Annotated in this window: 194 protein-coding genes and 2 tRNA genes (2 of these 196 running past the window's edge); 108 read left to right on the forward strand and 88 right to left on the reverse strand. The window is 52.6% G+C overall.

The genetic code is table 11. The features are described from left to right. Nucleotides 1-759, reverse strand: partial view of a DNA polymerase IV gene (gene dinB, locus ACYVC2_RS04420; RefSeq protein ID WP_461101086.1) — the 5' portion only. The gene continues 324 nt to the left of window position 1, outside the view; only the first 759 of its 1,083 coding nucleotides appear in the window; the start codon lies at nucleotides 757-759; its stop codon lies beyond the left edge, outside the window. A gap of 433 nt (nucleotides 760-1,192) precedes the next feature. Between dinB and ACYVC2_RS04425 the strand changes: the two genes are divergently transcribed. Next, the gene (locus ACYVC2_RS04425) at nucleotides 1,193-3,682 is read left to right on the forward strand and encodes a glycoside hydrolase family 95 protein (protein ID WP_461101087.1); all 2,490 of its coding nucleotides are present in this window, start codon (nucleotides 1,193-1,195) and stop codon (nucleotides 3,680-3,682) included. A 70-nt stretch (nucleotides 3,683-3,752) separates the two neighbouring features. Here the strand turns inward: ACYVC2_RS04425 and ACYVC2_RS04430 are convergent, their stop codons facing one another. Then, entirely contained in the window at nucleotides 3,753-6,215 is a 2,463-nt protein-coding gene (locus ACYVC2_RS04430) for an ABC transporter permease (RefSeq protein ID WP_461101088.1), read from the reverse strand. Between the two features lie 34 nt (nucleotides 6,216-6,249). Beyond that, nucleotides 6,250-7,425 carry a hypothetical protein gene (locus tag ACYVC2_RS04435; protein WP_461101089.1) on the reverse strand — a complete coding sequence of 392 codons (1,176 nt, stop codon included), beginning with the start codon at nucleotides 7,423-7,425 and terminating at the stop codon, nucleotides 6,250-6,252. Nucleotides 7,426-7,642: 217 nt separating this feature from the next. Between ACYVC2_RS04435 and ACYVC2_RS04440 the strand changes: the two genes are divergently transcribed. The 3 genes from ACYVC2_RS04440 to ACYVC2_RS04450 all read left to right on the forward strand — a co-directional run bounded on the left by ACYVC2_RS04440 (nucleotide 7,643) and on the right by ACYVC2_RS04450 (nucleotide 10,891). Then, nucleotides 7,643-8,911, forward strand: coding sequence for a hypothetical protein (locus ACYVC2_RS04440; RefSeq protein ID WP_461101090.1), 1,269 nt, complete (start codon nucleotides 7,643-7,645; stop codon nucleotides 8,909-8,911). Between the two features lie 89 nt (nucleotides 8,912-9,000). After that, on the forward strand, nucleotides 9,001-9,387 hold the full coding sequence (locus tag ACYVC2_RS04445; RefSeq protein WP_461101091.1) for a hypothetical protein: 387 nt from the start codon (nucleotides 9,001-9,003) through the stop codon (nucleotides 9,385-9,387). 151 nt (nucleotides 9,388-9,538) lie between these two features. Next, on the forward strand, nucleotides 9,539-10,891 hold the full coding sequence (locus tag ACYVC2_RS04450; protein ID WP_461101092.1) for a DUF4932 domain-containing protein: 1,353 nt from the start codon (nucleotides 9,539-9,541) through the stop codon (nucleotides 10,889-10,891). A 199-nt stretch (nucleotides 10,892-11,090) separates the two neighbouring features. Here ACYVC2_RS04450 and ACYVC2_RS04455 read toward each other — a convergent pair whose 3' ends face one another. The 4 genes from ACYVC2_RS04455 to ACYVC2_RS04470 all read right to left on the reverse strand — a co-directional run bounded on the left by ACYVC2_RS04455 (nucleotide 11,091) and on the right by ACYVC2_RS04470 (nucleotide 15,994). Further along, nucleotides 11,091-11,291 carry a hypothetical protein gene (locus tag ACYVC2_RS04455; RefSeq protein WP_461101093.1) on the reverse strand — a complete coding sequence of 67 codons (201 nt, stop codon included), beginning with the start codon at nucleotides 11,289-11,291 and terminating at the stop codon, nucleotides 11,091-11,093. An 86-nt stretch (nucleotides 11,292-11,377) separates the two neighbouring features. Then, the gene (locus ACYVC2_RS04460) at nucleotides 11,378-12,760 is read right to left on the reverse strand and encodes a sensor histidine kinase (protein ID WP_461101094.1); all 1,383 of its coding nucleotides are present in this window, start codon (nucleotides 12,758-12,760) and stop codon (nucleotides 11,378-11,380) included. A gap of 83 nt (nucleotides 12,761-12,843) precedes the next feature. Further along, nucleotides 12,844-13,542 (reverse strand): response regulator transcription factor, encoded by a 699-nt coding sequence (locus tag ACYVC2_RS04465; protein ID WP_461101095.1) that lies wholly within the window; start codon nucleotides 13,540-13,542, stop codon nucleotides 12,844-12,846. 235 nt (nucleotides 13,543-13,777) lie between these two features. Beyond that, nucleotides 13,778-15,994: a bifunctional alpha,alpha-trehalose-phosphate synthase (UDP-forming)/trehalose-phosphatase gene (locus ACYVC2_RS04470; protein WP_461101096.1), complete on the reverse strand. Its 2,217-nt coding sequence runs from the start codon at nucleotides 15,992-15,994 to the stop codon at nucleotides 13,778-13,780. A gap of 264 nt (nucleotides 15,995-16,258) precedes the next feature. On the opposite strand from ACYVC2_RS04470, the gene ACYVC2_RS04475 reads away from it, so the two are divergent. The 5 genes from ACYVC2_RS04475 to ACYVC2_RS04495 all read left to right on the forward strand — a co-directional run bounded on the left by ACYVC2_RS04475 (nucleotide 16,259) and on the right by ACYVC2_RS04495 (nucleotide 21,977). Further along, complete coding sequence (locus ACYVC2_RS04475) at nucleotides 16,259-17,398, forward strand: plastocyanin/azurin family copper-binding protein (RefSeq protein ID WP_461101097.1); 1,140 nt, start codon at nucleotides 16,259-16,261, stop codon at nucleotides 17,396-17,398. Nucleotides 17,399-17,402: 4 nt separating this feature from the next. After that, the gene (locus tag ACYVC2_RS04480) at nucleotides 17,403-18,911 is read left to right on the forward strand and encodes a PQQ-dependent sugar dehydrogenase (protein WP_461101098.1); all 1,509 of its coding nucleotides are present in this window, start codon (nucleotides 17,403-17,405) and stop codon (nucleotides 18,909-18,911) included. A 39-nt stretch (nucleotides 18,912-18,950) separates the two neighbouring features. After that, complete coding sequence (locus ACYVC2_RS04485) at nucleotides 18,951-19,958, forward strand: Gfo/Idh/MocA family protein (RefSeq protein ID WP_461101099.1); 1,008 nt, start codon at nucleotides 18,951-18,953, stop codon at nucleotides 19,956-19,958. A 176-nt stretch (nucleotides 19,959-20,134) separates the two neighbouring features. Then, nucleotides 20,135-21,190, forward strand: a complete 1,056-nt coding sequence (locus ACYVC2_RS04490; RefSeq protein ID WP_461101337.1) for an LLM class flavin-dependent oxidoreductase — start codon at nucleotides 20,135-20,137, stop codon at nucleotides 21,188-21,190. 271 nt (nucleotides 21,191-21,461) lie between these two features. After that, on the forward strand, nucleotides 21,462-21,977 hold the full coding sequence (locus ACYVC2_RS04495) for a DUF2911 domain-containing protein (protein WP_461101100.1): 516 nt from the start codon (nucleotides 21,462-21,464) through the stop codon (nucleotides 21,975-21,977). 70 nt (nucleotides 21,978-22,047) lie between these two features. Here ACYVC2_RS04495 and ACYVC2_RS04500 read toward each other — a convergent pair whose 3' ends face one another. The 4 genes from ACYVC2_RS04500 to ACYVC2_RS04515 all read right to left on the reverse strand — a co-directional run bounded on the left by ACYVC2_RS04500 (nucleotide 22,048) and on the right by ACYVC2_RS04515 (nucleotide 28,184). Next, nucleotides 22,048-23,547 (reverse strand): SusD/RagB family nutrient-binding outer membrane lipoprotein, encoded by a 1,500-nt coding sequence (locus tag ACYVC2_RS04500; protein WP_461101101.1) that lies wholly within the window; start codon nucleotides 23,545-23,547, stop codon nucleotides 22,048-22,050. A 46-nt stretch (nucleotides 23,548-23,593) separates the two neighbouring features. Further along, nucleotides 23,594-26,860 carry a SusC/RagA family TonB-linked outer membrane protein gene (locus tag ACYVC2_RS04505; protein ID WP_461101102.1) on the reverse strand — a complete coding sequence of 1,089 codons (3,267 nt, stop codon included), beginning with the start codon at nucleotides 26,858-26,860 and terminating at the stop codon, nucleotides 23,594-23,596. Between the two features lie 221 nt (nucleotides 26,861-27,081). Next, entirely contained in the window at nucleotides 27,082-27,363 is a 282-nt protein-coding gene (locus tag ACYVC2_RS04510; protein ID WP_461101103.1) for a hypothetical protein, read from the reverse strand. 71 nt (nucleotides 27,364-27,434) lie between these two features. Beyond that, the gene (locus tag ACYVC2_RS04515; protein ID WP_461101104.1) at nucleotides 27,435-28,184 is read right to left on the reverse strand and encodes an SDR family oxidoreductase; all 750 of its coding nucleotides are present in this window, start codon (nucleotides 28,182-28,184) and stop codon (nucleotides 27,435-27,437) included. Between the two features lie 189 nt (nucleotides 28,185-28,373). Here ACYVC2_RS04515 and ACYVC2_RS04520 point away from each other — a divergent pair, with 189 nt between their 5' ends. From ACYVC2_RS04520 to ACYVC2_RS04600, 17 genes are all read left to right on the forward strand, one after another. Beyond that, nucleotides 28,374-29,279 carry a histone deacetylase family protein gene (locus tag ACYVC2_RS04520; protein ID WP_461101105.1) on the forward strand — a complete coding sequence of 302 codons (906 nt, stop codon included), beginning with the start codon at nucleotides 28,374-28,376 and terminating at the stop codon, nucleotides 29,277-29,279. A gap of 118 nt (nucleotides 29,280-29,397) precedes the next feature. Next, nucleotides 29,398-30,165 (forward strand): HpcH/HpaI aldolase family protein, encoded by a 768-nt coding sequence (locus tag ACYVC2_RS04525; protein WP_461101106.1) that lies wholly within the window; start codon nucleotides 29,398-29,400, stop codon nucleotides 30,163-30,165. 180 nt (nucleotides 30,166-30,345) lie between these two features. Then, nucleotides 30,346-30,663, forward strand: a complete 318-nt coding sequence (gene rplU, locus ACYVC2_RS04530; RefSeq protein WP_191039363.1) for a 50S ribosomal protein L21 — start codon at nucleotides 30,346-30,348, stop codon at nucleotides 30,661-30,663. A gap of 68 nt (nucleotides 30,664-30,731) precedes the next feature. After that, the gene (gene rpmA, locus ACYVC2_RS04535; RefSeq protein WP_461101107.1) at nucleotides 30,732-31,067 is read left to right on the forward strand and encodes a 50S ribosomal protein L27; all 336 of its coding nucleotides are present in this window, start codon (nucleotides 30,732-30,734) and stop codon (nucleotides 31,065-31,067) included. Nucleotides 31,068-31,270: 203 nt separating this feature from the next. Further along, nucleotides 31,271-31,873 carry a NifU family protein gene (locus ACYVC2_RS04540; RefSeq protein WP_461101108.1) on the forward strand — a complete coding sequence of 201 codons (603 nt, stop codon included), beginning with the start codon at nucleotides 31,271-31,273 and terminating at the stop codon, nucleotides 31,871-31,873. Nucleotides 31,874-32,036: 163 nt separating this feature from the next. Continuing rightward, nucleotides 32,037-33,461, forward strand: coding sequence for a DUF5723 family protein (locus ACYVC2_RS04545; protein WP_461101109.1), 1,425 nt, complete (start codon nucleotides 32,037-32,039; stop codon nucleotides 33,459-33,461). A gap of 147 nt (nucleotides 33,462-33,608) precedes the next feature. After that, nucleotides 33,609-35,717, forward strand: a complete 2,109-nt coding sequence (gene recG, locus ACYVC2_RS04550) for an ATP-dependent DNA helicase RecG (RefSeq protein ID WP_461101110.1) — start codon at nucleotides 33,609-33,611, stop codon at nucleotides 35,715-35,717. Between the two features lie 164 nt (nucleotides 35,718-35,881). After that, complete coding sequence (locus tag ACYVC2_RS04555; protein WP_461101111.1) at nucleotides 35,882-39,199, forward strand: SusC/RagA family TonB-linked outer membrane protein; 3,318 nt, start codon at nucleotides 35,882-35,884, stop codon at nucleotides 39,197-39,199. Nucleotides 39,200-39,217: 18 nt separating this feature from the next. Continuing rightward, nucleotides 39,218-41,071, forward strand: coding sequence for a RagB/SusD family nutrient uptake outer membrane protein (locus tag ACYVC2_RS04560; RefSeq protein ID WP_461101112.1), 1,854 nt, complete (start codon nucleotides 39,218-39,220; stop codon nucleotides 41,069-41,071). 179 nt (nucleotides 41,072-41,250) lie between these two features. After that, nucleotides 41,251-44,688, forward strand: a complete 3,438-nt coding sequence (locus tag ACYVC2_RS04565; protein WP_461101113.1) for a VCBS repeat-containing protein — start codon at nucleotides 41,251-41,253, stop codon at nucleotides 44,686-44,688. Nucleotides 44,689-44,753: 65 nt separating this feature from the next. Beyond that, on the forward strand, nucleotides 44,754-46,028 hold the full coding sequence (locus tag ACYVC2_RS04570) for an McrC family protein (protein WP_461101114.1): 1,275 nt from the start codon (nucleotides 44,754-44,756) through the stop codon (nucleotides 46,026-46,028). Between the two features lie 58 nt (nucleotides 46,029-46,086). Beyond that, entirely contained in the window at nucleotides 46,087-47,403 is a 1,317-nt protein-coding gene (locus tag ACYVC2_RS04575) for a gluconate:H+ symporter (RefSeq protein WP_461101115.1), read from the forward strand. A 72-nt stretch (nucleotides 47,404-47,475) separates the two neighbouring features. Continuing rightward, nucleotides 47,476-48,294, forward strand: a complete 819-nt coding sequence (locus tag ACYVC2_RS04580) for a helix-turn-helix domain-containing protein (RefSeq protein WP_461101116.1) — start codon at nucleotides 47,476-47,478, stop codon at nucleotides 48,292-48,294. Then, nucleotides 48,294-49,151 (forward strand): helix-turn-helix domain-containing protein, encoded by an 858-nt coding sequence (locus ACYVC2_RS04585; protein WP_461101117.1) that lies wholly within the window; start codon nucleotides 48,294-48,296, stop codon nucleotides 49,149-49,151. Before ACYVC2_RS04580 ends, ACYVC2_RS04585 begins: the two co-directional genes overlap by 1 nt. An 80-nt stretch (nucleotides 49,152-49,231) precedes the next feature. Then, entirely contained in the window at nucleotides 49,232-50,356 is a 1,125-nt protein-coding gene (locus ACYVC2_RS04590; RefSeq protein WP_461101118.1) for an FAD-dependent monooxygenase, read from the forward strand. A gap of 89 nt (nucleotides 50,357-50,445) precedes the next feature. Next, complete coding sequence (locus tag ACYVC2_RS04595) at nucleotides 50,446-51,606, forward strand: FAD-dependent oxidoreductase (protein ID WP_461101338.1); 1,161 nt, start codon at nucleotides 50,446-50,448, stop codon at nucleotides 51,604-51,606. A gap of 193 nt (nucleotides 51,607-51,799) precedes the next feature. After that, a complete protein-coding gene (locus ACYVC2_RS04600) occupies nucleotides 51,800-52,465 on the forward strand; it encodes an SGNH/GDSL hydrolase family protein (protein WP_461101119.1) in 666 nt (221 codons plus the stop codon). An 82-nt stretch (nucleotides 52,466-52,547) separates the two neighbouring features. Here the strand turns inward: ACYVC2_RS04600 and ACYVC2_RS04605 are convergent, their stop codons facing one another. The 5 genes from ACYVC2_RS04605 to ACYVC2_RS04625 form a co-directional block, all read right to left on the reverse strand. Then, nucleotides 52,548-52,946, reverse strand: a complete 399-nt coding sequence (locus ACYVC2_RS04605; protein ID WP_461101120.1) for a hypothetical protein — start codon at nucleotides 52,944-52,946, stop codon at nucleotides 52,548-52,550. A 40-nt stretch (nucleotides 52,947-52,986) separates the two neighbouring features. After that, nucleotides 52,987-53,907: an ROK family protein gene (locus tag ACYVC2_RS04610; protein WP_461101121.1), complete on the reverse strand. Its 921-nt coding sequence runs from the start codon at nucleotides 53,905-53,907 to the stop codon at nucleotides 52,987-52,989. A 27-nt stretch (nucleotides 53,908-53,934) separates the two neighbouring features. Next, the gene (gene kduI, locus ACYVC2_RS04615; RefSeq protein ID WP_461101122.1) at nucleotides 53,935-54,819 is read right to left on the reverse strand and encodes a 5-dehydro-4-deoxy-D-glucuronate isomerase; all 885 of its coding nucleotides are present in this window, start codon (nucleotides 54,817-54,819) and stop codon (nucleotides 53,935-53,937) included. A 503-nt stretch (nucleotides 54,820-55,322) separates the two neighbouring features. After that, nucleotides 55,323-58,655 (reverse strand): ABC transporter permease, encoded by a 3,333-nt coding sequence (locus tag ACYVC2_RS04620; RefSeq protein ID WP_461101123.1) that lies wholly within the window; start codon nucleotides 58,653-58,655, stop codon nucleotides 55,323-55,325. Between the two features lie 965 nt (nucleotides 58,656-59,620). Further along, nucleotides 59,621-60,484, reverse strand: coding sequence for an SDR family oxidoreductase (locus ACYVC2_RS04625; RefSeq protein WP_461101124.1), 864 nt, complete (start codon nucleotides 60,482-60,484; stop codon nucleotides 59,621-59,623). 100 nt (nucleotides 60,485-60,584) lie between these two features. Between ACYVC2_RS04625 and ACYVC2_RS04630 the strand changes: the two genes are divergently transcribed. The 3 genes from ACYVC2_RS04630 (at nucleotide 60,585) to ACYVC2_RS04640 (ending at nucleotide 63,008) form a co-directional block, all read left to right on the forward strand. Further along, entirely contained in the window at nucleotides 60,585-60,845 is a 261-nt protein-coding gene (locus tag ACYVC2_RS04630; protein WP_461101125.1) for a hypothetical protein, read from the forward strand. A 404-nt stretch (nucleotides 60,846-61,249) separates the two neighbouring features. After that, a complete protein-coding gene (locus ACYVC2_RS04635) occupies nucleotides 61,250-62,104 on the forward strand; it encodes an AraC family transcriptional regulator (protein WP_461101126.1) in 855 nt (284 codons plus the stop codon). 73 nt (nucleotides 62,105-62,177) lie between these two features. Further along, the gene (locus ACYVC2_RS04640; RefSeq protein WP_461101127.1) at nucleotides 62,178-63,008 is read left to right on the forward strand and encodes an NAD-dependent epimerase/dehydratase family protein; all 831 of its coding nucleotides are present in this window, start codon (nucleotides 62,178-62,180) and stop codon (nucleotides 63,006-63,008) included. A gap of 503 nt (nucleotides 63,009-63,511) precedes the next feature. Here ACYVC2_RS04640 and ACYVC2_RS04645 read toward each other — a convergent pair. From ACYVC2_RS04645 to ACYVC2_RS04655, 3 genes are all read right to left on the reverse strand, one after another. Continuing rightward, the gene (locus ACYVC2_RS04645; RefSeq protein WP_461101128.1) at nucleotides 63,512-64,339 is read right to left on the reverse strand and encodes a helix-turn-helix domain-containing protein; all 828 of its coding nucleotides are present in this window, start codon (nucleotides 64,337-64,339) and stop codon (nucleotides 63,512-63,514) included. 61 nt (nucleotides 64,340-64,400) lie between these two features. Further along, nucleotides 64,401-65,279, reverse strand: a complete 879-nt coding sequence (locus ACYVC2_RS04650; RefSeq protein ID WP_461101129.1) for an aldo/keto reductase — start codon at nucleotides 65,277-65,279, stop codon at nucleotides 64,401-64,403. A gap of 158 nt (nucleotides 65,280-65,437) precedes the next feature. Beyond that, the gene (locus ACYVC2_RS04655; protein WP_461101130.1) at nucleotides 65,438-66,076 is read right to left on the reverse strand and encodes a TetR/AcrR family transcriptional regulator; all 639 of its coding nucleotides are present in this window, start codon (nucleotides 66,074-66,076) and stop codon (nucleotides 65,438-65,440) included. A 55-nt stretch (nucleotides 66,077-66,131) separates the two neighbouring features. On the opposite strand from ACYVC2_RS04655, the gene ACYVC2_RS04660 reads away from it, so the two are divergent. The 4 genes from ACYVC2_RS04660 (at nucleotide 66,132) to ACYVC2_RS04675 (ending at nucleotide 69,139) form a co-directional block, all read left to right on the forward strand. Continuing rightward, nucleotides 66,132-66,683: a cupin domain-containing protein gene (locus ACYVC2_RS04660; protein WP_461101131.1), complete on the forward strand. Its 552-nt coding sequence runs from the start codon at nucleotides 66,132-66,134 to the stop codon at nucleotides 66,681-66,683. A gap of 374 nt (nucleotides 66,684-67,057) precedes the next feature. Continuing rightward, the gene (locus ACYVC2_RS04665; RefSeq protein WP_461101132.1) at nucleotides 67,058-67,633 is read left to right on the forward strand and encodes a Crp/Fnr family transcriptional regulator; all 576 of its coding nucleotides are present in this window, start codon (nucleotides 67,058-67,060) and stop codon (nucleotides 67,631-67,633) included. 95 nt (nucleotides 67,634-67,728) lie between these two features. Continuing rightward, complete coding sequence (locus tag ACYVC2_RS04670) at nucleotides 67,729-68,142, forward strand: DoxX family protein (RefSeq protein ID WP_461101133.1); 414 nt, start codon at nucleotides 67,729-67,731, stop codon at nucleotides 68,140-68,142. Nucleotides 68,143-68,161: 19 nt separating this feature from the next. Further along, nucleotides 68,162-69,139 carry a quinone oxidoreductase family protein gene (locus ACYVC2_RS04675; RefSeq protein WP_461101134.1) on the forward strand — a complete coding sequence of 326 codons (978 nt, stop codon included), beginning with the start codon at nucleotides 68,162-68,164 and terminating at the stop codon, nucleotides 69,137-69,139. Here ACYVC2_RS04675 and ACYVC2_RS04680 read toward each other — a convergent pair. The 5 genes from ACYVC2_RS04680 to ACYVC2_RS04700 form a co-directional block, all read right to left on the reverse strand. Continuing rightward, on the reverse strand, nucleotides 69,129-69,317 hold the full coding sequence (locus tag ACYVC2_RS04680) for a hypothetical protein (protein ID WP_461101135.1): 189 nt from the start codon (nucleotides 69,315-69,317) through the stop codon (nucleotides 69,129-69,131). The genes ACYVC2_RS04675 and ACYVC2_RS04680 overlap by 11 nt on opposite strands. A 1-nt stretch (nucleotide 69,318) precedes the next feature. Then, a complete protein-coding gene (locus ACYVC2_RS04685; RefSeq protein ID WP_461101136.1) occupies nucleotides 69,319-69,477 on the reverse strand; it encodes a permease prefix domain 2-containing transporter in 159 nt (52 codons plus the stop codon). Between the two features lie 13 nt (nucleotides 69,478-69,490). Further along, entirely contained in the window at nucleotides 69,491-69,829 is a 339-nt protein-coding gene (locus ACYVC2_RS04690) for a PadR family transcriptional regulator (RefSeq protein ID WP_461101137.1), read from the reverse strand. 351 nt (nucleotides 69,830-70,180) lie between these two features. Then, nucleotides 70,181-71,029, reverse strand: a complete 849-nt coding sequence (locus ACYVC2_RS04695; RefSeq protein ID WP_461101138.1) for an alpha/beta hydrolase — start codon at nucleotides 71,027-71,029, stop codon at nucleotides 70,181-70,183. A gap of 264 nt (nucleotides 71,030-71,293) precedes the next feature. After that, nucleotides 71,294-72,028 carry a hypothetical protein gene (locus ACYVC2_RS04700; RefSeq protein ID WP_461101139.1) on the reverse strand — a complete coding sequence of 245 codons (735 nt, stop codon included), beginning with the start codon at nucleotides 72,026-72,028 and terminating at the stop codon, nucleotides 71,294-71,296. A gap of 964 nt (nucleotides 72,029-72,992) precedes the next feature. Between ACYVC2_RS04700 and ACYVC2_RS04705 the strand changes: the two genes are divergently transcribed. The 7 genes from ACYVC2_RS04705 (at nucleotide 72,993) to ACYVC2_RS04735 (ending at nucleotide 79,429) form a co-directional block, all read left to right on the forward strand. Further along, nucleotides 72,993-73,286 carry a hypothetical protein gene (locus ACYVC2_RS04705; protein WP_461101140.1) on the forward strand — a complete coding sequence of 98 codons (294 nt, stop codon included), beginning with the start codon at nucleotides 72,993-72,995 and terminating at the stop codon, nucleotides 73,284-73,286. Nucleotides 73,287-73,318: 32 nt separating this feature from the next. Then, complete coding sequence (locus ACYVC2_RS04710; RefSeq protein ID WP_461101141.1) at nucleotides 73,319-74,053, forward strand: DUF2306 domain-containing protein; 735 nt, start codon at nucleotides 73,319-73,321, stop codon at nucleotides 74,051-74,053. A 29-nt stretch (nucleotides 74,054-74,082) separates the two neighbouring features. Further along, nucleotides 74,083-75,108 carry a sensor histidine kinase gene (locus tag ACYVC2_RS04715; protein WP_461101142.1) on the forward strand — a complete coding sequence of 342 codons (1,026 nt, stop codon included), beginning with the start codon at nucleotides 74,083-74,085 and terminating at the stop codon, nucleotides 75,106-75,108. After that, complete coding sequence (locus ACYVC2_RS04720; protein ID WP_461101143.1) at nucleotides 75,102-75,827, forward strand: LytR/AlgR family response regulator transcription factor; 726 nt, start codon at nucleotides 75,102-75,104, stop codon at nucleotides 75,825-75,827. The genes ACYVC2_RS04715 and ACYVC2_RS04720 overlap by 7 nt, the downstream gene beginning before the upstream one ends. A 93-nt stretch (nucleotides 75,828-75,920) precedes the next feature. Beyond that, nucleotides 75,921-76,496, forward strand: coding sequence for a Crp/Fnr family transcriptional regulator (locus tag ACYVC2_RS04725; protein ID WP_461101144.1), 576 nt, complete (start codon nucleotides 75,921-75,923; stop codon nucleotides 76,494-76,496). A 68-nt stretch (nucleotides 76,497-76,564) separates the two neighbouring features. After that, nucleotides 76,565-78,055 carry a serine hydrolase domain-containing protein gene (locus ACYVC2_RS04730; protein WP_461101145.1) on the forward strand — a complete coding sequence of 497 codons (1,491 nt, stop codon included), beginning with the start codon at nucleotides 76,565-76,567 and terminating at the stop codon, nucleotides 78,053-78,055. Nucleotides 78,056-78,724: 669 nt separating this feature from the next. After that, nucleotides 78,725-79,429: a hypothetical protein gene (locus ACYVC2_RS04735; protein WP_461101146.1), complete on the forward strand. Its 705-nt coding sequence runs from the start codon at nucleotides 78,725-78,727 to the stop codon at nucleotides 79,427-79,429. Between the two features lie 508 nt (nucleotides 79,430-79,937). Here the strand turns inward: ACYVC2_RS04735 and fucP are convergent. Then, the gene (fucP, locus tag ACYVC2_RS04740) at nucleotides 79,938-81,182 is read right to left on the reverse strand and encodes an L-fucose:H+ symporter permease (protein ID WP_461101339.1); all 1,245 of its coding nucleotides are present in this window, start codon (nucleotides 81,180-81,182) and stop codon (nucleotides 79,938-79,940) included. 263 nt (nucleotides 81,183-81,445) lie between these two features. Between fucP and ACYVC2_RS04745 the strand changes: the two genes are divergently transcribed. The 4 genes from ACYVC2_RS04745 (at nucleotide 81,446) to ACYVC2_RS04760 (ending at nucleotide 84,808) form a co-directional block, all read left to right on the forward strand. Beyond that, the gene (locus ACYVC2_RS04745) at nucleotides 81,446-82,489 is read left to right on the forward strand and encodes a sensor histidine kinase (protein ID WP_461101147.1); all 1,044 of its coding nucleotides are present in this window, start codon (nucleotides 81,446-81,448) and stop codon (nucleotides 82,487-82,489) included. Beyond that, nucleotides 82,480-83,262 (forward strand): LytR/AlgR family response regulator transcription factor, encoded by a 783-nt coding sequence (locus ACYVC2_RS04750; RefSeq protein WP_461101148.1) that lies wholly within the window; start codon nucleotides 82,480-82,482, stop codon nucleotides 83,260-83,262. The genes ACYVC2_RS04745 and ACYVC2_RS04750 overlap by 10 nt, the downstream gene beginning before the upstream one ends. Nucleotides 83,263-83,476: 214 nt before the next feature. After that, on the forward strand, nucleotides 83,477-84,400 hold the full coding sequence (locus ACYVC2_RS04755; RefSeq protein ID WP_461101149.1) for an extracellular catalytic domain type 1 short-chain-length polyhydroxyalkanoate depolymerase: 924 nt from the start codon (nucleotides 83,477-83,479) through the stop codon (nucleotides 84,398-84,400). 27 nt (nucleotides 84,401-84,427) lie between these two features. Then, nucleotides 84,428-84,808, forward strand: coding sequence for a hypothetical protein (locus ACYVC2_RS04760; RefSeq protein WP_461101150.1), 381 nt, complete (start codon nucleotides 84,428-84,430; stop codon nucleotides 84,806-84,808). Between the two features lie 249 nt (nucleotides 84,809-85,057). Here ACYVC2_RS04760 and ACYVC2_RS04765 read toward each other — a convergent pair whose 3' ends face one another. After that, nucleotides 85,058-86,584: an RtcB family protein gene (locus ACYVC2_RS04765; RefSeq protein ID WP_461101151.1), complete on the reverse strand. Its 1,527-nt coding sequence runs from the start codon at nucleotides 86,582-86,584 to the stop codon at nucleotides 85,058-85,060. A gap of 294 nt (nucleotides 86,585-86,878) precedes the next feature. Between ACYVC2_RS04765 and ACYVC2_RS04770 the strand changes: the two genes are divergently transcribed. Beyond that, nucleotides 86,879-87,277, forward strand: coding sequence for a VOC family protein (locus ACYVC2_RS04770; RefSeq protein WP_461101152.1), 399 nt, complete (start codon nucleotides 86,879-86,881; stop codon nucleotides 87,275-87,277). Between the two features lie 6 nt (nucleotides 87,278-87,283). Here the strand turns inward: ACYVC2_RS04770 and ACYVC2_RS04775 are convergent, their stop codons facing one another. Both ACYVC2_RS04775 and ACYVC2_RS04780 read right to left on the reverse strand, forming a co-directional pair. Further along, nucleotides 87,284-88,111, reverse strand: coding sequence for an alpha/beta hydrolase (locus ACYVC2_RS04775; RefSeq protein ID WP_461101153.1), 828 nt, complete (start codon nucleotides 88,109-88,111; stop codon nucleotides 87,284-87,286). Between the two features lie 99 nt (nucleotides 88,112-88,210). Next, nucleotides 88,211-90,538 carry a GDSL-type esterase/lipase family protein gene (locus ACYVC2_RS04780; RefSeq protein WP_461101154.1) on the reverse strand — a complete coding sequence of 776 codons (2,328 nt, stop codon included), beginning with the start codon at nucleotides 90,536-90,538 and terminating at the stop codon, nucleotides 88,211-88,213. A gap of 235 nt (nucleotides 90,539-90,773) precedes the next feature. On the opposite strand from ACYVC2_RS04780, the gene ACYVC2_RS04785 reads away from it, so the two are divergent. Further along, on the forward strand, nucleotides 90,774-91,367 hold the full coding sequence (locus ACYVC2_RS04785; protein ID WP_461101155.1) for a YbhB/YbcL family Raf kinase inhibitor-like protein: 594 nt from the start codon (nucleotides 90,774-90,776) through the stop codon (nucleotides 91,365-91,367). Nucleotides 91,368-91,567: 200 nt separating this feature from the next. On the opposite strand, the gene ACYVC2_RS04790 is transcribed toward ACYVC2_RS04785, so the two are convergent. Both ACYVC2_RS04790 and ACYVC2_RS04795 read right to left on the reverse strand, forming a co-directional pair. Further along, complete coding sequence (locus ACYVC2_RS04790; protein ID WP_461101156.1) at nucleotides 91,568-92,620, reverse strand: glycosyltransferase family 9 protein; 1,053 nt, start codon at nucleotides 92,618-92,620, stop codon at nucleotides 91,568-91,570. A gap of 42 nt (nucleotides 92,621-92,662) precedes the next feature. After that, complete coding sequence (locus ACYVC2_RS04795; RefSeq protein WP_461101157.1) at nucleotides 92,663-93,268, reverse strand: DUF4254 domain-containing protein; 606 nt, start codon at nucleotides 93,266-93,268, stop codon at nucleotides 92,663-92,665. A 129-nt stretch (nucleotides 93,269-93,397) separates the two neighbouring features. Between ACYVC2_RS04795 and ACYVC2_RS04800 the strand changes: the two genes are divergently transcribed. Beyond that, entirely contained in the window at nucleotides 93,398-94,651 is a 1,254-nt protein-coding gene (locus tag ACYVC2_RS04800; RefSeq protein ID WP_461101158.1) for a cation:proton antiporter, read from the forward strand. Between the two features lie 80 nt (nucleotides 94,652-94,731). On the opposite strand, the gene ACYVC2_RS04805 is transcribed toward ACYVC2_RS04800, so the two are convergent. Together ACYVC2_RS04805 and ACYVC2_RS04810 are read right to left on the reverse strand one after the other, a co-directional pair. After that, nucleotides 94,732-95,544, reverse strand: coding sequence for an alpha/beta hydrolase (locus ACYVC2_RS04805; protein WP_461101159.1), 813 nt, complete (start codon nucleotides 95,542-95,544; stop codon nucleotides 94,732-94,734). Next, complete coding sequence (locus ACYVC2_RS04810) at nucleotides 95,544-96,647, reverse strand: alcohol dehydrogenase catalytic domain-containing protein (RefSeq protein WP_461101340.1); 1,104 nt, start codon at nucleotides 96,645-96,647, stop codon at nucleotides 95,544-95,546. Before ACYVC2_RS04810 ends, ACYVC2_RS04805 begins: the two co-directional genes overlap by 1 nt. A 187-nt stretch (nucleotides 96,648-96,834) precedes the next feature. Between ACYVC2_RS04810 and ACYVC2_RS04815 the strand changes: the two genes are divergently transcribed. Next, nucleotides 96,835-98,808: a glycoside hydrolase family 127 protein gene (locus tag ACYVC2_RS04815; protein WP_461101160.1), complete on the forward strand. Its 1,974-nt coding sequence runs from the start codon at nucleotides 96,835-96,837 to the stop codon at nucleotides 98,806-98,808. A gap of 182 nt (nucleotides 98,809-98,990) precedes the next feature. On the opposite strand, the gene ACYVC2_RS04820 is transcribed toward ACYVC2_RS04815, so the two are convergent. The 6 genes from ACYVC2_RS04820 to ACYVC2_RS04845 all read right to left on the reverse strand — a co-directional run bounded on the left by ACYVC2_RS04820 (nucleotide 98,991) and on the right by ACYVC2_RS04845 (nucleotide 103,802). After that, the gene (locus tag ACYVC2_RS04820; RefSeq protein ID WP_461101161.1) at nucleotides 98,991-100,184 is read right to left on the reverse strand and encodes a molybdopterin molybdotransferase MoeA; all 1,194 of its coding nucleotides are present in this window, start codon (nucleotides 100,182-100,184) and stop codon (nucleotides 98,991-98,993) included. 71 nt (nucleotides 100,185-100,255) lie between these two features. Further along, nucleotides 100,256-100,948: a DUF1963 domain-containing protein gene (locus ACYVC2_RS04825; RefSeq protein ID WP_461101162.1), complete on the reverse strand. Its 693-nt coding sequence runs from the start codon at nucleotides 100,946-100,948 to the stop codon at nucleotides 100,256-100,258. A 15-nt stretch (nucleotides 100,949-100,963) separates the two neighbouring features. Next, nucleotides 100,964-102,016 (reverse strand): ankyrin repeat domain-containing protein, encoded by a 1,053-nt coding sequence (locus ACYVC2_RS04830; protein ID WP_461101163.1) that lies wholly within the window; start codon nucleotides 102,014-102,016, stop codon nucleotides 100,964-100,966. Between the two features lie 115 nt (nucleotides 102,017-102,131). Next, the gene (locus tag ACYVC2_RS04835; protein WP_461101164.1) at nucleotides 102,132-103,133 is read right to left on the reverse strand and encodes a helix-hairpin-helix domain-containing protein; all 1,002 of its coding nucleotides are present in this window, start codon (nucleotides 103,131-103,133) and stop codon (nucleotides 102,132-102,134) included. Between the two features lie 73 nt (nucleotides 103,134-103,206). Continuing rightward, nucleotides 103,207-103,572, reverse strand: a complete 366-nt coding sequence (locus ACYVC2_RS04840; RefSeq protein ID WP_461101165.1) for a DUF5615 family PIN-like protein — start codon at nucleotides 103,570-103,572, stop codon at nucleotides 103,207-103,209. After that, complete coding sequence (locus ACYVC2_RS04845; RefSeq protein WP_461101166.1) at nucleotides 103,569-103,802, reverse strand: DUF433 domain-containing protein; 234 nt, start codon at nucleotides 103,800-103,802, stop codon at nucleotides 103,569-103,571. Before ACYVC2_RS04845 ends, ACYVC2_RS04840 begins: the two co-directional genes overlap by 4 nt. 85 nt (nucleotides 103,803-103,887) lie before the next feature. Between ACYVC2_RS04845 and ACYVC2_RS04850 the strand changes: the two genes are divergently transcribed. Further along, nucleotides 103,888-105,381, forward strand: coding sequence for a glycine--tRNA ligase (locus ACYVC2_RS04850; RefSeq protein WP_461101167.1), 1,494 nt, complete (start codon nucleotides 103,888-103,890; stop codon nucleotides 105,379-105,381). A 133-nt stretch (nucleotides 105,382-105,514) separates the two neighbouring features. On the opposite strand, the gene ACYVC2_RS04855 is transcribed toward ACYVC2_RS04850, so the two are convergent. Both ACYVC2_RS04855 and ACYVC2_RS04860 read right to left on the reverse strand, forming a co-directional pair. Beyond that, nucleotides 105,515-106,147: a response regulator gene (locus ACYVC2_RS04855; RefSeq protein ID WP_461101168.1), complete on the reverse strand. Its 633-nt coding sequence runs from the start codon at nucleotides 106,145-106,147 to the stop codon at nucleotides 105,515-105,517. Beyond that, complete coding sequence (locus ACYVC2_RS04860; protein WP_461101169.1) at nucleotides 106,110-107,936, reverse strand: sensor histidine kinase; 1,827 nt, start codon at nucleotides 107,934-107,936, stop codon at nucleotides 106,110-106,112. Before ACYVC2_RS04860 ends, ACYVC2_RS04855 begins: the two co-directional genes overlap by 38 nt. A 285-nt stretch (nucleotides 107,937-108,221) precedes the next feature. On the opposite strand from ACYVC2_RS04860, the gene ACYVC2_RS04865 reads away from it, so the two are divergent. Further along, nucleotides 108,222-108,659 (forward strand): hypothetical protein, encoded by a 438-nt coding sequence (locus ACYVC2_RS04865; protein WP_461101170.1) that lies wholly within the window; start codon nucleotides 108,222-108,224, stop codon nucleotides 108,657-108,659. 88 nt (nucleotides 108,660-108,747) lie between these two features. Here the strand turns inward: ACYVC2_RS04865 and ACYVC2_RS04870 are convergent, their stop codons facing one another. From ACYVC2_RS04870 to ACYVC2_RS04925, 12 genes are all read right to left on the reverse strand, one after another. Then, the gene (locus ACYVC2_RS04870; protein WP_461101171.1) at nucleotides 108,748-110,013 is read right to left on the reverse strand and encodes a sulfate adenylyltransferase subunit 1; all 1,266 of its coding nucleotides are present in this window, start codon (nucleotides 110,011-110,013) and stop codon (nucleotides 108,748-108,750) included. 90 nt (nucleotides 110,014-110,103) lie between these two features. After that, nucleotides 110,104-111,012, reverse strand: coding sequence for a sulfate adenylyltransferase subunit CysD (cysD, locus tag ACYVC2_RS04875; RefSeq protein WP_461101172.1), 909 nt, complete (start codon nucleotides 111,010-111,012; stop codon nucleotides 110,104-110,106). 68 nt (nucleotides 111,013-111,080) lie between these two features. Then, nucleotides 111,081-111,815 carry a phosphoadenylyl-sulfate reductase gene (locus ACYVC2_RS04880; protein ID WP_461101173.1) on the reverse strand — a complete coding sequence of 245 codons (735 nt, stop codon included), beginning with the start codon at nucleotides 111,813-111,815 and terminating at the stop codon, nucleotides 111,081-111,083. Nucleotides 111,816-111,881: 66 nt separating this feature from the next. Next, nucleotides 111,882-112,988: a Gfo/Idh/MocA family protein gene (locus tag ACYVC2_RS04885; protein ID WP_461101174.1), complete on the reverse strand. Its 1,107-nt coding sequence runs from the start codon at nucleotides 112,986-112,988 to the stop codon at nucleotides 111,882-111,884. Nucleotides 112,989-112,995: 7 nt separating this feature from the next. Beyond that, complete coding sequence (locus ACYVC2_RS04890) at nucleotides 112,996-113,448, reverse strand: type II toxin-antitoxin system VapC family toxin (protein ID WP_461101175.1); 453 nt, start codon at nucleotides 113,446-113,448, stop codon at nucleotides 112,996-112,998. Continuing rightward, on the reverse strand, nucleotides 113,445-113,738 hold the full coding sequence (locus ACYVC2_RS04895; protein ID WP_461101176.1) for a hypothetical protein: 294 nt from the start codon (nucleotides 113,736-113,738) through the stop codon (nucleotides 113,445-113,447). The genes ACYVC2_RS04890 and ACYVC2_RS04895 overlap by 4 nt, the downstream gene beginning before the upstream one ends. Nucleotides 113,739-113,837: 99 nt before the next feature. Further along, the gene (locus ACYVC2_RS04900) at nucleotides 113,838-115,046 is read right to left on the reverse strand and encodes a trans-sulfuration enzyme family protein (RefSeq protein ID WP_461101177.1); all 1,209 of its coding nucleotides are present in this window, start codon (nucleotides 115,044-115,046) and stop codon (nucleotides 113,838-113,840) included. A gap of 82 nt (nucleotides 115,047-115,128) precedes the next feature. Continuing rightward, nucleotides 115,129-116,196 (reverse strand): sulfite exporter TauE/SafE family protein, encoded by a 1,068-nt coding sequence (locus ACYVC2_RS04905; protein WP_461101178.1) that lies wholly within the window; start codon nucleotides 116,194-116,196, stop codon nucleotides 115,129-115,131. Between the two features lie 221 nt (nucleotides 116,197-116,417). Further along, on the reverse strand, nucleotides 116,418-116,867 hold the full coding sequence (locus ACYVC2_RS04910) for a DoxX family protein (protein WP_461101179.1): 450 nt from the start codon (nucleotides 116,865-116,867) through the stop codon (nucleotides 116,418-116,420). A gap of 76 nt (nucleotides 116,868-116,943) precedes the next feature. Continuing rightward, nucleotides 116,944-117,516: a Crp/Fnr family transcriptional regulator gene (locus tag ACYVC2_RS04915; protein WP_461101180.1), complete on the reverse strand. Its 573-nt coding sequence runs from the start codon at nucleotides 117,514-117,516 to the stop codon at nucleotides 116,944-116,946. A gap of 87 nt (nucleotides 117,517-117,603) precedes the next feature. Beyond that, a complete protein-coding gene (locus tag ACYVC2_RS04920; RefSeq protein WP_461101181.1) occupies nucleotides 117,604-118,806 on the reverse strand; it encodes a S8 family peptidase in 1,203 nt (400 codons plus the stop codon). Nucleotides 118,807-118,938: 132 nt separating this feature from the next. Further along, entirely contained in the window at nucleotides 118,939-120,786 is a 1,848-nt protein-coding gene (locus ACYVC2_RS04925) for a hypothetical protein (protein WP_461101182.1), read from the reverse strand. A 189-nt stretch (nucleotides 120,787-120,975) separates the two neighbouring features. On the opposite strand from ACYVC2_RS04925, the gene leuS reads away from it, so the two are divergent. Beyond that, nucleotides 120,976-123,831 carry a leucine--tRNA ligase gene (leuS, locus tag ACYVC2_RS04930; protein WP_461101183.1) on the forward strand — a complete coding sequence of 952 codons (2,856 nt, stop codon included), beginning with the start codon at nucleotides 120,976-120,978 and terminating at the stop codon, nucleotides 123,829-123,831. Nucleotides 123,832-123,892: 61 nt separating this feature from the next. Here leuS and ACYVC2_RS04935 read toward each other — a convergent pair whose 3' ends face one another. Both ACYVC2_RS04935 and ACYVC2_RS04940 read right to left on the reverse strand, forming a co-directional pair. After that, on the reverse strand, nucleotides 123,893-124,447 hold the full coding sequence (locus tag ACYVC2_RS04935) for a Uma2 family endonuclease (protein ID WP_461101184.1): 555 nt from the start codon (nucleotides 124,445-124,447) through the stop codon (nucleotides 123,893-123,895). Between the two features lie 124 nt (nucleotides 124,448-124,571). Continuing rightward, a complete protein-coding gene (locus ACYVC2_RS04940) occupies nucleotides 124,572-125,588 on the reverse strand; it encodes an LLM class flavin-dependent oxidoreductase (RefSeq protein WP_461101185.1) in 1,017 nt (338 codons plus the stop codon). Nucleotides 125,589-125,751: 163 nt separating this feature from the next. Between ACYVC2_RS04940 and ACYVC2_RS04945 the strand changes: the two genes are divergently transcribed. The 4 genes from ACYVC2_RS04945 to ACYVC2_RS04960 all read left to right on the forward strand — a co-directional run bounded on the left by ACYVC2_RS04945 (nucleotide 125,752) and on the right by ACYVC2_RS04960 (nucleotide 129,629). Continuing rightward, nucleotides 125,752-126,630 carry a glycerophosphodiester phosphodiesterase family protein gene (locus ACYVC2_RS04945; protein WP_461101186.1) on the forward strand — a complete coding sequence of 293 codons (879 nt, stop codon included), beginning with the start codon at nucleotides 125,752-125,754 and terminating at the stop codon, nucleotides 126,628-126,630. A 69-nt stretch (nucleotides 126,631-126,699) separates the two neighbouring features. Next, nucleotides 126,700-128,037: an MFS transporter gene (locus ACYVC2_RS04950; RefSeq protein ID WP_461101187.1), complete on the forward strand. Its 1,338-nt coding sequence runs from the start codon at nucleotides 126,700-126,702 to the stop codon at nucleotides 128,035-128,037. Between the two features lie 11 nt (nucleotides 128,038-128,048). After that, nucleotides 128,049-129,074 (forward strand): zinc-dependent alcohol dehydrogenase, encoded by a 1,026-nt coding sequence (locus ACYVC2_RS04955; protein ID WP_461101188.1) that lies wholly within the window; start codon nucleotides 128,049-128,051, stop codon nucleotides 129,072-129,074. Between the two features lie 129 nt (nucleotides 129,075-129,203). After that, on the forward strand, nucleotides 129,204-129,629 hold the full coding sequence (locus tag ACYVC2_RS04960) for a ribosomal maturation YjgA family protein (RefSeq protein ID WP_461101189.1): 426 nt from the start codon (nucleotides 129,204-129,206) through the stop codon (nucleotides 129,627-129,629). A gap of 109 nt (nucleotides 129,630-129,738) precedes the next feature. Here ACYVC2_RS04960 and ACYVC2_RS04965 read toward each other — a convergent pair whose 3' ends face one another. The 4 genes from ACYVC2_RS04965 to ACYVC2_RS04980 form a co-directional block, all read right to left on the reverse strand. After that, nucleotides 129,739-130,599 carry an oxidoreductase gene (locus tag ACYVC2_RS04965; RefSeq protein WP_461101190.1) on the reverse strand — a complete coding sequence of 287 codons (861 nt, stop codon included), beginning with the start codon at nucleotides 130,597-130,599 and terminating at the stop codon, nucleotides 129,739-129,741. An 82-nt stretch (nucleotides 130,600-130,681) separates the two neighbouring features. After that, nucleotides 130,682-131,584, reverse strand: coding sequence for a helix-turn-helix domain-containing protein (locus tag ACYVC2_RS04970; protein WP_461101191.1), 903 nt, complete (start codon nucleotides 131,582-131,584; stop codon nucleotides 130,682-130,684). A 207-nt stretch (nucleotides 131,585-131,791) separates the two neighbouring features. Further along, entirely contained in the window at nucleotides 131,792-133,390 is a 1,599-nt protein-coding gene (locus tag ACYVC2_RS04975; RefSeq protein ID WP_461101192.1) for a GNAT family N-acetyltransferase, read from the reverse strand. A gap of 104 nt (nucleotides 133,391-133,494) precedes the next feature. Continuing rightward, nucleotides 133,495-134,505, reverse strand: coding sequence for a threonine aldolase family protein (locus ACYVC2_RS04980; RefSeq protein WP_461101193.1), 1,011 nt, complete (start codon nucleotides 134,503-134,505; stop codon nucleotides 133,495-133,497). A 412-nt stretch (nucleotides 134,506-134,917) separates the two neighbouring features. Here ACYVC2_RS04980 and ACYVC2_RS04985 point away from each other — a divergent pair, with 412 nt between their 5' ends. The 3 genes from ACYVC2_RS04985 to ACYVC2_RS04995 all read left to right on the forward strand — a co-directional run bounded on the left by ACYVC2_RS04985 (nucleotide 134,918) and on the right by ACYVC2_RS04995 (nucleotide 137,184). Then, on the forward strand, nucleotides 134,918-135,862 hold the full coding sequence (locus ACYVC2_RS04985) for an OmpA family protein (RefSeq protein WP_461101194.1): 945 nt from the start codon (nucleotides 134,918-134,920) through the stop codon (nucleotides 135,860-135,862). A gap of 26 nt (nucleotides 135,863-135,888) precedes the next feature. Continuing rightward, nucleotides 135,889-136,377: a hypothetical protein gene (locus ACYVC2_RS04990; protein WP_461101195.1), complete on the forward strand. Its 489-nt coding sequence runs from the start codon at nucleotides 135,889-135,891 to the stop codon at nucleotides 136,375-136,377. Between the two features lie 66 nt (nucleotides 136,378-136,443). Next, nucleotides 136,444-137,184 (forward strand): hypothetical protein, encoded by a 741-nt coding sequence (locus ACYVC2_RS04995; protein WP_461101196.1) that lies wholly within the window; start codon nucleotides 136,444-136,446, stop codon nucleotides 137,182-137,184. A 63-nt stretch (nucleotides 137,185-137,247) separates the two neighbouring features. Here the strand turns inward: ACYVC2_RS04995 and ACYVC2_RS05000 are convergent, their stop codons facing one another. The 6 genes from ACYVC2_RS05000 to ACYVC2_RS05025 all read right to left on the reverse strand — a co-directional run bounded on the left by ACYVC2_RS05000 (nucleotide 137,248) and on the right by ACYVC2_RS05025 (nucleotide 148,108). Then, nucleotides 137,248-137,967 carry an endonuclease III domain-containing protein gene (locus ACYVC2_RS05000; protein ID WP_461101197.1) on the reverse strand — a complete coding sequence of 240 codons (720 nt, stop codon included), beginning with the start codon at nucleotides 137,965-137,967 and terminating at the stop codon, nucleotides 137,248-137,250. Between the two features lie 127 nt (nucleotides 137,968-138,094). Then, on the reverse strand, nucleotides 138,095-139,498 hold the full coding sequence (locus ACYVC2_RS05005; RefSeq protein ID WP_461101198.1) for an FGGY-family carbohydrate kinase: 1,404 nt from the start codon (nucleotides 139,496-139,498) through the stop codon (nucleotides 138,095-138,097). A gap of 110 nt (nucleotides 139,499-139,608) precedes the next feature. Beyond that, entirely contained in the window at nucleotides 139,609-140,883 is a 1,275-nt protein-coding gene (locus ACYVC2_RS05010; protein WP_461101199.1) for a sugar isomerase, read from the reverse strand. Nucleotides 140,884-140,982: 99 nt separating this feature from the next. Continuing rightward, nucleotides 140,983-143,118, reverse strand: a complete 2,136-nt coding sequence (locus ACYVC2_RS05015; protein ID WP_461101200.1) for a bifunctional aldolase/short-chain dehydrogenase — start codon at nucleotides 143,116-143,118, stop codon at nucleotides 140,983-140,985. Nucleotides 143,119-143,478: 360 nt separating this feature from the next. Next, complete coding sequence (locus ACYVC2_RS05020; protein WP_461101201.1) at nucleotides 143,479-143,868, reverse strand: LytR/AlgR family response regulator transcription factor; 390 nt, start codon at nucleotides 143,866-143,868, stop codon at nucleotides 143,479-143,481. Between the two features lie 229 nt (nucleotides 143,869-144,097). Next, nucleotides 144,098-148,108 carry a hybrid sensor histidine kinase/response regulator transcription factor gene (locus ACYVC2_RS05025; protein ID WP_461101202.1) on the reverse strand — a complete coding sequence of 1,337 codons (4,011 nt, stop codon included), beginning with the start codon at nucleotides 148,106-148,108 and terminating at the stop codon, nucleotides 144,098-144,100. A 156-nt stretch (nucleotides 148,109-148,264) separates the two neighbouring features. Here ACYVC2_RS05025 and ACYVC2_RS05030 point away from each other — a divergent pair, with 156 nt between their 5' ends. The 5 genes from ACYVC2_RS05030 to ACYVC2_RS05050 all read left to right on the forward strand — a co-directional run bounded on the left by ACYVC2_RS05030 (nucleotide 148,265) and on the right by ACYVC2_RS05050 (nucleotide 153,210). Beyond that, nucleotides 148,265-148,720, forward strand: a complete 456-nt coding sequence (locus tag ACYVC2_RS05030) for an SRPBCC family protein (protein WP_461101203.1) — start codon at nucleotides 148,265-148,267, stop codon at nucleotides 148,718-148,720. A gap of 196 nt (nucleotides 148,721-148,916) precedes the next feature. Further along, nucleotides 148,917-150,161 (forward strand): dicarboxylate/amino acid:cation symporter, encoded by a 1,245-nt coding sequence (locus ACYVC2_RS05035; protein ID WP_461101204.1) that lies wholly within the window; start codon nucleotides 148,917-148,919, stop codon nucleotides 150,159-150,161. Nucleotides 150,162-150,262: 101 nt separating this feature from the next. Next, complete coding sequence (locus ACYVC2_RS05040) at nucleotides 150,263-150,682, forward strand: RDD family protein (protein WP_461101205.1); 420 nt, start codon at nucleotides 150,263-150,265, stop codon at nucleotides 150,680-150,682. A gap of 169 nt (nucleotides 150,683-150,851) precedes the next feature. Further along, nucleotides 150,852-151,766 carry an ABC transporter ATP-binding protein gene (locus tag ACYVC2_RS05045; RefSeq protein WP_461101206.1) on the forward strand — a complete coding sequence of 305 codons (915 nt, stop codon included), beginning with the start codon at nucleotides 150,852-150,854 and terminating at the stop codon, nucleotides 151,764-151,766. A 121-nt stretch (nucleotides 151,767-151,887) separates the two neighbouring features. After that, nucleotides 151,888-153,210: an ABC transporter permease gene (locus ACYVC2_RS05050; RefSeq protein ID WP_461101207.1), complete on the forward strand. Its 1,323-nt coding sequence runs from the start codon at nucleotides 151,888-151,890 to the stop codon at nucleotides 153,208-153,210. Nucleotides 153,211-153,239: 29 nt separating this feature from the next. Here ACYVC2_RS05050 and ACYVC2_RS05055 read toward each other — a convergent pair whose 3' ends face one another. After that, nucleotides 153,240-153,659, reverse strand: a complete 420-nt coding sequence (locus tag ACYVC2_RS05055) for a hypothetical protein (protein ID WP_461101208.1) — start codon at nucleotides 153,657-153,659, stop codon at nucleotides 153,240-153,242. A 12-nt stretch (nucleotides 153,660-153,671) separates the two neighbouring features. Beyond that, entirely contained in the window at nucleotides 153,672-156,605 is a 2,934-nt protein-coding gene (locus tag ACYVC2_RS05060) for a TolB family protein (RefSeq protein WP_461101209.1), read from the reverse strand. Between the two features lie 184 nt (nucleotides 156,606-156,789). Between ACYVC2_RS05060 and ACYVC2_RS05065 the strand changes: the two genes are divergently transcribed. Next, entirely contained in the window at nucleotides 156,790-157,197 is a 408-nt protein-coding gene (locus ACYVC2_RS05065) for a DUF4332 domain-containing protein (protein ID WP_461101210.1), read from the forward strand. Nucleotides 157,198-157,269: 72 nt separating this feature from the next. Here ACYVC2_RS05065 and ACYVC2_RS05070 read toward each other — a convergent pair whose 3' ends face one another. Further along, entirely contained in the window at nucleotides 157,270-158,712 is a 1,443-nt protein-coding gene (locus tag ACYVC2_RS05070) for an aldehyde dehydrogenase family protein (RefSeq protein ID WP_461101211.1), read from the reverse strand. A gap of 110 nt (nucleotides 158,713-158,822) precedes the next feature. On the opposite strand from ACYVC2_RS05070, the gene ACYVC2_RS05075 reads away from it, so the two are divergent. The 7 genes from ACYVC2_RS05075 (at nucleotide 158,823) to ACYVC2_RS05105 (ending at nucleotide 166,282) form a co-directional block, all read left to right on the forward strand. Continuing rightward, nucleotides 158,823-160,025 carry a helix-turn-helix domain-containing protein gene (locus ACYVC2_RS05075; protein ID WP_461101212.1) on the forward strand — a complete coding sequence of 401 codons (1,203 nt, stop codon included), beginning with the start codon at nucleotides 158,823-158,825 and terminating at the stop codon, nucleotides 160,023-160,025. 263 nt (nucleotides 160,026-160,288) lie between these two features. Continuing rightward, the gene (gene truA, locus ACYVC2_RS05080) at nucleotides 160,289-161,047 is read left to right on the forward strand and encodes a tRNA pseudouridine(38-40) synthase TruA (protein WP_461101213.1); all 759 of its coding nucleotides are present in this window, start codon (nucleotides 160,289-160,291) and stop codon (nucleotides 161,045-161,047) included. 97 nt (nucleotides 161,048-161,144) lie between these two features. After that, nucleotides 161,145-161,750, forward strand: coding sequence for a nucleotidyltransferase family protein (locus tag ACYVC2_RS05085; RefSeq protein ID WP_461101214.1), 606 nt, complete (start codon nucleotides 161,145-161,147; stop codon nucleotides 161,748-161,750). 101 nt (nucleotides 161,751-161,851) lie between these two features. Then, nucleotides 161,852-162,427 carry a DinB family protein gene (locus ACYVC2_RS05090; RefSeq protein ID WP_461101215.1) on the forward strand — a complete coding sequence of 192 codons (576 nt, stop codon included), beginning with the start codon at nucleotides 161,852-161,854 and terminating at the stop codon, nucleotides 162,425-162,427. A gap of 25 nt (nucleotides 162,428-162,452) precedes the next feature. Further along, nucleotides 162,453-163,025 carry a hypothetical protein gene (locus ACYVC2_RS05095; RefSeq protein ID WP_461101216.1) on the forward strand — a complete coding sequence of 191 codons (573 nt, stop codon included), beginning with the start codon at nucleotides 162,453-162,455 and terminating at the stop codon, nucleotides 163,023-163,025. Nucleotides 163,026-163,073: 48 nt separating this feature from the next. Next, nucleotides 163,074-165,476, forward strand: coding sequence for a glycoside hydrolase family 65 protein (locus ACYVC2_RS05100; RefSeq protein ID WP_461101217.1), 2,403 nt, complete (start codon nucleotides 163,074-163,076; stop codon nucleotides 165,474-165,476). A gap of 164 nt (nucleotides 165,477-165,640) precedes the next feature. Continuing rightward, a complete protein-coding gene (locus tag ACYVC2_RS05105) occupies nucleotides 165,641-166,282 on the forward strand; it encodes a class I SAM-dependent methyltransferase (RefSeq protein WP_461101218.1) in 642 nt (213 codons plus the stop codon). A gap of 26 nt (nucleotides 166,283-166,308) precedes the next feature. On the opposite strand, the gene ACYVC2_RS05110 is transcribed toward ACYVC2_RS05105, so the two are convergent. Beyond that, nucleotides 166,309-168,111 carry a thiamine pyrophosphate-dependent enzyme gene (locus ACYVC2_RS05110; RefSeq protein WP_461101219.1) on the reverse strand — a complete coding sequence of 601 codons (1,803 nt, stop codon included), beginning with the start codon at nucleotides 168,109-168,111 and terminating at the stop codon, nucleotides 166,309-166,311. A gap of 297 nt (nucleotides 168,112-168,408) precedes the next feature. Here ACYVC2_RS05110 and ACYVC2_RS05115 point away from each other — a divergent pair, with 297 nt between their 5' ends. After that, nucleotides 168,409-168,984 carry a DUF421 domain-containing protein gene (locus tag ACYVC2_RS05115; RefSeq protein ID WP_461101220.1) on the forward strand — a complete coding sequence of 192 codons (576 nt, stop codon included), beginning with the start codon at nucleotides 168,409-168,411 and terminating at the stop codon, nucleotides 168,982-168,984. 41 nt (nucleotides 168,985-169,025) lie between these two features. On the opposite strand, the gene ACYVC2_RS05120 is transcribed toward ACYVC2_RS05115, so the two are convergent. Both ACYVC2_RS05120 and ACYVC2_RS05125 read right to left on the reverse strand, forming a co-directional pair. Then, nucleotides 169,026-169,763 (reverse strand): hypothetical protein, encoded by a 738-nt coding sequence (locus tag ACYVC2_RS05120; RefSeq protein ID WP_461101221.1) that lies wholly within the window; start codon nucleotides 169,761-169,763, stop codon nucleotides 169,026-169,028. A 118-nt stretch (nucleotides 169,764-169,881) separates the two neighbouring features. Then, on the reverse strand, nucleotides 169,882-170,961 hold the full coding sequence (locus ACYVC2_RS05125; protein WP_461101341.1) for an AMP-binding protein: 1,080 nt from the start codon (nucleotides 170,959-170,961) through the stop codon (nucleotides 169,882-169,884). 210 nt (nucleotides 170,962-171,171) lie between these two features. Between ACYVC2_RS05125 and ACYVC2_RS05130 the strand changes: the two genes are divergently transcribed. Then, a complete protein-coding gene (locus ACYVC2_RS05130; RefSeq protein ID WP_461101222.1) occupies nucleotides 171,172-172,287 on the forward strand; it encodes a glycoside hydrolase family 88/105 protein in 1,116 nt (371 codons plus the stop codon). 77 nt (nucleotides 172,288-172,364) lie between these two features. Then, nucleotides 172,365-172,793, forward strand: coding sequence for a nuclear transport factor 2 family protein (locus ACYVC2_RS05135; protein WP_461101223.1), 429 nt, complete (start codon nucleotides 172,365-172,367; stop codon nucleotides 172,791-172,793). A 3-nt stretch (nucleotides 172,794-172,796) separates the two neighbouring features. Here ACYVC2_RS05135 and ACYVC2_RS05140 read toward each other — a convergent pair whose 3' ends face one another. Further along, nucleotides 172,797-173,243 (reverse strand): QcrA and Rieske domain-containing protein, encoded by a 447-nt coding sequence (locus ACYVC2_RS05140; RefSeq protein WP_461101224.1) that lies wholly within the window; start codon nucleotides 173,241-173,243, stop codon nucleotides 172,797-172,799. A 140-nt stretch (nucleotides 173,244-173,383) separates the two neighbouring features. On the opposite strand from ACYVC2_RS05140, the gene ACYVC2_RS05145 reads away from it, so the two are divergent. Together ACYVC2_RS05145 and menB are read left to right on the forward strand one after the other, a co-directional pair. Continuing rightward, nucleotides 173,384-173,854, forward strand: coding sequence for a DUF2452 domain-containing protein (locus ACYVC2_RS05145; protein ID WP_461101225.1), 471 nt, complete (start codon nucleotides 173,384-173,386; stop codon nucleotides 173,852-173,854). Nucleotides 173,855-173,956: 102 nt separating this feature from the next. Beyond that, on the forward strand, nucleotides 173,957-174,781 hold the full coding sequence (gene menB / locus ACYVC2_RS05150; RefSeq protein ID WP_461101226.1) for a 1,4-dihydroxy-2-naphthoyl-CoA synthase: 825 nt from the start codon (nucleotides 173,957-173,959) through the stop codon (nucleotides 174,779-174,781). Between the two features lie 334 nt (nucleotides 174,782-175,115). Here menB and ACYVC2_RS05155 read toward each other — a convergent pair whose 3' ends face one another. The 3 genes from ACYVC2_RS05155 to lepA all read right to left on the reverse strand — a co-directional run bounded on the left by ACYVC2_RS05155 (nucleotide 175,116) and on the right by lepA (nucleotide 178,806). Continuing rightward, entirely contained in the window at nucleotides 175,116-176,108 is a 993-nt protein-coding gene (locus ACYVC2_RS05155; protein ID WP_461101227.1) for an NADP-dependent oxidoreductase, read from the reverse strand. 50 nt (nucleotides 176,109-176,158) lie between these two features. Continuing rightward, nucleotides 176,159-176,605, reverse strand: coding sequence for a MarR family winged helix-turn-helix transcriptional regulator (locus tag ACYVC2_RS05160; RefSeq protein WP_461101228.1), 447 nt, complete (start codon nucleotides 176,603-176,605; stop codon nucleotides 176,159-176,161). A gap of 413 nt (nucleotides 176,606-177,018) precedes the next feature. Then, the gene (gene lepA / locus ACYVC2_RS05165) at nucleotides 177,019-178,806 is read right to left on the reverse strand and encodes a translation elongation factor 4 (protein WP_461101229.1); all 1,788 of its coding nucleotides are present in this window, start codon (nucleotides 178,804-178,806) and stop codon (nucleotides 177,019-177,021) included. Nucleotides 178,807-179,339: 533 nt separating this feature from the next. Here lepA and ACYVC2_RS05170 point away from each other — a divergent pair. The 4 genes from ACYVC2_RS05170 to ACYVC2_RS05185 all read left to right on the forward strand — a co-directional run bounded on the left by ACYVC2_RS05170 (nucleotide 179,340) and on the right by ACYVC2_RS05185 (nucleotide 182,715). Beyond that, entirely contained in the window at nucleotides 179,340-179,822 is a 483-nt protein-coding gene (locus tag ACYVC2_RS05170) for an Lrp/AsnC ligand binding domain-containing protein (protein ID WP_461101230.1), read from the forward strand. A gap of 272 nt (nucleotides 179,823-180,094) precedes the next feature. Then, nucleotides 180,095-180,634 carry an ATP-dependent protease subunit HslV gene (gene hslV / locus ACYVC2_RS05175; protein WP_461101231.1) on the forward strand — a complete coding sequence of 180 codons (540 nt, stop codon included), beginning with the start codon at nucleotides 180,095-180,097 and terminating at the stop codon, nucleotides 180,632-180,634. A 187-nt stretch (nucleotides 180,635-180,821) separates the two neighbouring features. Further along, a complete protein-coding gene (locus ACYVC2_RS05180; RefSeq protein ID WP_461101232.1) occupies nucleotides 180,822-182,300 on the forward strand; it encodes a sensor histidine kinase in 1,479 nt (492 codons plus the stop codon). Then, complete coding sequence (locus ACYVC2_RS05185) at nucleotides 182,254-182,715, forward strand: response regulator (RefSeq protein WP_461101233.1); 462 nt, start codon at nucleotides 182,254-182,256, stop codon at nucleotides 182,713-182,715. Before ACYVC2_RS05180 ends, ACYVC2_RS05185 begins: the two co-directional genes overlap by 47 nt. 67 nt (nucleotides 182,716-182,782) lie before the next feature. On the opposite strand, the gene dacB is transcribed toward ACYVC2_RS05185, so the two are convergent. Continuing rightward, complete coding sequence (gene dacB, locus ACYVC2_RS05190) at nucleotides 182,783-184,327, reverse strand: D-alanyl-D-alanine carboxypeptidase/D-alanyl-D-alanine endopeptidase (protein WP_461101234.1); 1,545 nt, start codon at nucleotides 184,325-184,327, stop codon at nucleotides 182,783-182,785. Between the two features lie 764 nt (nucleotides 184,328-185,091). Here dacB and ACYVC2_RS05195 point away from each other — a divergent pair. From ACYVC2_RS05195 to ACYVC2_RS05205, 3 genes are read left to right on the forward strand one after another with little or no spacing between them, the layout of a single operon-like run. Further along, nucleotides 185,092-186,261, forward strand: coding sequence for a glycosyltransferase family 2 protein (locus tag ACYVC2_RS05195; protein ID WP_461101235.1), 1,170 nt, complete (start codon nucleotides 185,092-185,094; stop codon nucleotides 186,259-186,261). A gap of 3 nt (nucleotides 186,262-186,264) precedes the next feature. Further along, nucleotides 186,265-186,915 (forward strand): glycosyltransferase family 2 protein, encoded by a 651-nt coding sequence (locus ACYVC2_RS05200; RefSeq protein WP_461101236.1) that lies wholly within the window; start codon nucleotides 186,265-186,267, stop codon nucleotides 186,913-186,915. Between the two features lie 48 nt (nucleotides 186,916-186,963). Next, nucleotides 186,964-188,193: a glycosyltransferase family 4 protein gene (locus ACYVC2_RS05205; RefSeq protein WP_461101237.1), complete on the forward strand. Its 1,230-nt coding sequence runs from the start codon at nucleotides 186,964-186,966 to the stop codon at nucleotides 188,191-188,193. 37 nt (nucleotides 188,194-188,230) lie between these two features. Here ACYVC2_RS05205 and ACYVC2_RS05210 read toward each other — a convergent pair whose 3' ends face one another. The 3 genes from ACYVC2_RS05210 to ACYVC2_RS05220 all read right to left on the reverse strand — a co-directional run bounded on the left by ACYVC2_RS05210 (nucleotide 188,231) and on the right by ACYVC2_RS05220 (nucleotide 192,020). Next, the gene (locus ACYVC2_RS05210) at nucleotides 188,231-190,069 is read right to left on the reverse strand and encodes an ABC transporter ATP-binding protein (RefSeq protein WP_461101238.1); all 1,839 of its coding nucleotides are present in this window, start codon (nucleotides 190,067-190,069) and stop codon (nucleotides 188,231-188,233) included. Between the two features lie 77 nt (nucleotides 190,070-190,146). Further along, on the reverse strand, nucleotides 190,147-191,169 hold the full coding sequence (locus ACYVC2_RS05215; RefSeq protein WP_461101239.1) for a glycosyltransferase family 4 protein: 1,023 nt from the start codon (nucleotides 191,167-191,169) through the stop codon (nucleotides 190,147-190,149). Nucleotides 191,170-191,699: 530 nt separating this feature from the next. After that, the gene (locus ACYVC2_RS05220) at nucleotides 191,700-192,020 is read right to left on the reverse strand and encodes a hypothetical protein (protein WP_461101240.1); all 321 of its coding nucleotides are present in this window, start codon (nucleotides 192,018-192,020) and stop codon (nucleotides 191,700-191,702) included. Nucleotides 192,021-192,599: 579 nt separating this feature from the next. Here ACYVC2_RS05220 and ACYVC2_RS05225 point away from each other — a divergent pair. Beyond that, on the forward strand, nucleotides 192,600-194,606 hold the full coding sequence (locus ACYVC2_RS05225; protein ID WP_461101241.1) for a hypothetical protein: 2,007 nt from the start codon (nucleotides 192,600-192,602) through the stop codon (nucleotides 194,604-194,606). Nucleotides 194,607-194,627: 21 nt separating this feature from the next. On the opposite strand, the gene ACYVC2_RS05230 is transcribed toward ACYVC2_RS05225, so the two are convergent. After that, nucleotides 194,628-194,780, reverse strand: a complete 153-nt coding sequence (locus ACYVC2_RS05230) for a hypothetical protein (RefSeq protein ID WP_461101242.1) — start codon at nucleotides 194,778-194,780, stop codon at nucleotides 194,628-194,630. Nucleotides 194,781-195,395: 615 nt separating this feature from the next. Between ACYVC2_RS05230 and ACYVC2_RS05235 the strand changes: the two genes are divergently transcribed. The 3 genes from ACYVC2_RS05235 to ACYVC2_RS05245 all read left to right on the forward strand — a co-directional run bounded on the left by ACYVC2_RS05235 (nucleotide 195,396) and on the right by ACYVC2_RS05245 (nucleotide 198,426). Next, complete coding sequence (locus ACYVC2_RS05235) at nucleotides 195,396-196,853, forward strand: hypothetical protein (protein WP_461101243.1); 1,458 nt, start codon at nucleotides 195,396-195,398, stop codon at nucleotides 196,851-196,853. A 468-nt stretch (nucleotides 196,854-197,321) separates the two neighbouring features. Then, the gene (locus ACYVC2_RS05240) at nucleotides 197,322-197,516 is read left to right on the forward strand and encodes a hypothetical protein (RefSeq protein WP_461101244.1); all 195 of its coding nucleotides are present in this window, start codon (nucleotides 197,322-197,324) and stop codon (nucleotides 197,514-197,516) included. Between the two features lie 52 nt (nucleotides 197,517-197,568). Beyond that, entirely contained in the window at nucleotides 197,569-198,426 is an 858-nt protein-coding gene (locus tag ACYVC2_RS05245) for a hypothetical protein (protein WP_461101245.1), read from the forward strand. A gap of 237 nt (nucleotides 198,427-198,663) precedes the next feature. Here the strand turns inward: ACYVC2_RS05245 and ACYVC2_RS05250 are convergent, their stop codons facing one another. The 3 genes from ACYVC2_RS05250 to ACYVC2_RS05260 all read right to left on the reverse strand — a co-directional run bounded on the left by ACYVC2_RS05250 (nucleotide 198,664) and on the right by ACYVC2_RS05260 (nucleotide 204,655). Further along, nucleotides 198,664-200,136, reverse strand: a complete 1,473-nt coding sequence (locus tag ACYVC2_RS05250) for a hypothetical protein (RefSeq protein ID WP_461101246.1) — start codon at nucleotides 200,134-200,136, stop codon at nucleotides 198,664-198,666. Nucleotides 200,137-200,892: 756 nt separating this feature from the next. After that, on the reverse strand, nucleotides 200,893-204,177 hold the full coding sequence (locus ACYVC2_RS05255) for a beta strand repeat-containing protein (RefSeq protein ID WP_461101247.1): 3,285 nt from the start codon (nucleotides 204,175-204,177) through the stop codon (nucleotides 200,893-200,895). 396 nt (nucleotides 204,178-204,573) lie between these two features. Next, nucleotides 204,574-204,655, reverse strand: a tRNA-Leu gene (locus tag ACYVC2_RS05260). Between the two features lie 151 nt (nucleotides 204,656-204,806). Between ACYVC2_RS05260 and ACYVC2_RS05265 the strand changes: the two genes are divergently transcribed. Further along, nucleotides 204,807-205,229 (forward strand): DUF3127 domain-containing protein, encoded by a 423-nt coding sequence (locus tag ACYVC2_RS05265; protein ID WP_461101248.1) that lies wholly within the window; start codon nucleotides 204,807-204,809, stop codon nucleotides 205,227-205,229. 76 nt (nucleotides 205,230-205,305) lie between these two features. Here the strand turns inward: ACYVC2_RS05265 and ACYVC2_RS05270 are convergent. Further along, a tRNA-Lys gene (locus ACYVC2_RS05270) sits at nucleotides 205,306-205,378 on the reverse strand. Between the two features lie 55 nt (nucleotides 205,379-205,433). On the opposite strand from ACYVC2_RS05270, the gene ACYVC2_RS05275 reads away from it, so the two are divergent. After that, complete coding sequence (locus ACYVC2_RS05275) at nucleotides 205,434-206,177, forward strand: hypothetical protein (protein WP_461101249.1); 744 nt, start codon at nucleotides 205,434-205,436, stop codon at nucleotides 206,175-206,177. A 91-nt stretch (nucleotides 206,178-206,268) separates the two neighbouring features. Here the strand turns inward: ACYVC2_RS05275 and ACYVC2_RS05280 are convergent, their stop codons facing one another. After that, nucleotides 206,269-208,524 carry a T9SS type B sorting domain-containing protein gene (locus ACYVC2_RS05280; protein ID WP_461101250.1) on the reverse strand — a complete coding sequence of 752 codons (2,256 nt, stop codon included), beginning with the start codon at nucleotides 208,522-208,524 and terminating at the stop codon, nucleotides 206,269-206,271. 72 nt (nucleotides 208,525-208,596) lie between these two features. Between ACYVC2_RS05280 and rlmD the strand changes: the two genes are divergently transcribed. The 5 genes from rlmD (at nucleotide 208,597) to ACYVC2_RS05305 (ending at nucleotide 212,664) form a co-directional block, all read left to right on the forward strand. Further along, on the forward strand, nucleotides 208,597-210,027 hold the full coding sequence (gene rlmD, locus ACYVC2_RS05285; protein WP_461101251.1) for a 23S rRNA (uracil(1939)-C(5))-methyltransferase RlmD: 1,431 nt from the start codon (nucleotides 208,597-208,599) through the stop codon (nucleotides 210,025-210,027). Between the two features lie 65 nt (nucleotides 210,028-210,092). Further along, a complete protein-coding gene (gene moaC, locus ACYVC2_RS05290) occupies nucleotides 210,093-210,566 on the forward strand; it encodes a cyclic pyranopterin monophosphate synthase MoaC (RefSeq protein WP_461101252.1) in 474 nt (157 codons plus the stop codon). Next, nucleotides 210,559-211,134, forward strand: coding sequence for an NTP transferase domain-containing protein (locus tag ACYVC2_RS05295; RefSeq protein ID WP_461101253.1), 576 nt, complete (start codon nucleotides 210,559-210,561; stop codon nucleotides 211,132-211,134). Before moaC ends, ACYVC2_RS05295 begins: the two co-directional genes overlap by 8 nt. 42 nt (nucleotides 211,135-211,176) lie before the next feature. Beyond that, nucleotides 211,177-211,785, forward strand: a complete 609-nt coding sequence (locus ACYVC2_RS05300; protein WP_461101254.1) for a DUF6992 family protein — start codon at nucleotides 211,177-211,179, stop codon at nucleotides 211,783-211,785. 93 nt (nucleotides 211,786-211,878) lie between these two features. Then, nucleotides 211,879-212,664, forward strand: a complete 786-nt coding sequence (locus tag ACYVC2_RS05305; RefSeq protein ID WP_461101255.1) for a nucleotidyltransferase domain-containing protein — start codon at nucleotides 211,879-211,881, stop codon at nucleotides 212,662-212,664. 141 nt (nucleotides 212,665-212,805) lie between these two features. Here ACYVC2_RS05305 and ACYVC2_RS05310 read toward each other — a convergent pair whose 3' ends face one another. Further along, nucleotides 212,806-213,114 carry a hypothetical protein gene (locus ACYVC2_RS05310; RefSeq protein WP_461101256.1) on the reverse strand — a complete coding sequence of 103 codons (309 nt, stop codon included), beginning with the start codon at nucleotides 213,112-213,114 and terminating at the stop codon, nucleotides 212,806-212,808. A gap of 1,547 nt (nucleotides 213,115-214,661) precedes the next feature. Here ACYVC2_RS05310 and ACYVC2_RS05315 point away from each other — a divergent pair. The 13 genes from ACYVC2_RS05315 (at nucleotide 214,662) to kdsB (ending at nucleotide 226,560) form a co-directional block, all read left to right on the forward strand. Beyond that, nucleotides 214,662-217,793, forward strand: coding sequence for a SusC/RagA family TonB-linked outer membrane protein (locus tag ACYVC2_RS05315; protein ID WP_461101257.1), 3,132 nt, complete (start codon nucleotides 214,662-214,664; stop codon nucleotides 217,791-217,793). A gap of 18 nt (nucleotides 217,794-217,811) precedes the next feature. Next, the gene (locus ACYVC2_RS05320; protein ID WP_461101258.1) at nucleotides 217,812-219,320 is read left to right on the forward strand and encodes a RagB/SusD family nutrient uptake outer membrane protein; all 1,509 of its coding nucleotides are present in this window, start codon (nucleotides 217,812-217,814) and stop codon (nucleotides 219,318-219,320) included. 249 nt (nucleotides 219,321-219,569) lie between these two features. Further along, nucleotides 219,570-220,046: a nucleoside deaminase gene (locus ACYVC2_RS05325; protein ID WP_461101259.1), complete on the forward strand. Its 477-nt coding sequence runs from the start codon at nucleotides 219,570-219,572 to the stop codon at nucleotides 220,044-220,046. 56 nt (nucleotides 220,047-220,102) lie between these two features. After that, the gene (locus ACYVC2_RS05330; protein WP_461101260.1) at nucleotides 220,103-221,308 is read left to right on the forward strand and encodes a DegT/DnrJ/EryC1/StrS family aminotransferase; all 1,206 of its coding nucleotides are present in this window, start codon (nucleotides 220,103-220,105) and stop codon (nucleotides 221,306-221,308) included. Between the two features lie 12 nt (nucleotides 221,309-221,320). Continuing rightward, nucleotides 221,321-221,524 carry a type II toxin-antitoxin system VapB family antitoxin gene (vapB, locus tag ACYVC2_RS05335; protein ID WP_461101261.1) on the forward strand — a complete coding sequence of 68 codons (204 nt, stop codon included), beginning with the start codon at nucleotides 221,321-221,323 and terminating at the stop codon, nucleotides 221,522-221,524. Then, the gene (locus ACYVC2_RS05340) at nucleotides 221,524-221,907 is read left to right on the forward strand and encodes a type II toxin-antitoxin system VapC family toxin (protein WP_461101262.1); all 384 of its coding nucleotides are present in this window, start codon (nucleotides 221,524-221,526) and stop codon (nucleotides 221,905-221,907) included. The genes vapB and ACYVC2_RS05340 overlap by 1 nt, the downstream gene beginning before the upstream one ends. Beyond that, nucleotides 221,901-223,004 (forward strand): iron-containing alcohol dehydrogenase family protein, encoded by a 1,104-nt coding sequence (locus ACYVC2_RS05345; RefSeq protein ID WP_461101263.1) that lies wholly within the window; start codon nucleotides 221,901-221,903, stop codon nucleotides 223,002-223,004. Before ACYVC2_RS05340 ends, ACYVC2_RS05345 begins: the two co-directional genes overlap by 7 nt. A gap of 11 nt (nucleotides 223,005-223,015) precedes the next feature. Beyond that, a complete protein-coding gene (locus ACYVC2_RS05350) occupies nucleotides 223,016-223,246 on the forward strand; it encodes a DUF433 domain-containing protein (RefSeq protein ID WP_461101265.1) in 231 nt (76 codons plus the stop codon). Further along, entirely contained in the window at nucleotides 223,246-223,602 is a 357-nt protein-coding gene (locus ACYVC2_RS05355; RefSeq protein ID WP_461101266.1) for a DUF5615 family PIN-like protein, read from the forward strand. The genes ACYVC2_RS05350 and ACYVC2_RS05355 overlap by 1 nt, the downstream gene beginning before the upstream one ends. Before the next feature lie 24 nt (nucleotides 223,603-223,626). Then, entirely contained in the window at nucleotides 223,627-224,130 is a 504-nt protein-coding gene (lspA, locus tag ACYVC2_RS05360; RefSeq protein ID WP_461101267.1) for a signal peptidase II, read from the forward strand. A 14-nt stretch (nucleotides 224,131-224,144) separates the two neighbouring features. Further along, nucleotides 224,145-224,996 carry a 3-deoxy-8-phosphooctulonate synthase gene (gene kdsA, locus ACYVC2_RS05365; RefSeq protein ID WP_461101268.1) on the forward strand — a complete coding sequence of 284 codons (852 nt, stop codon included), beginning with the start codon at nucleotides 224,145-224,147 and terminating at the stop codon, nucleotides 224,994-224,996. An 86-nt stretch (nucleotides 224,997-225,082) separates the two neighbouring features. Then, entirely contained in the window at nucleotides 225,083-225,802 is a 720-nt protein-coding gene (locus tag ACYVC2_RS05370; RefSeq protein ID WP_461101269.1) for a phosphatase, read from the forward strand. Continuing rightward, complete coding sequence (kdsB, locus tag ACYVC2_RS05375) at nucleotides 225,799-226,560, forward strand: 3-deoxy-manno-octulosonate cytidylyltransferase (protein WP_461101270.1); 762 nt, start codon at nucleotides 225,799-225,801, stop codon at nucleotides 226,558-226,560. The genes ACYVC2_RS05370 and kdsB overlap by 4 nt, the downstream gene beginning before the upstream one ends. Here the strand turns inward: kdsB and ACYVC2_RS05380 are convergent. Further along, a complete protein-coding gene (locus tag ACYVC2_RS05380; protein ID WP_461101271.1) occupies nucleotides 226,543-227,712 on the reverse strand; it encodes a glycosyltransferase family 87 protein in 1,170 nt (389 codons plus the stop codon). The two genes, kdsB and ACYVC2_RS05380, sit on opposite strands and share 18 nt — an antisense overlap. A 78-nt stretch (nucleotides 227,713-227,790) precedes the next feature. On the opposite strand from ACYVC2_RS05380, the gene ACYVC2_RS05385 reads away from it, so the two are divergent. Further along, nucleotides 227,791-228,453, forward strand: a complete 663-nt coding sequence (locus tag ACYVC2_RS05385) for a thiamine diphosphokinase (RefSeq protein WP_461101272.1) — start codon at nucleotides 227,791-227,793, stop codon at nucleotides 228,451-228,453. Between the two features lie 39 nt (nucleotides 228,454-228,492). Here the strand turns inward: ACYVC2_RS05385 and ACYVC2_RS05390 are convergent, their stop codons facing one another. Together ACYVC2_RS05390 and porU2 are read right to left on the reverse strand one after the other, a co-directional pair. After that, a complete protein-coding gene (locus tag ACYVC2_RS05390) occupies nucleotides 228,493-229,587 on the reverse strand; it encodes an acyltransferase family protein (protein WP_461101273.1) in 1,095 nt (364 codons plus the stop codon). Then, a protein-coding gene (porU2, locus tag ACYVC2_RS05395; RefSeq protein ID WP_461101274.1) for a putative type IX secretion system sortase PorU2 crosses the window boundary here: on the reverse strand, nucleotides 229,587-230,686 show its end. It continues 2,947 nt past the right edge of the window; the window shows 1,100 of its 4,047 coding nt (coding positions 2,948-4,047); the start codon falls outside the window, past its right edge; the stop codon is at nucleotides 229,587-229,589. Before porU2 ends, ACYVC2_RS05390 begins: the two co-directional genes overlap by 1 nt.

Below are 230,686 nucleotides of genomic sequence, written 5' to 3' on the forward strand. Positions count from 1 at the left end.
GGTCGTTTCCGAACCGACCGATTTTCGCACCCGGTCGGGCGTAACGGGGCGCTCATCGATGGCCCGGGCGATGCAGTAATAGTGCCGCCCGACTTTGCCGAAGTGGCTGGTCAGAAACGCTTCCGTCTGCTGGCGCAGGTCCATCCCGGTGAAGATGCCCAACTGGTTCATCTTTTCGGCCGTTACCCGACCGATGCCGTGAAACTGGCCGATGGTCAGCGTCTCGACAAAAGCCAATCCCTGGTGCGGCTTGATAACAAACAGACCATCGGGTTTGCGGTAGTCCGAAGCCAGTTTGGCCAGAAATTTATTATAGGATACGCCCGCTGAAGCAGTCAGGCCGGTTTCGTTCCTGATCTGCTCTTTGATCGTTCTGGCCAACTGAGTCGCCGTCGTAGAGTCGGGCAAGCTGTCGGTTACGTCCAGGTAAGCTTCGTCCAGGGAGAGGGGCTCGATAAGGGGTGTAAACTGGGCGAAGATAGTCCGAATCTGGCTGGACACAGCCTTATAAACTTCAAAGCGGGGTTTGACAAAAATCAGATCGGGACATTTTCGGAGCGCCGTTGTGGAGGCCATAGCCGAACGGACACCGAACTGACGGGCTTCGTAGCTGGCCGCTGCCACGACGCCCCGCTGTCGGGAACCCCCGACGGCCAGGGGCTTACCGCGCAGCTGAGGGTTATCCCGCTGCTCAACGGATGCGTAGAAGGCATCCATGTCGATATGAATAATCTTGCGGACAGCGGTCCTTTCCGTCATTAGTTCTGGGCAAACGCGGCCGGTTTTAGCTGCACATCCAGCGGTCGAAGTACGGAAAAAACAGGGTTTTTTGCAAAGGGAACAGCCGAAGAACTACGTCTCTTTTTCGATTTTCTGAACTGTCCGACTGTAGATGCTTGTGAAGCGTGGGAAAGACGATCGCAAACCGTCAGATTCGCATCGAATGGCAGCAGCTTACTGAGTATTTTTCCAGTGTGCCTTTTTTATTAATCTATGTAACTTGTAAGGCTTAAATAGTAAATAAATGAACTCGAAAAGGGAATTGCAGAACGCAAGGGCTCTTTTTTTAATCTATCTTCTTTATTTTTTCACAAATTTTTAGAGCTGGACTCGAAAGTTGTGCGTAGTATTGCTCTGTTATTTCCCCTTACATTTTATCGGGTACTTGATGAGGCTATCTCCCTGATTTTGAATGAAACAAATTCTGATCTTCGTATGGGTTGCTGTTGTCGCATCGACAGGGTTTGCCCAGCATCCGACCACGCTGAAACTCTGGTACGATAAACCCGCCGGTACTGTCTGGACCAATGCACTGCCCGTTGGCAACGGTCGGCTGGGGGCAATGGTTTACGGCAACGTAGCTACCGAAACGGTTCAGCTCAACGAAAGCACCGTCTGGACCGGCAGCCCTAACCGGAACGATAACCCTGATGCGCTGGCCTCGTTGCCCGAAATCCGGAAACTGGTCTTTTCCGGTAAGCAGGGCGAAGCGCAGAAACTGGCCGAAAAAACCATGCAGTCGAAAACCTCCAACGGCCAGATGTATCAGCCGGTGGGGAGCCTGTTGCTCAGGTTTGCGGGACACGAAACGTATACAAACTATTACCGGGAGCTGGACATCGAGAAAGCCGTGGCTACAACGACCTATCAGGTCAAAGGAGTGACCTATACGCGGGCCGTTTTTGCGTCGGTGCCCGCACAGACCGTCGTGGTTCGGCTCTCGGCCGATAAAAAGGGGATGCTCTCGTTTGGCGCTAGCCTGACCACGCTGCAAAAAAAAGCATCGGTGAGCGTCCGGAAGAATGAGCTGATCATCAACGGCACGACGGCGGGGCACGAAAGTGTAGATGGGAAAGTTCAGTTCAACGGCATTGCCCGGATTCAGATCGACGGGGGGACGCTGTCGACAACCGATTCGACGCTTCAAATCAGTAAGGCCAACTCGGCTGTGATTACAATTTCTATCGCCACCAATTATGTGAATTACCACGACCTGAGCGCCGACGCCGTAAAGCGGTCAGAAGCGTATCTGGCGCGAACGGACAATCAGTCGTATGCAAGCCTGTTGAACAGCCATATTCAGGCCTATCGAACCTACTTCGACCGGGTGAAGATCGACCTGGGCAGTACGGATGCGGTCCGCAAACCGACCGATGTCAGACTGAAAGAATTTGCAACGACCAACGACCCACAACTGGTGAGCCTGTATTATCAATTTGGCCGCTATCTGCTCATTTCGTCGTCGCAGCCGGATGGGGCGATCACGGGCAACGGCGGGATGCACAATCAGCCGGCCAACCTGCAGGGCATCTGGAACAATCGCATGGACCCACCCTGGGACAGTAAGTACACCATCAACATCAACACGCAGATGAACTACTGGCCCGCCGAAAAAACAGCCTTGAGCGAGATGCACGAGCCGCTGCTCCAGATGGTGCGGGAACTGGCCGAAACCGGCCGGGAAACGGCCCGGGTGATGTATGGAGCCCGCGGCTGGATGGCTCACCACAATACAGACCTATGGCGCATTACCGGTCCGGTCGACAACATCTACTGGGGCGTCTGGAGCATGGGAGGAGCCTGGCTCTGCCAGCACCTGTGGGAGCGGTTTTTGTATTCGGGAGATAAAACGTATCTATCCGAAGTATACCCGATCCTGAAGGGGGCCGCACTGTTTTTTGTCGATGATCTGGTCGAAGATACCAAACACAACTACCTGGTGATCAACCCCGGCACGTCGCCCGAAAATGCGCCTGCCTTCCGGAAAGGGGTGTCGTTCGATGCGGGCTGTACGATGGACAATCAGATCGTATACGACATGCTGACCGTAGCGATGAATGCCGCCCGAACGCTGGGCCGGGATGCCCGGTTTGTCGATACGCTGGCGGCTGTCCGGAAGCGGTTGCCGCCCATGCAGATCGGCCAGTATGGGCAGTTGCAGGAGTGGATCGAGGACCTGGACGACCCCAACGATAAGCACCGGCACATTTCTCATTTATACGGCCTGTTTCCGTCGCAGCAGATTTCGCCCTATCGCAACCCTGAATTATTCAGCGCGGCCCGGACCACGCTCCTGCAGCGCGGGGACATTTCGACGGGCTGGAGCATGGGCTGGAAAGTGAACTGGTGGGCCCGCATGCAGGACGGTAACCATGCCTACAAACTCATTCAGAACCAGCTGACCCCCGTAGGTGTCAACGAAGGGGGTGGAGGAACCTACAACAACCTGTTCGATGCGCACGCGCCATTCCAGATCGACGGGAATTTCGGCTGCACGTCGGGCATCACCGAAATGCTGATGCAAAGTCACGACGGCGCCCTGCACCTGCTGCCAGCTTTGCCCGATGGCTGGCAAACCGGGAGCATCAGTGGCCTGCGGGCGCGCGGTGGCTTCGACATCGTTTCCATGGAATGGAAAGATGGTAACGTGACTAAACTGACCATCAAATCAAACCTGGGTGGCAACTGCCGGCTGCGGCTACCGAACACCCTGCGGGGCGAAGGGCTGACGGTGACGACTGCTCAGGGCGAAAACACAAACCCATATTATCAGATCGAGCCAATCGCCAAGCCCCTGATCTCGGCTAAAGCAACGGCTGTTCAGCCCGTCCCCATGGCTGAAACCCAGCAGCTCGATTTTGCTACCCAGCCCGGCCAAACGTATACGCTGGTTCGACCATAAGCGTTTGGTTTCCGTCAGTGCCGGGAGTGATAAGCCGTGCCACGGCTTATCACTCCCGGCACTGACGCATTTACTCCTGCCGAAGCGATTTGACGGGATTGGTCAGCGCAGCGCGTACGGTCTCGGAGCTCACCACGATTGCGGTTAATAAAACCACCAGCAATATACTGAACAGGAAAATGAATGCATCCAGATCGACGCGGTAGGTAAAATCCTGTAGCCAGCGGTGCATCATCACCCAGTCCAGTGGTAAGGCGATCAGGCAGGCAATAGCCAGCAGGCTAAGAAACGGCGTAAACAGCAACTGAAGAATCTGAGCCAACGAGGCTCCCAGTACTTTTCGGACGCCGATTTCCTTAGTACGCCGTTCGGCCAGATACGACGACAGCCCGAACAGACCCAGACAGGCAATCGCGATCGACAGTGCCGAAAACGCCTGGAACAGGCCCGACATCCGGTTTTCAGCTTCGTACATCCGACCGAATTCTTCGCTTATGAACCAGTGCCCGAAACCGACGCCCGGCAACACCTGCTTCCAGATCGCTTCAACTTCCGCAATCTTTTCCTGAAACTTTCCGGCGGGTAATTTCACATATACGATCCGATCTTCCGGGTCGGGGCGGGCGCTGATGGCCAGCGGAGAAATGGTATGATGAACAGAGCGGAAAGGGAAATCACGGACAATGCCGACGACGGTGCCCTCTTTTTTCTGGTCCGGTTGCTGAAAGGGCCGCTTGATCGTCAGGCGCATTCCCAGCACCTTATCCAGCGGTAATCCCAACGCTTTGACGGCGCTTTCGTTGAGTAGATAAGCGCTCGAATCGGCCGGATTGTCGTTGCGGAATATTCGCCCGGCCAGCAGTTCCAGATTGAACGCTTTGGGCAGGTCGAAATCGCCGTTCATACCCGCCCATTTATACTCCTGATTGCCCAGTTGCGGAAACGTAACGTCGTGATCCATGGAGCCGAAATAATCCTGATTGGGCAAATGATTCGCCATCGTTACCACCTGGATTTCGGGATCTTCCAGAACCCGTTGCTTGAACGACCGGTATTTGTCCAGCGAAGCCATGCCTGACCAGCGGATCGACAGCAACTGATCGCTGGTTTGACTCAGGCTGGATTGCCGAATGAAGTCCATTTGCTTCATCATGATGCCCGTCGAGCCAATGAGGAGGAGCGTAATGGTGTATTGCAGCACGATGAGACCCTTGCGTAACCAGTCGGACCGACGACTGGAGAACCGGGCGTTCTTCAGTACGCTCAGCGGCAGCAGCCCCGACAGATACAGCGCCGGATAGCTACCCGAAAGCAGCCCGACCAGCAGGGTCGTTCCCAGCGTAATTCCGATCAGCTTGCCCTGCACCAGATGGGCCAGGGTGAAATGTTTACCCGAAATCACGTTAAAAACCGGCAACAGAATAATGACGAGCAACAACGCAATCAGCAGGGCCGCGAACGTAGTAATCAGCGATTCGCCTAGAAACTGCCCGATCAACTGCCAGCGATTGCTGCCCAGTACTTTCCGCAGGCCGATCTCCTTCGACCGTCGGACGGCCCGCGCTGTCGCCAGGTTCATGTAGTTGATACTGGCGATAATGATGACGAGCAGCGCCGTAGACGCGAAAATGTACAGGTATTTGACGTCGCCAATCCGGCTATTGTTGTAACTCGACCGGAGGGCCTCGTTGAAATGCACGTCCTTCAGCGGTAAAATAACCGGCTCCAGCGTTTGGGTAGGGTCTTTGGTCAGATTTTCCTGGACGATCCGGCTAAACATTCGCTGAATCGTTGCGATATCGGCATCGGGCCTGGTGTGCAGGTACGTCAGGAAATAGCCATTCCCATTCCCCCAGTTCTCCAGCCAGTTCTGGTTATTGGCCGTCATTAGGGGGCGAAGCATACCGGTGCTGATCAGGTAATCGGGCTGGATGTGAGAATTTTCGGGGTAATCGTCCAGAACGCCCGTTACGGTCAGCGGCACGTATTTATTTGCGGTTGCGTAGATATGGCTGATCTCCAATGTTTTGCCGACCGGATTCTGATCGCCGAAAAATTGCCCGGCAATGGTCCGGCTAAGCACGATGCCGTTCGGTTTGTCGAACGCTGTTTCGGGATTACCGTACAGCAAAGGAAACCAGAAGACTTCCTTAAAATCGGGGTTCACCCAGAAGGCATTCTCCGACAGTAAAATTTTATCCGCCTGTTTTTCCCGGAACGAAGCCGGATAGCCCAGCGAAACAACCTGCGTTCCGCCCGTAACCGCCGGAAAACGGTTTTTCAGTGCTTTCAGCCAGGCCCCGGCGGCATAAGCAGACGTCCGCTCCTGCCCGTTGATCGTTCGATGTGTTCCCAGAATATAGAGATTGTCGGAATCGGGGTGGAACCGGTCGAAGCCTTCTTCATCGATGATGAACAGGTAGATCAGGGTAACACTGGCCAGGCCAATAGCCAGCCCGGCTAAATTGAGCAGCGTAAAGCCTTTCTGGCGCCGGACATGGCGAAGCGCAACGGTAAGATAGTTTCGGAACATGGAAAGGGGAGAAGGAAATCGGTTGTACAAGTGCTTATTTCAGCGTCTGAATGCCAACGGTGTCGTCCAGCCGGGCCACGATGCCCCAGCCGTAGAAATAATTGGCCAGACCGATCAGGATTTCGTTGTGGCCTTCTTTTAGGGGGAGTCGGATGGTCGTGTTTTCGATCGTACACCGACCGGAAGGATATTTCTGCTGAGGGGTTCCGAAATAATTTTTGTCGGCATATAGGAATTGCCCGTTCACAAACACCCATACCTCGTCGCTAAAGCCAAGGTTCAGCAGCCGTTCCTGGGCTTTATCGGACTTGATACTAGTTTTGAGCCAGGCCAGCAGCCGGATTTCACCGGCTTTGTGGGCATAGCGTTGGCTGAGATTGACCATGTTCCGGCTCCCGGCTTCGATGGGCGACCAGCGCGTGGCGCTGTCGGGTAGCTCGCCGGGACCGGCCTTCCCATAGGTGCTCTGTACGCCCACGGCCGGCTCTTTGCCGAACGCAAACACGACGGGTTCACTGACGAGCCAGTTTCTGAGGTAACGGGTGTCGTGTGCGGTAAGATCATACCCTGCTTTTGGGTCAACGTCTTCGGTGACATCGGGCCTGATGACCAGATTAGCATAATTGACAGCTCCGCTCAGCGATATACCGCCCGCCGTTTCCGGGCTTTCCAGCTCCGGAACCACCAGCGCCGGTCGACTCATGTCGTTGACATACGCTTTCATCTGCCGACCTGAAACCACGAGTTTTACGTGGTTCCAGCCGGTTTCGGCGATCGAAGCGCCCGTCTGGTATTCATCCGTTAAGTCCCACATACTCATTCCATTTATGATCGGTGCATATTGCAGCGTGGTTCGTACGTCGGGCGTGACTTTGCCGAACGAACGGAGGTAAAAATTTTCGCCGTTCTGTTGTTCGGCATCCATCCGAAAATTGATACCGGGAAAGCCCGGCCCCGTCAGTTCGACATCGTATTCGATGGTACCGTTGCTGAAAACGACGTCTTTTAGAACGATGCTTTTGGGACCTTTTATGATTTTCATAACCCCAGCCTCTTTGCCGGGTAGGAATTCGACCTGGCCCGGTGCGTAACTCCACCGGTCGGCGGTCATGGGAATGCGAAGTTCCTGCGGTTTACGAACGGGGGCTTTCTGCGCCTGCGCCAGCCGCATGGGCGCCAGAATAAAAAAGAGAAAAACGAGTCGGTACATACGGGTTGCAATTAGGGTTTCAGATGGACGAAAAAGCGATAGAGAATCGTTGGAAAGGCAACAGGCAGCATCGATTTGATCATAAAAAAATGTAAACTCGTACGCTGATTGACACCAGGGTCCGGCAATACGGTGTCGGCAAACGTATCGAGAAAGCCGCTCGGCGTAAAATCATTCCGAATTCAAGTTTTTTCAAGTTCTATCACGCTGACTCACAATGGTTTCTGACGATACCGACTTACTCCGCTGCAAACAATTGATCGAACAGAAACTCGACTGGGGAGCGGGCGAAACCTGGACAGGCACCGATTTCGAGAACCTGCAGCAGCGGATTCTGGACGAAACGGGCGTTTCTTTGAGTGCGAGTACCCTGCGCCGAATCTGGGGGCGGGTCGATTATCAGCATTTACCCAGCAACACCACGCTGAATACACTGGCCCAGTTTGCGGGTTATGCCGACTGGCGGCAGTTCGTTCGGTCGCCGAAAACGGATCCTTTGCCCGACAGCCCGGTTGAAGCCCAACCGACAAAACCGGTGAAACCGGCCGTCAACTGGCGTCGGCTAGGCTGGATTTCGGGCGTTACGCTGGTGATTGCTTTAGTAGGTATTGCCGCCTTTGAGCAGAAGCATCCGCAGGTCGATGTCGCTCAATACCGCTTTAGCAGCCGACCGCTGACGCGCACGATTCCGAACTCGGTCATTTTTACTTACGACGCATCGGCTTCCCCAACCGATTCGGTATACATTCAGCAATCCTGGGATCAGTCCCGGCGCGAGGTAGTCGCCAAAGACGGACAAACCCACACGTCCATTTACTACGAACCGGGTTTTTACCGGGCGAAACTGGTGGTTGGTCATGAGGTCGTGAAAGAACATTCGCTGCTGATTCCTACGAACGGCTGGCTGGGCACCATCACCACGAAATCCGTTCCCATCTACCTGAAGCCGACCGAATTCATGACGACGGGATCGATGCGACTTCCCCTTGCCATAATCGGGCAAAAAAACGTAGGCGTACAGCCGGAAGCACCGCTGATCAAGTATGCGAACGTCGGCAACTTTGCACCCGTGCCGCTGACGGATTTCTCATTCAGCAGCGAGGTGAAAAATGAGTATGGCGAGGGAGCTGCGGCCTGTCAGCTAGCCTGGATTGCCCTCATCACTGATGGAATGCCCATTGCCATCCCGCTGTCGACAAAAGGCTGTGTATCCGAACTGACGCTGATGGACGGTAGCCGGGCCGTTTCCGGGAAAACGGCCGATCTGTCGGCATTCGGCGTCGATTTTACCGATTGGGTGCGCGTAAGCTGCCGAAGCGACGGCCGGAAGCTGTACTGCTCGATCAACGATAAACTGGCGTACACATCGACCTTGCCAGCCAAAAAAATGTCGATCGTTGGGCTCGTGTACGGATTCCGGGGAACGGGCGCGGTGAAGAACATTTTTCTACGAACGGCCGATAAACTGGTATTGCAGGCTTTTTGAATCTAGCTTAACCGGAATGACGCAAAAAACTCGTTCATTACAACCTTTCTCCTTCAAATTGAGTCGTTTACGGAAACCCTGCTATAGCCATGAGAACTGTTTTACGACTCCTTTGTATTATCTGGGCATTAGCCTTCAGTTGTTCGCCGAAATCCGACCCATTACCGGCCGATCGCTGGGCCGAGGGCTGTATTCAACTGGCTCCCTACGAAGGCGCTTACCGCCTAAGCGGCATGTGCTGTTCGTACGTGAGCATACCCGAGATCAAGCTGGACCCTAATCGTACGTTTGTCAGTAAAGGCACGTTCTCCACCTTTACCGGAGCCGGTTTCGCTGACTTCCCCGCAACGGTAAGCGGGCAGCTATCCGCCGATGGAACCACCTTGACCATCAGCTATTACGTGAATTCCTTTCAGACCACCTACACCCTCAGAGCGGGCCAGGCCGCGGTGGCCTGCCTGTGCGGCTGCGATTAACCCGTCGGTATAGCCACAGATTAATTTGCCAATGTTCAGGGGATGTTTATCTTTACCATACTGGCAATCAGGTAAGCAGATTATAGCCCATAAATGGGTTGTGTCGTGGTTTGATGCCTGACCGCCTAAATCCTGTTTCCTCCTCTGTTTTATGCGATTAGTTAGCCTGTTGCTTACCTTGATTTCGCTTCAATCCGTTGCTCAGTCTGTGCCCACCGTCCGGACCCGCGAAGACCGCCTTCGTCTGTATATGAACGGAAGCCGTGAAGGGTTCAGTGGCATCGGTCAATTGCCGAAATCATTCAGCTACAGTTTCGAAACCGGTAAGGCAGGAATACCCATGGCCATTGTCTCCGAGAAGGATTCGATTGCCTTTGTCGTGACCCAAACTAAACCCGTTGCGTTTCAGATCGTCCGGGAGCAGAAACAGGATACGGTACAGTGCCTGTTTACGGGGATTTCCAAAAAAGCGGTCTTTAACCAGGCGTATATCGATACGCATACGGGAAAAAGTTTTGTCGAGGTTCCTGAGGTGTACGAGCTGGTCAATGTGCTGTATACGCTGACGCCCCAGAGCCAGACCGATCAGGATATCGTAAACAAAGACACAAAATATTACCAGGAGGTGTTGGCCTATTTTAACCCGTATCGGCAGCATCGGGCCATTTCGGTGATGGATTCTCTATTGAAAGCGGGCAGCTACGCGCCGATTAAGATGGATAGCTACGCGGTCGAGTTTGCGGGCGATCAGCTACGAAAAGGCGACGTATTCGACCGGGTGAGCTGGGGCGAAGTCAATACGCTCGACCCCTACCTACCTCTGCTTGCTGATTTTGCCCGACAAGCAAAATTTCGGTCATTTTACCAGGCCCATAAACCCTATTATGAGCGACTGAAGCAGGACTTTCGACAGAACATTGCGCTGGCCGAGATGAAGCAGTGGCTGGATCGGCAGTTCCCCAAAACCAGCTATGCCTGCGTCAAAGTGGTCGCTTCGCCCCTGGTCGGCGCCAACCAGTCTGCCAACTGGTTCGAGGACAACGGCTTCCGTGAAACCCAGGCACATATCGATCTGCCCGACGACCTGAGCCCTTCCGAATCGGCGCTGGCCCGGGCCCGGCGTCAGGAAATTGCCTTTACAGAACTGAACCACGCTTACGAGAATCCGGAAGCGGAAAGTTACGGTAAAGAAGTCAATCAGTACTTCGGTGATCTGTCGAAATGGACGGCAGGAAAAGCCTCGGCCTCTTACCAGAATTCGTTTCTGTGTTTTCAGGAGTACATGAACTGGGCACTGGTGACGCTTTATCATGCCGATCATGTAAGCGAAACGGATTTCAATACCCTTTGTCAGGGCGTCGAGCAGCGAATGGTCGATCGGCGGGGCTTTTCGAAGTTCCGGGCCTTCAATCAGGAACTGCTGCGCTTATACCGGGCGCGCAAACCTGCCCAAACTGTTGCCGACCTGTATCCGGCTCTCTTCGCCTGGGCCGCCAGCCAATAAAAAACCGCTACCCAAGATCGGAGCTCCGGTAGCGGTCTGAGTATGTTCAACTACGAAAAAGATAACGCACGGTTACGCTGCTTCGGAAGGCAACTTAAATTGGGAAAATAAGAGCGGGCTTAAGGTTTGCTTAGAATTAGCTTAGAAACCCGCATGAAGGCCCTAAAAATTGAAAAAAACAGGATTTGGCCGGCGTGTTTCAGTGCATCAGACCCGGAATATCGACCAGCCAGGCAATCAACAGCGTAAGCAGGAATAAGACGCTTATCAGAATCAGTAACCAGTCCGGTTTCGGCTGAGGGTCTTCCTCAAACGGATTTCGCGAGCGTTTCCGGTTCGTGGTCGGATCGGCCGGGCTGGGTGGAATAAGTGGAGTGTAAAGAAGGTTGTCGTCGATCATTGTACCGTTGTGTTAAACCCGAGGGGTAACTACAGAGACAAAGATGAGCGGACCAGCTTAGTATTCGCTGATAAACACCTTAGAATCTACTTAGAAGGGGAAACCTGCTGCGGCAACTCGACGCTGAAAACCGTCTGATCGGTACCGGATGAGCTAACCTGAATCTGTCCCTGGTGTAATCGGATGATGCGCTCGACCAGCGACAAGCCTACGCCATACCCCCGTACGTCGGCTGTCTGACGGCTTCGGTAAAAGGGTTCGAAAATGTAAGGCAGATCGGCGGGCGGAATGGGCTGCCCGCTGTTCTCGATGCGAATGTGTACTCCGCCCTGATCGACGTTTACGTGCAGGAGCGCCTGCCCGTTGTCCGAAAATTTACAGGCATTTTCCGTCAGGTTCCGGAGCGCCGTTGTCAGCAGCGTCTTATTGCCCTGAATGGCCAGCAGATCCGGATCGTCGGGCAACGCTCCCAGTTCCACCCTGACCTGATACCGCGGATTGATCGCCGATACGGCCTCGCGAACATCCCACACGATTTCGTCCATACGGACAGTGTCGGTCAGCAGGCTGGCTGCGTCTTCCTGATTGACCTGCGAGAGCTGAAGTAACTCGTGCGTAAGCGAAGCCAGGTTGCTCACGTCGTCCAGCACCGACCGGATCGTTTGCCGGTAAGCTTCTGGATCGCGCTGGTTCAACAGGCTGACTTCCAGCTGCGAACTGATCTGCGTGAGGGGATTTTTTAGTTCGTGGGAGACATTGGCCACGAACATACGCTGTAACTGAAATGAATCGGACACCCGGTCGAGCAACCGGTTGATGGTAGCCGACAGGCGACTAATTTCATCATCGTCGGTCGAAACACGCAGGCGCTCGTCGCGGTTATGCGGAAAAATCGCGCTGACGATCCGGTCGATCTGCTGCATCGGCTGTAGCGCATCGCGCGCGAAGAACCAACCCGAAAAAGCGGTGATCCCGGCAATCAGGCAAAATAACCCGCTCAGTGACCACAACAGCCGCCGTAAAAACTCATCGCCATACAGGTTTCGGGCGCTGGCTACGACCACAAACTGCCCCGCTGCCGTGGCGAACCGAATGCCCGAAACATAAGCCCCATCCTGCTGAAAATCTTTGCGGTGCTCTTGCCGAATAGCGGTCAGTACCGCCGGAGCAACCGACAAAGGACTATCTTCGCTGGTGGTCAGGATCACTGAATCCCGGCTATCGACAACGATAATTTTCTGACTCGGCAATTGATCCTTCCGAATTCGGCTCAACTGCCGCACGAGTTGGACATCCAGCCGATGCCGGATCAGCATGTCGCCGACGGTGCTGGCTTTGCGGTCGAGTCGCCGGTAAAAATCCGACGAGATAAAATACCAGCAAAACGCGTAGATGCTGACGAACGCCAGCAGCAATATGCTGGATACCAGCCCCGTAAAGCGTAAAGTCAGCCGGTTGCGAATAGTCATAGGGGAAGGGAGAGGGGAAAAGGGCATGGGGAGACAGAATAAGGAGATGGGGGCGTGTGCCAGAATCTACTGGCCCCATCCCTTTACCCCTCTGCCCGCGGTCCTTCTCCCTCCTTAAGCACATATCCCATGCCAAACTGGGTATGAATCAGTTTGTTAGGGAAGTCTTTGTCGATCTTTTTTCGGAGATAATTGATGTATACCTCCACCACGTTGGTGCCGGTGTCGAAGTTGAGGTCCCAGACATGCTCGGCAATGGCCGGTTTCGACAGCACCCGACCCTGATTCCGCATCAGAAATTCGAGCAGGGCAAACTCGCGGGCCGTCAACTCAATGGGCTGGCTGTCGCGCGTTACGGTTTTGGCGTCGAGGTTCATTTCGATACCGCCGTAGCGCAGCGTCTGCGCCGTCATGGCCACCTGCGTACCGCGCTTGGTCAGGGAGCGGACCCGCGCCAAAAGCTCGGCAAACTGAAAAGGTTTGGTCAGGTACTGGTCGGCACCGGCATCGAAACCCGCAATCTTGTCTTCCGTTTCGCCCAGGGCCGTGAGCATCAGAATGGGGGTGGTGAGCCCTTCGGCCCGTAGCTGACGACACAGTTCGTAGCCATTCATACCCGGCAGAATCAGGTCGGTAATGATAGCCGCGTAATTGTTTTTCTGAGCCAGCCGTTTGGCGATGAGTCCATCGTAGGCAATGTCGACTTCGAACTGGCTTTCTTCCAGGCCCTGCTGGATGGCTTGCAGCGTTTTGGGTTCGTCTTCAACGATTAACAGTTTCATAGTCCATCCAGATAAGGGATAAGTAGTTAAATGTATTGGTTGAGCTATTAACAATTTTCGGGGCAAATGTTTCCGGCGCGACCGGCGTCGGCGCTCAAGCCGCTGCGAAGAGTTATTTTAGTGTCTTCTTATATGACCTGACTAATTTTTTAACCGGAAAGCCCCTGTTATTTGCGCTTTCCGGTTTGTTGAACCCTGAGATCAGAAAGAATCTGCAATGCTGCCAATGCTGTCATCAGATGTCGGCCTGCCCGTCATACAGGCGCTGGAGCAGCGTTTCGACGTCGCGCTGGCGGGCCAGCCGATAGCGCGCAAAGGACATTCCGGCTCCTACTTTTATGGTGTAGGCCCAGTTGGGCAACTGCCTGAACATGTCTTCGTCGGTGGCATCGTCGCCCATGCTGACGATAAAATCATAGGGTTGCTGATCGAGCAGCGATACCGCTACCACTCCTTTGCTGTGCTGGGCGGGTTTCACCTCGACAACTTTATGACCCTGAATAATCGATAGCGGAATGGAGAACGAAGCCCGGCGCAACTGGGATGCCAGTTCTATGGCCTGACCCTCAGCCTCGTCGGTTTCGACCATGCGATAATGCCAGACGAGGGCCGTTTCTTTTTCCTCTACGAATGAACCCGAGAACCGGTCGACGAAGGGGGCCATTAGCTGGCGAACCGGATCGACCCAGTCGTCGGTCGATAAATCGAGCCGTACCCAGGGCTGAGCGGTTTTTTTCAGAAAAGCCCCGTGTTCTGCCACCAGATCTACCGGAACATGCGCAAAGGTTCGTTCCAGAAAAGTCCGGTCCCGACCACTGATGACGACCACATCGCTGATTTCGGCCAGCGCCTGAATCGTTTTCAACAGGGTTTCGGTTGGGTGGGCCAGTGCCGGATCATTGACGATCGGAGCCAGTGTACCATCGAAATCCAGCAGAAGCAGCCGTTGCCGGGCGTCGTTGAACGCCGTCACAAATGCCTCAACCGGCAGGTCTGTTTCCAGATCGGACGAATGGCTCACCTGATGATCGAAGGCCGAAAAAAAGTCGTGACTCCACCGGAAAACGTTATGGTTCTGGAGGTGCTCCCGCATGGTGGTTAAGCGTCTTGCCTGCTCGTCCGGTGGCATCGCCAGCCCCAGGCTAATGGCATCGGCTACTTCCTGGGTATCGGTCGGGTTAATAATGACGGCCTCCGTCAGTTCCTGGGCTGCACCCGCCAACTCGCTCAGAATCAGCACGCCCTTCAGGTCGTAGCGGCTGGCAACGAATTCCTTGCAGACCAGATTCATGCCGTCGCGAATGGGGGTAATGAGTGCAATGTCGCAGGCCGTATACATCGCCAGCAATTCGTCGAATGTCAGCGAAGCGTACGAATAGACAATGGGTCGCCAGCCGATGGTGCCGAACAGGCCGTTGATCCGGCCGACGGTTTCTTCGATCTCCCGCTTGATTTCCTGGTAGTGGCCGATCTTGTCCCGCGATGGCACCACCGTCATAACAAACGTCACCTTGTCGTGCCAGTCCGGATGCTGAAGCAGAAAACGTTCATAGCCCTGCAGCCGGTACGTAATTCCCTTGGTGTAATCGAGCCGATCGACCGAGAAAATAAGTTTGTTGTCCCGCAACAACGACTGGTAATGCTGTCGGGTGGTCACGACGGTGGCGTCCTGGCCGTGGGTGTTGAACTTGTTGAAATCGACGCTGATGGGGAAATCGTTCACTACCACTGATCGATGGGGGAGCACAATCCGCTGGCCAATGATGGGATGTTCTAACACCTCAGCTACGCTGTGCAGAAAGTGCTGCACGTAATCGGTGGTGTGAAAACCGACCAGGTCGGCGCCGAGGATGCCGTTCAGCAACGACTGTCGCCAGGTGCGGGGCAGAAGTTTGATGATTTCATAGGTTGGAAACGGAATGTGAAAAAAATAGCCGATCGAAGCATCCGGATTTGCCTGTCGGATCATGTCGGGCAGCAGCATCAACTGAAAATCGTGCACCCAGATCAGGTCGTCGGGCTTGATGAGGGCATTCAGTTCTTCCAGAAACCGGGTATTCGCCTGCTGATAATGCTGGAAGTCAACCTCCCGAAACGAAGCATAGGAAGTGAAATAGTGAAACAATGGCCAGATCAGGTCATTGCTGAACCCTTCATAAAATCCCTGGTGAACAGTTTCGTCCATGAAAACAGGGTGTGCGACGAAACTCTCCGTTTCCAGCGCCGACGGGGGCAACGTCTGGAGCGTCGAATCGCCGTGACCGATCCAGTGGATTTTATTGCCCGCGCCCGTTTGCTCCTGGCCCATTCGCTCAGCCATCGAGAGCACCGCCGAAACCAGCCCGCCTGAATTTTGCGTCAGTTCGGGTCCGTTGGGCGTTTGCTTTACAGAAAAAGGTAGGCGGTAGGAAACAATGAGTAAACGATTGCCAGTCGAGTGAGACGTGCTCATAAAGTCGGTGCGTTACTGAACGCGCAGTGTGTATAAACAAATAACACGCTTTCGACTTAAAGTGGGCTTAAGCAAACCTTAGAAAATCCTTAGAGCCGATGCGCAGGATCTGGTACCTACCCGGCCGTGGGGGAACCGGGATCGGTTGTTCACTCATGCAGAAGCTGCCTGTCGAAGGAGTATCTGGACAGAAAAATGACTTTTAAGAGCAGGCCGGAGAAATTCCGGACGTTCCGACTTTTCTTTACGACGTGATGTGCTGCCATGCAAACTGAACCCTGCCGTAGGCTGTCAGGAAAAATAATCGGCCTGTGGGTGCTCATGATATGGGGGTTAAGTCCATACGCCCAGGCGCAATCCGAGTCGAGTAGCGATCGGACAGTTTGGCTGAAAGCCATACCCGGTTTGCAGTTCGACCAGGTGCGATTCAGCGTGAAGCCTGGCGCCAGGGTCAAGCTATACATGAGCAATACCGACGATATGGCCCATAATCTGGTCATTATCAAGCCCGGTGCCCGCCAGGAAGTCGTCGACGCGGCTTTGAAACTGGGCGAGCGCGGACCCGCTGTCAACTACATTCCAGCATCGGCCGCCATCTTGTGGACGATTCCGGTCGTGGTGCCGGAAGGGATGGATTCGCTGAGCTTCATTGCCCCCCGTGAGTCGGGGGTTTATCCATACGTCTGCACCTTTCCCGGGCATGGGTTTGTGATGTACGGGGCTATGTATGTAACGGAGGGGAAAATGCCTGCTCTTCAGCAGGATATGGCCATCCCGCCCACTCGCCGAACGGGGTCGGTACCGGCCAGCGCCCATGCCGGTCATGAAACCACTGAGGTTGAGCGCTTTCATCCGTATCGGCCGGTGGCCCCTTATCTCTACCGGATTTTCATGCCCGATGCCAGTCCGGCGGCCATCGCCGTTTGCCTGCCCCACGATCTGGCTTACTGCTGGGATGCGGGCACCTGCCGCCTGCGCTACGCCTGGCAGGGCGGCTTTCTGGATCAGAAAACCCTCTGGCCCGGCAAAGGCGATACCCAGGCGCAACTCGTCGGCACGGTGTTTTACCGGGATAAAAGCCGGTATCCGCTGCAACTGAGTCCGACAGAAACCAGCCCCGCCGTCGATTTCAAAGGATACCGGTTGATAGATCGGTATCCCGAATTTCGGTACACCGTCGATGGACTGGCTGTGGCCGAATCGATTCGGCCACAGCCGGGGGGCAACGGCTTACTGCGCCGGTTCAAAATTGTCGGAGCAACCCGTTCCGTCCGCTTCGTTACGGATCCCGACGATGGGGTCGTTTACCGGGCTTCGGCCGGAAAATGGGAAAACAACGTACTTGTACTGACGCCCAGGGAAGCTCGTGAGTTTACCCTGACAATGACCCAAAAAAACAATTAGGCTTATGCGCATCGTGGTGTCGCTTTTGTATGGAGCTATGATCGGGCTACTGACCAGCGCGGTTCCGGCCGTCGTCGCGCCCGTTGCCCAGGAGGCCTACCGGGTTGAAACGATTGCCATGCCCGACGGGCTGAGCAGCGAAACCGGAGCACTCGAATTTCTGCCCGATGGGCGGCTGGTGGCGTCGTTTCACCGGGGCGAGGTGATGATCTACAACCCGAAAACCAAACAGTGGCGACTCTTTGCCGACGGGCTGCACGAACCGCTTGGCCTGCTGGTTGTGAGCGCTTCGGAGCTGATCATCATGCAGCGTCCGGAACTCACTCGCGTCAAAGACCTGGACGGCGATGGGCGGGCCGATCTGTATGAGAAAGTAACCGATGCGTTCGGTATTTCGGGCAATTACCATGAGTTCAACTACGGGCCCGTAAAAGACAGCCAGGGGAATCTGTTCATCGGGCTTAATACAGCTTCGCCCAACGGGAGCGTTCGGCCCGAAGTGCGCGGCAGACTGGATACCTTAACCGCCGACCACCGTGGTCAGATGTTTTCGCAGGTGCCGTACCGGGGCTGGATCATGAAACTGATTCCCTCCGCAGATCGATCGCAGTATACGCTCGTGCCCTACGCCAGCGGCTTTCGGTCGCCCAACGGCCTGGGCTTCGATACGAAAGGGCGGTTGCTGGTCACGGAAAACCAGGGCGACTGGGTGGGAACCAGCGCCTTGTATGATGTACAGGAAGGTAAATTCTACGGTCATCCGGCCAGCCTGGTCTGGAAGACTGGCTGGACGGGTGGTAACCCGCTCAATAAACCCGTTCCGGAACTGGATGCCATGCGAACTAAAGCCGTCGTGCTGTTTCCGCATGGGATCATGGCCAATTCGCCCACGCAGCCCGTCTGCGACCAGACCGGGGGGCGGTTCGGGCCGTTTGGGGGGCAGTTGTTCATTGGTGAAATGAACCAGGAACGGATCATTCGGGTGATGCCGGACGAGGTCGACGGGCAGTTACAGGGAGCCTGCGTGCCTTTTCTCGATGGACAGGGCCTTCGGAAAGGCAATAACCGGCTGGCGTTTGCGCCTGACGGCAGCCTATGGACCGGGCAGAATGACCACGGCTGGGCGGGCGCAAAAGGCATTCAGCGAATCGTGTTTACGGGTACGCCACCCATGGACGTCTACAGCATGAAACTGACCCCGACCGGATTTGACCTGACCTTTACCCAGCCCCTCGACCCGACGACGGCGAGTCGACTGGAGAATTACGCGCTTCGGCATTATCATTACGAATACCACAAGCCGTACGGATCGAAACAGTTCGATGTGCAGGCCGCGTCTGTAACCGCCGTCAGTCTTGCTCCGGATCGCAGACGGGTCTCGCTGACCGTAACTGATTTACAGCCGGGTGTTATCTACGAACTGACGCTCGGTCCGATTCAGGCCGCTAACGGAACCCCCGTGGCCAATAAACTGATTTGTTATACCCTGAATAAACTGAAGCGACCGAGCTGATTTTTTTTACAATTTACCCGAATAAACCCGCGCATTTTTATGGCTCAGTCCTACGACCGCCGAGCATTTCTGTCCCTCGCGCTTTCGTCCGGTGTCGGCGTTAGCCTGGCCAATTTTCCGACAATTCGTCAGCTCGAACCGGGCAGGCGGGTGGGAATCATCGGGCTGGATACATCGCACAGCGTGGCTTTTGCGAAAGAACTCAATAGCCCTTCGGCTGGAGATACCTGGCATCGTTACCGGGTGGTGGCGGCTTATCCCAAAGGCAGTAACGACATCGAATCGAGCGTCAAACGGATTTCCGGTTATACCGAAGACGTGAAAAAATTAGGCGTCGAGATTGTGGGCAGCATAGACGAACTGCTCCGGAAAGTGGATGTGGTCTTGTTGGAAACCAACGATGGTCGCTTGCATCGGGAGCAGGCCATGCAGGTATTTAAGGCCAAAAAGCGGATGTTTATCGATAAGCCCCTGGCTGCGTCGCTGGCCGATGTGGTGGCTATCTTCGCGGCTGCCAGAACCTATGACGTGCCTGTATTCTCGGCTTCATCGTTACGCTACATCAAAGGCTTGGATGCTGTCGACAAAAGTCAGGTCGTCGGGGCCGATACGTTTAGCCCGGCGGTGCTGGAAAAAACGCATCCGGACCTTTTCTGGTACGGCATTCACGGCGTAGAAACCTTATATACGGTGATGGGGCAAGGCTGCCGGCAGGTGGTTCGAATCGCCAGCCCGGATACGGATATCGTTGTTGGTACCTGGGCCGATGGCCGGATCGGTACGTTTCGGGGCACCCGTACCGGAAAACATGAGTACGGCGGTACGGTTTTCACGAAAACGGGCAATGTGGTGCTGGGACCGTATGAAGGGTATAATCCTTTGCTGAAAGCGATCATTGATTTTTTCGAGACCGGCAAACCTCCCGTCAGCCCCGAAGAAACGCTGGAGATTTTCGCATTTATGGAAGCCGCCGACGAGAGCAAGCGGGCTGGAGGAGCCGCCGTAAGTCTGGAAAGCGTGCTGAAAAAAGCCCGGCAAGGCCGGTAAAAACAAGGTCGGCTACCCGCTTTCATCGTGCCTTTGAGTACTTCTTCGATCCGATGAAAGCCATGATTGAACTAGTTCGGCGCTTTGCCAGTATTGAAGAAAAGTGTAAGCCGAAATCGAAGCTGAGAAAAGACTCGGAGTTCATCGGCAAACCAAACGCTTTCTCGAAACGAATCATGGAATTAGGAATCAGTAGCTTTGGCGATATGACGCCCGATAACCTGCCGGGCAAGGCTGTCAACGCCCATCAGCGCATGCAACAACTGCTGGAAGAAATGACGCTGGCCGATCAGGTAGGGCTGGATGTGTTTGCTCTGGGGGAGCATCACCGAGCCGATTTTGTGATATCGGCCCCCGAAGTGGCACTGGCCGGTGCCGCCACACTCACGAAAAAAATCCGCCTGTCGAGCGCCGTAACGGTGTTGAGTTCGGCCGATCCGGTGCGGGTATTCCAGAATTTTGCCACGCTGGATCTTATCTCCAACGGTCGGGCCGAGATCATGGCTGGTCGCGGGTCGTTTATCGAATCGTTTCCGCTGTTTGGCTATAACCTGAACGATTACAATGAGCTGTATGCCGAAAAGCTGGATCTGCTGCTGAAAATCAACCAGCAGGAGCGGGTCACCTGGCAGGGTAAGTTCCGGCGAGCCATCGACGAGCTGGGCGTGTACCCCCGGCCCTATCAGGCCGCCCTCCCGATCTGGGTCGCCGTCGGCGGCACCCCGGCCTCGGTGGTGCGGGCCGGTAAACTGAATCTACCCCTGACACTGGCGATGCTGGGCGGTACGCCCGACCGGTTTGTGCCCCTGACCAACCTATACCGGCAGTCGGCCCAGGAAGCCGGGCATGATGTGGCGCAGTTGCAACTGGCTATGAATTCGCACATGTACATCGCCGACACCTCGCAACGGGCCGCCGACGAGTTTTACCCGACGTACCAGACCATGATGAACCGGATCGGGAAGGAGCGGGGCTGGCCACCACTGGGCCGGGATCAGTTCGAATACATGCGTCAGTACGGACCGCTGCTGGTAGGTAGTCCGCAGGAAGTTGTCGAGAAGATTCTGTATTTCCACGAACTGTTTCAGAACACCCGCTACCTGGCGCAGCTCATCAGCGGCCCGGTGTTACCCCACGCCAATGTCCTGCGCGCCATCGAGTTGTTCGGTACGGAGGTGGCTCCCGCGGTTCGAAAAGCGTTGCGCCCGCAGCAGGAAGAAGTCCAGTCATGACCAGTGTTGCCACGCAAACGAACTGAGCGATAGACCATACGCTGGAAATTAGCCACCCAGGTTGGCCGTTCGTCAGGAAGTGCTTCACTTTCTGGATTTAAGTTGTAAACTTGCGCAGCTTACCAGCAGGCCTTCGGCTGACAGCTCTGTTACGGTGAACGTACTTTCAGAAACTGTGGCACGGCAATCAGCCAACGGACTAACCAGGATCGATGACGGTAAGTGACAACCCAAAACCAACGCAACCATGTACCCAAAACCCATCAACAGTATGCTGACGTTATTATTCCTGATGATCATCTCGGCAACGGTCAGCCTGGCGCAGGGCGACAAATCGAAGCGTCCCAGCCCGCCCCAAACGGCCACCGGCAAAATCGGTGACGCTACCGTTACCATCAATTACAGCAGCCCTTCGGTAAAAGGCCGAAACATCTGGGGCGAGCTGGTTCCTTACGGCAAAGCCTGGCGGGCAGGGGCCAACGAAGCCACGATTTTTGAAACTGACAAAGAAGTAAAGGTAGAAGGCAAGTCGCTCCCAGCGGGCAAATACAGCCTCTTTGCGGTTCCGGGCGAAAAAGAATGGACCATGATCTTCAACTCGGAAACGGGGCAGTGGGGTATCAAGCGGGGCGGAGAAGCTAACCGCGATCCGGCTAAGGACGTGCTGTCGGTGAACGTAAAACCCAAAAAGTCGGCGTCGATGAACGAACAGCTCAAGTACGAAGTGAAGAACAACGGAGTCGTTCTTGATTGGGAAAATGTAGAAGTGCCCGTGACGATTAAGTAATATTCACTTCAGAATACATAAAAGCGCCCCGTTCGACAGAGATCGAACGGGGCGCTTTTGTATGGAACGGCTATTGCCGTTTGTCCCACCATACTTTACTCAGGTATGAATCGCCGTTCGAGAACCGGGCTACGGCCGTTTCGTAATTGGTTTTATTCAGCAACGCTTCCTGCGTTGAGTAGACCGACCGACGAGGTATCTGTCCGTTCGTTGAGCCGGCATTAGGACCTGGCGTTAATTTTGGGTAGCCCATTCTCCGCCACTCAATCCAGGCTTCGTACGAACGACCAAATAGCTGAATCCATTTTTGCGTTCCGATCTTTTCCAGCTTTTGCTCCTTGGTCAGGCCCGTAAACGATAATTCCGAGTAGGTTGCGGGAATTGTCGTTACGTTATACGGTGCCATGGCCATAGCCGCTTTTACCCCATCCTGATAGAATTTTTCGGCCTGATCGGCCGTGGCTCCCCAGCCTTCGAGCGCAGCTTCGGCTTTGTAAAAACTCACATCGGCAAACGTAAACTGAACACACGGGATAGGTGGAGTGTACGCTTTGTTAAAAAATGTGGTCTGCGAAGCTGTCGAGTAATCATCTTTGATGATCGTCTTGAGCAGCGCATCCGTCAGCGCTACGCCAATGCCCTTGTAAGCAGGTTTACCCGCTTTCACCGAATTGGCCGTCGGTTCAACCAGTCGGGGCAATCGTGGATCGTTCGTGCTAACGAGCTGGTTGACAAATGTATCGGCCAGGTATTTTAGATCCGGGCTACCGGCTAGCCAGTGATTCAGCACTGGGTGGACGTTGGCATTGGTGGCATCGTTATAGGTTGGAATGGCAGCATTGTCGGCGTTCGATTCCAGCAGCGGCTGCCCCATGGCTTCAGTCACGGTTTTTTGCGCCAGCGTCGGGTCGGCGTACCGAATCCGCATGCCCAGTCGCAGCTTCAGCGAGTTGCCGTATTTTTTCCATTTCGTAACATCGCCCTTATAATAAAAGTCGGCAGTACCATAGCTCTCATCGGCCGCATTAAGTTGCGAGATGGCTGCGTCGAGGGTCGTAATCAGCGATTTATAGATCGACTCCTGGGTGTCAAAAACGGGCTGGTTAGCTACACTCTCGACACCCAGTGCGCTCTGTGAATAGGGAACATCACCGAATATGTCCGTCAGTCGCTGCCAGATGGAGATTTCTACAATCCGGGCAATAGCCAGCTTAGTGCGCCCTTTAGGGTCGTTTTCCAGTCCTTTCAGAAGCTGATTCCGGATCTGGCTGATGTTGCGCAGATACGTGTAATGCGTTGCCCAGAGGTCGGTGTCGGCCTGCTGGATATAACGTGAACTCGAAATGAGCACCCCACCGGCCCACTGCTGTACCCACGAACCGAATTGATTGTTGGGGTATTCATACCCTTCCGAAAAGGCGGCATCCCGCTGTACTTTCGACAACACCAGACCCGGATCGATAACGGTAACCGACGTTGGTGGGGTATTTATTTTTTCGAAATCATCTGTACAAGCCTGGCTGATAAAGAGGGCCAGTGCTATGACGATGGGTTTTGCTATTTTTTTCATGGAAGAATCAAATTGAAAGAAATCGGTTGGCTAGGTTTCAGTCGGCTTATAGTTCACAATTGAGGCTGAAGCCAAAATAACGGAGCAGGGGCAGCGCCGTCGATTCCAGTCCCAGCGACGAGTTGTTTACGTTGAATGAAGACGCTTCGGGCGCAAACCCATCCGTTTTACGCTGCAGGTAGAACAGGTTCCGGCCATAAACACCAACCCGAATATTGCGGAAGGGGGTGCGGCTCACCAGCTTACCCGGAACGCTGTAATTGAGGGTCATCTCCCGAAGCATAACGTAGCTGGCGTCGTTGAGCAGTTCTTCCGAAACGACATTGTCTTTGTCGGGTGCGATCGTGTTCCAGTAATCCTGTGCCCGAACGGCTTTGGTGTTGGCCTGTCCGGTACTGGTCCAGGTACCATCCGCTGATTTCGTTCCGACGACTCCGTCGGCCACGTAGCTGCCGTCCCGTCCGGGCAGGGTCTTTTTGATGGTTCCGTAGATCAGTTCTTCGCGCAAGCTTTGTGAATAGACATTACCGCCCTGGCTAACGTCGATCAGTCCCGAGAGCATGAACCCTTTGTAGCGGAAGACGTTGTTGAAGCCACCAATCCAGCGGGGCAGCGCGTTCCCCATTTCGTACAGGATTTTAGCGTTGGTTTTAACCGGAAGGCCCGTTGCCGGATCGATGATGCGGTGACCAGCCGGATCGCGCAGCCACTGGAACCCGTTACCCAGAATCGTCCCGAACGGTTTGCCGGGCGTAGCGATGATCTGAACACCCCGGTCGCTGCCCAGGATGTACGTCGAAACCCCTTCGGCCAGTGATACCACTTGGTTGCGGTTATGCGAATAGTTCAGGGTAGCATCCCAACTGAAGCCCGACGCCGTTTTGACGGGGGTAGCGTTCAGCGAAAGTTCGATGCCGTGGTTCTGAATTTCGCCCGCATTGATCAGCCGCGACGTAAACGTACTCGATGGGGGCAGAGGAACGTTCAGAATCTGGTTTTTCGTACTGGCGTTGTAATAAGCAAACGTCAGACCAACCCGGTTTTTAAACAGGCGGGCTTCCAGACCGAATTCGGTCGAGGTGGTCAGCTCGTTTTTCAGGTTTGGATCGGGAATGGTCGACGCAAACGAAGCCAGCGGAATTCCGCCCTGCGTGTACTGGTCGAGCGAATAGTTACCATTGAGCTGATACGGACTGCCCGAATTACCCGCCTGTGCCCACGACGCCCGCACTTTCAGAAAGCTAAGCGTAGGGCTCTGCAACCGAAACGCATCCGTCAGGATCAGGCTTCCGCTGATAGCCGGATAAAAGAACGAGTTATTTTTGGGTGACAATGTTGATGACCAGTCGTTTCGGGCCGAAAAGTCGATGAAAGCCATTTCCTTGTAGCCTACTGATCCTGATGCATACACTGAGTTGATCGACGATTCGGTCAGGCCGAAAACGTACGAGTTTGTTAGTGTGTTGTTGATAATGAACAGGTTCGGTGCGATGAACTCATTACCTGTATTCCCCGTCGTGCGGGAGAAATACCGCTGATGGTTGGCGCCAAGGTTTAAGGAGAACGAAATGTCTTCCGATACTTTGGGCGTTAACGTTAGTAGTACGTCGCTGTTGTCTTCGCGCGTACGGGTCACTTCTTCGGTAATGTCGCCGTTTTTGTTGGTCGTTACGTAGGTGCCCTTGTCGCGGTAGCGGAACCGCTGATCGGTATAAAAATCTGTTCCGGTGCGGGCCGTCAGGCGAATCCAGTCGTTGAACTGATAACTCAGCCGGATCAATCCGATAATACGCCGACGGTCATCGGCGTTGCGGGTACGGCTCATGGTCCAGTACGGGTTTGCCGTCGAGGAGTTCGTGGCGTAAGTTTTTTCGAGTCCAACGAATGGGGTTGTCCCGTAGCCTAGCTGTTTGGCAATATCGGCCGTTGTCCAGGACGAATTCGCCAGAATATCCATCGGCATGCTGCGGGGTTGGCTAATAAAAATATAAGCCGGATTATCGGCCGCATCGGATACCGTAGGGCGGTTTACCCCCGCCTGGGCAATGTAATTGACCTTGATGTCGGCATCTAGTTTTGAGGTTACCTTCGCCACCGTCCGCAGGCTGATGTTGTTGCGCGTGAGGGTGTTGGTAGGTACGTAGCCATTGATGTAGGTGTTGGAATACGCTAGTCGGTAATTTACACTTTCGTTGCCCCCTTCCAGACTCAGGTTATTGACCATCTGTTTTTCGGTATTGAAAAATTTCTGGAAGGTATTCGGCTGCGGAGTCAGGTTCAGGACGTTTCCCCACTGGTCTTCGTAGGGCTGGCCATCCATGTGCGGCCCCCAGCTGGCGCGGGTGAATCGGTCACGGCCTCCACTCATTTTGGGGATGCCCTGAATGCCAGCGGCCTGCGCAGCAGCCCAGGTGTATATTTTACCGTCGTTCCCGCGAAAATTGGTGAATGTACCGTCCAGCCCCTGGCCATACTCATCCTGAAAATCAGGCAGGACCAGCGCGTTCCCCAGCGAATAATCGATGCCATACCTGACTCCGATACCTTTTCGACCTTTGCCCGATTTGGTAGTGATCAGCACCACGCCGTTGCTACCCCGCTGGCCGTATAGCGCAGCCGCGTTCGGTCCTTTCAGCACCGACATGGTCTCGATATCTTCCGGGTTGATGTTGGAGATACCGTCGCCGTAATCGATCCCACCCGTGCTGCCCGGTGCGCGTGGATTCTGGTTGTCCATTGGAATGCCATCGATAACGTACAGGGGCTGGCTGTTGCCAACCAGCGAATTGGCGCCACGGATAATGACCCGCGAAGAACCACCGGCCCCATTGGCCGAGCGGGTCACCTGCACACCCGCCATTTTACCCGCCAGGGTTGTAGCAACATTGGCCTCTTTGGCTGTTGATAGGTCCTGCCCGTTGATTTCCTGAATCGAGTATCCCAGCGATCGCTTCTCGCGTTTGATACCGAGGGCGGTAACAACCACTTCGCTCAGCACCGCATTATCTTCCGACAGCGTCACAAGTACCTCCGAGCGATTGCCGAGGTCTACTTCCTGTCTGACGAAGCCTACACCTGAGAAAATAAGCGTTGCGGTTGGGTCGGCGCTTACCGAGAATTTTCCCGCTACATCCGTAACCGTGCCGCGCGTAGTGCCTTTCACGAGCACATTAATACCGACCAGAGGCTCTTTTTTGGCATCCACCACCGTGCCCTGAATAATGCCCTGCGCCCATAAATAACCGGAAATAAAAAAGGCTATCACCGTAAAGGATAGCCTTTTACTGAGAAAAAGAGGAAGATGTTTCTGCATATTTGTTAATAATTTCTTAACACAAATTTAACATTAATTTAATATTGATGTTGATTAAGTCAGCAAAATATTCCACCGGGTGAGTCTCAGAGATCAGAATAATGTTTTGAGTTGACTTCATTAATGTGTTGATAGTCAGGTTAATTGGCTAGAAGTTATCCTAAAATAAAATGGCCACTCTACGTAGAGTGGCCATTTTATCAACTAATCGAGGTCGTAACTTAAGCGGCTTCGTCGGTTAGTTCCGGGTCGGGTTCGGTCCCGTCGTTATTGCCCAACGAATCGCCATTTCCGTAATTGGATCGGTCGGGTTCCATAGCCGCACTACCCGAAGCACTGCCGGTTCCGTCGGGACCACTATCGACATCACCCGCCAGATCGGCCGGGTCATAGTCTTCGTTCAGCATGATACTTTCGTCCGGGGTTTGGGCTGGGCCACCGGTGTCGGGCCGGAATGTCTGCGACTGCTCATTCAGCATCGCATCCTGATTTACATTTTCCATAAAAAGCCAGAATAAGGGAATTGAGTGATAAATAAACCGGCGGTACCGGGTCGATGTTTTTTTCGACAGGATTACACGTATATCATCTTGCGCGTCATGCCGCCATCGACAATAAAATTCTGGCCTGTGATAAAACTGTTTTCGGGCGCGATCAGAAAGAGGATCATGCGGGCAATGTCGTCGGCCTGTCCTACACGCCCGGCAGGATGTTGCAGGTGATCTTCCGGGCGAAGTTCATCGGATTTGGCTTTGGCTTTTTTCTTCAGCACCGATACATCGATCCAGCCAGGACTGATCGCATTGACCCGAATGTCGGGTCCCAGACTCACGGCCATTGAATGCGTCAGCGCAATCAGGCCGCCTTTGCTGGCCGAATACGCAAACGTGTCGGGTTCCGACTGAAACGCGCGGGTCGAGGCAATATTGATAATGGTGCCTTTCTGAGCGGCCAGATACGGAGCCGTATGTTTGGCACAAAGAAACGGTCCGGTCAGGTTGGTGCCAATGACCCGGTTCCATTCGTCGAGGGTAAATTTATCCAGTGATTTTTCGATCATGATGGCCGCATTGTTGATCAATGCGTCGATCTGGCCAAAGTGGGAAATGGTTTGTTCGGCGGCTTTGCGAATGTTGACTTCACTCGACACATCGCAGGAAACGAACAGAATTTGAGCCGACGAGGCTTTGAAGGCTTCGCGGAGTTCGGCCAATGCATCGGTATCCGACTCCCAGATTGCCACGCGATAGCCGTGTGTCAGCAGATATTGCGTAACTACGCGGCCAATGCCCTGCCCCCCGCCGGTGATGATAGCTGTTTTCATACTAATTGGATAAGCGAATAAGGTAAACCCTTTCAACGACCAAAGTACACGGATTGGTAACACATCAGGCTAAAGATCGGTTAACTAAGGCGTATCCTTATCCAACGGGACAGACTTTTTTATCGATGAATGTGGCTTTCAGGTGCTCGATAGATCGACCGCCGGCAAGCCATCATCATACAGGATTTCATGCTTCAGATTGCGTTTTCGCCGGTGTATCGGCTTCGATTACCCGAAGGCCATCGGTTCCCGATGCTCAAGTACGAACTGATTCAGGAACAGCTGCTCTACGAAGGCACCTGCACCGACGCCAATTTTTTTGCGCCCGCCCCCGTCGATGACCGCTGGGTACTGGGTGTTCATACGCCCGATTACGTTCGGGCGCTCAAAACCCAAACCGTCGATCCGAAAATGATGCGCCGGATCGGGTTTCCGCTCACCCCCGAACTTGTTGAGCGCGAATGGATCATTACCCAGGGCACGATCGACTGCACCCAGATTGCCTTTCGGGAGGGCATAGCCATGAACATTGCGGGCGGTACGCACCATGCCTATCCGGATCGGGGGGAGGGCTTTTGCCTACTGAATGATGTGGGCGTAGCGGCTCATTATCTGCTCGAAACAGGCCAGGCCAGTCAGATTCTGGTGATCGATCTGGATGTCCACCAGGGCAACGGAACCGCGGTTATGTTTCAGCACGAACCCCGCGTGTTTACATTCAGTATGCACGGACGAGATAACTACCCGCTCAAAAAAGAAAAGTCGGATCTGGACATTGAGCTACCCACCGGCACGGAAGATGAGGTGTACCTGAATACCCTGTACGATGTGCTGCCAGACCTGATCCGGCGTGTTCAGCCAGAGGTTCTGTTTTACGTGTCGGGCGTCGATATCTTGGCTTCGGACCGACTGGGCAAGCTGAGCGTTAGCCGGGAAGGTTGTCGGCAGCGGGATAAATTTGTGTTTGAGCAGGCTATCCAGAACCATCTGCCGATCACGGTCTCGATGGGGGGGGGCTATTCGCCCCGCCTGACCGATATCGTCGAAGCCCATTGCAACACGTTCCGGACGGCTGCCGATCTGTTTTTTGGCTGATTTTTCTCCGGTAGGATTGACCGGATGAACAGGATTTGCTGAATGGGGCTGGCCAGAATCCTGGCTATCCGACTGGCGGTCCGGCTGTCAATCGTGTCGAAACAATTACCTTCGCGTTATGAAGCAAAATATTGTCAAAACCCGCCTTAAAAATAACCAACCGGTGCTGGGTATCCTGTCCAACAGTACCGATCCGACCGTAGCCGAACTTTGTGGTTATTCGGGACTGGATTTCTACATGATCGACGGCGAGCATAGTCCGGTTACCACCGCACAGGTTCAGGAGATTGTACGGGCCTGCGAAGTGAGTGGCATTACGCCCCTGGCCCGCGTACGAAGCAATGATCCCAAGTTAATCTTACAATACCTGGATGCTGGCGTCATGGGCATCATGATGCCGGGCGTCAATACCGTGGCTGAGGCTGAAGCGCTGGTCAGCGCCGTGAAATACCCGCCCCTGGGTACCCGTGGCTTTGGTCTCGTGCGGGCCTGCGAGTATCTGCAGGGAACCATGAGTCAGGGCGAGTACGTCGCGTTCGCCAATGAACAGACGCTGGTGCTGCCCCAAATCGAGAGCAAGGAAGCCATTGCGAATCTGGATGATCTGCTGACCGTTGACGGCATCGACGGCTTCGTGCTGGGCCCCCGCGACCTGGCTATGTCGATGGGCTATTACGACGGGCCCGGCCACGATGAGGTAAAACGAACCATTGCGGGCGTGGTCGATAAAATCAGAAAAGCCGGACTGATAGCCGGCACTACGGCCGCCACGGGCGATCAGGCTAAAGCACTCATCGACCGGGGTGTGCTGTTCTGTCTGAATACCTTCTCTGGCTTATTGAAATCGGCCGCCAGCGATTTTATGAAAGGAAGAGGAGGGGAGTAGGAGTGAAGAATGAAGAATGAAGAATGAAGAATGAAGAATGAAGAATGAAGAATGAAGAATGAAGAATGAATTCCTTTAGAGGCAGGGTTGGGTGAGGGTGAAATAATTCGTTTGCCATCCTGTATAATTCATCATTTTATCCTTACCTTTGCACCCTCATTTCCAATTTCATACACACACATGTACGCAATCGTAGAGATCGCAGGGCAGCAATTCAAGATCCAGAAGGGTCGCTCCATCTATACCCACCGGTTAGAGGGCGATGTGGACGCTGCACTTGCCTCCGACAAGGTGAAAGTTCTCCTTGTTGACAACGAAGGGAGCATCTCCATTGGGGCTCCGACCGTCGCTGGAGCGACGGTATCGGCGAAAATCGTCGAACACCTGAAAGGCGAGAAAGTTATCGTCTTCAAAAAGAAGCGCCGGAAAGGGTATAAAAAGAAAAATGGCCATCGTCAGTACCTGACGAAGGTTCTGATCGAAGACATCACGATTTAGTAATCAGTTACTTGTCGCCAGTTAATCGCCTGAAAACTAGCGGCTAACTACTAACGACTCTAAAGAAAATGGCACACAAGAAAGGTGTAGGTAGTTCTAAAAACGGCCGTGATTCGATCAGCAAACGCCTGGGCGTGAAGCTGTTCGGTGGCCAGTCGGCCATTGCCGGCAATATTATCGTTCGTCAGCGCGGTACGAAACATCACCCCGGTAAAAACGTGGGTCTGGGTAAAGATTATACGTTGTTTGCGCTGGTCGATGGCGTCGTAAAATTCCGTCCCGGCCGCGATAGCCGTTCGTACGTAGACATTATTCCGGCTGGTCCGTCGGCTGTAGAGACAGCACCCATCGCGACAGCACCGGTGGCCGAAACGGCCGCTCCAGTAGCAACCGCCGAAGCATAAGCCACAACGGTTTCAGTACCAGACCCGCCTGATCGATCAGGCGGGTTTTTTTGTGGCGAAAAACTAAAAAAAAGGTAGCGGTGTTACCCTCTCAGAACTGTATTTCGACAGGATTTACGGGCTGAACAGGATAGCTCCAGGCTCAAAATCCTGCTCAGCCTGTCAATCCTGTCGAAAAAACTGATATAAACCATACGCTTTTTATGAATCCTATGCTCAGCCGTCCCGTATCGATTTTTACGGAAGGAAGCCCCAATCCGAACTCGATGAAGTTCGTTGTCAATTTTGAACTCGTGCCGTCGGGTCTTTCGTTCGACTACGCCACACCGGGTGATGCGCTGCTGGAGGGAAAAGCGTCGCCGTTAGCCATCGCCCTGTTTGGCTTCGATTTTGTCCGTCGGGTATTTATCTCGGGTAATTTCGTTACCCTAACGAAAGACGACGAGACCGACTGGGATGAAGTGCTTTTTGAAGTAAAGCTTTTCCTGAAAGAGTACTTTGGGGAACAGAAACCGGTATTTGCCCAGCGGACCATGGATGCTAATACTACCAAGCTGGACATGGATTCGGAAACCGTACAGAAGATCAAGGCTGTTCTGGACCAATACATTCGTCCAGCCGTAGAGTCGGACGGCGGAGCGATTAATTTTTATTCGTTCGATGAGCCGAGCGGTACCGTAAAAGTGCTGTTGCAGGGTTCATGCAGTGGTTGCCCATCCTCGACCCTGACCCTAAAAGCCGGCATCGAAAACCTGCTCACGCGGCTGGTTCCCGAAGTAAAAACCGTCGAAGCCGAAGGCGTGTAAGAGTTAAGGGCATGGGGGTAAGGGCAGAGGGTGATTCGCTCATTTACCCTCCGCCCTCACCCCCATGCCCTTGGCCAATCGCAAAAATAAATCCGTCACTGGCAACCCTGGTGGCGGATTTGCGTTTTACTAAAGAACGCATCCTCATTCACCTATTCACTGCATGAAATATTGGCTCATCTTAGGAAGTTTTCTGTTTATAGCAACCGTCGGCTCCGCCCAGAACCTGCTCGGCATTTCAACCAGCCGGTATGGGGGCACGAACCGACTTTACATCAATCCATCCCTGGCCGCCGACTCACCCAGCAAATTTTTCCTCAACGGCCTTACCGCCAACATCACCGCCAATAATAATTACCTTCGCTTCCAGGCCCCGTTCTCGTTGTTGCAATACGTTACCGGCAATGTGCCCAACCCCTACAAGAACCCGGACGGAACCGTGCATTTCGATGTAAACTACACCCGGGAAAATCTGGATGGAAAGGCCAAAAATGGTACGTTGGCGGGCGAAGTGCGGGGGCCGGCCTTGCTGATTCGGACCGGTCAGTTTTCGGCTATTGCCGTTACGACCCGGTTTCGGGCAATGGGGTCGGTGGTAGGAGCCTCGCAGTCGTTGTTATCGGCGCTGCGGGCGGGTCTGGGCGATAAGGCTCTGTATAGCATTCCGACGGATAACAACCAGTTTAGCCTAAATTCGAATACCTACGCGGAACTCGGGCTTACGTACGCCGGTACCTTATGGGAAAATGAAGGGCAAAAATTATTGATGGGACTGACGGCGAAAGTGCTCATTGGCTATAACGCTCAGCATATCATCAACCGGGGTGCCAACTACCGGATTGTGGCCGACCCAAACAATATCAATAGCGCCGTACTCGAACTGAACCAGTTAGATGCAACCATTGGCTACACCACTTTCCTGAAAAACCGGGCCATAACGCCCCGTACCCTCTTTAGTGCCGATTCGCCCGGCCGCGGATTTGGGTTCGACGTTGGCATGACCTACATTAGCCAGTATGACTCCGAAAGCCCGGCCTTACGACTGGGGTGGGCTTTGACCGATGTCGGCGGACTAACCTATAAAGGACAGGATTATAATTATTCCGATATCCGTCAGAATCCCGTTCGATTTACCAACGATGATTTCATTCGGATTACGAGCAGCCTGGACGCTTTGGAAAGCATTCAGGATAAACTTAATACCGGCCGACTGCCGGACCGGACCAGCTTTCGGTCTGGGTTGCCTACCTCGCTCAACCTGACGGCCGATTACCAACTGCCATCCGGTTTTGGTGTCAATGTAACCTACTTTCAGGATGTCCGGTCGCAGCAGGCCCTGGCCATTCACCAGCCAACAATGTTCGCCGTAACCCCGCGCTACGATGTTCGCTGGGTGAGCCTGGCCCTGCCGATTGCTTACCTGAACCATGGGCTGACGGCGGGAGCATCGATTCGGATGGGGCCTGCCTGGCTGGGTACGGATAACTTTCTGGGGCTGCTCGGCAATACCTCCAATGGCATCCGGCCCCGCGGTCTGGATATTTACGCGGGCATCGCCTTTGGGCTCGGAAAAGTCGAGGAAGAGTAACCGGGGTTGCACAGCCTTTAGCCCGTCGCCGGCAGTACAGCCTTCAGTCCATAGTACAGGAATGCTTTTTTCATTTAGAAATCCGTATTTTTGGTCAAATCCCGCCGACAAACCGGGGCTTACAGATCCATCCCGACCGGGTCCGTTATGACCGAACGAGCTACTTTTTTCGATACACCGCTTCTTTACCTGAAAGGGTTGGGGCCCCAGCGGACAGAATTGCTCAACAAAGAGTTGAACCTGTTTACGTATGGTGACCTGATTCAATATTATCCCTTTCGCTACGACGACCGGACGCGGTATTACACCATCAGTGAGTTGATGGATTCGATGCCATCGGCGCAGGTACGGGGGCGTATCCGCGACTGGTGCATGGAAGGAGATGGCCCTAAAAAACGGCTGGTAGCAACCTTCACCGACGGTACGGGCTCTATGAGTCTGGTCTGGTTTCAGGGTATCACCTACATCGAAAAAACGCTTCGGCGCGACGGCGATTACATTGCCTATGGTAAGCCACAGTCATTCAACGGCCTGTTCAGCATTATCCATCCTGAGCTGGAAAACGCCAACATAGCGGCCGAACAGGAAGCGGGATTTTTTCCGGTATACAACCTTACCGACAAACTTCGCAAGCGGCATTTCGACAGCAAAGTCATCGCCAAAGTCATGCGGATGCTGCTGGAGCAATCGTGGCCACACCTGCGCGAAACCCTGCCGGCGGAACTGATCGAAAAATACCGGCTGATCGGTAAAAAAGAGGCCATGTGGAACATCCACCTGCCTCAGAACCAGGGATGGCTGAAACAGGCACAACGGCGGTTGAAGTTCGAGGAACTGTTCTACAACCAGTTGCGGCTGATCAAGAATAAACTGATTCAGAAAGAAGAATTTCCGGGGCAGGTATTCCGCGATACGTCGCTGATGAAACATTTCTACAACGAGTTGCTGCCGTTCGAATTGACGGGTGCCCAGCAGCGCGTGATTAAAGAAATTTATGCCGATTTCCTGACCGGTAAGCAAATGAACCGGCTCCTGCAGGGCGATGTGGGCAGTGGCAAAACCATCGTGGCGTTTATCGCCTGCCTGTTGGCGATTGGCAACGGCGCGCAGGCCTGCCTGATGGCGCCCACCGAGATTCTGGCCGATCAGCATTATAATGGGCTCAAACCCTTCGCCGATGCCATGGGCCTCAACCTGGGTATCCTGACCGGCTCGACCAACAAAAAGCGTCGGGTAGTGCTGCACGAAGAACTCCAGACGGGCAAAATGCATATTCTGGTCGGTACGCACGCGCTGCTGGAGGATGTCGTGCAGTATAAAAACCTGGGTTTGTGTATCATCGATGAGCAGCACCGGTTCGGGGTGGCGCAACGGGCCAAACTCTGGCGCAAAAACGAGGTCGTGCCCCCGCATATTCTGGTGATGACCGCTACGCCTATTCCGCGAACCCTGGCCATGACGCTCTACGGAAACCTGGACGTCTCGGTTATCGATGAGTTGCCAAAGGGACGTAAACCCATCAAAACGGTGCATAAATACGATAAGCACCGCTCGGAAGTGTTCGGGTTCATGCGCCAGCAGATTGAGCTGGGCCGGCAGGTGTACGTGGTTTATCCGCTGATTGAAGAGTCGGAAAAGCTGGATTACAAAGACCTGATGGACGGCTATGAGAGCATGCAGCGGGCGTTTCCACGGCCTAAGTATGAAATCGGAATTCTGCACGGGAAAATGCTGCCGTACGAAAAAGACGACGAGATGAAGCGGTTTCTGAAAAATGAAACCCAGATTCTGGTGGCCACGACGGTCATCGAAGTAGGCGTGAACGTGCCGAACGCCAGTGTCATGGTTATCGAAAGTGCCGAACGATTTGGGCTCTCGCAACTGCACCAACTGCGGGGCCGGGTAGGGCGGGGGGCCGACCAGTCGTATTGTGTGATGATGACCGGTTACAAGCTCAGCAGCGACACCCGTACCCGGCTCGAAACCATGGTTCGGACCAACAACGGATTTGAAATTGCGGATGTCGATCTGCAACTGCGTGGCCCCGGCGATCTGACCGGCACCCAGCAAAGCGGAGTGATGGATCTGATGATTGCCGATCTGGCAAAAGACGGGGCTATCCTGACGGCCGCCCGCGAGTCGGCGCAGGCTATTCTGATGGAAGATCCCGAACTGGTGCTACCCCAGCATACGCCTATCCGCAACCACCTCGACGGCTTGAAACAAACCGAAAACAACTGGGGGCGCATATCGTGAGTAGTGACTCATATGATCTCAAATAAGCTTAAAGTGATAGCAATATGCTGGGTTAAAATGTAAATATTGTTAAAAAAAAGTAGGTTTTGCGCAATAATAGCTAAGTAAATACTCTTGAGTAATCGGCTTTATACAGGGATAGCTTCTTAAACAGTATAAAGCCTATGTACAATCAATTTACCCAACTGAAGGTCCGTAACATTCGTGAGGGTACCCCCAATTCAGGTGCTCACCGATCCCGACGAACCCCGTTCTACGCAATGCTGCTGGTCGGTCTGCTGACCTCCCTGGGAGCCTATGCGCAAACGAAAGTATCCGGAAAAGTGCTCGACGCACAGGGGCTGGCCTTACCCGGTGTGAGTATTGTGGTGAAAGGCACAACGACGGGTACTGTGTCGGCCGCCGACGGTGGTTACACACTGAATACCCCTTCCAGAACGTCGACCCTGGTGTTTTCCTACATCGGGTTCATTACCCAGGAGATTCCGCTGAACAACCGTAGCGAGATCAACGTTACGCTGGCTTCAGACGACAAGATGCTGAACGAAGTTGTCGTCGTCGGGTATGGCGAACAGAAGAAAGAAACCGTAACGGGCTCCGTTGCCACGGTGAAAGGACAGGACCTGGTGAAGTCACCAGCCGTGAACCTAAGTAACTCCATCGCCGGCCGGATGCCGGGCGTTATTGCCACCAACCGCAGTGGCGAGCCGGGTTACGATGGTTCGGCCATTCGTATTCGTGGTGCGAACACGCTGGGTAACAACGACGCCCTGATCGTTATCGACGGGGTACCGGCGCGGGCCGGGGGTATCGACCGGCTGAATCCGGCCGATATCGAGAGTATCTCCGTCCTGAAAGACGCATCGGCCGCCATCTATGGATCGCGGGCGGCTAACGGGGTTATTCTGGTCACTACCAAGCGAGGGAAAAGCGGCAAGCCTGAGTTGTCGTACAATTTCAACCAAGGCTTTTCGCAGCCAACGGTGATTCCGAAGATGGCATCGGCGGCTGAGTACGCTCAGCTCAACAACGAGATGAATTTATACGCCAACGTGCCGACCAAGTACTGGAAAGCCGCTTCGGATGCGTTTAACACGACGGGTAGCTATACCCTGCCCGATGGCAGTATTACCAAAGCAGCTTACACGCCCGACGAGATCAAGAAATTCCAGGATGGTTCAGATCCCTGGAAATACCCGAATACCGACTGGTTCGGCGCGGCCCTGAAACCCTGGTCGCCCCAATCGCGCCACACCATTCAGTTGGTGGGCGGGAACGAAAACGTGAAGTACCTGACCTCGGCCAACTATCAGAGCCAGGATGCGTACTACAAAAACTCGGCCACCGGCTATAAGCAGTATGACTTCCGCCTGAACCTCGATGCGAAGATCAGTAAGTATATCAACCTGGTAACAGGCGTGGTTGGCCGTCAGGAAAACCGCTTCTTCCCAACCGTAGGGGCGGGCGATATTTTCCGGATGCTGATGCGGGGCTATCCGAACAAACCCGCTTTCTGGCCTACCGGACAGCCTGCGCCCGACATCGAAAATGGTCAGCAGCCAGTACTGGTTACTACCAGTGCAACGGGGTATAATAAAGATACCCGGTATTACCTGCAAAGCAACGCCAGCGTGAATATTACAAACCCCTGGGTACCGGGCCTGAAATTAACCGCCAGCGTAGCGCTTGACAAATACATTCAACAGAGCAAAAACTGGCAGACCCCCTGGACCGTTTATAGCTGGGATTACACGTCTTACGATGCGAACAAGCAGCCGATCCTGCAACCTGTGAAGAAAGGTCCGGCTCAGGCAACGCTGAATCAGTTCACCAACGATCAGTTTAACTCGCTGCTATCGGGTATTCTGTCCTACGATCACACCTTCGGTGGAAGCCACGCCATAACGCTGCTGGCCGGTATTACCAAAGAGCAATCCAATTCGAATGGGTTCTTTGCGTATCGTAAGTATTTCGCATCGACGGCGATCGATCAGTTGTTTGCCGGCGGTAGCGCAGAGAAAAACTCGGGTAATAGTTCCGATACACCACTCTGGCAACGGGCTCGCATGAGCTATTTTGGTCGGGCAGCTTACAACTACAAAGAGAAGTATCTGGCCGAATTTCTATGGCGCTATGATGGGTCGTATATGTTCCCGGCGAACAGCCGTTGGGGCTTCTTCCCGGGCGTAACGGCGGGCTGGCGCATCTCGGAAGAAGAATTCTTCAAGAAAAATATGTCAGCCATCAGTTCACTGAAACTGCGGGCATCGTGGGGCCAATTAGGTAACGACCAGGTGTACTTCAACGGTTCGCTGCGCGAATACGATTACCTGCCTACTTATGCGTATGGTGATGTCGTTAACTCTAACTGGGGCTATGTAGTCGGTGGACAGGTAGCGCAAACCCTGTATGAAAACGGCGTTCCAAACACGAACCTGACCTGGGAAGTAGCCAACAACTCCGACATCGGTCTGGAAGGTTCGGCGCTGAACGGTAAGATTTTCTTCGAATTTGACGTCTTCCAGAACAAACGCTCGAACATCCTGTGGCGGAAGAGTGCTTCCATCCCACAAACCACAGGCGCTACCTTGCCAGCAACCAACATCGGTAAAGTGAGCAACAAAGGATACGAGTTCCGGGTCGGTTACAACGGTCAGGCGGGAGAGGTGAAATATAGTGTGAGCGTCAACGGCGGATACGCCAAAAACACCATTACGTTCTGGGACGAAACGCCGGGTGCACCGGAGTGGCAGCGCTCGACGGGCAAGCCAATTCCAAGCGATGTCAATGATCCAAACCAGCAGAATGGCACATTGATGTATCAGTACGATGGTATTTTTGCTACCCAGGCCGATATCGATGGCAACAAACTCGACTACAGCGGGGTAGGGGCCAGCACCATACGGCCTGGCGATATGAAGCTGAAAGATATCGATGGCAACGGAAAAATTGACGCTAACGATAAGGTTCGGGCTGATCGCAACAACCAGCCTCGCTTCCAGGGTGGTCTGAACGCCAGCGTACGCTGGAAAGGTCTCGACTTGAGCGTACTGTTCCAGGCGTCGACCGGCGGGCAAATCTTCCTGCAAACCGAGTCGGGTACGATCGGCAACTTCCTGCAATACAGCTATGATCACCGCTGGACAGTCGATAACCCCAGCACCGTCGATCCACGCATTGTTGACCGGAGCAACCAGTACTTCTCGAACGGGACAACTTACTGGTTGAAAAGCACCAACTACGTTCGTCTGAAAAACCTGGAAATCGGCTATACGCTACCTGCCAGCCTTATCAATAAAATTGGCTTGAGCAATTTGCGGGTTTATGTAAACGGGTTGAACTTGATTACGTACGCTCCGGCGCTGAAGGGCATACTTGACCCAGAATCAACCAGCGGGGCCAGTGGCACCTCCGGTTCGACAAACGGGCAGTACTATCCGCAGGCGCGGATTATCAACACAGGTTTGTCCCTTAGTTTCTAAACGATTAATCTGAAAAGCATGAATTATATTTTAAAATGCCTGGCGTTCGGCTCTTTTTTAGGGGTGACGCTGGTAGCCTGCAACACTGATTTCCTGAACACGCAACCCGTCGATAAGGTGTCGGGTAGCGCGGTCTGGGCAGATGCCTCGCTATCGGAAGCTTTCGTAACGGACGTCTACAACGGCCTGCGCGATGGTATTCTGGACCAAATGAGCTTCGACTGTCAGACCGACAACGCCTTGTATAGCTTTGGAAAGCAGGACGTGAACGAAGCGAACGTGAGCCCCTCCAACCTGGGAACGATCAAAAATACCATGGAGTGGAGCCTGATGTATCAGCGGATACGGGCCGCTAATATTGCCCTGGCCAATCTGGCAAGTCCCAAGTTCGACAACAGCAACGGCATTGCCGACCGGATGAAAGGGGAGATGTATTTCTTACGTGCCTACTATCACAACCAGTTGCTGCGCTACTACGGCGGTGTTCCGATCATTAAAAAACCGTATACGCTGAATGAGGGTGATTTTACTCTTCCCCGCAATACGTATGAAGAGTGTGTCAACGCCATTGTCAGCGATCTGGATTCAGCGTCGATCCTACTGAAAGGAAAAACCCTGGCAGCGGGCCGGGCTACGATGGGTGCCGCTATGGCCCTCAAAGCGCGGGTGCTGCTCTATGCGGCTAGTGATCTGCACGATATTCCGACGGCTAAAAGTAAATCGACGGTAATTGCCAGCTTTCCTAATCCCGAACTGCTGGGCTACACCAGCGGTGACCGGATGGCTCGCTGGCAGAAAGCCAAAGATGCGGCCAAAGCAGTAATAGACCTGAATCAGTATGGGTATAAACTGAATTTGACTGCGCCCGTTACAGCCGCCGAAGGCCAGCAGAACTACCTCAATCTGTCGCTCTCCCGTAACGGGGGCGAAGCCGACGGAATCTTCCTGAAGTATTACATCCGGACTTCGTTCGATGACTGGGGTTCCTGGTATCCGCGGAACAACATGCCGAACGGCTACCATGGCTGGACATCCAGCGAACCGACCCAGCAACTGGTCGATAGCTACGAGATGATGGACGGCACGAAGTTCGACTGGAAGAACCCGACCCATGCTGCCGCTCCTTACGAGAACCGCGATCCTCGCTTCTACACGTCGATTCTGTACGATGGCGCACAATGGAAACCCCGTACGGCCGATGGCGCAGGGATCGATCCAGCCGGTCAGATTCAGATGGGCTTCTACGAAACCGGAACGGGCGGTGGCGCCACTACGGCTTACGCTGGTCTGGATACGCGTAACAGCACCATCGAAAACTGGAACGGTACCTGGACGGGCTACGGCATCCGTAAGTTCATGGACCCCGATCCAACGTTAGTCGACATGAACATCCGCCAGGAAGTACCGTCGATTCAGATCCGGTTCACGGAAGTGGTGCTGAACTACGCCGAAGCCTGTATGGCGCTGGGTCAGGAAGCCGAAGCTAAAACCTGGATCAACCGGGTGCGGTTCCGGGCGGGTATGCCCGCTATGACCGAGACGGGGGCCGCTCTCGTGACTCGTTACCAGAACGAACGGAACGTCGAAATGCTGTTCGAGGATCAGCGCTTCTACGATGTCCGACGTTGGATGATCGCCCCGGCGGTGCTCGGGCAACAGGCGCGGATTATCGTGATCACGGGTAAACTCAAGCCTGGTAAGACGGTTTCGACCTATAAGTATAGCAAAGACAATTACAACTATACGTATAGCGTGCAGGATCTGGGAACGGGTAAGGAGAACCGGAAGTGGAACGATAAAATCTACTTCATGCCGATCAGCCGCGACGAAGTCAACCGGAACAGCAAACTGATTCAGAATCCGGGATATTAAGAAATGATGGATAATGTAAAAATGAATAATGGATAATGAAGATGCCGGAACGGAAGTAGGTTGCCCATTGCATTGTTCAGTAGCCATTTTACATTATTCATTCACCAAATGCCTTTGCAAAAAATGCCAGTGCCTGCCGGTGCTGGCATTTTTTGCTTTATTTTTATAGGATTTTATTCATGCAAAACCCGCCGTACGTGAAGCCGTTTATCCGTTTCTTTTTTCCGCTGATGCTTTTTTCTGCTGTTGGTTGTAACGAGTCGACGTCGACCGAAAAAACGGCCGAAGCCAGTGGCCCACCGCTCTTTACTTCGCTCACGCCCGACCAGACCGGCATTACGTTTGCCAATAACCTGACTGAAGGACTGAATACCAACGTCCTGATGTACGAGTATTTCTACAACGGGGGTGGCGTGGCCGTCGGTGACCTGAACGGCGATGGGCTGGACGATATTTATTTCAGCGGGAACATGGTTCCGAACCAGTTGTATCTGAACAAAGGGGGCATGAAATTTACCGACGTAACCACAACGGCGGGTGTAGCCGGTCGCGAAGGGCCCTGGCGAACCGGCGTTTCGATGGCCGATGTCAACGGGGATGGTCGGCTGGATTTGTTACTCAGTTATTCGGGGAGCCTGCCCCCTCATAAGCGGGTGCCGCAGCTGTTTATCAACGACGGGCCTGATGCACAGGGTATTCCGCATTTTTCCGACCATACCACACAGTGGGGACTCGACAAACCTGGACAGACGACACAGGGTGCCTTTTTCGATTATGACCGCGATGGCGACCTGGACCTGTTCCTGCTGAACCATAACCCACGGCTGTTACCCGTACTCGATCCGGGACCGACGGGGGCTTTGCTGAAGCAAAGCAATCCCGAAATTGGGGTCCGGCTGCTCCGAAATGTGGGCAACCGCTTCGAGGACGTAACCGAGCGGGCGGGTCTGAGCAGTTCGGTGCTGAGTTACGGTCTGGGACTGGGTGTATCGGACTTCAACGAAGACGGCTGGCCTGATTTTTACATTTCCAACGACTATACCATCCCCGATTACCTTTACCTCAACAATCAGGACGGAACCTTTACGAACCAACTGAAAGCCAGCGTTCGGCATACGTCGCACTTCTCGATGGGCAACGACGTTGCCGACGTCAATAACGACGCCCTGCCCGACATTCTGACCCTCGACATGCTGCCCGAAGATAACCGGCGGCAGAAACTGCTGATGGCCCCCGACAATTATGAAAAGTATAACCTGGCCGTCGAATCGGGCTTTCATTACCAGCACATGCGGAATATGCTGCAGTTGAATGAAGGCGTAGGTCATAGGCCAGCGCGCGTGGGGCAGGGCGATAAAAAAGGACCCTTGCCTTCTACCCTACGCCCTACACCCCTCTTCTCCGAAGTGGGCCAACTGGCGGGCGTTTCCAACACCGACTGGAGCTGGGCACCGCTGCTGGCCGATTACGACAACGACGGCTGGAAAGACCTGTACATAACGAACGGCTACGTTCGCGATTATACCAACCAGGATTTCCTGAAGTTCATGACCGACTACATGCAGAACCGCCCGGCTAATTTCAGTCGTGAGGATGTGCTCGAACTGGTGCATAAAATCCCGTCGTCGAACGTCAAGAACTACATGTTTCGCAACCGCGGGGGCGAACCGGCTGCGGAAGTGACCTTCGCCAACGTCGGAACGGACTGGGGACTCAACCAAACCTCGAACAGCACCGGGGCCGCCTACGCCGACCTCGACAACGACGGCGACCTCGATCTGATCGTCAACAACACCAACCAGCCGGCTTTTATATTTCAGAATGAAGCCAACAAAGAGCGAAAGCACCACTACTTGTCGGTAAAGCTGGTTGGGGCCGGAGCTAATACCCAGGGTATCGGGGCCAAGGTGACCTTGTACCGGGCGGGAAAGCAGCAGTATGTCGAGCAGATGCCCACGCGCGGCTACCAGTCGAGCGTGTCGCCCCGGCTTCATTTTGGGTTAGGTACCGACCCCGGTATCGATTCGTTACGGGTGGTCTGGCCAACGGGAAAAGAACAGCGGCTGACAAACGTGAAAGCTGATCAACTGCTGACGTTGCAGGAAAAAGACGCCCGACCGGCGTACCAGCGTCCGCCGATGGCTTCTGCACTCTTTCAGGAAATACAATCGCCCCTGGCGTTTACCGATCCGGTCAATAAAACCAACGACTTCAAGCGACAGACATTATTGGTCAATGCCCAGTCGTTTGGTGGACCGTGTCTGGCGAAGGCCGACGTGAACGGCGACGGGCGCGAAGATGTGTACGCGGGTGGAGGCAGCGGGCAGGCCGGCGTTCTGTTCATCCAGCAGGCGTCGGGGCAGTTTAGCCGCATGGCCCAGCCAGCGTTCGACCCCGACAAAATCAGTACCGACACGGATGCCATTTTCTTCGACGCTAATGCCGACGGTTTCCCTGATCTCTACGTGTGTAGTGGTGGCTATGGCGATTTTCAGCCAGACGATCCACGCTTCCAGGACCGGCTGTATCTGAACGATGGCAAAGGCCGTTTCACCAAAAGCCCCGATGCGCTGCCCAATATGCGTTCCAGCAAAAGTTGCGTGCGGGCCAGCGACGTTAATGGCGATGGCAAACCTGATCTGTTCGTAGGAGGCCGGGTGGTGCCGGGCCGGTATCCCGAAACGCCACAGAGCTATCTGCTCATCAACGACGGTAAGGGGCATTTTGTCGACCAGGCTGCGCAACTGGCGCCCACGCTCGCCCGCATCGGCATGGTCACCGACGCGGCCTGGGTCGATCTGAATGCCGACAAAAAAGCGGAGCTGGTGGTCGTGGGCGAATGGATGCCGGTGACAGTGCTGGCCTGGGAGGCCGGTAAACTAGTCGACCAGACAAAAGCTTATTTCGGGAAGGAGTACCGGGGCTGGTGGAATAAGCTTCTGGTCGATGACTTCAACGGCGACGGTCGCCCCGATCTGGTAGCAGGCAATCAGGGACTAAATACCCAATGCCGCGCCAGCGATCAGGAACCGGCCGAGCTGATCTACAAAGATTTCGACAAAAATGGCAAAATCGACCCGATCCTGTGCCTATATGTGCAGGGGAAAAGTTACCCCCACGCCACCCGCGACGAACTGCTCGAACAGGTCGGGATGTTGCGTCATCGCTTCACCAATTATGACCGCTATTCCAACGCCACGCTGACCGATGTCTTTACGGCCGATGAACTGAGCGACGCGCAGAAATTGACGGCCAACGAACTGAAGACCCTGTATTTTGCCAGTACATTGACTGGTAAACTGATCGAAAAGCCGTTGCCGCTGGCCGCCCAGATTTCGCCCATTTTTACCCTGACTCCGCTCGATTATAACCACGATGGGCACAAAGATCTGCTGCTGTGTGGCAACACCGAACAGGTACGTCTGCGCTTTGGCCGGGCCGACGCCAACTATGGTCTGTTGCTGACCGGCGATGGAAAAGGTGGTTTCTCCGCCGTACCACAGACTAGATCCGGATTTCAGCTGATGGGGGATGTACGCAGTGTAGTAGCCGTCGGTAATGCATTGATATTCGGCATCAATCAGCAACCCGTGCGGGCCTATCGGCTCGAAAAATAGTTAGTAAATAGTAGTCATTCATTGGAGATTACTCGAAGGGCAGATCAACTAGTCACTGACCATAAATGACTATTTACTCAATTGCGGAAAATGGCGTCGTTGGTAGCGAGCAGCAGTGGTTGGAAGCCCCGCCCAATGGTCTGCTCGTTCCGGATGAGGTCTTTCAGGTTTTACGTCGGTTTGCGTTCGAATCCGACCAGGCCGATGTACTGCTGAATTTTACCGTTCAGAAAGGACGTGAGTTGATTCGGGTGCGGAATTACGTCGGGCTGCTGCCACTCGGCCGGAACGTACACCTTGAAATTCTGCCGAAGGTCGATGAGCCGACTGCTGGTCGGAGGTTGCTGCTCAACATGCTTCGGCACGTGCGGAACAGCCCATTTCGGACGCTGCCCAGCGCTACGTCAGCCGCGGCTTCGCTTCCGCTCTGGGATGTGTTTGTCCGCGCGTTTCTGGATACCCTGGAACCTCTGATTCGACAGGGAGTTCAACGGGCTTACCTAACCGTGGAGCAGAACGGGCGTTACTGGAAAGGGCAGTTTCAGCCCGCCCGGCAACAGCGCGAAAATGCCTGGCATGCCGAGCGACTGGCCGTTTCGTATGAGTCGCTGACGGCCGATGTGCCCCCGAACCGAATCCTGAAAACGACCCTGCTCTATTTGAATCAGCAACCCTTAGCCCCGGCCAATCAGCGACGGATACGGCAGTTTCTGGCTGTATTTGCCGATGTGGCTGATTCCGAATCCATCGCCGATGACCTAAAAGCCGTCCGGCGGGTTAGTCGTTTGTTTGCCCGGTACGAAACCGCCCTGCGCTGGGCTGAAGCGTTGCTAAGTGAGCGCGGGTTTGGGGTGAAGACAGGCTCGTTGGCAAGCTTATCGCTGCTGTTTCTGATGGAACGGGTATTCGAGGAATATGTGGCTTATGGCATTCGGACCTACTGGCCGGAAGCCGGAGCGGTAACCATTCAGGAATCTTCCGCTCATCTGGTCGAAGCGCATGTGGGGGTACCCAAATTCAGACTACGCCCCGACATCTTGATCCGTCAGCAGGGCCGAACCTGCGTACTGGATACCAAGTGGAAACAGGTGAACGGACAGGACCGAACGGGAAACTACGGCATCGAACAGGCCGATCTGTATCAATTGTATGCGTATGGCAAAAAATACGAAGCCAGTGATCTGTTTCTGATCTATCCGGCCAACGAACGGTTCCGCCAGCCGCTGGACGTGTTCGGCTATGATGCGACGACGCGGTTGCACGTCGTGCCGTTCGACGTGACCAATTCGCTGGCTCAGGAAGTAGAAAAATTGGCCGCCTACGCTTTATCGGTTCAGTGATGTAGGTTTACGCACATCTTCGCGTAAACTCGCATATCATTTAGCCTAACCACCATTCATGCCTCTTGTTCTGACCTTAATCGGTATTCTGACGCTGGTTTTATTCGTTGCATTCGTTCGTTTAGATACCTTCATTTCGTTCGTTCTGGTTTCGCTCGGCATCGGGCTAGCCTCCGGCATGGACATTACCGCCGTCGGCAAATCCATTCAGACCGGTATCGGAAATACGCTCGGCGATCTGGTGCTGATCATTGGATTCGGAGCCATGCTCGGTCGGCTGGTGGCCGAAAGTGGAGCCGCCCGGCGCATCACCAACGTGCTGATTGGCTGGTTCGGGATTAAAAACATCCGCTGGGGACTGGCGCTGGCGGGGTTCGTGATCGGGATTCCGCTCTTCTACAATGCTGCTTTTATCATCGTCGTTCCGCTGGTATTTACCATTGCCGCGTCGTCGCGCCTGCCACTCATGTCGGTGGCTGTGCCGATGCTGGCCGCGTTGTCTGTAGCCCATGGCTACCTGCCACCACACCCGTCGCCATCGGCGGTGGCGGCTCAGCTCAATGCCAATATCGGGCAGACATTGCTCTACGGAATCATCGTCGCCATTCCGGCAATCGTCATTGCCGGGCCGGTGTTTGGCCGGACCCTCACGCAGGTAAAGGCCACGCCCAATCGCGAACTGTTCGATATGCGGGAAGTGCCCGACAGCAATCTGCCCGGAGCAGGCATCAGCTTTTTTGTGGCCATGCTTCCCGTGCTGCTGCTGACGATCTTTGGTCCCTTAAAAAATGCGTTGCCCGACACGTCGCCCCTGAAAACGGCCGTTACGCTGCTGGCCGAGCCATATATCGGCATGTTGTTGTCGGTCCTGACGGCCATTTATACGCTGGGTATCCGGCAGGGTCAAACCATGAAAGCGATCACTAAAGACCTCGAAGAAGCGGTAAAAGCTGTAGCGCCGATTCTGCTGGTGATTGCCGGAGCGGGAGCGCTCAAGCAGATATTCAGCGATAGCGGTACCAGCAAATACATCGGTAGTTTGCTGGCCGATGCCAGTATCCCGCCCTTGCTGCTGGGCTGGGGTATTGCGGCTTTTATCCGGGTGTGCGTTGGTTCGGCAACGGTTGCCGGGCTGACGACGGTGGGAATCATTCTGCCACTGCTGCAATCGCAGCCCATCAAACCCGAGCTGATGGTGCTGGCCATCGGCTCCGGTAGCCTGATGTTTTCGCACATCAACGACGGTGGCTTCTGGCTTTTCAAGGAGTATTTCAACCTGACGATCGGGCAAACCATCCGGACCTGGTCGCTGATGGAAACCATCGTTTCGATTGTCGGCCTGATAGGAGTGCTGGCGCTGAACCTGGTGGTATAAATTTCGCCAGGGCCATCCGGTTGCTGAGTCACAACCGAATAGTAGACAACCCAAAATAGGGTATCTTTGGGTATGCAGCACCGAGAATTTGCCCCTCCCGAATCGTTACGGGATACGATCAAGTGCTTTTGGTATAACACCCGCGACGTTGGCGAACGGCAGGCTAGCTTCGAGGTAGTGCCCGATGGTTACGCTGAAATTATTTTTCATTTTGGAAGTTCCTGCAGCATTTCGCACGATGGGGTTCTCCAGTCGTTACCGTCCCCGTTTTTGATGGGCTTACTGGCTCAGCCTGCTCTTTTCTTCGCAGAAGGCCGGTTAGATATTATTGGTATCCGGTGCTTTCCCTGGACCGTCTTCGATCTGCTCGGACTGCCGTCCGGCAAGGGCGGAGTACGTACGTTCGAACATCCCATCGCCCAGCTTCAGGCTCCGCTGAATGAGTCGATTCGGGCTGGTAAGATCGATGAAGCGATGGCGCAGGTAGAACAGTATTTCCTGAATGCCAGCTCCCGGTTGGCTAATGATCGTATGCTATACAAAGCCGGAACGGCCATGAGCAAAGCAAGCGGCAACCTACCCGTAAGCCAGGTGGCCGAGGCCGCTCATGCGACGGTTCGTACGCTGGAAAGGAAGTTCAAACAAGCTGCCGGCCATACGGTAAAAGACGTGTCGGGCCTGATGCGCTTCGAGCAGGTGCGCAACCACTTGTGGCACAACCCAACAGCCAGCCTGGCCGGCCTGGCGCATGAGCTTGGCTACACGGATCAGGCTCACCTGAGCCGGGAATTCAAGCGGTACAGCGGTACGACACCGGCGGCATTCGCTCGGAAAGCCAAGAACGGGAAGCCGCCTGTAAGCAGTGACCTGATCACGTTTATAAACAGCTGATGCCTAAAAAGAACGAAGCCATTCCGGTAAATCAGTTCGGTGACGAAGACGACTACGGCATTGCATTCGACAAAATAACCGTCGACGATTTCTTCTCTCCTGAAGATTTAGAGCAGTCGCACCGGCACGATCGGCATTCATTCTTTCTGCTCGAAACCGGCACCGTTTCCATTGAAATCGATTTTCAACACTATGAAGTGGGCCCTTCATCGGTCGTTTATATGCACCCCGACCAGGTACATCGAATCCTATCGTTTGAAAACGTAACGGTCAACAGTTTGGCCATTACCAACGAAAATCTGAACCCGGACTATCTGAACCTGCTGGAGGCTATTACGCCCGCAGAACCGTTAGTCATAGATCCGAAAACCTTTTCCCTTATTTCCGAAGCGGTGTCCCTTTGTCTGAAATTCGCTGAACGGAAGGGCGACAAACTGGGTCGTTCGATCCTGAAAGATAGCTGCAACGCCCTGATTGCCTTGGTGGCTTCTCAGTATGTAGACCAATCGGGTTCGGCAGACAAGCTTCCCCGATTTGAACGGATTACCAAAGCCTTTAAGGCATTGCTGGAGCGGAATTATACGACGGCCAAGCGCCCCACAGACTACGCCCGGAAACTGGCCATATCGACTGCCTATCTGAACGAATGCGTTAAAAACACCACCGGTCATTCCGTTTCATACCACATCCAGCAACGGGTACTTCTGGAAGCAAAACGGCTGCTTTGCTATTCAACTAAATCGGTGAAAGAAATTGCGGCTGGGCTGGGGTATGACGATTACCCTTATTTTTCCCGGCTGTTTACCAAAGCCACCGGCATGACGGCTTTAGCCTTCCGAACCAGAAACCTCGATTAGTCCAATACGTACTGCGAATGGCCATTGCCCAGCCGGGTTATACAACGTTGCTTTGCCCCGTCGAACAAACGCGTATAAAAATGGACTTGAGAAAAAAACAGAACGTGCTCATTTCGGGCGCAAGTTTCGCCGGGCTTTCCACCGCTTACTGGATGAATAAACTGGGGTATAACGTAACCGTGGTTGAGGTGGCAGGCGGGCTCAAAAAAGGGGGTACACCAGTCGATATACGCGGTAATACCGTAGACGTCGTAAAGCGTATGGGCCTTTTCGACCAGATCAAACGCAACAGACTGAGCCCCAAAACGTGGGAATTCAAGAATGCCGATGACGGTACGGAGGGGGCAATGGGGTTGTTATACGAGGAAGGGCTACTGCCCGACGATGAATTTGAAATAGAACGGGATCTATTGCTGGATATCTTGTATGACACCGTCAGAAATGAGGTCGAGTTTAGCTTCGGCAACTGCATTACTGGGTTGAGTGAAACCGGAGATGGCATACGGGCTACGTTTAAAGATGGTTCACAACGCTCGTTCGACCTGGTCTTTGGCTGCGACGGCATTCATTCGGCCGTACGGAAGATCTGGTTTGGTGAAGAACGGGAATACATGCATTTTCTCGGACAGTATTTTTCCATTACCGTTGTCGACAAGCTACTGATAAAGCCAAACACCGCCCAGATGTACAATGTGCCGGGTAAGGCAATCATGCTGACTGCACACAATGACAAGACCGATATTGTGCTTTGTTTCCGGTCGGAAAAAGAAATTCCTTATGATTATCGGGATGAGGCACAGCAACGAAAAATAATTCTAGACCAGTTTGCCGGAGAAAGCTGGCGAACCCCCGAATTACTGGAAGAAGTGCGGCAGGCCGACAGGTTTTACTTCGATAAACTTTGCCAGATAAAGATGCCTTCGTGGACGAAAGGGCGGGTGGCGCTGGTCGGTGATGCCGGTTATTGTGCTTCGCCGGCGGCCGGCATGGGCGGCTCGCTGGCCATAGACGGAGCGGCCGCCCTGGCGAATGCGCTTCAACAAAACGAAGGCAATTTTAAAGCCGCGTTTCAGGACTACAACCTGGATTTTCGTCTATTTATAGAAGACGTTCAGGCTGAGGCTGTCCGCGTAGGACTGGAATCGCTCGTGCCGGAAACGGAAGAAGCCATTCGGAAAAGAAACGCCCAAACCGCATTTTTTTAGCGGCCTAATCAGCGGCCTGAGTCGCTGGCTTGCCCTGGTTCGGTCATTTTGTCGCGTTTGTACAAGCCTGAACCAGGTGTCTGCCGGAAATTTGCCTGGTAGTTAATCAAGGCAAAATCATGTTACTAACTAATAAACAAGTAGCCATTCTGGGTGCAGGCCCTGTGGGCCTGACCATGGCAAGATTGCTCCAGCAGGAAGGCGTAGCCGTAACGGTTTTCGAACGGGACGAAGACCCCGAAGCCAGAATCTGGGGCGGTACACTCGATCTGCATCAGGATTCTGGACAGGTCGCCATGAAAAAGGCCGGCTTGCTGGAAAGTTATTATGCCAGGGCGATTCCCATGGGAATAATCATTGCCGATGAACAAGGCAACGTGTTGTCTACTAAAGATATTACGGCTGAAAATCAGTATGATAACCCGGAGATAAACCGAAATGAGCTAAGACAGCTACTGCTCGAAAGCCTGGAAAGCGAGACCGTATGCTGGAACCGAAAATGCGTGGGGCTGGATGAGCAGGCCGGAAAATGGGTATTAACCTTCGAATCTGGACCTAATGCGACCGCCGATTTGGTTATCGTTGCCAATGGAGGCATGTCCAGGGTGAGGAGCTATGTGACGGATACGGAAGTTGAAGAAACTGGAACCGTCATTATGCAGGGCGATATCCCCCAGCCAGAACTGAACTGCCCGGCGTTTTATCAGTTTTGCGACGGTAAAAGGCTAATGACCGCCTACGGGGGCAATTTACTCGTGGCCAATCCGTATAACAACGGCTCATTGACCTATGGCGTCATTTTCAGAAAGCCCGACGAATGGGAGCATCACAAGGGAATAGATTTTCGGGATACAACCCACATTCGTACGTTTCTGCTCGATAGGTTCGCAGGTTGGGATGAACGATACCGGCAATTGGTCCTGGCAACGTCCTTTTTTGTTGGCTTGCCGACCCGGAAACTGCCACTGGAAAAACCCTGGAAACTGGACCGCCCCTTGCCCATAACCCTGATTGGCGATGCCGCTCACCTGATGCCGCCCTTTGCCGGACAGGGCGTAAATACCGGACTGGTAGACGCGTTGACGTTAGCCGAAAGCCTGACTAACGGAAAGTATCGAACCCTGCAGGCTGCGATCAGCGCCTATGAACAAAACATGCTCGTTTACGCCACAGAGGCACAACGTGAATCGAGTCGGAATGAACTGGAAATGCGTCATCCCGACTTTTCTTTCCAGCAGTTTTTCCAGTAAGGTACGCCGATGATTACTAGTTTCGTATCCGGTCTAACGCTTACCAGGTTGCCTCTGTTCAGCATTACTACTGCCAGATACGTTAAAAGCACCAGAATAGAGCCGGCTTCGACGTGGGGCAGGACGTTAAAATTTAAAGAGCGGACGAATCCTCATGTCGGGTAAATTTTCGGCTGCGCTACCTTTGCTGACTATGAAAACTATTGTCCGACTCTCTGTCTTACTGTTGCTGGCCGGTGTGCTGGCTATGACGGCTGCCAAGCCAACCCGTGTTATCTTTTTTGGTGATTCGATTACACAGGCTGGGGTAAATCCCGGCGGGTACATCGACCGGCTCAAAAAAGTACTACCCGCCGACCAGTACGAACTGATTGGAGCCGGTATCGGTGGAAACAAAATATACGACCTGTTTCTGCGCATGGACGATGACGTGCTAGCCAAACAACCCGACGTGGTCGTGATCTGGGTAGGGGTTAACGACGTCTGGCACAAAGCTACTTCGGGTACGGGTACCGACCCGGATAAGTTTATCAAGTTTTACAACGCTGTGGTGAAGAAATTACAGGCCGCCAACATCAAAGTGGTACTTTGTACGCCGGCCGCCATCGGCGAAAAAACCGACATGACCAACCAGCAGGACGGCGATTTGAACCAGTACAGCAAATTCATTCGTGATATTGCCCAAAGCCAGAACCTGCCGCTGGTGGACCTGAGAAAGGCATTTCTGGACTATAATCTCAAAAACAATCCGGAGAATAAAGAGAAGGGTATTCTGACGACGGATCGCGTTCACCTGAACGACGCTGGTAATCAGTTTGTTGCCGACCAGATGCAGGCCGTGCTGACTGCCAAAAAATAATAACCAGATTCCAAAAACAAATACTGCTTAGCGCACAGGCTTTTGCCTGCCAGCTAAGCGGTATTTGTTTTTGCGCTGATCCTTACACCTTCGCTTCCGGGTACATTTTCTTGTGCTGGGCCAGCAGCAACGCATATTGTTCGGGTGTCAGAATAGCTTTGTAATTGTGGACTTTCTCGGTCTCGATGCCGATGGCGAGGGTCCGTAATTTCTGCTGGTTCATTCCCGACGCTTTCAGCTTCTTGACGCCCTCGTTGTATTTGACCACCGCGCTGGTAATGATTTCTTTCGCTTTCGGCAGTTGCTGATCGGTCAGTTTAAGCTTCTGTTTATCCGCCTTCAAAACGGATTTGATAATCATACCGACGGTTACGCCATTGTTGAGAAAGACGAATTTTTCGTTCTCCACCGATTTCGTCTGCGCAATCGTAGCGGTCGAAAAAGCGGTTAACAGAGCCAAAACAACAAGAATGGTTTTCATTGCGATCAGATTTTTCAGTCAGACAAAATTCTTTCCCATGCTATAGCAAAGCCGCCCCGAACACGCCGGCGCTGTCGCCCAGTTTGGGTTTCAGAAACAGTGTGTTGAGTCGGCGGTCATTGAACACGTATTTTTTGGCTCGTTCAACCCCTTCCGTATACAACAGATCGACGTTTCCGACGCCCCCGCCCAGTACAATCGCATCGGGGTCGAGCATGTTGACGATGGTCGAGATGGCCCGTCCGAAGTTTTCCAGCAACCGTTCGACGGTAGCCGTAGCGTACGGGTCGGTGCCCTGGTGGTGACGGTCGAGAATTTCCCTGAGATTACGGCTTTCGCCCGTCTGGTCGTGATAAAACCGTTGCAGGGCCGGACCCGAAATCACCTGCTCGTTGCACCCACGTTTGCCACAATAACATTCGTAGCCGTTCTCTTCCAGGATATTATGGCCCCATTCGCCCCCGATCCCCTGCCGGCCCGACTGCACCACTGGCTGCCCATCGAGCCCGCGAAACACGACTCCGCCCCCCACACCGGTTCCCAGAATAACCCCGAACACCATCCGAAAATCCGGAATGACCTCCTGTACGCTGCCCATCGTGGCTTCCGACAGCGCAAAGCAGTTGGCGTCGTTCATCGTGGCCACCGGCACTCCCAGCGCACGAGCCAGGTCGTCGGGAAAAGGCTTTCCGTTGATGCAGATGATGTTTGAATTTTTCATCACGCCCAGCGCAGGGTCGAGTGTTCCGGGCGTACAGAAGCCGATGCGTTCGGGTTTATAGCCCGTTTCGTCCTGGAGTTGTCGAATAAGCTTGCGAATCTGGTTGATGATATGAGCATAACCGTGCTGCGACTCGGTATCTACCCGCCTGCGAATAACGACCGCGTCGGGCGAGGGTGCGGTTAAAATAACGCCTTCAATCTTGGTGCCGCCTAAATCGACACCCCAATAGGTTTGCATTCGTGAGAGTTGACGAGAGTCGGAAAATTATTTTAAGTCGGTAATCGCGCAGAAATCCATATCGCCATAATCGAGATTTTCGCCCGCCATACCCCAGATGAAGGTATAGTTCGATGTGCCGGCGCCCGAGTGAATCGACCAGTTGGGTGAGATGACAGCCTGTTCGTTCTGCATCCAGATGTGGCGGGTTTCCTGCGGCTGACCCATAAAATGACAAATAGCCTGGTTTTCCGGAACTTCAAAATAGAAATAAACCTCCATGCGTCGGTCATGAGTATGGGCGGGCATGGTATTCCAGACGCTGCCTGCCTTCAGTTCGGTCATACCCATCTGCAACTGGCAGGTCGGCAAAACGCTGTTCACGATCAGCTTGTTGATCGTCCGGTGGTTGGCTGTTTCCAGGGAGCCCAGCTCGACCACCTCCGCGTCGGCCCGTGCCACCTTGCGGGTCGGGTAGTTTTTCGTGGCGGGTGTCGAGTTCAGATAAAACTTCGCCGGCGTTTCGGATGTGTCGGAAAGAAACTGAATCTCGCGGGTGCCCTGGCCGATGTACAGGGCTTCTTTATAAGCCAGCGCAAAGGTTTCGCCATCGGCTACCACCCGACCCGGTCCGCCGACGTTGATGATGCCTAGTTCGCGCCGTTCCAGAAAATAAGCCGCTTTCAACTGATCGGGCGCCTGTAGAGTTGCGGGGCCGTCTATGGGCATAATCCCCCCGGTGAGGTAGCGATCGAAAAAAGAGAGCGTCCACCGAAACTGGTCGGCCACAAACAGATTCTGGATGAGAAAATTCTGCCGAAGCTGATCGGTGGTCATGCCTTTCACTTCGTTGGGGGAGCTGGCGTACCGGCTTTCGAAGACCATGTTCTGATCGGCGCGGTTATTGGCAAGCGGAGTTAATTCGGTTTGCATAAAAATAGCTATGGGCAGGGCGTATGCTGCATTTGTCGGTAAAATTACTGAAAGTCGTGAAAGCTGCTGATTAGCAAATAGTTAGAAGTATCGTGCTGAAACAATACTGATACAGGCATTCACTTTTTTACGTTACTCCGGCAATTTATAATAAAAACAAACCCGACCGTACCCGGACCGGACCGGGTTGTCTGGTTCTTTTCACTTCAACTGGTTTTGCTTCTTCAACTGGTATTATCTCAATCAGTACAGTATATCGGTCAATCATACCAAATCGGTATAACTTCCGTCTCAGGTACTCAACAGAAATTTTGTAAATGAGACATTGATAAGTGCGATGGCACTTTGAGGTAGTTAAGCAAACTGAGGAGGGGAGTTTTAATAAGGGGGGCTAGTATCTGTTATAAACGGGCGTTTTATGAATCATATACAAACCCTTCAAACGCAAAAGGCATGAACGCTATTGAAATGCCTTTTGCGTTTGAACTTTACTACATTGTCCTTTAGTCACTCCGTAAGCTTTTCACCGGATTCATCAGGGCTGCTTTGATACTCTGAAAACTCACCGTCAGTAAGGCAATCCCAACCGCCAGTAAGCCGGCCAGGGCAAAAACCCACCAGTCTATCGTAACCTTATAGGCAAACTCCTTCAGCCATTGAGTCATGCCCCACCAGGCAAAAGGGGATGCCAGTACCAGCGCGATCAGAATGGGTTTGAGAAAGTCTTTGGAGAGTAAGGCCACCACACTGGCAACCGATGCCCCCAATACTTTCCGAACCCCAATCTCTTTGGTCCGTTGTTCGGCGGTGTAGGTAGCTAACCCGAATAAGCCTAAACAGGCGATGAAGATCGTCAGGCTGGAGAATAGGGTTAACACCTGTTCTATTTTTTGCTCGCCCACATAAACCTGCTCATACCGATCATCTAAAAACGAGTAGGAAAAAGGGGCTGCGGGTGAAAAGGACTCCCATTGCTGCTTCAAGGAAGCCAGCAACTGCGGCAGATTATTCGTACGGGTTTTGAGGAGAATATTGCCTGAATTTCGGCCCAAAAACATGACTAGAGGCCCAATCTTCTGACGTAGGGATTCAAAATGAAAGTCGCTGACAACACCAACAACCCGGTAAATTATGTGGACACCGTTTTCGTCGGTGTGGCCGATCAGCTCTTTTCCAATTGGGTTCTTCTGCCAACCCAACGCCTGTACCGCCGTTTCATTCAGAACAATAGCGGACGCATCGCTCGGGATACTTTTTGAAAAATTACGTCCCTGTACGATACGCATTCCCAACGTAGGAATGTACTCAGGATCCACAAAATAGAATCGACTCATGACACCCTGGTCCGGATTTTCTTTGGCCCTGACGGTGGTATTATCCATGTTGGTCCGCCCAACGGGAACCTGCCCTGAAATGCTGCCCATAACGACTTGCGGAGATCGTATGATCTGGTCGCGAAATACCGCTTCGTTAGTACGCAGCATATCCGTATCATGAATGACCAGCACGTGTTCTCGGTTATAGCCCAGTTTTTGCCCTTGCATGTAACGCAGTTGCCGATCGGCGGTAACGGTAGCAATGATCATCGAAATGGTAATGAAAAATTGAAAAACCACCAAACCACTTCGTAGGTTAAAGCTGCCGCGTGAGGGTAATAGCCTTCCTTTCAAGACCAAAATAGGCGTAAAGGAAGCCAGGTAAAAAGCCGGGTAACTTCCGGCTAACAACCCCACCAGCACTGTACCCGCTACTAAACCAGCGGCCATAACAGGTCGGGTCAATAAAGCCATTGAAAGCGCCTTGCCTGTCAGCTGATTAAAGAAGGGTAGCGCCAAACCGACCAACAGCCCTCCAACCAGCAGCGCTACCATCGCCAGCAGGACTGATTCCATCAGGAACTGTTGTTGTAATTGGCCTTTCACCGAACCCAGCACCTTACGTATGCCTACCTCACGCGAACGCCGAATCGCTGTGGCGGTCGACAGATTCATGAAGTTCACACAGGCGATCAGCAACATAAAAGCCGCAATAGCCGTCAGTACGTATACGTACAGAATAGCTCCCCTCGGGTTTGACTCGTCCTTGGAATATAAATGAATGTCGGTGAGCGGTTGCAGAAACACCCCGAAATTATCACCCCGATCCCGAAACTGTTTCGGAGTCAGTTTCAGCCATCTCTGTATTTCACTTCCAATCTGTTTTTCGGCAAGTTGCGGGAGTTTGGCTTCCAACTGTTTATAATCGTAGTGCTCGGGCAGCAGCAGATAGGTTTGATAGTTTATATTATACAGCCATCCCGGCCAATCTATTTTTTCATCACGACCGACTAAGGTAGCCAGCATATCGAAGTGAAAATGGGAGTTCGACGGTACATTTCGGACCACACCTGTAATCCGATAAGGCCTCTTGTCGCTGCCAAACGACAGGACTTTTCCGATCGGGTCCTGATTGCCGAAGTATTTGTGTGCTGTTTCTTCGGTCAATACGACCGTGTTTGGTTCCGTCAATGCCTGCTTTGGATTTCCCTTTAGGAACGGAATGGTGAATACGTCAAAAAACGTTGAATCGGCAAGCAGCAGATTATCTTGTCGGAATGAGGTTGTTCCATAGCTGACAAACTCATTCCCCCCGCGGATGCGCGTTGCTTTTAACACTTCCGGAAACTCCTGTTGCAGATCCCGGGCGGCATTCTGACCTAAACTGGGTCCGCCAAGGTCCTTTCCATTTAACTGGAAATTGAGTCCGACTCGAAAAATTCGGTCTGCTTTCTGGTTATAGCGATCGTAAGCTAATTCATCCTGCACGTAGAGCATGATCAGAATGCTGGTAGCCAATCCAATGGCTAAACCAGCGATATTAATGCTGGTGGATGTTTTTTGGCGCTTCAGATTTCGCCAGGTAATTTTTAGATAGTTGCGGATCATGATCGTGCGGTTTACCGGTTCAGTAGCCCAGGTTGGCGAGCTTTCTGAAGGCAATAGTACCGCCCGTATTGGCCACTGAGGTGCCAATTCATCAATTGGTACCTCTTTTTTCAGGCTGTTTTTGTATTCCACGGGGGTTTTGCCAGTCATCTGTTTGAAAACCCGGTTGAACGTCGTTTTGGAATTAAAGCCCGACTCATAGGCAATGCCCAACAGCGTGAGCCGATCGTAGGCCGGATCCCGCATTTTTCGAGCAATTTCACGAACCCGAAACTCATTAATAAAATCGTTGAAGTTCTTGTCAAGCCCTACGTTGATGATCCGCGACAACTCATGGGGATGCATCGCCAGTTTCAGAGCCAGCGTGGTCAAGGTCAGTTCAGCATCCTCATAGTGGTGGTTTGCCGCCACTGCTTCCTTCAGCTTTCGGCCTTTCCGTTTCGCATCTGATCGATCAGCGATTGGCATTTCTAGCTTGACCGGGCTATCCGATTGAAGGATCACCTCAACGGCCATTCCCATCAGCACAACCGCAATAGCCAAAAAGAACGACTCACTCACTAGCGTTAATAAGCAGGACCAGCCGATCAGGATCAGCGCTTTTTCCAGCCCGCGGAAAGCATAACGCGGCCTGTCCATCAACACGGGTTGCAACCGCTTATAGAAATCCTGAATCAGTCGGTGTGAGAGAAACAAATAAAGGGTAACCGAAATAATAACGAGCCAGATCGGCATCCAACCTCCCCCCAGCAGCGGCCCAAAATGCAGCCAGTCTTTCCGTTGAAACCGCCAGTCCGGGCGTGTCAGGTGCTTGGTATAAAAAAACAACAGTGGCCCCAGGGCCAGTAAAAAAGCCGCTGAAAGCCCCCCGGTTTTTACCACGATCACCCCAAGGGCCAAACTTAAAAACAAGTTAGCCCTCTGGTTAGGCCTGTTAGCGAATCCGACCAGTAGGGCGAGGGTGATCCCTGAGAACAAAGTTCCCAGGGCGGCCAGATCGTAGAGGCTAGTATGAAAAAAATCGGGTCTCACGTGGTTACGAATTGCCAGGAGCAATGGTCTGGATTTTGGCTGACGACTCTTTCTTATGGAATCGTTTCGGGTCGTCTAGTTCATCTTCTACAAATCATTTGCCAAGCTAATGTACGGGTCAACCTAGGCTTTATGGATACGATCGGCCTTTATTTTAGGGATCATCTTGTCCACTTATGGACAGTTTATATTCAAATATGGACACCTAATAATGGGCTAAACACGACTGGAGTTTACAGGATGGCATCAGTGGCTCCACGTCTGTACATGTCAATTCACCCTCCGTTTCATTAGGTTCAAAAAGGCTTTCTAACCGCTGGCTACTTATCTCAACTAACCCTCCTCCCACTAAGACACCTCATTCATTACCCGTCTTCTGATGCGTAGCAGCATTCAACTGTAAACATCGGTGTATTGGTGCCTAAAGACCTAAGCTATGGCATTGATAAACAGCTGAGTTGGGCAGACCTGGCAGGGCTAAGCCGATATTTTCCCAGCACAGGGGCTGGAACATCACCTTAGCTTGAGCCACTGTAGTGGCCGCCGAAAGCAACGGGCCCAGTTCGGCAACGTAGCCGGTAAGGGAGCCGGGCTGTCGCTGATTGCTGGGGATAACGCGCTTACCCGCCGTTACCATCTTTGCGGCCAGCGCTTAGAACATGGCCGCACCCGATAAAACTGATTGGTATGGGGGTATGGTGGGTGCTTGAGGGAGGAGCCAAATCGCTTGTCAGAAAGCGGAAACAACTGGGGATGGCCAGGCTGAAATCAAGCCAGTGAGCTCCCGTGGGAAGTCACTGGCCTGGATAAATTGATACAGCGGTATTGCCCGCTCCTATAAGCGGTTAAATACCTGGGAAATAAGCCGTTTTCAGGTACTCCCGCAGCGATGTTGGCTTGCGGCCCAGCAGACGCTCGACGGTATCATCCGTCCCGGCTAGCATGCCGTCTTTGGTGGCGGCACCCCACTGGGCCAAGAAGTGGGCGACGCCTTCGGGGAAGCCGGCGGCTACTTTCTGCGCGATGTAGGGTGCCAGCTCGCTACTTTTGTAAGCGATGGGCCGACCCGCTAGCGCGGAGAGTTCCCGGGCGATATCGTGAAATGAATAGGCTTCGCTCCCGGTCAGAGTATATTCCTGAGCCTCATGCCCTTCGCTGGTCAGCAGGGCGGCCGTGGCGGCAGCCAGTTCGGTCCGCTTAACGAACGCTATCTTGCCTTCTCCCGCCGGGAAACGGATCTCGGTATCAGGCACCTTGCTCCCAATCAGTAACCCAAGGCCTTCAAAATAGTAGCCGTTTTTGAGAATGGTGTATGTCAGCCCGGACGCTTTAAGGTAGGCTTCCGTGGCTAGGTCGCTTTCGGTGACCTCGGGCAGCACGAAATTTGTGCTTCGCTGAATGCTGGTGTAAAACAGATGCTTCACCCCGGCTTGCTGAGCGGCATCGATGACGTTGCGGTGCTGGCGCACCCGGTCGGTAAAGGCCACGGCCGAAACCAGCAGCACCTTCTCGATGCCCCGAAAGGCTTGCACCAGCGCGGGGTAGTCGAAGTAGTCGGCTTGCCGCACGTCTACCCCGTGCTTTAGAAGGTCGGTAGCTTTGCTGACATCGCGCACTAGGGCGGCTATTTCTGCAGCCGGGGTAGTAGTGAGCAAAAAGTCGATGGTTTGGTGGCCTAATCCACCAGTGGCTCCAGTTACAAGAATCATGTTAGAAAAACTAAAAATCCGTGTCTATTTACTTGCGATTTGCAAGTTCAAAGGTAGGTAGAGATACTTGCAAAAAGCAAGTAAATAATGAATTGTTTTTATGAGAGGACTAAAACAGCGGTCTACATGGCTCATCAGCACAGCGCTCGATGTGCTGGGGGATAAATGGACCCTGCTCATTGTTGATCTCAGTAAACGACCACAAACTGATCTTCCAAGCCTGCATGTGCATATACAGGGGCATGGCTACCCTACTAGTCCCCTGCAGCCACAACAAGATGGGTTTGGCTCGAATTATTTTCCGAATGGTAAGGAATTGTTCAATGCCATTAAGTATTTAGTCCCCGGACAATGCTATTGAGCAGCTTCTTTCCATCGGAAGACTTAAGGGTCGGGTGGTGCTATACGCGGCACAGAAAACCAATAGTGTAAGAGAGAACGATCTTGCTCCTGGTTTTTGGACTCAACTTGTCTGAAACTGCATACCATTCTACTCAAATCTGGATTTGAGCGTTCTTTTTGATGATAAGCCATCGATATACCCACCTAAATAGTTTGTTGATCATCCCCTAACCTCTCTCATAAACGCTCTCACTTGAGACGGAAGGAGTTCAGGTAATGCCTCATTTCGGCCGCTATGTGAGACACTTATTTGTATTCAGTGTTGTTGAGGGTAAACTTTACACCCTGCTATATCTGGCCCTGGTTGCTTTCCATAGGTTAGAAAAGTATGTTTGATTCATTCATGTTCGGCAGTCAATAGGTATGCCCAGTACCCATTCGTTACCAGAAAATTTCAGCCAAAATAACCAACTGCCAATTCGGATCGTTTCTCCGAATTTTGGCCATGTGGCCCCAGAGGCCAGAGAAAACTATGGGCTTACCCACCGCTTACCGTACTACTTCCTGCTGTTTGTTCTGGATGGCTCCACTCAGTATGGCGTTGATGGGGAAACAGTGGACGTTGGAAAATATGAGCTACTTTTCTCCCTGCCGCACCAGATTCAACAGCTAGCCTTCGCCCCACACGGGAACAATTATTTTAAATTGGGCTTTGATGACCAATGCCTGTCCCGATTACCCAGGCAATACCCGTTCCTGCTGAATCCGCTCAATCAGCAAAAAATAAGGTTTTCACCGCTTGCCGCTAACAGACTTCAAACGATCTTTGAACTACTCCAGGGGTTATTAACGGCTTCGGATACAGATCCTGAACTCATCTTAGCGCATCTAAATAGCCTCCTGACGGAAATTAATGCGGCTTATTTTGCCGGTGAGCGAAAGCCAGCCGATGACCGACTTGCCAAATACATCGGTTTCAAAGTATTTGTCGAAAACAACCTGACCGATCACCCGGCCATCAAGGATATTGCCCAGGAACTTGCTCTTAGTACAGATAGTTTATATCAGCTGGTTAAACAGTATTCGGGGCTCTCACCAAAAGAATATGTGACCAATCGACTCATCCTGGAAGCCCGGCGCCGGATGTACTATGGAGAGCGGTCTTCGGTCAAGGAACTAGCTTTTGAACTCGGTTTTAATGACCCTGACTATTTTTCCCGCTTGTTTAAAAAGGTCACCGGTAAAACGGTTGCTGAGTTTTTCCAGGATTTGTCCTGAACCTGTCGGCTTTTGTCCGGCACTGTCGACGGCGCACTGTCGAGCTTTGTTCCGATCATAAATCAGCTAGGCTATGAACAGACAGGTAGGTAAAATATTGGTAACCGGTGTGACCGGTTTGGTAGGCGAGCGCCTGCTCCGGCGTCTTGTCGATGCAGGCATGGACTGCCGGGCTCTGGTGCGAACCGGAAAGCGTGTTCCGGCCGGTGTGTCGGTTATAGAAGGCGATCTATTCAATTCTACATCGCTCACCGAGGCTATACAGGATGTATCCGCCATTATTCATCTGGCAGCGGTGTTTCGCACCCAAGACACGGATCTGATTTGGAAGAGCAATCTGGAGGGCACACGTAACCTGATCAATGCGGTGAAAGCGTATGCACCCGGCGCCCGTTTTATTCTGGCGAGTACAACCAACGTTTACAACGCAGCTAATCCGCATCCGGGCCGGGAAGATGACCAGGTCGCTCCCCAACAAGCCTACCCTGCCAGCAAGGTGGCGGCTGAACAGGAGCTGCGCGAAAGTGGGTTGAATTGGGTCGTCCTGCGGTTCCCCTTTGTTTACGGTGAGGGGGACGGCCATCTGGAAGCGCTACCGAACTATGCGATTGCGGGCAACTGGCACCCCGCTATGCGGATGAGTACCATCCACCACCGCGACATCGCTTTAGCAATGCACCTGGCTTTAGCGGGTACGATGGACAGGCGAATCGTCAATATCTCCGATGAAGCTCCAATGTCGATTTACGAATTAGCGCAACTGGTCGGTGAGCCACTGGCATCCTCCTCCGAGCCGCTCCTGAATCCTTGGCACCTGGTTAGCGATAGTTCGCTGGCCCGTCGTCTGGGCTTTCAAGCTTCAGTACGGACGGTTTATCAGGCTGTGCAGGAGAATATCATGTGATTTACTTCTAAAGGGGGAGGAGGGAGAGGACAAACTGCGCCAAACACCTATCTGCCTACTCTATTTTTATCTGACGAAAACGCTCAATTAATCGACATTAATAATAGAGCTATTGGATATTTCTTCGTTTCCGGCTCAGAGACGACTGGGTAATGCTAAGGCAAGAGGCTAGGCAAGATAGAGGAGCTCTATTCGCTACATTCGGGAATTCAGACAGGAACTTAAGATAACGTACTGTTGCATCTTCAGACATCATTACGCTGATCCGATTAACCTTGTCGGCCCGATGCCTAATGAAGCCCCTGTCACTAAAACTGTCTTTGCTATTTAGGTCATTGCGTTAAACCACACGCAAAGGTCACTTTAAACAGAACGACGGCATTTGTCATTTGGTAAAAAATGAAGGATGAGCGATACAATTAATTAATGTCTCACCAATCTCATTAAATGCTCCTTGCTGAAGGCGAAAGAAAAGTCATGTATAGGCTTCTTTCCTGATCAGGTTAAGAACGGGCATCATACGATTGGCCCAATGCCGCCGTCGGTGGGTAACCGTAGTACTTCTTGAACGCAAAAGAAAAATGGGACAGGTTTTCAAAACCGGCTTCAAGATATATATCTGCTGGATGCCGTTGTTTTTCAGCCAGTTGGTAATGAGCAAGCGCTAATCTTTTTTGCGTTAGCCACTTTTGGGGCGTAGTATGAAAAGCTTTCTGAAAATCACGCTTGAACGTACTCAGGCTACGCCCGGTCAACTGGCCAAACTTGGTCATCGTCAGATTGTACATGAAATGTTTTTCCATAAAATCGGCCAGGTCAATTTTACCTGGATCGGAAAAATCGGACAAGAGATCATCGATCTCGCTGTCCAACGTACGCAGGATGGCGATGGTCTCGCCAAGCTTTAGGGCGATAATGTGTTCAGGCAATTCGCTCGCCAAGTCAAAATAGGGGTCCAAAGAAGCAAAAACACTGTCTAACAACGGATGTTTTTGAAAGGCCCGGATTTTGTGGGTGTGTGGTTTGAGGGGTTCAAAGCGATCATTCGTATAAAACTGCTTCAACCGTTTGGTTGTAAACGTCATCATTACGGACTTGAAAAACCGCCCGTCGCGGGGCTTCTTGGTAATCATGGCAAGCTGATTTCTGGGGAGCAACAGCGTATCACCGGCGACAAACGTATGGGTATTATCGGCCTGAGTCACGTTCATTTCACCAGAGATTATTTTCACCAGGGAATGGTGGTCCAGAATGATTTCTCTTTTCAGATATTGATCCTCCAGGCAGGACAGAACAATATCGGCATATTTGTTTTGTTGTTTTTGTGCCATCTCATCAAATGTACAAAAGTCAGCGTAGAAAGGGCTTTCGAAGCCCTTTCAATTCATCTCCTTATCCTAAATAGGCTAGCTCTTCTGCCGATAAGGAGATGTCGGCAGCCTTTATATTTTCTACCAAATGCTGAATCGACGTTGTCCCGGGGATAGGGAGCACCCAGGGCGATTGATGAAGCAACCAGGCAATATTGAGCTGCGCTTCGGATACCCCTTTTGCATCAGCCAACTCTTTCATTTTGTTTGGGCCAGCCGGCAAAGAGGTCTCAAGTGAAAAAAAAGGAATAAACGGTATCTGATGCTTTTCGCATAATGGCAATACCTCACCCCCTTGAAATCCATAGGGGCTGTTCGGATCGGTTACCCGCTGCGTATAGCTGTACATATTTTCAACACTGGCCACTTTACCCATTCGGATAGCCGTGTTGAATTGATCAACGGAAGCGTTCGATAAGCCAATATGCCGGATTTTTCCCGCTTGTTGCAGGGCGAGCATAGTGGCAAATCCTTCCTCATACTCCCCTGAGTTGGTGGCGGCCATCCCGAAATGCACTAAGGAAAGCTGCTCCACTTTCAGTTCTTTCAGATTGTTTTCCACGCTCGCTCTTAACTCGTCAGGCTTGCCGTAAGGCAACCAGCTTTTATCATGTCCCCTTTGGGCGCCAACTTTTGTAGCGATTATCAAATCATCAGCATACGGGTACAAGGCTTCTGCCAGTAATTTGTTGGTTACTCCAGGCCCGTAAAAATCAGCGGTATCGAAAAAATTGACGCCAAGCTCAACGGCCTTCCGAAGTAATTCGATAGCCGTGGTCCGATCTTGTGGCTCACCCCAAAAATCAGGGCCTGTCAGGCGCATAGTTCCATAACCGGGTCTTTGGGCAAGCAACGGGCTGCGTGTATCAGCCCCAATCATGATGGTGTTGTTTTGTCTCATTTTCAACGATTTTAATAAGACAAAAGTAGGCGGCTATCCAATGGTAGGGTTTGTTTTAAAGCCCAACTTTACTTTGCTCTAAAGTCCATACATATTCTTATAAGGTGTCCGGTGATGTCAGGACTAATACAGGCGCCAACCAATGCCCCCTCCGGCAATCAAAAAGCACGTTTAGCTTCACTACTGACCGAGTTGAGAATTGCCAAAAAACGTTGAATATCCCCTTTGCCTTTCTCCGTCGCGTAGGGTAGAATCAGTTTAGCCAGCAGTGTAACATAGTGCCTGATCTGTTCAGGCGGATTTAAGTGGCGAAACGTTACACTAGCCTCCGAAATCCAGAAGCGGGCAGTTAGTGTACAAACCGACACCAATAAATCAATATCGGCTTCCCGGACCAGATAAGCCGACTCCTGTAGGCTTAACAGGTTGGCTATGATCGAAGTATACCGCTTCTTTTCCGTTTCTTTATAGCGTTCCGACAGCACCTTATTCTGTTCCATCAGGTGTACGATACTCAGCAGCAGGCAGCGGTATTGAACATGATGAGTAAAAATGATTCGAAACCGTTCCAGAAATGAAAACAAACTAAGCGGCTCATCGACCCCAATGCGTTCGTTGAATGTTGATAGATCTTGGGCTAACCGGTTCACCAGATCGTCTTTAGTCGGAAAGTAGTAGGTTATGTTGCCCACCCGAATGCCCAGCGCAGCGGCTATCTCTCGCAGTCCAACGTATTCAATTCCCCGTTCATTGAACATTTCTAACGCTTTAACCACAATTTTCGCTTCTCTGGTCATAGTACACTTTAGGACAATGTCCTAAACTAATAAGTTTGTAAAAACAAACAAAGAAATGACCATTTCATATCCTCACACCATTCAAAACTGCCTGGGAGAAACGCTTACTTTTCTCTCTGTCGAGACAAGCCCGGCTGGCGATAAAGTGCTGGTTGAAAATCAGGTTGCTCCCCAATCAGGGCCACCCATGCATACCCATTTTAAGCAGGACGAGCAACTGACGGTCGTATCAGGCAAACTGGCCTATCAGGTGCTGGGCCAGGAAGAGCAATACGCTCATGCTGGCGAAAGTGTGCTGTTTAAACGCGGCACTCCTCACCGATTCTGGAATGCTGGTGAGGATCCGCTGATCTGCCAGGGATGGATTCAACCCGCCAATAGCATTGTTTATTATTTATCAGCCATCTATGCTGCTCAAAACAAATCTGGAAAGGCGCAACCCGAAGCCTTCGATGCGGCTTTTCTGCTAACTCGCTATGCCTCGGAATATGATATGGCCGATATTCCCGTTTTTGTTAAAAGGGTGATTATTCCCCTCACGTATAGGATGGGTCGACTTTTGGGGAAGTACAAGCACTTTGTGGATGCGCCTGCTCCATTGATATAGTGTTGCTGTTTGCTAGGCGTTTAGCCGTTGAGGCATCGATTGGATAGATGGGTCTGATCCTTTAAGTGTGTGGGTTGCTGGTGTAGCAGCCTCGACTTCGCCTGACATTTGGTTACTTTCAAAAACCGTTGGTCGCCAACGGTTTTGTATTTCTAAAATTCCCTCCCGGCTGAGACCAAGGAACGCAATGGGTCTATTGCTTCAATAGGGCGTTTTTCGAGCTGGTGTTTGTTCAAAACTACGCATGACTTCTCCACTTTAAAACATACTGTCGACCGTTTATAGCCTAACTGCGGTAAACAGCTGGTAAAACCGACTCATCGTTTAGTTATTTTACGGCAGCCATTCTTAATCGTCAGATTAGCGAATCCATTATGTTCGAGAAATTCAGAAAAAATTTCCCCTTGTTGCCCGAAAAATGGGAAGAGTATATCAGTTACTTCCAACCGATCCATGTACCGGCCAAGACCATTCTGCTTCGAGAAGGTGATATTTCCCGCAAAGCGTATCTAATCGAAAAAGGATGCCTGCGTGTTTGGTTCAACAACAAAGGGGAGGATATCACCTTCCAGTTCTTTTTTGAAAACAGGACCGTCTCTTCCATTGAAAGCTTCAGAACCAGTAGTCCAAGCTTATTTTACATTGAAACGATTGAGCCCTGTACCTTGTGGTGGATTGACAAAACCAGTGTGGACAAAATTCTTGAAGAAGTCAGTGTCATACCGGCTATGAGGAGCCAAATTCTGGAGGCTTTATTTGGGCGTACCCTGGATTACATGAAGCATTTTCTTTCTTTTATCCGGGATACACCCCAGGAGCGCTATGAAAAGCTGCTGACTCAAAACCCGCATATCGTCCAGCGCGTCCCTCAGCATTATATTGCTTCCTACCTCGGCGTGAGCAGCGTTCATCTCAGCCGGATCAAAGCCAGAATCGCCCGGACAAAATAGGAAAGGCAGCAAACGTATTTGATAACAAATGTTATCGTCGGAGGGGCTACGGCCCCTCTACTTTTGTATCAGCAACAAGCAAAATAAGCGATACAATGAAACGACTAACGATGCTCTATTGGGTGGCGACAACCCTGTTCTGTCTGTGGATGCTGGGCAACGCCTATGCGTATCTAACCTCGGAAGAAGCCCGACGCCTGTGTGTTCACTTTGGTTTTCCCGACTATTTCCGCATCGAGTTGGCCGTGGCTAAACTACTTGGTGTAATCGTGCTGGTGCTGCCTAAGCTAAAAGGGAGGGCCAAAGAATGGGCCTACGCTGGCTTTGTCATCACCGTACTATCAGGCTTTATTGCCCATCTCGCATCCGGTGATTCCTTCCGCGAGTCGGCTTCGGCTCTGCTGGCTTTGGGGTTGGTGTTGGTTTCTTATGTCAGCTACCACCGCTTACAACCAATCAAATCGATCACTAAAACAACAGCTATGGGCGTTTTGACGGCCCTGGTTTAACCCATAAAATTGACACGCTATGAAAGCTGCCATTATGTATCAAAAAGGGGATGGCCCGCGTTACGCGGAGGTTCCCAGTCCCGTTGTCACGAACGAGGATGAAGTAATGATGACCGTTAAGGCGGCTGCGATTAAGCATATTGACCGCGGTCAGGCGAGTGGCAATCATTACTCCGCCGATGCTCAGCAGGCCACTCAGGCAAAGGTCATTGGGGGCGATGGAGTGGGCCTGTTGGCCGATGGTACCCGCGTCTATGCGATAGGTGTGAGTGGCATGGTCGCCCAGCAAGCCATTGTAGAAAAAAACCGTATGGTTCTCCTGCCTGATGGGCTAGATGATGCCACGGCAGCGGCCTTGCCTAATGGTGTAATTGGGGCGGCTATGGGGTTACGCTTCCGGGCAGGTATTCAGCCCGGCAATGTAGTTCTGATCAATGGCGCCACAGGCTTTACAGGCCGGGTTGCCGTGCAGATTGCCAACTATTATGGCGCTAAAAAAGTGATTGCCACGGGGCGCAATCCCAACTCCTTGCAGGAATTGTTGAGCTTAGGCGCTGATGAGATTGTTTCCCTGAATCAGAGCGATGAAGACTATTTGGCTCAAATCCGCGCCATTCACCGAAGTACGCCGATTGATGTGATCATCGATTACTTATGGGGTCATTCGGCTGAATTGCTCCTGGCTTCGCTAAAAGGTAAAGGAGCTTTTACTCATCCAGTACGTTTTGTCTCGATCGGTAGCGTCACCGGGGATAAAGTACAGCTATCGGCTGAAAATTTGCGGAGTGTTAATCTTCAACTATCGGGCTCAGGTCTGGGGAGTTGGACGCGGCAAGATGTGGCTACACTGTTTGAGGAAATCCTGCCTGAAATGTTTCAATTGGCGGCTGACGGAGTTCTTAAGGTGAATACGGTTAGGGTAGATTTATCCGAAATTGAATCCATCTACAACGTAGCCATCCCGGATGGTAAGCGACTCGTTATCACTATGAATTAACGCTTGGACAGGCGGTTTTGAACGTATGTGGACTGCTGTCGGTGACAAACGCTTTGGAAAAATCCCGACCAGCAACAAGCGGCCAACCTACCAGTTGGCCGAACCCATACGAAACATCCGTAATGGCAAAATCGTCGGCTGCTTCAGGGTCTTTGCCTTTCCAACTGAAACCACCCATATTATTCCAAACGGCCGTTAATGGGCTTGACGACAGTTCCATGCAAGTCGCCCTGCACATACTCCAGCAGGTGGGCAGCCACCAACCATTCCAGTAGACGGTCGGCCCAGCGCGGTGGGGCGGGCCGTTCAGGTTGGGCAGACGGTCGCTTGCGAATCATGGCTGTAGAAAACTTAAAGGCCTAACAAATGAAGCTTGCCCTGTGGGATCGCTTCCCAAAGCCGGGAGCGCATCTGCTGAATCTCCTGTAAGACTTTTCCCCCTTCCGCTGTCAGGGCGAATAGCCGCTTGCTGCGTCCGCCACGCTCAGTTGTTGCTCCACCTACCGAAGAGAGCAGAAATCCTTTTTCTTCGAGTCGATAGAGGGTAGTATGGACAGCACTGATGGTGAAGCTACGCCCAGTTTGGCGTTGGAGTTCTTCCAGAACGGGCACCCCATACACATCCTCGGCGCTAGCGGCCACCACCAGCAGGACTAACTCTTCGAGTTCGCCTAATACCGTCTTTTTCATGGACAATTGTTCTAATCAATTAGATATAATATCTTAGATCAAATCAGGTGCCGAAATTTAAAAAGGCTTTTTACGGCAATAGAACAAGAAAAAGCCAGGCGACACTGTCCAGAAACGGACAAGCCTCCGTCCGTGACTGGACAGCTCCTGGTTCTTACAGGAGTTGTGAAAAGGGTACAGCACCGAAGGCGTAGAAAGAGGATAGATCCTTAGTTTCTGATCCGATTCGGATTGCGATTTCTACAACGCATTTGCCAAAATACCATTCTCAAAAATCGCTCCTACCTGAGACGCAGGAGCTTTCGGTCTCGGCTGCTTAATTGGGAGGCTGATAGGATAAAGGATTGCTTGTTAACGTGAATGATAAAAATACTGCAGACCTTTCAGAAAGCTCAGCTGACCCGTATCCATGTGCCCGAGTTGATTGTACACTCCGCCTGCCAGGCCAAGCTTGCTCGTTTGCTTAATAGAGGTAGTTAAAGCCTGAACGGGCTTTATATCCCACTGTGGGTTTTCCTGGCCGCCAACGGATAAAAACAGCCGTACTGAATCGGCCTGGCTTAACGTGCTAAGTTGAGTAGGCAACTGGTTTAGATAAAAATTATGGTACCATAGAGAAGGACTGGCAGCCACGAAGTTTTGAAAGTCATGGGTCTTATGTTTGGTCTGGCTTAATAACGTATACAAGGCGAAGTAGCCCCCAAACGAATGACCGAGCAGCGTTCTGTTTTGGGAGGTAGTTCGATAGGCTGAGTCAATAGAGGGTAGTAATTCCTGGCTTAGGAACTGCCTGAACGGCTCACCGCCACCGGGGGCTTTCAGTTCGTCGGACGGTAAAGCGGCTGGATACAAATAGTCTCTTACGCGAAGGGAGTCCATGTCTTTGAACGATTTATAGCCAACCCCCACTAGTATAAGGGGGGATAATAGTCCCGCTTTTTCGTATTGGTGTACGCTCGCAGCCAACATGGGAAAATGAAAGTTGCCATCTAGGATTACGACAACCGGATAGTGTTTGCCCAGGCTGTCGTCATACTCCAACGGGAGCTGGGTCTGCACATACAACGAATCGTTTACCGTTTTTGAATAGGTTGCCTGAGCGGGGGTGCCGGCTGCTGGCTGGTTAACAATGTTGCTCGTAGAATGACAGCTATACAAAGCGATGCAGAGTAGGTATAGAGTAATTTTTGTCGGACGCATAGGGCTACTGGATAAACGCACATGGTATACCCTCTCAAAGAAATAACATCCGTCTCTTCAGCCCTACTGCAGTAGGGTTGTTTAAGCTTTTTTAACGAGCTGAATAAGATTTGAGCTGGAGTGACCTCTCTGGACACTTTTCAACTATCATAAAGCAGAAACATTCTCAGAAAATGCTCTAGCCTGAACGATGGAACACCGTGCATCTACTTCTTAAATGGGGCGTTTAAAGAAATTGATACGATACAACCACCCTTCTGTTGATTAGCCTGCTTGTCCGAAAAAGTACATAAGAGTCACTAACCCCAGGATGAGTAAAGACCAACTCAGAATCGTTCGGCTTTTGGGTAAGGGGCCATCCATCAAGACTTGTTTCCCCAGCGGGAAGAGAGCTACACAAAGACCCGTCGTGGCCAAGACAGATACGGACGAAGCTCCTTTGAGCACACCCAGCATTAAAGCTGACATCAGACCTAAGCCAAGGGAACCAACCAGACCCAGCACACCTGATCGATAGGTCCCAATCGCCAGGATTACCCAGCCAAACATGATGGCTGCTGACAAAGTGGATACAATGTGGAAAGCGCCATAAGCGTCTGCAATGGCTTTGGTGGCCAATTGTAGATTTTGAACCTTAACGAGTTGAAAGGCTAAATGATTGATTCCATAGTGAAACGTGCGGGCGAATAGCCCTAACATGACGAATGTGCCTCCCCAGAGTGCCCAGGCCGGCTCTTTCTGTCCGACCCGTTTAACTAAGGTCAGGACTGCGGGCCACAGGAGAATATTACCTGCCAGAAAAAGGCTGTAAGCAGTCATTAGACGAACAGGATGTTGGTCATAGGCTTTAAGTTGTTGAGGAAAGAAAAATTCAAATTGGACTCGTAGGAGCTCGGCTACCAGCAGAAGTATGGGGGCTATAATCAGCGATGTTCCCCCAATCCAGCGTCCGGGAAACCAAAAATCAGTTGTAGCGGGGGTGTCAATTTTAGGTGTCATGATGCTCTTTTCTGCGCAAGAAAAAGATTATGCAAGGTACCATGTAATACATATTACATGGAAGGCGTAAATGGCTTTTTAGTGGCAAGCACGTAAATTACTTATTCTCAGAGAAGGCGTCCGGTCGCTTACATCGGGAAGGGTTGCTTTGCGCTAACAAGTGTGACTTAAAAGGCTCGTTTTCTTACCTGAGCTTAAGAATAGTACCGAGCACAATGAGCGCTTAATCAACGTAATTGACTCAACCAGGGCTTAACATTCAGACTTGGTCTGGTCAACCGACTTAGAGGGCTTAGTAAGCCCCTGTCTATCCGACCAATTATTTATAATAAAGGCGCTGCCCAATGTTTACCCTTCACTGTATAAGAAAGTTGCTTCATTTACCCGGTTGACCAACACATGTTGTCCGTTTGTCGATTCATCTACAGGCCCTGCTTTCCGTCCTATATCTTCGTTTTTAATTAACCGTAGCCCGATTTCTATCCTTGGGGGCCTGCTGTTACTTACTGGCTCATTGGTTTCATTTTTATCCGCGAAGACGATGTCAATTGTTCAGCCCTTACCCCTTTGCTGGCTCCTGAGAAGCCTACTGATTGGCTCGTTGCTCCTGACTAAAAGTAAGGCAACAGGTCAGTCAGACTCTTACACGCAACCACAAAGCGCAGAGTCAACCCAGGGCTATTGGCGAGTATACACGGACTATGCGACGCGCATGACATACGTTAGCTTTTATACGAGCTGGCATGAATTACTCTATCAGGAAAAAATCAAAGACCGCTATATCAAATTATCTAAACGTACCGTACGCCAATTTGACGACCTATTAACGCGATTGGTGAATCGTAACCTGGTGGCTAATCAGATAAAATCATATGACTTACTGGCTAGTAACCAATGGATAGCGATTTCGCCTAGCAAAAATCCAAGGTCAGATCCCGAAAATAGGGTGCCTGTACCCGTTGGTTTGAATCGACCGATTGTCAATCTGACCGTTGTCAATCCTGGTCAGCTACTGCTTTCTTACCGAAATCCGGCTGGTGAACAACTGCTGATAACCATCGCCGACGATTCATTCCATTATATCTACAAAAAACAGTCGAAAGAAAAAGAGCACGCTGGTCTCATCAACATAAGCCACCTTGCCCCTGGAATCTATCGGTTTGGGGTCGATGGCCCGCATAAGAAAGCGCTCTACCAGTTGAGCATTGACCAGGATACCAAAAGCCTCAACCTGAGCACACTGTTGAATCAGTTTTAACCCGCTACCTCACGACTACTTATTATACTAAGATGAAAATAACTGTTCCGTCGAAAAACAACGTGCGTTCCTCAAAGGGAAGGCTTTTCATCGGCTATGGCCTGTTAACGCTGCTGTCACTTATTGGGATAGGCATCGTCATCCGGCGAACCGTTGCACTGTGGCCGACGCTGGTCAGTGGGTATCAATCAACGGTGACTACGGCCAGGCCGGCTTCCCCATTCGGAAAATTGGACGCTATTTTTGGGCAGTATCCCCTGCTAACCCTGATTCACATACTGCCAGCTTTGCTTTTTATCGGATTGGGACCGGTTCAGTTTAGCCTTGGTATTCGCCGTCGTCACCCGAATTGGCATCGATGGAGCGGTCGCATTTTTCTGGTCGCCAGTAGCTTGATTGGTATAACCGCGCTGTGGATGAGCTTCGTGGTGCCAGCCATTGGCGGGTTCAGCCAGGCAGCGGCCACCACGTTGTTTTCCCTCTTTTTTCTGGTGGCGCTCTATCAGGGATTTCGCTCTATCCGGCAAGGCAACGTAATCTTGCATCGGGAGTGGATGATTCGGGTGTATGCCATTGGGCTGGCGGTGGCGACCATCCGGCTGGTTATCGCACTGTTGTTTGCTGCCAGCCCCTGGACGGGCCTGGCACTGGCTGATTTTTTTGGTACCGGGTTCTGGATTGGTTTTGTGGGCCACTTAATCGGAGCTGAAGTTTGGATAAACCACACCCGCAGTTCGCCCGTAAGACCCAATTCGTTGCCCTACTAGCCGAACGTTTCCTCCGTCGTATCCCTCAAATGAACTCGATTCTCCCGTCCCGATTTATCTTCGTTGGGTTCCATATCTTGCTCTGGAGCACCTACCTGCTGCTTCCTTACGTAGTCTCGACGGCTGCCAACGACTATAAAATAGGCGTAATACCGGGTCTGTTTTTCACGCTGACCGGCCTGATTCACTTAGCCATTTTCTATAGCAATGCTTATTTTCTGTATCCCCGCCTGTTGAACCGGCGTTACTGGTGGTTGTACCTGGTGGCTGGCGTTGGCCTTATTCTTCTCTCGTTTCGGCTAAAGTATCAACTGCTGGTGAGTTGGTTTCCGACTGTTCAGGGAGAGGCCAATGCGGCTAAATTTATCTTTGGCCCTTCGGTGGCTTTTTTCTTTCTGAGTATGGTCTATCGCAGCATCCTCAATCAGCAACAAGCCGAGCAGCAGCAAACCAAACAGCAGGCCGAGCAACTCAGGGCCGAGTTAACGTTTCTTCGCTCGCAGGTCAGTCCCCATTTTTTGTTCAATGTATTAACCAATCTGGTTTCGTTAGCCCGCCAGCAATCCGATCAGCTGGAACCATCTCTGCTGATGCTCTCTGAGCTGATGCGGTATATGCTCTATGATGTGCAGGGGCGAAAAATCACCCTTCACCAGGAACTGGATTACCTCAACAGCTACATCAACTTACAGAAACTCCGGTTTGGCCAGGAGGTACACATTACGTGTCAGATTGAGGTCGATCCGGCTGATTATCCTTATCAAATTGAACCGATGCTACTGATCCCATTGGTCGAAAATGCCTTTAAACATGGGGTTAGTGTGATTGAAAATGCCCAGATTCACATCCAGCTGTCGGTACAAAAGAAGGAGTTGTTGTTTACCGTGCGGAACCGATTCGAGGCTGAATCGGTGGCTCATGCCGAAACAAATCGGGGCATCGGACTGGCAAATCTGCGGGCGCGGTTGGCCCTGCTCTATCCCAGTACTCATACGTTACTCATTACTAATACCCATAACTGGTTTGATGTTACCTTAACTCTGTCTTTATGCTGATGCGTTGTCTGGTCATTGATGATGAGCCGCTGGTTCGTGAGCTGCTGGAAGATACGATTCGGCAGATTCCTTTTTTGGAATTGGTAGCCACCTGTAAACATGCGCTGGAAGCGACAACCATCCTGCAAACCGAACCCATCGACTTGATTTTTCTGGACATTCAGCTGCCTCGTCTAACTGGTCTTGAGTTTCTTCAGGCGTTGAGCAAGCCCCCTCTGACCATTCTGGTAACGGCCTATGAACAGTATGCGCTGGAAGGGTATAGCTTACAGGTCGTCGATTACCTGGTCAAACCCTTCCGTTTCGAGCGTTTCCTGAAAGCCTGCAACCGGGCGCATGAGTTGTTTGGCCTCCAACAGGGAGTAATGCCCGCATCCGCTGAGGAACCGGCCGATTTTTTTGTTCCTGTCGAATATAGCCAGGTGAAAATTGGAGCATCCGATATTACCTACATCGAGGGGTTAGGAGACTATATCAAGATTTACCTATCCTCGAGGTCTAAACCCGTGCTGACCCGCCTGTCTATCAAAGCGATGGAAGAAAGATTGCCTGCGTCGGCCTTTGTTCGTACGCATAAGTCTTATCTCGTGTCTGTGCGAAAAATTACAACCGTCAAACGGGATGTAGTGTGTATCGGAGACAAGGAGATCCCTGTGGGTGACTTCTACAAAGAAAACATCACCCGAATTCTTCGGGGTTCGGGTGGTCATTCCGAGTAGAATGGGTCGATCGCCAAAGCCAGGATCGATTGTACTTGTTTCTCAGGCTCCACTTAGGTAGGTTCGTTTTTGCAACTCTTGCCCGACACAACGTTGACTACCCTAAAACAATTTCTCTTCACACTTTCGCCCATCAGTGAGTTAACCTGGCAGCGAGTGAAGCCTCTTTTCACCCAAACTAAATTGAAAAAGGGGAATTATTTTATTGAAGAAGGTCAGCTGGCCACTCAGTTTGCCTTTGTCCAGTCTGGGGTAATTCGCGGGTTTTATCGAGATAAACAGGGGTCCGAATACAACAAGCATTTCTTTGTCGCTCCTTCCATTGCTGGCGGCTATACGTCCCTGATTACCGGCAAACCGAATCAGATTAGTCAGCAGGCCTTAACCGACTGCCAACTGCTGCAAGCGAACTACCAGACCTTCACCGCTCTGTATGATACGTGTCCTGATTTAGAGCGTGTCGGGCGCCGGTTTGCCGAACGATACTTCGTTGAGAAAGAACGGAAAGAAATTGAAATCGTGCTGTTGGATGCGGAAAGTCGCTACCGGCTTTTTCAGCAAAACTACCCAGGATTGGAACAGCAGATTCCCCAGTATCACATTGCCTCGTATTTGGGCATTACCCCAACCCAGCTCAGCCGCATCAGAAAGAAACAGACACCAGGCTGATTTCTTTACCTATGTAAATGGATGATAGCCCCTGGCGTTGGATTTTTGCCGGGTTAAACTTCCATACGATGCTTCACATCTCTCAGAGGAATCTGTCAGGACCAGCGGCTTTCGCCTTGCTTCTGTTCTTTGGGTTTTCCATTCGGGCTACTCATGCCCAATCGATGGCCGACAAAATAGATCAGTATCTTCAGGCACGGCTGGCCAAAAGCAGCGTTCCGGGCTTGGCCATTGCCGTTGTTCATAACGATACATTGCTGTTGTCGAAAGGGTATGGGGTCACCAGCACGAACGCGCCGGTTACGGCCAATACCCCCTTTGCCATTGCTTCGCTAAGCAAAGCCTTTACGGCCATGGCCATTATGCAGTTGGTTGATATGAACCGAATTTCGCTTGATGCGCCCGTAGTTCAGTACCTTCCTTCTTTTGCCACGGAGGACAACCGGGGCCAGTCCATAACGGTTCGACACGTATTGCATCAAACCAGCGGGCTGGCCGATACGGGTTTTCCCGAATTAGCGTTTCACCAGCAACCCGCTACGTTGGGGGAAGCAACGGCTCAGCTCAAAGGGGCTCGCCTGGTCAGTGAGCCGGGCAAGCAGTTTCATTACCATAACCCCAACTACCGACTACTGGCCCAGCTTGTGGAGTCGGTCAGTCATGAGCCCTTCGCTGCTTATTTGCAGAACCACATTTTCAGACCTTTGCACATGAGACAAACCCGGGATGTGTCGGCTACGAAGTCGTTTTATTCGGGGTCTGATCGAATCGGGAAGGGACACATTTTCGTGTTGGGCAAACCGCTGGCCATGCAAGAGCCGGATTGGTTTGTGGAGGGAGCGGCCGGAATGTGTTCTACGGTGGCCGATATGGCGCACTGGCTCCGTCTGCAACTGGCGCATGGACGAGTGGGTAGAACGCAATTGCTGAGTCAGCCATCCATGACCCTAATGCATGCCCCTCCTTCTAAAACGCCGATGCATTACGGCATGGGCTGGATTGTGGGGCCTGATTCAAGTCTGTACCACAGCGGCATTCTATGGACCTACAGTGCCGAACAGCTTTTACTCACCAAAGACGGGTACGGCATTGTGATGCTCTTCAACAGTGGCCTTAATCCCTATATCGATTATAATTCCTTTCTGCGGGGTGTCGCCAATATGCTGGCCGGTCAGGAGCCGGAGCTACCTGCGTTTCCCGATTGGGTGTTGCCTATTTGTGTCGGATTTATTTTGGTGTTGTGCATTGGTCTAGCCATCCGGCAGCTTTTTAGACTTACTGACTGGCATCAAAAATACACGCAACGTCCTGTCTGGCGATCCTGGTTTTTTTTAGGGCTTCGCTTCCTTTTCTTTATGCTGTGCTTGTTTATTCCGTCGCTCCTAACGGTACTAAGTGGACGGGTGTTAAATTGGGAACGGATCTTTCTGATGATGCCCGATGTCTTGCTGGGGGTAGGTCTGATCGCGTTATTGAATCTGGTTATCGTTATCAGCCGTGTCGTCTGGCTCTACGGCGGCAAGCGCTCTTATCCGACTCAAGAACAGGTTGAGGTCTGAGCGCATGAAATTGGTCAGCGATGTTGCGTGAAACCTCAGTATCCTTGAAAGGCTAAGTAGTTGCTGCGGCCAATGAAGATGAGTATACTCCCTTTGTCCGAATTGGGTTTAACCTCACTCCCGAGGGCGTTTCGGCTCGGTTTGTTTAGGACCAAATGACTTGAGTGCTCAAACAGCCCCTGACCGCCCAGGCTAATCGTTTTTGCCAATCGGATTTTGGTAGGCGATTAGTTTCATGGCCGCTTCACCTAAGAGCACCCCGTTCGAGTCGGTTTTAAATTCCCCTGAACGATTGGTAGGCTGTCGTGGGCAGACAAACCTGGAAGCCTTGTTAAATGGTCTTTTCAACTGACGATTGACCAGTAGTAAGTTACAATTTTATAGTCTATGCAAACAGGGGAGAGGCCGACGGTGGGTTGTGTTCAGCTATCTTGCATCCTTATCCATCACTCCCTATGGGAATTGGGTGATTAATTCGACCGGCCTCCCCATGAGAGATCTTCTTTTTAGTCAGGAAGGTGAGACTAAACCTCGGTGTTTATCACAGGTAGCAAACCTGGCGGCTGGGTGAAAACTAACAAGTCGAATTAGCGGATATGATTTGGTTTAAAAACCGCAAAACTATTTTAAACCACGAGACTCTTAACTGATTAGCCAAACACAATTTTTATGGATGTTGAAGGAAGAGAAGCAAAGCACCCTTTTAAAGCTATTCTTGAAAAATACATTTCCGAGATTCTTGTCATTTTCATTGGGATATCAATTTCTTTCTTCTTCGATGAGTGGAGAGAAAATAGGAGAGACGACGAAACAGTAAAAAAACATTTAACGGTTTTAAGGAAAAATTTAGCAGAAGATACGCTGAAATTGACGTTTATGATAAAGCATGGTGGTGAATTAATAAATAGCATCGATAAATTGACTTATTTTAAATCCGGTTCAGAAATAAAAGATAGTATTGGTTTTCATATTGACCATGCCGCCAGTTATCTGGTTTTTAAACCAAATCAAATGGCTTATGAGGAAATCAGACAGGCAGCGCATACAAATTTGATCAAAAATGATTCCTTGAAAACGTTATTCTTATCTTATTATACCTCAACGATACCTTATTGTGCGGAATGGTGTAAAGTAGATGAAACTCATACGATGACACAGGTAATTCCAGAGATGAGTATCTATTTTCCCGTCGTAATTGATTCATTAAATGTCGTTTCTTCGCAAGAAAAGATTACCGCATTAAGACTAAAAAAATTAAGGAATTTACTTTTAGCGAACGCCATGTATAAGAAAGAGACTATAAATATTTTTGTTCTTACTAAAAAGGTCGCTATAAACCTTCTCAAAAAAGTTGATGATGAACTGGGAAAGTAATAGAGCTGACCTTCCACATTTACCCGATTAAGTTGTGTATACGCAGATACAATTCAAGCCAACTCACTTTCAACCGGTGAAACTCGTTTACAAGGAATTGTTTAGCCGTCTGGTGGGTCAGTATGGAGTGAAATGAAAAAGCGTTCTTGCGGTTACTTTTCAGCAGAAAGTTCACGCCCATGGTAACAGAAAAGTTACCTGCGTGAACGGCTCCTCTAAATGGATTGACAATTGCTGTTTAGTCTGTCAAAAGCTCTATCTAAAAAGGCCCGTATATCAATACGAGCCTTTGGTTTAGTTGCTTGTAACTGTGGGCACTGACTAACCAGGTGATTCGACGGCTGGCTGCAGTTGTAAATCTGTCCGGCCGTTGGCGGCTGCACTCCCCTCGGTGGGTTAAGCAATTGTTCGATCGGCCATGGCCCTCATTCGTCGCCAATGACAATAAGTAGAATTCTACGCAGGTAACACAGACTGTGCTCCGTCTACACCAGTTCTGTCGCCATACTTACTTCACTTTATAAAACTTCGCGCCAAACAGGAAGATGATCGCATAGCAGATAATCGGCAGGTAGTAGGCATGGGCTACGTCATGTTCGGCAACCCGGCCCATCAGAAAGGGAAAGACGGCGCCACCCGCTACCCCCATCGAAATAAACGAAGCCGCCTGTTGCGTGTGGGCGCCCAGATTTTTCAGGCCCAGACTGAAAATGGTTGGGAACATGATGCTGAAGAAGAAATTGAGCATCAGCAGCGCGATGAACGAAGGCCAGCCGAAGCTCTGGGCAACAATGAGGCACATCAGAATATTACCGGCTGCGAAAATGGCCAGCAGCGAGTGAGGAGCAACAAACCGCATCAGAAACGTACCGACAAAACGACCGGCCAGCATCAGACTCATGAACAAGACCATGTAGTTACCTGCTACGTCGTCTGGAAACCCCATTTTTTCGTGGCCGTAATTGATAAAAAAGGCCCAGGTGCCTCCCTGTGCGGCCACGTTGAACGTCTGGGCAATAACGGCCCACACAAAATGGCGGTGCGCAAACAGCGGTTTGTTCGGTTCGACGTCCACGTTCTCGGCCTCCGGATCGACTACGGCGTGTGGGTCGGTCAACGACGGCACTTTGACGAAGGAGAACAGGATGGCAATCGTCGCGATCACGCTGCCAATGACGATATACAAGGTTTTCACCGACGTCAGATCCGTACTGCCCTCAGTGTTGTTGCGCAGCAGAAAATAGGAGCCGATGGCTGGTCCGATAATGGCTCCCAGCGCGTTGAAGGCCTGCGCAAAATTGATCCGCTGGTCGCTGGTGCGCTGGTCGCCGAGCGAAGCTACAAACGGGTGAGCGACCGTTTCGAGGGTGGAAAGTCCACAACCCAGAATGAAGAGCGCAATGCCGAAATAGGTAAACGAGACAGCCGCTGCCGCCGGCACGAATAGGAAAGCACCTATTGCAAAGAGCGACAAGCCCAGCAGTACCCCATTCTTATACCCGAATCGCTTCATGAACAGGCCCGCCGGGATACCCATGACGAAATAGGCCCCGAAAATGGCAAACTGGACGAAGGCCGACTGGGTTTTAGTAAGGCTCAGCACATGCTGAAAATGCTTGTTCAAGACATCGCCCATGGTGATCGCTACTCCCCAGAACATGAACAGCGACGTAACGAAAACCAGGGTAACGAGGTATTTTTTCTCAGTGAAAGCTGCTGGTTTCGACGAACCAGTGACGGGCGTTGCCTGCATCATGTACTTATCGGTTTGACGGATTAGGGAGCCGGGCGAATCGGCCTTTGGGTGTACGATTTGAGTCTACAAAGATAAAGTCGTTTTCCTGCCCGAAATACCCTTTCGTGCTTTAGTTAACAATTGACGAAACCTGATAAACGGCTAAAAGGTAGATAGAGGACAAGCACGTTTCGGCGCTTATCTTTTCTGGCTGACCTGCTCCTTTTTCTGCTTCGCCTGTTTTCCAGCCCGAAAGAAACCACGCTTTCGTATCTTGAGCCATGAACGTTCGATTATCGTGGCGACAGATCGCCGGCCTGGCTTCGCTGGTGGTGGCTGTTCTGGTAAACCTGCCCTTGTTGCGATTGACGGCCCGGTCGCGGTTGGCTTTTTTGCCCGGTGCACCCGATGTCGGACCAGAGCTTGCGGTGAGTCGACTGGTTTTTCACTTCGCCTTCGCCTTTGCCGTCATTGAACTCAACCGGTATGTGCTCAGCCGGAAAGCATACCCTTTTCGGGTAGGGTTACCAGGCTGGTATGCGCTCAACTTACTGTTTTTTCTGCTCATAACCGCGCTGTATATTATCCTTGTATGGCCGTGGTATGGCGAGCGGCCGGTGCTGGTAATCATAACGGTTTACTTTCGTAGTTTTTTTGTCTGGCTTACAGCGTTGCTGCTGGGAAACTTCCTGGTGGTTCTGCAACAGAACCGGGATATGCAACTGGAAAACGAGCGGCTGAAGCAACAAAACCTGCAGGCCCAGCTGGATGCGCTCCGGGGGCAACTCAACCCGCACTTCCTGTTCAATTCGCTGAATGCACTCTCGTCGCTCATTCGCGAAGGCGGCCCTAAAAGCCAGCAGTATCTGACCCGGCTGTCGCAGGTGCTGCGGTATTCGTTACAGGCGCAGCGACAGTCGCTGGTGCCGTTCGAGGAGGAAATGCGGTTTACGATGGCTTATACTTACCTGCTTACGATCCGGTTCGGCCGAAACCTGCTTATCGAGAATGAACTACCCGACCAGGCCCCCTGGCAGATCCCGCCTATGGCCCTGCAACTGCTGATTGAAAACGCGGTGAAGCACAACGTCGTGTCGAACGCGCATCCGCTGACCATTACCCTACTGGCCGACCCTGCCGACCAGTCTGTGCTGGTCCGAAACGTTTATCAGCCTAAGGCTGAGCCCGCAGACGGCATGGGCAGTGGCCTGGCCAATCTGGACAGTCGGTTTCGGCTGCTGACGGGTCGGCCTATTCAGATAACCCGCACCGATAGCGAATTTAGCGTTTGTTTACCCATTCTCCCGTTAAGCGAATGCGTGTGATCATTCTTGAAGACGAACAACCCGCAGCCAGCCACCTGGAGGCATTGCTGCACGAACTTGAGCCCGATCTTACAGTGCTGGCAGTCATCGATAGTATCGAAGATGGGCGCCAGCGATGGACAAAGCTGACCACGCCCGATCTGATTTTTTCGGATATTCAGCTCGCCGACGGACTTTCCTTCTCCCTGCTGGAACAGGTACAGGTTGCCTGTCCGATCATTTTTACGACGGCTTTTGACGAGTATGCCATTCGCGCGTTTCGCCACAACAGCATCGACTACCTCCTCAAACCCATCGAGTCGGACACCCTCGAAGCCAGTCTGCAAAAATACCGGAGGCTCGCTCGTCCGGTGGCCGATGAACTGACGCGCCAGTTGCAAACGCTGTTGAGCGGACAGGCTTTTCGGCCCCCAGCCTACCGCACCAGTTTCCTGATTCAGTTCCGCGACAGGTTATTACCGGTCAACGTGGCCGATGTGGCTTATTTCTCCATCGAAGGCGGAGTCGTGTCGGCCACCCTGACGGATCGGCTGACCGATCGGAAAATCAGCTACCCGCTTGAACAGAAGCTTGAGGACCTGGAAAGTCAGCTCGATCCGCACCAGTTTTTTCGGGCAAACCGGCAGTTCATCGTTTCCCGTCGTGGCGTTCAGGAAGCCGAATTCTATTTCAATGGGCGTCTGCAACTGAAGCTACAGCCGGCCCCCGGCCAGCCCGTGCTGATCAGCAAAGAGCGCGTGACGGTCTTTAAGAAATGGATGGAGGAATTCTGATGGAAATCTTTGGCGTCCATCTTAGGGAGTTCAGCCAATGTGTGGTCAGCTTGACCCGCTAATTAGCCGCCTTCAGATGGTTTTCCGGGCAGTTATTTCCGGCAGAAGATAGGTTTGTATCTCGGTTCAGGCTACTGGTCTGAACAACGATACAAACCAGCAACCCGCTTTTCATATGCTGCCTTCGTTTCTAAACCTACTGCTGGCAAATACAATGCTGATTGGCAGATTGGTGTTCTCCGGCCCCATTGATCAACCGGATGCGCTGGGTCAACCGGTTTCGGATACCAGCGTTCAGGACACCATACTTCATGAAGGACAGACACGGGTGTACAGGCTGCATTTGCCACCGGCCTATACCCAGAGTACCCGTTTGTTGCCGCTGGTGGTGGCGCTGCACGGTGGGGGAGGCAGCGGTCGTCAGTTTGAAGCGCAGTCGGGATTCAGTGAGAAAGCAGATCAGGAAGGATTTATTGTCGTCTATCCCGATGGGCGACAGAATCCGGGTGTGCTGGGATTACGAACCTGGAATGCCGGTGCGTGCTGCGGGCAAAGCGCTTCGACGCAACGCACGGATGACGTAGGATTTATCCGCAAACTGATCGATAAACTGGTGGCTACCCGCCGGGTCGATCCGAAACGGGTGTATGCGACCGGCCATTCAAACGGGGCCATGCTTTGCTACCGGCTGGCCTGCGAGCTGTCTGATAAAGTCGCGGCCATTGCGGCCAATGCGGGAACCATGCAAGTGCAATCGCCCTGCCAGCCCGACCGGGTCATGCCCATGCTGCACGTTCACTCGAAACAGGATCAGAACGTGCCGTACACCGGCGGGGTGGGCGCCAGGAGCCTCAACCGACAGTGGAATTCTTCGGTCGATAGTACCCTCACGGTTTTCGCCCGGTTGGCTCAGTGCGCAGACCCGAAACAGGTTATTCGTTCGACGGAGGCCTATACCGCTTACCAATGGTCGGGTTGTATCGACAAAACCGACATTCAGTATTACCTGACTACCGACGGAGGACATTCCTGGCCGGGTGGTAACAAAGGTGCCCGACGCATTGGCGACGAGCCTTCGCAGGCTTTCCGGAACAATGACCTTATCTGGGATTTTTTCAAAACCCGTTCGCTGCCGTAATCAATAGTTTTTAACCACCAAATATGTATGAAAAACAACACAAGTAAGGCGATCCTGAGTATCGCGCTGGTTCTGGTTTCGGTTATGTCGTTTGCACAGCAGGCGCAGTTGGGGACACCCGAAGAGCGGGCCACCCGCCAGACCGCCCGCATGAAAGAAGTCCTGAATCTATCCGCCGATCAGGAAACGTCGGTCGCTGACATCAACCTGAAGTATGCCAAACAGATGCAATCCGTGCTCGAAACCGGTGGCCGAAATCTGAAAACGGCGCGGGCTGCCAAATCGCTGATGAAAAGTAAGGACACCGACCTGCAGAAGGTTCTCAACAAAGAGCAGTTCGGTAAATATCAGGATGTGAAAGAAGAAATGATAAACCAGATGAAAGAACGGCGCAGGCAGCGATCCTGACCACTTATATTGCCTGGTAACCTCCCGAAAGCCCTGGGCTTCGGGAGGTTTTTTAGAGGTTATTTTAGGCAATCGACTTAGAGACGGTCTAAAAATTTTTGGATAGCCCTTTTGTCCTGCTGACGCAGGAAGCATCTTAAGACGTCCTGACTATTGAGTAAGGATATGTTAAGATGCTTCCTGCGTCAGCAGGACAAAACCTCCGGTATTGACTTTTCTCAGAAAGGATGGACAACCTCTTGCTCCAGCCTAGTCTTCGCGGCCTTCCTTGCGGTTTGGGTCGGCCATCCGGACAATTTTAGGGCTGAACTTGGCCAGCACCGACACCAGGTCCCGCTGCGCCCCGATCACCGTTTCGATGTTCTTGTACACCATCGGCGCTTCGTCAAGGTCCCCGCCAATGAGCTGAATATCGGCTTCCTGCAGGGCTTTGTTCCACTGTGAGCGCGTTAGAGTGTTGAAAGCCTGTGTCCGCGACATCAGGCGTCCGGCTCCGTGCGACGCGGAGTTCAGCGAATCGGTGTTGCCCCGACCCCGGACTACAAATCCGGGCTGGGTCATCGATCCCGGAATAATACCCAGCACACCAGGTCCGGCCGGGGTAGCCCCTTTACGGTGAACCATGACCTCGCGCCCGTCGGCCAGTTGTTCCTTCCAGGCGAAATTGTGGTGGTTCTCGACCATCACCAGCGGTTCTTCGCGCAGGGCTTTTGCCAGCTTATGGTGAATTTCGTGGTGATTGGCCGAGGCATACTCGCCCGCCAGGTTCATGGCAATCCAGTACTCCTGGCCTTCCTCGGTATTCAGATCGAGCCAGGCCAGATGAGCGGCCTGTTTGGGCAGCCTGGTCTTCTGCATGGCCAGTTTTGAATAATAGTTTGCCACCGATCCACCAAATCCGCGCGAACCTGAGTGCGACAGCAAGGCCAGATACTCGCCCGCTGGCAGGTTGAGCTGGTCGTCGGGTTCAGCCACCTCGACAATGCCCCATTCCACGAAATGGTTACCCGTTCCGGAGCTGCCTAACTGCCGGTAAGCTTTATCTTTCAGCTCACGAATCACCTTGGTCGCTCGCCATTCGGGCCGGTCCATCACACTCTCGTCAAATTTCTCGCGGGTTTCGCCCCCAATGCCGAACTTGGTTAGCTCGACCAGCGCTTTTTTCAGCAAATGCGGTTCGCGCGTCAAAAAAGCCGGGGGCAGATCAAACACAGACAGGCACATCCGGCAGGCAATATCGACCCCCACCGCAAACGGAATGATCGTGTCGGGTTCGGTCGCCAGGACCCCGCCAATGGGCAGTCCATACCCCTGGTGGGCATCGGGCATAAGCGCTCCCGCCAGTGAAATCGGCAGGCTGGTGGCGGTTTCCATCTGCTTTAACGCGCCTTCTTCAATCTGGTCTCGACCGAATACCGCATACGGCAGTGTGTCGGTGCGGAGGTCGAATCCCTGCTCCGCCTGCTTGCCCTGTGCCTCCAGCACGTACGGCGCGGGTTCGGGTGGGAGGTAAGCCGCCCCGGTCGAGCTAAGAGGTACCGGAATACCCTGTTTGTTCAGATCGTAGATCGCCCGGGCCAGATTGGTGACCTTATTTTTGGAATAAGCCCATTTCTTTGGGTTTTCGAGCATCTGAGCCAGCAGGCTCATGACTTTCTCCCTCGGGTAGTTGGCCCGTTGAATCAGGCCGTTCGATACCCGCAGAAAAGTGTTGTGTAATGACTCCGGAATCGGGCCCAGCGTCATGATGTCGTCGAGAGTGATGAGGGTTTCCATGGTTTCAGTCCTGGTTTTATTGAATTGGGATAGCCAGAAAAGCGTCAGCCCTTCAGGCTATCAACGCATCTGTAGTGGCAAAGGTTAATGACTGCTGCGCAGTGTTTCTGCGTAGATCGGATAATTTTGAGACTGAAAAAAAATAAGTAGAACACAGAGACACGGAGCGCACAGAGCTGTCCAGCAGCAAAAACTCTGTGCTCTCTGTGTCTCTGTGTTCTAAAATAAAAAATACGACGTAAAAAGATTACGTTGATGGGCCACTAACCTTGCGATGACTAAACAACCGAACGAATGGAGCAAGCACAAGCAACGATCAAACAAGCCTGGCCTTATCAGCAGGACCGACTCAACTTACCCGTCAATGACCTCGAAGCTGCATTGCCTTTCTACATAATGACACTGGGTTTTCAGCTTGTTTCACGAACCGACACGCCTTATAAATCGGCCATTCTAAGCCGGGATGGCATACAAATCGGTCTAGCCGAGAATGGGGGTGACCCTGAGCAGGATGGCTGTTTCTTCGAGGTTGATCGTGTAGCGAGCGCGTTCGCCGAGTTGAAAGCCAATGGCCTCAACAAGGAACGCGCTGATTTCTCCCTGCAAAAACACGGGGAAACAAACTGGAAGGTCTTTTTTGTCGTGGCTCCCGATGGGCTTTGTTACTGCTACGGTGAACGACAACCCGCTTAGGAAAGCCTACTCGCGTTTCTGCTTGTCGAAATACTGCCGCATGAAGAGCATCTGATACGTGATCGCGTTGGTCCAGTAATTCCAGTTGTGGCCACCCGGACGGGCGATGTAATCGTGTGGTATATTGCGCTCCAGCAGTTTGTCGTGCAGGTTGTTATTGACCCGAAAGAAAAAGTCCTCCGAGCCACAGTCGATGATTAGCGACAGCGAACCCGGCGTCAGCAGATGCAGCAGGTTGATGACCGTATTCTGCTCCCAGCGGTCGGGAAACTGGGCGTAGGTTCCGAGCCGTTTGGCCATGTCCCAATTGTTCGGAAACGGTCTGATATCGACGCCCCCGCTCATGCTCCCTGCGGCTCCGAACACATCCTGATGACGAAACGCCAGGTATAAGGCCCCGTGGCCGCCCATACTCAGCCCCGTAATGCCGCGCCCCTGCCGGGTTCGGATGGTTTTGTAATGATTGTCTACCCAGTTAACCAATTCGCTGGCTACGTACGTCTCATACCGGAAAGACGGGTCTGCCGGGCTATCGAAGTACCAGCTGCCGTAGTTGCCGTCCGCACAGACGACGATCATCTGATGCGCATCGACCGCCTGGCCCAGATTCGGCGCTTTTTTGGCCCAGTCGCTGTAGTTACCGCTGTAGCCATGCAAGAGATACAGCACCGGAAATGCACTGCCAGCCGTGTAGGAATCGGGCGTTACAACCACCGCTTTGATCGTCTTTTTCATCGACGGGCTATACGTGTCGACAGTGTCGACTTTGGCGGCATAACTTTGACCTGTTAGCGAAAGAAAACTAAGGATAAAAAAAATACGAAAGATCATCATTGGGGATTAATTGATGCAGTTAACGACAAACCACGCTACAGTTCTACAAGGCAATATAAAGTAAACATGTCATTTCATTGTCGGATGAATTCACACTGGTTATTTGGCTTTTTCTCCATATACAGCTGCCAGAATAAAGTCGACGATGGGTTGCGGATTGGGCAGGCTGTGTGGGTGGTGATTGACGCCCGGCTTATGAATAACCTGGATTGAGCCGCCCAGCGCCTTTACTTTCTGCTCAAAGGGGGTGGTGTTTTCATCGACCGGGACGGCATCATCGGCATCACCGACAACGTGCAGCATCGGGAATTTCCCTTTGACAATCTCGGCAACTTTGTCCATCGGGTTGTTTTTGAAGGCAGCCATCTCGGCCTCCGTGGTGTAGCCATAATCTTTTTTGAACAGCTCCCAGTCAGCGGGGCTACCCTTGGCTTTGCCTTTGCCGCCGGGCCAGCTACGCATGTCCAGCACGGGCGCATCGGCGTACACACAGGCAACCTTGTCCGGGTTTTCGGCCGCCCAGTTATAGATGTACACGCCCCCCCGACTCATGCCCTCCATAACCGCTTTTTTGGCCAGCCCAGCCTGCCGCATGGTCTGATAGAACTTGTTCCAGAGGGCGACGGCTTCGGCATTGCCAAACAATTCGGTGGGGTCGCAGAACACAAGATGGAAACCCCGATCCAGCAGGGCAATGTCGGTTTGGGGTTCATGTCCCCAGAAGCGGGCCCGCCATACCCAGGGTTTGTCGGCGGCAACCACCCGTGGTTTCACGATTTTGGCCATACGTCCTTCGAACGTAAACTCAGCGCAGTCGTAACCGTAAAATGAGGTTTGCTTATAAGGCGCTTTGATCGACTGGAAAATATCGAACCCGTTGACGGTTTTGGCTGTAAGGGCGTCCTTCAACCGATGGGCAATCAGGGTTGCTCCTGGGAGAGAAGGATGCAGTTGGTCGGGAAAGAGCGAATCCTTGCTGAGCGTCATGGCGTGCAGATCGATCAGTTCCAGTTTCTCGTCGTAGGCGACCTGCTGAATGCGGGGAATGATCCATTTGGTGATGGCCGCGTCGGTCTGGCGGGTCGTGTCGGTCAGGTAAGACGCAAGAGGCAGCAGCAGAATCACTCGCGGGTGCGACGGCAGCTCACGGAAGGAATGAATCAGGGTTTTGTAAGCCGTGGCAAAGCTATCGGCCACCTGACGGCGGAACGGCAACCGGCTGTCGTTGGTGCCCAGTTTAATGGTCACAATGTCCGGGTTGCTCTTCAGCGCGTTCTGGTAAGCCGCCGTCGCCCGGTACGAATTCTCGGTCTGCATGACGGTCTTGCCACTGACACCGAAGTTGAGCACTTCATAATCGTAGCCTAATAACCCCTGCAACTGAGCCGGATACGATTCGGCACCGGGGTATTTCAGGCGGGTACCTTCGGTGATGCTGTTGCCGACGCAGGCGATCCGTAGGCGCTTCGGTACGGTTCCCGCTATAGTGGCCCGGATGCGCTTTTCGATGGCATCGTAAATCGGACGCGCCTGGTCCATCGGTAGACCCGGATGCATTTCCGGGCGTTTGTGGCCGGTCGAACTGAGCCAGGCATCTTTCATAATGGCCTGCCGCTGGCTGACCAGGCTCGCGAGCTCATCGGCGCGGGGAATGCCCGATAGGGTAGAAGCCGCATCGGGGGCATTGGCTACCTCCTCACCCAGGTACTGGAGAATGGGCTTTGCCATCAGCCAGTGCCCCAGCTCGCCTGGATGAACACCATCGTTTGCCAGTTTAAACGACGGGTCGGCTTTACGTCTTTCTTCAAGGAAATTCTTCATCGGAAAATGAAGGTCCGCCACTTCCCAGTTGAGTGAATCCCGCTGGGCCAGCAACCAGTCGGCGTATTTATCCAGGGTCAGGTTATAACCCTGCGTACCCAGTTTTTTATCGTCATGAACGGGGGGCGTCAGAAAAATGATTCGTTTGGCGCCGACCGCTTCCAACTGGGCGTGCAGCCACTTCATGCCTTCCCGATAGGGCCGAAACCGGCTTTCGTCGAAAGGCAACGAAATACCGTCGTTCATGCCGTAGCAGGCAAACACCACATCGGGTTTGGTCTGGGCCAGTATCCGGCTCAGGCGTTCATGCAGGTCGGGGCGCGGAAACCGCCCGTCGGCATGGTTGGGTTCACTCAGGCCCGATACCGTCTCACTGGGTAACCCAACGTTGATGAATTCGTACGCTTGTTTGGGGTAATGCGTAACGAAATACGACTCGATATCCGTAACGTACTTGCCCGCGTAGGTAATGCTGTTACCCAGGAACAGGATTCGTTTCGTACCCTTCGGAAAAGGCGATTTACGTTGCGCCTGCAGGAACGATGGTAAAAAAAGGAACCCGAACAGGATCAGGAGCGCAGGAGAAAATTGCTTAAATCGTTTCATGGTGACTACGGTCTGCCTGGCGATCTGGGCAGATGAGTATTGCCAAACAGAGGGTGTTTCAGGGCTTGTTTACTCATATCGACCGTTACATTTCTCGAAATAAGTCAGTACCAACCCTTTTATTGAAACCTGGGCTAACGACAGTACGTAGCCGTACCCCGTAAAGTAGCGGCCATCGGATGCAATCCGTAACTTGCAGCCAAACCAGTGCTTTCATTATAAACCTAGGCATACCATGAACCGATTCTTCATTGCTGTAGCCCTGCTCGTTAGTACCCTGTCCGCTACCTTCGCCCAGCAACCGGCCACCTCACCAGCCGCTCCGGCTATGCGACTGGCCATTCCGGCTTTTTCGGATGGGGGGATTATTCCCATCACCTATTCACAGGCAGCACCGGGCGTCGCTCCCGGCGGAGGTAAATCACCGGTTATCAACTGGACGAACGTGCCGGCGGGTACCCAAAGTCTGCTGCTACACATGCATGATGTGGATGTATCACGGAATAAAAGCACGGACGATGTACTGCACTGGCTGGTCTGGAACATTCCCCCGACGGCGACGGGCCTGCCCGAAGCGGTGCCCGCCGGGGCTCAGCTGGCCGATGGCAGTTACCAGATGAACATCCTGGCACCTGCTTACCGGGGACCGGGCGCTCCGGCCAGTGGCCCACTGCATCACTATGTGTTTGAGCTGTATGCGCTGGATACCAAGCTCGACGTGAAACCCGGCACCGAAGGATCGGAGACACGAACGAACGTATTGATTGCCATTCAGGGGCATATTTTGGGCAAAGCCGCCTACGTAGGGCTGTTTAAACGGCCTCAGTAAAAGCAGATAAGCTGTTCGATAATGCCTATTGGAGTGTGGGAGGAAAGTACAACTTAGTTTGGCATTCCGGTATGACCCCTGCGGGGTCACATATTTATAGAGGGTCGAATCAACTACAACTATGTGACCCCGCAGGGGTCATACCGAAACGATTATTTCCTTCGTTATCGCCCCGTAAACCGAAGCATAGATAGGTCCGGCTAACGGCTGATCATTTGCCGCACCCGCTCTGCCACGGTTTCGACCGAAATCATGTGCAGACAGGCTAAGTCACCCCGCCAGCAGGGTTTGTTGCCGAATACGGAGCAGGGGCGGCAGGTCAGCACGTTTGTAGACACTTGAAGAATGGCTTCGTCGCCCTGGCCCCACGGACCGAAACCGGCGTCGGGGTGGGTAGCCCCCCAGATCGATAATACCGGCACACCACTCAGAACGGCCAGGTGCATGTTGCCCGAATCCATGCACAGCATACCATCTAACCGGCTGATAAGCAGCAGCTCGGCCGCCAGTGACAACTGCCCCGCCACGAGTACCGCCTGAGGAAATCGCTGCCCTAAGGTTTCGAGCTGAGCGACTTCGGCGGGGCCACCGCCAAACAGAAAAATGGTAATCGGCTGCTGGTCGTACAACCGCTCCAGTAGTGGAGCAAATCGCTCGAACGGCCACATTTTCTGCACGTGCTGGGCAAACGGAGCGATACCCAGCCAGGACGTGTCGGCCAGTAGTGACTGACGCTGAAGAAAGGAATCCAGCTCGGCCTGGGCGGAAGCGTTGGGCGGAAACCGAAACGGACGGACGAGCTGTAGGGCAAACCCGGCCCGGTCGAACACCTGCGCGTACCGCTCCACGCTGTGGGCTAATGGCCGACGAACTTTGTTCTCTTTCCGGGTAAGCGCTTTTTTGTCGGCTCGCCCTTTGTCGAGAGTGACCGCTGGAACGCCAATCAGCCGGAACAAATTTTTAAGCACGGCCGACCGCAGGTTCTGGTGTGCGTCGACAACCATCCCGAACGGACCCAGCGCCCGCAGTTCGTTGAACAACTGGACCAGCCCGCCAAACCCTTTATGACGGCCTTCGAAGTCGGCACCGACGATGCGAACATTCGGAAAGCCCTCGAAAAAAACAGCAAACTTCCGGCGGGTGACCAGCGTAATGCCCACGTCGGGATACCGCTGGGTGAACGCCTGTACTACGGGAGCCAGCAACGCCACATCGCCCATGGCCGAAAACCGGAGAAGCAACAACTGTTTCATAGGGTAATGGGCATCAGTTGTCATGAATGACTACCTAACTGACTATTCCTGATCCGTATACAGCACCGGATTGAGCGTAGGGTCGTTGTACATTTTCATTTGCCGGTACACCTTCATGTAGCGGTCTCCGCTTCGGATGTCTTCCAGTAGCTCGTCGAAGCAGCGAGCCAGATCCTGCTCCTGTTCGAGTAAAACGCTCAGCTTGAGCCGGGCTTTCTGCCGATGCTCGTCCGACACCGACGGGCGCTCGACCTGTTCCCGAAAATGGTAGATTTTAAGCTGGAGAATCGACATCCGGTCGAGCAGCCAGGCCGGTGTTTCGGAATTCATCCGGGCGGTAGGCTTACGCGCTATACCACGAAAAATTTCTGAAAACCAGCTGTCTATCTGCTCGACTGTATCGGTCCGGTCCTGGTTCGATTGGTCGATGCGCCGTTTGATGGTAACGAGTTCGTCGGGCCGGATGCTGGGACTGCGGATGATGTCTTCCAGATGCCACTGTACCGTATCGATCCAGTTTTTCTGGTACAATAAAAACGCAATACTGTCTGGCGAATAGGGGTTCTCGATGGGCGTATCGACGTGATCGCTCAGGTGATAATCCTGAATGCTCTGGCGAAACAGGTCGTTGGCAAACGTGGCGTTCATAGGCAAGTAATCAGCCGCAAAGATACACGGTTTCCCCCGGAAAGCCGGACTGAATTTACGGAGCCGTCTGGTAAAAGTCCAATTTTTTTTGTATTATGCGGTTTTTGCGCTCACTCAACCACTGTCTACATGGAGTTATACTATTCGTTTTCGGGGCTAATCGTACTAACCGCTATCTTTTCTTATCTAAACGAACGCTTCCTGAAATTACCCGCCACCATCGGAATTATGCTGATGGCTATGCTGGCGTCTATTGCTTTAGTGATCACCGGAAATATCTTTCCCAACTTGTTCGGTGGGTTTTCGCGCTTCATTGCCAACCTCGATTTTACGGAGATCCTGATGGGCGCGATGCTCAACTTTCTGCTCTTCGCCGGGGCCATCCACGTGCGGCTGAAAGACCTGCGCGAACAGCGGGCACCCATCATCGTTTTCTCGACCATTAGCGTGGTCATCTCGACGCTGATCGTTGGGTTTGTCAGCTACTGGATACTCCCGTTTTTTCGCCTGAACATTCCGCTGATCCAGTGCCTGGTCTTTGGCGCGCTTATTTCACCGACCGACCCGATTGCCGTGCTCGGTATTCTGAAAAAAGCCGGTGTCCGGAAGTCGCTGGAGACGAAAGTTGCGGGTGAATCGCTGTTCAACGATGGCGTGGCAGTTGTGGTATTCGCTGTTCTGCTGGAACTGGCGCAGGGTTCGGACGTCGATTTATCGTTCACGAATATTTCCTGGCTGCTGATCAAAGAAGCGGTGGGAGGTTTCGGGATGGGCGTGCTGATCGGCTTCATCGGGTCGCGCGCGATGCAGCGGATCGATAGTGCCAACGTGTCGGCGCTGATTACGCTGGCCATCGTGATGGGCGGCTACCTGATCGCCCGCGCGATGCACATCTCCGGACCACTGACGATGGTGGCGGCCGGACTGGTGGTGGGGAATATCGGGAAAGCCTCGCGCATTTCGGTCACTACCCAAGACTATCTGGATAAGTTCTGGGAGCTGATCGATGAAATCATGAATGCGATTTTATTCCTGATCATCGGTTTCGAACTCCTGCTGATTCCGCACATCGTCGATTACTGGCAGGTGGGGCTGATCAGCATCGGGGTGGTGTTGCTGGCGCGGTTTCTGTCGATCTGGCTACCCACGCTCCTTATCCCGTTCAAAACAAAATTCGATAAACGGACCATCACCATTCTGGTTTGGGGCGGTTTGCGGGGTGGAGTTTCGGTAGCGCTGGCCCTCTCCATCGATGAAGAACTGAATAAAAACTTATTTCTGGCTATGACCTATTTCATTGTGGTCTTCTCCATTCTGGTCCAGGGGCTTACGGTCGGCAAACTGACACAATCCAAAAAAACGCCCGAACTGGTTGAGGAATAAAGTTGTGTAGAACCTAAGCTCCGGCTTCGGGCGTGTTCGTTAATTCTGGTTGTTTTACGCCCGAAGTCGGAGCTTAGGTTCTACTTCATCCACTGGTTGAAAAACAACAGCGCATCCTGCAGATGTTCCTGCCAGTAGGGCCATTCGTGGCCACCCGGATGTTCGACAAACTGATGCGGAATGGTCTGCTCGGTCAGGCCGCGGTGCAGGGCCCGATTTGGCTCGATCAGCACATCCTCGGTGCCGCAATCGAACTGAATTGGGGGCAGGGTTTCGCGATTCCGAACCATCAGGTCCAGTACGGACTCATCGGCCGGATCGGACTGCGCATAGTTCGCAAGCGGCTCTTCGACAAAAAGCGGCAACTGATTCAGGTGGGTGATGGACGACAGCCCGTAAGCTGCCCGAAATTGGTTGGGGTACCTGGCGGCCAGCCGCAGCGCTCCATAACCACCCATCGATAAGCCGGCAATACAAACCTGTGCTGAATCGATCTGATCGGGTGGAAGTGCTTCGGCCACTGCTTTCGGCACGTCTTCCACGATCCACCGGTCAAACCGATGGCCATTGTGGGGCAAATACCCGCTGCCGTCGCCCCAGAGGCCGTCGGAAGGCATCGCCAGCGCCATTGGGCGAATCCGGTTCTCCCGCATCAGCCGGGCCGCGGTCCGGTGCGCTCCGCCTTTCATGGACCACGCCCAGTGGCTGCCGTAAACACCATGCAGGAGAATAACGAGCGGGAGCGGTTCCTGACCTGCTAAAGCCGCATCGGGCAACCAGATGGTTATGTCGCCACGGCCCGCCAGGTTCGGCGTCTTGACCGTCAGAAAACGCAGACCGTCTGGCTCATAGGCCGGGTCCGACAGTTCGAGAGTTCGGAAAGACGTAGCCATTAGAAAACAAGGACGCCTTTGGCATTGCGCCCGTTCAACATATCGTCGAAAGCCTCGCCGAGTTGGTGGAGGGAGTAGGTTCTTGTCACCAGATCATCGAGGATCAAATCGCCTTTCTGGTATAGATTCAGCAGAATCGGGATGTCGATTTCGGGCCGGCATTTACCGTAGAGCGGGTTGATGTAAATCTTGTCCCACTCGAACAGATTCATATCGATGCTGATCGTCTGCTCGATACCGCTTACCTGGCAGGCTACGCCCGCATTCCGGACCATCGCCAGCGGCACCGCACCGAGTTCCGGAATGGCCGTACACTCGAACGCATAGTCGGCCCCCCGCCCACCGGTCAGTTGTTTGACCTGACCGACGGCCAGCGCCAGTCCCTTATCGGCCCGGTCGGCCAGCAGCGTGTGCGTAGCGCCGTACCGAACGGCCATTTCCAGCCGGTTGGGGTTCACGTCGACGGCGATGATCATGGCCGCACCGGCAATCCGCGCGCCCTGAATGACGTTCAGGCCGACACCGCCCGTACCAACGACCACCACCGACCGGCCGGGTTTCACCTGGGCGGCATTTACCACCGAGCCCACGCCCGTCATGACCCCACAACCCACAATGGCTGCCGAAGCAAACGGAATCGGAACGTGGGTTTTAACCACGGCCGCTTCGCGCACAACCGTGAATCCCGACATGGTGCCGAGGCTGAACGACCGCTCGATGGGCTGACCTTTGTAGGTCGTTCGCTCCAGGGCCGCATGTCCACCGCTGGCTTTATTCCCCGACGTAACCGGCGAATTGACCTCGCAGATGTGCTGATTCCCTTCCAGACACTGAAAGCAGTAACCGCAGGGAATGGCCCAGTTGAGAATGACCGGGTCGCCCGGCTGAACTTTTCGAACGGCGGGCCCCACGCAGCGTACGATCCCCGCACCTTCGTGCCCCATTACGAGAGGTTTGCCCCACGACAGGGAGTCGTAGTCGGTGTGGCAGATACCGGCGGCTTTCAGCTCGACCAGTACTTCGTCGCCTTGTGGCTCACCGACTTCTATATAATCGATCTCAAAACGGCCGTTTCCCGTAGCAATGGCGGCTTCAACGTGCATAAGCATAGTTTGAAAGCAGAAAAAGAAGACGAAAACGGCTTCCTACTGAGTAAGCAGCTTTTCGACCGATGCGCGCAATCCGTTGCGTATAAACGGCAGTAAATTTACTTTGGGTATTGGGTCGTCGCCGAAGGCAATCTTGTCATTATGGCTGACGACCTGACGAAAACCGACTAACTGTACACGGATGAAAAGGCGTTTGCAACGAATTACCTATACAACCCTGCTGAGTACGACGGTGCTGTCGGTTCGTGCGCAGTTTCTGATTCAGCGCTTTGAGCCGGTCACGTTTTCGCAGGTGACCATTACTGACCGCTTCTGGAAACCCAAGCAGGACAAAGTCGCCACGGCGACATTACGGGCCTGTATCGTTCAGACCGAAGAAAAAACGGGGCGTATCCGCAACTTCGAGAAGGTAGCGCGGAAACAGCATGAAAAACATGAGGGAATTTATTTCGACGACAGCGATGTCTACAAAGCCATTGAAGCGATGGCTTATTCGCTCAAGAACCGTCCCGATGCAGCTATCGAACAGAAAGCCGACGAATGGATCGATAAGATCGCTGCGGCTCAGCAGCCCGATGGGTATCTGAACACGTATTACACCCTGACGGGGCTGGACAAGCGCTGGACCGATATGGAAAAGCACGAAGATTACTGCGCCGGACACCTGATCGAAGCGGCTGTAGCGTATTACAACACGACGGGTAAGCGCAAGCTGCTGGACGTTTCCATCCGCTTTGCCAACCACATCGACTCCACGTTTCGGTTGCAGAATCGCCACTGGGTGAGCGGCCACCAGGAAATCGAGCTGGCGCTGATGAAACTCTATCACCTGACCGGGCAGGACCGGTATCTGAAACTCGCCGACTGGTATCTGGATCAGCGGGGGCGCGGCTACGGAAAAGGGGTTATCTGGGACGAGTGGAAAAATCCGAAATACTGCCAGGACGACGTACCCGTGAAGCAGCAGAAAGAAATTACGGGTCATGCCGTCCGTGCTATGTACCAGTATACCGGAGCCGCCGACGTGGCAGCCGCGACCAACGATCCGGGCTACCTGAACGCCATGACGACCGTTTGGGAAGACGTTGTTTTCCGGAACATGTACCTGACGGGCGGCATCGGCTCGTCGGGACACAACGAAGGGTTTACCGAAGATTACGACCTGCCTAACGAGTCGGCCTACTGCGAAACCTGTGCGTCGGTGGGTATGGTGTTCTGGAACCAGCGGATGAACCTGCTGACCGGCGAAAGCAAATACATCGACGTGCTCGAACGCAGCCTGTACAACGGAGCGCTCGACGGCCTGAGCCTGAGTGGCGATCGGTTTTTCTACGGCAATCCGCTGTCGTCGGGTGGCAATTACGGGCGCAGTGAGTGGTTCGGCACGGCCTGTTGCCCATCGAACATTGCCCGACTGGTAGCTTCGCTGGGCGATTACATCTATGGCCGGTCGGAGCAGGGTATCTGGGTGAATCTGTTCGTTGCCAGTAACACGTCGATCAACATCGGCAAGACGGCCGTACCGCTGCAACTGGAAACCAATTATCCCTGGGAAGGAAATGTAAAACTGACGGTTAATCCGGCGAAAAAAGTGGCCTACGCGCTACACATCCGGATTCCGGGCTGGGCGGAAAACGTGCCCGCTCCGGGCAGTTTGTACCGGTTTACAGACAGCAACAGCCCGAAAGTTGACCTGCTGCTCAACGGGAAACCCGTCGCGTTTCGGCAGGAAAAAGGCTATGCGGTCATCGACCGGGCCTGGCAGAAAGGCGACGTCATTGAAGTGAAACTGCCGATGACCGTTAGGCAGGTGGCTTCCCGGAAGGAAGTCAAAGCCGACCAGGACCGGATTGCGTTGCAGCGTGGGCCACTGGTCTATTGCGTAGAAGGAGCGGATAACGAAGGACGTGCGTGGGATATTCTGGTGCCCGAGAAGGCGACGTTTACAACCCAGGCTCACCAGATTCTGGACGAACCAGTCGTAGCCATTCAGGCAAATCTGTCGGTCGTGGCTCCGGCTACTGATGGGTTATCGGTGCAGACGGTGCCTAAAACGATCACGGCCATTCCGTATTATGCCTGGGCCAACCGGGGCAAAAGCCCGATGCAGGTGTGGTTGCCCAGCCGCATTAAAGCAGTGAACATTACGGAGTGACACTTTTTTTGTCATCCCGACGAAGGAGGGATCTTAATGCCTACTGACTCTCTGGTTAGGAAACGTTAAGATCCCTCCCTACGGTCGGGATGACAAAGTAATTAACAGTCTAAGAAAATGATAAGACGTTGACGACACAGATGTTCGTTTGCTTATTCTTATGAAGCCCTGACAAACAGACCTTATAGCGTTGGCCACACCGGAAAGGCTTCGCCCGGATTAAATTCCGAACGGTCGGGGGGGAGTTCCATAAAGGCGCTGGCATCGAGCAGGTTGGCGAAGTCCGCCGAACCCGAGCCGGGAAGCGGATGCGCCATCGTGCGACCATCGGGGGCAGACGAGAGCGCGACAGGCAAAAAATACGTCAGCGCCGGTCTGAATGTCACGGGCGTTGCCAGTTGGGCGTACTGTGCCGGAGTCGGCGCCAGACCGAGCGACGTCCGCAGATAAGGCAGTACGTAACGGTACGCACACAGAATGGTCGAAACCGGATTGCCTGGCAAGGCAAAAACGGTTTTGTCGGCTGTCGTGCCGAACCAGAGCGGCTTGCCGGGGCGCTGGTCTATTTTATGAAACCGTTTCTGGACGCCCAGCTGAGCCAGCACGTTCGGCACAAAATCGGCTTTGCCCGCTGAAACTCCCCCGCTGAGAATCAGCAGATCATGGTCGGCCAGTAAGGTCGCCAGTCGATCGGCCAGAATGGTTTCGTCATCCACGATGTGGTGCAGCGTAGCCGTGATGTTCAGCGATTGTAACGCGGCCCGAAGCATGTAGGTGTTGGACCGCCGGATCTGGTAGGGCAGGGGCGCATCGCCCACGTCGACCAGCTCGTTGCCGGTGGAAATGAGCGCCACGCGCGGTAGGGCCGTTACCGTCAGCGAGGTTTGTCCGACCGAAGCGGCCACCGCCAGTTCCGATGGCCCCAGACGGGTACCGACCGGCAACAGTTCATCGCCCGCCCGGCGGTCGGTAGCGCGCGGATGGATGTGCTGACCCGCTTCTATATCTTCGATCGTTACCGTCGCCTGTCCGTTGGCCATACTGACATCTTCGTAGCGCACCACCGTATCGATGCCCAGCGGCAGCATAGCACCGGTCATAACTTCCAGACAGGCGGTCGGCTCACTCAGGGTTTGCTGTGCCTGACCGGCATACTGTGTCCCGGCTATCCGGAAGCTACGTTGTCCGGCTGCGTAGTCGGCAAACCGAATCCCGATACCATCCATCGCCACCCGATCGAAGGGCGGAAAATCGCGGTCGGCAACAACGGGACGTCGCAGGACCCGCCCCTGCGCTTCGGTGAGCGGAACGGTTTCGGCCGGTAGGGTCAGCCGGTACTGTTGGGTTATCGTGAACGCATCAGAAACAGAAAGCATAATCCAAATAAGCTATTGTGGGGTTGAGGAGTCACTGTCCTACGACGGTAAAACTAAGCCCGAATCCACAATTAATAACACTGCCAGGAAAATACCCATTCGTCTTCGCTTCCGGCAGTTGTGCCCCGACCAAAGTAAGCGATACCATTGTCGCCCCATTGCCAGTGTGCTTTCAAAACGCTGTCGATCTGAAACGCAAACGTCGGTTGTAGCAGGTGTTGCCTGGACGGTGACCAGAAAATGTCTCCCTGTATCAGGGTTGGCCAGCCACCAAACTTAATGCCATCGACATTCGGAAACTGTTCGTAAAACGTTTCTTCATACCGGGCCGGGATAGAAACCGGGCAGTCTTCGGGCAGCGGAAAGTCGGCATCGATCCGTTCTGGCCGCATCTGGAACGGCTTAATAGGAGAGGTAACCGGAGGCTGTTCCAGCGGTACCAATTCGTCCAGGGACTGATACGTGCGCAGGCACCAGTTGGTATGGTTCAGGTCTTCGTGGCTGGGAATGGCCCCGGCGTCGATGAACACCGTCAGGAAGGCAAGGTCCTGAACCGGCTCAGGTTTGAACGGAAATTCGTCGAGATTGACCTGACATAGCGCCAGCATGGATTTCCCATTCGACCGGGGCCACGATTCACCGGCTTTTGCCAGTAGCACTTTCCCGAACCACGACGCCTGCGGCTGACCGGTCGGGCGAAACCCACCCACGTTCAGGCGAACCGCCCGGCGACCTATGGCCTGACGAAAATCTTTTTTATTCATAGTAATCAGGTTGTTCTACGATTTTGACGAGCGCTTTGTCAGAATTTGCCCCAGTGTGTGTTGCATGGCGGTAAACGATGTAGACACGTCAAGGCCCAACTGGGTTTGAAGCGCAGCCTGGTGGTTGACAAACTCCGTAAAGACGAAGTGCTGCGGACCAACCGAAAGCGGGTCGGCCCCGTGTTCCAGCAATAATTGACAGACGTCCCAGTATTCCTGCCGGGCAGCCGCCTGGAGTGCCGTATGACCAGCCAGCCAACTGCGTGCGTCAGCCGGGAAAAGGCCGTTCGGGTCGGCACCACGGGCCAGGAGTAACCGGATGTTTTCGATCCGGTCTGCTCCATAAGCATTCATTAGCGTGAATAACAGGGGCGAATTCGCGTTCGTGGGGTCGGTGGCATTTGGGTTCGCGCCCCTGTTCAACAAAGTCGTCAGCAGAGCCTTCGAGCCACCCCGACCGATGAGCACATGCGTAGGCGTATGGTGCGGAATGGCGGGTTCGATCAGGGCACCTTTGTCCAGCAATAGTTCTACGCACGTTAACGCTGCGGGATCGTCTGGGTGAATGACCGCCTGCATCCCCGCAAAATCAAGCAGCGTGATCTGATCCTTACCGGAACCGTTGAGTGGTAAACCGGGTGATTGAAGCTGTTTCCGCACCTGATCGAGTTGTTGGGTGGCAATGGCCTGGGCTAGTCGGCGCTGTTCGGCATCTGAAAAGTAATAGCTTCCGTCGTACCGCTTCCGCTCCGTCTGAGAGGAAATAATCTTTGTGGCAAGCGTTTGTAGCAGGCTGATAAGAGAGCCCGAGACGGGTATAAGCAGCAAGAAAAAAATCGTGATGCGGGTCCAGCGAAACGGTAAAAAATTAGCCAGCGCTAGCATGAGCAGAACAATCAGCCCCACTATAGCCACGGCTCGATCCAGCCCCCGTGTAGCCGGGTCGGAAGCAAAGGATTGGCGGCTAAAAACAAAATAAGCTAGCGCCAACACCGACGGGACCAGTAGCAACCAGTTCGCATACGTAATGAATTTCATCGGAAAGCGCCTGTAGCGGGCGGTTGTCATAAAGGCTATAGAACACCACAATACTACGCGCTACCGGGCTGACGAAAAATGAAGAATGAATAAACGGTGAAGATGAGTTAACGAAAGGTGGCTGTTGGCTTTTGAATCGCGATACCTAAAACTCCAGATACGGGGCCAGCTTCTCGATCGTTTTTGGGTCCAGAATGCGAATCGGCTTCAGCGATTCGGCGGAGGTGTACGCGCCATGTTGCTCGCGGTAACTGACGATGATCTGCGCCTGTCGGCGGGATAAAAACGGATGCCGATCCAGCTCCTCGACGGTGGCTGTATTGACCGGGATTCGGCGAGCCGCCGAGCGAATTTTGCCAAACGTCTGCAACTCGTCCAGCGCCAGCGAATCGAGCCCGTAAATATCCCGAAACTGGTCGGTAGAAACGAAGCCGCCAAGCGCATCCCGAAATTTAATGATCCGTCTGGCCAGCGTCGATCCAATTCCTTTCAAGGCAATCAATTGCGTCGTGTCGGCGGTGTTGATGTCGAACGCTTGCGGGGCAGGTTTGACTGGTCGCTCACTGACGTAACGAGTAGGGCGTTCCGGAAACGTTGGTTTGTCACCGTCGCGGTAGGGTTCAGTGGACGGATACGGCTTGCTTCTGGGGAAGCGGTCCGGCGACGGAGATTCCCTGAGGGTAATATAAGGTTCCAGTTGCTCGTAGAGGTCGGGCGGAAAATCGTAGATCCGTAACAGATCTTCTTTCTTTCGGAACCGTCCGCCTTTGCTGCGGTATTTTTCAATTCGTTCGGCCAGCCAGCGCGGAAGCCCCAACTGCTGCCAGTCGGCTACGCTTATGGTGTTGGGGTCGAAGCGAAATAATTTCGGCTCACTGAAATGTTCGGTGGTGGTTTTGTCTTTATCGGATCGCTCGGCGAACCGGGGTTGCGAGGCTTCCTCGGTCTGCATCAGCGCGACCAGGCTATCCAGTTTACGTTGGTCAGCCGCTGATGTATCGATGGGCGCTCGATCGCTCATAAACCGGTATAGAAATGGAACCAGCAGGCAGAGGGCCGTCAGGAACAACAAAACGATAAATCCCCTGGCTTCTTTGTGGGAAATACCGAAATAATCGCGGATAATGGCCTGGAAGCGGTTGAACATGCTTCCTTAGACGGGCATGTTTATGGAGAGTAACTAGACTAAGAATTGGAGCGGACGTAACGGCTAGCTAGCCCTAAGTAATTGGCAGAATACGTGCTCGTAGTGCTTTGCTGTCTATTGTAATTAAGGCTCCTGTTTTGAGATGGGTTTCGAATTGCTTCAGCGCTTGGAGTACAAGAGCACCCATCCCTTCCGGAAGTACGTCATGTTCTCGAACCTGAACAACGCTGGGCCCATCCGCTTTTGTGACAGCGAGGATTGTTCCAAAATCGAGGTCGTGGGTGAAAATAATGTACTTGTTTTCTTTAGCCCAAGCCGTGATTAGCCGATCAGTTGTGCGGGCATCACCAACCGTTGACCAGTGAATAGCTTCGTGACCAGCTTGTTTGAGAAAGTCACACCAAGTTGGCAATAGATTCATGTCGATAACTAATTTCATGCAGCGCGGGCAAGAGGCACTTCAATTTCTTCGACGCGCCAGGCCGCAAAAGCTAATGCCTCGCTAATGTCGTCGGCCTCCAGATAGGGATACGCATGCAGAATTTTTTCCGTAGAGTAACCCGCTGATACAAGACCTACGAGCATACCGACCGTTACCCGTAAGCCACGAATGCAGGGTTTGCCTCCCATTACTTCTGGGTCTAATGTTATCCGCGTGAATTGTTTCATGATGGCAGCTAATTTAATGACAAAGCTATGAATTCGAACCGGTCAGTAGGCACTTGCGCATAAAAACGTATTTTTGCGCCCACGTATGAATACTACACAAGCGCCAGCGGCCTCGCTGCAAGATATTATCGCTCACGCCAAAGAATATGGCTTTGTCTTCCCATCTTCCGAAATTTACGATGGGCTACAGGCCGTGTACGACTACGGTCAGAATGGCGTCGAACTCAAGAATAACCTCAAAACGCTGTGGTGGAAGGCCATGACCCAACTCCACGACAACGTGGTGGGAATCGATGCGGCCATCTTCATGCACCCGCTCACCTGGAAAGCGTCGGGGCACGTCGATTCGTTCAACGACCCGATGATCGACAACCGCGATTCGAAGAAACGCTACCGGGCCGATCAGCTCATCGAGCTGAAAGCCGAAGAATACGAAAAAGCGGGGGATGAAGCACGCGGTCAGGCGCTGCGCAACGAACTGGGCCGCTTGCAAAGTGCCGATGATATGGAAGGACTTCGAAACCTGATCATCGAAGAAGGCATCAAAGACCCGGTTTCGGGAACGGCCAACTGGACGGAAGTACGCCAGTTCAACCTGATGTTCTCGACCCAGGTCGGTTCGGTGGCCGAAGACGCCAGCCTGATTTACCTCCGTCCGGAAACGGCGCAGGGCATTTTCGTCAACTTCCTGAATGTGCAGAAAACCGGCCGGATGAAGGTTCCGTTCGGGATTGCGCAGATCGGGAAAGCCTTTCGGAATGAGATCGTGGCCCGGCAGTTTACCTTCCGGATGCGCGAATTCGAGCAGATGGAAATGCAGTTTTTCGTGCGGCCTGGTACCGAAATGGCCTGGTATGAACGGTGGCGCGACACCCGGATGAAGTTCCACCAGGCGCTGGGCTTACCGGCCAAAAAACTCAAGTTCCACATCCACGAAAAATTGGCGCACTATGCCAATGCCGCCGTGGATATCGAGTACGAATTTCCGTTCGGTTTCCGCGAAATGGAAGGGATTCACTCGCGCACCGATTTCGATCTGAAGTCGCACCAGGAGCTGAGTAAAAAGAAACAACAGTATTTCGATAACGACATCGACGAAGCCACCGGCAAACCCTACGGCAACTACATTCCGTACGTGGTCGAAACCTCGGTGGGCGCAGATCGGCTTTTCCTGGCTACGTTCTGCAATGCCTTTACAAAGGAAACCGTAGGCGAGGGTGATCAGCAGAAAGAGCGGACGTACCTGAAGCTGCACCCGGCTCTGGCTCCTGTGAAGGTAGCCGTGTTCCCGCTGGTGCGCAAGGATGGACTTCCCGAAAAAGCGGAGGCTATTGTCAAAAGCCTGCGGTCGGAGTTCCGGGTAATCTACGAAGAGCGCGATGCCATCGGCAAACGCTATACCCGGCAGGACCTGATCGGTACACCTTTCTGCATTGCCGTCGATTACCAGACCCTCGAGGATGATACGGTTACGATCCGCTACCGCGATACAACCGAACAGATCCGGATTCCAATCAGTGAGCTGAAAGCACGCATCGGGCAGGAGGTGTCGATGGAGCGTATTCTAGAACAGTTATAGAGACTAGGAGATTCTAACAAAAAACACCGGGCGCCCGGTGTTTTTTGTTTTAGTGATCCCTGAGTCGGGCCGGCTGTGTGTAGTGTCGACTGTCCCGATCGGCGCTGCAAAGAAAAACGGCCGTGTACCCGGATTATAAAGCGTATTCATTGGCAAAGTTGATCAGTTCGGCCAGGCTCGAAATATTCAGCTTCCGGTAAATATTTTTCCGGTGCGATTTGACGGTTTCGAAGCTGATAAACAACTGGTCGGCAATCTGCTGACTCGACAACCCCTGATGGATCAGACTGATGATTTTCACCTCGGTCGGGGTGAGTTTGTAGTGGCTGATGAAGACGTTGTTCTCGAAGTGCGGTCGGGCTGGTAGAGCCGGAAAATGAGTTTCGCCAGCGTAGACCCGCTCGATGACGCGCAGAATGGTTTCGGCCCGCTCGCTTTTCAGCAGATACCCCGACACGCCAATGCTGCGGCATTCGTCGATCAACTTCTGGTAATCGTACATCGTCAGCATGATGATACGTACATCGGGATAGGAATCGATAATCTGTCGTGCGCACTCAATGCCATTGACCTGCGGAAGATTGATATCCAGTAGCACCACATCGGGCTGATACTGGCTGATGGCCGGTAGCACCTCGTCGCCCTGGAAAACCTGTCCGACGACGGTTACCGACGACTGAGGGGTATCAAGCTGTAAGACTAACCCATCACTGAACAGGGCGTGGTCGTCAACCAGCAGCAGGCGAATTTCCGGTAGATTCTTCATTGGATTTGGGAGGATAGGGTATATCTAAACGGATGGTCGTACCCGCCGGGCCGCTATCGATGGCCACCGAACCGTTCAGACTTCTTATTCTCGAATGTACATTTTTTAACCCAATCCCCCGGCTATTTTTTACTGGCTGAGTGTCCATACCGCGCCCATTGTCTTCGACGGTAATGTTCAGGTGTTGTTCGTAATAAACCAGTTGAATGACGGCCTCGCTGGCCCGGCTGTGCCGAACAATGTTCTGCATCAAACTCTGAACGGTGCGGTACACAATCAGATCAGCCGATGAACTGAGCGGGACCACGCCATCTGAGCACAAGAATAGGAACCGAATGCCTGATGCGGTTTCCAGCCGCCGGGCCACCTCAGCCAGCGCGTCGGGCAATCCCAGATCGTGCAGGTCGAGGGGAAGCAGATTGTGCGAAACCATCCGTACGTCGGTGATGATTTTGTCCAGCAGATGCTCGGCGTCGGAATTCTGGCCCAGTTTGCCGCGCAGGGCCACCAGACTGGTTCCAATGTCGTCGTGCAGATCGGCGGCCAGCCGACGGCGCTCGGTTTCCTGAGCGGCAATCACTTCTTTCTGGGCTTTATCCAACTGAGTCAGGGTTTCGGCCCGCTCGTCGATCAGTTGCCTGACGGCACCCACACCCAGCACGATAATCTCGAACAAAGGCGCATAGTACCGGGCGTAATAGTGCCAATCCTGCGTTTCGATCAGATCGGCGCTATCTAAAACCCGCAGGAGAATAATGATCAGCAAAGGGGTTATGGCGATCAAATAAAAGCGTGCTTCCTGACTGCCACGGGCGAGGCTAACCAGTAAACTAAAGAATATGAAGCTGGCCGTTAAGCCCGTCAGTAGTAACGCTATGTCGGCCGAATGATCCTGGAAGGGAGTGATCAGTAAATAGCCAAACCAGGCGGACTGGATGGCTATAACGACGTAGTTTGCCTGGATCAGCCAGGGTGTCGGTTTGGGCAACCGCTTGTACACATATTGCCTGGTAAACAGCAGGTTCGCGACCCAGCCGAAAGCAACCCCAACCGCGTACCCCTTGATCTGGTTGAACGGCGCAACGGCATAATGGGCCAGAAACCCTTCGATGTTCAGGTTGTAAATGACGGTGCCCAGTGCATGGCCGGCGTAGAATAGCCAGAGCAGCCGGGACGAGAATAGGAACAGGACAAAGCTGGCCAGGGCCAATACCAATAGGGCGGCTGCCGGAATGAGAAAGAGAAGCGTGTCGGTCGACGTGCGTATTTCGTAGGCCGCTTTCTCCGAGATGCGTACCGGTGTAATCAACGTGCCGCTATGTTCCTGCGCCCGGATGTATATGCGTACCGATTCATACGGTCCTAAATCGAGTGGAAATGCAAAATAACGGGAGGGTAAGGCCCGCTGCCAGATCGGAACGCGCCAACTATCATGTTCAATTGCGCGGACGATTTTTTGCCCGCGCTGGACGTAAAAACTCATTTCGTCGGCATACACGATGTCGATATCAACGACAAATTGCCGGGCGCCGGCTGAGTTGTTCTGGCAGGTAAACGTAAGCCAGTGACTCAGGCCGTCGGTTCCGAAATTTGGGTAGCTGGTGTGAGCCGGATGGAACCTGTTCAAATCCAGCTGATGAATCGAAAGGGCGTTGGTCGAGTCGGTATAGATCGTCAGGCAGCTTGACAGGTACGCATGCTCAAACAGCCGATCCATGCGCAGGCAAGGCTGTGCCCAGACGCTGCCGGAAAGCAGGAAAAAAAGCAGGCATAAGTATAGATGGCGCATGAGCCGCGGTCAGCCAGATAGATGGGTCGGATCAGTTCTACAAAAAAACGGAAAATAGCGAACCGAAAAATCCCCCGATTGGGGGATGGTGCATACCTGCGGAATTGATGAGCTTTGTCGAATTCACCCGATTCTATCCACGCCATTTCAGATGTTCAGTTGATTGAATTGACAGTCAACTGCTTATGTAATCAGTCCCACCGTGCTGACCTCAGGGGATAAACGAGCCATATTCAGGTTCCGACAACCCTGGGGTCAGTACCTTTTCTTAACCTAAACTTTATCATGAAAACCACACAAACTCTATTGTTGATCCTGTTGATCGGCTCCTGCTGTTTTGGGCAGAGTAAGCCCACTGCCCGTATGATGGCTAAACCCGGTGAAGAGGTTTGGGTATGGGCTTACTCTGTCAAGGCCGATAAGCGGAAACAGTACGAACATTTTGTTCATGACATTTTCTGGCCGGGAGCCAGCAAACTTCCGGCTGCCGAGCAACGCGTTTTTCGGCAGACTCGGGTGATGCATCCGGCTCAGGCCAGCGCCAATGGGTCGTATACGTATCTGTTCATCATGGACCCACTGATCAAAGGCGCAGATTACTATATCGAATCGCTCATCAAAAAGATGTATGGCCCTAAACAGGGGGCGGAGCATTATAAATTGTTCGAAGGAGCGCTGGCTGGTAAAGATGTCGGCTATAAAGTTCTCCAGTCGAAAGATTAAGACCGAAACGCCAAAGACAAAACCCAGTGACAAGCCAAACATTTTGCGGCTGATCACTGGGTTTTATGTTTCGGACAAGAGCGAAATACTAAGCTTCGCCGATCAGCATCAATGCGCCGACCGTAACGTTCGAGGTTTCATCGATCAGGATAGCCCCACCGGTTGCCCGGTTTTTCTGGTACGGATCGAAGCTAATGGGTTGCGCCGTACGCAGTACAACTTTCGCCAGATCGTTTAATTTCAGGCTGTCGACGCCTTCCGTTTCTTCGTAGGTGTTGACGTTCAACTGGTAGGCGATTTCCCGCACCGAGCAGCGTGTCCGGAACGTCCCTACATGCAGAATATACTTATTTCCGGCTTTAAACTCTTTGGCGTCCATCCAGCACAGCATGGCTTCCACAGTCTGGCTGCTAATGGGGCGGTTGTTGGAACGCACGATCAGATCGCCCCGGCTGATATCGACATCGGTCGCTAGATGCATGACAACGGACATGGGCGTTGCGGCTTCGTTCAGGTGTTTTTCTGCGATCTCGATAGCGTCGATGGTTGAGGTTTCGCCCGAAGGAAGCACCGTGATCGTATCGCCTTTACGAAACAGACCGCTGGTAATTTTGCCCGCGTACCCGCGATAATCGTGCAGTTCGGCAGTTTGCGGACGAATGACGTACTGGACGGGGAATCGCGCCGGATGATGCTCTTCGGTGACGCCGTCGACGTCATCGTTGATGGCTACCGTTTCGAGATGTTCGAGTAGGGTAGGCCCATCGTACCAGGGCATGGTCGCCGAGCGGTCGACGACGTTGTCGCCATTGAGCGCGCTCATCGGAATGTAGGTTACCTGATGGACGTTCAGCTTCTTGGCCAGTTCGGCGTAATGAATGCAGATATCCGAAAAGACATCCTGCGAGTGCCCAACCAGGTCCATTTTATTGACCGCCACCACGATGTGCGGAATCCCCAGCAACGACGCAATGAGCGAATGCCGACGAGTTTGCTCAACCACCCCGTGGCGGGCATCGACCAGCACGATGGCCAACTGGCAGTTCGAGGCCCCGGTCACCATGTTGCGGGTGTACTGAATGTGTCCGGGTGCATCGACAATGATAAACTTGCGCTTCGGCGTCTGGAAGTACCGATAGGCTACATCGATGGTAATCCCCTGTTCGCGCTCCGAGCGTAAGCCGTCGGTGAGCAGGGCCAGGTCGATTTCGCCGTCGTCGCGGCTTTTGCTGGCCCGCTCGATGGCTTCGAGCTGATCGGCCAGAATAGATTTAGAGTCGTAAAGGAGCCGCCCGATGAGCGTGCTTTTGCCGTCGTCAACCGATCCGGCGGTAATAAAACGAAGAAGATCCATTTATTGAATGTATAATGAATAATGGGAAATGGATAACGTTTGTCGTATCCACTGTGCATTGTTCATTTTGCATTGTACATTATTCATTACTCAAAAATAGCCACCTTTCTTGCGGTCTTCCATGGCGGCTTCGGAGAGCTGGTCGTCCATGCGGGTTTCGCCCCGTTCGGAGATGCGCGTCGCCTGAATTTCGTCGATGACCGCGTCCAGTGTATCGGCCTGCGATTCGGAGGCTGCCGTGCAGGAAATGTCGCCAACCGTACGGAAACGCACCCGGCGGGTGACGATCTGATCGTCGGCTTCGGGTTTGATAACCCCACCCGCCGTAGCCATCAGCTTACCGTCGCGGATCAGCAGTTCACGCTCATGGGCGAAGTAGATGCTGGGTAACTCGATTTTTTCCCGGCGAATGTAATTCCAGACGTCGAGCTCGGTCCAGTTCGAAATGGGGAACACCCGGACATTCTCGCCTTTGTGAATCCGACCGTTGTAGAGATTCCAGAGTTCCGGACGCTGCCGTTTGGGGTCCCAGGAACCGAACTCATCGCGCACCGAAAAGACCCGCTCTTTGGCCCGCGCTTTTTCCTCATCCCGACGTGCCCCACCGATGCAGGCATCGAATTCGAACTCTTCGATAGCGTCGAGCAACGTGAAGGTCTGCAGGCCATTGCGGGTTGCATTCCGGCCCGTGGGCTCTTTCAGTTTCTTCTCTCGTATTGTATCTTCTACGTAACGGACGATGAGTTTTTCGCCAATCCGTTCGGCCAGATTGTCACGATAGTCGAGGGCTTCCTGAAAATTATGACCTGTATCGACGTGCAGGAGCGGAAACGGAAATTTGCCAGGACGAAACGCTTTTAGCGCCAGGTGTACCAGCGTGATGGAATCCTTGCCGCCCGAAAACAGCAGGGCCGGGCGTTCGAACTGGCCTGCTACCTCCCGCATGATGTGGATGGCCTCCGATTCGAGCTGATCTAGATAATCTAATTTCATTGTCATTTTGTCGTCATGCAGATCATTGAACAGTGGCTTAACGATCTGAACTCATCTATGTCCAGCCTACTAATTTATGGCTTAAACGCTTCTTCGTGTGTATGCAGGCCGCACTCTTTTTTCGAGTTGTCTTCCCACCACCAGCGTCCGGCGCGGAAATCCTCGCCGGGTTGAATAGCCCGGGTGCAGGGCTGGCAGCCGATGCTTACGAAACCCCGGTCGTGCAGTGGGTTGTAGGGTACGTTATGCTCTTTGACGTACTGTTTTACCTGCTCAAAATCCCAGTTCATCAGCGGGTGGAATTTGAAAAGTTGATGCGCATCGTCCCACTCCAATTGCGTCATGCTCTGCCGGTTGGCCGATTGATCGGCCCGAATACCCGTGATCCAGACTTTGTTTCCTTTCAAGGCCCGGTTCAGAGGTTCGACTTTGCGAATGCCACAGCATTCCTTCCGGTTCTCCACGGAATCGTACATGCTGTACGGTCCTTTGCCCGTCATCAGTTTTTCAACCGCGTCGGCCTGGGGGAAGTACGTCTCGATTTTGGCGCCGTACCGGTCGTTGGTTTTCTTCCAGACCGAATAGGTTTCCGAGAACATCCGGCCTGTATCGAGGGTGAAAATTTTAATCGGAATGTCGTTGGCCAGAATCAGGTCGGTAATCACCTGATCTTCGTAACCCAGGCTGGTGGAAAAAATGACCTCGTCTGGAAACAGGTCGGCCAGAGTACGTAAAGCCTCGACATTGCTCAGACCGTGTAGTTGCCCGGTCAGGCTTTCGAGCGTGTGGGAAGTTGGTTCGGCAATCATAATTTGTACCACGGACTTCAGTCCGTATTTTACGGGGTCACTCACGGATTGAAGTCCGCGATACCTTTATTTTAACACGACCACCTTGCCAGTTTTGGCCGACTGGCGGGCTGCGTCCAGAATTTCCATGACGATTACGTTGTTCTCTAATGACGTTAATTCGTCGGGTTTAGTTTCTCCGTGAATGAGTTTCGCCAGGTAAGCAAACGGGTCGGCTGCGGGTGCGTCGGTTTGGGTTGCTTCGGCGGTCTGCTCATTTTTTTCGTCTTTCAGCCGAATGCGCATCCGGCTGCCATCAACCGTGAAGACGTAGCCTGTCTGGCCGTAGACTTCCATGTCTTTGCGGGCAAACGGCCAGTTCCACGATGCCTGAATAATGGTCTGAGTTTTGGGATAGGTTACGATGATCGTCGCTTCGTCGTCTACTTTCGGGTAGATGTCGGGCTTGATCTGCTGCGTAACTGCCATGACTGAGAGCGGACGCTGGTTATGCATGAGCCAGGTCGAGAGGTTAGCCCCGTAACAGCCGAAATCAAACAGCGCGCCCGCACCGTTCGTGATGGGGTCGGTCAGCCAATCCAGAAACTCTTTATTGACATTGATTTCCTTCGGACCCTGGTGACCGTCGTGAACCACAATTTTTCGTATGTCGCCAATGGATTTCTCCTTGTTCGCGATGGCATACGCCTTGTGGTTGCTGCCATACCAGGTGGTCTCGTAGTTAGTCAGCAGTTGAATCTTATGCTTCTTGGCGAGCGCTTCCATCTGCTTCGCATCGGCAAAACTGGTGGCCAGCGGTTTTTCAACCATGACATGGATGCCGCGAGGGGCGCAAAGCTCCACGGTTTTCTTATGATCGACAATCTGACCAAAGTCCGTTACGGCTTCGGGCTTGGTTTTGTCGAGCATCTCAGCAACGGTCGGATAGACCAGGCTCATGGGATAGCCATGTTGTTTCGCGAATCGCTCGGCCAGCTCACGGTTCGGTTCCGCAATGCCTACGATCTCGATGTCCGTCTGGCCCGTCTGCTTGTAAACCTTGTTCAGAATCCCATGGACGTGGGAATGCACCAGGCCAACCACGCCCACCCGAAGCGGTTTTTTTACGGACTGACCCTTGGTTAGATGAGTCAGTAGCAGCAATCCGAGAACGACGTAACGAGCAGCAGTCATGTTTTGGTTATTTATATAGGTCAGGATTAATCCAGATTACGTCAACGAACTGCCCATGTAAATGATCGAAGTCTTTATCAGTTGTGATGAGTGTAGAACCCGATAAGGAAGCGGAAGCTGCAATCCACAGGTCGTTTTTGACCATATTACGGGACGACACGGAAATCGGCCAACCAGCTAGTTTGTTCTGACTGAAGGCATCTATATCCGCATAGCGCTGGATGATTGCATCGTCATTTATACCTGCCCGTTGATACTCTGCCAGTAAGTTTGTTAAGCTGCTTTGGCGGACAAGTCCCCACTTATTTTGCTGCGCTATTGACCATAATTCCCCTTCTGAAACTACCGAAACGAATATTTCATTATCGTCGGTTAAATCCAAAATTTCGGAAATAGCTTGGGCTACAGCATTTCGTCGGACAAACCCAAGGACAATATTTGTGTCAAAAAAATACCTCATTTACCAATCATTGACACCAGCTCGTCCCACGACTCTTGTATATCCATCTCTTTTGCAATTTCCTGGATGCGTTCAATGTTCAGACCTTTACGGATGGGCCTCTCTGTTTTAGGAGGAACTCCCGTCAGGATGCCTTTTAGCTTCATGTTGAAATAGGTCGGAGCCAGATCGGCTAAAGAAGCGGCTTCCTCTAGGGTTATACTCCCTTTCTCATACAGAGAACGGGCCAACTCCCAACGGGCCAGATTTGGTTCGACTGAGTCGGGAAGATTAACCGTTAGCGTGTTCATTCTGTCGTCCGTTTTTACTTTATAAAACGTCTCATGGTAATTCAGTTCATTACCTTTCAGAGTCAGCGTCGCCACTGATTCAGAAAGGCGACTTGGGCATCAGGCTACTTTCTCCTTAATGGCCTCCGCCGATTTTTCAATGGCCTGGGTAAAGTCTTCGATCAGATCCTCGATGGCTTCGAGCCCTACGGAAATGCGAATCAGGCCTGGAGTAATACCCAGAGCTGCTTTCTCGTCGGGTTTCAGCTTGGCGTGCGTGGTCGTGTTGGGGTTCGTAACGATGGTGCGGGAGTCACCCAGGTTGGACGAAAGCGTCGGAATCGTTAAGGCATCAAAAAACGCTTTCACCCGTTCAAAACCGCCTTCCAGTTCAATCGTCACGATAGCTCCACCTGCGTGCATCTGCCGTTTGGCTAGCTCGTATTGCGGATGGGAGGGAAGGAACGGGTACAATACACGCTCTACATCGGCATGGGCGTCCAGCGCTTCGGCCAGTTGCAGGGCGTTGCGGCAGTGACGTTCCATCCGCAAGTCCAGCGTCTCCAGGCTCTTCGACAAAACCCAGGCATTGAACGGCGACAGCGACGGACCGGTATGCCGTGCAAAGAACCGGATCGGCTGAATCAGATCAGCCCGGCCGACCACAATGCCGCCCAGTACACGTCCCTGCCCGTCCATGTATTTCGTGGCCGAATGGACTGACAGGTCGGCGCCAAAATCGATGGGTGTTTGCAGAATGGGCGTCGCAAAGCAGTTGTCGACGTTCAGAATAAACCCGTATTTCTGCTTCAAGCGGGCCAGCATGTCCAGGTCGACTAGTTCGAGGCCAGGGTTTGACGGGGTTTCCAGATACACCATTTTGGCGACCGGCTTTCCGGGGGTAGGCTGGATGGCCGCTTCCCACTCGGCTTCAGTAGCCGTCGCATCGACATACGTATGGGTAATACCCCACTTGCTCAGGATCTGCGTGATGATCTGATGGGCAGATCCGAAGAGAGCCCGGCAAGCTACCAGGTGATCGCCCGACTTGAGCAATCCCGCCATACTCGCAAAGACCGCAGCCATCCCGGTGCCAGTTGCAATCCCGTCTTCCGCATTTTCGAGCATGCATACCTTCTCGACAAACTCCGACACGTTGGGGTTGGAGAAACGCGAATAAATATTACCTTCTTCGGTTTCTTCGAACAAGGCTTTTCCCTGCTCGGCACTTTCGAACGCAAAACTCGATGTCAGGTAAAGCGGAACGGAGTGTTCGCGGTTGAGCGACTTGGCCGTCTGGATACGAATGGCTTTGGTTTGTTTTTTCATAGACTTATTTCGACAGGATTAACAGGATATACAGGATTTTAAAGCAACAACAGCAGCAATCCTATACCTCCTGTTAATCCTGTCAGAAAAATTTAATAATCTTCCGCAAACTTACGAGGATGATCACAATTCCGACTAAAATCATCATGGTTTTCACCGGTAGCTTTTGTGCCAGGCGGGCCGCAATCGGCGCGGCAATCATACCGCCCAGGATCAGTCCCAGGATAACCATGCCATAATTGTCCAGTCCAGCGTAGAGCGCAAAGACCACCGATGAGGCAAACGAAACGAAAAATTCAGCCAGGTTGACTGAGCCGATCGTGTAGCGCGGGTGCCGACCGGCAGCAATCAGGGTAGAGTTGACGATAGGGCCCCAGCCGCCCCCGCCGATGGCATCGACGAAACCACCGAACCAGGCCAGCAGACCAATCTGCCGGACGGGCTTTTTCTTCTGATTTTTAGCCAGCGCCTTCTTCAGAATCAAAATACCCAGAATAGCGGTATAGACCGATATAGCCGGCGACAGGTAGTTCGCGATTGCTTCCATATTCGCCAGCTTCGTGATCAGAAATGCGCCCAGAGCAGCCCCAATGACACCCGGAATCAAGACGATTTTAAACAGCCGGCTGTTGACGTTCCCGAACTTGAGGTGCATGTAGCCCGATACACCACTCGTGAAAATTTCGGAACTATGAACGCTGGCCGTAGCAAAAACCGGGCTGATTCCAACGCTCGTCAGGAAGGTAGTGGCCGTGACGCCATAGGCCATACCCAGCGCACCGTCGATCATCTGCGCTACGAACCCAGCCATGATGAAGTAAAAAATGTCGGGTGTAATGTCGACCGCGTTGGCAATCAGGGTCAGCCGGTCGAAGGTGAAATAGCTGAAGAGCAGATGACCTACGATCATGAGGGCCAGGGCGGCAAACACGTAAATCGCGATTTCGGTACGATTCCGGCGTCGGAGCAGGAGCTGCGACTGACCCGTCTGGATAGTGGCCGTTGGGAAAGCCGTTCGTAAGGCATCGGCTTGCTCGGCAGCATTTTTACCCTGGAGGCTGACAGTTAATCCGCTGAGGTCGATCTCAGGTTGCAAAGGCAACAGCGTAGCAGTAGCCGGTTCGGTGGGGGAAATTATCGGTTTTTGCACAAGGTATAATGTCTATCGACTTAATGGATTAATTTTCTTATGAAAAACGGCACTCACGTGTGCCGCTTGCCTTCAGATAATTTCAGACCAGTAACGCCCAGGCTGTTACAAAAGTGCGACAAAGATAAGCTGGATATAGGAAAGAATCCAAGAAATGGACACAAACTACGTCAATCTATAAGCCGCGCCAACGATTTTAATCCAGGCTTCGCCAAGGCAACTTATGGCAAAGCGGCATACCAGATCCAAAGAATGTAGACGGGTTGGAACAATAGCCTGGACCAGACGTACCAGGGTTTAGCAGGCAGACCACCCGGTGGCGGCAGCTTGTTGACGGCTACGTTGATGTTGGCGGGAAAAACAGCGATCAGCATCAGAATCAGTCCCCAGGCTGCCGGAACGCGGGTTTCTGGTGTGAGTAGTCCAAGACCGAGTATAAGTTCGCCAACGCCCGATACCAGCACCAGCAGCCGGGCGTTGGGCAGAAATTCAGGTACCATGTATATCAGTTGCTCGGGTTTGCGCAGGTGCGACAGGCCAATCAGCACAAACATCGCCGTAGCGGCCAGCAGTGCATCGTGATGAAGATTGAGCAGATAAGTGCTTTGAGTAAGCCGGCCAATTCCGTATAGCAGCGCCCCGATACTCAGTAAACCCAGAAAGAAAGCCATAATCGTTTGTATTTGTTGAATGATGGGCCAAAGTTCCGGCGGGCGCAGGGACGATCCACTAACAAATGTTAGGAAATCAAACCTCCCGGCGGATACGGCTGAGGCTTTCAGGTTCGATTCCCAGGTACGAAGCCAGGTGCCGAACCGATATGGTCTGCACCAAAACTGGGTTCTGGTTTAGCAACTGAACGTACCGCTGCCTGGCGTTACTGGTCAGGAACTGTATTTCCCGGCGCGTTTTCCGGAGGAAAGCCTGCTCGGCAATGAGTCGCCCGATGCGCTCGGCCCGGTGCGACTCGTCGTATAACTTCAGCAGGTCTGTATGGCTGAAGCGCAATAGTTGCACGTCGGTCAGTGCCTGAACAGTGAAAACCGTGGGCTGACCCGTCAGAAAAGACGAATAGGCCGACACGAAGTCATTGCTAAACACAAAATCGAACGAAATATCTTTCCCATCCTCATTCATAAACAGGCGCACCAGTCCCTCGTCGATGTAATAGATGTAGCGTTCCACCTGCCCGGCCTGAATCAGATACTCATTTTTTCGATACGTAACGGGTTCGACAATCGAGGTGAAAAGCGCCCAGTCGTCATCGGTCTGGGTCATAAAAGTGTCGAAACGCTGGCGAAGTCGATCGAGGCTGTTCATGAAGCAAGATAACCAGGAGAGTCAAAAGGCAAAAGCGGGTGTCGAACTCAGCCGACGCCCGCTTTACACATTCTGTGGTTGGTTAGGTTACTGGCTGGCTTCTCCCGCCATTGGGTCGGCCGTCCCGTCGGGATCACCCGTGACGGCACCGTGCGTTGGCAGGTTGCTACCGCGGATATACAACAGACCCGCCACGTGGGGAGCCGCCATCGAGGTGCCGCTTAAGGTGGCATATTTACCCTCTTTATAGGTCGACGTAATCCGAACGCCATAGGCGCACACATCCACGCTGCTGCCGTAATTCGAGAAGGAGGCAAATTGGTTCTGGTTGTTCATCGCCGATACGGTAAAGACGTTGGCATGGTTCAGCCGTGCGGGCGAATAGCTGTCGGCATTTTTGCCGTCGTTCCCGGCGGCAATGGCAAACAGAATTCCTGCATTGGCCGCCTGCGTTATGGCCCGTTCGAGCGTCGCCGAGGTGCCTTCACCACCGAGGCTCAGATTCACGACATCGCCCGCTTTCCCGTTCTGGGTCACATAATTGACCGCCTGGATAATTCCCGAAAGCCGGCCATCGCCCTCATCGTCGAGCACCCGGAGCGAAACCAGCGTAGCCCCGGAAGCAATGCCCGTTACACCAATGGTGTTGTTTTTAGCTCCGATGATTCCAGCCACATGGGTTCCATGGCCGTTTTCGTCGTCGGCGGATGCGTTGCCGCTGATAAACGACTTACTGCGGCTGGCATCCACGTTGAGGTCTGGGTGGTCCAGATCAATGCCGGTATCGATGATCCAGGCTGTTTTGCCCGTTTGCAGGTCACCGCGGCCATACCCCGTCTGTTTGACGTTCCAGGTAATCGTCGATGAGGTTGTGACGTCGACGCAGTTGCAGATCGACATAGTCCGGTCGGGTTCGACCAGCTCGACGGATGGGTCCTGCTGTAATGTTTTCGACTCGCTCTCGGTCAGTTGCGCCAGAAAGGTGGTCTGCTCTCCCGATGCCAGCACCGATACCTGCGGATTCGCCATCTGATACGTCGTCAGAAACTGTTTGGCCGCGGCTTCGGCGGCAGCCACCCGAGCGCCCGAAGCCGTTGGCAATGTCTGGGTCGGTTTATAGGTAATGATATAGGAGCCCGCAATGGCTACGCCACTGGTGGAAGAGGCCTTGACCAGGCAATCGGTTGACAGGCTGGTCGGTTCAATGTTACTGTCGGACTGGCAACCGAACAAGCCAAGACCAATCAGGGCGACGTTGGAAAGCGTCGCGAGCTTGAGAAAACGTCGCATAGAATACGTACAAAAACTACGAGTAGAAAACAGGAAAATCGTAGATGATCACGCCATGCGCAGGGGAAGTCGGTCGGTATTTAGCTATACGTAAAAAACGAAATGGCTGTTGCGCATCGTGTCGATTTCCGGCTATTTTTCTCCGGAAAGCGGGAGGAAAACAACCCGTCCAGCGGCTGGGAACCGGGTTTCTGCAATCGGGGTTCCATAGCGCCGGTAAAAGGCAGTGACCTGCTGAGGAGATAACAAATCAGGGTATAGATTGATCCCCGCAAAGTGGTTTTTCCGCAGGAAATTGTCCAGAAACAACCAGTCCTGATCCGTGAAGATACGGTCGGATTTTAACAGCCGCGGCCAGCCGTCGCGCAGAAACGGTTGAATCTGATTGGGATGGAGCCGTCCGAAATATTGACCGACCCCGCTTTTGTCGTAGAATCGCCGGAAGGTAAACACCGCATTCTGCTGCTCATAATATGGACAAAGCCCTTCGGCCGCTCCGACGCCGTCGCCCCCGACCGTACAAAATGGCCAGTCGAGTACCGCTATGCCTGGTTGAGTCCGCACGACCGCGCAGTAGCGCAGTACACTATCCGACACGACGCTCGTTGAATAAAATAACCGCTGGTAATAGCCCGTCGTCCATTCCGCACCCATCAGCCCGAGCAGAAACAGCATAGCTGCCCGACCCCGCTGCGACCGCGGCCACTGGACCGATAAGGCCAGCAGACAGAACAGCACCGGATACACCAGCGTAGCCCGGCCACCGTGTCGGTTGAAGCTAAACCAGGGAAAAAGCTTAAGCGTCGGGAAAGCCACCGGGTGATACAGCAAACAAAGCACCAGCATCAGCACGATAGGCAACCACAGCGTCACCCGATGCCGAATATGCCAGAGACCGATACCGGCCAGCAGGGTTAGGTACAGGCCCGGACTGCCCTGTCCGTAGCTCTCGAAGGTATCGTGCAGCCAGCGTTGATACGGAACCGAGTAGCTATCCAGTTGGGGAAGGTAAGGTAGCAACAGGCGTACCGGATGTGACCAGGCCCGCATTTCGGGTACCGCGTTAAAATCGAATTGCCAGGCCGTAAAGGCGATTTGCAGGGTTAGAGGCAGGTACAGATACAAACTGATCAGGAGCAGTAGCAGCCAGCATAAAACCCCCGTTTTATGTTGACGGAACTGCTTCTGTATATAGTCCCTAACCAGTGTGAAGCCATTAGTCAGGGGGCTGGTAGCCAGAGCGGAGCTGTGCTGGCGATAAAGCACGACGGCCAGAACGGGAACGGTCAGCGTCGTAAACGTCAGGGCAAACCCGGCGACGTAGCCCAGTTCCTGCCCCAGAATCTGGGCGTGTAGCCACATCCAGAATAGCACGTAGGGCAGCGAAACGGTTTTTTTCTGCACCACATCATACAGCAGCCGGTACGTGGCAACCATGCAGACCGTCGTCCAGTGGCCTACACCGACATTCATATGTACCGGAAATTTCCAGAGAGCGTAAAAATTGAAAATAGAAACGACTAGCCCGGCTACGAAAGATTTGGCAATACCGAAGCGGGGTTGCAGCAGCACAAACGTGCCAAGAGCGGCTACCAGCAATGTATAGAGGTAGTAGGACTGCAGGTAAGGCCCCGCTCCACCAAATAAAATAGAACAGAGTCGATACCAGTAGTCGCGCTCGAAGCCCCAGTCCAGAAACACCTGATTGGTACCATACGGGTAAAAGGTTTGCGTGTTGACCAGCCGGAGATGCGGAAACGGACTGAACAAAAGGTTTTTTGTAAAGAAATAACCGACGTATTCAAACTGATCCGTGTCGTTGCCATCGGAAAGCGGATGGCTAAAATCGCCGATCACCCAGCTTCCCAGTCCAGCAACCAGTATGGCTAAGACGCTGAACCAAAGCCAGTTGACTGGCTGGTTGCCGGCCGTAAGGGTAGTTTGCGAAGAACGCCGGGCAGACGAGCGGAACAGATTCATTGGGGGCTTATGAGTTCGTCGATGGTGCGGATAGGCAAAAGTCTCTGTAAACGGCTATTTTTGCAATCTCAATAGAGAATGAATAATGAAAAATGAATAATGTAGAATAAAAAGAGCTGGCTAAACGGCTTTTACACTACACGACTCATTATTCATTATCCATTGTTCATTATCCATTATCAATGACTCATGGCTGACTACAACCACCGCGAAACTGAAAAAAAATGGCAACAGTTTTGGGACGACCACCATACCTATAAACCCGACGAACCCCAGCAGGCGGAGGCAACCGGCAAACCCAAATACTACGTCCTCGATATGTTCCCGTATCCGTCGGGCGCTGGTCTGCACGTGGGGCACCCGCTGGGGTATATTGCGTCGGACATCGTGGCACGGTATAAGCGTCTGAAGGGCTACAACGTACTGCACCCGATGGGTTTCGACTCGTTCGGACTGCCCGCCGAACAATACGCCATTCAGACGGGGCAGCACCCGGCCATCACAACCGCGCAGAACCGTGAGCGGTATATCGAACAGCTAAAAAACATTGGTTTCAGCTTCGACTGGAGCCGCGAAGTCCGGACGTCTGATCCGGCCTATTATAAATGGACGCAGTGGATTTTCATGGAACTGTTCCGGTCGTGGTACAACAAAGACACCGACCGGGCCGAACCCATCGAAACCCTGCTGGAGAAATTTGCGACTAACGGTACGACCGACGTAAATGCCGTGTGCGATGAGGATACACCGACCTTCACAGCCGCCGAGTGGAACGCCATGTCGATGCGCGAATCTTACGAAATCACCCTGAAATACCGCTTAACCTATCTGGCCGATGCGGTCGTGAACTGGTGCGCGGCTCTCGGTACGGTACTGGCCAACGACGAGGTGAAAGACGGTGTATCGGAGCGGGGTGGCTATCCGGTCGAGCAGAAGCTGATGCGGCAGTGGATGATGCGCATCACGGCCTACGCCGACCGGCTGCTGACCGGGCTGGATACCATCGATTGGACCGAGTCGCTGAAAGAGCAGCAACGTAACTGGATTGGCAAGAGCGTGGGCGCATCCGTGAAGTTTGCGGTCGAGAACTCGCCGGCCACGATCGAGGTCTTCACCACCCGCGTCGACACCATTTATGGAGTTACGTTTATGGTGCTGGCTCCGGAACATGAGCTGGTGCCGCAACTGACCACGCCCGGACAGCGCGAAGCCGTAGACGCTTACGTGAATGCCGCGAAAATGCGTTCCGAGCGCGACCGGATGGCCGAAACCAAAGCGGTGTCGGGCGTATTTACGGGGAGCTACTGCCTGAATCCGGTGAACGGCGAGAAAGTACCGATCTACCTGGCCGATTACGTACTGGCGGGCTACGGTACCGGGGCGGTCATGGCCGTTCCGTCCGGCGATCAGCGCGACTGGAACTTTGCGAGGCATTTCGGCCTGCCGATCATTCCGATCCTGGATGCGCAGAAGGACATCGACCAGCAGGCAGACAACACCAAAGAAGGGCGTTATATCAACTCGGGCATCATCGACGGCATGACCTATCAGCAGGCGACCCCCGCGCTGATTTCGTGGCTGGAAGATGGCGGTCTGGGCCGGGGTAAAATCAACTATCGCATGCGCGATGCCGTGTTCAGTCGCCAGCGCTACTGGGGCGAACCAGTGCCGGTGTACTTCAAAGACGGTCTGCCGTATCTGATCGATGAGAGCGCGCTGCCGCTGGAGTTGCCCGCCATCGACAAATACCTGCCGACGGAAACCGGCGAACCCCCGCTGGGTCGCGCGGAAGGCTGGAAGTACAAGGGTGAGTTTGAGTATGAACTGAGCACCATGCCCGGCTGGGCGGGTTCGTCGTGGTACTGGTACCGCTACATGGACCCGAACAATGAAGGCGTGTTCGCCAGCAAACCGGCGATCGCCTACTGGCAGAACGTAGACCTCTACATTGGTGGCACCGAACACGCTACGGGCCACCTGCTCTACAGCCGTTTCTGGAATAAATTCCTGAAAGATCGGGGTTACGTGCCGCAGGAAGAGCCGTTCAAAAAGCTCATCAACCAGGGCATGATTCAGGGGCGGAGCAATTTTGTGTACCGGGTAAAAGGCACCGGTGTTGAAGGAGTACCACCGGTTTTTGTGTCGCTGAATCAGATTAACGGCACAGAAGTAACGCCCTTGCACGTCGATGTGAACATCGTTGAAAATGACGTACTGAATATTGAAGCCTTCAGAGAATGGGGTAGTTGGTTTGCCAAAAGCCCTGATGGTCTTCCCGCCGAGTTCATTTTGGAGCCGGATGGTCGTTACATCGTCGGGGCAGAAGTGGAAAAAATGTCAAAAGCTAAGTTCAATGTCGTCAACCCGGACGTTATCGTCGAGAAATATGGCGCCGACGTACTAAGGCTGTACGAAATGTTCCTGGGACCGCTGGATCAGGCCAAACCCTGGAACACCAACGGCATCGACGGCGTGTATCGCTTCATTCGCAAGTTCTGGCGGTTGTTCTACAAAGACAATGTGGCCGGAGCATCGGATGCCGGTACAAACACCTGGCTCGTAACGGACGAAGCACCGACACCCGCTGAGCTGAAGATTCTGCACAAAGCCATTCAGAAAGCAGAAAGCGACATTGAAACCTATTCGTTCAACACGTCGGTAAGTGCGTTTATGGTCTGTGTCAATGAGTTGAGTACGCTGAACTGCCACAAGCGGGCGATTTTGCAGGACCTGGTGCTGATTCTGTCGCCGTACGCGCCCCACATTACGGAAGAACTGTGGGCAGCTCTGGGCAACGAACCCGGTACGATCTCGAAAGCGAAGTTTCCTGTTTTCAACCCGAATTACCTGGTCGAGGATGCGTTCGAGTATCCGATTCAGATCAACGGGAAAGTGCGCACCACCATCAGTTTTGCCATCGACCGGGCGCCCACCGAGATCGAGCGCGAGGTGCTGGCCGACGAAATCGTGCAGAAGTGGCTCGACGGCAAAGCACCCAAGAAAGTCGTCGTCGTCCCGAAGCGGATCGTCAACGTAGTTATCTGATAAACGAAGCGGGGGCGGTTGAAAAACCGCCCCCGCTTCGTTTAAGTCTATATCGTTTCGCTTAGGACTCCGACTGGGCAAATAGCGTATTAACGCTGATCAGAAAATTTGGTAAGACGGGAACTGCGGAACAGATATCGTCGCCGAGACAAATGGCTACCTGCTTCCGGGATGAATACACATAAACGACTTCCTGATCGGGAAAGATGTTCCAGACTACCTGAACGCCTGCTTTAAAGTATTCAGCGATTTTTTCTTCGATTCGGTAGGCCTGATCCGTTTCCGACAGAATCTCGATCACAAACGCCGGGATAACGTCTTCCCCTTGGCGGCCTCGCTGGGTTTGTTCGTAAGTGAAGTAGGCAATATCTGGTCGGCGCATTTGGATCGCTGTCAGCATCACATCCGGCTCAGCCATGAGCATCCCCTGTTCGTGGTAGTCTTTTTTAACGAATAATTTATTCAAACCGCCGTAAATAAAGTACTGCCTCTTCTTCATGCCTGAAAACCGAATGATATCCCCGTTGTTCCATTCATATTTGAAGCCATCATTGGGTTCCCAATTCATGAATGCTTCGAACGTCTGAGGAAGTACTGGATTTGGCACGTGTACCATGACGATTATTGTTTGAGCGAAGATAAGACTAAAACAGGATGCATTCGTAACACAATTAAGGTAAAGCTTTCTGATTGAACCGGTTACTTAGTCCCTTCTAGATTTATACAAAGCAGAAGAAAGCCTAGGCCGCTACAGCTTGAGAAACCTCTGTGGCCAGCGCATCACGGACCTCCGCTGTCAGGGTCAGGGAGTACTTGCGGGCTTCCTGATCGTAGATCGGCGCGCTGATGATCAGCTCGTCGGCCTGCGTTTGCTGAAGAATTTCCGCCAGTTTGCGCTGAACCGTCTTAGGCGAACCCACCGCTGAGAAACGCAATGCCTGCTCGACATTGAACTGCTCAAATTCAGACCAGAGCGAGTCCATACTTTCGACGGGCGGCTGCATCTGACGCGCTTTGCCCCGGCTGATCGCCAGAAACTGCTGCTTCATGGAGGTGAACAACCGTTCGGCTTCCCGGTCCGTATCGGCGGCAATGACATTGACGGCGACCATCGCGTAGGGGGTCGTTAGCTGCGCCGAGGGCTTAAACCGGGTTCGGTATGTCTGCAGGGCATTCAGCAATTCTTTGGGCGCAAAGTGCGACGCAAACGCGTACGGCAACCCGAGCATAGCGGCCAACTGGGCTCCGAACAAACTGGAGCCTAGAATCCAGATCGGAATGTTCAGACCATTGCCCGGCACTGCCTGAATAAACTGATTCGTATCGTCGGGCTGAAAATACTGCTGTAATTCAACCACATCCTGCGGGAAGGTGTCGGGTCCGGTCGTGTTCCGGCGCAGGGCGCGGGCCGTCATCTGATCGGAGCCGGGCGCGCGGCCCAGACCCAGGTCGATGCGGCCGGGGTAGAGCGATTCAAGCGTACCGAACTGTTCGGCGATGACCAGGGGCGAGTGGTTCGGGAGCATGATTCCGCCCGACCCGACGCGAATGGTTTTTGTGCCACCGGCCACGTAGCCGATCACGATTGAGGTAGCCGCACTGGCTACGCCCGGCATGTTGTGGTGTTCGGCCAGCCAGAACCGGTTGTAGCCCAGTTGTTCGGCGTGTTGGGCCAGATCGAGCGTATTGTGTAAGGCCTGGGTAGGGGTGCTTCCCGCAACAATAGGCGATAGGTCAAGAATTGAAAAGGGAATCATCGTCCGCAATTGTTGAATAAGTTGAGGATGTTAACCTCCCGGATGCGTAGAAAGCAGGCTGGATTCAACGTACCTTTGTAACGTTTATCAACAAGACACCGGCGTCGAACAGTTCCTGAAGGACAGTTCAGAAAACGGCTTTATCGGGTCGGGTTAGCTTATTATGATACGTACCTACGTTTACCTGCTCGGGGTATACGGGCTTCTGACCGCCTGCGCTCCTCAAGCGACTACGAATCTTTCAGGGAGCAAAGCGGCTGATTTTTTCCACTATAAACCCAACCAGGCCCCGCTGATTTCGGTGCACCGGGGCGGGGGCGATCTGAAAGGGTATCCCGAAAACTGCATCGAGTCGTTTGCGTACGTGGCCCAACAGATCGGTTCGTCGGCTCATCCGGCTATTATCGAATGCGATATCGATCTCACCAAAGACAGCGTGATGGTGATGATGCACGATGCTACCCTCGACCGGACCACGAACGGAACGGGCAGACTCATCGACAAAACGTACGCGGAGTTGGGGGCTTATCGGCTGGAAGACAACCAGGGAAACGTGACACCCTACAAAATCCCGACCCTGGAAGAAGTGCTGCGCTGGGGCAAAAATAAAGCGACCTTTACCCTCGACGTCAAGCGAAACGTGTCCTTTGCCAAAGTGGTCGACATGGTGCACAAAACCGGTGCCGACCGCTACGTCGCCGTTATCACTTACAACGCGCAGGATGCGGCCAGACTGCACCAGCTCGACCCGAACCTGATGATATCGGTCACGATCCGCAACCAGGACGAATACAACCGACTGCACGAACTGGGCGTGCCCGACAACCGCATGGTGGCGTTTGTAGGTGTAAAAGAGCCCGACGCCGACTTGTACCAGTTTCTGCACCAGAAAGGCATCGCGACCATTCTCGGTACGCTGGGTAACCTCGACAAGCAGGCGGCCGCCAAAGGTGACCCGGTCTATAAAACATTCGTTCAGCACGGAGCTGACATCCTGAGCACCGACCGACCGCTGGAAATGGCGAACGTGCTGTACAAATAAGACGGGTAGGTTCCTGCTTTCAGATGCTTTCAAGTAGCGCGGCTTTTTGGTCGTGGTACAGTCGCTTTCATGAACAATTACCGCTGGCGGATTATAGCTCTGCTGTTTCTGGCAACCACGATCAACTACGTGGATCGTCAGGTGCTGTCGTTCGTCATGACCGACGCGGGTTTTAAGAAAACAATCCTGGGGCTGGCGCCCAACGCGCTACTGACCGACGAGCACCTGAAACTGTTCCGGATTCAGATGGGCCTGATCGACTCGGCCTTTAAAGCAACGTATGCCATTGGTTTTCTATTGATTGGCTGGCTGATCGACCGGGTGGGTACCAAAAAAGGTTTCTCCATCGGGATGGCCGTCTGGAGTGCGGCCAGCATCGTGTCCGGATTTATTTCGACGGCGGGGCAGTTTGCGTTCGTGCGGGCGGTGCTGGGCCTGGGCGAAGCGGCCAACTTCCCGTCGGCTATGAAAGCCATTGCCGAATGGTTTCCAAAGCGGGAGCGCTCGACAGCGACGGGTATCCTGAACGCTGGCTCGAACATGGGGGTGATCACGACGGCCCTGCTGATTCCGATCCTGATGCAGCAGTTTGGCTGGCGGGGAGCTTTTCTGATTTCGGCGGTCCTGGGGGTGTTGATGCTGGTGATCTGGCTGGTCCAGTATGCCCGGCCCGAATCGACGGGAGCGCTGTCGGAAGCCGAGTTTCAGTACATTACCGAAGGACGGGCCGAGTCGGATAAGTCGGAGCAACTGACCCGGTATTCGTGGTTCGAACTGGGCCGGTATCGCCAAACCTGGGCTTTCTGTTTCGGCAAAATCTTCGCCGATCCAGTCTGGTTCTTTTACCTGACCTGGCTTCCCGATTTCCTGATCACCAACAACCAGCTCGACCGGAAACTGGACCTGAAAAACTTCGGAATTCCCTTTCTCATCATCTACCTCATTTCTGATCTGGGTAGTATTTTCTTTGGATGGCTGGCCACCACTCTCATGAAACGGGGCTGGACCGAAAACAAAGCGCGCAAGCTGACTCTATTGATCTGTGCGCTTTCCGTTACGCCGATTTACCTCATTCCGTCCGTACACAGCTTTGCCGGGGTGGTGGCCTTACTGGCGCTGGCCATGGCAGCCCATCAGGGTTGGTCGACGAACGTGTATGCCATGTCGGCCACACTGTTTCCCAGCGGCTCGGTGGCTACGGTGGCCGGTATGGGCGGGTTTCTGGGTGGGTTGGTCAGCATGGTGGTAGCGGCCGCCACCGGCTATATTGTAGCGGCTTTCGGCTACAAACCCATGTTTATCTTTGCCAGTTTTTCGTACCTGATTGGCCTGATGGTTATTCACCTGACCCTACCGGCGCTTCGACCCGTCGAGACGAAGAAGGGGCACTTGCCGGCAGTGGTTTAACTAAATTTCTCATGCGACCTGAATCAACCCATATGGTAGCAGGCGTCTTGACTGCCCCTCGCTCCGTTGCGCTTCAGCAACGGCCTATTCCGGAGCCTGGGCCGGGGGAGGTACGGCTGAAAATGAAGCTGGTGGGCATCTGCGGATCCGACGTGTCACTATTTCTGGGGCATCGACCTGACTTGTCTTTTCCGCTGATTATGGGGCACGAAGGCATCGGCTACGTCGACAAAGTAGGAGAGCAAGTCAGGGAACATCAGCCTGGCGATCGGGTGGTTATCGAGCCGAACTATCCTTGCGGGCATTGCGAGTACTGCTGGCAGGGGCGCGGGAACATTTGCCCTGACAAGCGGATTGTCGGTATGCTCGAAACGGGTTGCTTTGCCGACTATACGGTGGTGCCTGCCCCATTTGCCTGGAAAATTCCCAATTCGATCAGCGACGAAAATGCGGTGGTAATTGAACCGACGGCAGTAGCGCTGCACACCCTGTTTACGTCGCCCGCCCGGCCAGGGGATACCATCGCCGTCATCGGGCTCGGAGCCATTGGGTTGCTGCTGACCCATCTGGCCCAAAAAATGGGCTATACGGTATGGGCACACGACCGCGTTCAGGAAAAGGTCGATCAGGCTGCGGCTTTCGGGGCGATTCCGGTGGCGGCTGAGACTACTGCAAACCAAATTGCCGTTATCTGGAAAAATGCGCGGGTTCACACGGTCTTCGAATGCGCCGGGGCTGCCCCGGCTTTGACCCTGGCGATAGAAGCGGCTCCGCGGGGGGCCTTTGTGGTCGTAGCTGGATTGTCCGACAAACCCAGCGCCATCACCGAGTTTGGTATAACCCGACAGGGCATCGACATCCGGACGTCGATTATTTATCAGCATCCTGCCGACTTCCGGCGAACCATCCGCCTGATTGAAAGTGGATTTTTGCAACCCGGTCTTATCATTTCGGCCCAAGATCGGTTCAACAACCTTTCGGCTGCACTTGCCACAGCCGCTGCCGGGAAACATACCAAAATTATACTAGCCGTCTAACTTCCTGAACGCTTTATACATTGAGGAGGATGGCGAATATTTTACAAATTGACTATAAGTATTATACTTCCCGGTTCAGCTTATATCATTGCTAGTCGGATAAGGATTCATAAGCGCATATAAAATAACATGCTGGCTATCCATCGAAATCGATTGCTCTACGGGGGACTGACACTGGGCGTGTTGCTGATGGGCCTGGCATCCAGGCGTTTGTTTGGTGAGATTGATTTTGTGAAAGCCTACGTTGGAGACGCATTATGGGCGCTAATGGTCTTTTTCGGGCTGGCGTTTACGTTGAACCGATTGTCGACAAAAACGATCTTGCTGCTTACCCTGCTGTTTTCGTTCAGTATCGAGTTGAGTCAGCTATACCATGTTCCCTGGATCGACAACCTGCGGGCTACACGCCTGGGAGCGCTAGTGCTTGGTTTTTCGTTCGTATGGAGTGATTTGATTTGTTACACAATCGGGGCATTGGTCGGCTTACTGATCGAGCTGTATATCATTCCGGCCCGCTATCAACGAGCCATGCGTATCAGTCCCGGTCGGCAATAGTGACGACCCGATTCGGTATGAAAGAGCCCTCCCGTACGGAAGGGCTCTTCGTCAGCTCCTGAAAAGCAGATGACTAAGGTCGTCGACGGTTCCGGCAGGCCAGCGGTGGTCAGACAGCCATATTCGGTTCAGTAAAACCCGTACTCACGGTCAGTGCTTTCCACTGGGTCAGGTCGTCCTGTAAGGCCCTGATTTTCAGCTTAGCCAGGTCATACGCATCCTGTCCCAGAAATAGGTGAAGGGGCGGGTTGGTTTCGGCAGCAATCTGAATTATAGCAGCTGCGGCTTTCACCGGATCGCCCGGCTGGTTACCTCTGATCTGGTTCTGATGCGCTTCTTCGGACTGGCGCACCAGCGCATACGCATCCAGTTGAGCCTGTGGCACCCGCAGTGAACCCGACGACAGAAACTCGGTGCGGAAGTAACCCGGCTCAACGAGTGTCACTTTGATTCCGAACGGAGCTACCTCGGCGGCCAGCGATTCGGACAACCCCTCGACGGCAAACTTGGTGGCGCAGTAAATACCCCAGCCGGGAAAAGCACCCGTAATACCAGCTATGGAAGACAGGTTGAGGATGTGTCCGGACTGCTGTTTGCGCAACTGCGGCATAACCTGCCGGATTACGTTGAGCGTGCCGAACACGTTGACCTCAAAATTAGCGCGGGCTTCGGCGTCGGTAAGTTCTTCCAGACTACCCAACTGCCCGTACCCAGCATTGTTGACGACCACATCGATTCGTCCGAACTGCTCTATAGTGGTCTGGATGGCTCTGGCCACGCTGGTCTCGGTCGTCAGGTCGACCGCCATTGGCAGGAAATCGGTTGATACCGTATCGGCGGCCCGGCGTAATTCGGCAATATCACGCGAGGTGGCAGCTACCCGATGCCCCTGCTCCAGCAACTGTCCGACCAGTTCAAGCCCGAAGCCTTTGGAGGCTCCGGTGATAAACCATACTTGTTGATTATGCATACGTTTGCTTGTTTAACGGCAGCAAAGGTAGGCTGGCGGGCAGGGGAGGGGCTTGCCAAATTCAAACGGATACTTACCAAATTCAAACATGCCGAAAGGCGGAGGGCGTCAGGCCGGTATGTTTTTTGAAAAAGTAATTGAAATGGGCCGGTTCGTCGAAGCCGAGGCTATAGCCGATCTCGGCGATGTTCCAGTCGGTATGTTTGAGCAGGGCTTTGGCTTCGCTGGCCAGGCGAATGGCGATATGGTCGGTCGTGGTTTTGCCCGTCGTGTCGCGGACGCAACGGTTAAGGTGGTTGACATGTACCGAGAGTTGTTGGGCAAAATCGCTCGCCGAGCGTAGCGTAAACCGCTGGGCGGGTGATTCGATCGGAAACTGCCGTTCGAGCAATTCGGTAAAAACGGCCGTTAGGCGCGCCCGGGCATCGGTGTGTGGATAGAGGGTGTCGGAGGGCTGTAGTTTGAGCGCATAGTGCATGAGCTCCGACACGTAGTTCCTCATCAGGTCGTATTTAAGTGGGTAGTCAGAAGCGATTTCGGCCAGCATCTTTCCGAAAAGAGCGCTCACTTCGCTTTCCTGAGCAGTATTCAGGGGGTAGGCTGACTGACCGCCCGGTCGAAACAGCGGCAGGTCTGTCAGGGCAGAAATAAACCGTCCCTGGAAGAAGGTTTCGCGGAAAATGCAGAAAAAACCGCTCGTGTCGTCTGACAGCGCTTGCCAGGTGTACGGCACCTGCGGATTGAAAAACAACAACGTCGGCTGCTGAATCTCGATGCTCTTGTCCGCATAATGGTACACATTGTGGCCGCGGATCAGCGTGATCTTGTAAAAATCCCGTCGACTGTAAGGAACGGGTCTGGCATTGGGCGCCAGGCAGTCTTCCAGCCGAAACACGTTGGCCTGCCCGATATCCGTCTGCCGGTCATCGGGCAGATCATTGAAGTTGTGCCGGTAAAATTCTTCGAGGCTTTCGGTCTTTTGCATAAAGCAAACTTACCAAATTCAAACCGGATTACCTTTCCTATTTTCCTACAGGTTGTTTGCTACTTCCCTTTTATTGAATGGAAGCCTGTGTAAGAGTACTATTTCGTCATTCCGACGACAGGAGGAATCTTTAAGCTTCACCACTCTTGGTTTGGATGCCTTAAGATTCCTCCTGTCATCGGAACGACAGAAAAAAGGTTTGTCAATCTATTCATGTGCAACAACAATGACGGGCGGTGCTACTTCCGGATCGTTGTCGGGCGAAGCTTTGTGTTGTTTAAGGGCTTTTTTAGCGGCCTTTTTCAGAGTCACGTCATACAGATCCGTCCGGCGATCTTTCATAACCTGTACCGAACCGTGCTCGTGCAGTTCTTTGAGTAGACTCAGATCGACGTCGGCAATCAGCACCATTTCGGTATTGGCAGTGGCTTCGGCTTTCACGGCATTGGTCGGAAACTGGAAGTCGGAAGGCGTAAATACCGCCGATTGGGCATAGTTGATGTCCATATTCTGCACCCGGGGCAGGTTGCCGACACAGCCTGAGATGGCTACGTAGCACTCGTTCTCGATGGCGCGGGCCTGGGCGCAATGCCGTACCCGCGAGTACCCATTCTGCGTATCGGTCAGGAACGGAACGAACAGGATTTGTATACCCTGCTGAGCCAGCAACCGACTTAGTTCCGGGAATTCGACATCGTAGCAGATCAGCATGCCGATTTTGCCGCAGTCAGTATCAAATGCCCGAATTTCGTGGCCGCCTACCATGCCGTAATGCCGCACTTCGTTGGGCGTAATGTGAATCTTGCGGTATTCTTCAAAAGAACCGTCGCGTCGGCACAAATAAGCGACGTTGTAAAGTTTACCATCTTCGACCAGCGGCATGCTGCCGCCTACAATGTTAACATTGTACGAAATGGCTAGTTCGCAAAGCTTTTCGCGTACTGGCTGGGTAAATTCGGCTAATCGGCGGATGGCTGCCGGTTCGGGCAGCTCGTTGAAATCGGCCATCAGGGGCGTGTTGAAAAACTCCGGCAACACCATGAAGTCGGCCCGGTAGTCGCTGACAGCATTCACGAAAAACTCGACCTGCTCTAGAAAAGAGTTCAGGTTCTTGAACAGCCGCATCTGCCACTGAATGACTCCCAGGCGGATAATCGAGTCGGTATGCGGCTTTTTGTCGGCTTCCTTGACGTAATAGATGTTAATCCACTCCAGCAGGGTCGCGTATTCTTTCGATTCCGAGTCGCCAGGTAAGTACCCGCGTAACACCTTCCGAACGTGGAAATCATTCGATAACTGGAAAGTCAGCGTCGGGTCGTAGATTTCCTTCTGTTTCACCTTCGTGATGTACTCGCGGGGCGTCAGCTCATCGGCGTATTTATTGTAGTTGGGAATACGGCCTCCGGCCAGAATTCCTTTCAGATTCAACTGCTCGCAAAGCTCCTTACGCGCATCGTAAAGCCGCCGGCCGAGCCGCAGATCCCGGTAGTCGGGGTGAACAAACACCTCGATGCCGTATAAGTAATCGCCTTCGTCATTATGGGTTTTGAAGGTATACCCGCCCGTAATCTCGTAATAGGTGTGATTGTCGCCGAAATCGTCGTATTTCACCCGGATGGCCAGCGCGCTGGCGACCACTTTGCCGTCGACTTCAACGCAAAACTGCCCTTCCGGAAAAATATTGAGGAGCTTGGTGATCGAGCTTTTAGGCCAGTAATCTCCGCCGATACCGCTGTAAACCTCAATCATGGTCTCTTTCAGATCATGATAGTCGGATTTTTGTAATGGTCTTGTTTGAATATGCATACTAAAAAGTCAATCGTCGACAGTCGTTTGTGAGGGAGAAACTAGCCGATCGTGTTCCTTCGGGCAGCCGTTGGCGAGTTTCGTCTGCTGGCCAATAGTTGCCATTACAATCGCTTTTCCAACTCGGTCAGGTGTTCATCCGTCAGGTCCAGGTGGGTAACGAACCGAACCAGGTGTTTGCCAAAGGGAACGCTGCGAATTCCTTTAGCCTCCAACTGATGAACATAATCGGTAGCCAGGATGGTTTCGGGTAGACGGAAAATCACAATATTCGTGTCGATGGGCAGAATTTCTTCCACTTCAGCTAACTGAGCCAGCATGGCTCCGATTTTACGGGCGCGGGCGTGGTCCTGTTTCAACCGGTCGATGTGGTGGTCGAGGGCGTAAATCCCGGCAGCGGCCAGAAATCCGGCCTGTCGCCAGCCACCCCCCATCAGCTTGCGGAAGCGCCGGGCCTGCCGGATGAAATCTGCTTTGCCGAGCAGCAATGACCCTACCGGGCAGCCCAGTCCTTTGGACAGGCAGATGCTGATCGAATCGAATAATTTTCCGTAGGCTTCCGTAGGGTCGCCTGTTTCGACCAGGGCGTTGAACAAACGGGCACCGTCCAGGTGAAGCAGTAACCCCTGGTCGCTGCAAAGCTGCCGGATGGCCGATATTTCGGGGATCGTGTAATAACAGCCTCCGCCTTTGTTGACCGTATTTTCGAGGACGACCAGCCGGGAGATAGGTTTGTGTGGATCGGCGGGGTTATAAATATGATCCCGTATCAGATTGGGCGTCAGCTTGCCCCGCTCGCCGTATGCCAGACTGACCGAAGCGAGCGAATTGACCGAAATGCCCCCGCCTTCGTACTGATACACGTGCGATAACGAATCGCAGATAACGTCGTCGCCAGGGCGGGTGTGGGTCCGGATCGCCAGTTGATTGGTCATCGTGCCGGATGCACAAAATAGGGCGGCCTCCATACCAAACAAGGCGGCCGCTTTGGTTTCGAGAGCATTGACGGTCGGATCGTCGCCTAACACATCGTCGCCGAGGGGAGCCGAAAACATAGCCTCGCGCATGGCGGGCGTGGGTTGCGTGACGGTGTCACTGCGCAAATCAATAAGCATAAGCCGGTCGGAGGAGTCCGCTGTTTTTATAGAAAATCCACAGGTTGTATCGACTGCAATTTAGCCACAGATGGCCTTGCTAAACGCAGCCGCGTGTATTTTTTGACGGAGCCGATAGTCAGTGTCCCTGGCGTGGTAGTAACGAATTTTTAGAAATCGGGCTGAAGCGAAGGAAGGTGATTTTAGTATCACTGAGGGTTCATCGATAAATTTCAAGTTGCCTGAGAATGCAATAAATCGTTATAAGTCAGCAGCATTTAACCAGATCGCTTTCCTGGTAAAATGACTGAACCGGCAGGGGAAGGCTCTTGTATTTATACGGCTTGCCTGTATTTTTGAGAAACCTTTTCGCCCACTCGCGTCTTAAGTAGGAAATCGATACGAAGGCTCATCTTAATCGACAACCATTCACATGATGAATAAAACTCCCTGGATCATCCTGCTCATTCTCTGGATGATCGGATCGACCTGGTGGCATGTCTGTAACATTAAAAATCTGTGTCCCAATGACAGCGCACCGATAGGCACCGATTCGGCGGTGTATACAACCCCACCGGGTGCAGATGTATACACCATCGCCGATGGGAATCGCTTCCGGCTCGAACTACCCGGTCACTTTAGTTTTGCTACCTCAGGCGCGAATGCCAACATGAACACCCTTGGTGGTTCGCTGGAATCACTGGTGAAGTATCTGAAGGATAACCCTGGTCGTACGCTTGAACTCGTCGGATACTATTCGCCCGCTGAAGTGAATAAAACCTCTTTTGCGAATCTGGGTCTGGCCCGCGCCGAGGGCCTCAAGCAATATCTGGTGCAACAGGGAGTACCGGCTACGTCTATCACGACCAAGGGCGTTGAGCGTAACCTGCCGTTTACTACGAAAGGCGATTCGCTATACGGTGGCATCGACTTCGCCTTCACTGGACTGGATGCTTCAAAGCCGGATGCGACTAAACTGGCAGTGATCAACGAGCCTACTTCGGAAAAAGAACTAGCTGAAGCGGAAAAATATACTTCTGTTTTTGAGCCGATCGACCTTTATTTTGCGCTCGGAGAAGCCAGCTACATCAAAACCACTGAAACGAAGAAGTTTTTCGACGAAGCGGTTAAATTTCTGGCGGCAAACAAAGGAAAAAAACTACTGTTAACGGGTCATACGGATAATACCGGTCCTGAAGACGTCAACCTGCGCTTATCCCGCGACCGGGCAAACGATGTAAAGCAGAAGCTGGTCAAATCGGGGATTAATTCGGATCAGATCGAGGTTCGTGCCAAGGGCGAAACCGAGCCGAAGGCCGACAATAAAACCCTTTCGGGGCGAAAAGCCAACCGGCGCGTAACTGTGGTCGTAGAATAAATAAACGGTATTAATTCGTTAGAGTCATGTTTGAACTGAATCCCCTAAACCTGCCCGATGCCCCAATGCAACAAACCATTATGCTGGTTGTGTCGGCTGTGCTGGGCTTTATTATTGGTTACGTGTCCCGCCGGCGCGTCGTCCGTGAACTCGAAACGGAACTGGCCGGTACAGAACGGGCGGTGGATGATTGCCACCGCGCCCGTCTTATACCGGATGCCGACAACGAAGAAGCCATTATTCTGAACCGGATTCGCAACCGTTCGGGCGAAGTTGACTTCGCCCGTATCGGGCTGGCAACGTTTGCCGAAGCCGATGACTTGAAGGAAATCGTTGGTATCGGACCGTTTCTGGAGCGAAAGCTACATGCCATTGGGATCTATACATTCCGCCAGATCGCCAATTTCAACGCCGAAGACATTGACAAGGTCAATGATATTATCGAGTTTTTCCCCGGCCGTATCGAACGGGATCGGTGGGTAAGTCAGGCTGCTGAACTGGCCCGGAAGAAATAATACTTTGCCCGGTAAGTCGTCGGGTGACGATACGGGGCTATTCTCTCTTTAAAACGATATTCCATCATGTTTGGATTAGATCCTTTTAGCCGTCCGGTGGCTATTACCGAGATCCTGCTTCTACTGGCGCTGGCTGCCTTCATTGGCTGGTTGCTGGGCCGGTTGGTACTAGCCGGACGTATCAGCTCGCTTCGTTCGGCGCTGGCAGACAAAAAAAATGAACTCGACGAGTGCCGAAGCGCTAAAGCGCCGCTCCGTTCCAGAGTGGATGTTATACCAACGGCCAGCGCTACGGCAGCGGCCAATGAGGATCGGGCCGTCGAACCCCCTCAGTTTTTTGTGCCCGCCGATCCGCTCCTGCCTGCCTACACCCACGACGATACACCTGCGCCCGTGGTCGAACTGCCTCCGATCGATCAAACCCTGCCGCCGATCAGTTCAACCCTTGAGTTTCCACCCATTGAGGAAACCATGCTGGCAAGTACATCGACCACCGAAGATCGCGAAACCGTTATCCTGAATCGGATTGCGGCCCGGGCTTCTGAACTTAACTTCGACCGGATTGGCCGGGCCGTCGCTACGGAAGCCGATGATTTAAAAGACATTGTGGGCGTAGGGCCATTTCTGGAGCGAAAACTACATACACTGGGTATTTATACCTTCCGGCAGGTCGCCAATTTTTCCTCAGAAGATATCGAAAAGGTGAACGAGATTATCGAGTTTTTTCCTGGCCGCATCGAGCGCGACAACTGGGTTGGCCAGGCTCGGACGTTTTATGAGCGTAAATATGGTAACCGGAGCAAGTAAAGCGGGTTCGTTTCCGTATGCTCTGTACGAAAAGCGGGACTGGCACTAGCCAGTCCCGCTTTTTTATTGCCGCTTTCGGCTGGGGGTGCTGCTTAAAACCCCTGTTCCGCCAGACTGATAAAAGTCGCACATAGTCTTTAATACACATTCGCCACATTTGGGCGAGTACCAACTGCAAACGCGCTGACCGTGCCAGTAAAAATGCTTGTGGAAGTTAAACAGCAACACAGCCTCGCTGGGTAAACAGGCCAGCAACAAAGCGTGGGCCTTTTCGGCGCTGACTTTTGGCCCGATCAACCCGACTCGCTGCGTAACCCGGTGAACATGCGTATCCACGGGTAAGACAGGTTTACGGAAATTAAAAAGCAAAAGTAGTGTAGCCGTTTTCAGGCCGATGCCGGGCAGCGCTGTCAGCCATCGCATGGCTTCTTCGGTAGATAGATCCGCCAGAAAATCGATGTTGGCAGCACCCGTTTCCTGAAATAGATGCGTCAGCAGATTCTGGATATAAGGTGCTTTCACTTCGGGGTAGTTCGCCGTTTGAATCGCATCGATCAGGTCGGGTAGCGGAGCGTCGCGCACCTGTTCCCAGGTCGGATATCGCTCTCGCATCGTACGGTAGGCAGTGACCTCGTTGGCATGGGTTGTGCGGTGCGATAAGATCGTGCCGATCAGTTCGTGCATCGGGTCTGCCCGCCCGTAAATCTCCTGAACACCGTAAAGGTCATTCAGCCGTTCGTGTGCGTCGAGGGTTCTGGTCGTTGAGCAGGGAATTGTTGGCATACAAAAACTAGCGAAGCTGATCGGACAGCTACGAAGTTTTTGTTGAACTGGTGTCGAAGAATAAAGTTTCCGGTGAGACCGGCATCGAGGGTTTCAGGAATCCTCCCTGGCTGAATGACCTGGTTCTTTAAAGCGCCATTTGTTTCAATGGAGCGTAGTATTTCAACGCGATGCAGTCGGTTGGAATCGGGTGCTCATTCCAGTGATGGTGGATGGCTAAAGCAGCTCCCAGCGCCGTAGCCTGCGCCACAGAAGCAGCAAAAACTTCCAGTTCGGGGAAGGCAGCGGCCAGCAGATTCATGTATATCGGATTTTTGCTGAAGCCCCCATCGACAAAAATCCGGGTGACCGCTGTACGATTTGTCGTTGAACCGGCCAGAACCAGGTTGGTCGAAACCAGTTGTTGAGCGATAATGTCCAGAATCAACTGGTGATAGGCTTCTTCGTAAGTGCCGAAATCGGCCAGATTACGGTGTCTGAACAGCGATTCCTGCAAAGGCGGGGCTTTGACTCCCTCAAAATTACCCCCGCTCCGGTGGTTTCGGAGTTGCTGAATCAGCTCAGGATCGAAGGCAACGGTTTGGTAGTAGCTTAGCTCGGTCTGGAAATGCTCCGCCAGCCGCTTGACCTGCTGTTCGTGTTCATAACCCGCAAACAACCGCGATGCCTTTACAGGTTGCCCTTTATAATGAAGAAAGCAAAGGCAGTCGTACTGCAATTCCTCGACCGTCAATGGGCTGCTGTTGAACGGATTTAGACTAATGCACCAGGTTCCGGTTGAAATAAGTACAAACGGCTCTTTGAACGATGTCAGGTACGGAATCAGCGCTGCCGAGCTGTCATGTAAACCCACCCCCACTTTCAGGGGATGATCCTGCCAGGTTGTTTCAAGTACGCTATCGGAAGTCGATAACGGCCCTAACTTCTGATCCAGCCCTTCCGATACGACCCAGTCATGGTATTGATGCTGAGCGAAATTCCACAGCATCGTGTGACACCCGATGCTGGTGACGTCAGACACGACCTGCCCCGTTATCAGAAAGCTCACGTACTGCGGCAGGTGCAGCGCATACCGAATATGCTGGAACAACTGCGGTTTGTCGTGCTTCACCCGGTACAGCATCAGCCCCGAATTCAGGCTGTCCAGAGCTGGCGAGGCCGTTTCGAGGGCCAGGGTAGCCTCGGTGCCGTATTGCTCGTAAAATTGAGTGCGGATGCTTGTCGGAAAAGGTTTGAGGTAACTATACAGAAAACCGACGGGTCGACTGGCTTGATCGATGTAGACGAGGCTAGCTCCATAGGTCGAAAAATTAAGGGCCCGGACCGAAAATTCAGGAAGTGTCAGCACCTGAGCCAGCGAGGTAAGAATCCACTGGCTCAGCTTCGACAGATCCTCACAGGGATAGCCGTCGTCATCAACGCCTTCGTCAAACTGCTCTGTTTTTTGCCAGACAATGTCGTAGCGCTCATTGAAAAGAAAGAGCTTTTTATTTGTTTTACCGATATCGAAGATGGCGATGACAGGCGTCATAAAGTATGAATGAATAATGGACAATGAATAATGGACAATGAATAATTGATAATTGAAAACCGTACAGATTCACCGTTATCAATTATTTATTATCCATTATTCATTTGATCTCAAAGTCCCGTTGCAATGGTTTTGGTACCCCGCTCGTCGACGAGTTGCTGCCGGACGTTCAGTTGGCGATACAGCGCCAGGGGCTGCAAGGCACCACCCGCCCGCCGACGAGCTTCGGCCACCAGCGGCCGAACGTCGGTCCGGAAAGCTTCCTGAAGAATTTCCTGGGCCAGCGCTACGTCGTTGGCTTCGCGGGCTGCTTCCAGCGCCTGCCGGTCGATCAGCAGTGCCTGGGCGTAGGCCAGCAGGATGGCTTCGACCGATTGCAGTAGATCTTCCAGAGGATCCTTGACGTTATGACTGGCGTCAATCATCCAGCCCAGGCTAGTGGCGTGATTCATGCCCCGCGCATCCATACCGTCGACCAGCTCGTTGAAGATAAGAAACAATTGATAGGGTTTGATGCTACCCGCCGTCAGGTCATCGTCGCCGTACTTGGAGTCGTTGAAGTGAAAGCCACCGAGTTTGCCTTCATTCAGCAGGATCGCTACAATCTGCTCGATATTGGCGTTGGGCAGGTGGTGACCCAGATCGACCAGCGTATAGGCTTTAGGACCCAGTTTGCTGGCATACAGAAAACTACTACCCCAATCGCCAACGGTCATCGAATAAAAGTTTGGTTCGAAGGCTTTATACTCGACAAACAGCTTCCAGTCGCTGGGTAGGGCGGCATAAATTTCACCCAGGCTTTCGAGGGTACGGCCGAAGGCTTTCCGGAAATTCAATTGACCGGGAAAACACGAACCGTCCGAGAGCCAGACCGTGAGGGCTTTCGAGCCGAGGGCTTCGCCATGCCGAATGACCTCGATATTATGATCGATCGCCTGTTGACGCACGGCCGCATCGACGTGCTGCAGCGACCCGAACTTATAGCTCAGCGACTGATCGGGCTGGTCCTGGAACGTGTTGGAGTTGACCGCATCGAAGGCCAGCCCGTAGCTGTTGGCGAGCGATTTGACTGCTTCGGCATCGGTTGGAATGTCCCATGGAATATGCAGGGAAATAGCACCACTGGAGCGGTTCAGGGCATGAAGCAGTCCGACGTCGGCCATTTTCTCTTCGAGGCTTCGGGGCTCTCCACCACCAGGGAATCGTCCGAAACGGGTGCCACCGGTTCCGAGCGCCCAGCTCGGAATCGCAATCTGAAAATCAATTAACTTCTGAATGATCGGTTCGGCCGTGGCGACCTCCTGCGTCCAGAAAGAAAGTTTACGCTGGTGCGCTTCCAGATGACGCTGGTTAAAATCGGCTATGGAATTAGGATCGAGTTGCATAGGTAAGGGGTTTTAAATGGATAATGAACAATGAATAATTGATAATAGAGTCTGTTAAGTCACTATCAATTATTCATTGTTCATTATCCATTCTTCGGTTTATCGGACAAAGGCCATGGCCACACCGCCGTCAACGTTCAGCACGTTGCCGGTCGATTTGTTGAGCAGGCCACCCACGAAAGCGAAACAGGCATTAGCGATATCGTCGGGAAGAATGATTTCGTTCAACAAGGTCCGCTTGGCATAATAAGCAGGCAGTTCCTCGACCGTGATGCCATACGCTTTGGCCCGTCCTTCGGCCCAGCCTCCCGCCCAGATGTTCGAGTCAGAAATGACAGCGTCGGGGTTAACTGTATTCACCCGAATATGATCCGGTCCTAATTCGGCCGCATTCAACCGACTCAGATGAAGCTGAGCCGCTTTGGCTGAACCATACCCCGCATTGTTGGGGCCAGCTACCAGGGCGTTTTTCGATACGATGTTGATCACGTCGCCCCCTAACTCCTGCTTCCGCATGACATCTACACCAGCCTTCGTCACCATGAATTGCCCTTTTACCAGGATGTCGTATAGCCGGTCCCATTCTTCGATGGAATGTTCGGCAATGGGTTTAGAAATGCTGATGCCGGCGTTGTTCACGATGATATCGACCCCCCCGAAGGCCAGGCAGGCTGCTTTGTAGGCTTCCTCAATGCTGGCCCAGTTCGTAACGTTCAGCATTGTAGTGGCCGCCGTATCTTTCCCGAACGCGCCGACAAATTCTTCTTTCGCACCATCCAGCCGTTCCTGATTGATGTCGTTCAACACGACACAGGCCCCTTCCTGGGCAAATTTTTTGGCTATCGCCTTACCGATACCGCCTGCACTCCCCGTAATAAGAGCCACTTTGCCCGTCAGCGGTTTTGGCTTGGGCATCCGCTGCAGTTTGGCTTCTTCGAGTAGCCAGTATTCGATATTGAACGCTTCCTGGCGGGGCAGGGAGGTGTATTCCGAAATGGCTTCGGACCCCTTCATTACATTGATCGCGTTGATGTAGAACTCGGCAGCTACCCGCGCGGTCTGCTTGTCTTTAGCGAAGGTGAACATCCCAACGCCTGGATACAGAATAACGACCGGATTGGCATCACGAATGGCCGGACTGTTGGGGTGCTTGCAGGATTCATAATACGCCGTATACATGTCGCGGTACGCAGCGAAAGCAGGCTTCAGCTTTTCTTTCAGCGCAGCAACGTCGGTCAGGTCTTCATCGGGTTTCAGCTCGAGCACCAGTGGACTGATCTTGGTCCGTAAGAAGTGATCGGGGCAGGAAGTGCCCATAGGAGCCAGCCGGTCCAGATCATTGGAATTGATGTATTCGAGTACGCGCGCATCGTCGGTAAAATGGCCGATCATGCGGGTTTGGCCGGAAGCCAGTCCCCGTAGCACCGGAGCCAGCACAGCGGCCTGCGCCAGCCGGTCGGCCTGCGGGAGGCTTTCCCGTTTTGCTCCACCGAAAATAGGGCCTTTCTTGCCGTAGTTTTCTTCCAGGTATTCGGCACACCGCTCGATGACTTCCAGCGTATTTACATAGCTTTCGTAGGCCGTGTCGCCCCAGGTAAACAGGCCATGCGAGCCGAGCATGATACCCCGGATACCCGGATTTTCTTTAACGCACTGCTCTAGTTGAAGACCTAGGTCGAAGCCGGGTTTTTGCCAGCCTACCCAGCCAATCTGGCCGTTGAACAACTCTTCGGTGATGCGCTTACCGTCTTTGGCAGCCGCAATGGCAATGGCCGCGTCGGGGTGCAGGTGATCGATATGTTTAAAAGGCAGGAAGCCGTGCAGGGGCGTATCAATAGAGGGAGCCTTGGAGGCCAAATCAAAAATGGAGTGGTTGAACAGCTCCACCATTTCGTCTTCGAAGGCGAGCCCCCGATAGCGCTTTTTCAACGCCCGTAACCGATCCAGATACAGGGCTGCCAGCCCACTGCGCTTTAGCGTACCGATGTCACCCCCGGACCCTTTCACCCACATCACTTCGGTCAGTTCACCCGTTAGTGGGTCTTCGGCCATAACCTTACAGGATGTGTTTCCCCCGCCGTAGTTGGTCAGGCGCAAATCAGCCCCTAACAGATTGGAACGGTAGATCAGCAGACCTACTTCATCGCCTTCCAGCTGGGCCGCTTTGGCATCATCCCATAGGTAACTAACGTGCCGAAATGAATCTGCTTTGGGTGTGTTGGTTGTGCTAAGCATATACTTTAATCGGGTTGATATCTTGGTTAAATACTATTCTTTTTTTGTTTCGTAACAAAAATAAAGAGGCACTTTCAATCTACTTTCCTCTACTTACCCTTTTACCAGAACTATTCCGTGCTTTCCGGCTGCGATCCCATTAAGTAGCTTGTTTACCAGCCCTTATGTAGGTACTAAATTATTCGCCACCTATAAAAAGCCTGTAGGAAACAGCGTAGCAAGTACGGACGCATTACCGAGTTTTGCAACTTAAATCATAGTTAAAGAAATAGGGCATTAGCATAAAAAAAGCCACAGGCGCTTAGGCTCGTGGCTTTTTTTATGCTGAAATTGTAAGTTGGAAAGCGTTGGCTATCAGGACTAATTCAAATGCACTTTGTGATTTGATAATTGCCGGCGAACCAGGCTCCACCGCCGACGGGAGACGGGCAGGGTTTCGCCGGTCGACAAATGAACCAGACCGCCGGTTTCCGTGCGTTCGAGCCGTTCGACAAATTTGCGGTTAACGACGCAGTTGCGGTGTAACCGAATAAATAATTCGGTTGGCAGTTTAGGCGAGTAATATTTTAACGTGCGGGGCATGAGCATGCGCCGACCATCCACCCAGTTTAGCCAGCTGTAATTGGCCAGAGCCTGTAAATAGACCAGATCATCGACCGAAAAAACCTGGCGGCCTGATTCGCGTAGATAAAGCTTAAGTGGTGGCCATTCAGTTGGCGCGGTGCGGACTGGGAGAGAGAAGTAAGTCATGAGCAATTTTTGTAGTTGGTTCAGTAATGATGATACAATACTAACCAGCAGGTTTGCTCTGGACTTGTTCATTCGTAACAAGCACTATAAAATTTGTAACATGACGTATTTATTACAGAGCTAAGGGTATATATGTCACTTTAACCAATATATATAGGCCTAATTATGGGTATTGTTATAGTATAAACTACCAGGAGACAATATTATAAAAGTAGCCTGAGAAAGCAATTTAGACGACTACGTGGCGGTTTTTCTCAATGTATTCGGAAGGAGTCAGATGGTATTGCTCTTTGAATACCTTCGAGAAATAGGCGGGTGTATCGAAGCCAACCCGGTCGGCCACTTCAGATACGGAGGCACCCGTCAGCAGGAGTTCGGCGGCCCGCTTCAACCGAATGATCCGGATCAGTTCGTTGGGCGTCAACCCCGTCATCGCTTTTAGTTTTCGGTTCAGGTGCATGCGGCTCATACCAATAGCCAGCGCCAGCGGTTCAACGCCGAACGTCTGGTCATCGAGACGCGCTTCAAGAACCGAATAAACCCGGTTCATAAATTCATCCTCCGGAGCCTGACTGGCTAATGGAAGATGGCCTTCCCGCAGAAACTGCGTTCGGTAGAACTGCCGGATGCGTTGCTGGTATTCGATCCGGTTGCGAACACGACCCCGCAACTCCTCTACCTGGAATGGTTTGGCTATATAATCATCAGCCCCGACCGACAGCCCTTCCAGCCGGCTTTCCGTGTTCACCTTTGCTGTCAATAGGATGATCGGGATGTGGTTGGTAATAGGATTTGTTTTTAGCTGGCGACAGAGTTCATAACCATCCAGTTCAGGCATGAGTACATCGCTGATAATCAGGTCAGGAACAATCGAGATAGCTGCGCTTACGCCAACCTGGCCATTATTCACCCGCTGGATGCGCCATTCTGTCTGCAGGATACTGACCACAAACTCGGCAATATCGTTGTCATCCTCTACCAGCAGAATCCGTGGGGCATTTTCATTGTCTGACGTCGGTCCGCCAGCTAGTTGCCCGTCGGGTGAAGCCGACAACGAGTCGCCTGTAGAAGTACCCGAAGAAACGTCGGCATGCGCCTGCTGGAGCGGCAATGTTACGGTAAACGTGGTTCCTTTGGCGCGGGTGCTTTCAGCCGTAATCGTTCCCTGCATGATCTCAACCAGTTCTTTGACCAGCGCAAGGCCAATTCCCGAACCACTGGCCGAACTGTCGGCCGGGGCGGTAGCCTGGTAAAACCGATCGAACACGTGCGGCAGATTGTGGTCGGGAATACCCGTGCCCGTGTTGTGTACGGTCAGTCGGAAAAGGTCGATCGGGTTTGCCGTCAGAGCGGTTGAAATAATCGGTTCAGCGTCGGTCGATACCGTAATAGACCCTTTCTCATCGGTGAACTTCAGTGCATTCGACAGCAGATTGGTCAGTATTTTTTCAATCTTGTCGGCGTCGAACCAATAACTCGATGAGTTCAGGCGATTGCTTATCTGCACCTGAATCTGCTTGCGCTGCATTTCCTCGGAAAAGACCATGACCGTCCGCTGGATAAACTCGGAGAGATCGGCTGGAGAAGTGGTAATCGGCAGGCTGCCCGCTTCCAGCTTTGCCAGGTCGAGCAGTTCGTTGATCAGCCGTAAGAGCCGGTTGGCATTACGGTATACAATAGCCAGCCGGCCATGAAAAGGGGAATCTTTGGCTTCTGTTAATATTTGTTCTAATGGGCTGATAATCAGTGTTAATGGGGTGCGTAACTCGTGGGTTATGTTGGAGAAAAAACGTGTTTTTACTCCGTCGAGATGCTTTAGCTGAAGCGTTTCCTGTTCCTGAAGCGCCAGCTGATTCTTTTGGTGCAGCCGCCGAATCCGTACCCGAAGGTATACCACCAGCACGCCCAGCAAGAGCAGAGCATACGCAAAATACGCCCACCAGGTTGCCCACCAGGGGGGCGTAATGGTAATTTTTAACTGATGAACGTACGGACTCCACCGTCCCGACGTATTCGACGCATTGACGATAAACGTATAGGTTTGAGGGGGCAGGTTCGTATAGGTAGCGGTGGCCTGATTTCCGCTGTAAATCCAGTCCATATCCAGCCCCAGGAGTTTATACCGGTATTGATTCTTACGACTCTGATTGAATTCAAGGGCAGCAAAATCGATGGATATGAAGTTCTGCTGGTGCGTCAGGATGATTTCCTGCGTCTCGTTGATATCTCGGCGAATCGGCGAATCGGGTGTCGTAACCGTCACCAACTGGTTGTTGATCCGGAGCCCGGTCAGAGCGGCTTTCGGTTGAAACTTGTCTTCCTGAATAAGCCGTGGATCGAAAATCGTATAGCCATTGATGCCTCCGAAGATCAATCGACCATCTGGCAGGGCCACGTCATGATGTAAAATAAACTCATCGCTGGGCAACCCATCCTCGGCCGTGTAATTTCTGACTTCGTACGAACGGGTATCGAACTGGCAGAGCCCCCGGTTTGTGCTGAGCCAAAGGTGGCCCTGCCGATCAGGACGGATAGCGTAGATGACGTTGTTCGATAGCCCCTGCTTCATGGTAAACTGCTGAATCTCACCCGTTAGCTTGTCGAGTCGGCACAGGCCCCGCCCGAACGTGCCAATCCAGAGGTGATTATATCGAATGGGGTCCTGAGCCAGGCATAACAGGGCTTCGTCGGGTAATGATTGCGAACCACTGCCACCGCCCTGCCAGTGGATCAGGCGTTGGGTCGACAGATCGGCCCGTAACAAGCCGTGATTTTTGGTCGCCAGATATACCCGCCCGCCGTCGACAATCATGGCCTGAATGACGTAGGGATTATTGACCGGCAGCGGTAACGGAAAGGCTATAAAGGTGCGCAAGCCCGGATTGTAACGGACCACTGCCCGATTATGCGGAGCCAGCAGCCCCCAAATGTCTCCCTGATTACCTACGGTAAGCGTGGTCAGACGAAACCCTTCTCCCGGCGGCAACCAACGCGCTTCTATCCCTCTCGGCGGAATCTCCAGAAAAGTGTGCAGGCCAGCGTCGTACCGATAGGGAGGTGTAGTTAAGGTGCTGATCCAAAGGGAATTAGTGCGATCGAATTGATTGTGTACTTTAAGGTCCGGCTGATTGCGAATAGCGGGTGGTATAGCTTCGAGCGGAATGTTGTATTGCTGCGTCAGCCAGTCATTTTCGAAAGATCTGGCATAAGGCCAGGTCTGAAAGATCTGCTTATTCAAGTCATATTTTATGACACCGTCGCCATTCAGACCCATCCAGAGAACATTGGTTCGGTCGATCAGCAGCGACAGCGGAGCGAATTTTGTGAGTTTGGCGTAAACAGAACTATTCGCTGGCAGGGTAGACACTAATCCACCCTGATCGGTATATCGACTTTGATTGACATAGTCGATGCCGTGGGCATCGCGGGCAAATAGCGGAATGGCCGCAGCGTTATCCGGCAGGGGAACTACCTTCCGAATGCGTTCTTCGGCCGGATCGAAGATGGCAAACCGCCCCGGAAAACCCAGCATCAGCTCACCATTTGCCCGCTCATGCAGGCTGAAAACGTCATTCTGTGGCAAACCCTGCGCCAGGCGGAAGCCAGTAAATTTACCGGAAGCCAGATCATAGCTGAACAGCCCGTCACGGGCCGCCATCCAGAGCCGGTTTTGTCGGTCGAGCAGCAAGGCATGGAAAACCCGCTGAACTGTATCGCCATGCATCTCCCAAAAACGGTGCGACACCGTTCCGTTGGCATTCAGTCGGAAAAAGCCATTGATCTGCGTGGCAACCCATACATTCCCCGATCGATCCGGGTAAATACCCGTAATCTGGTCGCGGCCGAGCGCCTGACGGAAGAAGCGGGTGTTAGAAACTTTTTTTGCCTGTTCCGTAACAGGATCGAAACAATCAATCGTGTTATTTTCCGTACGAACCCAGATCAGCCCCCGGTTGTCTTCCCGAATCTCGTTGATGCTGCTGAAGGAGAGCGATGTTTTCTGTTGTGGATCGTGCGTATAAATACGAAACCGAATCCCGTCGTAGCGACAAAGGCCATCGCGCGTGGAAAGCCAGATAAAACCCCGCCGATCCTGAAGCATCGAATTGACGAACCCCTGAGGAAGCCCATTCCGTACGGAAAGGTATTCAGGTTCGGGCGTACTCGCAGCCGCCGGAATTACCCAGCCGAGTAACCCCACAAGGTACAAGCAAGAAAACCAACCGGTAATTCGATGCATAAGCCAGGCGGACCAAATCCTGATCCAGCTCATAAATAGCCACAAAAGGGAAGTTAAATTCGCCCACTTTCCTGAATTTATCAATTTTACGGTAGTATTTTTTTGAAAAAAGTGAAAATTTCGCTTTTTGATTTGCTTCATCTTCTGCCAACAATCATGCGTCTGCGCCTGGAAACCCGTGTTCAACAAGCCCTGCCAACGGTCTGGACTGGTTTTAACCGATCTTTATTCGAACACCTCAACCCACCGTTTCCGCCGGTCAGGGTTCTTCGTTTCGATGGTTGCCTGCCGGGTGACGTGGTGCACATCCGACTTAATTTTTTTTTGTTTCGGCAGGATTGGGTCAGTCAAATCATCGACCAGCGAAGTACCCCCGACGAAATTTATTTTATTGACCAGGGTACCCGGTTGCCGTTCTTTCTGACGGCCTGGCACCATTGTCACCGCCTGCTGCGGACACCCACTGATGCCGGGCCAGGGCAAACGCTTATTGTCGATGAGATAAATTTCCAAACGCCGTTTTGGCTACCCGCCTTTCTACTCTACCCGATATTGTGGGCTCAGTTTGTTTATCGACGACCCATTTACCGACGAATTTTTGGCCATCCGTAGCTGGGCTGGTTACCATGAATATACCTAGTTTTAGTAACTAATGTTACATTTATACAGAATAATAGTAAATGTAAAGAGTCAATTTTAGTATATTAGTTAATACTGCTCAGCCACGTGGCCTGAGCACGCCGAATGACGCTTTCTCAACTGCCCGGAATCTTATTATATTTGTTCAATACCGTATTACTCCTACTGCATGAAACTTCCCAATCTGACGACACGTATTTTTCTGGGCATGGTGCTTGGCATCGCAATTGGTTATTTTTTCCCGGCAACTACTTCCGGCTTCTCGGGGACCGATCTGAACATTCTGTCCAAAATTTTCCTGCGGCTCATCAAAATGATTATCGGGCCGCTCGTATTTTCCACTCTGGTCGTCGGTATTGCAAAGCTTGGTGATTTTGGTACGGTAGGGCGAATCGGGCTGAAAACGCTGGCCTACTTTTATTTTGCCACGATTCTGTCGCTGGTAGTCGGTTTGCTGGTGGTAAACATCCTTAAGCCGGGTGAAATCATGAGTTTGCCGCTGCCCACCAAAGGCACCGATGTAGGCGTGGAAGCGAAGAAACTGACTTTCGAAACGTTTATTACTCACATCGTTCCGACGAGTTTTATCGAAGCGCTGGCCACCAACGAAATTCTTCAGATCGTCGTCTTCAGCATCTTTTTCGGCGTGGCTGTCGGGTCGGTAGGCGCACAGGGGAAAATCATGATCAAAGCCCTCGACGCTCTCTCACACATCATGTTCAAGATCACCAGTTATGTAATGGCCTTTGCGCCGTTCGGGGTGCTGGGGGCTATTGCGGCCGTTGTTGCGCAGCAGGGTCTGGGGATTCTGTCGGGCTATCTCTACCTGATTTTGTGCTTCTTTGGCGGGCTTCTGTTCTTTATTTTCGTGGTTCTGGCGGCTATTTGTGTGGTAGTTGGAGTGCCGTATATCGCTCTGCTGAAGGAAATTCGCTCGGCCGTGATTCTGTCGTTCAGCACTGCCAGTTCAGAAGCATCATTTCCGCAGACCATCGAGGCATTGCGCCGGTTCGGTTGTTCAGAACGAATCATTTCCTTTGTGCTGCCACTGGGGTATTCGTTCAACCTCGACGGGTCGATGCTATACATGACCTTCGCAACGGCCTTCATTGCGCAGGCGTATCACGTTCCGCTTTCGGTCGAGCAGCAGATTACCATGATGCTCACGCTGATGATCACATCCAAGGGTATTGCGGGCGTACCGCGGGCATCGCTGGTAGTCATTGCCGGTACCATGTCGCTGTTCAACCTGCCCATCGAAGGGCTGGCGCTTCTTCTGGGTATCGATCAGGTACTCGACATGGGCCGTTCGGCAACGAGCGTGGCCGGGAACGCCGTTGCCACCTGTGTCATATCGAAATGGGAGGGTGAGTTCCGGACGCAACCGGTTGAACCGGACGAGGTTACCGTTTAATAAACCGTTGGCTGTTTCGCCGGGAATTTGTTGTTGTTCTGTTTCGATTTCGTAGGTTCGGGATGTATTTATTGTTTGTTTCATCCTAAACCTTTACGATTTTGGAACCCACCTATATGCCCGTAAGTACGTATGTTAAAGCAACCCCTTTACAGCGATTTGTTGCCGCTTTTATCGATGGTATAGTCGGTAATTTAGCCTTCTGGCTACTTTGGATGGTTTCGTATCGTCTGTCGACCATTGGCTACGTTATTGCCATCGGCTATTTACTTACGAAAGATGCTCTGCCAGCCGTGGGTGATTTTCTGGGTGGGCAAAGTGTCGGGAAAAAACTAATGGGAATTCGGGTAATCAAAGAGTCTACGGGAGCCAGTCTGCTGGGTGATTATGGAACCGCCATTACGCGCCAGATTCCGCTGTTGATCCCATTGCTGAACCTGGTCGATGCGTTGATGGTATTCAGTTCGGATGGTAAGCGCTTCGGTGATAAATGGGCTAACACGATTGTCGTAAAAGCCTGAAACAAGACCTTACAGCACGTATAAAAAGGCCACGATCCAGACGGGTTGTGGCCTTTTTATAACCGTTTGTATGGCCGATTAGCGGTTCATCCCTAACTTGTTGCCGGTATGCCGCCAACCTGCGTAGCTTAACGCCCGATTATCCAGTCGATGGCTGAACCTGAACTACATGAATATTCTTGAAACCCACCACATTGTCAAACAGTACGCCGAACACCGGGCCCTCGACGACGTAAGCCTGGCTGTACCGCAGGGCTGTATTTTCGGTCTGTTAGGCCCCAACGGAGCCGGGAAAACCTCGCTTATCCGGATTATCAACCAGATTACCGCACCCGATTCGGGCGAAGTGCTGCTGGGGGGCGAACACCTGAATCCGAATCACATCAAACGGATCGGATACCTGCCCGAAGAACGGGGCCTTTACAAGAAAATGAAAGTGGGCGAGCAGTTGCTGTATCTGGCTCAGCTCAAAGGCCTGACCGAAAAGCAGGCGATGGAAAAGCTGAAAATCTGGTTCGTCAAGTTCGATATTAAAACCTGGTGGAACAAGCAGATTCAGGATCTGTCTAAGGGAATGCAGCAGAAAGTGCAGTTCGTCGCTACGGTCATGCACGAACCCGACCTGATCATTCTGGATGAGCCTTTCTCCGGCTTCGACCCCATCAATGCCAACCTGATCAAAGACGAAATTCTGGAACTGCGCGATAAAGGGAAGACCATTATTTTCTCGACCCACCGCATGGAATCGGTGGAAGAACTCTGCGATTATATCGCGCTCATCAACCGCTCGCATAAAGTGCTCGATGGGCCCAAGCGAGCCATCAAAGAGCAGTTCAAAACCCATACGTACCACGTCGAGTACCAGGGTACGCTTGAGAACCTGCTGCCCGCTTTTGAGGTGCTGTACACGCGCTCGACGGACGATGGTTTTCTGCGTACCGATATCCGGATTCCACCCGATGCGGCAGTTAATGATCTCATTCGCCACCTGCTCGACCAGGTCGACGTTCGGTCATTCGGGGAGAATATTCCGAGCATGAACGATATTTTTATTCAGACGGTGGGCGAAGTGCCAACAACGTAGTGCCGACCGGTGGAGTCGGTTGTATTTGTCTCATACGCAGTTTGTCTGCTTGTTCTTTGGCGGGTTCCTGTCCAGTCTCGTCCCACTTTTTCCCGCCGGCCAGGACGGTCGGCTCTATTCTATGAATACCATTTTACTCATCATCAGGCGGGAATACCTGGTCCGGGTTCGGAAGAAGTCGTTCATTATCATGACGATTCTCGGACCGGTGCTGATTTTTGGTTTCTACGCCATTATCGGCTGGGCGGCTGTCAGCTCGATCAACCAGAAGAAAATTGTCGTTGTCGACGAGAGCGGGCGCTTTGCTGGTAAGTTCAAAAACGACGATGAAACCCTGTATTCGTTCCCGAAAGAATCGCTGGCGGAAGCAAAAAAAACCTTTGTCAAGCAGGGCTACAATGCGCTGGTCTTTATTCCAAAAGACGTTATCGAATACCCCAAGACCGTGCAGATTTTCGCTGAGAAAAGCGTCAGCCTGGCCCTGCAAAGCAACATTGAGCGGGCCATCTCGAAAGAAATCGAGACCATCAAACTCGAACAGGCGGGCATTACCCAACGAATTATTGAGGATGCTAAAGTAAACGTCGACGCTCAGACCATCAGCATGAGCGAAACCGGCGAAAAAAGTAGCAACGGTATTGCTACGACCATCATCAGCGGATTCTGTGCACTGCTCATCTACATTTCTGTGCTCATCTACGGCACTCAGGTCATGCGGGGCGTAATGGAAGAAAAAACCAACCGGATCGTAGAGGTCATTATCTCGTCGGTAAAACCATTTCAGCTGATGCTCGGAAAAATCATCGGGGTGGCCCTGGTTGGACTGACCCAATTTATGCTCTGGATTGTTCTGACGGTAGGTCTGATTACCATTGGATCGAGTGTGCTGGGGCAGAAAGAAGCGGCTAAATCAGCTATGACATCACGCATGAACGGAATGCCGGGTGGGGTAGAGGTGCAGTCGAAGATGGCGACGGCGAAAAACCCCGTTGCCGACGTGATGAGCGCCATCGAAACGCTGCCAATTTCGCTGATCGTCGCCTGTTTTCTATTCTATTTTCTGGGGGGATATCTACTCTATAGCGCGTTGTTCGGGGCTGTTGGCGCGGCCGTCGACAGCGAGACCGAGACCCAGCAGTTTATGTTTCCGATCATGATGCCCATCATTGCGGCCATCGCCTTTGCGCAGATTGCCGTTCGGGACCCCGATGGACCACTGGCCTTCTGGACGTCCATGATTCCATTTACCTCACCGGTGGTCATGATGGTTCGGGTACCCTTTGGCGTGCCAGGCTGGCAACTGGCGCTCTCGATGCTGCTCCTGGTAATAGGCTTTGTTGGAACGACCTGGATTGCTGCCCGGATTTACCGCGTCGGAATTCTGATGTACGGCAAGAAAGTGTCCTTCCGGGAGTTGTCGAAATGGGTGTTCTATAAAGGGTAGGGGTTAGGGGCAAGGGTGAAGGGAAACAACTAGGAGTGAACGAAGCGGGGCGTTAAGCGCCGGAGAATCCAGCGGGGCAACGGTTCGCCCGCTTCATATTGCCTCAAGATTTCCCGCTCCCGCTTTCGACTGTAGCGGATGCGCCGGACCAGGCCAATACCAGCCGGCACCAGGCCTATACCAGCACCAGCGATAAGGGTCGGGACAACCGTATTTTTTTCGGCCCCTGACCGAATGGTAGAAACCAGCGTTGTCGCCAGAAAGGCCGTGCCCGCGCCGACCAGGGAGGCCGATAAACCGATGCCCAGATAAGTTCTGGAAGCAGTCCGTTTGGCCCCGAATAAGCGATGAATGGCCTGAATGGTATCAGGTTTCGAATAAGCAGATTGAGCTCTGCATTCGCTCTGTGCGATAAAAACCAATACCAGCAGGCCGACGATTAACTTCATACCCTGGCCCGATTAAAAACCTATGTCGATGACCAGCGGCTGAAGCAGCCACTGGCGGGTCGTGAGGTTGTAAATGCCCCGAAAACCCGCTTCGAAGGAGGTGCGCAGGCGCAGGGTGTTGAATACAAACGATACATCGAGTCCTGTGGTCTGAAACGAACGGTGCTGAGTTTGGTAGCCCAGTAACCGGTTGGCACCATCGCGGACTTCGGCAAGGCTTTTGCCATCGGCCTGATCATAAAACCCGGCTGCTTTGATCCGCTGGACATACAGTAAACGACCCAGTGACCAGTGTAGGTCGGCTATCGGAAGCCGATATTCGACACTGCCCGTCTGTAATTGATCCTCGCTGACGTAGTTCTGGCCGCGCGGATAAAAGATGAGCGCACTAAACTGATAATTTCCCTGCGCCTGCTCCTGATATCCGGCACGGAGCCGTAATGAGTGATGCTTCGCCAGACCGGGGAAAAACAGATTAGCCTGTATGCCCCACTGCTCAGCGGTCAATTGTCCACCAAAAGGAGTATTTCGAAAGTTGGCTGAAAGGGTTTGCCCCCAGCGGGGCGCTACGTCGCGCTTGCTTTGCCGTAACAATCGGGAATAGCTGAATCCATACGTCATCACATTCAACGAACCACGACCGCCCACATCCGTTATGTACCGAAAAGGCAGATCATACCCAGTGACGTGCTGGTAACTATAATAGCCCGAGAGATTGATGGCCTGGGCATATTTGGAGTTTGTCAGCTGAAACGGCAAACGAACTCCTGCCGTCAGCTGGCTATACTGCCAACGGTCGGTACGCAGGCTGTCGAACGGAGTGGCTCTGTCGATATACAGGGAAGTTTTTCGATTGCCGTACTGAAAGCTAAGGTCGAAAACCGGAAAAAGCCCCTGGTAGCTTAGCAGCGCATAGGCATTCCCGACCTGTTCCGACTGGTTATACATGTAGCCGACGCTGACCTGCGTCGTGTTCAGCAAATCCTGCGAATTCAACCCGACGGACAGCGCCTGACCCGTGCTGCTGATGGTTGGTCCCCAACTGTATACATTGATGGCATGGGCTAAACGGCGGAACCGGGCAGGCCTGTAAGGAGTAATGGTCAGGGAATCGGTCAGCAGAATCTGCCGGCCCCGGGCCGCCCCCGGTTCCAGCCGGGCCAGCGGGCCAAAGTAGCGCAGAGGCTGCTCCCGAACGGGTTCTGTTACGGGTTTCCAACCGGATGGATCGAGCGGCATGTCGGCAACGCGGTATCCACCGGCCGTAAACTCCTCAACCGCAAGCCGGGAGCCCGACGGCGAAACCGCTGCATGATAAGCGGCCAATGGGCGTGAGGTAACCTGCAACACCTGCCTCGACTGGATGTCGACGGCATACACATTGTCGATTCCCGACCGGGGCGAGTTGTAAAGAACATACTTTCCCCAGGGTTGCGGATGGCTGATGTTTTCATTCACCCGCGGCAGTAAGTCTGTCCGAATGCCCGTTTCGGTATTGATCTGCTGGATCGTTTTCTGCTCGTCTTTCAGGGCGACGACAAACAGGGTTTTACTGTCCTCGTACCAGCGTGGGTGCTGAAAAAACGAATTGTCGGGGTTGCTAATTTCGGTTAGCTGGTTTCCGGTTCGGGCGTCGAGGATCAAAAGCCGGATTTTATAGCGATCCGTGTTTTCGACAACCGCCAGCTTCGTATTGTCAGGAGATAGAGAGGCTACCGTGTAGCGGGCGCGGTGTGTCAGGCGGGTTAGCTTCCCGGTCTTAAGGTCGAGCAACCGGATGTTGGAATAAATACGGGAACCCCAGCGCGGATCGTAGCCGTACTCGATCCAGCAGGCTTTCGTGGCCGTTGCCGACAGCAGATCCGGGTCATTCGGGAAACCCTGTACGAAAATGGTTTTTTCGGGACTGCCTTTTTTCAGGATCACCAGCCGGGGCGTGTCGCCCAGGCCACTTTTTACGCACAATACCGTAGAATCGGTCAGAAACTGCGGGTGCTGGTAATTGGTGAAGACAGGCCGTTGGGTGTGCTGCTTTTCGGCCCGAACCGGAAAGTAGGTTACCGGAGTGAGCGTCAGGCTCTGTTGCTGTTTCTGCCACATCTCGGTGATATCAGCCATCGCCCGGTGGTACAGATCGTCCGTCCGTAACTGAGTCGTGTCTTTGATGCTGGCAGAAAAAGCAAACGGCCACGGAAACCGGCGGTAGTTGCGGTCGAGAACCCGGCTCCAGACGTCGGGGCCGTAAGTACGCTTCAGGTAAGTGGTCAAAAAATACCCCAGCACGTAATGATCCGGAACGTTGTCGCGATAGGACCCACAAACCGCTTTGGCATAATCGAACTGTCGTCCCGATAAAAGATTGGCTCGCATGCCCAGATCGAAATTCGGAATACGACCACGGCCACTGGCACTCAGCAGGGTTTCGTTACTGACTGCGTCGCCCTCGGCAAACCAGTCGGGTACAGTCAGTAGCGGAAACCCCAGGCCAACGTTTCCCAGCAGCGTATGTAACACCCGTCCGTACCCCTGCAAGGCTTTGTCGTTCTGCACAACGTGCCGGTATTCGTGTACTGCCAGCAGATCGAGCCAGTTAAACGTTCCCAGCAAACCCGGATCCTGGGGCATGACCGCGAAAAACTCCGAATGGCGTGGATACAGTGTGACAAACCCATTGCTGTTGGTGGTTTGGTTCTGTAGCAGAACTGAAATCTGCCGGGGCTGTTTTTCGAGCGAGGCACTGGCCGGCTCGTATAGGCTTTCGAGTCGGTTGGCGGTGCGTTGCGCGGTTGAGTCGAATCCCTGCGGGTAAAGCACCCGAAAATGCGGAGTGGTCAGTCGGTACCAGCGAAGGCTCGCCGGGTTTTGGCTCAGGATGGGCAGTGATTGGGCCATCGCTGCGCCAACCATAAACAGCGACAAGGCGGTGAGTAAATGTCTTCGTAACATGCGGTATCAATGATACGAAGTTTTACGCAAAAAATGGTCGCTCCGTTGAGTGATGGAAACTACTTACGTGTCAGTCTGTATGTGCTCACACGTCCGGGTAAAATCTTGTCGGGCCTGAAAAGTTACTTTGCTACAGAATGCGGTCTTAGCTACAGTTGTTTCATTTTCTAACCCAATTCATTCAATGAGCCTAGCCGTAAGTGAACTAAAAGGAAGTACCGAAGTCCTGGTCAATGCCCTGAAAAACCAGGGGATAACCCAAAGTGATGCGCTTCTGGAAGCAGCCCGAAACCCCGCCGACCGCAAGAAACTGGCCGCCCTGGTAGACGCCGACGTACACGTCATTCTGGATTTGGCGAATCGCGCCGATCTGGCTCGTATTGCTGGAATCGGTGGCGTCTACAGTGATCTGCTGGAAGAAGCAGGCGTCGATACGGTCAAAGAACTGGCCCGGCGATCGCCCGAAAATTTGCATGCCAAAATCCTGGAAATCAACGTTGAAAAGCAACTCACCCAGCGCCCGCCTACGGTCGAGCAACTGACTGATTTTATCGAGCAGGCTAAAAACCTACCCGCCGGACTTGAGTACTGATGGAGTACCGCCCGTTCTGGTTGGGTGAAAAACCTGTTTCAGGCACACCCGGCCAGGACGGCCGATCCGCCATCAGACGTACTTCAGAATGAATTTGATCAGTTTCTGGACCCGGTCCGTATAAGGCGGGTAAATGAATTTCATCGTACCAAAGTCGCGCTGCATCACCCCGCGCGGGTTAGAGAATTCCTGGAACCCGAAGTGCCCGTTCGATTTGCCCAACCCGCTGTTATTGACTCCACCGAAGGGCAATTCGACATTGCCAAAGTGAACCATCGTTTCGTTGATGACGGTACCACCCGCCGATGTCCGGTCGAGAATGTATTGAGTGTGCTGTGCATTGCGGCTATGAATGTACAGAGCCAGTGGTTTTTCGCGCTGATTTACAACGGAAAGCGCATCGTCCAGGAGCGTGTATGTCAGAATCGGTAAGATCGGACCGAAAATTTCTTCCTGCATCACCCGCATCTCGTCGGTCACGTTGTCCAGCACCGTCGGCTCCACAAAATTCTGCCCGGCGTCCATCTGCCCGCCAATGGCTACCGTTGCGCCTTTGGCAACGGCATCGGATACCAATCCCCTAACCCGTTCGAAATGCTGGTTATTCACGATGCGGGCATAACTAGTAGAGTCTGCGATGGATCGGCTGTCGGGACCGTACATGCTTGATAGCGCAGCGCGAAATGCCTGTAGGAACGGTTGTTTGATCGACTCATGAACCAGCAGGTAATCGGGGGCAATGCAGGTTTGTCCGTTGTTGAGATATTTCCCCCAGGCCAGTTGCTCGGCTGCCTGCGTCACGTTGGCCGACGCATCCACGATAGCGGGCGATTTTCCCCCTAATTCCAGCGTAACGGAGGCCAGATGCTTCGCGGCTGCCATCATCACCTGCCGCCCGACGGCCGGGCTGCCCGTAAAAAAAATATGGTTGAAGGGTAGTTCCAGCAGCGCCCGGGCAGTGCTGGCATCGCCCTCCACCACTGCGACTTCGTTGGTGGGGAACAGCTCGGCAATCATCCGGCTCACCAGGTGAGCGGTATGCGGAGTCAGCTCCGATGGTTTCAGGATCACGACGTTGCCCGCAGCCAGAGCCGATACCAGCGGACGTACGAGCAGGACGAACGGGTAATTCCAGGGAGCCATGATCAGCACATTCCCCTTGGGTTCGTGGCGTATGTAGCTTTTCGTTCCTGTCAGAGCCAGCGCGGTAGGCAACCGCTGGGGTTTCATCCATTGGCTGAGGTAACGGACCGTATGCCTGATTTCGGCCAGAAGCGGCATTAGTTCCCCCACCATTACTTCGGCGGCTGGTTTCCGAAAATCGTCGTAGAGCGCCTGTTGAATAGCCGTCTCGTTCGCCGAAATCCAGTTTTGCAATCGCCTGATCTGGTCTACACGCTGCTGGGCAGTTGTCAGCGCCATCTGGGGAGCGTACTGACGCTGACTATCAAAAATTGCCTGCATATCCTGTGAAACGGCTGCATCTGCGAAGTGAGAACGAACGGAGGTACTCATAGAAGCTAGTTTATTCAGGTAAAAGTACAAAAAATGCGTGAATCCATGGGTGTTGGCATTTAAACCGTGAATCGTCTATCTTAGCTGAAACTTTACAAACCCACTACCGGATGACACTCGTCAGTGATAACATCCGCTACCTGCGTAAGCTGAACGGTCTGACACAGGAGCAGTTTTCCCGTAAGATAAACATAAAGCGTTCGTTGTTAGGGGCCTACGAAGAGGGGCGCGCCAACCCGAACCAGCAAAATATTCAGGCTATTGCCAAAGCGTTCAACACGACGGTCGAACTGCTTACTCGTCAGGATTTGCGCAAATTACGCGAAACACCCAGTCTGAGTATTCCGCTTGGGCAGTCGAACAAGGTGTCGGATGCGTACGGTAGCCGAACCGAACGGCATATCGACAGCGGGCCGTCGATTCGATCGGATGGCAAGCTGACCACAGATGACGACCCTTTTCAACACCCTGATTTCCCGGACATATTTGCTCAACCCGCCGATCCTGTGCCTGAACCTCAGCCCCTTTCGTCGGTGCTGAATAAATACTACAGAACCCAGGAGGAAGTGCGCCGTAGTGCCGAAACGCCCCTGCCGCCCGTCATTACCTCGCCAGTCCGGCCGGGGCAGGAGCGCCCGCAACCAAGTTCGTTTCCACCCGACGCCGGATCGATCGAACGGTCGTCGGTCGACCGACTGTTTGGTGGAGCGTCGGATGCCCGTCCGGTAACCCCGACACCACCTAAGCGTCAGCCCGAATCGCTCACCTTCAACAACGTGTACGAAGAACCGACCCCGTCGGTTCGGGTCAACCCGGTGGCACAATCGACAGCTCCAGCGATCCCGGTAGTGATGCAGCATCAGTTTACCGAATATAGCCAGCGGCATCAGCAGCCCGATTTCCTGAACCGGCTACCGGCGATGCAACTGCCGACCTTGTCCGAAGGGCATTACCGGGCCTTCGAAGCCGGGGATGATTTTTCATTTCCTGGGGCCTTACTCGTCGGGAAATTTGTGCGTAACTGGTTCGACATTGCCGATGGCAAACTGTATATATTATTGCTCCAGTCGCAACGACCCGACGGGTCAGGTATCTGGTGCCGCCGGGTCTACAATCAGGTGAAAGTGAAAGGCATACTGTTGCTGACCGCCGATCGGCCGGAGGTTCCTAACCGCGAAGTTCCGCTGAAGGAAGTCGTGGAAGTCTGGGAAATCTGCGCGTTTATGAGCCAGCAATTGCCCCCGCCCGTTGCCAATACCGATCGGTTACGGCAATTGGTCGACGAGCTTCGGTTCGAGATCGAACGCATATAAATCTATACCTACCAACTGGCAGTAGCTAATCGTCGGCTGGTGCACTTACCGGAAAGCGCGTAGTGGGCCGGTAGGAATACAAAAAGGTTAATATCCTGACAATGAAATAATTGTGAGATGGGTATTTGTTGGTGTTCGGTATCGACCCGTGTTCGCTCCTTTCTTTTTTGGATGAAGGCATTGAAAACGGCCCCCTTTTTTCCTGAGGCCGAAGCCTCGTCTCGTGTTTTGAATGATACCGAAGCCGTACTTTTGCCCGTATTATGCGGTATTTTCTCCAACTGGCTTACCGGGGTACAAACTACCACGGCTGGCAACGGCAACCCAACGGGCTGAGCGTACAAGAGGTTCTTGAAACGGCACTGACGACGGTATTGCGACAGCCAATTACCATCGTGGGAAGTGGGCGAACCGATGCAGGTGTTCACGCGCGGGAGCAATATGCTCATTTCGAGACCGAGGCCACGATACCAGCGCACTTACTCCGGTCGCTCAATAGTTTGATGCCCCCCGATATTGCCGTGTACGACTGCTTTCCTGTTCGATCTGACGACCACGCCCGTTACACCGCTACATTCCGCTACTATCAATACCAGATCAGCCGGCGGAAAGATCCGTTTCGGGAAAGGTTGGTCTATGTATTTACGCCCCACCTGGATGTAGTGCGAATGAACGAAGCCGCCCGTTGCCTGTTGCAGCATACTGATTTCGAGAGCTTTAGTAAAGTGAAGACCGATGTGCTAACTTTCGATTGCCGAATCGACCGGGCGTATTGGGAAGAAAAATCGAATGGGGATCTGATCTTTCATATCCGTGCAAACCGATTTCTGCATGGCATGGTTCGGGCTATTGTCGGGACCTTGCTGGCCGTCGGTCAGGATCGCCTTTCGGTTGCCGAATTCGATCAGATTATCCTGGACCGTGATCGCCGAAAAGCCGGGCGGGCGGCTCCAGCCGACGGGTTGTCGCTGGTTGAAGTTGGGTATCCGGTCGAAGTGTTCAACGCCCGAAAAGGAGTGTAGAAAGCAAAGTGAAAAATAACTTCTTCGGTTTTATTCTTCATTCTTCACTTTTCATTCTACGCTCCTTTCCGCTATCTTTCATCAAAAAAGAAGTCACTTGAAAATTGGAACGATTATATTGGCCGCTGGCGATTCATCGCGAATGGGTGGTGAGCCAAAGCAGTTATTGACCTACAAAGACCAGTCGTTGATTCGCCGGATAACCGAAAGCGCACTGGCGCTACAGCGTGGTCCGGTGGTGGTGGTGCTCGGGGCCCATCGTTCCCGCATCGTGCCCGAACTGAACGGGCTGCCCATCACGCTGATCGACAACCCGAATTGGTCGACGGGGCAGGCGTCGTCACTCAAAACGGGACTGGCGGCTCTGTATCTGACGCATAAAGACATCGAATCCGTACTGGTGCTGCACATCGATCAGCCGCTGGTGTCGCTGGGTTTATTGCTTCATATGCTCGAGGTTCAGCAGGATGAAGGAAAGGGCATTGTCGCCTGCCGATACGGCACGCAGATCGGTGTACCTGCGATTTTTAGTCGGGATTATATTGCTGAACTGCTTCAGTTAGAGGGCGATAAGGGCTTGCAGTGGGTCATTGTCCGTCACCGCGACGATTGTACGGAAGTGCCGTTCGAAGCCGGAGCGATCGACCTGAATTCGAAGCGTGACATCGAACAGTTTCAGCAGGCCCAGATGCAGGCTCAGTAATTTTTAGTATTTCAACACACAGGCACCGAGACCACAGAGAGTACACAGTTAACCCAAATAAATTTTTCTCTGTGCTCACCTTGCCTCTGTGTTCATACAAAATGCAAAAGCTCACCACCGCCCACGACCTGCAAACTCGCCTTTCGGCCGTTCTGGAAACCGTCGAACGGGAGTTCGCGCCTTTATCGGATCAGCAACTGCGCTGGAAACCCACTCCCGATCGCTGGAGTATTATCGAGTGTTTGCAACACCTGAACCTGGCCGAGCGGTACTATATTCGAAACCTACAGCATAAAGTGGAAAAAATCGGTCTGGTTCAGACCAACCCCACCGACCAGAAACTGGAGAGCGACTGGGTAGGTAAAGCCATGCTGTATGCGGTCGATCCACGGGTGAAAATCAAACTGCCTGCGCCGGGTCTGGTCCGCCCACGAACCGCTGTCGATCTGGTACCGGCGGATGTAATGGCGCAGTTTCTGGAGCTACAAACGCTGCTCCGGAACCTGCTGGACAAAGCCGTTTACCTCGACTGGAACCAGGATAAGGTCATGACTTTATTTGGCAACTGGCTTAAAATGCGGGTGGGCGATGCGCTACGGATGCTGGTCGATCATACCGAGCGGCACCTGAAGCAGGCGATGCGGGTAAAAGCGGAAATGGGTACCTTTGCCGTTTGATGATTCGTACTAATTCGATTGATAAATGATTCGAATCTTATTTTTTGCAGTTTGCCTTCTGTTTATTCATCCCATACTGGCTCAGGACATCATCGAATGGTCGCCAACTTACCAACTGACCAGGAATGACTTTCAGCTTAAAACCCCCAACACCAAAAACAGCCAGCGGTATTATGCGGCTTGTCAGATGGATTTCAGTTATCAGATGAGCAATTATGCGTTTATGTTCACAAAAAACTTCAACCGGTTTGCCCGCGCAATTTTTAATCGAAAGGCTTCCTGGATTGACGAAGGGCCGTTGGTTGACCGACTGCTGGAAATGGCGCAACTTGATTTCGACCTGGTTGAACTATATACCCGCCAATTTCGCAAACGCATGTACGAAGAGAAGCGGGCGTTCTCGGATGGTAATTTTTACCAGCAAGCGGTGAATGAAACCCAGCGCCACTATTCGGAACGTCTTGCTGAGATCGTTAAAATAACCGACAGTGGGCAGTCAGAAACCCGGACGAGGGAAATTCATGAACAAATCGTGCGTGAACTAAACGAACTGAATGAGTTCTGTAAAGACTGTAAACCTGCTAAGAAAAAGTCCTGATTCCGATTGGAATATAGTTTTTAAACATACTTATAACCTATGAACTGAATGAAACATTATTTACAACACGACCCCTGGACGATTGTTGAAGACGGTTTTCACCGGGATTACAATGAAATTACCGAGAGCGTTATGTCGCTGGGTAATGGCCGACTGGGTGGGCGGGGCTCGTTTGAAGAAAAATATTCCGGCAAAACCATGCTGGGTAATTACATAGCGGGTGTTTATTACCCAGACAAAACCCGCGTCGGCTGGTGGAAAAACGGTTACCCAAATTACTTCGCCAAAGTGCTCAATGCGGCCAACTGGATCGGTATCGACATCGACATCGAGTACGAAACCCTCGACCTCAACCACTGCGAGGTGCGCGATTTTCGGCGGGTGCTAAACATGCAGGAAGGCTACCTCGAACGGTCGTTCATTGCCCGACTGAAAAGTGGGAAAGAACTGCAGGTGCATGCACTTCGGTTTTGCTCCATCGTCGATGATGAAGCCGGGGCCATTCGGTATGCCATCAAGCCGCTGAATTTCGATGCCAAAATTACCATTACCCCTTATATCGACGGCGACATCCGCAACCGTGACGCCAACTACGACGAAACATTCTGGGACGAGGTGCGTAAGGAAACAGCCTACGGCGAAGCGTATATCGAACTGCGGACCCGAAAAACCGGCTTCCACGTCGCTTCAGGGATGTGTGTGGCCATCGAGCAGGACGGTACGCTGGTCAACTACCAGTCGCAACCGATTAAATACGAAAAATACGTGGCCAACCGCATCACGCTCGATTGTCGGCAGGGCCAGGAAACGGTCATTTATAAATATGCCGTCAACCTGTCGTCGCTCAACTACGATCCGGATACGATCATTAAAGAAGCGCACCACTATATCCAGCGGATCACGCGCAAGGGCTTCGATAAGATGCTGTTCGAGCAGAAGCAGGCCTGGGCCGATAAGTGGAAAATGAACGATATTGTTATCGACGGTGACATTGCGGCTCAACAGGGCATCCGGTTCAATATTTTCCAGCTCAACCAGACCTACACGGGCGAAGATGAGCGACTGAACATCGGCCCAAAAGGGTTTACGGGGGAGAAATACGGCGGCTCGACCTACTGGGATACCGAAGCCTACTGTCTGCCGTTCTACCTCTCGACGGCGGACCAGAAGGTGGCGCGTAACCTGCTGATTTACCGGTATAAGCAGCTCGGTAAGGCCATCGAAAACGCGCAGAAGCTGGGTTTCCGGGCGGGGGCTGCGCTTTATCCGATGGTAACGATGAATGGGGAGGAATGCCACAACGAATGGGAAATTACCTTCGAGGAAATCCACCGGAACGGGGCCATCGCTTACGCCATTTACGACTACGTTCGCTACACCGGCGACGAGCAATACCTGGTCGACTATGGTTTGGAAGTACTCATTGCCATCAGCCGGTTCTGGAGCCAGCGGGTTACCTGGTCGAAGGCGAAAGAGCAGTACGTGATGCTGGGTGTGACGGGACCGAACGAGTACGAAAACAACGTCAACAACAACTGGTACAGCAATTACATTGCCGCCTGGACGCTTCGCTACACGACCGAAGCTGTCTATCGGGTACAAAAGCTGAATCCGGAAAAATACGCCGAACTGATCGACCGGATTCACTTCCGGGAGAAAAAAGAGCTGGCTACCGCCGGGGAAATCATCGACAAAATGTACCTGCCGCACGATGAGACGCTGGGCGTTTATCTGCAACAGGAAGGTTTTCTGGATAAAGAGCTAATGCCCGTTTCGGATATTCCGAGAGGACAGCGCCCCATCAATCAGCACTGGTCGTGGGACCGGATTCTGCGGTCTTGTTTCATCAAACAAGCCGACGTGTTGCAGGGGCTGTATTTCTTCGAACATGAGTTCGACGTCGATACGCTCCGGCGCAATTTCGATTTCTACGAGCCCATGACCGTCCATGAGTCGTCGCTCTCGCCCTGTGTGCACTCCATTCAGGCATCGAAGCTGGGCATGAAGGAAAAAGCTTATGAAATGTACCTGCGTACGGCCCGACTCGACCTTGACGATTACAACAACGATACCGAAGATGGCTGTCACATCACGTCGATGGCGGGTACCTGGCTGGCCGTGGTCAAAGGCTTCGGCGGGATGCGCGTGACCCGGCTTATTCCGGATGAGCATAAGGATCTGATCGAGAAGTCGGAGGGCTGGGTCGTTCTGCCACCCTTACCGGATGCCTACCAGCTGGCTCTGAGCCCCTACTGCCCGGACAACTGGCAGTCGCTGGCGTTCAAGATTCGCTTCCGCGACGCGCTCATTCAGGTGACGACGACCCAGCAGGACGTGACAGTGCAGAACTATTCGGCAACATCAATCACGATCCAGCTCTATGGCAAAAACGTGACCATCGACCCGGCCGGTAAAAAGTCGATTGCTCAGGAAGTAGCCGCCCGCGTGTAACGGTAACACTATCCCTAAACAGAACAGCCACTCGTACGACGACTTACGTGCCATCGTACGAGTGGCTGTTCTGTTTAGACCTGCTCTCCAGGCAGTCGATGACTCACTAATTCGCACAATTCGTGAATATATTCGTTTATACGAGACACGAATGGCGTTTTCCTGTGACCACCACGAACTTCGACTGGATTGCCCCGGTTTACGATGCACTTGCCTTTGTCGTGTTTGGTAATCGACTGCAACAAGCCCAGACCGTCTTTCTGAATCGGATTCCTGTTGGGGCGTCTATCCTGATAGTAGGCGGTGGTACGGGATTATTGCTGGAGCAGGTGCTGCAGCGATGCCGGCCCCAGCACGTTTTATACCTGGAAACATCGGCACGCATGGTTGCTCTGGCCAGCAGGCGAATACTTCGAAAACAGGTGCCGGGCTCGGTCGAATTTCGAGTAGGTGACGAAACTACGCTGCTACCAACCGAACAATTCGACGTCATCCTGACGCCTTTTCTCCTGGACCTTATTCCGGAGCCAGTATTCCGGAGTCAGCTTATTCCCTGTATACGTCGCGGCCTGAAGCCCGGTAGCCTTTGGCTGGTGACCGATTTCATCAATACCGACAAAGGGTGGCAAAAAGCGTTGCTCTGGAGTATGATCCGCTTTTTTCGACTGACTGCTGGTATCAAAACACGGCGACTGGCCGACTGGCAGCGGATACTTACCGAATCGGGTTTTGTTCGTCTGCACCATGAATTGCGGGTAGGCGGCATGGTCGCAACGGAGGGCTGGCGACAGGGGATATTGACATAGCGCGGGTTTCCACCCGCGCTATGTCGCTACTTTCCTATGCCGGGTATCAGCGTTAGCAGACTGCGCCCTTTGGTGGCGACGGCTTCGCTGAGCTGATTGCCAAGCACATTTTTAATAATATCATTACGATCTTTTTCGCCACGGGCCAGAGATTTAGCAAATTCCATTGCTTGGGTCGTCGTGATTTTACCTGGCATTGGGGGCTCGTTCTGGTCCACGATGGCGTCGACGATAACGGGACCATCGTGCGCCAGTGCCTGCCGAATTATTTCGGGGGCATCCTTCGGATCATCGATCGTAAAGCCGGTCGCCCCACAGGCCCGGGCATAAGCCGCAAAATCAATCGACTGAAGCTCGACGCCGAACTCAGGGTTACCTTCCAGCACGATCTGTTCCCACTTGATCTGTCCGTATGAGTTGTTGTGGAAGATGAATACTTTGATGGGCAGTTTGTATTTAACCGCCGTAGCAATTTCGCCCATAAGCATCGTAAATCCCCCGTCGCCGACCAGCGCCACAACCTGCCGATTCGGATACGCGATCGAGGCCGCAATGGCATACGGTAGCCCGGACCCCATGGTAGCCAGCAGGCCCGAGGTCGAAAACTGCATCTCATCGCGCAGGTCAATGTGGCGGGCCGCCCAGGTCGTGTTGTTGCCGCAATCGCAGGTAATGATGGCGTTGGCGTCCAGCAGTGGGCTGATTAGGTGCGGAATTACCTGCGGTTTCATCGGCATGTCGGTTTGCGTACCCCGCGTGGTCATCAGCTCGCGCCAGAATCGCATCCGTTCCTGAGCCGTTTCCAGGAAACTTCGGTCTTTTTTAGGCTGAAGCAGCGGCAAGAGCGCCGTCAGAATCGTTTTGCTATCGCCCACCAGGCCCACTTCTACCGGAGTCCGCAGTCCGATATGAGTTGGGTCGAGGTCGATCTGAACTGTTCGCGTCTTACCTGGTTTGGGCAGGTATTCGATGTAGGGAAAATGCGTTCCGATCATCACAAAGGTGTCGCATTCTTCCAGCGCGTCCTGCGATGGAGCCGTGCCTAATAAGCCGATGCCCCCGGTGGTGTACGGATTGTCGTCGGGCACGACAGCTTTACCCAGCAAGGCCTTGATAATGGGGCCACCTACCGTATCAGCCAGCCGAATCACTTCGTCGCGCGCGTTCAGGCAGCCCCGTCCAACCATAATAGCTACTTTTTGGCCCGCATTGATCACCTCGGCGGCCCGTTGCAACTGCGCCAGGGTGGGCATCAGTTCGCTGCTGACCCGTACGACACTCGTGTGGCCCGGAACGTTCGGCATGGAGCGGGTATCGTCGCTGGCCGTCCAGTCCTGAAGGTCTTTCGGGAACGATAAGTGCGAAACCGTGCGTTGGGCCAGTGCTGTTCGAATGGCCTGATCGACAGCGCCAACAACGTGGTCAGGACCCATGATGCGCTCGTTGTAAGCCGCCAGGTCCATAAACACCTTCACCAGATCGGCATCCTGCTGGTAATACGAACCGCTGACATCATGGTAAGTATGACCAGTAATGGCCAGAACGGGCTGCCCGTCGTATTTGGCATCATACAACCCATTCATCAGGTGAAACCCTCCGCAGCCAGAGGTGGCCATGCAAACGCCTAGCTTACCGGTGAATTTGGCGTAACCAGCCGCCATGAAAGCAGCCGCTTCTTCGTGCCGCACCTGTACGAAGCGAATCTGTTCCCGGTGGGTTCGCAAGGATTCGAAAAGACCATTGATGCCGTCGCCGGGCAGGCCAAAGATGGTGTCGACACCCCACTCGATTAAACGCTCGATAAATAAATCTGCTCCTGTTTTTGCCATAACGCTATTGCCAGCCTTTGGACAGACGAATATCTGACAGCCGGATAAGCTGATAAGTCTGTTTAAGCAGAAATTGTTAATTAAAAAGCTGCCAAAGGAATACTAAGGAGTACTACTAACCCCAGTGGACTATTCGCTTTCGGGCCGGAGCGGATCTCTTATAAACGTCGGTCGAGGTAGTTCGGAAACTGGTTGGCTGGCAGTTTGCTAACAAGTGCGGGCCGTCAATAAACCCAGTCAACCCTTCCCGCGTTTAGGGGGTATGACTTAACAATTTCTTAACATAGCCTGCCTTTTATGTACACGATTATAGGATTCATTGGTGACACCAGCGACCTGATGAACCAATGGTTTGGCGATTTACTCCACGAAGACAAAACCCTGACCACGCTTCAGATAAGTTTGCGGGCGGCCCTGGTTTTCATGGTCGCGCTGGTGATGATCCACCTGAGTGGCCGGCGAGCCTTTGGGATTCGTACCCCCTTCGACACGGTTCTGACGTTGCTGTTGGGCGCCACGCTGAGCCGCGCCATTGTCGGGGCAAGTTCGTTCGTAGGCGTGGCGGCTGCTTGTGGGGTGCTGGTCGGGCTGCACCGACTACTGGCCTGGATCAGCATAAAGAGCCCTGGTTTCAGACGGCTCATCAATGGCGAAAGTCGACTAATCTACCGGAATGGTGTCAGAGAACGCTCTGCGATGCGGGCGGCTTTGCTCACCGACGACGATCTGGAATCGGCGATTCGTCAGCAGGCGAATGTCAAATCGCTGGATGAGGTCGCCGAAGCTTTTATTGAAGCAAACGGACAGATCAGTGTAGTCAAGAAGGAATACAGTCCGTCCAGCAAAGAACTCGTCGCCCGTTCGCCGGCCTGACCAGTCAGTGTGCATTCCTACGCTGGTCAGGCGTCTCCTGATTAAAGCTCCCGGAAGAGTTTAGTCAGAGCCCGCAGACTACTGACGTCGTACCATTCTTCCCCACCCAGATTGAGCCAGTGCCCATCGCGCCGGGGCCGCTTGAGCTGCGCTGCCTCCGGGTCGAAATCGTGTTCATACACGTTGCTCATAACCTTTTGGAGGTCAGTCCAGGGCAGCGTCTGGGTATGTTCACGCCGATCGTGGAAATTTCGAACGGTTACCGTACGCTCGACGAAAGAAGCCGTTAGTCGCAGCTCCTGATCGCCCTGCTGGCCATTCAGATGCAGATACGTAAGCTCGAAGGGGCGCTCGCGGCCCACCGACTCGTAAGCTGCCTGCATCAGTTCCTGAATTAGGTATTGCCAGTCATCGGGGTTGGCTGGTGCGCCCTGACGGGAGCCATTTTCGGTTTCGAGCGTCATATCCCAGAAATCGTCGTCTTCATCGAGGGCATCTTCATCCAGCGGTTGAAACCGGGTTTTCGTAAGCAGCTTCGACAGGCTCTCCACCCACGGCTTGGGCAGTTGACCAGCCCAGCTAAAATTGTCATCGCGGGTGTATCCTTCGGCAATCAGTTCGTCGTCATCGATATCGTCCCGGTCAGGATACGTAATCGCCAGATCGACCTGTAAGGCTTTTTGGCCAACTGGTTGAATAGTCAGGGTGTAGAAATAAGCGTACGGCGCCGGCAATGACCGGGCTGTTTGATAACGAATCTGAAGACGTTTGAAAGACATAAAGCTGCGGTTCGGGCAGGTTTTTTCGACAGGATTTACATAACTTTTATAAAGAAGAAATCATGCTAATTCTGTAAATCCTGTCGAAAAAAACAGAATCAGTGAATTGTTGCCAAAGTTAACGGATTCGGGCGATTGTTGCTTGCTGATCGATTTTGCCGGTAGATGTCTCCGCAAACGGCTCGACGTAGATAACTTCTTTCGGCACCGAATAAGCACCGAGTTGGTGTCGAATGGCTTCCTGTACCGTTTCCCATTCCGCATCCGTCCAGGCCTTCTGCGCCCCTTCTACTACCACTATTACCCGCTGTCCCAGTCGCTCGTCGGGCCAGCCCGTTACGAACAGGCGCGGTACCAATGCCGAGGATGGCTGCCTTTGTTCAGCAAGAACCGTTTGAATCACCTGCTCGACCCGCTCCGGCTGTACTTTGATGCCCCCGCTGTTAATGATTCGGTCGGCCCGTCCCAGCAACCGAAAATGAACCGGATCGAGTAAATCGACGACATCGTTCGTCTGAATGCGTTCAAAATCGGTGGCGGCTGCGGTGATATGCAGGCAACCGCGCTCGTCGGTGCCGAGCACTACCCCGTCGAGCGCCGTAAAAAAGTTTTCTTTCTGGGGGCCGTTGAGTCGGCGGAGGGCGATGTGCGAGACGGTTTCAGTCATGCCATATGTCGCATAAATCGGCGCCGTAATCCGCTGAAGTTCCTGTTCCAGTGCCTGGCTGGTGGCGGCCCCACCGACCAGTATAGCCTTCATCTGGTTCAGAATCGGCACTTTATCAGCACCCGATGCCAGTATCGTTTGCAGCTGCAGCGGAACGAGCGCCGTAAAGGAATAGGTCGTAGTGGCTGAGTCAGCATCTGCGAGTGGGTTACTGAGCGGTTCGACGATGGTCATGAACAGGCCAAGCTCCAGCCCACGGACGAGCATCATAACCCCCGCTACGTAGCGGATGTTTAGACAGACCAGCGCAGCATCACCCGCCTGCAACCCGAGGGTTCGCCCGGTCAGGTGCGCGCTGGCCTGCATCTGCGCCCGCGTGAGCCGGATCGGTTTCGGCGTACCCGTCGAACCCGATGTATGCAGGACAAATTGAGGCTGGCCACTCAGCCATGATCGGCAAAAAGCCAGCGCATCGGCTTCGTACGGGGTTTGAGGGAGAGGCCACTGGTCGGGGCTGGCAGGATCGAGAATCACAGGTAAAAAACAGAAGTAAGGATAAGCTGGATATAACTACAATATTGCATCATGGCGAGCAGACAAGCATACGACACCGCTCGACAATTTTTGCGAGTCGGTATTTCACAGTCTACGACGTACGGGTAGATTTCTGTTCAGAACCACTTGTTGGCGTAAAGAATCGGTTCTACCGACCGATTATACGTAATAACCAGGAAGCCAGATATGCTGAAGGTATTTTTAAGTAGTGTGCTGATTACCAGTAGTCTGCTACTTACGCAGGCAAGTTTTACGACCGTCGATCCGCCGATCTTTTCGCCTGATTACATTAAAACGGCCATGAAAAAGGCGGTTGACTGGCAACTGAAACATCCGAAACACAAAACGACAGACTGGACCAACGGCGCTTTCTATTCGGGAGTGTTTGCCGCTTACGAAACGACTAAATCTAAAGAGATTCTGGATTCACTGATGGCTATGGGCGAGCGCACCGGCTGGCAACCCGGCTCTCGCTATGACCATGCCGACGATATTGCCATCTGCCAGACGTATATCAACTTATACCGGCTCAAGAAAGACCGCCGGATGATTCAGCCAACCATCGATACTGTACAGAAAATGAGTCGGGTGCCCGGCCGCGAAATTCAGAATCATGGCATTACCTGGTGGTGGTGCGATGCCCTGTTCATGGCCCCGCCGGTGCTGGCCAAGCTGGGAAAAACGCTGAAAGATCCGTCGTACTACACCCTCAACGATTCGCTATTTCGGCAAACCTACAAGCTGCTCTACAACGAGCAGGAACACCTGTTTGCCCGTGACGCCAGTTACCTCTGGAATGCCACCGGCGAAGGCAAACGGGAAAGTAACGGCAAAAAAATATTCTGGTCGCGGGGGAACGGCTGGGTGATGGGTGGTCTCGTGCAACTGCTGAGCGAACTACCCGCCAACCACCCTTCACGAAACTGGTACGTGATGTTATATAAACAGATGAGCGAACGCCTGATTGCCTTACAGCAGGCCGATGGCTTGTGGCGTTCCAGCCTGCTCGATCCGGAAGCGTATCCGGGTGGGGAAGGCAGTGGCTCCGGCTTCGATTGCTACGCAATTGCCTGGGGAATCAATCAGGGTATTCTGGATAAAAAGACCTATTTGCCTGCCGTGGAGAAAGCCTGGACGGGTTTGAACATGCTGATATCGCCGGAAGGTCGGGTAGGGTGGGTACAACCCATCGGTGCCGATCCGAAGCGAAATTTCAGTGCCGAAAGCTGGGAAGTGTACGGAACCGGTGCGTTTTTGCTGGCAGGTTCGGAAGTCATCAAACTCCGATTGGATAAGAAATAATAAGGGCTATACTAACAGGTTACGCCTGATTTGAGCGCTATACAAGCAAGTCAATTTCACCAATTCATGTATCAATTATGTCAAAAAAAACCATTTTATCCGCTCTGATTTTACTCGGAAGTTTACTGACCGTCGATGGATTTGCGCAGGAACAGGCCGTTGCTCAGGCCGTCGAGAAACTGCGGACGCTCATGATCGATCCCGATAAAACAGCGTTGGAAAACCTGGCTGCCGACGGGTTGAGCTACGGCCATTCGAACGGTAAAATCGAAGATAAGAAAGCGTTTGTCGACGCGCTGGTCAGTGGTGAGTCGGACTTCAAAACCATCGATCTGACAGACCAGACGATTACGGTTGTGGACAATACCGCGCTGGTTCGGCATAAGCTTTCGGCCGAAACAGCCAATCAGGGTAAGCCTGGGCAGGCCAAACTGGCGGTGCTGCTGGTTTGGATCAAGCAGAAAAATACCTGGAAGCTGCTGGCCCGGCAGGCTGTAAAAATCTAACCCTTACGCATGAATGCGTACGGTGCCCGCTGCGGTGTCGGCCACGACGGTATACTGAACCAGCGATTGCGTAGCGGGCCCCATCAATACCTTTCCTGTGCTATCGAAGCGTGACAGATGCAAGGGACAATAGAATTGATTGTCGTTCGGTTTGTAAAGTAAAAGTGTGCCCTGATGGGTGCAATTGGCCGACACGGCAATAAAATTCCCGTCTTTGGTCTGCGCCACAATAATGTCGTTAACGACCACATACCCACCCTTGGTTCGCAGATTTTCATTGGTCTGGTCGGCCAGCTTGAGAGTAAAATCAACTTTCTGGCCCGGAGTCGGCGTGGGGTCGCCACTATCCGCTTTAGAACATCCTGCCGAACAATGCGTTAGCAGGATAGCGCCAACACTGGTGCCAACGATCCGAAAAAAGTCGTGCCGAGTTAATGATGCCTTATCCATGGAAGATGCGTGTTTCAGAGTGGTTTTTGACGTACTTTTGTGGCAATTCACCGGACTTGCCGGTGTAAAGATGCGTTATTTTTTGTCATTCAACGACAGCGAACCCACGAGTTTGCCGGGCGGTTACCCCAAAAATAGTTATGGAAGAAGCGAAAGTTTTTGTCAATCCGATTTCGCCGGATAAAGTTGCCGACGCACCGGGCCTGCTGGCCTATGCACACACGGCGGGTGGGGCGGTCATTCGCCCTGAAGACAAGGGAAAAATTACGGGTCGGGCCGTTGCGGCTATGCGCGAGCAGACCGATATGCAGCTCAGCCAGTTGTATAAACAGATGCAGCTGCTGGCCGAACAGGCTACCGCCATACGGCACCGCGTTGAGATCTCCGAACGGATTTATGCCGCTCAGATGAGCTTCGAGCCGGTGGTTGGCCACACGTATTATTTTTACCAGCGCAAAAATGGTACGGACCTGCTGTCGATGGTGGGTCCAACCGAGTGGGGGCGCAAATTCCCGTTCGAACGTTGCCTCGCCACGGTCCGCATGATGGCTGATCACACCTGGGACGTGCATTATCACGAAACTAATTATGAGGCAATGGAAAATGTATAATGAATAATGAACAATGTAGAATGAGCATAATGAGCGCACTCGTCATGATTCGTTATCCATTGTTCATTATCCATTGTTCATTATAAGTTGCCCACTCTTTATATGCAAAGCAACTACCCCTGGCAACCCATTAAAGAATACCAGGAAATTCTCTTCAGTTATTACGACGGTATTGCCAAAATCAGCATTAACCGCCCACACAAGCGGAATGCGTTTACACCCCTGACCGTCAGGGAGATGTCGGAAGCGATGGAAATTGCCCGGCAGGATGAGCGCGTAGGTGTCATTATTCTGACGGGAGAAGGGGGCGAAGCCTTCTGTTCCGGTGGCGATCAGTCCGTGCGGGGACATGGCGGCTACATAGGCGAAGACAAAGTTCCTCGCTTAAACGTACTCGATTTGCAGATGCAGATCCGGCGTGTCCCTAAACCCGTCGTTGCGATGGTAGCGGGGTACGCCATCGGCGGTGGTCATGTTCTCCACGTCGTGTGCGATTTAAGCATTGCGGCCGAAAACGCCCGGTTTGGTCAGACAGGTCCGAAAGTCGGTTCGTTTGACGGAGGGTTCGGCGCTTCGTACCTGGCCCGGATTGTCGGGCAGAAAAAAGCCCGCGAAATCTGGTATCTGTGCGATCAGTACGATGCACAGGAAGCGCTGGATATGGGCCTGGTAAACAAAGTAGTGCCACTGGACCAACTCGAAGAAGTGACGATCGGGTGGTGCCGGAAGATGCTGGAAAAAAGCCCCATCGCGTTGCGCATGCTCAAAGCGTCCTTCAACGCGGAGCTGGATGGGCAGGCCGGAATTCAGCAACTGGCGGGCGACGCGACGCTGCTGTATTACCTGTCGGAAGAAGCCAAAGAAGGTAAAGACGCGTTCCTGGAAAAGCGTAAACCGGATTTCAGCAAGTTTCCGAAGTTTCCGTAAAATATCCATTACTAAATTACCAATAAGAAAAGCCAGCTCGTTTCCGGACTGGCTTTTCTTATTGGTAAGGGTTACTGGTTAATAATCTTCGTCATTTGGCGGATCGGGTCGGGCGAGAAGATCTAGGCAAGGAAAAGTTTAGCAGAGCCTCTAAATCAAAAGCAGTCTCCAGGCTCTCATTATCCGTAAAATCATACTCACCCCCTAGATTGATGGGGGGCAAGTGTGGGTCGATTTTCCAGGGCTCTCCAAGAAGGAAGTCGGTCTTAGCCCGCCCAATTTTAAGAAGGGGGGTATTCATTCGGTCTGACATGCATCGGATGCCGGATGCCACTTATATTTCAACGATCATTTTGCCTTGATTCAACCCCTTAAACAAGCCGATAAACGCTTTGGGAAGATTTTCAAAGCCCTGTAAGATGGTTTCTGAATACGTTATCTTTCCCTGCTGCAACCATTCCTGTAGCTGATTGATGGCTTGTGGAAAACGACTGGAGAAATCGCCGATCAGAAACCCCTGGATGCGCAAAAATTTATACACGACTAAAGGGAGTAGACTGGGGCTTAGGGTCGGCGTTGTCTCATTGTAATTAGAAATAGCGCCACAAACGACTATCCGCCCGTACGGGTTGATGTTGGCGATGACAGCGTCCGAAACGGGTCCACCTACATTGTCAAAATAGATATCGACGCCAGTAGGACATGCGGAAGCGATAGCGGTTTTCAGCTTGTTGGCATCGTTGTAATTAACCGCTTCGTCAAAGCCAAACTTCTGTTTTATTAGTTCTGCTTTCTCGTCGCTGCCCACAATGCCAACCACCCGACAGCCCAGAATCTTCCCGATCTGACCAGCAATGCTTCCAACGGCACCGGCGGCCCCGGATACTACCAGCGTTTCCCCCGGTTTGGGTTGCCCATAGTCTAACAAAGGCAGGTAAGCCGATAAGCCGGTAATGCCCAGTACGCCCAGATAAGCTGACAAAGGCGCACCGTGGGGTTCGATTTTTGATAACCCGATGCCCCTGGAGATTTGACGTTCCTGCCAGGGAAGATAGTGCGCCACATAGTCGCCCTGGATAAACTGGGGATGTCTGGACTCCGCAACCCTGGCAATTAGTTTCGAGATTATTGGCTCCCCGATTTCAAACCGCGGATTTTTGGTGCCCGACATTTTGCCCCTCAGGTAGGGATCTACCGAAATATATACCGATTCGAGCAACAGCTCGCCTTCTGCGAGTGCGGGCAGGTCTTGCGTAACCAGTTCGAAATCGGCCTCTTTCGGCATGCCTACCGGCCGGTTTTTTAATATAATGGTTGTTGTTTCCATACTATGTTAGTCAGGGAATAATAATCCATGGATTATAAATTGGTAAAATCTTAACCTTGCCCTCTTAAGGTGTCAAGCAGCTCGTTCAACTGGGTCGCTTGTTCATGACTTATATCGTAGGCTACGGATTGGAAAAGTAAACGGCCTTTATCTGCCGTTTCGATGCCTTTGTCAGTCAACTGGATGTAAACGACCCGTTGATCGGCCGTACTCCTGTCTTTTTGAATCAGGCCCTTTTCCATTAATTTATTGAGTAACCGGGAGACATTGGGCATTCTGTCAATCAGCCTTTCCCGAATCAGATTGACCGTTGCTTTATGATGTGGCTGCCCTTTTAAAATCGTTAAGACGTTTAACTGCTGTAAAGACAGATCCAGGGGTTTAAGCGCAGCAGCGTATCGGTTAGTCAGCCAGTTACCCGTGAATATAATATTCATGGCTGCTTTCTGCTGGGCATTATCAAACTGCTGTTGCTTTATTTCGTCTTCGATTTTCATAAACGTAAAAAGATTCTACTCGCCGTTAGGGCAGTGAAGATGTACAACTGCAAATGTCGCCTTCAAACTATATTCCATGCAATTATATTCCATGGAATATAATCAGGAGTATTAGAAACCTGACAGGGAAGCATCCCCTGGTAACAAAGCGTAAAAGCAACTTGATTTTTTACAGAAGCAAGTAGGTTTAAGGTACTTGCTTCTGTAAAACAATGAATTGCCGAGGCCGCCCTTCCGGTTCTTTTCCCCAGAACTAACCGATTTACCGTCATCTATATGACAAACACAATAAAAAAGGCCAACTCGATTTCGAGCTGGCCTTCTTTATTATTAGTGCCGAGAGCGCTCATTAACACTCTACGGTATTAAAAACACCCTTTGGAGGATTTCACCCGAATGTTTTTGTCTAGGCTTTAATTAATCTTCAGCACGGCCATGAATGCTTCCTGCGGAATTTCGACGTTTCCGACCTGACGCATGCGTTTCTTCCCTTTTTTCTGCTTTTCGAGCAGTTTGCGTTTCCGGGAAATATCACCGCCGTAACACTTCGCCAGGACGTCTTTCCGCAGTGCTTTTACCGTTTCGCGGGCAATGATCTTCTGACCGATAGCCGCCTGAATAGCAATCTCAAACTGCTGACGAGGCAATAGTTCACGCAGCTTTTCGCAGAGCTTTTTACCCCATTCGTAGGCTTTGTCGCGGTGAACGATGGCCGAGAGCGCATCCACCCGGTCGCCGTTGAGCATGATGTCGAGCTTCACCATGGTCGATTCGCGGTTGCCGATGAATTCATAATCGAGCGAGGCATACCCGCGTGAAATGGTCTTGAGCTTGTCGAAAAAGTCGAACACGACTTCGGCCAATGGCATCTCGAATTGCAGCTCGACCCGGTCCTGCGTTAGGTAGACCTGGTTTTTAAGAATACTACGCTTGTCCATACACAAGCCGATGATGGCTCCCACGTATTCGGCTTTAGAAATGATCTGCGCCTTAATGAAGGGCTCCTCGATCCAGCTGATCGTACTCGGGTCAGGCATTTCGGCAGGGGCAGAAACGACCAGGGTTTCATCTCTTGTCGTAATCACCTCGAACCGCACCGACGGTACGGTCGTGATCACCGTCATATCGAATTCACGTTCGAGCCGTTCCTGTACGATTTCCATGTGTAGCATACCCAGGAAGCCGCAACGGAAGCCAAAGCCCAGGGCGGCCGACGTTTCGGGCTCCCAGACCAGCGCTGCGTCGTTAAGCTGGAGTTTTTCCATCGCATCGCGCAGGTCTTCAAACTCGCTCGTTTCGACGGGGTAGATGCCGGCGAAGACCATTGGCTTTACTTCCGAAAAGCCCTGAATGGCTTCTTTGGCCGGGCGTTCCAGCTCGGTGATCGTATCGCCGACTTTCACTTCCTTGGCCACTTTAATCCCAGAGATCAGATACCCTACATCGCCACATTCGATGACCGGTTTAGGCACCTGTTCCAGCCCCAGCGTACCAACCTCATCGGCAATGTACTCTTTGCCGGTATTCATGAACTTGACCCTGTCCCCTTTGCGAATCCGCCCGTTCTTGACCCGGAAAATAACCTCGATGCCCCGGTATGAATTGAAATGAGAGTCGAAAATAAGGGCCTTCAGTTCGCCGTTCGGGTCGCCGGAGGGGGCCGGAATGCGCTCGACGATGGCCGCCAGAATTTCGGGAACGCCGATGCCTTCTTTTCCGCTGGCCGGAATAATATCGTCGCGTTCGCAACCGAGCAGATCGACCATTTCGTCTTTTACTTCTTCGGGCATTGCGCCGGGAAGATCGATCTTGTTCAGGACTGGAATGATGACCAGGTCATTGTTCATGGCCAGATACAGATTCGAAATAGTCTGCGCTTCAATTCCCTGGGCGGCATCCACGAGTAGTAAAGCACCTTCGCAGGCGGCAATGGAACGCGATACTTCGTAAGAAAAATCGACGTGGCCCGGTGTATCGATCAGGTTCAGCGTATAGGTTTCACCTTTATGGATGAAATTCATCTGGATGGCGTGGCTCTTGATCGTAATACCGCGCTCTCGCTCCAGGTCCATATCGTCCAGCAATTGGGCCTGCATGTCGCGGGCACCTACGGTCTTGGTAAATTCCAACAATCGGTCGGCCAGGGTGCTTTTCCCGTGGTCGATGTGGGCAATAATGCAAAAATTACGGATATGTTTCACGTCGGAAAACGGAGGAGTCTTTAGATACAGGCTGTCTGGTAGTAACCTACCGAATAAACTGCAAAAGTAAGCAAAAAAGTCCGGGTTGGCGTAAGGATACCATCGATCTAAAAAAACAAACGCCGGACTCATCGGGGAGCCGGCGTGTTCAATTACACTTCATCAACAAACTAAAATCGTACCGCCGATGCGGCAAAAGAGGCTGTAGGAGGGGGACTCGAACCGCCCACGGTGCAGTTAGCTACAGTACAACTCTGGTGGTCAACCCCAGTCGCCACGAGGGCGGCATTATGCTGCGTTTATCCTTTATCACCACCCCCGAGACAGGAGGGCACGTCTGCCAATTTCGACATCCTACAGTGTGAGGAAAAAAGCCAAGAAGACCGGCGTGTGACCCCGCTCGATCAACTTGACAATGCAAAGGTAATACAGATCGCCCGTTCGTTGCAAATTTCATAGAGAAATTTCTTAAAATTTACAATTCATTTAAAATTTGGCTACTTTTGTTAGCACTCGTCAAAAAATCAGGAAAAATGACCGAAAAAAATTTAGAAATTGACAATACGGATCTGAAAATCCTGAGTTTATTGATGCAGGATGCCAACATGGCTTACACCGAAATCGGGAAGCGGATCTTCGTATCGGGCGGCACGGTCCATGTCCGGATGAATAAACTGCGGCAGATGGGCATAGTTCGGGGGTCGCAGTTGGTCATCGACCATACCAAACTAGGCTGGGACATCAGCGCTTTTCTGGGTATTTATCTGGATAAAAGTTCGCTGTATGAAGAAGTGTCCAGGCAACTGGAAAAAATTCCCGAGGTCGTCAACATTCATTATACCACTGGCATTTACAGCATTTTCGCTAAAATCGTCTGCCGCGACACGCAACACCTGCGGGAAGTTCTCCACGACAAAATTCAGAAAGTAAGCGGTATCCAGCGAACCGAGACATTTATCTCCCTCGAAGAAAGCGTAAGTCGGTCGATTCCGTTTGCGGAAGAGCAGGGGGTGTAGGGGAAGGGCATAGGGGTAAGGGTGGCGGGGAAGAGCGGGGTGTGGCAGGTGTGGCAGGGGGTAAGGGTGGCGGGGAAGAGCAGGAAATGGTATGGAAAAGAGTCTGTTAAAGCACTACGTATGTGACAAACCCTGATAAACCCTGACAACCCCGCCACTCTCTGCTATTCCCCGCTACCCCCTGACAACCCCACCACCCCATGCCCTTCCCCCTCTGCCCTTGAACCCAAAACGCCTATTCCTGCGTTATACCACCCAATAAACACAAGTTCATGCAACCTATAATTCACGCAACAACGGTAGTCGGTATCCGGCACAACGGTCATGTGGCACTCGGTGCCGACGGACAGGCCACGATGGGCAATACCGTTGCCAAGAGTAATGTCCGTAAAGTCCGCGTCCTGATGGGCGGCAAGGTACTGGCTGGTTTTGCCGGATCCACGGCCGATGCATTCACGCTCATCGAACGGTTCGAGGAAAAATTAAATGCCTACGGCGGTAACCTGAAGCGGGCGGCCATCGAGTTGGCAAAAGACTGGCGTACCGATCGTTACCTGCGTAAACTGGAAGCGATGCTGATCGTCGCTTCCAAAGACGATCTGCTGTTGGTGTCGGGCACGGGCGATGTCATCGAGCCTGATAATGAAGTAGCGGCCATCGGTTCGGGAGGGATGTATGCTCAGTCGGCAGCGCTGGCGCTGAAAAAACATGCCAATGATCTGTCGGCCGAAGAAATGGTTCGGGAAAGTCTCCACATCGCGGCCGATGTTTGTATTTATACAAACCATAATTTAATGGTCGAAACATTATAAAACATACGGGCTTCTGCTTTAATACGAAGCCGCTTTTCCGGCCTTTGCTTATTCTTTTTCTATCTTTGCTGGATGTACGTGACTAGGTAAATCCGGAGAATACACCAGATACTCGTTCGGTCGATGAGTGGCTTTTGGCCCCTCAGAAAATACAGCCTGTGAAGTAGCTGACAGAACACCCGGCGTTATGGAATTTTTGAATCAATCTGCCCCCCGACTCATGAACCGGCGTATTACGCTGGGGTTCATTACGGCTATGGTACTGATTGCGTCCGGATTTACCATATCGTTTTATAGTTACAGCAAATACGGAGAAGACACCAATCGAGTGCGGAAGACGTATGAGGGCATCGGGGCGCTCCAGAACGTGCTATCGCTGATCAAGGACGTAGAGACCGGCTCCAGAGGGTATGTGATCACAAACGACACGGTCTACCTGAAACCGTATCGAACGGCGATTGAAGAACTACCGGCTCGGATGAATCGGTTGCGGGAACTAACCAAAGACAATGCCGCACAACGCCGGAACCTGATTTTGCTCGAAAAGATGATTCAGGATAAGCTGGCTTTTACGGACGCCCGGCTTAAGATCAGTCTTGCCGATAAAAAGAACCTCTCCGTCAATAGAGAAAGCAAGCGGCTGATGGACCTGATCCGGACCCACGTTGCCATGATGACCGAATCGGAGCAGGCACTGATGGATTCGCGGGATAAACAGGCTTCCCGTTCGTTTCGGAATACCTTCCTGATCATTTTCGCGCTGTCGCTATTAACGTTTCTGGTACTGGTTATTTCGTACCGATTGCTGGAGAAGGAGCTGACTCGTAGGCAGCAGAACGAAGATCAGCTCCGCGACTATGAGGCTAAGCTAAAGTCGCAGATTCGGCAACTGGAGGCTTCTAACGAAGAATTGGAGCGGTTTGCGTTTGTTGCCAGTCACGATTTGCAGGAGCCCCTGCGTAAAATTCAGTCGTTCGCCAACTTGATTACCGACCGCTACGGCAATCTCTTCGATGCCGACAGCATGCTGTTTATGGGTAAGATTTCGAACTCAGCCGAGCGGATGTCGAAACTCATCAAGGATCTGCTGAATTTTTCGCGCATTTCCAGCCATCATGAGAAGTTTAGACCCGTGCCACTGACCGAAATCGTTCAGCGGATTCTCGACGATCAGGAGTTGCGAATCAAGGGTCTCGACGTCCAGGTCGAGATTGGCAGCTTGCCGACGATTCAGGCCGTTTCGAGTCAGATGGACCATCTGTTCAATAATCTGATTTCAAACGCACTCAAATTCATTCGGCCAACGGTGCGGCCACTGCTGCGCATCCAGGCGCGGTTCGTTGAGGGCGATGCGTATGACGGACTTATTCCGGAGCAGCGTTATGTCGAAATTTCGGTCGAGGATAATGGAATTGGTTTCGAAGAAAAATACCTGGATCACATTTTTAAAGTTTTTCAGCGATTGCATGGCAAAAGTACCTTTGAGGGAACGGGTATAGGACTAGCCATTTGTAAACGCGTTGTTATGTATCACCACGGCTACATTACAGCTCGTAGTCAACCCAATCAAGGCACGACGTTCGTGGTCGTTTTGCCAGAAAGTCAATCCGTACAACATTATGACCGACCCACTTCCGCAGAAGCCTATACATATCCTGTTGGTTGACGATGACGAAGACGATCGTTATCTGACGAAGGAAGCGTTTCATCAGCATTACCCAACCAGCCGCATTTCGTTTGCGGAAGACGGTGAAGATCTGCTGGATTTCCTGAAGTACAAAGGGCGCTATACCGGAGCCGTACATCCGCTGCCAGAACTAATTCTGCTGGACTTGAACATGCCACGTAAAGACGGTCGGGAAGCACTGCGCGAAATAAAAGCCAATGAGCAGTTCCGCCACATTCCAATCGTGGTGCTGACCACCTCCGACGCGAAAGACGATATCGAAACGTCGTACTTCAACGGTGCCAACAGCTTCATTACCAAGCCGCCCACCTTTCAGCGACTGAGCGAGGTGACCAAAGCCATAGGCCAGTACTGGTTCAACGTAGTGACTGTATGCGAACACCGGGACGAATAGGCAACGCTGTATGTGGGAAACCGTATACAGCGTCGTTCGATGAGCCAGCTCATCTTTATCAACGAATTTACTTACCCTTCAGGCCAACCAGGCCTACGAAAAGCTTCTCCAGCTCGTGGGTGACTACCCGATTCTGACCGTGGGTGAATTTATTGACCAGCACGCAAAAGCTCATGCGCTCGCCATCGCTGGTGGTAAAATAACCCGCATACGCACGAACCCCTTCGATTGACCCGCTTTTGGCCCGAACATTTCCCGATGCGGCAGTGCCGCGGGCCAGGCTCCGTACGGTGCCCGTCTGGCCTACTATGGGAATGCTTTCGTAAAAAGCCGGAAAGGTTTGTTCGCGACCCATAGCGCTCAGAATACCGGTCATGTTGTCGGCAGTGAGTGCCCCAACGGCCGACAGACCACTGCCGTCCCGAATCCGAAAGCCATCGAGACGAACCCCTTTGTTTTTCCAGAATTTAGTAAGCACCTCCAGGCTGGTCTCGGTCGAGCGGACGTTTTTGTCAAGAGCCAGCGCGGTGGTGCGTAACAGGGCTTCGGCGTACAGGTTGAGGCTTTGAAAATTGGTTTGCTGGACAAGTTCGGCCAGAATAGGCGATTTATGCTGATTCAGCACGGTTCGTTTTCCGGCCGATGGCAGAGCCGAGGGTAATCCACTACCTACCGAAACAGGTTCGTTACTGACAGGTATGTTCTGCTGGATAAGCTGGTTCTGTAAGGCATAGGCGGCAAAATAAGCCGGATCTGGTATGGCTCCTTTTACGCTGAACTCATTGGCTGGTTCGCCCATCGGTACTTTTCCCGTTAGCCACTGCTGGTTCTGAAACGGTGCCCCGTAAATAGTTACCTGATCGCCGGTGTTGGCTGCATCGGTAGTTACTGTATTCCGGAAGGTCAGATAGGAAAATAGCGGATCGGTACGCAGCACATGGGCGGGTGAGCCGATTGCCTTGCCCGGCCGGAAGAAAACGCGGTATAGGTTTTCGTTGAGGTTGAGCGCGCTCAGGCTGGCCCCGTAGTAATTGCCCAGATCGCCGAACGGCCAGGTGTCGGGCGTGGTCAGATCGGTGTAGAGGCTGGCGTCGCCCACGACCGTGCCCTGAATCCGGCGAATACCCGCCGTCTGGACGGCTTCGGACCAGCTTTTCAGCAGCGCCTGCAGATCGTAATAAGCCGGAAACCGCCAGCTACCCAGCGACGGATCGCCGGTACCGCGAATGTAAAGATTACCGGTTAGGGTGCTGTCTTTAACGACCCCGTCGTACTCCAGCGTAGTTGTGTAGGTATAATTCGGACTAAGTACCACCAGTGCCGTAGCGGTCGTAATTAGTTTGAGCGTAGAAGCCGAAGGTAGACTCTGACGAGCCTTATAACCAATGATTTCCTGGCTATCACGCACGCGCCGGACTGATAGCGCGACCGTGCCGTAGCGAGCGGCCGGCCCCTCCTGAAACGCTTCGACCAGATTGAGAATTCGTTGTACTCCTAGTGAGTCGGTAGGACTGACCGGTTGCGAGAAGACGCGGCTGTACGAATAAAGATGGAAAAAACAGAATATTAATAGAACAGGTAGAAAACTCGAAAAACGGGTAACAAAGCGCATTGAGGACCGATTGACAATTTGCAGGGTTAAACTAACGGAAAATCCATTGTGTTGTTCGCCCCTTTGCTAATTAACGGGAATTAGGCTTGTTTTTGTGTCGAGTCAGTAATCGTCAGTAGCTTAATTGGACGTTTTTATCAGTCTGACGACGTCAGGATGGTAAACGTCAGTCGACCACAAGTCACCTGAACGAAGCCGTAGCGAAGATGGTGGCTGCCAGCATTGAATGATACGCATAAAGAAGAGGTGCGATGCGCACCTCCTATAGTAATGTACGTAAACCTAAAACGGGAATGGCTGTCTGGCGGGCTGCTTGCCCGTAACGCTGATCCTTGTTTATGCCATCCTTCAGGCAAATAATAAGCTACCGATCCATTTAAGGATCGTAAACAGTATAGAGCCGGCTATCATAAAAATAAGTGTCCAAGGGCCAGGCAGGAATGATTTCTTATTCATAAGAAAATTAAGTAGAGAAAGTCTCATATAAACGACAGCTGGCTTGGCTAGGATTTCTTGCTTAAAGATATTTATTATTCGGCAATTTATCGAATAAAATAGTTATATAAAGGCCATTAATTGGATTTTTATTAACTAAATGTAATTCGGTTTAGCTGAATAGAGCGTTTGAGACGGCTGTTGTTTGCCAGAAAAAATGTGTCTGCAACGGCACTCTCCGAACCCGAACTCCACAAAAGCAGCGATTGGCAACAGGCTGAAACCCTTTTAAGCGTTATGTTTACCGGACGTATAGCTTCTACCGCGGCATGACCTTTTCCCTGTTAGTCGGCTTAAAGAACAATCTGATTTATACACGGCATTTTTACGAGCAGACCCGACTACTGTATCCACGGCTGGAAATCGTGTTTGTCAGCCATCACAGTACCGATGAAACTCACTCGTGGCTGGATTCGCTGCGGGATGACCAGGTGCGGTATTATTACGATGACCAGGAGCGAACCCTGTCTGATACGTATAATAAATGCACCGAGCTGGCCACGTCGGATTATGTGATCTTTGCCCACAACGACATGGTACTGGCCCCCGGATTTATTGAAAGCCTGGCTGCTGTCCAGTCGGAAGAGCGGGTCATTTCGTACACGACAATAGAGCCGCCTGTTTTTTCGGATGATGAGCGGGTCGGTAAGATCATTCGTGATTTCGGAACCGATGTGACCACGTTTCAGCGGAAAGCCCTGTTCGACTTTGCCGCAACCGAGCAGCAAAAAAACAGCCGGGAGAACCGAAGCTTTGTGCCGAACGAGAAGGGTGTCTTATTTTTGTGCGTGTCCAGAAAGATTCTCCTCGATATAGGCGGAATGGATGCGCTTTTTGACCCGATGTTCTGCGAAGATGATGACCTGCGGCTGCGGTTACAATTGAAAGGACTGGAGATGGTCGTTTCGCTGAACGCCATCTGTTATCATTTTGTGAGCAAGACATCCCGGTTTTCCGAAGAGTATATTCACCGGACCCGGCAGATCGAAGCCCAGTCGAATCGTAATTTTATCCGGAAATGGGGGTTTCCGATTTCGTCGCCGGTGAAAAAAAAGTACGACATCGGGCTGGTGCTGACGCATGCGGATATGGCTGTGCTACGAGCGGTAGAGCCCTGGTTTTCAGTGATCTATACGGATCTGGATCCCCAACTTTATGTGCGTGAGGAGCAACCGCGTACGGCTATTGCGCTGAACCAAAAGCTAAAACCGCTCAATGATCCGAAGGCAAATGGAGTCCTGGTCTCGGCCGACGCCCGTACGATACAGCTCGACTACGTAGCGCATATTCATGAAGCGATCTATGAGCGACTGACGAAGCCGAAAAATCTGCTGTCCCGACTGCTGACGATGGGGCCACCTACCTTTACGTGGCACGGATACCACATTCGGATTCAGGATGCCACCTCCTACGAAAACCAGCTTATCACGCTCTTTTAAGGTATGTTTAAACGATTGTTTCCCAAGAAAATAAAGCTGTCGTACGGGATCACGGTATGCGATGAAGCGACGGAACTGGAGCGGCTGATCCTCTTTCTGCTGATGCACAAAGAGCGCCGGGATGAGATTCTGATTCTGCAGGATACCACTCGGCCCGATGCGTGGGTGGCCCGGGTGCTGGATAAATACGAGGATCGACTGACGATTCGGCGGGAAAAACTGAACAACGATTTTGCAACGTTCAAGAATACGCTGCTCGACATGGCGACGGGACAATATCTGTTTCAGATCGACGCCGACGAGCTTCCGCAGGTAAAACTGGTTCGCACGCTAAAAGATGTGTTACGCCAGTTTCCGGAACCCGACTGCTTTGCCGTGCCCCGGATAAACCTGGTAAAGGGCATTACGCCCGAGTTCGTTACCCGGTGGAACTGGAAAATCGACGCCGGCGACCGGATCAATTTTCCGGATTACCAGTACCGGATTTTTCCGCTCAATCAGACCGTGAAATGGCAGTATAAAGTGCACGAAGAGCTGGTTGGTTTTCAGAACTGCCACTACCTGCCGGACACCGACGAAGGGATGTGTCTGTTGCATTTCAAAGATATCGAACGGCAGAAAAGGCAGAATGAGTTCTATGCTACCTTCAACTGATCGGTCGTTATTTAACCAAATTGCTTTATTTGACTGTTTACTGAGTACATGAAAAAAATAGCGTTTATTGTTCAGCGGTATGGATTGGAAGTGAATGGGGGAGCCGAGTACCATTGTCGGGTGCTGGCAGAACGATTGAAATCCGTTTATGAGGTCGACGTGCTCACCAGTTGCGCTATCGAGTACCAGAAATGGGCGAATCATTATCCGGCGGGCGTTATCGAGATCAATGGAGTTACCGTTCGGCGGTTTCCGACCGTGCATGAGCGGGACGATAAAAACATGTCCAAAGCCACGCATAAACTCCGACGGACGCTTCCCAAGCAAAGTAAATGGCTGACCTTTATCGAAAATTGGGGGCGTAATCTGCGCGGGCAGACAATTGAATTTTACAAGCAGTTGTGGGCAAAAAGTCAGGGGCCTTACGTGGCTGAGTTACTGACATACCTGGAGCAAAACCACGAGCAATACGACGCACTGATCTTTTTTACCTACCTCTATTACCCCACGATTGAAGGCCTGAAGATTGTCCCGCAGAAGTCGATCCTGATTCCGACGGCGCACGACGAACCGCCGATTTATCTGCCGGTTTTCAGAGACCTGTTTTCGGTACCCCGAGCGATCTTATACAACTCGTTGAGTGAAAAGAACTTCGTAAACCGAACTTTTCACAATGAAGCCGTTTATTCCGAAATTGTGGGCGTAGGCATAGAACCCGAAGAACCCACTACGGCGCAAACCCCTACCGACATACTCGGCAACAACGACCCGTACGTCATCTACATCGGCCGGATCGATACGGCGAAAGGCTGCAAGATCATGTTCGATTATTTTATCCGCTACAAAAAACAGCATCCTTCCCCGTTGAAGCTGGTGCTGGTTGGGCAGGCGTTTATGCCGATTCCGGAGCATGCCGATATCGTGTCGATGGGCTTCGTTGAGGAGGATGTCAAAGTGACGCTGCTGAAAGGCGCTAAAGTCCTGATCATGCCTTCGCTCTACGAAAGCTTGTCCATGGTAACGCTGGAAAGCTTTTCGTACGGGATCCCGGTTATCGCCAACGCGAACTGCGAAGTGCTGGCCGATCATATCGAGGCCAGTCAGGCGGGTTATTCCTTTAAAGAATACCCTGATTTTGAGCGGGCTATGGGGCAGATTTTAACCCAGGACGTCAGCGAAATGGCGCAAAAGGCCAAAGCGTATGTAGAACAGAATTATACCTGGGAGCAGGTAATTGCCAAGGTCGACAAGGCGGTCGACTTCATTATGAAAGGCTAGGCTACCAGCGCAACGTTTGTCGGGCACGAAATGCTGCTTACTGAAGCATTTCGTGCATCATGTTCAGCCGTTTGTAGACGCTGTCTTCGGTGTTGATCAGTTCGTAGTGGTTGCCGCGCTCGATAATTTTCCCACCTTCCATGATCAGGATCTCGTCTGCTTCCTTGATCGTGCTCAGGCGGTGCGCAATGACCAGCGTAGTTCGGCCTTCCATCAGATTGTCCAGCGCTTCCTGCACCGATTTTTCTGATTCGATGTCCAGCGCCGACGTCGCTTCGTCGAGGATGAGAATGGATGGCTTTTTGAAGACCGCCCGGGCAATGCTGAGCCGTTGCCGCTGCCCACCGCTCAGGCGAATGCCCCGGTCGCCGATGATGGTATTGTAGCCGTCCTCGGTTTCCATGATAAAGTTGTGGGCGTTGGCAATTTTAGCCGCTTCGATTACGTCTTCCATCCGGGCATCGGGTTTTCCGAGCGCGATGTTGTTGAAGACAGTATCGTTGAACAGAATGATTTCCTGGGTCACAAAGCTCATCTGCGCCCGCAGCGACTCCATCGTATAATCGCGCACGTCGACGCCATCGATCAGTACGGTGCCGCGTGTGGCTTCATAAAAGCGGGGAATCAGGTCGGCGATGGTCGACTTACCCACGCCCGAAGGCCCCACTAAGGCAATTTTCTGGCCTTTGGTAATCCGGAAGCTAATATTTTTCAGCACCGACTTGTCGGAGTACTGGAAACTCACGTTATCGAAAACGATGTCCCGGCGGAAGGGCTCCATTACCCTGGCGTCGGGTTTATCTTCGATCTCGACGGGTTTGTCCAGCAACTCGATAATCCGTTCGCCGGCAGCCTGCCCCTGCTGAATGGTGGTAAAAGCAACTACCATCGCCTTGGCTGGGCGAATCACCTGCGAGAAAATGGCAATAAAGGCAATGAACGAGCTAGCCTGCAGATCGCTCTGGCTATTCAGTACCAGACTGCCGCCAAAGACCAGAATACAGGCCACCACAAATACTCCGGACGCTTCAGAAAAAGCCGGAGCCAGCTCCCGTCGTTTGAATCCTTCCAGACTAGCCTTCCGGTAGAAGTCATTCTCCCGGCTAAACTGCCCGACCACGAACTGTGTAGCGTTGAAGGAGCGGATAATGCGCATGCCCAGCAAGGTTTCGTCCATTAGCGTCAGCATACGCCCCATCGACGCCTGAACATCCTGCGCTTCTTTCTTGAGTTTTTTGGTCACCGCAGCAATGCCGATGGCCGAAATGGGAATAATGATCAGCGTAAAGAGCGTTAGCTTGACGGAAATAGCAAACAGCGCGACGAAATAACCAATAAGCATGTAAGGCTCTTTGAACAGCACCTCGATGGAGCTGCCCGCTACACCTTCGATGGCGTATACGTCGCCGTTGAGTCGGGACAGCAAATCTCCTTTGTGTTCCTTCGTAAAATAGCCCAGGTGCAGCCGGTTAATTTTATCGAACAAAGCCTCCCGGAGTCGCTTGACCAACAAGGTTCGAGCACCGAGCAGGCACTGCTGCGCCAGAAACCGGAACAGGTTAGTCATGATTACCGCAACCACGATCATGCCCGCCAGAAAATAGAGCGCATAAACTGGGTTAGTGGTTTTGAAATGGAAGATCAGGTGGTAAAAAGCGTCTTTGAAGTATTCAGGCGACAACCGGAAGGCGGGCATCGCTGCGTATTTGGCCGACGCAGCCGTACTGATTGGGTCGAACAGAAAATTAAGCAGGGGGATGATCAACGCAAACTGAAACACGTTGAAAAACACCCCGATAATAGTAAAGATAAAAAACGGTACTATAAATTTTCCATAAGGCTTGGCGTAAGCCATCAGCCGTCTATAAATCTTCATTCGTTGGATTCAACGTGGATAAATACAGCACGAATGTACGTAAATCAGCTCGTTAAGTTGTACAAAACCTAGAATCGTCACATTAATGAACGATATACGTCAATGTATTTTCGGGCCGAGTCTTCCCAGCAGAATGTAGCACTGTAGGCTTTCATCGCTTCTTTCAATTCGCTGCCCGCCTTCTTATAACGAAGCATACCGGCTCTAAAGTCTTCCTGCATGTTGTCGAGATCCTGAAAATAGAACGCAAAATCTTTTCCAATCTCAGGCAAAGCCGTGTGGGTCGATAAAAAAACCGGTTTACCAATAGACATCGCTTCGGTAACCGGCAGACAAAAACCTTCGGCCAGCGAAGGCATGACCACCGCCTGACAATTGTGGTAATACCAGGATTTTTCGGATTCGGTAATCTCATCGACCAGGTGCATCCGGTCGTCTACCTTCAGCGCCGACGCGTGCTGGCGCAGGAAGTGCGCGTAATCCTTGTCTTCGTGCCGACCGGCCAGAACCAGTTCTAGCGAGGGGTTGCTCTGGAGCAGCGGTAAAATCCGATGCTGGTTCTTTTTCCGGGCAATGGTGCCAATATTGAACAGAAACGGAACCCGGGGCCGGTACGATTTAGCTTTTAGCAGCGGCTGATGCAATCCGTTAGTACCGTTATAAATCATGTAAACGGGTTTGCCTGCCGTATCGCAATGGTTCAGGACGTCTTTTCTCGTGAATTCAGAGATACAGACAATAGCATCACTGCGGTCGATATTTCGCTGGACATGTTCCAGACATTGGGCTTTTTTCGATTCGGGCTTATCCTCGTGCAGGAAGTTCAGGTCATGAATCGTCAGCACGACTTTGGTGCGGCCATTCCGGCGGGGCAGGTATTGCGTACTTTGGTAGGTGCTGTGCCAGATCTGATACTGACTGACCGACGGCATGAAAAATTTCTGAAGCGAATGCTGGGTGAGGCTGGGTACCGACGGATCGAAAGCCGATCGGCTGTCGCGGGGTATAAACACCGCCAATTGATCCTGTTGCGTGTTTTGCTGAAGGGTTCTTCCCAGATTGAGGCAATAATAGTACAGTCCGGTATTGACGTACTTCATTCTCTCGCAATCGAAGATAATACGAATCATAACACATAACCCCTGAAGGGTTGTTTTATCAGGTTGTAACGTCTACAACACCTTATATACAGAAAAGTTAAATACTTCCATGCAATGGTACTGTAGACAAAAAAGAAAGCGTCCGGTTTTGGTGAACGGGTCTATTACAGACCCCATCAGAGGAATGATGGATGGAATGATAATGGTTTTTTTTGCTGATCTATACCGGACAGGGTAGGAAAGTGTTGCATATTATTAAAAAAAATCGGCTTTTGGATACTTAGGCGACTACTTTTTTTGCCACCTGTTCCGGGTTGTACTCTACAGTGAGCACCCAAATGATGCGCAGGCAGGAGTCTGCCGCGCTATCCATGCGCTATGGCAGCCATCAGCATAGTCGTACTGGACAAAAATTCCTGACTGATTATCAGTAGCTTGCTTTATAAAACGAATGATTCACGAATTTATTCGGTATCCCGCAATCGCCGGCGCGTCTGCCATGCTTTTTGGACATGAACAGGCGTGTCAGGCTAAACACTGAGTACGTACGTAATCGTATCGACCGACCCGTCGATGGACCGGGCCTGAACGACCATTCCGGAGTCTTCGTTGAAGAGCCGATCCCCGATCTGCGGTAAGGTGCCAAAAACTTCGTAAAATTTCCGAATGCTGGTAAAGCAGATGTTAAGCTTATGCATTTCGGTAGCGGCAATGACGGGGTCTTCGTACCAGTTTTCGACCCGGGATAATTTTCTAATTTGGTGGAGCTGTTTTTCTGAAAGTATAAACTTGACTTGCCAGCCCTGAATTACCCAGTCGGGGCTCTCAATGGTATCGATGATTGTATGCATCTGGTGTCATGATTAAATCGTTTTAATCCGAAAAATCGACGTTGAGTGCGTAACCGAAGGGCCTGGCGGCTGACCTTTATGGCGCAGTTCAGACGGAGAACTGTTTAGAAACAGCGTTCTGACAGAGACAGGTTTCTGTAAGCTTTCTTCTATAAATCAAACAGTTATGCCGAGGGCAATTGTTTGGTTTTAGTTAGTAAACGGTATACTGAATATGGGTCGCCGATCCGGATAATATCCGGTCCGATAGGTAAATGTATGTAAATAGGAGGGGGTAAAAGGATCGGTAACTGAGGAAAGATGGACGGGATTTTTTCGGATTACCAGCATTAAAAACTTTGTTATAGTTCTCCAATATTAGAACTATATTGAAGCCTGTTTTCAACTAATGAAATATTGAGTATATCTATTTTGTATTACCTTAATTCGTTATTTGTTAATTAAGTATAGTGTTAACTAGAAAGCGTTTAAAGTAGCCTTTCTGACTATTTTTTAAGGTCGTTCTCTTACCTTTTTCTTCTCCCTATAAGTATGCTTAAATCGTTTACGAATAGTTTAACGTGTTTAGTCTTATTGCTGTTGGCTACGAATATACAAGCGCAGGTTTATACCTACGATTTAACCGTCGGGCCAAAAAGTATCAATCAATTGGGGGCTTTTGGTCCTGATGCGACCGTGCCGACTGCTACGCTGCAGGGAGTAGATACGGCTCCGTTACTGGTTGATGATCAGCAACGGGCAAAATTAGGCTTACCTGCCCGATTGGGTGTTGATGTGCCAGCCAATGTCGATCTGCTGCTGGCTGGTGTGAAGTCGGATAAGCCTGGCTATCGGGTGTCGATCTATCAGTTCAATATTCCGGACGCGCTCGGGCTATCGGTTACGTTCGATGAGTTGCAGTTAGCCGAAGGAGCCCGGTTGTTTATCTATAACAAAGACCAGACTAAGCTGATCGGCCCCATAACGGCCCGGCAGAACGGGCCGGGTTTCTGGTCGGACCTGCTGGAAGGCTCCTCCGTTCTCGTCGAAGTGCAGGAGTCGGATCAGCTAGTCGGGCAGAGTCGGGTTCATGTGGCCAAACTAGTTCAGTATTACCGATTTGCACCCCGTTTTGGCTTTGGTACCTCGCAGTCGTGTGAGCTGAATACCATCTGTTATCCCGCTTATCAGAATGAAGCGGACGGGGTGTGTATGATGTTGACGAATTATACCCCCTACACCTACGCCTGTACGGGGTCTATCGTCAATACGGCTCAACAAAGTTTCCGATCTTATCTGCTGACGGCTTTTCACTGCTACGATTTTTCGGGAGACGGTGTCCAGTCGGCTGGTGAACTGGCCGCTGCGGCCAGCACCCAATTTCGGTTTCACTGGGAGAGCCCAACCTGCACCCCTACATCGGCCGATAACGTTTACCTGACTCTGACGGGGGCTAACTTCCGGTCGGCTTATGCAGCCTCCGATTTTACCCTGATGGAATTGACCCAGCAGGTACCCCCGTCGGAAAACATAACTTATCTGGGCTGGAACTGGGAAAGCGCTGTGCCTAACACGCCGTTTGGAATACATCACCCCAGTGCCGATATCAAAAAAATATCGTTCAGCCCCAACAACACGAGCCTGGTAAACGTAACTCCCGGAGCGAGTTATATTGTCAATCAAGGATCAACGCACATCCAGGTTGTCTGGGGCAATCAGGGGGTAACCGAAGGCGGCTCATCAGGCTCTCCGCTGTTCGATACCAACCGGCGGATCGTGGGGCAACTGCACGGGGGCGGATCGTACTGCACGGCAACCACCTCGCCCGACCAGTACGGACGACTTTTTACATCCTGGACGGGCGGAGCTACGAACGCAACACGCCTGAGCAACTGGCTGGATGCCACCAACCTGGGTAATACAACGACCGACGGGGTTAAACCCGCCATCAGCGGGTCGGCGACGATAACCAACAGTGGGTCGTTTTCAATCAATACAGTGTCGGCTTCGATTACATCCTGGAGCATCGCCGGTGGAACGGGCGTAGTGTCGACGACATCGGGTACGGGCAACCTCGCCAGCCTGGACGTCCTGACCTCGGCTAGTTCGCTAACCATTACGTTTTCAGTGAGCGCCGGGCAAACCTACCCGATTACTTTCAGTAAGGTATTTGACGCCATCTCGACCGCGCCCGATCTGACCCCGGCCCTGACCGCCCGCCCTTCGACGGTCCGTAGTACGACAGCGATCAGCGTAGTGGTTGATGTGTATGAGATCAACGCCGTGGCCACCAGTGGCACCACCACCGTCCGACTCACGAAAGACCCTAAAGTGACGCTGAACTTTGATAACAGTCTGACCTCCGTTGGCGGAAAATCTGTTCAGAACTCAGCCTGGAGTTTTAGCGGCCCTGCGGGTGGTTTTTATACGCTCACCACCAATCAGGTCATCAGTGCCGGTGGTTTGCTGTCGTTTGGTCTGAATGGGCTGTTAAATCCCGGAACGACAACCGGCTCATTGAGCATCAGCGCTACTGTCCTGCAGCCTAACGAAACTAACCTGGAAAACAACATCGATGCGGACAAGATCGAATATTTCCAGCAGTGAGTTGCTGCCCACCAGCACCGATTAACGTTCGTGCCGCTGCTGGGTTTTAGGGATATTTATTAATTGTGCATACACCGACTTAGGCAGTGAATATTGGCTATTTACCTGCTGAACATACTGCGTAAATAAGCTGGCGAAATGGGCAGGGTCAGCCGTTTTTGAAGATGGTTTCATGATTGACGTTCCGGAAATCACCTTATAGACGCTTGATGCTTAAAAAGGTAACAAAATATATAGAAAGAGATTCGATTTAGGCTGAAAGGGTGTCATAGTGCGCGGTTATGGCTAAGTAGATTAGGATGATGGTTATAAAAAGCCGGGACTTATGCGAGGTAGACCGCTACCCGACAGGATTGGCACTTGGCGCAGAATCTGATCCGGAAAGCGGTCAGACGGGAGGCCCTGACCGGTAGGCCCCGTATGGGACATGAAACCATTTTTTTTGGCTGGGCGGCCGCTCAGGAACGCTCGGCGACACAAATTCCGGTCTCCGTTCCCTGCCCGTGAACCAGCTTCAAAGGACACCTAAAGTTGGGCCTGATTAGTAAATAAGCTATGAAAAATTAGTAGTTTCAACTTCGTGAGCCAGCGCTTGCCCGTTGGCTCACTCTTTCTTTTTTTTGTCCAACAACGTGAAACTTTTCTGCATAAATGACCCAAGTCATACCTAACGCTTATGCCTCTGCAGCAAGCCTTCGGCGCCAAACCCTTTTATTTAGCGTACTTATCGGCTTGGTCATTGCGGGCAGTATAATCGCTTCCCTGTTTTTTAAGCAACGCTGGATTTGGATGGACGAAGTACTTAGTTACATCCTCCTGTCCGATCCATCGCGGGCTCACATGAATGACGCCATCGTCAGCAGCCTTGATTCGAATCCGCCCCTCTATTTCAACTTTGTCTGGACACTGGCCCACGGCATCAGCCTGAATGAATACTTTTTAAAGGCTATCTCGATTGGGCTGTTTGCCACCACTATTGCTTTGTTTTACCGCTATACCACGCGGCTGATTGGCTCACCGCTGATCAATTTTATTCTCTTTAGTGCCATTATCAGCCTGACCTACCTCAATTATACGCTTTCCACCCAGATCCGATCCTACGCCCTGTATCTGCTGATGAGTTGCCTCTACTTCATGGCTACCCATCCGCTCATCAGGAACCCAAATAAACCCCGTCTGCTGGTCATGCATTTCCTGGCGGGTGCGCTGCTGGTGATGACCCATAATTTTGGTTCCTTTTATGTAACGGCTTCGCTGAGTTTTTTTGCCGTTCTGTATTTCTGGTCCAAACGGCAGACCTACTGGTGGGTGGCAGGCTCGCATTTCCTGATTTACAGCGTATGGCTGGTGCTCTGGTATCATAACTTTCAGATTCAGTCTTTGTCAGGAAAACCTTATTCCTGGATTCCGGAACCAACGGTACTATCTTTTTTCAAAACGGTGGGGGAAATAATCCCTGGGTTGTCGTCCCGGCTTGAGCAGCAACCTGCACTGGTTTTTCTGCCCATTTTGCGGGTGGCGCTGGTGCTGGGGCTGTTTGTGTACATCGCTATTCCCCAACTAAAAAAAGGCTACCAGGCCGCTGTTAGCAATGATGCACTCAGCTTTTACCTGTTTACGGGTTGGGTGGCGATGGCTACCGCTGGTGGGACCGTAATTGTATCGTACACCTATTTGTCGGTTTTTCTGAGTCGCTATCAATGGCCGAGCCATCTGCTGCTGTTGTATCAGTTGGTCTTCGCCTTTTATCAATTGGCCCCGCGAGCCCGGATTTCGGCTAAACTGGTCCGTCTGGTGCCGCTGTATGTGCTGCTATTGGTGGCTTTTATGTTTTATCAGAACCGAAAAATTGTGCATTTTCCCAGCGGTATTCTGGACTATCTTCCGGCCAATGAAGCTCACTATCCTGTCTTTTTTGAATCGGCGGATTACTTTCTGCCGATCTGGCACTACAACCTGGCGAATGCTTATTATCTGATGCACCGCAAAACGGTGCTCACGCCGGGGAACCTGAAGAATTCATCGACCGATTATAACCTGTTTGTCTCCATGCGGGAAAAGTATAACGAGACTCGGGTAGTCAAAGCCTCTGAATTTACCAAAGCACGCTTCCCCCACTTTTACATCGTCGATGAGGCAAGTCGGTACCAGATCGAATACTTCCTGGCTACCCACCAGGCTAAACTGGTCAGAGTAATTCCCGTTCCTATTGCCGGTCATCGGATTCTGGAGTGCACGCTTCAGTGAGTGCCATTGAACGATCTGCCGTTACGGCGCTGTAACGGCTTTAGCATACAGGCATGCAGGTAGGCTCCGATCTCCATAGCAAGGCAAACAGGTATATTTTGTCGCATTCTGGTCAGCTCGTACTCTTGGCAGCAGAAATGGGATGTGGTGTGAAACTTGAACTGATGAGTGTTGCTCCCGTCCACTGAGCTTGATTCCAATAGACTTTCGCAAGGGAAACCAATTTGTCGAAACCGGTGGGGTGTTCACTTTCGACCGTTCGCTCAAAACTTACCTCTGTATATCCTAAAACAGCCCCAACTTACCTCCTGGTATACGACCACTTTGGCAGTAAGGAACGACGAAGGCTTTGTCGTGCGGGAATTCATAGGCTTAGGTAGTTCAATCACCTATTCAACCACCATGGATACCGTCAACACCGGCACTACGGACCCATGGCTCAGGACTTCTTTGCGGCCTTAGGGCACGATGCGCTGGGAACCGTCGGAGAGGGTAAAACCATCAACCAGGCTGATTTTAGATGGGGTCAGTCTGGTTGCTATTCAGGCTTTGATCGACGACGTAAATCGACTCAAGGCCGAGAATGGTCGCCTGCGAACCGAAACCGTTAGGCTCGGCGAAGAAACCTCCTCGCTGCGCGCCAATGTAGAAGCCATTAAGTAAGCGCCTGTTGCCCGAAGAAAACTGTTTAACCGCTAAACTCTAAAATAGATCGATGCGATATTATCTGGCAAGTTTATGTATGTTGCTGGGCTTACAAAGCAGCGCCCAGCACTCGTTCGGTAGCAACGGGATGACCATTCTGGAGGCTACCCCGGTGAGTTTCGATGGACTGGCCCTGACGCCTTCGACCAGTTTGGCCCTGGTCAACAACAGCATCCTGCGAACCTCCACGCCCTTGACGGGCAATCCCAGTATCAACCGGCTCTATCAGTTCGGGGTATCGACCCCCTTTTCCGGCACGGCCGCCATCAGCTACCTGCCGGCCGAGCTGAACGGCTACTTCGAGTCTACCCTGCAATTGGCTTATACCAGTGCTGCCAATGAACCCCTGACCGTGACCGAAGCCAGTGCCGTCAATGTCAGCCTGCATACGGTTAGCAATGTGCTGAGCAACCAAAACCTGTATGTGGTGACGGCTACCGCCCTGTCAGACTTATCGCCGAGCCTGTTCGCCCGTCCATCGAGCGTGCAGGGCACCAAGCCCTTCACGGTGGTGGTGGATGTGTATGAGCTCAATTCGGTAGCCACCAGCGGTGCTTTCAGTGTCAAGGTCAGCAAAGATCCCAACGTCAGTTTAAGTCTGAATCCCCGGGCAACAACCGTAGGCGGCAAACCGGTACAAAATTACGCCTGGACGATGAGTGGGCCGGCGGGGGGCTACTACACGCTCACCACCAGTCAGCCGGTAGCGGCTGGTGATGTTCTGAGTTTTGGGCTGGCCGGCACACTGACACCTGGTGCCACGACGGGCGTGCTCACGGTCAGTTCGACGGTGCTGCCGATAGGTTTTACCGAAGCGGCCTATGACAACAACACCGATGCCGATAAGGTGGATTATTTTCAGCAATGACCCATTTGCTCACCGGCGTTACCACTAAGTGACAGTAGCCCTTAGCCATGGTGTCGGGGATCTTCAGCTTCGTCGTGGACTTCTCTCGATCAGGGAACACGTATTTATGGCGTCTTTCGACTCTCCGCTTATTCAGCTTGTATCCGAATCATGGTTACAGGCAATCACCCGGTTTTGACAGACCAGGTGATTGCCTGTAGAAAAGGGGGTAGGCACTCGTATCGTCAATATGAATGACTAATTGATATGCACATTGAAATATTGTACGATGGATGTATCCTGACCGTTGGCGCTGCAGTGGGTCGTCGCCGTGCATTTAAGGGTGGCATATCCGGCGTGATTATCCCAGCGGATTTGACACAGACTACCCGTTGAACCGCCCGTAAACTGACCTGTTGCAGAATAATTCGGATAGCCCGATGGAATAAGCTCCCATTGGATACTAACGGTATTACCCGCTTGTGCCAAAGCATCGACGGCCCCGTTGATTTGGTAATTATAGTAGGGAGCGTTGTTGACGTCGGCCACGGTCATGTTATCCGTTCCGTAGATCGCAAAATACGGTTTGCCCAGCGTACTCAGGTCGATCCAGCCGATAACGGGCGAGTACTGAAGCTGTTGGTTGCAATAACTGCTGATGCGTAACCCCACCGTGGTAGTACCGGTATTGACGATTTTATCGCCTGGCACATCGATGTAGTTGCTACCGGCAGCATTATGATAAAGCTTATTGTTCTCGTCGTTATTGTAAAACACATCGAAGTCATATTGCGACGTTGGCCCACCCGCTCCTAAAGCGGTAATACGAAGGGGGGTGCCAGGAATATAGCATTCGAAGGGGAAGGTTGCCGTGATGGGTGGGCTGCAACTGTTTAATTGGGACTCTGTGCAATTACAGCCCTGGTAGGCGGCAAAAGCTCGCAGCACAACACCGATAACGGCCCCGACAGCCGTTGCCTTGGTGGCTGCTTCGACCGAGCGGGCGGCTATTCCCAATGAGCCCCCATAGGCCGATCCAATGCCCGTTACGCCACTTAAATAGCCCAGGATACAGGCGGTTCTATCCCAGAAGTCGCAATTGTCCAGGGTAGCGGCCAGTCGTCCTGACTTATCCGAAACGGCCGCCTGCGGCAGCTTATCGAACTGCGTCATGGCTACGTACTTGATCATCGACCGCTGAATCAACAGGGTGCTTTTCTCCGGTTCAGACAGTGTTTTATCGTTGATGATCTCCTGTTCTTTGGCGACAAACCAGTCCCAGGTCGTCTTTTTATCGGGCTGGCTGGCTAAAAACGCTTTCAGATCGGCATTATGCCTTTTGATCTGCTCGCCCTCCTTTCCCGTAAACGTGCCTTCCTGAGTTAGTTGATCGATAATTTGGTCGTGACTCAGGCCCTTTTGTTTTACCTCCTTGAGTCGGGCGTCAAACTGTGCGTTGAAGGCATCCTTCTTGGCTTTGGGCAAGTTAGGTACGAATGACAGGGGGTCTATGGTGCCCGAATAGTAAGTCAAATGTCGGTAGACCAATTGACCATATTCGTCATGGTTAAAGCTCGCAGCATCGGGCTTTTTTTGCAGGCTGGGAAACAGATCCGTCGTTCTCGACGGCATCGTAGGTTGAACAGACAGTGTACTCTCTCGGCTACAAGAAAGAATAAGCAGTAGCGACAGAACCGTAACGAGCATTACGCCATTAGATTTGCTCTTCATTGTTGAGAGGTTTAGCCGTTAACGATGTTGTTAACTAATTTGAATAATGAGTTATATAATAAGAATATTGTTTTATCTTAGAAAGATTATATTTACATAGTAAGCTCTTATAGTAAGCCTTGGATAAGTATTTATACACAGTCAATTATTTTTTGATCAGCTATTGAGTACCCGTAACCGATAAATGATGAAAATCACAGGGTTAGCGATTATTGCCAAGCTGTATGTTAAAGAATGTTAAAAAGTTATTAGAATAATTAAATTGACTAAACGGTATAACTTATCCCAGTATTCAAGTCAGACGTAGCTATTTTTCAGCCTAAATGGGTATGCATTAATTGACTGACAAACAGGATATGATGTCCAGCAGACGGGCAATGGGAGGAGCGATCTAAGCCAAAAACGGGTCTGGCCAGTGGGTTATATCGGCGATGGTAAGGTTTTGTACACGCACATCGGTAGGCTGGGCGAGGTACGCTTGGTGGCGGTGACAGCATACCTGTGCCGATTGAATAACAAGTTCTTTAAGTTGGTTGGGGGAGGTAAGAATCATGAACGAAAACGAGCTCCTGCTTTTTAAACCGGGGCTTATCGAAGCCGGCAGATGGCCACTTCGCCAGATTAACCGCTTAATTGGCCTCTCCTATAAAGCAGGAAAGCGATGCCGGGTTAACTCCGGCACCGCTTTTCCCATTCAGGTTTCAGGTTAAATGTATTCAAAAGCAAGCAAGTCGCCTGGTTCAGATCGCAGCCCCTTTATTGCTGGAAATACTCGATCTTGTCGGCATCCGTGTTGTTAAGCGCGTAGGTTTCTCCTCCGCTGCCTGCAACAAGCGAGGCCGTCGCCGTCAATGTGCCGTTTGTCGCACCGGGTTGCAGCGTACCAATCAAGCCAAACGAAAGCATCTCGCCAGCCATAATCACCTGATTGGTGGTCAGCGTGTAGTAGCCTCCTGCCGGCCCACTGAGGGTCCAGACATTGTTCTGCACGGGTTTTCCGCCGACGGTCGTAAGTGTTCCGTCCAGAGAGAGCGTCACTTTAGGATCCTTAGTCAACCGTACAGTAATCGGTCCTGAGGTTGCTACCGAATTGACTTCGAACAAATCGACAACGACAAAAACGGCCTGGGTTCCACGAACAGTCGTTGGTCGGGCGTAGATAATGGGTGTCAAATCAGTCGGTTGGGGACTTTCGTACGCCCCCATGTCGATCGTCCCATTTTGGGTTCGGATATTTCCGGCCAGATCGGTGTCCGGGCCGGAAGCATTCTGATAGGCGATGTCGTCACCCGCATCGATGGCTGGTGAGCCGACACCCAGTTGAGTTCCGGTTGTGCTGGCAAAGGGGCTGACGCTGACGACCAGGTTATTGCCTCCATTGGTATAACCCGTTGTGCCGGTCTCAAACAAACTATAGCTGGCTGACACAGTCGTTCCTCCGGAATTTAAAAGTGTTTTTATCCCACCATTGCCAAAAAACACGCAGTTAGCCAGCGTAACGACGACATTTCCGGTATTGACCTTAATGCTGTAAATAACGCTGCCCTGGCTACTGGCCGAGTTACTTTGGAAGGAGCAGTTTGTCAATAGTGGATTGACCGCAAAATTGGCAGCCGCATTGTTGTATACAACTCCTCCCTGACTACTGGCCGAGTTGCTTTGAAAGGAGCAGTTCACAAACCGGGGATTGACGAAATTGCTGCTGGCGTTGTTATAAACGGCTCCTCCGTCGGTCGCTGAATTGCTGGTAAACAGACAGTTGATAAATACGGGGTCGACAGGTCCAGTGCCGCTGGCATCGTTGTAAACCGCACCTCCTCCCGTCGATCCGCCGGTATTGCTTTGAAACACACAGTTCGTAAATACTGGGCTGCTGTTGCTGATGTTATAAATGCCACCTCCGCGCGCGGTAGCCGTGTTGGTAAGAAAATAACAGTTGATAAATTGAGGTACGGCATTGTTGTTATACACCGCTCCTCCCTGACTGGATGCCGCATTGGTTAAAAATAGACAGTTGCGAATGAGTGGTGTGCAGGTACTCCCCGTTCCGTCGTTGTACATACCTCCGCCACTGTTGTTAGTGGTTGTTCCGTTGGCATTCCCTCCTGCAATGACAAACCCATCCAGCAGGGCGGTACTGGTCAACCCCGGCGGGTTATTGATCACATGATAACTGTTGTTAACCGCGGTGCCGTTGCCGTCCACATCACCCGACAGGGTGCTGCTGCTGGGCGTGGTCAGGCTGATGGAGGGCCGTTGGTTCAGGGCCGTCTCCGTTCCCAGAAAACCTCCATAAATGGCCACCCCGTTTTTCAGGGCGAAACTGATCGTGCGGGTCGTCGTTTTGGTTGGCTTATAGACCCCTCCGGCAACCCATATCTCCGTTAGATTTACCGCGCAGACGTAGTTGAGTGCCGACTGGAGGTCCGGGAAGGCATCCTGCCAGCTTAAACCGGTATTGGCTCCCGTAGCACTTGCCTTCACGTACAGACGCGATACCTGCCCCGAAGCGGTGTTACTCGTTACCGTCGTGGTGGTCGTGCTGCTACAGCCTGATGAATTGAATACCTGCACCGTATATTCACCGGCGCTACTCACCACACGCGTGTTCGTCGCGTTCGACGTACCGATCTCTATTCCATTCGAATCGGTGAATCGGTACGAGTCGCCCCCCGATGCTGTTAGCGTGACTGATGTCAGGGTACAAGTTAGTGGCCCGTTGTTGATTAAACCGGCGACAGGAGAAGCACTGATCGTTTGATTTCCCGAACTCCAGGATGTCTTTCCGTTGGCACTGGTTGTCAGGGTAAAGGTCTGGAAGCCGGTGGTGGCAGCTGTCAGAGTCTGGCTAAAAGCCGGGTTACTACTGACACCGGTCAGCGAATTGGCGCCACTTTCTGTGATGAGCGTATAACTGTAGCTACCGGATAAATTGCTGATATCAGCAGTAATGGTGTAGGAGTTTCCCAGACAAACCGGATTTGGAGAAACCATCAGATTCATGACGAGCGGGATGGTATTGTCACAGAACGAAACACCGCCATTCGTGGCGGCATAAATGATGTCATCGGCCACGTATACGTCGCTCACGTAGTTGTTCCCCAAACCATTGTTAGTCGTGTAATTCGTAAAGGTAGTGCCGCCATCGGTCGAAATACTCAGCCCGCCCTGCACCGCTACGTAGACCGTACTGCCCAGCACAAACACCTTGTTGGCCGGATTTCCCGGCACGTTGCCCAGGCCACTATTCGCCTGAGTGCGGTTGGAGAACGAGGTACCTCCATTGGTCGATATGCTTAAGCCAGCCGATGTCGTTACGTATATAGATCCGCCGGTTACGTAAACGCCCCGTGTCGAGGAGCTACCCAGTCCGTTGCTGGTGGTTCGGTTGGTAAAGGAGGTACCCCCATTGGTCGATGTACCCAGCCCGCCCGTTGTTGCAGCATAGATCGTCGTGCTGCTCGGCCCCGACAGAACAAAAACATCATTCACCGCATTGCTTCCCAGCCCGCTGCTGGTGGTCCGGTTGGTAAAAGAGGCTCCACCGTTTGTCGAGATACTCAATCCGCCAGCGGTAGCGGCATAAACGGTCGTGCTGCTCGGTCCAGACAGGGCATAAACGGCCTTGACCGATATGTTGCCCAGGCCGCTGCTGGTAGAAACGTTCGTGAAGGAAGTTCCGCCATTTGTCGAGATGCTCAACCCACCATCGGTGGCGGCATAAATCGTGTTGTTCAGGACGAACACGTCATTGACCGTATTGCTTCCTAACCCGTCAGGTATCAATCGGGTAACAAACGAGTTTCCACCATCGGTCGAGATGCCTAGGCCGCGGTTAGTGGCTGCGTAGACCGACGTACTGACTGGGCCTGACAAGGCAAACAGGCCAAGGATGGTATTATTTTCCAAGCCGTTGTCTGTCGTTCGGTTGGCATAGGTAGTACAGGTGGGTCCGTTCTGAGCTACGGCTTTCAACGGCGAAGTCAGTGCGAACAAGATTGGCAGAAGTGCAAACGCTAAAAATGAGTAGTGTTTTTTCATGAGAGGAGAGTGATCGGTGGCCTACTTTCAAGATTGCCTGCGGCTGCGGCAAATACGTATTATGATTTCTACCTTGCTAACACTCTCGTTACATTCTTTACCACTCTTGTTGTATTCGGGTGAAAATGTGTCCTTTAGCGGCTATTTTAAGAAGCGTTACTCCTATTGTTAGCCGCAAAAATCAACCTAAACGGAAAAGTATACGACCAAAATAGGCGAGGGGAGCATACGGGGAGGGACGGGCAAAAGAATTGAAAAGCCTAACCAAAAACGAAGCGATCATCGGGACGGTGTACCTGGATAAGTCCTGAATCAGGAGCTGCCCGCAACTTGTTTCGATACAAAAAAATAAGCACTTACTTTTTAATGTAAGTGCTTTATATTCAGTCGTTTATGTGACCACGGGGAGACTCGAACTCCCATGCCGTGAAGCACCACCCCCTCAAGATGGCGTGTCTACCAGTTTCACCACGTGGCCAATCAGCTGATTGCGGGTGCAAATATAGCCGCTTCCGCTTCGTTTGCCAAACCGCGCCCGAAACTTTTACTTTTTTTCGGGTCACTCACCCCAGAACTGACGGAAATTTCGTACTTTTATACTAGTAATTTATCGAAAAAGACCAGCTAAGATGGCACTCGAAATAGTCGGAAAACTCATTAAAGTATTGCCTGAAGTATCGGGGCAAGGTAAAAACGGTCCCTGGAGTAAACAGGAATTTGTTATCGAAACCCTTGAAAGTCAATACCCTAAAAAAGTATGTATGACCGCCTGGGGCGAAAAAGTGAATGACCTCAAACAGTTTGCCGACGGCGATACGCTGAAAGCTACGTTCAGCGCCGAATCACGTGAATACAATGATCGCTGGTACACCGAATTGCGGGCGTTTCGCATCGAATTAGCGGAAGGTGACGGCAGTGCCCCTTACTCGGCCCCTGCTGCCCGTCCGGCTTCAGCCCAGCAGCCACAGTCGCGTCCGGCTCAGCAAAGCCAGCCCGCTGCCGTGTCGTTCAATTCTGCTTTCGACGAAGAAAGCAACGATCTGCCGTTTTAACAGCATCCGGAAAACAGCGAAGGGAAGAAAGAAAAGAACTAATTCAGTTCCCGTTCTTTCTTCCCTTCGCTGTTTGTGATTCGGCTGGGATTCGAACCCAGGACCCATACATTAAAAGTGTATTGCTCTACCAGCTGAGCTACCAAATCGGTAAACGGTCTGCCGCTGAATCTAGCGGTCCGTTTGTTATTGTGGTGCAAAATTATGGCCTTATTTCGTTCGCTGCAAGGACTTTTCCTTAAAATAAGTCTATTTTTTTGGCTGGCACCTGCTAATGTGCTGGCACAGACGACCTTGGCGGATTCATTGCGTCAGGCCGATTCTCTGTTTGCCTCGGGTGATCAGATCGGCGCTGCCCGCCTGTATGAAACCGCCCTGGCCGAAGGGCATACCGCTACGGATGCCATGCTCCTGAAACTAGCCAGCGCCAATGAACGGTCGAATAATATACCCCGACAGCTTTATTATTTAGGCGTTTATTTCGAACGCCATCCCGACGATGTCATCCTCCGCCGGATGAATGACATTGCCCGGGCCAACAACCTCAGCGGGTACGAAACCGACGATCTGAATTACTTTTATCTGTTTTACCGAAAATACGGAGTGTATTTTCTCCTGTTTCTGCTAATTCCGGCGGGCTACGTCTTTATCGTGCTGATACTGAAACGGATGCGCAACGAAGAAGTGCCTGGCCGCCAAAAGTGGATTGTGTTTGTATACCTGCTGCTCCTGCTGATTTTTACGAACTTACCCGAAGGCGTTCAGTCTGGTATTACCAGCCAGGATCGGGTGTTGCTGCGGACCGATCCGTCGGCAGCTGCCCCTGTGGTCGACGTTATCGGCCGGGGTCATAAGGTCAATATCCTGGGTAGTAAAGATATCTACCTGCGTGTACTCTGGCATAACGAACTCTACTTTATCCGGCGGGATAACGTATGGCTGATCTAGTAGAATAGTGGTCAGCAACTAGGTGACTAACCAGGACCACTGCCCTCGACGCCAGCACTATCAACTAATTCCTGTCGACTATCCACTCCGTTTACCTCATCAGCGTTACCGGTCCCTTGAAGGTTTGGCTTGTGGTCAGCAGCAGGTAATAATACGTACCAGCAGGCGAGTTGTTGCCGTACCATCGGAACCGCGGGTCTGTCGATTTGAAGATGGGCTGCCCCCAGCGATTGGTAATCTCTACCGATTTGAACCGTTCATTGCAGGAGTCGGTTGGTAAATCTTTCACCGCAAAATAGTCGTTGATACCGTCGCCGTTGGGCGTAAACACGTTGGGCACCTTGATCTCACCGGTCCAGACCGGGCTCTTGACGTGGAAGGTAACCGTCGTCGTATCGAGGTGATGCGGCTGGCAGGAGCGGTCGTCGACGACGAAATCCACGACGAACGTAGCCTCGGTTCGCCCCGCCATCAGCTCGCAGGTAGGTCGCCAGCTAAAGGGCGACTGCAGGGTAGGTAAGCCGGTCTTGTTCGAGAAATTCATGCCTGCAGCCGCCACATCGAAGCCCCGGCCCGTTCCCGACAGCCGAAGCGTGTCGCGGTCAGGATCATTGCCCAGTACATCGAACGTAGAAAAACCAGCTGAATCGGATGGGCTGACGGTCAGTTCGACAACGGCCTGCGCAAGCGTCGTCCGTATGCTGGGGGGCTGGCTTGGTAGGCCAATGGCCGCCAGATCGACGGTGACGGTATCGCGCAGGTTTCGGTTGCAACGGGTATCGGTAACGATAAAATCGACCAGATATGACGTCTGGGTCGCCTGCGTACAGGTGGGTTTCCAGGTAAATGGCTGCGAGACCTTACCCACGCCCGAAGCCGATCCGAAACTCATGCCCGCCTGCGCCAGCGTGAACCCGCGCCCAACTGCCTGGATCGTCACATTGTCATTGTCGATATCGGTACCGAAGGCATTAAACGTCAGCGACGAGCCAACTGTGACTTTACCTTTGTTGTTCGGCAGGTCGGTTCCGGCAATGGGTTTGTTATTGGGCGAAGGAATGATGTTCAGCCGGACGGTGAGCGTGTCGCTCAGCCCCTGCGGACAACCGTCGTCCGTGGCCCGGACCATCAGCGTAATGGGGGTGCCGTTGCCGCCTACGCACCGGCCAAAACAGAATTTGGTTTGTAGCGTGTCGTGTCCGGTGCGGTTGATGAGCTCACCCGGAGCAAGGGTCAGTCCAGGCAGCGAACCGCTCATGTTCGTGATGGTAATTCGTTGGTTAGGGTTGATGTCGGTTACGTAGAGGGTCAGGCAGTTGGTGTCTTTTTCGGCAATCGTCAGCACGGTGCCTTCCTGATAAAAATTTTTCTGCCCCTCCGGTTTGAACAGCAACTGGGGGGCGTTATTTTTCTGACAATCGACGACCAGCACCTGGTAGTCGCGCCGGACCCGGCCGATGACTTTGCCCGCCCGGTATTCGCTGACGTCGACGGAAAAAACGAACAAGCCCGCCCGGTCCGGGGTTACGCTGAGCAGACCCGTGGTGGGGTTGACCCGCAATGGCGCCGGACCGGGAATCTCGTTCGCCAGCGAAATACCATTGCTCCATTGAACCGGCGGATATGGCCCCGGATTGAAGAATGGCGGGGTGGGGCGGTTTAAGGCGCCCGGGTTCGGATTGCCCGTGGTGCTGTACCCATTGTATGGGGTTACGACCGAATAAACCAGACTATCGCCATCGGCATCTTTCGCGCTGAAATCGAGGGTAAACGGCTGGCCGATGCAGGCATAATCACCTTTGGGAATCGTAAAGACCGGGGAAGAATTATACACCCGATTACTACCATTGGCGATGGCTGGAAACTCCAGATAAAAGGTAGAACCCGCAGCCCCCGGATTAATGATGTTGACGATGGTGCCATTGCGGCAACACCGCTCCCAGGATATATAGTATCCCCCGGCATCGTTGAAAATATTCGGGTCGAGGGTCAGATCGACGCTGTGCCGGATCAGGCGCGTGCTCAGGTTACCGATGGCGCAGGCCGGTCGGGTATAAGCGATGTTTTCGGTGCTGAGCCGGTTGAGCGGTACGTAGCCGATCAACTGATTCGTGCGCTTCGCAAAAATTCCCACCGTCACCAGCCCATCGTCGGCGCCGGGGTCGCCATTGACGTTGTCGAAATACAAATTCAGATTGATGCGATGAGAGTAGGCACTTTGGGCTCCCAGATAGCGAAGTTCCAGCTCACCCCCAACGATGTGCGTGGCATTAGCCAAGTGGCTCATAACCAGCAACAGGCCAGTCAATACTTGGGGAAACCACCACAAACGGTACACATTTACCATACACAGAAACAGTTCGGAATTAAGACCGTCCGAAAATAGCTGCTTAAATTAGCAGTTTTTCAGGACTTATTTATGCGTAGAAAGAGTCATAAACCCCCCGAACGGTTGGCAAGCGTTCGAATTGATGCGGTGGCTGCCGAAGGAAAGTGCATCGTACGCACCGACGAGGGGGTTATTTTTGTAGAAAATCCAACGGGTGGACCGGGCGTAGCACCGGGCGATGTCGTCGATCTGCGCATTACGAATCGCAAAAAACAATACCGCGAAGCCGTTGCCGAACACATTCACGAATGGTCGACCGTGCGAACCGAGCCGTTCTGCGAGCATTTTGGCACGTGTGGCGGCTGTAAGTGGCAGCATATCCAGTACGGCGAGCAGCTGGGATTTAAACACCAGCAGGTGATTGATCACCTGACGCGCATCGGCAAAGTGGCCCTGCCCGCCATCCGGCCGATCCTGCCGGCGCATCCGACCCAATATTACCGAAATAAGCTGGAGTTTACCTGTGCCGAAGGACGGTGGCTGACGCAGGCCGAAGTACGCACGGATCAGCCAATGGACCCGCGTGCGGTTGGGTTTCACGTGCCGGGGCGCTTCGACAAGGTGCTGCCCATTCGCCACTGCTACCTTCAGCCCGATCCGTCCAACGCCATCCGGCTGGCGGTCGACGACTATGTGCTTCAGCACGATCTGACGTTGTATAATCTTAAAGTCCATACGGGTTTTTTGCGGACACTGATCATCCGCACTGCCGATACTACGCAGCAGGTCATGGTAACGTTGCAGGTCGCGCAGGACAACCCCGAGTTGCTGAATGGGCTTCTGACGTATCTGCAACAGCAGTTTCCGCAGATCACTTCGCTGAACTACATTCTGAATACGAAAAAGAACGACAGCTATCAGGATCAGGAGGTGATCCACTGGAGCGGCAAACCGTATATTGAAGAAACGATGGAAGAGCTGACTTTCCGGGTCGGCCCGAAATCGTTCTACCAGACCAATGCCCAGCAGGCTTACAACCTGTACAAGGTGGCCCGCGACTGGGCCGGACTGACGGGTAGCGAGCGGGTATATGACCTGTATACCGGCACGGGTACAATTGCGCTGTTTGTCGCACGTCGGGCTGCGCAGGTCGTGGGCGTCGAGTACGTCGAAGCGTCGGTAGCCGATGCACGCATCAATGCCGACGTGAACGGAATTACGAACACAACTTTCGTGGCAGGCGACATGCGCGACATTCTGACCGACGGTTTTTTCGATCAGCACGGTCGGCCGGAGGTCGTCATTACGGATCCGCCCCGCGCCGGAATGGACGAAGCCGTAACCCGTCAACTGCTGCGGGCGGCTCCCGAGCGGATCGTGTACGTAAGCTGCAATACGGCTACCCAAGCCCGCGATCTGGGTATTCTGGATGAAGGCTATACTGTAACCGACGTGCAGCCGGTGGATATGTTTCCGCATACGCACCATGTCGAGAATGTTGTTTTACTGACCAAGCGTTAGGTAGCGCGGGTGGAAACCCGCGAATGTTAAACTGGCGGGTTTCCACCCGTCTTACTCCTCAATTTATGAGCTCGTTTTCGCACCTGAATGCAGAAGGCAACCCGGCGATGGTCGACGTAGGGGGCAAAACCGTTACGCGCCGAACGGCCCGCGCCCGCTCTGTCGTATCGCTCGGCCCTGAGATTATGCAGCACCTGACCGGCACGGAGATCAATACGAAAAAAGGCCCGGTGTTTCAGACGGCCATCATTGCCGGTACGATGGCCGCCAAACGCACCGACGATCTGATTCCGCTCTGCCACTCGCTGGGGCTGGACAATTGCCAGATCACCATCACCACCGACGGCACCGACGCTATTGTCGATTGCCTGGTCTCGACCGAGGGCAAGACGGGAGTAGAAATGGAAGCGCTGGTCGGCGCGTCGGTAGCGGCACTGACTATCTACGACATGTGCAAAGCATTTTCGCATGATATCGTCATCCGGGAAACGAAGCTGATGGAAAAAACGGGCGGTAAACGGGACTTTCGACGTGACTGAGCCACTGAATGGGCTGGTTCTGATGGGTGGCCGGAGCACCCGGATGGGACAGGATAAATCGCAACTAGTCTACCACGGAAAATCGCAACGCGACCACCTGACGGAGTTGCTGAAGCCGTACTGTAGTCTTGTGTTCTGGTCGGTAAACGCTACGCAGAATCAGGACTTGAACAATACAGACCAGCTCCGTATCGTCGACGCCTACGACCTGCCCGGTCCACTCAACGGAATTTTATCGGCTTTTCAGTATAATCCGGAGGCTGCCTGGTTCGTGGTGGCCTGCGACATGCCGCTGCTGACGACTCGCTCGCTCGATGCGCTGGTGAACGCCCGAAACCCCGCTAAACAGGCAACGGTGTTTTATGATTCGGATGGACAGCTACCCGAACCGCTGCTGGGCATTTACGAACCCGTTTTCGGGCCGATCATCCAGCAGGCCGTCGCCCAGGGGGCTTACTCGCCCCGCCAGCTTCTGCAACAAAATTCCGTTCAGCTCCTGACGGCTCCCGATATCCGGGAACTGGCCAACATCAACGACTCGGCCGCACGGAAAGCTCTGGGCCTGTAACCATCGGGCTACAATTCGGGTTCATACCCAAAATCACTCGTCATGCTTCCACTCCGACAGCTTGCGCTGGCAGCCGGGTCCCTGCTGCTTGGAAACCCCGTTCTGGCCCAACGGACAGTACCCTCGCCCGAGCTGCGGGCATTTAGCGAACAGCGCATTCGTCATCAGAAAACTCTCGGGCTGGCGCTCGGTGGGTATGCCCTAGCCAATATTGCCATCGGTACGGTAGCGGCTGGGCAGACGACAGGCGAAACGAAGTATTTTCACCGGATGAATGTCTACTGGAACCTGGTCAATCTGGGGATTGCCGGTATTGGCCTGCTCGGTTCCCGCGGGCAGACTGCCGATGTCGAAACGCTGGCCGATGCCGTCCGGAAGCACGAAAACATGAAGCAGCTGCTGCTGATCAATGCAGGGCTGGACGTCGCTTATGTGCTGGGAGGAGCTTACCTGCAGGAACGGGCCAACTCTCATCCGGACAAAGCGGATCAACTGCGGGGCTACGGAAAATCCATTATGGTGCAGGGTGGTTTTCTGCTGGCGTTCGATCTGGTCAATTATTTTGTGTTCAAAAAGCGGGGCGACCGACAGGAGCGACTGCTACTTTCGGCAGGACCGGCGGGTGTAGGGCTGGTCATACCCGTTCGATAAGCGGGGAGCCAGACCACTGGGAAAGTGGCCCGTTGGCTGAACTAATCAATGAGTGCCGTCGTTCTGCGGTAATTTACCAATCGCAACGTAGTGATGCAATCTCATTTACAACCCTTTCGCGTATTCCTCACAAAAGCTATTGAGTTTATCCAGCAGGACACCGATGCCGTTGGGCTGGCCGCAGGGGGCTCCTGGGCATCCGGCGAAATCGATGCCTATTCCGATCTGGACCTGGTACTGGTAACGAACCGAAAAATCGCGCCCGATCTGGCTCCGATGCAGGCCTATGCCGCACAGTTGGGAACCCTGCTGGCTTCATTTCGGGGCGACCACGTGGGCGAGCCACGCCTGCTGATTGCCCTTTACGAACCGTCGCTGTTGCACGTCGACATTAAATTCCTGACGCCTGACGAATTTCATCATCGGGTGGAAGATCCGATTGTGCTATGGGAACGGGACGGTATACTCACGAACATCATTCAACAATCGACGGCGCAGTACCCGCCCTTCGATTTTCAGTGGGTCGAAGATCGTTTTTGGATCTGGTCTCACTACGCAGCCCTGAAAGTAGGGCGGGGGGAGTACTTCGAAGCGATCGATTTTCTGGCTTACGTCCGGAACGCCGTACTCGGACCCATGCTGCATTTGAAGAATGCGAGCCTGCCACGGGGTGTACGCCGGGCCGAAACGACATTCGGGGTGGCTGAATTGCTACAACTGCGCAAAACCGTAGCCACCCCGGATCGGGATGTATTGGTGAGCAGTCTGTGGGAAGTGATGTACCTCTACGAATCCCTGCGCGACGCCCTGGCCCCCGAAACGTTTCAGAAAAACCAGGCTGCCCAGCTAGCCGTGAGTCGCTATGTAGCGGCTCTGTAATATGGGCTGGAGTGATCTAGTCTAAAACCGGTAGATTGATAACCAGTTTTAGACTAGATCGCTCCAGCCCAAGCTCTTCAAAATGCGACTGTTAACCAATACTATAGGGAAATAAGCTCATTTCAGCGCTATTAAAGACCGCTACTTGACAGCAAAATAAACAATAGCTTCAGACTTACTGACAGGAGCGGTGAAATAGTAGTAGATACCGCTGATTTTGCATAACCTTCTTAAGCGTTCACCACTGTCAGAATTTGAAGCTTTCGGCAAATCTATACTGTAGATAAGACAAGTTTCTTGCTTATTGTTAACAATTTTAGCATCAAACTCCTGATTCACCAATACTTTTTTAAATGAGCGGTTGCCACCAGGTGAGTAGTCTCCATTGGGAGTGGATTCTATCTCAACCTGTACTGAATCACTGCTTATCCTACTTAATTTCAAGGTCATTGTGTGTCCCTGGATAGGGTATATGCCCGTGACGCCAGTTTTATTATAGTACGTATCAGCCAGGTAAACTCCTTCGATCGCGGATGCACGTTCGGGGAAGTCAATCTGAGGTTGATTACAGCTACTGACCACACCTATAGCCAGTAGCTGTACATAACTGAATAAACGCAGCCTAACCATATCCTGACGTATTAGAACGCTGACGAAGCTATCCGATATAGGACAACTACCCTAAAATAACTCTGATCCTTTGCAATGACTGTGCTGGCTCTTTGGATGAACCTGCGTACAGGTGGTCAGCTCCTCCAGGCGTGCAATGGTCGTACAAAGCTTCATCTCTAATGCTACTAGAGACGATCGATGCACTTTCCCTAATCGCTTTTATAGTACTGTCTGTATTGATAACCTGTCATGAAAAATGAAATTGTATATTTTAAGTAATATTTAGAAGTGAAGAGGGGTGCACTCGTGCGTTAACAGGATTCAAGAAGCCTGACAGTTCCACATTGACCCCGTGGTAAAGCCATAGCCGAGTAGGGGAGGCTTCTCTATATTCAAGTAGCCCGGTGCCGTTCACCAAATCTAAGTTCCCTCTTGATCAACGTCTGTGTCAATCTATTTGACCTCATCGAATTTATAATCTTCCTCTCTGTTATTAGCCGTTTTCTATACATGGCCATACAATGTGCTTTTTAGTATTCAGGCTATCTTATATTCAGTAGTATCACTGTATTTATTTGCCTGGAAGAGATTAAAAAAAGCTTAATCTATAATTAAGCTTTTTTTAATAATTATTCTGTTAGAGATTTTTGAAATATTATGAAACAAAATTCATATATAAAATAAAATGCGCTCATATTTTTAATACATTTTTAATTATATAGCCCATATTAATTTTTACTGGTATACTCAAAATCAAATTAAAAAAATAGTAATAAGTACTCGTATAAGATTTAAGTATATTCAAAATAGATTTTTATTGTATACTTGATATAGTGCTGTAAATCAATTATATAACAAAGGGTAAGTTGTTACTAAAGAAACTACATTGATAGGTAAATAAATGAATAGATAAAGGGGTTGACTGTTAAAAAAATAAGTCTCATTATGGGTAAATGCTTTACCAGATGGGCATTAAAAAAATAATTTAAAATTTGCCGGAAGGACAAGTAAGATTTAAAACATATACTCTTTAACTTCGAAAACACCCTTTTTTTGTCAGGTAAATAAGGTAAATAATGGCTGGGTTTTAGGCTAAGTAGTTTTGCCAATATTACTTAATTCGATACCGTATCCAGGTACGAATTGTTTTTTGCAATAGACTGGTAATTCTGCTAAGTAATGAGTGGTGTTCTGTCAGGGTTTTACAAATGATTTCCGAAGTATAGCCCTGATTTTAAGAAGCTATTCGTGCCTATAGACCTGGCCAGATAACCTACTGGTATGTCTGACAATAAACGTAGCTGGCAGTGGCTTCTGCCGGAAAAATCAGTAACCGTTCAATGTAAAATGTGTAGTAAGTAAATTTTTTAACCTAATCAAACTAAATGAAAAACGCTGTACAAATTCCTATGCGGACATTCAGCAGGCTTTTCAGGATTTTCCTGCTGTATGGATTTCTGGTTGGTTCGTTTGCCTCAGTGGCAGGTACCGGTGCCCCCCGGTCGGTGGCTGACATTGTCGTTCGTGGGCGAATTATGGACTCCGACTCCAAATCGTCCATACCCGGGGTAAACGTAGTAATTAAAGGGTCGAATACCGGGACGACCACCGATACGGACGGAAATTACCAGATTACGGTTCCTAACGCGTCGGCGGTGCTGGTCTTCAGCTTCGTGGGCTACCTAAGCCAGGAAGTGGCCGTTGGCAATCGCACAGCGATCGATATCACCATGGCGCCGGATTCGAAGTCGCTGGGTGAGGTCGTCGTTATTGGGTATGGTAGTGTCAAGAAATCCGACCTGACCGGGGCCGTGGCGACCATCAAAGGCGAAGAGCTGATGGACAAGCCCGTTCCTAACGTGTCGCAGGCCTTACAGGGCAAAATTGCCGGGGTTGAGGTCAGTGTGAACAGCAACGCACCGGGAGCGGCCGCCAAAGTGCGGGTGCGCGGTCTGGGCTCGATCAACTCCAGCCTCGACCCCTTGTATGTTGTCGATGGGGTTATCGGGGTGGACGGCAACTCGATCAACCCGAACGATATCGCTTCGCTGGAAGTGCTGAAAGATGCCTCGTCGACGGCTATTTACGGGGCTCGTGGTGCCAATGGAGTCATTATCATTTCGACCAAACGAGGTCGGGTGGGCGGCACACGCGTGACGTATGAGGGCAACGTGAACGTCAGCGATTTATACCGCCACGTCAAAACCCTGAATTCAGATCAATTTGTGCAGGTTTACAACCAGGCGTTTGCCAATGGAACCAAGTTCGACCCGGCGGGTGGAACCTGGACGCCACCGGCGGCACTCAATCACACGAATTTTCCGCTGCTGTTCGACCAGAACGACAAGCCGCTGTACAATACCAACTGGGAGAAAGAAGTCTACAAACCCGCTTTTTCGCAGACGCACCAGCTTAATTTTCAGGGAGGTAACGACAAAACCCTGTACAGCCTGTCGCTGGGGTATCTGAACCAGAACGGTCTGATGATCAATTCGAATTTCAAGCGGTACTCCGGCCGGTTCACGATGGATAACAATGTCAATAACTGGCTGAAAGTTGGGGGGGCTATTAACCTGATCAGCAGCCAGCAACGGCTGGTTTCTGACGGCAACGGCGGGCTGAACGTGCCGCGGATGGTATCCGAAGAAGTGCCCATCGTACCGGTTAAATACCCGGACGGAACCTGGGCGGGCAATAACGACATTGCCGGACTGGAAGGTGGTCCGAACCCGGTCAATATCGCCAACAACCGCTATACGATCAACAACACGTTGCAGGGGCTGGGAAATGCGTATCTGCTGTTCCACATCACCAAAGACCTCGATTTCAGAACCGACTTAGGAACTACCCTGAACTGGCAGAAAAACAACTTCTTCTCGTCGCAGAACCTGGCTCACTTATCCGCCGACCAGGGTGGGGTGGCCAGCATCCGGGGGTACACCAACAACTACTGGCAATCGGAAAACTACCTCACCTGGAACAAGACGATCAACAGCCGCCAGCATTTTACGGCCCTGCTGGGAGCGTCCTGGCAACAGTATAATCAGGAAACGGATTACGTAGAAACCCAGAACTTCATCGACGATATTTTCCAGTGGCACACGCTGGGGTCGGGCTCGGTAAAAAGCTCGTCGACGTCGTCCGATTATCGGTGGGCTATGAACTCGTATTTTGCCCGGTTGACCTACAACCTGAACGAGAAATACCTATTCACGGCCACGGGCCGCTACGATGGCTCGTCCAAGTTTGGGGCCAACAACAAATTTGCGTTCTTCCCGTCGGTGGGTGCTGCATGGCGTATGTCGGAAGAAAGCTTCCTGAAAGGCAACAAAACCATCAGCAACCTGAAAGTGCGGGCTAGTTACGGGCTGTCGGGTAACCAGGAAATCGGTCAGTACCAGTCTATTGCGCAGATCCAGCCGAATACGACGGTACTGGGTGGAGCTCTACAATCGACCCTGTTACCCAGCTACCTGGGTAACCCAAACCTGAAGTGGGAAAAATCGCAGCAGTTCGACGCTGGCGTCGAGTTAGGCATTGGCAACAGCATCAACCTGACCGTCGATTACTACAACCGCGTTACCAAAGACCTCCTGCTGCAGGCACCCATCCCGTGGTCGGCGGGCGAGCGGAGCGCCAACGTGTATCAGAACGTAGGGTCAGTGCGGAACGCCGGTATCGAGGTGGCCCTGAACACGGTGAACATCCAGAAGGAAAATTTCACCTGGTCGACCAACTTCATTTTTGCTTCGAACCACAACACGATTCTGAAACTCAACAACGGCAACGCGGATATTTTCCCCGGTCCCAACTTCCTGGGGCAAACCAACATTCTGCGGGTTGGCGAATCCATCGGGTCGCTGTACGGTATGACGCGCCTGGGTACTTACAGCAGCGACGAGGCCGATCTGGCGGCTCAGCATAACCTGAAGCCGGGCGATCGGAAGTACATCTACAACCCCGACGGCAGCAATTATTACAGCATCATTGGCCGGACGACGCCGAAATGGACGGGTACGTTCAGCAACTCGATCAAGTTCAGAAACTGGGACTTCACCTTCGATATCCGCTTCGTGCAGGGCATCAACACGGCCGCTACGTTCAAGCACTCGACCGAAGACCGCCAGACCATCGCCAACAGCCTGGCTACGGTGCTCGACGCCTGGACGCCCGATCACCAGAACACGATGATCTCACAGGTACGTAACTACAAGTTTGCGCAGGATTCACATTTCGATACCTGGTGGGTAGAAGATGGCTCGTTTATCCGCGGCCAGAACTTTATGCTGGGTTATTCGCTGCCCAACGCCACGTTGCAACGCCTGAAGATCAACCGCCTGCGTATTTACGCCAGCGTCCAGAATCTGTTCGTCATCACGAAGTATTCGGGCTATGACCCCGAAGTCGATACCTTCAATGCGGGTTACGGAGCCAACAGCTCGTTCTCCCAAAACCTCGACTTCTTCTCGTATCCACGCCCGCGTGTCTGGAACCTGGGTGTAAACCTTACTTTTTAATTTGTAATTCCGAACACTATGAAAGTTCTCAAACATATAGCCCTGGCATCGTCACTGCTGGCGATGAGTGGCTGTAAAGACTTTTTGAAGGAGAATCCGACCGGGTTTATCACTCCTTCCTCGAACGTATCGAGCGTTAAAGTCGCCAGAGCGTATGCCAACGCGGGCTACGCCAATTTGCAGGGCCTGCTGGCGGGCCAGTCGTCGTCGTACGGCGGTAATACCTGGAATCTGCTGGAGTTCATGACCGGCAAGGCCAATAGCGATCTGGGCCAAACCGGGTTTATCAACTTCGAAAACCTGAGTTATAACAACACGTCGTTTTACGTCGATACGTGGTGGCAGCAAATGTACCTGGGCGTGGGGGCCTGTAATCTGGCCATCCAGAGTATACCGGGTATCAGTGCCAGTGGTCTGACCGATGCGCAGAAAACGAACATGCTGGCCGAAGCGCACACCCTGCGGGCGCTGTATTATTTCTTTCTGGTGCGGCTGTACGGGGCCGTTCCCAGTGTAACCACGGTGCCGACAGATCTGAACCTGAACCTGCCGCGTACCCCTGCCAAGGACATCTACGACAAGATCATCATTCCCGACCTGCTGCTGGCCGAAGCCTCTACGCTGCCCTGGCAGGACAATACCGGTAAGGTGTCGATGGGTATGGTAGAGTCGCTGCTGGCCGACGTATACCTGACTTATGCCGGAGCAGCCATCAACGGCGGATCGCAGTATTATGCTGAGTCGGCTAAGCGCTCGCTGAACGTGATTCAGAAAGGCGGCTATACGCTGTTCCCAAATTATACGGACATGATCAACCCGGCCAACAAAAACACGGGTGAGTTCATCTTCCAGGTGCAGTATGCCGCCAGCGTCCCGTCGACTAATCCGCTCACGTCGCTGACGATCCCGAACTACTCGGGTATTTCGAAGTATTCGGATGAATACGGATCGGTATATCCGACGCCCCAGTTCATCAAGTCGTTTCCCGCGGGCGATAAGCGGGTGCAGGAGAAACAGTTCTTCTTTACCAACTACCCTAATATAAAAACCGGGCAGACGGTAACCTTCAAGAATACCTACATCTACAAGTGGTTTGACGTCAACGCGGTGACGAACACGGCCAAGTCTGATCTGAACTACACGCTGTACCGGCTGGCAGATGTGTACCTCATGTATGCCGAAGCCTCGAACCGGGCCGATGGGTCACCGAACGCGAACGCGGTCAGCTACGTCAACCAAATCCGGGCGCGGGCCAATCTGGCTCCCATCGGTGCGTTGAGCCAGACGGCTTTCGAACAGGAGGTGTGGCTGCAGCGCTATTTCGAACTGTGTTTCGAGAACAAGATGTGGTTCGATATGCTCCGTACGCGCAAAGTGCACAACGACGTAACCGGCAACTGGGATGACTTCATCGGGCATAAAACCGTGTTTGGAGCCACCTTTACCGAAAAACAACTGCTCTTCCCGGTGCCCAAGCAGGAGTCGGATGTCAATCCGAACCTGTTGCCAAACAACCCTGGCTTTTAAGTAAGCTGCGTCGATCGACGAGCCGTTCACAACGCCCGATTCAGTTCTGAGTCGGGCGTTTTTTTACAAAAGATTTAAACACAGAGCGGTCCGCCAGTGCGGCACAGAGAACACAGAGAATTAATTAACTGAGCATGAAAAGCGGAAACCTCCGTGTTCTCTGTGCCGCACCGGCGGACCGCTCTGTGTTTAGAAACTAAATTTGATATTCCGTGATTACTTAAGTCAAACGTTCTTTTGCGAAACCGCATGACGAATCAGGATGAATTTTTCCTGCGCGAGGCTATCCAATTAGCGCGCGAAGGCATGACAACCGGACAGGGTGGGCCGTTTGGCTCGGTTGTTGTCCGCAATGGTGAGATCGTGGGTCGGGGCTGCAATCAGGTGACTTCCACCAACGACCCGACGGCCCACGCTGAAGTCGTCGCCATCCGCGATGCCTGCCGGAATCTGGGTACATTTCAGCTGGAAGGCTGCACGCTGTATGCCTCCTGCGAACCCTGCCCAATGTGTTTGGGAGCCATTTATTGGGCACGACCCAGCCGGATCGTCTACGGAGCGTTTCACACCGATGCCGCCGGGGCGGGTTTCGACGACCAGTTTATTTATGAAGAGCTGGACAAAGCCCGCGACCAGCGCCACATTCCCATGCACCAGCTCCTGCGCGACGAAGCCGACGCGGTCTTTCAGGAATGGATAGCGCTGGAAAAACGGACTCCCTATTGATTGGTTTACGACATTCTTTTTTAAATACCGTACTTTTGCAAAAAACGGATTAGGTTATGCCTGGAATGGAATTTTTCGGAGCGGCCGAGCGCAAGGAAATCAACGATGTGCTTGAGACCGGCATCCTGTTTCGCTACAATCACGAAGCGCAACGCAATAATATTTACAAAGCCCGCGAGTTCGAGGCTGAAGTCGCTAAAATCGTTGGGGCCAAATATGCCCATGCCGTGTCGAGCGGATCGACCGCCGTATTGTGTGCGCTGGCAGCCGCCGGTATCGGTGCGGGCGACGAAGTCATTGTACCGCCGTTCACCTACATCGCTACGGTCGAATCGGTGCTGATGGTCGGAGCGCTGCCCGTTTTCGCGGATATCGACGAGACGCTTTGCCTGAGTGCCGACGGCATTCGCAAAGCCATTACACCGAAAACAAAAGCGGTTTGTCTGGTGCACATGTGCGGACAGATGGCCGACATGGACGCGATCATGGCGGTCGTCAACGAACATAACCTGGTGCTGGTCGAAGACGCCGGGCAGGCAATGGGGGCTTCTTACAAAGGCACATCGACGGGGCTCTGGGGAAAAACCGGCGCCTACTCGTTCGACTTCTTCAAGATCGCAACGGCGGGCGAAGGGGGTATCATGGTGACCAACGACGAGACGGCTTATAAACATGCGGATTCGTATTCCGATCACGGCCACGACCACGTCGGCACGAACCGGGGCATGGAACAACACCCGATTCTGGGCTTCAACTACCGGATCAGTGAACTCCACGCGGCCGTTGGCCTGGTGCAGACGCGCCGGGTGCCCGAGATAATCAAAAGCAACAACGCCCACAAAACCAAACTGATGTCGGCGCTGGCCAACGTGCCTGGTGTGTCGTTCGCCCGCATTCCAGACGCTGACGGGGATTCGGCGACGTTCCTGAATATCCTGATGGCCGATACCGACGCTGCCCAGCGCACCGTAGCTGAACTGAACGCGGCTGGTGTTGGTGGCTTCAATTACTGGTACACGAACATGTACCATTTCATCAACCAGTGGGATCATATCAAGGAAATGCGGACGGCGTCGGCGCTGCCGATCCAGAAATTCGGTGCCCCGCAGGATTACAAAAACCTCGATATTCCGAACGCGCAGGCGGTTATCGGCCGACTGATTTCCTTCGGTATCCGGGCCTCGTGGACGGCAGAGGAAGTCGATAAACTGGCTGCGAACATCGAAGCCGCCGTTCGCAAAGCGACCCTGATCGAAGCGTAATAGTCTATTGGTATGTCGACAACAGCCTTGCTTTCTGAGATAACCGCCTTACCTCCCGAACTGCGGCAGGAAGTGGAAGATTTCGTTGCTTTTCTGCGAACAAAAAAGCAGTCGGATAAAACGCTTGTGGAGCGGGAGTTTGGCTATGCGAAAGGAAAAGTAAGGCTCGCGAGCGATTTTGATGCACCCCTGGACGATTTTAACGAGTACATGTAATGCGTCTGTTATTGGATACGCACACACTACTTTGGTTCTATGGCGGTGACGAATCGCTGCCTGAACACCTTAAAGAGGTCATTCAGAAGGCTACGAATGAGTGTTACGTAAGTATCGCCAGTTTATGGGAGATCACCATCAAAGTAAATTTAAGAAAACTGGATATCGGTACATCGCTGCCGGAATTTTTTAGCTTTCTGGAACGTAATCAATTTTGGGTTATCCCGGTGGAATTAACCCATCTATTACAGCTTCAGCAGCTACCGAATCATCATAAGGACCCGTTTGATCGGCTGATTATTTCACAGGCTCTGGCTGAAAATCTGACCATTGCCACTAAAGACAGTATTTTCAGCCAATATAGCTTAACAACAACATGGTAGCGACACCAACACAAACCACGCATAAAAATTTTAAAGGAATCGAGAAAACCGTTTTCGGACGGGGTAGCTTCTCGCAGCTCGATGAAATTCTGGCTCCGCGCCGGACCGACAACGAAGGCTATTTTGTTTTCCTGGTCGATAATTATTTCAAAGGCAAGCCCCTCGAAGAGCGGGTTCCGGCCCATCCGGAAGACCTGACGTATTACATCAGCGTGGAAGAACACGAGCCCACGACGGATCAGATCGATCAATTGCGCGACGAAATTCTGGCGAAGAAAGGCCTGCCATCGGGCATCGTGGGCATCGGGGGCGGCAGCATCATGGATATTGCCAAAGCGCTGTCGCTGATGGTCACCAACGAAGGTTCGTCGACGCTGTATCAGGGCCTGAACCTGATCAAAAAGCCGGGCATTTACCACGTCGGCGTACCGACTATTTCTGGAACGGGAGCTGAAGTGTCGATGACAGCGGTGCTGACCGGACCCGTCAAAAAACTAGGTCTGAAATGCGAATGGACAGTGTTTAACCAGGTCGTTCTCGACCCCGAGCTGATCGCGACGGTGCCGCGCAACTGGTGGTTCTATACCGGCATGGATACCTACATTCACTGCGTCGAGTCGGAGAATGGGCGGATGAACAATGCCTACTCGCACGCGTATGCCGAGCAGGCCATGAAACTCTGCCGGGAAGTGTACCTGGGCGAAAATTCGGGACAGACACCGGAGAACGACGATAAACTGATGGTGGCCTCGCTGATGGGCGGCCTGAGCCTGACGTATTCGGAAGTAGGGGTTTGTCACGCGCTGAGCTACGGGCTGTCGAAAATATTGGGAACGCGTCACTGCTACGCCAACTGCCTGATCATGAACCACCTCGAAGATTATTATCCGCAGGGGGTAGCTGAGTTTAAGGAGATGGTCGCTTATCACCAGATCGATCTGCCGCAGGGCTTGTCGAAAGACTGGAGCGACGATATCATTACGCAGATGGCGCACGTGTCGTACAATCTGCCACACATGTGGCTGCACGCCATCGGCGACAACTGGCAGGAAGTCATTACTATCGACCTGCTAAAAGATCTGTTCCGGCGGTTGTAAATGATAGATATATGGAAACGAAACACCGAATTACGTCAAATCCTGGTGTGCTGACAGGTAAACCTGTAATAGCCGGAACCCGGTTGTCGGTTCAATTTATTGTAGGCCTGCTGGCTAAGGGGGCAACGCATGAAGAAATTCTGGCGGAGTATCCTTATATAGTCGAAGCAGATATTCTTGCCTGCCTGGCCTATGCCAGTAAAATGCTCGAAAGTAGTACGCTGGTTCCGCTGGCAGCCTGATGAAATGGCTGGTCGATGAGTGTACTGGACCTTCGGTGGGCAAGTGGCTGCGTGAACAAGGCTATGATGTGTATTCCGTTGGTGAGCAATCGCCAGGTTGGAGTGACTGGCAGGTTTTGGCACACGCTGTCCATGAAAACAGAGTCGTCATTTCCAATGATAAAGACTTCGGCGAACTGGTTTTTAAAAACCAGCTCTCACACTGTGGTGTTGTACTCATGCGGTTAGATGATGAGCGTATTGAAAATAAAATTGCTGTGCTCAGTCGTTTCCTGGCGAACTTTTTGGATTCAGTTACTCCCCATCACTTCATCGTTTTAACGGAAAAGGCGATGAGGATTACATTTGTCGAGTAGATTGGATTCCTGAAAGTAGACCCTATGAAAAACGCCCTGAGAATCATACTCATCCTGCTCACGGTATCGGTGAATATCGGGTGCGATCAGGTATCTAAAACGATCGTGCGCGAGCGAGTATCATATGGCGAAAATATCCGGCTCTGGCAGAATCACCTCACCGTTACCAAGATCGAGAACAGCGGAGCGTTTCTGAGTCTGGGCGATGCATGGCCGCCGTTCGTAAAAAATACGCTCCTGCTGATTCTCCCAATCATGGCGATTGTTCTGGGGTTTGCTTACCTACTGCTTCGGTTCAACTTACCCCGGCTGTTTGTTTTGGGGGCGAGTTTCATCATCGGTGGCGGGGTTGGCAACCTGATCGACCGGATCGCCTATGGCTCGGTGACGGATTTTCTGCACATCCAGCTGGGGTTCTTTCAAACCGGTATTTTCAACATGGCTGATGTGTCGGTCATGGTGGGTGCCGGCCTTATTCTGCTGAATTCCTTTCTGATCACTCGGAAGGATGACGGCCAGTTCACTTAAAAAACAAAAGACCAATGTCTCAAAAAATCGTTCGCGTTGGCGACATCGAATGCGGGTCGGATGAGTTGTTTCTCATCAGCGGGCCCTGCGTCATTGAAGACGAAAAAATCATGATGAGTGTGGCCGAACAGCTCCGCGAAATCCAGGAGCGCGTCGGCATCAAAATCATCTATAAATCCTCGTTTCAGAAGGACAACCGCTCCAGCCTGAACTACTACAACGGCCCCGGTCTCGAAAAAGGCCTCAAGATCCTGGCCAAAGTGAAAGAGCAGTTCGGCTTTCCGCTCCTGACCGACGTACACTATCCCGACCAATGTGCCCCCGCGGCCGAAGTCGTCGACGTGATTCAAATTCCGGCTTACCTGTGCATGCAGACCATGCTGGTGGTGGCTGCTGCCGAAACCGGGCGGGTCGTCAACATCAAGCACGGTCAGTTTCTGGCGCCGGAAAACATGAAACATCCGGTCCGGAAAGTCGAGGATTCGGGCAATGACCGGATCATCCTGACCGAACGAGGATACACCTTTGGCTACAACGACCTGGTGGTCGATCCCCGTTCGTTCTACCACATGGCCCGGACGAATTACCCGGTTGTCTTCGACGTAACCCACGCCATCCGCAAGTATGGGATCCCCTCCGCCGATGCCAAAGGTGGTGCCCGCGAATACCTGCCGGTGTTGGCGCGTGCGGGCGTGGCTGCAGGTGTCGACGGTCTGTTCGTTGAAACCCACACTTGTCCCTCGGAAGCGCTCTGCGATGCCGCCAGTCAGCTCGACATCCGCTACCTGGAAGACTTCCTCAAACCGCTCCTCGAACTCCACGCGGTCGAAGTAAAATACAGAAATACGCTACCTGAACTAGTGTAATTAGTGAAGAATGAAGAGTGAAAAGTGAAGAATAACTTGCGCCAGCCTATTCTTCACTTTTCACTCTTCATTCTTCACTTCCTGACATGGCTACTATTGAATCAACCTTCACCGCGCTGGGCGGGCAGTTTGTCACGCCGGTAGATGCGCTGACCGAAAAGCTTCGCACCGTGCGGGCCATCGTTTTCGACTGGGATGGCGTTTTCAACGACGGTGTCAAGACCGGGTCGGGCAGCAGCTCGTTCAGCGAAGTCGACTCGATGGGGACGAACCTGCTGCGCTTCGGCTTCTGGCTGCACCATAACCGGCAATTACCCGTTGTGGCGATTATCACGGGCGTAACGAACATCCTGGCCGACGGGCTGGTGCAGCGGGAGCATTTTCACGCCTGCTACTCCCAGGCCAAAAATAAAGTCGAAGTGCTGGCTCATTTGCTGGATCGACACAACCTGCAACCGCAGGAAGTCGCTTTCTTTTTCGACGACGCCCTCGATCTGTCGGTCGCCGAAATCGCGGGCGTGCGCATTATGGTTCGCCGGAACGCTAATCCGCTGTTTACCAACTACGTCATTCAGAACGGCTATGCCGACTACATCACGGGCAGCCAGAGCGGCCAGTTTGCCGTGCGCGAAGGGTGCGAACTGATGCTGGGCCTACTGGGTCAGTTCGATACGGTCATGGCCGAACGACTCCGTTACCGACCCGTCTACGACCAGTATTACCAGCAACGCCAGGCCATCGAACCGACCTACTGGATTGTGGGCGCTGCTGGTCCAGAACCTAAAGTACAAATCTTACCCGTATGATTATTGGCATTATTCCGGCCCGCTATGGGTCGACCCGCTTTCCGGGAAAGCCGTTGGCCGACATTGCCGGAAAATCCATGATTCAGCGTGTTCTGGAGCAGGCCAGGCAGGCCGCTTCGCTGGACAAAGTCGTGGTGGCAACCGATGATGAGCGCATTGCCGAAGCGGTCCGTCGACTGGGAGAAGACGTCGTTATGACCCGTACGGATCACCCGAGCGGCACCGATCGATGCTGGGAAGCCTACGACCGACTCGTAGCCGAGGGTGTCGTACTGGCGGATTCAGATTCGGTAAACTACGTGATCAACATCCAGGGCGACGAGCCCTTCATCGACCCGGCCCAGATCGACGAACTGGCGGCTATCCTCGACGGTACCGTTGAGCTGGCTACGCAGATGGCGTCGGTCGATTCGGGGGAGTTGCTGCACGATCCGAAGGAAGCGAAGATCATCATCAATGCGCAGGATGAAGCCCTTTATTTTAGCCGGGCGGCTATTCCGTACGTGCAGGGTGTGGCCCCGGAAGAGTGGCACAAACACCACGAATTTCACCGGCACGTCGGCCTCTATGCCTACCGGGCCGACATCCTGAATGCCATTACCCAACTACCGCCTTCGCCCCTCGAACAGGCCGAATCGCTGGAGCAACTGCGCTGGCTCGAAGCGGGGTATCGGATCAAGCTGGTGCGGACAAGCTACCAGACGCCAACCGTCGATAGCCCCGCCGACATCGAGAAAATTTTACGAGATAGTCTGTAGCTGCGGCTGTACCGTGCGGGGCTGGGTCCAGATCTGGTACTGTACCCGCGCCCAGACCAGCAGACACGGTACGGCTTTGATGTTGTAGGGCTGAAAGAAATACTTCTGAACGTAGGCCGGAAAAATATCGGTTGGCGACAGCGATGTAAAGACAATCACTAAGGTCAGCAAAATCCGGTCGAGTGACGTCGGGGTCTGCAGGGTTACCCACCACAGCGCTACGCCCGTAACGGCCATGACGTAGGTGGGCGACTCGGCCATTTTGTTGAACACGATCATGAACAGGAAAAAGTAAGCGATCATGCGTCGCTGAAACAGCCGGTCCTGCCACAGACCAAATCGCAGGAACGGCAGCAGAAACAGCGTGGCCCCGAAGGCTTCGATGATGCGATAATTCGCGTCGGTCTTTTCCATGCCAAACCAGGATTCGGCAATGCCCATTACGGACACCTGCAGGCCCAGTTTCACCTCGACAACCAGCCGGAACCATTCCTCATATTCGGCTACCAGGTGGTCAACAGGAATCAGGGTGAGGGGCATGGCCGCGAACAGAACCGTCCAGACGATCATCGCCAGGATAAATTGCGGCTTTTTCGGATAGAACAAAAAGAAACCCGCAGCCGCCACGCCGTAGAACTTGATAAAAGCGCAGAGAACGAAGAAGAAAGCTGCCTGCCAGACCCGCTCGTTGCGCAGGTGATACAGCCCCAGCAGCATCGCCCCGACGATGAGGTTATTGCTTTGCAGGTTCTGCGCCGTTATCAGCGCTTCCAGAATGATGATCAGCAGGGCAATCTGCCGTTGTCTGGCCGGCTCTTTTTCATCCGACAAATAAAACCAGACGCCCGCCAGCAGCACCAGCGTGTTGAGCAGGTTCCAGAGAATTACCCCGAACCAGACGGGCAGGTAATAAAACGGCCCCATCAGCCAGGCGAAGGTGGGGCTATATTTGTAATCATCGTTGTACAGCTCGGGGTGCAGGCCGTATATGCTCTTGTCCAGCAGTAGGTTATGAAACGGCTGGGCAAACATCAGGTAATTGTTGTAATTACCGTAGCCCAGCAGGTAGTTCTGCACAGCCACCAGGCAGAAAAGAAATATATAGAGCCCCACAACACGGGGAAGCGTCAGAAAACGAAGTACACGTTGCAACGGAATGGGCAGTCGAGACGGTAAAGGCTACAAAAATAAGCAGGATTGATTGACTTGCCGCTATATCTTTGTCCGACTATGTCATCTCATCACATCGTTCGCGACAAGCAGGAACCCGCTTTGCTCATTGCCAACGGCGAAGCCTGCCAGCCCGACCTGCTGGGGCAACTGCTGGAGTGGAACCCCATGGTCGTCGTGCTCGACAGTGCCATCTGGCGGGTGCTCGAACTGGGCATCAAAGTCGATGTGTTGCTCGGCGATTTCGACCGGACGCTGGACCTGGAGGCCATTCGGGAGCGGCAATACCCGCTGGAGATCGTTCACGCGCCCGATCAGAACAAAACCGACCTCGACAAAGGAATCGAATTTCTGATCGAACGGGGGTTTCCGGCGGTCAACATCGTCTGGGCCACCGGCCGCCGGGCCGATCATACCCTGACGAACATGACCAATATCGTGCGCTACAAAGACCGCATCCGGATCGTGATGATCGACGATCATTCCCGGTTGTTTCCGTTGACGGAGCGGTTCGAAAAATGGTACGAGGCCGGAACGCCCATCTCGCTCATACCGGTCGGTACCGTGACCGGCTTCACGTCGGAGGGGCTGAAATACAACCTGCAGGATGCTACGCTGAAGCTGGGTTATTTTACCAGCAGCAGTAACGAAGCGGCTGCGAATGGGTTTGTGCGCATCGAAGCCCGGACCGGCGACCTGCTGATTATGGAATGCTGGGACTGAGTGATGCGGAGCTTCTACCAGACCGTATTTTATTTGTTTTCAGGAAGCGCGTAGCCAACGGTGCGTGGGTTTTTCAATGAACTGATACAGGCCGTAAGCGATCAGCACCAGTACCCCGAAGAGAAAGCCCGTATGGTTTATGCCCAGGTTGCGGCAGGCGGTGGCTATGACTCCCACATGAATCAGGTAGAAAGCGTACGAACTCCGGCCCAGAGCCAGCAGGAGAGGTATCGCCAGGGTCGACCGCCAGACGGATTTCTGATCCAGCAGACCCCCTAAAACGAAGCTGATACCGATGGGCAGGAAAAAATTATAAGCCACTACTTCACTCCAAATCAGGTGTATCTGGTCGCGGGTCAGTACCACCACGCTGGCCTGCCATAGTACACAGGCCAACACGGTCAGGCCACCCCAAAGCGAACTTAGCCGAAAGCCGGATAACTGCTTCGATTGCCAGCGTCGGGCCAGGTGCATACCGAGCACAAATTCAAAACTTCGCCCAAAAAACGTATAAAACAGCACGAATGGCAGGTTTCCGAAGAAGCCATGGCCGGCCAGTTGCCCAACGGTCGCCCACAAAATCAGACCCATGCCTAGTAATCCAGCCGTCAGTCGAAGCGTACCCAGCCGGTGGAGCAGCCGAAACAGAAGGGGGGCCAAAGCATAGAAACAAACTTCGACGGTCAGGCTCCAGCTTTGTGGGATACCGCTGAATTTGTAAACATTGAAAAAGCCTTTTAGCAGGCTTAGGTTTAGAAACAGGACCGGTGCCGACGGCGGCCGACCCACGTAAAACGCGTGACCTACCGTAACCAGCAGGATCAGGGCGTACAGCGGATAAATTCGGGCAAAGCGATTTTGCAGATAAATTCGCCATGACCAGCTTTTCTGTTCGAGGAAAACGTCCGCATACCGATGGTAGATCAGAAAACCACTGAGCACAAAAAAGATAGAAACGCCAAGGTAGCCCTGGTCGAAAAGTCGATGGGCAAACGAACCGGTCGGGGCGGGGTTGGCATGGTGAAGAAACACCAGATAAGCCGCCAGCGCGCGTAAACCCGTCAGGGCTGGTAGGTCGCGGTGAGGTAGTGCCGTTCCGGTCATTTTCGGCTGCATGTCGGTAGGTGGCCTCATCAGGGTAGGCGAATGATGCGACCGCTTAACCGTTCGGGTCGTTTACCTGAAATTCCCCAGGTCTCGCCATCCTCTATAGTGAGTTGATAAATGTAGGCACCGGCGGGTGCAAATTCACCGGCGTCCGTGCGTCCGTCCCAGGTCCACACGTTCTGCCCGATGCGGACCGATTGTTTCAGGTGCCGGATTACGCGACCGTTCAGATCGGTTAGGGTTATGGTCAATGCTTCGGGCGGGCGATCGCCGGTTAAGGTAAAGGAGAAGCGGAACTCGCTCCGGGAAGGGTTTGGCGAAACCAATAGGTCTGCCAGTTGGCGTTGCCTGACGACCTGAAAGCGTACCTGATACGGAGCGGCTGCATTGCCGATAGCATCCTGGGCGGTAATCAACAACTGATAAGTACCTTCTGACAGAATCGGGGCTGGGTAACGCACCCGAAATACATTGTCGATACCCGCCTGCATCGTCGCACCGCGCCAGTTCAGCCGCTCGTAAGATGCCGTTCGGCCAGGTCGTTGCAGATACAAAGCCAGGCCGGTGGTGTCGCGCCGGACCAGTGACCGGTTATCATCAGCAACCAGAATGTCGATCACCGGCTGCGCCGAGACCACGGCATCGTCCGTTATTCGTGCCCCATCGAAGGCTACTTCCAGAATAGGGCCGAACAAATCGGGTTGTACCGGCAGTAACAGATCGAGTGTATTGTTCAGGAACGAATATTCGGGTTGCAGACGTGGATTGACGGTCAGTAGCAGTCGGTTCAGGCCGGGCAGGGCCGTTGTGGGAATCTGCGTGAAAAACCGGACCGTGTCACTACCGGCGGGCGCCTTCAGCCGCCACTGCTTTACCTGCGGGTTGGTCAATCCCTCGGCATAGAGCGTTTGCCAAACCACCAGCGAATCCGCAAAAGGGTAGGGGCTCAGGTTGGCAAAGTCAATGGGAAGCCGCAAGATATCGCCCTGCCGAAGATCGGAAGGTAGGTCGGCCGCTAACCGAATCTGGCCTTCGGGTAAGCCTTTTTCAGCCGAACCCGGCTCATAACGAAAGAAACCCGTCACCCATGTAGTTGCGCTGTTTACGGAATCGGCCAGCCTGATTC

It is taken from the genome of Spirosoma koreense, from assembly GCF_054777875.1.

What these genes read in the sequence shown, in the direction of transcription:
- ACYVC2_RS04425 (WP_461101087.1), top strand. Translation starts at nt 1,193, where the DNA reads ATGAAACAAATTCTGATCTTCGTATGGGTTGCTGTTGTCGCATCGACA.
- ACYVC2_RS04430 (WP_461101088.1), bottom strand. Translation starts at nt 6,215, where the DNA reads ATGTTCCGAAACTATCTTACCGTTGCGCTTCGCCATGTCCGGCGCCAG.
- ACYVC2_RS04435 (WP_461101089.1), bottom strand. Translation starts at nt 7,425, where the DNA reads ATGTACCGACTCGTTTTTCTCTTTTTTATTCTGGCGCCCATGCGGCTG.
- ACYVC2_RS04440 (WP_461101090.1), top strand. Translation starts at nt 7,643, where the DNA reads ATGGTTTCTGACGATACCGACTTACTCCGCTGCAAACAATTGATCGAA.
- ACYVC2_RS04445 (WP_461101091.1), top strand. Translation starts at nt 9,001, where the DNA reads ATGAGAACTGTTTTACGACTCCTTTGTATTATCTGGGCATTAGCCTTC.
- ACYVC2_RS04450 (WP_461101092.1), top strand. Translation starts at nt 9,539, where the DNA reads ATGCGATTAGTTAGCCTGTTGCTTACCTTGATTTCGCTTCAATCCGTT.
- ACYVC2_RS04455 (WP_461101093.1), bottom strand. Translation starts at nt 11,291, where the DNA reads ATGATCGACGACAACCTTCTTTACACTCCACTTATTCCACCCAGCCCG.
- ACYVC2_RS04460 (WP_461101094.1), bottom strand. Translation starts at nt 12,760, where the DNA reads ATGACTATTCGCAACCGGCTGACTTTACGCTTTACGGGGCTGGTATCC.
- ACYVC2_RS04465 (WP_461101095.1), bottom strand. Translation starts at nt 13,542, where the DNA reads ATGAAACTGTTAATCGTTGAAGACGAACCCAAAACGCTGCAAGCCATC.
- ACYVC2_RS04470 (WP_461101096.1), bottom strand. Translation starts at nt 15,994, where the DNA reads ATGAGCACGTCTCACTCGACTGGCAATCGTTTACTCATTGTTTCCTAC.
- ACYVC2_RS04475 (WP_461101097.1), top strand. Translation starts at nt 16,259, where the DNA reads ATGCAAACTGAACCCTGCCGTAGGCTGTCAGGAAAAATAATCGGCCTG.
- ACYVC2_RS04480 (WP_461101098.1), top strand. Translation starts at nt 17,403, where the DNA reads ATGCGCATCGTGGTGTCGCTTTTGTATGGAGCTATGATCGGGCTACTG.
- ACYVC2_RS04485 (WP_461101099.1), top strand. Translation starts at nt 18,951, where the DNA reads ATGGCTCAGTCCTACGACCGCCGAGCATTTCTGTCCCTCGCGCTTTCG.
- ACYVC2_RS04490 (WP_461101337.1), top strand. Translation starts at nt 20,135, where the DNA reads ATGGAATTAGGAATCAGTAGCTTTGGCGATATGACGCCCGATAACCTG.
- ACYVC2_RS04495 (WP_461101100.1), top strand. Translation starts at nt 21,462, where the DNA reads ATGCTGACGTTATTATTCCTGATGATCATCTCGGCAACGGTCAGCCTG.
- ACYVC2_RS04500 (WP_461101101.1), bottom strand. Translation starts at nt 23,547, where the DNA reads ATGAAAAAAATAGCAAAACCCATCGTCATAGCACTGGCCCTCTTTATC.
- ACYVC2_RS04505 (WP_461101102.1), bottom strand. Translation starts at nt 26,860, where the DNA reads ATGCAGAAACATCTTCCTCTTTTTCTCAGTAAAAGGCTATCCTTTACG.
- ACYVC2_RS04510 (WP_461101103.1), bottom strand. Translation starts at nt 27,363, where the DNA reads ATGGAAAATGTAAATCAGGATGCGATGCTGAATGAGCAGTCGCAGACA.
- ACYVC2_RS04515 (WP_461101104.1), bottom strand. Translation starts at nt 28,184, where the DNA reads ATGAAAACAGCTATCATCACCGGCGGGGGGCAGGGCATTGGCCGCGTA.
- ACYVC2_RS04520 (WP_461101105.1), top strand. Translation starts at nt 28,374, where the DNA reads ATGCTTCAGATTGCGTTTTCGCCGGTGTATCGGCTTCGATTACCCGAA.
- ACYVC2_RS04525 (WP_461101106.1), top strand. Translation starts at nt 29,398, where the DNA reads ATGAAGCAAAATATTGTCAAAACCCGCCTTAAAAATAACCAACCGGTG.
- rplU (WP_191039363.1), top strand. Translation starts at nt 30,346, where the DNA reads ATGTACGCAATCGTAGAGATCGCAGGGCAGCAATTCAAGATCCAGAAG.
- rpmA (WP_461101107.1), top strand. Translation starts at nt 30,732, where the DNA reads ATGGCACACAAGAAAGGTGTAGGTAGTTCTAAAAACGGCCGTGATTCG.
- ACYVC2_RS04540 (WP_461101108.1), top strand. Translation starts at nt 31,271, where the DNA reads ATGAATCCTATGCTCAGCCGTCCCGTATCGATTTTTACGGAAGGAAGC.
- ACYVC2_RS04545 (WP_461101109.1), top strand. Translation starts at nt 32,037, where the DNA reads ATGAAATATTGGCTCATCTTAGGAAGTTTTCTGTTTATAGCAACCGTC.
- recG (WP_461101110.1), top strand. Translation starts at nt 33,609, where the DNA reads ATGACCGAACGAGCTACTTTTTTCGATACACCGCTTCTTTACCTGAAA.
- ACYVC2_RS04555 (WP_461101111.1), top strand. Translation starts at nt 35,882, where the DNA reads ATGTACAATCAATTTACCCAACTGAAGGTCCGTAACATTCGTGAGGGT.
- ACYVC2_RS04560 (WP_461101112.1), top strand. Translation starts at nt 39,218, where the DNA reads ATGAATTATATTTTAAAATGCCTGGCGTTCGGCTCTTTTTTAGGGGTG.
- ACYVC2_RS04565 (WP_461101113.1), top strand. Translation starts at nt 41,251, where the DNA reads ATGCAAAACCCGCCGTACGTGAAGCCGTTTATCCGTTTCTTTTTTCCG.
- ACYVC2_RS04570 (WP_461101114.1), top strand. Translation starts at nt 44,754, where the DNA reads ATGACTATTTACTCAATTGCGGAAAATGGCGTCGTTGGTAGCGAGCAG.
- ACYVC2_RS04575 (WP_461101115.1), top strand. Translation starts at nt 46,087, where the DNA reads ATGCCTCTTGTTCTGACCTTAATCGGTATTCTGACGCTGGTTTTATTC.
- ACYVC2_RS04580 (WP_461101116.1), top strand. Translation starts at nt 47,476, where the DNA reads ATGCAGCACCGAGAATTTGCCCCTCCCGAATCGTTACGGGATACGATC.
- ACYVC2_RS04585 (WP_461101117.1), top strand. Translation starts at nt 48,294, where the DNA reads ATGCCTAAAAAGAACGAAGCCATTCCGGTAAATCAGTTCGGTGACGAA.
- ACYVC2_RS04590 (WP_461101118.1), top strand. Translation starts at nt 49,232, where the DNA reads ATGGACTTGAGAAAAAAACAGAACGTGCTCATTTCGGGCGCAAGTTTC.
- ACYVC2_RS04600 (WP_461101119.1), top strand. Translation starts at nt 51,800, where the DNA reads ATGAAAACTATTGTCCGACTCTCTGTCTTACTGTTGCTGGCCGGTGTG.
- ACYVC2_RS04605 (WP_461101120.1), bottom strand. Translation starts at nt 52,946, where the DNA reads ATGAAAACCATTCTTGTTGTTTTGGCTCTGTTAACCGCTTTTTCGACC.
- ACYVC2_RS04610 (WP_461101121.1), bottom strand. Translation starts at nt 53,907, where the DNA reads ATGCAAACCTATTGGGGTGTCGATTTAGGCGGCACCAAGATTGAAGGC.
- kduI (WP_461101122.1), bottom strand. Translation starts at nt 54,819, where the DNA reads ATGCAAACCGAATTAACTCCGCTTGCCAATAACCGCGCCGATCAGAAC.
- ACYVC2_RS04625 (WP_461101124.1), bottom strand. Translation starts at nt 60,484, where the DNA reads ATGATTCTTGTAACTGGAGCCACTGGTGGATTAGGCCACCAAACCATC.
- ACYVC2_RS04630 (WP_461101125.1), top strand. Translation starts at nt 60,585, where the DNA reads ATGAGAGGACTAAAACAGCGGTCTACATGGCTCATCAGCACAGCGCTC.
- ACYVC2_RS04635 (WP_461101126.1), top strand. Translation starts at nt 61,250, where the DNA reads ATGCCCAGTACCCATTCGTTACCAGAAAATTTCAGCCAAAATAACCAA.
- ACYVC2_RS04640 (WP_461101127.1), top strand. Translation starts at nt 62,178, where the DNA reads ATGAACAGACAGGTAGGTAAAATATTGGTAACCGGTGTGACCGGTTTG.
- ACYVC2_RS04645 (WP_461101128.1), bottom strand. Translation starts at nt 64,339, where the DNA reads ATGGCACAAAAACAACAAAACAAATATGCCGATATTGTTCTGTCCTGC.
- ACYVC2_RS04650 (WP_461101129.1), bottom strand. Translation starts at nt 65,279, where the DNA reads ATGAGACAAAACAACACCATCATGATTGGGGCTGATACACGCAGCCCG.
- ACYVC2_RS04655 (WP_461101130.1), bottom strand. Translation starts at nt 66,076, where the DNA reads ATGACCAGAGAAGCGAAAATTGTGGTTAAAGCGTTAGAAATGTTCAAT.
- ACYVC2_RS04660 (WP_461101131.1), top strand. Translation starts at nt 66,132, where the DNA reads ATGACCATTTCATATCCTCACACCATTCAAAACTGCCTGGGAGAAACG.
- ACYVC2_RS04665 (WP_461101132.1), top strand. Translation starts at nt 67,058, where the DNA reads ATGTTCGAGAAATTCAGAAAAAATTTCCCCTTGTTGCCCGAAAAATGG.
- ACYVC2_RS04670 (WP_461101133.1), top strand. Translation starts at nt 67,729, where the DNA reads ATGAAACGACTAACGATGCTCTATTGGGTGGCGACAACCCTGTTCTGT.
- ACYVC2_RS04675 (WP_461101134.1), top strand. Translation starts at nt 68,162, where the DNA reads ATGAAAGCTGCCATTATGTATCAAAAAGGGGATGGCCCGCGTTACGCG.
- ACYVC2_RS04680 (WP_461101135.1), bottom strand. Translation starts at nt 69,317, where the DNA reads ATGGGTGGTTTCAGTTGGAAAGGCAAAGACCCTGAAGCAGCCGACGAT.
- ACYVC2_RS04685 (WP_461101136.1), bottom strand. Translation starts at nt 69,477, where the DNA reads ATGATTCGCAAGCGACCGTCTGCCCAACCTGAACGGCCCGCCCCACCG.
- ACYVC2_RS04690 (WP_461101137.1), bottom strand. Translation starts at nt 69,829, where the DNA reads ATGAAAAAGACGGTATTAGGCGAACTCGAAGAGTTAGTCCTGCTGGTG.
- ACYVC2_RS04695 (WP_461101138.1), bottom strand. Translation starts at nt 71,029, where the DNA reads ATGCGTCCGACAAAAATTACTCTATACCTACTCTGCATCGCTTTGTAT.
- ACYVC2_RS04700 (WP_461101139.1), bottom strand. Translation starts at nt 72,028, where the DNA reads ATGACACCTAAAATTGACACCCCCGCTACAACTGATTTTTGGTTTCCC.
- ACYVC2_RS04710 (WP_461101141.1), top strand. Translation starts at nt 73,319, where the DNA reads ATGAAAATAACTGTTCCGTCGAAAAACAACGTGCGTTCCTCAAAGGGA.
- ACYVC2_RS04715 (WP_461101142.1), top strand. Translation starts at nt 74,083, where the DNA reads ATGAACTCGATTCTCCCGTCCCGATTTATCTTCGTTGGGTTCCATATC.
- ACYVC2_RS04720 (WP_461101143.1), top strand. Translation starts at nt 75,102, where the DNA reads ATGCTGATGCGTTGTCTGGTCATTGATGATGAGCCGCTGGTTCGTGAG.
- ACYVC2_RS04730 (WP_461101145.1), top strand. Translation starts at nt 76,565, where the DNA reads ATGCTTCACATCTCTCAGAGGAATCTGTCAGGACCAGCGGCTTTCGCC.
- ACYVC2_RS04735 (WP_461101146.1), top strand. Translation starts at nt 78,725, where the DNA reads ATGGATGTTGAAGGAAGAGAAGCAAAGCACCCTTTTAAAGCTATTCTT.
- fucP (WP_461101339.1), bottom strand. Translation starts at nt 81,182, where the DNA reads ATGCAGGCAACGCCCGTCACTGGTTCGTCGAAACCAGCAGCTTTCACT.
- ACYVC2_RS04745 (WP_461101147.1), top strand. Translation starts at nt 81,446, where the DNA reads ATGAACGTTCGATTATCGTGGCGACAGATCGCCGGCCTGGCTTCGCTG.
- ACYVC2_RS04750 (WP_461101148.1), top strand. Translation starts at nt 82,480, where the DNA reads ATGCGTGTGATCATTCTTGAAGACGAACAACCCGCAGCCAGCCACCTG.
- ACYVC2_RS04755 (WP_461101149.1), top strand. Translation starts at nt 83,477, where the DNA reads ATGCTGATTGGCAGATTGGTGTTCTCCGGCCCCATTGATCAACCGGAT.
- ACYVC2_RS04760 (WP_461101150.1), top strand. Translation starts at nt 84,428, where the DNA reads ATGAAAAACAACACAAGTAAGGCGATCCTGAGTATCGCGCTGGTTCTG.
- ACYVC2_RS04765 (WP_461101151.1), bottom strand. Translation starts at nt 86,584, where the DNA reads ATGGAAACCCTCATCACTCTCGACGACATCATGACGCTGGGCCCGATT.
- ACYVC2_RS04770 (WP_461101152.1), top strand. Translation starts at nt 86,879, where the DNA reads ATGGAGCAAGCACAAGCAACGATCAAACAAGCCTGGCCTTATCAGCAG.
- ACYVC2_RS04775 (WP_461101153.1), bottom strand. Translation starts at nt 88,111, where the DNA reads ATGATGATCTTTCGTATTTTTTTTATCCTTAGTTTTCTTTCGCTAACA.
- ACYVC2_RS04780 (WP_461101154.1), bottom strand. Translation starts at nt 90,538, where the DNA reads ATGAAACGATTTAAGCAATTTTCTCCTGCGCTCCTGATCCTGTTCGGG.
- ACYVC2_RS04785 (WP_461101155.1), top strand. Translation starts at nt 90,774, where the DNA reads ATGAACCGATTCTTCATTGCTGTAGCCCTGCTCGTTAGTACCCTGTCC.
- ACYVC2_RS04790 (WP_461101156.1), bottom strand. Translation starts at nt 92,620, where the DNA reads ATGAAACAGTTGTTGCTTCTCCGGTTTTCGGCCATGGGCGATGTGGCG.
- ACYVC2_RS04795 (WP_461101157.1), bottom strand. Translation starts at nt 93,268, where the DNA reads ATGAACGCCACGTTTGCCAACGACCTGTTTCGCCAGAGCATTCAGGAT.
- ACYVC2_RS04800 (WP_461101158.1), top strand. Translation starts at nt 93,398, where the DNA reads ATGGAGTTATACTATTCGTTTTCGGGGCTAATCGTACTAACCGCTATC.
- ACYVC2_RS04805 (WP_461101159.1), bottom strand. Translation starts at nt 95,544, where the DNA reads ATGGCTACGTCTTTCCGAACTCTCGAACTGTCGGACCCGGCCTATGAG.
- ACYVC2_RS04810 (WP_461101340.1), bottom strand. Translation starts at nt 96,647, where the DNA reads ATGCACGTTGAAGCCGCCATTGCTACGGGAAACGGCCGTTTTGAGATC.
- ACYVC2_RS04815 (WP_461101160.1), top strand. Translation starts at nt 96,835, where the DNA reads ATGAAAAGGCGTTTGCAACGAATTACCTATACAACCCTGCTGAGTACG.
- ACYVC2_RS04820 (WP_461101161.1), bottom strand. Translation starts at nt 100,184, where the DNA reads ATGCTTTCTGTTTCTGATGCGTTCACGATAACCCAACAGTACCGGCTG.
- ACYVC2_RS04825 (WP_461101162.1), bottom strand. Translation starts at nt 100,948, where the DNA reads ATGAATAAAAAAGATTTTCGTCAGGCCATAGGTCGCCGGGCGGTTCGC.
- ACYVC2_RS04830 (WP_461101163.1), bottom strand. Translation starts at nt 102,016, where the DNA reads ATGACAACCGCCCGCTACAGGCGCTTTCCGATGAAATTCATTACGTAT.
- ACYVC2_RS04835 (WP_461101164.1), bottom strand. Translation starts at nt 103,133, where the DNA reads ATGTTCAACCGCTTCCAGGCCATTATCCGCGATTATTTCGGTATTTCC.
- ACYVC2_RS04840 (WP_461101165.1), bottom strand. Translation starts at nt 103,572, where the DNA reads ATGAAATTAGTTATCGACATGAATCTATTGCCAACTTGGTGTGACTTT.
- ACYVC2_RS04845 (WP_461101166.1), bottom strand. Translation starts at nt 103,802, where the DNA reads ATGAAACAATTCACGCGGATAACATTAGACCCAGAAGTAATGGGAGGC.
- ACYVC2_RS04850 (WP_461101167.1), top strand. Translation starts at nt 103,888, where the DNA reads ATGAATACTACACAAGCGCCAGCGGCCTCGCTGCAAGATATTATCGCT.
- ACYVC2_RS04855 (WP_461101168.1), bottom strand. Translation starts at nt 106,147, where the DNA reads ATGAAGAATCTACCGGAAATTCGCCTGCTGCTGGTTGACGACCACGCC.
- ACYVC2_RS04860 (WP_461101169.1), bottom strand. Translation starts at nt 107,936, where the DNA reads ATGCGCCATCTATACTTATGCCTGCTTTTTTTCCTGCTTTCCGGCAGC.
- ACYVC2_RS04865 (WP_461101170.1), top strand. Translation starts at nt 108,222, where the DNA reads ATGAAAACCACACAAACTCTATTGTTGATCCTGTTGATCGGCTCCTGC.
- ACYVC2_RS04870 (WP_461101171.1), bottom strand. Translation starts at nt 110,013, where the DNA reads ATGGATCTTCTTCGTTTTATTACCGCCGGATCGGTTGACGACGGCAAA.
- cysD (WP_461101172.1), bottom strand. Translation starts at nt 111,012, where the DNA reads ATGACAATGAAATTAGATTATCTAGATCAGCTCGAATCGGAGGCCATC.
- ACYVC2_RS04880 (WP_461101173.1), bottom strand. Translation starts at nt 111,815, where the DNA reads ATGATTGCCGAACCAACTTCCCACACGCTCGAAAGCCTGACCGGGCAA.
- ACYVC2_RS04885 (WP_461101174.1), bottom strand. Translation starts at nt 112,988, where the DNA reads ATGACTGCTGCTCGTTACGTCGTTCTCGGATTGCTGCTACTGACTCAT.
- ACYVC2_RS04890 (WP_461101175.1), bottom strand. Translation starts at nt 113,448, where the DNA reads ATGAGGTATTTTTTTGACACAAATATTGTCCTTGGGTTTGTCCGACGA.
- ACYVC2_RS04895 (WP_461101176.1), bottom strand. Translation starts at nt 113,738, where the DNA reads ATGAACACGCTAACGGTTAATCTTCCCGACTCAGTCGAACCAAATCTG.
- ACYVC2_RS04900 (WP_461101177.1), bottom strand. Translation starts at nt 115,046, where the DNA reads ATGAAAAAACAAACCAAAGCCATTCGTATCCAGACGGCCAAGTCGCTC.
- ACYVC2_RS04910 (WP_461101179.1), bottom strand. Translation starts at nt 116,867, where the DNA reads ATGGCTTTCTTTCTGGGTTTACTGAGTATCGGGGCGCTGCTATACGGA.
- ACYVC2_RS04915 (WP_461101180.1), bottom strand. Translation starts at nt 117,516, where the DNA reads ATGAACAGCCTCGATCGACTTCGCCAGCGTTTCGACACTTTTATGACC.
- ACYVC2_RS04920 (WP_461101181.1), bottom strand. Translation starts at nt 118,806, where the DNA reads ATGCGACGTTTTCTCAAGCTCGCGACGCTTTCCAACGTCGCCCTGATT.
- ACYVC2_RS04925 (WP_461101182.1), bottom strand. Translation starts at nt 120,786, where the DNA reads ATGAATCTGTTCCGCTCGTCTGCCCGGCGTTCTTCGCAAACTACCCTT.
- leuS (WP_461101183.1), top strand. Translation starts at nt 120,976, where the DNA reads ATGGCTGACTACAACCACCGCGAAACTGAAAAAAAATGGCAACAGTTT.
- ACYVC2_RS04935 (WP_461101184.1), bottom strand. Translation starts at nt 124,447, where the DNA reads ATGGTACACGTGCCAAATCCAGTACTTCCTCAGACGTTCGAAGCATTC.
- ACYVC2_RS04940 (WP_461101185.1), bottom strand. Translation starts at nt 125,588, where the DNA reads ATGATTCCCTTTTCAATTCTTGACCTATCGCCTATTGTTGCGGGAAGC.
- ACYVC2_RS04945 (WP_461101186.1), top strand. Translation starts at nt 125,752, where the DNA reads ATGATACGTACCTACGTTTACCTGCTCGGGGTATACGGGCTTCTGACC.
- ACYVC2_RS04950 (WP_461101187.1), top strand. Translation starts at nt 126,700, where the DNA reads ATGAACAATTACCGCTGGCGGATTATAGCTCTGCTGTTTCTGGCAACC.
- ACYVC2_RS04955 (WP_461101188.1), top strand. Translation starts at nt 128,049, where the DNA reads ATGCGACCTGAATCAACCCATATGGTAGCAGGCGTCTTGACTGCCCCT.
- ACYVC2_RS04960 (WP_461101189.1), top strand. Translation starts at nt 129,204, where the DNA reads ATGCTGGCTATCCATCGAAATCGATTGCTCTACGGGGGACTGACACTG.
- ACYVC2_RS04965 (WP_461101190.1), bottom strand. Translation starts at nt 130,599, where the DNA reads ATGCATAATCAACAAGTATGGTTTATCACCGGAGCCTCCAAAGGCTTC.
- ACYVC2_RS04970 (WP_461101191.1), bottom strand. Translation starts at nt 131,584, where the DNA reads ATGCAAAAGACCGAAAGCCTCGAAGAATTTTACCGGCACAACTTCAAT.
- ACYVC2_RS04975 (WP_461101192.1), bottom strand. Translation starts at nt 133,390, where the DNA reads ATGCATATTCAAACAAGACCATTACAAAAATCCGACTATCATGATCTG.
- ACYVC2_RS04980 (WP_461101193.1), bottom strand. Translation starts at nt 134,505, where the DNA reads ATGCTTATTGATTTGCGCAGTGACACCGTCACGCAACCCACGCCCGCC.
- ACYVC2_RS04985 (WP_461101194.1), top strand. Translation starts at nt 134,918, where the DNA reads ATGATGAATAAAACTCCCTGGATCATCCTGCTCATTCTCTGGATGATC.
- ACYVC2_RS04990 (WP_461101195.1), top strand. Translation starts at nt 135,889, where the DNA reads ATGTTTGAACTGAATCCCCTAAACCTGCCCGATGCCCCAATGCAACAA.
- ACYVC2_RS04995 (WP_461101196.1), top strand. Translation starts at nt 136,444, where the DNA reads ATGTTTGGATTAGATCCTTTTAGCCGTCCGGTGGCTATTACCGAGATC.
- ACYVC2_RS05000 (WP_461101197.1), bottom strand. Translation starts at nt 137,967, where the DNA reads ATGCCAACAATTCCCTGCTCAACGACCAGAACCCTCGACGCACACGAA.
- ACYVC2_RS05005 (WP_461101198.1), bottom strand. Translation starts at nt 139,498, where the DNA reads ATGACGCCTGTCATCGCCATCTTCGATATCGGTAAAACAAATAAAAAG.
- ACYVC2_RS05010 (WP_461101199.1), bottom strand. Translation starts at nt 140,883, where the DNA reads ATGCAACTCGATCCTAATTCCATAGCCGATTTTAACCAGCGTCATCTG.
- ACYVC2_RS05015 (WP_461101200.1), bottom strand. Translation starts at nt 143,118, where the DNA reads ATGCTTAGCACAACCAACACACCCAAAGCAGATTCATTTCGGCACGTT.
- ACYVC2_RS05020 (WP_461101201.1), bottom strand. Translation starts at nt 143,868, where the DNA reads ATGACTTACTTCTCTCTCCCAGTCCGCACCGCGCCAACTGAATGGCCA.
- ACYVC2_RS05025 (WP_461101202.1), bottom strand. Translation starts at nt 148,108, where the DNA reads ATGCATCGAATTACCGGTTGGTTTTCTTGCTTGTACCTTGTGGGGTTA.
- ACYVC2_RS05030 (WP_461101203.1), top strand. Translation starts at nt 148,265, where the DNA reads ATGCGTCTGCGCCTGGAAACCCGTGTTCAACAAGCCCTGCCAACGGTC.
- ACYVC2_RS05035 (WP_461101204.1), top strand. Translation starts at nt 148,917, where the DNA reads ATGAAACTTCCCAATCTGACGACACGTATTTTTCTGGGCATGGTGCTT.
- ACYVC2_RS05045 (WP_461101206.1), top strand. Translation starts at nt 150,852, where the DNA reads ATGAATATTCTTGAAACCCACCACATTGTCAAACAGTACGCCGAACAC.
- ACYVC2_RS05050 (WP_461101207.1), top strand. Translation starts at nt 151,888, where the DNA reads ATGAATACCATTTTACTCATCATCAGGCGGGAATACCTGGTCCGGGTT.
- ACYVC2_RS05055 (WP_461101208.1), bottom strand. Translation starts at nt 153,659, where the DNA reads ATGAAGTTAATCGTCGGCCTGCTGGTATTGGTTTTTATCGCACAGAGC.
- ACYVC2_RS05060 (WP_461101209.1), bottom strand. Translation starts at nt 156,605, where the DNA reads ATGTTACGAAGACATTTACTCACCGCCTTGTCGCTGTTTATGGTTGGC.
- ACYVC2_RS05065 (WP_461101210.1), top strand. Translation starts at nt 156,790, where the DNA reads ATGAGCCTAGCCGTAAGTGAACTAAAAGGAAGTACCGAAGTCCTGGTC.
- ACYVC2_RS05070 (WP_461101211.1), bottom strand. Translation starts at nt 158,712, where the DNA reads ATGAGTACCTCCGTTCGTTCTCACTTCGCAGATGCAGCCGTTTCACAG.
- ACYVC2_RS05075 (WP_461101212.1), top strand. Translation starts at nt 158,823, where the DNA reads ATGACACTCGTCAGTGATAACATCCGCTACCTGCGTAAGCTGAACGGT.
- truA (WP_461101213.1), top strand. Translation starts at nt 160,289, where the DNA reads ATGCGGTATTTTCTCCAACTGGCTTACCGGGGTACAAACTACCACGGC.
- ACYVC2_RS05090 (WP_461101215.1), top strand. Translation starts at nt 161,852, where the DNA reads ATGCAAAAGCTCACCACCGCCCACGACCTGCAAACTCGCCTTTCGGCC.
- ACYVC2_RS05095 (WP_461101216.1), top strand. Translation starts at nt 162,453, where the DNA reads ATGATTCGAATCTTATTTTTTGCAGTTTGCCTTCTGTTTATTCATCCC.
- ACYVC2_RS05100 (WP_461101217.1), top strand. Translation starts at nt 163,074, where the DNA reads ATGAAACATTATTTACAACACGACCCCTGGACGATTGTTGAAGACGGT.
- ACYVC2_RS05110 (WP_461101219.1), bottom strand. Translation starts at nt 168,111, where the DNA reads ATGGCAAAAACAGGAGCAGATTTATTTATCGAGCGTTTAATCGAGTGG.
- ACYVC2_RS05115 (WP_461101220.1), top strand. Translation starts at nt 168,409, where the DNA reads ATGTACACGATTATAGGATTCATTGGTGACACCAGCGACCTGATGAAC.
- ACYVC2_RS05120 (WP_461101221.1), bottom strand. Translation starts at nt 169,763, where the DNA reads ATGTCTTTCAAACGTCTTCAGATTCGTTATCAAACAGCCCGGTCATTG.
- ACYVC2_RS05130 (WP_461101222.1), top strand. Translation starts at nt 171,172, where the DNA reads ATGCTGAAGGTATTTTTAAGTAGTGTGCTGATTACCAGTAGTCTGCTA.
- ACYVC2_RS05135 (WP_461101223.1), top strand. Translation starts at nt 172,365, where the DNA reads ATGTCAAAAAAAACCATTTTATCCGCTCTGATTTTACTCGGAAGTTTA.
- ACYVC2_RS05140 (WP_461101224.1), bottom strand. Translation starts at nt 173,243, where the DNA reads ATGGATAAGGCATCATTAACTCGGCACGACTTTTTTCGGATCGTTGGC.
- ACYVC2_RS05145 (WP_461101225.1), top strand. Translation starts at nt 173,384, where the DNA reads ATGGAAGAAGCGAAAGTTTTTGTCAATCCGATTTCGCCGGATAAAGTT.
- menB (WP_461101226.1), top strand. Translation starts at nt 173,957, where the DNA reads ATGCAAAGCAACTACCCCTGGCAACCCATTAAAGAATACCAGGAAATT.
- ACYVC2_RS05155 (WP_461101227.1), bottom strand. Translation starts at nt 176,108, where the DNA reads ATGGAAACAACAACCATTATATTAAAAAACCGGCCGGTAGGCATGCCG.
- ACYVC2_RS05160 (WP_461101228.1), bottom strand. Translation starts at nt 176,605, where the DNA reads ATGAAAATCGAAGACGAAATAAAGCAACAGCAGTTTGATAATGCCCAG.
- ACYVC2_RS05170 (WP_461101230.1), top strand. Translation starts at nt 179,340, where the DNA reads ATGACCGAAAAAAATTTAGAAATTGACAATACGGATCTGAAAATCCTG.
- hslV (WP_461101231.1), top strand. Translation starts at nt 180,095, where the DNA reads ATGCAACCTATAATTCACGCAACAACGGTAGTCGGTATCCGGCACAAC.
- ACYVC2_RS05180 (WP_461101232.1), top strand. Translation starts at nt 180,822, where the DNA reads ATGGAATTTTTGAATCAATCTGCCCCCCGACTCATGAACCGGCGTATT.
- ACYVC2_RS05185 (WP_461101233.1), top strand. Translation starts at nt 182,254, where the DNA reads ATGACCGACCCACTTCCGCAGAAGCCTATACATATCCTGTTGGTTGAC.
- dacB (WP_461101234.1), bottom strand. Translation starts at nt 184,327, where the DNA reads ATGCGCTTTGTTACCCGTTTTTCGAGTTTTCTACCTGTTCTATTAATA.
- ACYVC2_RS05195 (WP_461101235.1), top strand. Translation starts at nt 185,092, where the DNA reads ATGACCTTTTCCCTGTTAGTCGGCTTAAAGAACAATCTGATTTATACA.
- ACYVC2_RS05200 (WP_461101236.1), top strand. Translation starts at nt 186,265, where the DNA reads ATGTTTAAACGATTGTTTCCCAAGAAAATAAAGCTGTCGTACGGGATC.
- ACYVC2_RS05205 (WP_461101237.1), top strand. Translation starts at nt 186,964, where the DNA reads ATGAAAAAAATAGCGTTTATTGTTCAGCGGTATGGATTGGAAGTGAAT.
- ACYVC2_RS05210 (WP_461101238.1), bottom strand. Translation starts at nt 190,069, where the DNA reads ATGAAGATTTATAGACGGCTGATGGCTTACGCCAAGCCTTATGGAAAA.
- ACYVC2_RS05215 (WP_461101239.1), bottom strand. Translation starts at nt 191,169, where the DNA reads ATGAAGTACGTCAATACCGGACTGTACTATTATTGCCTCAATCTGGGA.
- ACYVC2_RS05220 (WP_461101240.1), bottom strand. Translation starts at nt 192,020, where the DNA reads ATGCATACAATCATCGATACCATTGAGAGCCCCGACTGGGTAATTCAG.
- ACYVC2_RS05230 (WP_461101242.1), bottom strand. Translation starts at nt 194,780, where the DNA reads ATGAAACCATCTTCAAAAACGGCTGACCCTGCCCATTTCGCCAGCTTA.
- ACYVC2_RS05235 (WP_461101243.1), top strand. Translation starts at nt 195,396, where the DNA reads ATGGACGAAGTACTTAGTTACATCCTCCTGTCCGATCCATCGCGGGCT.
- ACYVC2_RS05240 (WP_461101244.1), top strand. Translation starts at nt 197,322, where the DNA reads ATGCGCTGGGAACCGTCGGAGAGGGTAAAACCATCAACCAGGCTGATT.
- ACYVC2_RS05245 (WP_461101245.1), top strand. Translation starts at nt 197,569, where the DNA reads ATGCGATATTATCTGGCAAGTTTATGTATGTTGCTGGGCTTACAAAGC.
- ACYVC2_RS05250 (WP_461101246.1), bottom strand. Translation starts at nt 200,136, where the DNA reads ATGAAGAGCAAATCTAATGGCGTAATGCTCGTTACGGTTCTGTCGCTA.
- ACYVC2_RS05255 (WP_461101247.1), bottom strand. Translation starts at nt 204,177, where the DNA reads ATGAAAAAACACTACTCATTTTTAGCGTTTGCACTTCTGCCAATCTTG.
- ACYVC2_RS05265 (WP_461101248.1), top strand. Translation starts at nt 204,807, where the DNA reads ATGGCACTCGAAATAGTCGGAAAACTCATTAAAGTATTGCCTGAAGTA.
- ACYVC2_RS05275 (WP_461101249.1), top strand. Translation starts at nt 205,434, where the DNA reads ATGGCCTTATTTCGTTCGCTGCAAGGACTTTTCCTTAAAATAAGTCTA.
- ACYVC2_RS05280 (WP_461101250.1), bottom strand. Translation starts at nt 208,524, where the DNA reads ATGGTAAATGTGTACCGTTTGTGGTGGTTTCCCCAAGTATTGACTGGC.
- rlmD (WP_461101251.1), top strand. Translation starts at nt 208,597, where the DNA reads ATGCGTAGAAAGAGTCATAAACCCCCCGAACGGTTGGCAAGCGTTCGA.
- moaC (WP_461101252.1), top strand. Translation starts at nt 210,093, where the DNA reads ATGAGCTCGTTTTCGCACCTGAATGCAGAAGGCAACCCGGCGATGGTC.
- ACYVC2_RS05300 (WP_461101254.1), top strand. Translation starts at nt 211,177, where the DNA reads ATGCTTCCACTCCGACAGCTTGCGCTGGCAGCCGGGTCCCTGCTGCTT.
- ACYVC2_RS05305 (WP_461101255.1), top strand. Translation starts at nt 211,879, where the DNA reads ATGCAATCTCATTTACAACCCTTTCGCGTATTCCTCACAAAAGCTATT.
- ACYVC2_RS05310 (WP_461101256.1), bottom strand. Translation starts at nt 213,114, where the DNA reads ATGACCTTGAAATTAAGTAGGATAAGCAGTGATTCAGTACAGGTTGAG.
- ACYVC2_RS05315 (WP_461101257.1), top strand. Translation starts at nt 214,662, where the DNA reads ATGAAAAACGCTGTACAAATTCCTATGCGGACATTCAGCAGGCTTTTC.
- ACYVC2_RS05320 (WP_461101258.1), top strand. Translation starts at nt 217,812, where the DNA reads ATGAAAGTTCTCAAACATATAGCCCTGGCATCGTCACTGCTGGCGATG.
- ACYVC2_RS05325 (WP_461101259.1), top strand. Translation starts at nt 219,570, where the DNA reads ATGACGAATCAGGATGAATTTTTCCTGCGCGAGGCTATCCAATTAGCG.
- ACYVC2_RS05330 (WP_461101260.1), top strand. Translation starts at nt 220,103, where the DNA reads ATGCCTGGAATGGAATTTTTCGGAGCGGCCGAGCGCAAGGAAATCAAC.
- vapB (WP_461101261.1), top strand. Translation starts at nt 221,321, where the DNA reads ATGTCGACAACAGCCTTGCTTTCTGAGATAACCGCCTTACCTCCCGAA.
- ACYVC2_RS05340 (WP_461101262.1), top strand. Translation starts at nt 221,524, where the DNA reads ATGCGTCTGTTATTGGATACGCACACACTACTTTGGTTCTATGGCGGT.
- ACYVC2_RS05345 (WP_461101263.1), top strand. Translation starts at nt 221,901, where the DNA reads ATGGTAGCGACACCAACACAAACCACGCATAAAAATTTTAAAGGAATC.
- ACYVC2_RS05350 (WP_461101265.1), top strand. Translation starts at nt 223,016, where the DNA reads ATGGAAACGAAACACCGAATTACGTCAAATCCTGGTGTGCTGACAGGT.
- ACYVC2_RS05355 (WP_461101266.1), top strand. Translation starts at nt 223,246, where the DNA reads ATGAAATGGCTGGTCGATGAGTGTACTGGACCTTCGGTGGGCAAGTGG.
- lspA (WP_461101267.1), top strand. Translation starts at nt 223,627, where the DNA reads ATGAAAAACGCCCTGAGAATCATACTCATCCTGCTCACGGTATCGGTG.
- kdsA (WP_461101268.1), top strand. Translation starts at nt 224,145, where the DNA reads ATGTCTCAAAAAATCGTTCGCGTTGGCGACATCGAATGCGGGTCGGAT.
- ACYVC2_RS05370 (WP_461101269.1), top strand. Translation starts at nt 225,083, where the DNA reads ATGGCTACTATTGAATCAACCTTCACCGCGCTGGGCGGGCAGTTTGTC.
- kdsB (WP_461101270.1), top strand. Translation starts at nt 225,799, where the DNA reads ATGATTATTGGCATTATTCCGGCCCGCTATGGGTCGACCCGCTTTCCG.
- ACYVC2_RS05385 (WP_461101272.1), top strand. Translation starts at nt 227,791, where the DNA reads ATGTCATCTCATCACATCGTTCGCGACAAGCAGGAACCCGCTTTGCTC.
- ACYVC2_RS05390 (WP_461101273.1), bottom strand. Translation starts at nt 229,587, where the DNA reads ATGAGGCCACCTACCGACATGCAGCCGAAAATGACCGGAACGGCACTA.